193 protein-coding genes, 3 rRNA genes and 1 other RNA gene (2 of these 197 cut by a window edge) are annotated in these 230,686 nt (G+C 71.4%); 58 read left to right on the top strand and 139 right to left on the bottom strand.

Going from position 1 to position 230,686, the window contains the following annotated elements; translation table 11 throughout:
• Positions 1–1,624: the 3' portion of a DNA helicase PcrA gene (gene pcrA / locus BRM1_RS13790; RefSeq protein ID WP_268526705.1), read on the top strand. The gene continues 779 nt to the left of window position 1, outside the view; 1,624 of the gene's 2,403 nt are visible here — the last part of the coding sequence; its start codon lies beyond the left edge, outside the window; it ends in the stop codon at positions 1,622–1,624.
• Between the two features lie 207 nt (positions 1,625–1,831).
• Here the strand turns inward: pcrA and BRM1_RS13785 are convergent, their stop codons facing one another.
• From BRM1_RS13785 to purN, 4 genes are all read right to left on the bottom strand, one after another.
• Positions 1,832–2,008: an antitoxin gene (locus BRM1_RS13785; protein WP_268526703.1), complete on the bottom strand. Its 177-nt coding sequence runs from the start codon at positions 2,006–2,008 to the stop codon at positions 1,832–1,834.
• A gap of 208 nt (positions 2,009–2,216) precedes the next feature.
• Positions 2,217–2,432 (bottom strand): hypothetical protein, encoded by a 216-nt coding sequence (locus tag BRM1_RS13780; protein ID WP_160953442.1) that lies wholly within the window; start codon positions 2,430–2,432, stop codon positions 2,217–2,219.
• A 199-nt stretch (positions 2,433–2,631) separates the two neighbouring features.
• Positions 2,632–4,179, bottom strand: a complete 1,548-nt coding sequence (purH, locus tag BRM1_RS13775; RefSeq protein WP_268526701.1) for a bifunctional phosphoribosylaminoimidazolecarboxamide formyltransferase/IMP cyclohydrolase — start codon at positions 4,177–4,179, stop codon at positions 2,632–2,634.
• Positions 4,176–4,838 carry a phosphoribosylglycinamide formyltransferase gene (purN, locus tag BRM1_RS13770; protein ID WP_160953443.1) on the bottom strand — a complete coding sequence of 221 codons (663 nt, stop codon included), beginning with the start codon at positions 4,836–4,838 and terminating at the stop codon, positions 4,176–4,178. The genes purH and purN overlap by 4 nt, the downstream gene beginning before the upstream one ends.
• 27 nt (positions 4,839–4,865) lie before the next feature.
• Here purN and BRM1_RS13765 point away from each other — a divergent pair, with 27 nt between their 5' ends.
• Positions 4,866–5,312 (top strand): hypothetical protein, encoded by a 447-nt coding sequence (locus tag BRM1_RS13765; RefSeq protein WP_160953444.1) that lies wholly within the window; start codon positions 4,866–4,868, stop codon positions 5,310–5,312.
• Between the two features lie 136 nt (positions 5,313–5,448).
• On the opposite strand, the gene BRM1_RS13760 is transcribed toward BRM1_RS13765, so the two are convergent.
• Positions 5,449–6,687 (bottom strand): cell division protein PerM, encoded by a 1,239-nt coding sequence (locus tag BRM1_RS13760; RefSeq protein WP_160953445.1) that lies wholly within the window; start codon positions 6,685–6,687, stop codon positions 5,449–5,451.
• A 116-nt stretch (positions 6,688–6,803) separates the two neighbouring features.
• Here BRM1_RS13760 and BRM1_RS13755 point away from each other — a divergent pair, with 116 nt between their 5' ends.
• Positions 6,804–8,585, top strand: coding sequence for a hypothetical protein (locus BRM1_RS13755; protein ID WP_268526696.1), 1,782 nt, complete (start codon positions 6,804–6,806; stop codon positions 8,583–8,585).
• A 30-nt stretch (positions 8,586–8,615) separates the two neighbouring features.
• Here BRM1_RS13755 and BRM1_RS13750 read toward each other — a convergent pair whose 3' ends face one another.
• The 10 genes from BRM1_RS13750 to clpS all read right to left on the bottom strand — a co-directional run bounded on the left by BRM1_RS13750 (position 8,616) and on the right by clpS (position 18,686).
• Complete coding sequence (locus tag BRM1_RS13750) at positions 8,616–10,019, bottom strand: amidase (RefSeq protein ID WP_268526695.1); 1,404 nt, start codon at positions 10,017–10,019, stop codon at positions 8,616–8,618.
• Positions 10,020–10,031: 12 nt separating this feature from the next.
• Positions 10,032–12,020, bottom strand: a complete 1,989-nt coding sequence (locus BRM1_RS13745; protein ID WP_268526693.1) for a dipeptide ABC transporter ATP-binding protein — start codon at positions 12,018–12,020, stop codon at positions 10,032–10,034.
• A complete protein-coding gene (locus BRM1_RS13740) occupies positions 12,017–12,925 on the bottom strand; it encodes an ABC transporter permease (protein WP_160954030.1) in 909 nt (302 codons plus the stop codon). The genes BRM1_RS13745 and BRM1_RS13740 overlap by 4 nt, the downstream gene beginning before the upstream one ends.
• Entirely contained in the window at positions 12,922–13,869 is a 948-nt protein-coding gene (locus BRM1_RS13735; RefSeq protein WP_268526690.1) for an ABC transporter permease, read from the bottom strand. The genes BRM1_RS13740 and BRM1_RS13735 overlap by 4 nt, the downstream gene beginning before the upstream one ends.
• Positions 13,870–13,881: 12 nt before the next feature.
• Positions 13,882–15,384: an ABC transporter substrate-binding protein gene (locus BRM1_RS13730; protein WP_268526688.1), complete on the bottom strand. Its 1,503-nt coding sequence runs from the start codon at positions 15,382–15,384 to the stop codon at positions 13,882–13,884.
• Positions 15,385–15,504: 120 nt separating this feature from the next.
• Positions 15,505–16,104, bottom strand: coding sequence for an RdgB/HAM1 family non-canonical purine NTP pyrophosphatase (gene rdgB, locus BRM1_RS13725; RefSeq protein WP_268526686.1), 600 nt, complete (start codon positions 16,102–16,104; stop codon positions 15,505–15,507).
• A gap of 2 nt (positions 16,105–16,106) precedes the next feature.
• The gene (gene rph, locus BRM1_RS13720; RefSeq protein WP_268526683.1) at positions 16,107–16,859 is read right to left on the bottom strand and encodes a ribonuclease PH; all 753 of its coding nucleotides are present in this window, start codon (positions 16,857–16,859) and stop codon (positions 16,107–16,109) included.
• Between the two features lie 119 nt (positions 16,860–16,978).
• Positions 16,979–17,785 (bottom strand): MBL fold metallo-hydrolase, encoded by an 807-nt coding sequence (locus BRM1_RS13715; protein ID WP_268526680.1) that lies wholly within the window; start codon positions 17,783–17,785, stop codon positions 16,979–16,981.
• Entirely contained in the window at positions 17,785–18,405 is a 621-nt protein-coding gene (locus BRM1_RS13710; protein ID WP_160954036.1) for a DUF2017 domain-containing protein, read from the bottom strand. Before BRM1_RS13710 ends, BRM1_RS13715 begins: the two co-directional genes overlap by 1 nt.
• A complete protein-coding gene (gene clpS / locus BRM1_RS13705; protein WP_268529875.1) occupies positions 18,402–18,686 on the bottom strand; it encodes an ATP-dependent Clp protease adapter ClpS in 285 nt (94 codons plus the stop codon). The genes BRM1_RS13710 and clpS overlap by 4 nt, the downstream gene beginning before the upstream one ends.
• A 96-nt stretch (positions 18,687–18,782) precedes the next feature.
• Between clpS and BRM1_RS13700 the strand changes: the two genes are divergently transcribed.
• Complete coding sequence (locus BRM1_RS13700) at positions 18,783–20,099, top strand: nicotinate phosphoribosyltransferase (protein ID WP_160954038.1); 1,317 nt, start codon at positions 18,783–18,785, stop codon at positions 20,097–20,099.
• Between the two features lie 21 nt (positions 20,100–20,120).
• On the opposite strand, the gene BRM1_RS13695 is transcribed toward BRM1_RS13700, so the two are convergent.
• Both BRM1_RS13695 and BRM1_RS13690 read right to left on the bottom strand, forming a co-directional pair.
• Entirely contained in the window at positions 20,121–21,914 is a 1,794-nt protein-coding gene (locus tag BRM1_RS13695) for a DEAD/DEAH box helicase (protein ID WP_160954039.1), read from the bottom strand.
• Positions 21,915–22,175 (bottom strand): DUF3039 domain-containing protein, encoded by a 261-nt coding sequence (locus BRM1_RS13690; RefSeq protein ID WP_160954040.1) that lies wholly within the window; start codon positions 22,173–22,175, stop codon positions 21,915–21,917.
• A 32-nt stretch (positions 22,176–22,207) separates the two neighbouring features.
• Between BRM1_RS13690 and BRM1_RS13685 the strand changes: the two genes are divergently transcribed.
• Together BRM1_RS13685 and BRM1_RS13680 are read left to right on the top strand one after the other, a co-directional pair.
• Positions 22,208–22,753 (top strand): flavin reductase family protein, encoded by a 546-nt coding sequence (locus BRM1_RS13685; RefSeq protein ID WP_268526677.1) that lies wholly within the window; start codon positions 22,208–22,210, stop codon positions 22,751–22,753.
• A 138-nt stretch (positions 22,754–22,891) separates the two neighbouring features.
• Positions 22,892–24,271, top strand: coding sequence for an NAD-dependent succinate-semialdehyde dehydrogenase (locus BRM1_RS13680; RefSeq protein ID WP_160954042.1), 1,380 nt, complete (start codon positions 22,892–22,894; stop codon positions 24,269–24,271).
• A gap of 366 nt (positions 24,272–24,637) precedes the next feature.
• On the opposite strand, the gene rrf is transcribed toward BRM1_RS13680, so the two are convergent.
• From rrf to BRM1_RS13660, 4 genes are all read right to left on the bottom strand, one after another.
• A 5S ribosomal RNA gene (gene rrf, locus BRM1_RS13675) occupies positions 24,638–24,754 on the bottom strand.
• Positions 24,755–24,953: 199 nt separating this feature from the next.
• Positions 24,954–28,058: ribosomal RNA gene (locus BRM1_RS13670) — 23S ribosomal RNA — on the bottom strand.
• Between the two features lie 527 nt (positions 28,059–28,585).
• Positions 28,586–30,117: ribosomal RNA gene (locus BRM1_RS13665) — 16S ribosomal RNA — on the bottom strand.
• The 16S, 23S and 5S rRNA genes sit together here, the layout of an rRNA operon.
• A gap of 576 nt (positions 30,118–30,693) precedes the next feature.
• Entirely contained in the window at positions 30,694–31,437 is a 744-nt protein-coding gene (locus BRM1_RS13660) for an SOS response-associated peptidase (RefSeq protein WP_160952197.1), read from the bottom strand.
• A 531-nt stretch (positions 31,438–31,968) separates the two neighbouring features.
• Between BRM1_RS13660 and BRM1_RS13655 the strand changes: the two genes are divergently transcribed.
• The 5 genes from BRM1_RS13655 to BRM1_RS13635 all read left to right on the top strand — a co-directional run bounded on the left by BRM1_RS13655 (position 31,969) and on the right by BRM1_RS13635 (position 37,783).
• Positions 31,969–32,472 (top strand): MarR family winged helix-turn-helix transcriptional regulator, encoded by a 504-nt coding sequence (locus tag BRM1_RS13655; RefSeq protein WP_268526672.1) that lies wholly within the window; start codon positions 31,969–31,971, stop codon positions 32,470–32,472.
• Positions 32,473–33,532: 1,060 nt separating this feature from the next.
• Positions 33,533–34,699, top strand: a complete 1,167-nt coding sequence (locus BRM1_RS13650) for an acyl-CoA dehydrogenase family protein (RefSeq protein ID WP_268526669.1) — start codon at positions 33,533–33,535, stop codon at positions 34,697–34,699.
• A gap of 59 nt (positions 34,700–34,758) precedes the next feature.
• Positions 34,759–35,814, top strand: a complete 1,056-nt coding sequence (locus BRM1_RS13645) for an enoyl-CoA hydratase/isomerase family protein (protein ID WP_160952194.1) — start codon at positions 34,759–34,761, stop codon at positions 35,812–35,814.
• Entirely contained in the window at positions 35,811–36,587 is a 777-nt protein-coding gene (locus BRM1_RS13640; RefSeq protein WP_268526667.1) for an enoyl-CoA hydratase, read from the top strand. Before BRM1_RS13645 ends, BRM1_RS13640 begins: the two co-directional genes overlap by 4 nt.
• Before the next feature lie 212 nt (positions 36,588–36,799).
• Positions 36,800–37,783: an NAD(P)H-dependent flavin oxidoreductase gene (locus BRM1_RS13635; RefSeq protein WP_268526665.1), complete on the top strand. Its 984-nt coding sequence runs from the start codon at positions 36,800–36,802 to the stop codon at positions 37,781–37,783.
• Between the two features lie 34 nt (positions 37,784–37,817).
• On the opposite strand, the gene BRM1_RS13630 is transcribed toward BRM1_RS13635, so the two are convergent.
• The 8 genes from BRM1_RS13630 to BRM1_RS13595 all read right to left on the bottom strand — a co-directional run bounded on the left by BRM1_RS13630 (position 37,818) and on the right by BRM1_RS13595 (position 48,581).
• A complete protein-coding gene (locus BRM1_RS13630; protein ID WP_268526664.1) occupies positions 37,818–38,663 on the bottom strand; it encodes a serine hydrolase in 846 nt (281 codons plus the stop codon).
• A complete protein-coding gene (locus BRM1_RS13625) occupies positions 38,660–39,757 on the bottom strand; it encodes a S66 peptidase family protein (protein WP_268526662.1) in 1,098 nt (365 codons plus the stop codon). The genes BRM1_RS13630 and BRM1_RS13625 overlap by 4 nt, the downstream gene beginning before the upstream one ends.
• A complete protein-coding gene (locus BRM1_RS13620) occupies positions 39,754–41,628 on the bottom strand; it encodes a dipeptide ABC transporter ATP-binding protein (protein ID WP_268526660.1) in 1,875 nt (624 codons plus the stop codon). Before BRM1_RS13620 ends, BRM1_RS13625 begins: the two co-directional genes overlap by 4 nt.
• On the bottom strand, positions 41,628–42,590 hold the full coding sequence (locus tag BRM1_RS13615) for an ABC transporter permease (protein ID WP_268526657.1): 963 nt from the start codon (positions 42,588–42,590) through the stop codon (positions 41,628–41,630). The genes BRM1_RS13620 and BRM1_RS13615 overlap by 1 nt, the downstream gene beginning before the upstream one ends.
• A complete protein-coding gene (locus BRM1_RS13610) occupies positions 42,587–43,618 on the bottom strand; it encodes an ABC transporter permease (protein ID WP_268526655.1) in 1,032 nt (343 codons plus the stop codon). Before BRM1_RS13610 ends, BRM1_RS13615 begins: the two co-directional genes overlap by 4 nt.
• Positions 43,605–45,494, bottom strand: a complete 1,890-nt coding sequence (locus tag BRM1_RS13605) for an ABC transporter substrate-binding protein (protein ID WP_268526653.1) — start codon at positions 45,492–45,494, stop codon at positions 43,605–43,607. The genes BRM1_RS13610 and BRM1_RS13605 overlap by 14 nt, the downstream gene beginning before the upstream one ends.
• A 288-nt stretch (positions 45,495–45,782) precedes the next feature.
• A complete protein-coding gene (locus tag BRM1_RS13600; protein WP_160952186.1) occupies positions 45,783–46,481 on the bottom strand; it encodes an MgtC/SapB family protein in 699 nt (232 codons plus the stop codon).
• Between the two features lie 177 nt (positions 46,482–46,658).
• Entirely contained in the window at positions 46,659–48,581 is a 1,923-nt protein-coding gene (locus BRM1_RS13595) for an ABC transporter substrate-binding protein (RefSeq protein WP_268526651.1), read from the bottom strand.
• Positions 48,582–48,845: 264 nt separating this feature from the next.
• Between BRM1_RS13595 and BRM1_RS13590 the strand changes: the two genes are divergently transcribed.
• Positions 48,846–49,925, top strand: a complete 1,080-nt coding sequence (locus BRM1_RS13590) for an excalibur calcium-binding domain-containing protein (protein ID WP_268526649.1) — start codon at positions 48,846–48,848, stop codon at positions 49,923–49,925.
• Positions 49,926–50,032: 107 nt separating this feature from the next.
• Here BRM1_RS13590 and nrdF read toward each other — a convergent pair whose 3' ends face one another.
• From nrdF to nrdH, 4 genes are all read right to left on the bottom strand, one after another.
• Positions 50,033–51,016 (bottom strand): class 1b ribonucleoside-diphosphate reductase subunit beta, encoded by a 984-nt coding sequence (gene nrdF / locus BRM1_RS13585; protein WP_268526647.1) that lies wholly within the window; start codon positions 51,014–51,016, stop codon positions 50,033–50,035.
• A gap of 95 nt (positions 51,017–51,111) precedes the next feature.
• Positions 51,112–53,271 (bottom strand): class 1b ribonucleoside-diphosphate reductase subunit alpha, encoded by a 2,160-nt coding sequence (nrdE, locus tag BRM1_RS13580; protein WP_442864331.1) that lies wholly within the window; start codon positions 53,269–53,271, stop codon positions 51,112–51,114.
• Positions 53,244–53,654, bottom strand: a complete 411-nt coding sequence (gene nrdI, locus BRM1_RS13575; RefSeq protein ID WP_160952181.1) for a class Ib ribonucleoside-diphosphate reductase assembly flavoprotein NrdI — start codon at positions 53,652–53,654, stop codon at positions 53,244–53,246. The genes nrdE and nrdI overlap by 28 nt, the downstream gene beginning before the upstream one ends.
• 19 nt (positions 53,655–53,673) lie before the next feature.
• Positions 53,674–53,922, bottom strand: a complete 249-nt coding sequence (nrdH, locus tag BRM1_RS13570; RefSeq protein WP_160952180.1) for a glutaredoxin-like protein NrdH — start codon at positions 53,920–53,922, stop codon at positions 53,674–53,676.
• Between the two features lie 499 nt (positions 53,923–54,421).
• Between nrdH and BRM1_RS13565 the strand changes: the two genes are divergently transcribed.
• From BRM1_RS13565 to BRM1_RS13540, 6 genes are read left to right on the top strand one after another with little or no spacing between them, the layout of a single operon-like run.
• Entirely contained in the window at positions 54,422–55,561 is a 1,140-nt protein-coding gene (locus tag BRM1_RS13565; protein ID WP_268526645.1) for an AAA family ATPase, read from the top strand.
• Entirely contained in the window at positions 55,558–56,598 is a 1,041-nt protein-coding gene (locus tag BRM1_RS13560; RefSeq protein ID WP_268526643.1) for a DUF58 domain-containing protein, read from the top strand. The genes BRM1_RS13565 and BRM1_RS13560 overlap by 4 nt, the downstream gene beginning before the upstream one ends.
• Positions 56,588–57,289 carry a hypothetical protein gene (locus tag BRM1_RS13555; RefSeq protein ID WP_268526641.1) on the top strand — a complete coding sequence of 234 codons (702 nt, stop codon included), beginning with the start codon at positions 56,588–56,590 and terminating at the stop codon, positions 57,287–57,289. The genes BRM1_RS13560 and BRM1_RS13555 overlap by 11 nt, the downstream gene beginning before the upstream one ends.
• Positions 57,289–58,260 (top strand): vWA domain-containing protein, encoded by a 972-nt coding sequence (locus BRM1_RS13550; RefSeq protein WP_268526640.1) that lies wholly within the window; start codon positions 57,289–57,291, stop codon positions 58,258–58,260. Before BRM1_RS13555 ends, BRM1_RS13550 begins: the two co-directional genes overlap by 1 nt.
• Entirely contained in the window at positions 58,257–59,357 is a 1,101-nt protein-coding gene (locus BRM1_RS13545; protein WP_268526638.1) for a vWA domain-containing protein, read from the top strand. The genes BRM1_RS13550 and BRM1_RS13545 overlap by 4 nt, the downstream gene beginning before the upstream one ends.
• Positions 59,354–60,304 (top strand): hypothetical protein, encoded by a 951-nt coding sequence (locus tag BRM1_RS13540; protein WP_268526637.1) that lies wholly within the window; start codon positions 59,354–59,356, stop codon positions 60,302–60,304. The genes BRM1_RS13545 and BRM1_RS13540 overlap by 4 nt, the downstream gene beginning before the upstream one ends.
• A 21-nt stretch (positions 60,305–60,325) precedes the next feature.
• On the opposite strand, the gene BRM1_RS13535 is transcribed toward BRM1_RS13540, so the two are convergent.
• The 3 genes from BRM1_RS13535 to BRM1_RS13525 form a co-directional block, all read right to left on the bottom strand.
• A complete protein-coding gene (locus BRM1_RS13535; protein ID WP_268526636.1) occupies positions 60,326–61,033 on the bottom strand; it encodes a type 1 glutamine amidotransferase in 708 nt (235 codons plus the stop codon).
• Positions 61,030–62,082 carry a dipeptidase gene (locus BRM1_RS13530; protein ID WP_268526635.1) on the bottom strand — a complete coding sequence of 351 codons (1,053 nt, stop codon included), beginning with the start codon at positions 62,080–62,082 and terminating at the stop codon, positions 61,030–61,032. Before BRM1_RS13530 ends, BRM1_RS13535 begins: the two co-directional genes overlap by 4 nt.
• Before the next feature lie 93 nt (positions 62,083–62,175).
• Positions 62,176–63,777: a glycoside hydrolase family 3 N-terminal domain-containing protein gene (locus BRM1_RS13525; RefSeq protein WP_268526633.1), complete on the bottom strand. Its 1,602-nt coding sequence runs from the start codon at positions 63,775–63,777 to the stop codon at positions 62,176–62,178.
• A 312-nt stretch (positions 63,778–64,089) separates the two neighbouring features.
• On the opposite strand from BRM1_RS13525, the gene BRM1_RS13520 reads away from it, so the two are divergent.
• Together BRM1_RS13520 and BRM1_RS13515 are read left to right on the top strand one after the other, a co-directional pair.
• On the top strand, positions 64,090–64,926 hold the full coding sequence (locus BRM1_RS13520) for a hypothetical protein (protein WP_268526631.1): 837 nt from the start codon (positions 64,090–64,092) through the stop codon (positions 64,924–64,926).
• Positions 64,927–65,137: 211 nt separating this feature from the next.
• On the top strand, positions 65,138–66,250 hold the full coding sequence (locus tag BRM1_RS13515) for an alcohol dehydrogenase catalytic domain-containing protein (RefSeq protein ID WP_160952170.1): 1,113 nt from the start codon (positions 65,138–65,140) through the stop codon (positions 66,248–66,250).
• Between the two features lie 291 nt (positions 66,251–66,541).
• Here the strand turns inward: BRM1_RS13515 and ssrA are convergent.
• Positions 66,542–66,928: a transfer-messenger RNA gene (ssrA, locus tag BRM1_RS13510) on the bottom strand.
• 409 nt (positions 66,929–67,337) lie between these two features.
• Positions 67,338–67,835 (bottom strand): SsrA-binding protein SmpB, encoded by a 498-nt coding sequence (gene smpB, locus BRM1_RS13505; RefSeq protein ID WP_268526630.1) that lies wholly within the window; start codon positions 67,833–67,835, stop codon positions 67,338–67,340.
• Positions 67,836–68,247: 412 nt separating this feature from the next.
• Here smpB and BRM1_RS13500 point away from each other — a divergent pair, with 412 nt between their 5' ends.
• Complete coding sequence (locus tag BRM1_RS13500) at positions 68,248–69,240, top strand: PRC and DUF2382 domain-containing protein (protein ID WP_268526628.1); 993 nt, start codon at positions 68,248–68,250, stop codon at positions 69,238–69,240.
• A gap of 210 nt (positions 69,241–69,450) precedes the next feature.
• Here BRM1_RS13500 and prfB read toward each other — a convergent pair whose 3' ends face one another.
• A complete protein-coding gene (gene prfB / locus BRM1_RS13495; RefSeq protein ID WP_160952167.1) occupies positions 69,451–70,581 on the bottom strand; it encodes a peptide chain release factor 2 in 1,131 nt (376 codons plus the stop codon).
• Positions 70,582–70,826: 245 nt separating this feature from the next.
• On the opposite strand from prfB, the gene BRM1_RS13490 reads away from it, so the two are divergent.
• From BRM1_RS13490 to BRM1_RS13455, 8 genes are all read left to right on the top strand, one after another.
• Positions 70,827–72,053 (top strand): CpaF family protein, encoded by a 1,227-nt coding sequence (locus tag BRM1_RS13490; RefSeq protein WP_268526625.1) that lies wholly within the window; start codon positions 70,827–70,829, stop codon positions 72,051–72,053.
• 46 nt (positions 72,054–72,099) lie between these two features.
• On the top strand, positions 72,100–72,972 hold the full coding sequence (locus BRM1_RS13485; RefSeq protein ID WP_268526622.1) for a type II secretion system F family protein: 873 nt from the start codon (positions 72,100–72,102) through the stop codon (positions 72,970–72,972).
• Positions 72,969–73,901, top strand: coding sequence for a type II secretion system F family protein (locus BRM1_RS13480; RefSeq protein ID WP_160952164.1), 933 nt, complete (start codon positions 72,969–72,971; stop codon positions 73,899–73,901). Before BRM1_RS13485 ends, BRM1_RS13480 begins: the two co-directional genes overlap by 4 nt.
• A 72-nt stretch (positions 73,902–73,973) precedes the next feature.
• Positions 73,974–74,249, top strand: coding sequence for a hypothetical protein (locus BRM1_RS13475; protein ID WP_202410729.1), 276 nt, complete (start codon positions 73,974–73,976; stop codon positions 74,247–74,249).
• Between the two features lie 3 nt (positions 74,250–74,252).
• Positions 74,253–74,687: a TadE family protein gene (locus tag BRM1_RS13470; RefSeq protein ID WP_268526620.1), complete on the top strand. Its 435-nt coding sequence runs from the start codon at positions 74,253–74,255 to the stop codon at positions 74,685–74,687.
• 1 nt (position 74,688) lies between these two features.
• Positions 74,689–75,225: a hypothetical protein gene (locus tag BRM1_RS13465; RefSeq protein WP_202410728.1), complete on the top strand. Its 537-nt coding sequence runs from the start codon at positions 74,689–74,691 to the stop codon at positions 75,223–75,225.
• Between the two features lie 83 nt (positions 75,226–75,308).
• Positions 75,309–75,701, top strand: a complete 393-nt coding sequence (locus tag BRM1_RS13460; RefSeq protein ID WP_160952163.1) for a hypothetical protein — start codon at positions 75,309–75,311, stop codon at positions 75,699–75,701.
• A gap of 135 nt (positions 75,702–75,836) precedes the next feature.
• The gene (locus tag BRM1_RS13455; RefSeq protein ID WP_268526618.1) at positions 75,837–79,652 is read left to right on the top strand and encodes an FtsK/SpoIIIE domain-containing protein; all 3,816 of its coding nucleotides are present in this window, start codon (positions 75,837–75,839) and stop codon (positions 79,650–79,652) included.
• Between the two features lie 36 nt (positions 79,653–79,688).
• On the opposite strand, the gene BRM1_RS14090 is transcribed toward BRM1_RS13455, so the two are convergent.
• The 4 genes from BRM1_RS14090 to BRM1_RS13435 form a co-directional block, all read right to left on the bottom strand.
• A complete protein-coding gene (locus BRM1_RS14090) occupies positions 79,689–79,850 on the bottom strand; it encodes an anti-sigma factor domain-containing protein (RefSeq protein ID WP_442864358.1) in 162 nt (53 codons plus the stop codon).
• 709 nt (positions 79,851–80,559) lie between these two features.
• Positions 80,560–81,264, bottom strand: coding sequence for an RNA polymerase sigma factor (locus tag BRM1_RS13445; protein ID WP_268526614.1), 705 nt, complete (start codon positions 81,262–81,264; stop codon positions 80,560–80,562).
• Between the two features lie 3 nt (positions 81,265–81,267).
• Positions 81,268–81,951 carry a fasciclin domain-containing protein gene (locus tag BRM1_RS13440; protein ID WP_268526612.1) on the bottom strand — a complete coding sequence of 228 codons (684 nt, stop codon included), beginning with the start codon at positions 81,949–81,951 and terminating at the stop codon, positions 81,268–81,270.
• Between the two features lie 143 nt (positions 81,952–82,094).
• Positions 82,095–83,708, bottom strand: a complete 1,614-nt coding sequence (locus tag BRM1_RS13435; protein ID WP_268526610.1) for a molybdopterin-dependent oxidoreductase — start codon at positions 83,706–83,708, stop codon at positions 82,095–82,097.
• A gap of 182 nt (positions 83,709–83,890) precedes the next feature.
• On the opposite strand from BRM1_RS13435, the gene BRM1_RS13430 reads away from it, so the two are divergent.
• Positions 83,891–84,190, top strand: coding sequence for a YrhK family protein (locus BRM1_RS13430; protein ID WP_268526609.1), 300 nt, complete (start codon positions 83,891–83,893; stop codon positions 84,188–84,190).
• 65 nt (positions 84,191–84,255) lie between these two features.
• On the opposite strand, the gene BRM1_RS13425 is transcribed toward BRM1_RS13430, so the two are convergent.
• Positions 84,256–85,194, bottom strand: coding sequence for a GNAT family N-acetyltransferase (locus BRM1_RS13425; protein ID WP_268526608.1), 939 nt, complete (start codon positions 85,192–85,194; stop codon positions 84,256–84,258).
• 106 nt (positions 85,195–85,300) lie between these two features.
• On the opposite strand from BRM1_RS13425, the gene BRM1_RS13420 reads away from it, so the two are divergent.
• Together BRM1_RS13420 and BRM1_RS13415 are read left to right on the top strand one after the other, a co-directional pair.
• Complete coding sequence (locus tag BRM1_RS13420; RefSeq protein ID WP_268526606.1) at positions 85,301–86,197, top strand: purine-nucleoside phosphorylase; 897 nt, start codon at positions 85,301–85,303, stop codon at positions 86,195–86,197.
• Between the two features lies 1 nt (position 86,198).
• Complete coding sequence (locus BRM1_RS13415; RefSeq protein ID WP_268526604.1) at positions 86,199–87,977, top strand: phospho-sugar mutase; 1,779 nt, start codon at positions 86,199–86,201, stop codon at positions 87,975–87,977.
• Positions 87,978–87,986: 9 nt separating this feature from the next.
• Here the strand turns inward: BRM1_RS13415 and BRM1_RS13410 are convergent, their stop codons facing one another.
• Both BRM1_RS13410 and BRM1_RS13405 read right to left on the bottom strand, forming a co-directional pair.
• Entirely contained in the window at positions 87,987–88,412 is a 426-nt protein-coding gene (locus BRM1_RS13410; RefSeq protein WP_268526602.1) for a hypothetical protein, read from the bottom strand.
• Positions 88,396–88,593, bottom strand: a complete 198-nt coding sequence (locus BRM1_RS13405; RefSeq protein ID WP_160952155.1) for a helix-turn-helix transcriptional regulator — start codon at positions 88,591–88,593, stop codon at positions 88,396–88,398. Before BRM1_RS13405 ends, BRM1_RS13410 begins: the two co-directional genes overlap by 17 nt.
• A 95-nt stretch (positions 88,594–88,688) precedes the next feature.
• Between BRM1_RS13405 and BRM1_RS13400 the strand changes: the two genes are divergently transcribed.
• Complete coding sequence (locus BRM1_RS13400) at positions 88,689–89,201, top strand: hypothetical protein (protein ID WP_160952154.1); 513 nt, start codon at positions 88,689–88,691, stop codon at positions 89,199–89,201.
• Positions 89,202–89,282: 81 nt separating this feature from the next.
• Here the strand turns inward: BRM1_RS13400 and BRM1_RS13395 are convergent, their stop codons facing one another.
• From BRM1_RS13395 to BRM1_RS13360, 8 genes are all read right to left on the bottom strand, one after another.
• Positions 89,283–89,681 (bottom strand): hypothetical protein, encoded by a 399-nt coding sequence (locus BRM1_RS13395; protein WP_268526599.1) that lies wholly within the window; start codon positions 89,679–89,681, stop codon positions 89,283–89,285.
• A gap of 93 nt (positions 89,682–89,774) precedes the next feature.
• On the bottom strand, positions 89,775–90,446 hold the full coding sequence (gene deoC / locus BRM1_RS13390; protein ID WP_268526597.1) for a deoxyribose-phosphate aldolase: 672 nt from the start codon (positions 90,444–90,446) through the stop codon (positions 89,775–89,777).
• 80 nt (positions 90,447–90,526) lie between these two features.
• Positions 90,527–91,831: a thymidine phosphorylase gene (locus tag BRM1_RS13385; protein ID WP_268526595.1), complete on the bottom strand. Its 1,305-nt coding sequence runs from the start codon at positions 91,829–91,831 to the stop codon at positions 90,527–90,529.
• A gap of 85 nt (positions 91,832–91,916) precedes the next feature.
• Positions 91,917–92,327: a cytidine deaminase gene (locus BRM1_RS13380; RefSeq protein WP_268526594.1), complete on the bottom strand. Its 411-nt coding sequence runs from the start codon at positions 92,325–92,327 to the stop codon at positions 91,917–91,919.
• 5 nt (positions 92,328–92,332) lie between these two features.
• Positions 92,333–93,619, bottom strand: coding sequence for an ABC transporter permease (locus BRM1_RS13375; protein ID WP_268526592.1), 1,287 nt, complete (start codon positions 93,617–93,619; stop codon positions 92,333–92,335).
• Positions 93,616–94,848 (bottom strand): ABC transporter permease, encoded by a 1,233-nt coding sequence (locus BRM1_RS13370; RefSeq protein WP_442864330.1) that lies wholly within the window; start codon positions 94,846–94,848, stop codon positions 93,616–93,618. The genes BRM1_RS13375 and BRM1_RS13370 overlap by 4 nt, the downstream gene beginning before the upstream one ends.
• Entirely contained in the window at positions 94,848–96,419 is a 1,572-nt protein-coding gene (locus BRM1_RS13365) for an ABC transporter ATP-binding protein (protein WP_268526590.1), read from the bottom strand. The genes BRM1_RS13370 and BRM1_RS13365 overlap by 1 nt, the downstream gene beginning before the upstream one ends.
• Positions 96,420–96,552: 133 nt before the next feature.
• Positions 96,553–97,641: a BMP family lipoprotein gene (locus tag BRM1_RS13360; RefSeq protein WP_268526588.1), complete on the bottom strand. Its 1,089-nt coding sequence runs from the start codon at positions 97,639–97,641 to the stop codon at positions 96,553–96,555.
• A gap of 220 nt (positions 97,642–97,861) precedes the next feature.
• Here BRM1_RS13360 and BRM1_RS13355 point away from each other — a divergent pair, with 220 nt between their 5' ends.
• On the top strand, positions 97,862–98,398 hold the full coding sequence (locus BRM1_RS13355; RefSeq protein ID WP_268526586.1) for a MarR family winged helix-turn-helix transcriptional regulator: 537 nt from the start codon (positions 97,862–97,864) through the stop codon (positions 98,396–98,398).
• Positions 98,399–98,731: 333 nt separating this feature from the next.
• Complete coding sequence (locus tag BRM1_RS13350) at positions 98,732–100,258, top strand: N-acetylmuramoyl-L-alanine amidase (RefSeq protein ID WP_268526584.1); 1,527 nt, start codon at positions 98,732–98,734, stop codon at positions 100,256–100,258.
• A gap of 83 nt (positions 100,259–100,341) precedes the next feature.
• Here BRM1_RS13350 and BRM1_RS13345 read toward each other — a convergent pair whose 3' ends face one another.
• A complete protein-coding gene (locus tag BRM1_RS13345) occupies positions 100,342–102,195 on the bottom strand; it encodes an ABC-F family ATP-binding cassette domain-containing protein (RefSeq protein WP_268526582.1) in 1,854 nt (617 codons plus the stop codon).
• 442 nt (positions 102,196–102,637) lie between these two features.
• On the bottom strand, positions 102,638–103,294 hold the full coding sequence (locus tag BRM1_RS13340; RefSeq protein WP_268526580.1) for a potassium channel family protein: 657 nt from the start codon (positions 103,292–103,294) through the stop codon (positions 102,638–102,640).
• Between the two features lie 901 nt (positions 103,295–104,195).
• On the opposite strand from BRM1_RS13340, the gene BRM1_RS13335 reads away from it, so the two are divergent.
• Positions 104,196–106,484: an HNH endonuclease gene (locus tag BRM1_RS13335; RefSeq protein ID WP_268526578.1), complete on the top strand. Its 2,289-nt coding sequence runs from the start codon at positions 104,196–104,198 to the stop codon at positions 106,482–106,484.
• A 159-nt stretch (positions 106,485–106,643) separates the two neighbouring features.
• Here the strand turns inward: BRM1_RS13335 and BRM1_RS13330 are convergent, their stop codons facing one another.
• The 6 genes from BRM1_RS13330 to rsmA form a co-directional block, all read right to left on the bottom strand.
• On the bottom strand, positions 106,644–107,138 hold the full coding sequence (locus BRM1_RS13330) for a DUF6176 family protein (RefSeq protein ID WP_268526576.1): 495 nt from the start codon (positions 107,136–107,138) through the stop codon (positions 106,644–106,646).
• The gene (locus tag BRM1_RS13325) at positions 107,131–107,799 is read right to left on the bottom strand and encodes a DUF2087 domain-containing protein (RefSeq protein ID WP_268526575.1); all 669 of its coding nucleotides are present in this window, start codon (positions 107,797–107,799) and stop codon (positions 107,131–107,133) included. Before BRM1_RS13325 ends, BRM1_RS13330 begins: the two co-directional genes overlap by 8 nt.
• 251 nt (positions 107,800–108,050) lie before the next feature.
• Complete coding sequence (locus BRM1_RS13320) at positions 108,051–108,269, bottom strand: DMT family transporter (RefSeq protein WP_442864329.1); 219 nt, start codon at positions 108,267–108,269, stop codon at positions 108,051–108,053.
• Between the two features lie 392 nt (positions 108,270–108,661).
• Complete coding sequence (locus tag BRM1_RS13315; RefSeq protein ID WP_268526574.1) at positions 108,662–109,444, bottom strand: DMT family transporter; 783 nt, start codon at positions 109,442–109,444, stop codon at positions 108,662–108,664.
• Positions 109,445–109,466: 22 nt separating this feature from the next.
• Positions 109,467–110,486 carry a 4-(cytidine 5'-diphospho)-2-C-methyl-D-erythritol kinase gene (locus tag BRM1_RS13310; protein ID WP_268526572.1) on the bottom strand — a complete coding sequence of 340 codons (1,020 nt, stop codon included), beginning with the start codon at positions 110,484–110,486 and terminating at the stop codon, positions 109,467–109,469.
• Positions 110,483–111,427, bottom strand: coding sequence for a 16S rRNA (adenine(1518)-N(6)/adenine(1519)-N(6))-dimethyltransferase RsmA (rsmA, locus tag BRM1_RS13305; RefSeq protein ID WP_268526571.1), 945 nt, complete (start codon positions 111,425–111,427; stop codon positions 110,483–110,485). Before rsmA ends, BRM1_RS13310 begins: the two co-directional genes overlap by 4 nt.
• Positions 111,428–111,481: 54 nt before the next feature.
• Between rsmA and BRM1_RS13300 the strand changes: the two genes are divergently transcribed.
• From BRM1_RS13300 to BRM1_RS13290, 3 genes are all read left to right on the top strand, one after another.
• Positions 111,482–112,738: a class I SAM-dependent methyltransferase gene (locus tag BRM1_RS13300; protein WP_268526569.1), complete on the top strand. Its 1,257-nt coding sequence runs from the start codon at positions 111,482–111,484 to the stop codon at positions 112,736–112,738.
• Positions 112,735–113,697: a sulfurtransferase gene (locus BRM1_RS13295; protein WP_268526568.1), complete on the top strand. Its 963-nt coding sequence runs from the start codon at positions 112,735–112,737 to the stop codon at positions 113,695–113,697. Before BRM1_RS13300 ends, BRM1_RS13295 begins: the two co-directional genes overlap by 4 nt.
• A gap of 84 nt (positions 113,698–113,781) precedes the next feature.
• Entirely contained in the window at positions 113,782–114,915 is a 1,134-nt protein-coding gene (locus tag BRM1_RS13290) for a glutamate--cysteine ligase (RefSeq protein WP_160952135.1), read from the top strand.
• A gap of 28 nt (positions 114,916–114,943) precedes the next feature.
• On the opposite strand, the gene BRM1_RS13285 is transcribed toward BRM1_RS13290, so the two are convergent.
• Genes BRM1_RS13285 through glmS form a run of 10 tightly spaced genes read right to left on the bottom strand, consistent with a single transcriptional unit; the run spans position 114,944 to position 125,386 of the window.
• Positions 114,944–115,519: an NUDIX domain-containing protein gene (locus tag BRM1_RS13285; protein WP_160952134.1), complete on the bottom strand. Its 576-nt coding sequence runs from the start codon at positions 115,517–115,519 to the stop codon at positions 114,944–114,946.
• Positions 115,506–116,594, bottom strand: coding sequence for a tRNA (adenosine(37)-N6)-threonylcarbamoyltransferase complex transferase subunit TsaD (gene tsaD, locus BRM1_RS13280; RefSeq protein ID WP_160952133.1), 1,089 nt, complete (start codon positions 116,592–116,594; stop codon positions 115,506–115,508). Before tsaD ends, BRM1_RS13285 begins: the two co-directional genes overlap by 14 nt.
• Positions 116,591–117,160 (bottom strand): hypothetical protein, encoded by a 570-nt coding sequence (locus BRM1_RS13275; protein WP_268526565.1) that lies wholly within the window; start codon positions 117,158–117,160, stop codon positions 116,591–116,593. Before BRM1_RS13275 ends, tsaD begins: the two co-directional genes overlap by 4 nt.
• Before the next feature lie 22 nt (positions 117,161–117,182).
• Entirely contained in the window at positions 117,183–117,665 is a 483-nt protein-coding gene (locus tag BRM1_RS13270; RefSeq protein WP_202410726.1) for a GNAT family N-acetyltransferase, read from the bottom strand.
• 11 nt (positions 117,666–117,676) lie between these two features.
• Positions 117,677–118,351, bottom strand: coding sequence for a tRNA (adenosine(37)-N6)-threonylcarbamoyltransferase complex dimerization subunit type 1 TsaB (tsaB, locus tag BRM1_RS13265; RefSeq protein ID WP_268526562.1), 675 nt, complete (start codon positions 118,349–118,351; stop codon positions 117,677–117,679).
• Positions 118,348–120,159 (bottom strand): alanine racemase, encoded by a 1,812-nt coding sequence (alr, locus tag BRM1_RS13260; protein WP_268526560.1) that lies wholly within the window; start codon positions 120,157–120,159, stop codon positions 118,348–118,350. Before alr ends, tsaB begins: the two co-directional genes overlap by 4 nt.
• Entirely contained in the window at positions 120,156–121,640 is a 1,485-nt protein-coding gene (locus BRM1_RS13255) for an NAD(P)H-hydrate epimerase (protein ID WP_268526558.1), read from the bottom strand. The genes alr and BRM1_RS13255 overlap by 4 nt, the downstream gene beginning before the upstream one ends.
• Entirely contained in the window at positions 121,637–122,905 is a 1,269-nt protein-coding gene (locus BRM1_RS13250; RefSeq protein WP_268526556.1) for a M20 metallopeptidase family protein, read from the bottom strand. Before BRM1_RS13250 ends, BRM1_RS13255 begins: the two co-directional genes overlap by 4 nt.
• A 33-nt stretch (positions 122,906–122,938) precedes the next feature.
• Entirely contained in the window at positions 122,939–123,463 is a 525-nt protein-coding gene (locus tag BRM1_RS13245; protein ID WP_268526554.1) for a holo-ACP synthase, read from the bottom strand.
• A 48-nt stretch (positions 123,464–123,511) separates the two neighbouring features.
• Positions 123,512–125,386 (bottom strand): glutamine--fructose-6-phosphate transaminase (isomerizing), encoded by a 1,875-nt coding sequence (gene glmS, locus BRM1_RS13240; protein ID WP_268526552.1) that lies wholly within the window; start codon positions 125,384–125,386, stop codon positions 123,512–123,514.
• A 207-nt stretch (positions 125,387–125,593) separates the two neighbouring features.
• Between glmS and BRM1_RS13235 the strand changes: the two genes are divergently transcribed.
• Positions 125,594–126,412: an aldo/keto reductase gene (locus tag BRM1_RS13235; RefSeq protein ID WP_268526550.1), complete on the top strand. Its 819-nt coding sequence runs from the start codon at positions 125,594–125,596 to the stop codon at positions 126,410–126,412.
• A 94-nt stretch (positions 126,413–126,506) separates the two neighbouring features.
• Here BRM1_RS13235 and phnE read toward each other — a convergent pair whose 3' ends face one another.
• From phnE to BRM1_RS13215, 4 genes are all read right to left on the bottom strand, one after another.
• Complete coding sequence (phnE, locus tag BRM1_RS13230) at positions 126,507–128,261, bottom strand: phosphonate ABC transporter, permease protein PhnE (protein ID WP_268526548.1); 1,755 nt, start codon at positions 128,259–128,261, stop codon at positions 126,507–126,509.
• Between the two features lies 1 nt (position 128,262).
• A complete protein-coding gene (phnC, locus tag BRM1_RS13225; protein WP_268526547.1) occupies positions 128,263–129,162 on the bottom strand; it encodes a phosphonate ABC transporter ATP-binding protein in 900 nt (299 codons plus the stop codon).
• Positions 129,162–130,106, bottom strand: coding sequence for a phosphate/phosphite/phosphonate ABC transporter substrate-binding protein (locus tag BRM1_RS13220; protein ID WP_268526545.1), 945 nt, complete (start codon positions 130,104–130,106; stop codon positions 129,162–129,164). The genes phnC and BRM1_RS13220 overlap by 1 nt, the downstream gene beginning before the upstream one ends.
• Before the next feature lie 150 nt (positions 130,107–130,256).
• A complete protein-coding gene (locus tag BRM1_RS13215; protein WP_160953715.1) occupies positions 130,257–130,961 on the bottom strand; it encodes a GntR family transcriptional regulator in 705 nt (234 codons plus the stop codon).
• Positions 130,962–131,089: 128 nt separating this feature from the next.
• Between BRM1_RS13215 and coaA the strand changes: the two genes are divergently transcribed.
• Positions 131,090–132,154, top strand: coding sequence for a type I pantothenate kinase (gene coaA / locus BRM1_RS13210; RefSeq protein WP_268526543.1), 1,065 nt, complete (start codon positions 131,090–131,092; stop codon positions 132,152–132,154).
• Between the two features lie 103 nt (positions 132,155–132,257).
• Positions 132,258–134,135 carry an ABC transporter ATP-binding protein gene (locus BRM1_RS13205; RefSeq protein ID WP_268526541.1) on the top strand — a complete coding sequence of 626 codons (1,878 nt, stop codon included), beginning with the start codon at positions 132,258–132,260 and terminating at the stop codon, positions 134,133–134,135.
• A 1-nt stretch (position 134,136) separates the two neighbouring features.
• Here the strand turns inward: BRM1_RS13205 and BRM1_RS13200 are convergent, their stop codons facing one another.
• The 12 genes from BRM1_RS13200 to BRM1_RS13145 all read right to left on the bottom strand — a co-directional run bounded on the left by BRM1_RS13200 (position 134,137) and on the right by BRM1_RS13145 (position 146,836).
• The gene (locus tag BRM1_RS13200) at positions 134,137–135,264 is read right to left on the bottom strand and encodes a hypothetical protein (protein WP_268526539.1); all 1,128 of its coding nucleotides are present in this window, start codon (positions 135,262–135,264) and stop codon (positions 134,137–134,139) included.
• Entirely contained in the window at positions 135,261–136,172 is a 912-nt protein-coding gene (locus BRM1_RS13195; RefSeq protein ID WP_160953718.1) for an SDR family oxidoreductase, read from the bottom strand. The genes BRM1_RS13200 and BRM1_RS13195 overlap by 4 nt, the downstream gene beginning before the upstream one ends.
• A gap of 75 nt (positions 136,173–136,247) precedes the next feature.
• Positions 136,248–136,706, bottom strand: a complete 459-nt coding sequence (locus tag BRM1_RS13190) for a hypothetical protein (protein WP_160953719.1) — start codon at positions 136,704–136,706, stop codon at positions 136,248–136,250.
• A gap of 81 nt (positions 136,707–136,787) precedes the next feature.
• On the bottom strand, positions 136,788–137,471 hold the full coding sequence (locus BRM1_RS13185; protein WP_268526535.1) for a phosphonatase-like hydrolase: 684 nt from the start codon (positions 137,469–137,471) through the stop codon (positions 136,788–136,790).
• A gap of 153 nt (positions 137,472–137,624) precedes the next feature.
• Positions 137,625–138,986 carry a phosphoglucosamine mutase gene (glmM, locus tag BRM1_RS13180; RefSeq protein ID WP_268526532.1) on the bottom strand — a complete coding sequence of 454 codons (1,362 nt, stop codon included), beginning with the start codon at positions 138,984–138,986 and terminating at the stop codon, positions 137,625–137,627.
• Positions 138,987–139,064: 78 nt separating this feature from the next.
• A complete protein-coding gene (locus BRM1_RS13175) occupies positions 139,065–139,907 on the bottom strand; it encodes a phosphosulfolactate synthase (RefSeq protein WP_160953722.1) in 843 nt (280 codons plus the stop codon).
• Positions 139,908–139,976: 69 nt separating this feature from the next.
• Entirely contained in the window at positions 139,977–141,365 is a 1,389-nt protein-coding gene (locus BRM1_RS13170; RefSeq protein ID WP_268526528.1) for an MmgE/PrpD family protein, read from the bottom strand.
• A gap of 178 nt (positions 141,366–141,543) precedes the next feature.
• Entirely contained in the window at positions 141,544–142,056 is a 513-nt protein-coding gene (gene rpsI / locus BRM1_RS13165) for a 30S ribosomal protein S9 (protein ID WP_160953724.1), read from the bottom strand.
• A gap of 33 nt (positions 142,057–142,089) precedes the next feature.
• Positions 142,090–142,533 carry a 50S ribosomal protein L13 gene (gene rplM / locus BRM1_RS13160; RefSeq protein ID WP_160953725.1) on the bottom strand — a complete coding sequence of 148 codons (444 nt, stop codon included), beginning with the start codon at positions 142,531–142,533 and terminating at the stop codon, positions 142,090–142,092.
• Positions 142,534–142,799: 266 nt separating this feature from the next.
• Entirely contained in the window at positions 142,800–145,175 is a 2,376-nt protein-coding gene (locus tag BRM1_RS13155; protein WP_268526525.1) for a bifunctional metallophosphatase/5'-nucleotidase, read from the bottom strand.
• A gap of 111 nt (positions 145,176–145,286) precedes the next feature.
• On the bottom strand, positions 145,287–146,162 hold the full coding sequence (gene truA / locus BRM1_RS13150; protein WP_268526523.1) for a tRNA pseudouridine(38-40) synthase TruA: 876 nt from the start codon (positions 146,160–146,162) through the stop codon (positions 145,287–145,289).
• A 2-nt stretch (positions 146,163–146,164) separates the two neighbouring features.
• A complete protein-coding gene (locus tag BRM1_RS13145) occupies positions 146,165–146,836 on the bottom strand; it encodes a hypothetical protein (protein WP_268526521.1) in 672 nt (223 codons plus the stop codon).
• Positions 146,837–146,959: 123 nt separating this feature from the next.
• Here BRM1_RS13145 and BRM1_RS13140 point away from each other — a divergent pair, with 123 nt between their 5' ends.
• Positions 146,960–148,102 carry a glycosyltransferase family 4 protein gene (locus tag BRM1_RS13140; protein ID WP_268526520.1) on the top strand — a complete coding sequence of 381 codons (1,143 nt, stop codon included), beginning with the start codon at positions 146,960–146,962 and terminating at the stop codon, positions 148,100–148,102.
• A gap of 7 nt (positions 148,103–148,109) precedes the next feature.
• On the opposite strand, the gene BRM1_RS13135 is transcribed toward BRM1_RS13140, so the two are convergent.
• From BRM1_RS13135 to guaB, 16 genes are all read right to left on the bottom strand, one after another.
• A complete protein-coding gene (locus BRM1_RS13135; RefSeq protein ID WP_268526519.1) occupies positions 148,110–148,724 on the bottom strand; it encodes an energy-coupling factor transporter transmembrane component T family protein in 615 nt (204 codons plus the stop codon).
• Complete coding sequence (locus BRM1_RS13130; RefSeq protein ID WP_268526517.1) at positions 148,721–149,476, bottom strand: energy-coupling factor ABC transporter ATP-binding protein; 756 nt, start codon at positions 149,474–149,476, stop codon at positions 148,721–148,723. The genes BRM1_RS13135 and BRM1_RS13130 overlap by 4 nt, the downstream gene beginning before the upstream one ends.
• Entirely contained in the window at positions 149,466–150,080 is a 615-nt protein-coding gene (locus tag BRM1_RS13125; RefSeq protein WP_160953269.1) for a biotin transporter BioY, read from the bottom strand. The genes BRM1_RS13130 and BRM1_RS13125 overlap by 11 nt, the downstream gene beginning before the upstream one ends.
• A 96-nt stretch (positions 150,081–150,176) precedes the next feature.
• Complete coding sequence (gene guaA, locus BRM1_RS13120) at positions 150,177–151,760, bottom strand: glutamine-hydrolyzing GMP synthase (RefSeq protein WP_268526514.1); 1,584 nt, start codon at positions 151,758–151,760, stop codon at positions 150,177–150,179.
• 16 nt (positions 151,761–151,776) lie between these two features.
• Entirely contained in the window at positions 151,777–152,214 is a 438-nt protein-coding gene (locus BRM1_RS13115; RefSeq protein WP_268526513.1) for a DUF3817 domain-containing protein, read from the bottom strand.
• Complete coding sequence (locus BRM1_RS13110; protein ID WP_268526510.1) at positions 152,204–153,145, bottom strand: SURF1 family protein; 942 nt, start codon at positions 153,143–153,145, stop codon at positions 152,204–152,206. Before BRM1_RS13110 ends, BRM1_RS13115 begins: the two co-directional genes overlap by 11 nt.
• Positions 153,146–153,153: 8 nt before the next feature.
• The gene (locus BRM1_RS13105; protein WP_160953267.1) at positions 153,154–154,287 is read right to left on the bottom strand and encodes a GuaB3 family IMP dehydrogenase-related protein; all 1,134 of its coding nucleotides are present in this window, start codon (positions 154,285–154,287) and stop codon (positions 153,154–153,156) included.
• 33 nt (positions 154,288–154,320) lie between these two features.
• Complete coding sequence (locus BRM1_RS13100) at positions 154,321–155,511, bottom strand: MFS transporter (RefSeq protein ID WP_268526508.1); 1,191 nt, start codon at positions 155,509–155,511, stop codon at positions 154,321–154,323.
• 107 nt (positions 155,512–155,618) lie between these two features.
• Entirely contained in the window at positions 155,619–156,182 is a 564-nt protein-coding gene (locus BRM1_RS13095; RefSeq protein WP_268526506.1) for a mycothiol transferase, read from the bottom strand.
• An 83-nt stretch (positions 156,183–156,265) separates the two neighbouring features.
• Positions 156,266–157,675, bottom strand: coding sequence for an MFS transporter (locus BRM1_RS13090; RefSeq protein ID WP_268526503.1), 1,410 nt, complete (start codon positions 157,673–157,675; stop codon positions 156,266–156,268).
• Positions 157,676–157,868: 193 nt separating this feature from the next.
• On the bottom strand, positions 157,869–158,612 hold the full coding sequence (locus BRM1_RS13085) for a TenA family protein (protein WP_268526502.1): 744 nt from the start codon (positions 158,610–158,612) through the stop codon (positions 157,869–157,871).
• Positions 158,609–159,583, bottom strand: a complete 975-nt coding sequence (gene thiD, locus BRM1_RS13080) for a bifunctional hydroxymethylpyrimidine kinase/phosphomethylpyrimidine kinase (RefSeq protein ID WP_268526499.1) — start codon at positions 159,581–159,583, stop codon at positions 158,609–158,611. Before thiD ends, BRM1_RS13085 begins: the two co-directional genes overlap by 4 nt.
• The gene (thiE, locus tag BRM1_RS13075) at positions 159,580–160,374 is read right to left on the bottom strand and encodes a thiamine phosphate synthase (protein WP_268526497.1); all 795 of its coding nucleotides are present in this window, start codon (positions 160,372–160,374) and stop codon (positions 159,580–159,582) included. Before thiE ends, thiD begins: the two co-directional genes overlap by 4 nt.
• Positions 160,371–161,459 (bottom strand): hydroxyethylthiazole kinase, encoded by a 1,089-nt coding sequence (locus BRM1_RS13070; RefSeq protein WP_268526495.1) that lies wholly within the window; start codon positions 161,457–161,459, stop codon positions 160,371–160,373. Before BRM1_RS13070 ends, thiE begins: the two co-directional genes overlap by 4 nt.
• 413 nt (positions 161,460–161,872) lie before the next feature.
• Positions 161,873–163,891, bottom strand: coding sequence for an HNH endonuclease signature motif containing protein (locus BRM1_RS13065; protein ID WP_268529868.1), 2,019 nt, complete (start codon positions 163,889–163,891; stop codon positions 161,873–161,875).
• 630 nt (positions 163,892–164,521) lie between these two features.
• A complete protein-coding gene (guaB, locus tag BRM1_RS13060; protein WP_442864328.1) occupies positions 164,522–166,069 on the bottom strand; it encodes an IMP dehydrogenase in 1,548 nt (515 codons plus the stop codon).
• Between the two features lie 304 nt (positions 166,070–166,373).
• Here guaB and BRM1_RS13055 point away from each other — a divergent pair, with 304 nt between their 5' ends.
• Together BRM1_RS13055 and BRM1_RS13050 are read left to right on the top strand one after the other, a co-directional pair.
• Positions 166,374–166,772 (top strand): HsmA family protein, encoded by a 399-nt coding sequence (locus tag BRM1_RS13055; RefSeq protein WP_268526493.1) that lies wholly within the window; start codon positions 166,374–166,376, stop codon positions 166,770–166,772.
• A gap of 207 nt (positions 166,773–166,979) precedes the next feature.
• Complete coding sequence (locus tag BRM1_RS13050) at positions 166,980–167,660, top strand: GNAT family N-acetyltransferase (protein ID WP_268526491.1); 681 nt, start codon at positions 166,980–166,982, stop codon at positions 167,658–167,660.
• Here BRM1_RS13050 and BRM1_RS13045 read toward each other — a convergent pair.
• The 12 genes from BRM1_RS13045 to BRM1_RS12990 form a co-directional block, all read right to left on the bottom strand.
• The gene (locus tag BRM1_RS13045; RefSeq protein ID WP_268526489.1) at positions 167,644–168,543 is read right to left on the bottom strand and encodes a hypothetical protein; all 900 of its coding nucleotides are present in this window, start codon (positions 168,541–168,543) and stop codon (positions 167,644–167,646) included. The two genes, BRM1_RS13050 and BRM1_RS13045, sit on opposite strands and share 17 nt — an antisense overlap.
• A gap of 437 nt (positions 168,544–168,980) precedes the next feature.
• A complete protein-coding gene (locus tag BRM1_RS13040) occupies positions 168,981–170,027 on the bottom strand; it encodes a pseudouridine synthase (protein WP_268526487.1) in 1,047 nt (348 codons plus the stop codon).
• Positions 170,028–170,112: 85 nt separating this feature from the next.
• Positions 170,113–171,444 carry a diaminopimelate decarboxylase gene (locus tag BRM1_RS13035; protein ID WP_268526485.1) on the bottom strand — a complete coding sequence of 444 codons (1,332 nt, stop codon included), beginning with the start codon at positions 171,442–171,444 and terminating at the stop codon, positions 170,113–170,115.
• Positions 171,445–171,581: 137 nt separating this feature from the next.
• Positions 171,582–172,304 (bottom strand): hypothetical protein, encoded by a 723-nt coding sequence (locus BRM1_RS13030; RefSeq protein WP_268526483.1) that lies wholly within the window; start codon positions 172,302–172,304, stop codon positions 171,582–171,584.
• 301 nt (positions 172,305–172,605) lie between these two features.
• A complete protein-coding gene (locus BRM1_RS13025) occupies positions 172,606–173,790 on the bottom strand; it encodes an LPXTG cell wall anchor domain-containing protein (protein WP_268526481.1) in 1,185 nt (394 codons plus the stop codon).
• Between the two features lie 357 nt (positions 173,791–174,147).
• Positions 174,148–175,743 (bottom strand): chaperonin GroEL, encoded by a 1,596-nt coding sequence (gene groL / locus BRM1_RS13020; protein WP_268526480.1) that lies wholly within the window; start codon positions 175,741–175,743, stop codon positions 174,148–174,150.
• Positions 175,744–175,808: 65 nt separating this feature from the next.
• Complete coding sequence (groES, locus tag BRM1_RS13015) at positions 175,809–176,102, bottom strand: co-chaperone GroES (RefSeq protein WP_160953253.1); 294 nt, start codon at positions 176,100–176,102, stop codon at positions 175,809–175,811.
• A gap of 285 nt (positions 176,103–176,387) precedes the next feature.
• Entirely contained in the window at positions 176,388–176,849 is a 462-nt protein-coding gene (locus tag BRM1_RS13010; RefSeq protein WP_268526474.1) for a GNAT family N-acetyltransferase, read from the bottom strand.
• 79 nt (positions 176,850–176,928) lie between these two features.
• The gene (locus tag BRM1_RS13005) at positions 176,929–177,867 is read right to left on the bottom strand and encodes a TatD family hydrolase (protein WP_268526473.1); all 939 of its coding nucleotides are present in this window, start codon (positions 177,865–177,867) and stop codon (positions 176,929–176,931) included.
• On the bottom strand, positions 177,867–179,477 hold the full coding sequence (gene metG, locus BRM1_RS13000; RefSeq protein WP_268526471.1) for a methionine--tRNA ligase: 1,611 nt from the start codon (positions 179,475–179,477) through the stop codon (positions 177,867–177,869). The genes BRM1_RS13005 and metG overlap by 1 nt, the downstream gene beginning before the upstream one ends.
• Positions 179,478–179,500: 23 nt before the next feature.
• Positions 179,501–180,400 (bottom strand): 16S rRNA (cytidine(1402)-2'-O)-methyltransferase, encoded by a 900-nt coding sequence (rsmI, locus tag BRM1_RS12995; RefSeq protein ID WP_442864327.1) that lies wholly within the window; start codon positions 180,398–180,400, stop codon positions 179,501–179,503.
• A 68-nt stretch (positions 180,401–180,468) separates the two neighbouring features.
• Complete coding sequence (locus tag BRM1_RS12990) at positions 180,469–181,074, bottom strand: DUF4190 domain-containing protein (protein WP_160953272.1); 606 nt, start codon at positions 181,072–181,074, stop codon at positions 180,469–180,471.
• A 184-nt stretch (positions 181,075–181,258) separates the two neighbouring features.
• On the opposite strand from BRM1_RS12990, the gene BRM1_RS12985 reads away from it, so the two are divergent.
• The 5 genes from BRM1_RS12985 to BRM1_RS12965 all read left to right on the top strand — a co-directional run bounded on the left by BRM1_RS12985 (position 181,259) and on the right by BRM1_RS12965 (position 188,296).
• Positions 181,259–182,965, top strand: a complete 1,707-nt coding sequence (locus BRM1_RS12985; RefSeq protein ID WP_326957260.1) for a dolichyl-phosphate-mannose--protein mannosyltransferase — start codon at positions 181,259–181,261, stop codon at positions 182,963–182,965.
• Positions 182,966–183,331: 366 nt separating this feature from the next.
• Positions 183,332–184,660, top strand: coding sequence for an acylneuraminate cytidylyltransferase (locus tag BRM1_RS12980; protein ID WP_268526468.1), 1,329 nt, complete (start codon positions 183,332–183,334; stop codon positions 184,658–184,660).
• Positions 184,661–184,749: 89 nt separating this feature from the next.
• Positions 184,750–185,658: an N-acetylneuraminate synthase family protein gene (locus BRM1_RS12975; RefSeq protein WP_268526466.1), complete on the top strand. Its 909-nt coding sequence runs from the start codon at positions 184,750–184,752 to the stop codon at positions 185,656–185,658.
• Between the two features lie 153 nt (positions 185,659–185,811).
• Positions 185,812–186,804 (top strand): glycosyltransferase family 2 protein, encoded by a 993-nt coding sequence (locus tag BRM1_RS12970; protein ID WP_268526465.1) that lies wholly within the window; start codon positions 185,812–185,814, stop codon positions 186,802–186,804.
• Between the two features lie 67 nt (positions 186,805–186,871).
• On the top strand, positions 186,872–188,296 hold the full coding sequence (locus BRM1_RS12965) for a polysialyltransferase family glycosyltransferase (protein WP_268526463.1): 1,425 nt from the start codon (positions 186,872–186,874) through the stop codon (positions 188,294–188,296).
• A gap of 1,494 nt (positions 188,297–189,790) precedes the next feature.
• On the opposite strand, the gene galE is transcribed toward BRM1_RS12965, so the two are convergent.
• Positions 189,791–190,762, bottom strand: a complete 972-nt coding sequence (gene galE, locus BRM1_RS12960) for a UDP-glucose 4-epimerase GalE (protein WP_268526461.1) — start codon at positions 190,760–190,762, stop codon at positions 189,791–189,793.
• An 82-nt stretch (positions 190,763–190,844) separates the two neighbouring features.
• On the opposite strand from galE, the gene BRM1_RS12955 reads away from it, so the two are divergent.
• Positions 190,845–193,214, top strand: coding sequence for a DUF6716 putative glycosyltransferase (locus BRM1_RS12955; protein ID WP_268526459.1), 2,370 nt, complete (start codon positions 190,845–190,847; stop codon positions 193,212–193,214).
• Positions 193,215–193,217: 3 nt separating this feature from the next.
• Here the strand turns inward: BRM1_RS12955 and BRM1_RS12950 are convergent, their stop codons facing one another.
• From BRM1_RS12950 to BRM1_RS12925, 6 genes are all read right to left on the bottom strand, one after another.
• On the bottom strand, positions 193,218–195,059 hold the full coding sequence (locus BRM1_RS12950; RefSeq protein ID WP_268526457.1) for a hypothetical protein: 1,842 nt from the start codon (positions 195,057–195,059) through the stop codon (positions 193,218–193,220).
• Between the two features lie 17 nt (positions 195,060–195,076).
• Complete coding sequence (locus BRM1_RS12945; RefSeq protein WP_268526455.1) at positions 195,077–196,534, bottom strand: hypothetical protein; 1,458 nt, start codon at positions 196,532–196,534, stop codon at positions 195,077–195,079.
• A gap of 25 nt (positions 196,535–196,559) precedes the next feature.
• The gene (locus BRM1_RS12940; RefSeq protein WP_268526453.1) at positions 196,560–197,000 is read right to left on the bottom strand and encodes a GtrA family protein; all 441 of its coding nucleotides are present in this window, start codon (positions 196,998–197,000) and stop codon (positions 196,560–196,562) included.
• A 59-nt stretch (positions 197,001–197,059) separates the two neighbouring features.
• On the bottom strand, positions 197,060–198,097 hold the full coding sequence (locus BRM1_RS12935) for a glycosyltransferase (protein ID WP_268526451.1): 1,038 nt from the start codon (positions 198,095–198,097) through the stop codon (positions 197,060–197,062).
• Between the two features lie 123 nt (positions 198,098–198,220).
• On the bottom strand, positions 198,221–200,296 hold the full coding sequence (locus BRM1_RS12930; protein ID WP_268526449.1) for an acyltransferase family protein: 2,076 nt from the start codon (positions 200,294–200,296) through the stop codon (positions 198,221–198,223).
• Positions 200,297–200,496: 200 nt separating this feature from the next.
• Positions 200,497–202,239 carry a formate--tetrahydrofolate ligase gene (locus tag BRM1_RS12925; RefSeq protein WP_268526447.1) on the bottom strand — a complete coding sequence of 581 codons (1,743 nt, stop codon included), beginning with the start codon at positions 202,237–202,239 and terminating at the stop codon, positions 200,497–200,499.
• A 168-nt stretch (positions 202,240–202,407) separates the two neighbouring features.
• Here BRM1_RS12925 and BRM1_RS12920 point away from each other — a divergent pair, with 168 nt between their 5' ends.
• The 3 genes from BRM1_RS12920 (at position 202,408) to BRM1_RS12910 (ending at position 207,788) form a co-directional block, all read left to right on the top strand.
• A complete protein-coding gene (locus tag BRM1_RS12920) occupies positions 202,408–203,667 on the top strand; it encodes a CDP-glycerol glycerophosphotransferase family protein (RefSeq protein ID WP_268526446.1) in 1,260 nt (419 codons plus the stop codon).
• A gap of 96 nt (positions 203,668–203,763) precedes the next feature.
• On the top strand, positions 203,764–206,619 hold the full coding sequence (locus BRM1_RS12915) for a CDP-glycerol glycerophosphotransferase family protein (RefSeq protein WP_268526444.1): 2,856 nt from the start codon (positions 203,764–203,766) through the stop codon (positions 206,617–206,619).
• The gene (locus BRM1_RS12910) at positions 206,604–207,788 is read left to right on the top strand and encodes a glycosyltransferase (RefSeq protein WP_268526442.1); all 1,185 of its coding nucleotides are present in this window, start codon (positions 206,604–206,606) and stop codon (positions 207,786–207,788) included. Before BRM1_RS12915 ends, BRM1_RS12910 begins: the two co-directional genes overlap by 16 nt.
• 53 nt (positions 207,789–207,841) lie before the next feature.
• Here the strand turns inward: BRM1_RS12910 and BRM1_RS12905 are convergent, their stop codons facing one another.
• The 9 genes from BRM1_RS12905 to BRM1_RS12865 all read right to left on the bottom strand — a co-directional run bounded on the left by BRM1_RS12905 (position 207,842) and on the right by BRM1_RS12865 (position 220,003).
• Positions 207,842–209,647: a glycosyltransferase gene (locus BRM1_RS12905; protein WP_160952494.1), complete on the bottom strand. Its 1,806-nt coding sequence runs from the start codon at positions 209,645–209,647 to the stop codon at positions 207,842–207,844.
• Positions 209,648–209,664: 17 nt separating this feature from the next.
• Complete coding sequence (locus tag BRM1_RS12900) at positions 209,665–210,600, bottom strand: glycosyltransferase family 2 protein (protein WP_160952528.1); 936 nt, start codon at positions 210,598–210,600, stop codon at positions 209,665–209,667.
• 142 nt (positions 210,601–210,742) lie between these two features.
• Complete coding sequence (locus tag BRM1_RS12895; protein ID WP_268529860.1) at positions 210,743–211,573, bottom strand: CDP-alcohol phosphatidyltransferase family protein; 831 nt, start codon at positions 211,571–211,573, stop codon at positions 210,743–210,745.
• A 127-nt stretch (positions 211,574–211,700) separates the two neighbouring features.
• Positions 211,701–212,093, bottom strand: a complete 393-nt coding sequence (gene tagD, locus BRM1_RS12890) for a glycerol-3-phosphate cytidylyltransferase (protein WP_268526439.1) — start codon at positions 212,091–212,093, stop codon at positions 211,701–211,703.
• A 418-nt stretch (positions 212,094–212,511) separates the two neighbouring features.
• Positions 212,512–215,277 carry a stealth conserved region 3 domain-containing protein gene (locus BRM1_RS12885; protein ID WP_268526437.1) on the bottom strand — a complete coding sequence of 922 codons (2,766 nt, stop codon included), beginning with the start codon at positions 215,275–215,277 and terminating at the stop codon, positions 212,512–212,514.
• Positions 215,274–216,200 carry a hypothetical protein gene (locus BRM1_RS12880; protein WP_268526434.1) on the bottom strand — a complete coding sequence of 309 codons (927 nt, stop codon included), beginning with the start codon at positions 216,198–216,200 and terminating at the stop codon, positions 215,274–215,276. Before BRM1_RS12880 ends, BRM1_RS12885 begins: the two co-directional genes overlap by 4 nt.
• Entirely contained in the window at positions 216,197–217,840 is a 1,644-nt protein-coding gene (locus BRM1_RS12875; RefSeq protein WP_268526433.1) for a stealth family protein, read from the bottom strand. Before BRM1_RS12875 ends, BRM1_RS12880 begins: the two co-directional genes overlap by 4 nt.
• Before the next feature lie 199 nt (positions 217,841–218,039).
• Positions 218,040–219,326, bottom strand: coding sequence for a CDP-glycerol glycerophosphotransferase family protein (locus tag BRM1_RS12870; protein WP_268526431.1), 1,287 nt, complete (start codon positions 219,324–219,326; stop codon positions 218,040–218,042).
• A complete protein-coding gene (locus BRM1_RS12865) occupies positions 219,323–220,003 on the bottom strand; it encodes a hypothetical protein (protein ID WP_160952497.1) in 681 nt (226 codons plus the stop codon). The genes BRM1_RS12870 and BRM1_RS12865 overlap by 4 nt, the downstream gene beginning before the upstream one ends.
• A gap of 209 nt (positions 220,004–220,212) precedes the next feature.
• On the opposite strand from BRM1_RS12865, the gene BRM1_RS12860 reads away from it, so the two are divergent.
• A complete protein-coding gene (locus BRM1_RS12860; protein WP_268526429.1) occupies positions 220,213–221,217 on the top strand; it encodes an aldo/keto reductase family protein in 1,005 nt (334 codons plus the stop codon).
• Between the two features lie 586 nt (positions 221,218–221,803).
• Positions 221,804–222,211: a hypothetical protein gene (locus tag BRM1_RS12855; protein ID WP_268526427.1), complete on the top strand. Its 408-nt coding sequence runs from the start codon at positions 221,804–221,806 to the stop codon at positions 222,209–222,211.
• Between the two features lie 312 nt (positions 222,212–222,523).
• Here BRM1_RS12855 and BRM1_RS12850 read toward each other — a convergent pair whose 3' ends face one another.
• The 6 genes from BRM1_RS12850 to BRM1_RS12825 form a co-directional block, all read right to left on the bottom strand.
• Positions 222,524–222,985 carry an NUDIX hydrolase gene (locus BRM1_RS12850; RefSeq protein ID WP_268526425.1) on the bottom strand — a complete coding sequence of 154 codons (462 nt, stop codon included), beginning with the start codon at positions 222,983–222,985 and terminating at the stop codon, positions 222,524–222,526.
• A gap of 288 nt (positions 222,986–223,273) precedes the next feature.
• Complete coding sequence (locus BRM1_RS12845) at positions 223,274–223,864, bottom strand: DNA-3-methyladenine glycosylase I (RefSeq protein WP_268529858.1); 591 nt, start codon at positions 223,862–223,864, stop codon at positions 223,274–223,276.
• Between the two features lie 305 nt (positions 223,865–224,169).
• On the bottom strand, positions 224,170–224,988 hold the full coding sequence (locus BRM1_RS12840) for a LysE family translocator (protein WP_268526423.1): 819 nt from the start codon (positions 224,986–224,988) through the stop codon (positions 224,170–224,172).
• Entirely contained in the window at positions 224,985–225,692 is a 708-nt protein-coding gene (locus BRM1_RS12835) for a helix-turn-helix domain-containing protein (RefSeq protein ID WP_268526421.1), read from the bottom strand. Before BRM1_RS12835 ends, BRM1_RS12840 begins: the two co-directional genes overlap by 4 nt.
• Positions 225,693–225,790: 98 nt before the next feature.
• Positions 225,791–226,408 carry an antibiotic biosynthesis monooxygenase gene (locus BRM1_RS12830; protein WP_268526419.1) on the bottom strand — a complete coding sequence of 206 codons (618 nt, stop codon included), beginning with the start codon at positions 226,406–226,408 and terminating at the stop codon, positions 225,791–225,793.
• A 250-nt stretch (positions 226,409–226,658) separates the two neighbouring features.
• Positions 226,659–228,035 (bottom strand): NAD-dependent succinate-semialdehyde dehydrogenase, encoded by a 1,377-nt coding sequence (locus tag BRM1_RS12825; protein ID WP_268526416.1) that lies wholly within the window; start codon positions 228,033–228,035, stop codon positions 226,659–226,661.
• A 391-nt stretch (positions 228,036–228,426) separates the two neighbouring features.
• On the opposite strand from BRM1_RS12825, the gene BRM1_RS12820 reads away from it, so the two are divergent.
• The gene (locus BRM1_RS12820) at positions 228,427–228,783 is read left to right on the top strand and encodes a nuclear transport factor 2 family protein (RefSeq protein ID WP_160952505.1); all 357 of its coding nucleotides are present in this window, start codon (positions 228,427–228,429) and stop codon (positions 228,781–228,783) included.
• Positions 228,784–228,921: 138 nt separating this feature from the next.
• Here BRM1_RS12820 and BRM1_RS12815 read toward each other — a convergent pair whose 3' ends face one another.
• Complete coding sequence (locus BRM1_RS12815; RefSeq protein ID WP_268526413.1) at positions 228,922–230,211, bottom strand: 3-hydroxyacyl-CoA dehydrogenase NAD-binding domain-containing protein; 1,290 nt, start codon at positions 230,209–230,211, stop codon at positions 228,922–228,924.
• A gap of 144 nt (positions 230,212–230,355) precedes the next feature.
• Between BRM1_RS12815 and BRM1_RS12810 the strand changes: the two genes are divergently transcribed.
• Positions 230,356–230,686 carry the start of a hypothetical protein gene (locus tag BRM1_RS12810; RefSeq protein ID WP_160952507.1) on the top strand. The gene runs 521 nt beyond the window's last position, so 331 of the gene's 852 nt are visible here — the first part of the coding sequence; its start codon is at positions 230,356–230,358; the stop codon falls past the right edge of the window.

Below are 230,686 nucleotides of genomic sequence, written 5' to 3'. Positions count from 1 at the left end.
CTACCGCGCCCGGTTCCGCCACATCCTCGTCGACGAGTACCAGGACACGAACCCCGCGCAGTACCAGCTCATCCGCGCCCTCGCCGGCGCGGACCTGCCGGAGCCCACCGCGGAGCTCACGGTGGTCGGCGATGCGGACCAGTCGATCTACGCGTTCCGCGGTGCCACCGTGCGCAACATCGAGGAGTTCGAGGAGGACTTCCCGCAGGCGCGCACGGTCCTCCTCGAGCAGAACTATCGGTCCACCCAGAACATCCTCTCCGCGGCCAACGCCGTCATCGCCCACAACGACGACCGCAAGGACAAGCGCCTGTGGACGGACTCCGGGTCCGGCGAGCAGGTGGTGGGCTGGGTCGCGGAGTCCGAGCAGGCGGAGGCCCAGTTCATCGTCGACACGATCGACGAGCTCATGGACACGGGCGACTACGGGTATGCCGACTTCGCGGTGTTCTACCGCACGAACGCGCAGTCGCGCGCGGTGGAGGACGCGTTCGTGCGCGCCGGGCTGCCGTACAAGGTCGTGGGCGGCACCCGGTTCTACGAGCGCCGGGAGGTCAAGGACGCCCTCGCCTACGCGCGCGTCATCGCGAACCCGGCCGACGACGTCAACCTGCGCCGCATCATCAACGTGCCCAAGCGCTCGATCGGCGACCGCACGGTGGCCTTCGTCGCCGCCTTCGCCGAACGCGAGCGGATCAGCTTCTCCGCCGCCCTCGCCCGCGCGGAGGAGATCCCGGGGCTCACGAGCCGCGCGCTCGGGCCGCTGGCGAAGTTCGCGGCGCTCATGGACGATCTGCGCACGAGCGCGGAGGGCGCCCCGCCCTCGCGCGTGCTCGAGGCGATCCTCGAGCAGTCGGGCTACCTCGATGAGCTGCGCGCGAGCACGGACCCGCAGGACGAGTCGCGCGTGGACAACCTCGCCGAGCTCGTCGCCGTCGCCGAGGACTTCCACGCCGCGGACCCTGAGGCCGGGCTCGACGCGTTCCTCGAGCGGGTCTCGCTGTCCGCCGACGCGGACCAGATCCCCGACGCCGAGGTGGGCGAGGTGACGCTCATGACGCTGCACACGGCGAAGGGCCTGGAGTTCCCGGTCGTCTTCCTCACCGGGCTCGAGGACGGCACGTTTCCCCACCAGCGCTCGTTCGACAACCGCACGGAGCTCGCCGAGGAGCGCCGGCTCGCCTACGTGGGCCTCACCCGCGCCCGCCAGCGGCTCTACCTGTCCCGCGCGGAGACCCGCAGCATGTGGGGCCAGCCGCAGTACAACCCGCCCAGCCGGTTCCTCGGCGAGATCCCGGCCCAGCTCATCGACTGGCGCAGCACCGGCAGCCTGAACGCGCCGCTGACCCCGGGCGGCTTCGCCGCGGACGCGGGCGACGGCTGGACGCCCAGCGCCGCGCGCAAGCCCAGCACGAAGGGCACCGCGGGCTTCCCCAACCGCATCCGCCCCAACCGGGAGATGGTCCACGTCGAGCCCGGTGACAAGGTCTCCCACGAGTCCTTCGGCCTGGGCACCGTGGCCGAGGTGACCGGTGCCGGGGACAAGACCGTCGCGGTCGTGGACTTCGGCTCGGCGGGCACCAAGCGCCTCCTCATGCGCTACGCACCCGTCGAGAAACTCTGAGACCGGCCGGCCGCGCGCCGCACCGGGGGCCATGGTCGCGCCGGTGGGCGCCGGCTCGCGCTCCGGTGCGGACCCGCCCCGCCGGAGGCGGCCCGGTCGGCGGTGTCCGGCCGGGCACGCAGAAGGGCCGCCCTCCCCGCGGGGAGGGCGGCCCTTCGACCAGTCGGCCCGGAGGCGCCGCGCGGGGCGCCTCCGCAGCTCAGGCGATCAGTTGTCGCCGCCGCCGAACTTGTCCTTGAGGGCATCCGTGCCCTGCTGGACCTGGTCCTCGTGCTGGTTGCCGGTCTTCTCGTTGGCGAAGTCACCGGCCTTGTCGGCTGCGCCGTTGGCCTGGTCCTCGCCGATCGAGTCCTTGGCCTTGTCAGCGAAATCTCCGAGTCCCATGATGCTCTCCTCTCGTTGAACTTCATGGCCGCCGGCTGGCGACCTCGGTGTGCACGTTTCCATGCCCGCGCTCCGGTGTAAACCCCGGTGTCCGGTCGCCCGTCGCTTCGGACCCTCGGTACAGCCGGCGCACAGCCGACGCTCAGCTGGGCAGCGCGCCTCTGGTGCGTCGAGCCTCAGATGCAGCCGGCCTGACGGGCAGCGCGCCTCAGATGCTCGGCACGAGGAGGGCCAGCAGGCCCAGGGCAATGGCGGCGGCGCCCATCGTCAGCGCGTCGGCCCAGCGCGAGCGGTTCGCCCACAGCCGGCCCAGCGGGCCGGGCACCAGGCGCAGCACTGCAAGGCCCGCGGGGCACAGGGCCAGCAGCACACCGGCCCGGCGGAAGGCGAACGGCGCCACGCAGGCGGCGGCGATGACCCACACGAGGATCCCGAGGAGCAGCCAGTCGCCCGGGGTGGGATTGGCGTAGCGCCGCTTCCAGTAGATCCAGCGCTTCGAGACCCAGCCGCGGCCCCCGCTGCGCGGCAGCCGCGCGCGCTCGGGCGGCCCGGCGGCCGAGCCCGCCGCCCCCGCCGGCGCGGCGGGGTCGGCGGGGGCGGCGGGGGCGGAGACCGCGGAGTGCTCAGTGGAAGAAATGACGCGTCCCCGTGAGGTACATCGTCAGGCCCGCCGCCTCGGCGGCCTCGATGACCTCCTCATCGCGGATGGAGCCGCCCGGCTGGACGACGGCCCGGACGCCGGCCGCGGCGAGGACCTCGAGGCCGTCGGCGAAGGGGAAGAAGGCATCCGAGGCGGCCACGGCGCCGCGCGCCCGCTCCTCGCCGGCCCGCTCCACGGCGAGGTGGGCGGAGTCGACGCGGTTGACCTGGCCCATGCCCACGCCCACGGAGGCGCCCTGGGCGGCGAGCAGGATGGCGTTGGACTTCACGGCGCGGCAGGCACGCCACGCGAACGCGAGGTCGGCGAGGGTCTGCTCATCGGCGGCCTCACCGGCCGCCAGCGACCACTGCACGGGATTGTCGCCGGCGGCCTGGAAGCGGTCGCGGTCCTGGACGAGGACGCCCCCGGAGATCTGGCGGTACTCGCGGACGGGCGCGTGCCAGTCCCCGAGCTCCAGCAGGCGCAGGTTCTTCTTCTTCTCGCGCAGCAGCGCCAGCGCGTCCGGTTCGAACGCCGGCGCGGCCAGCACCTCGGTGAAGATCGGGCGGATCGATTCGGCGAGCGCCATGTCGACGGCGCGGTTGGCCGCGATGACGCCGCCGTAGGCGGAGACGGGGTCGCACTCGTGGGCGCGCCGATGGGCCTGCGCGATCGTCTCGCCCACCGCAATGCCGCACGGGTTCGCGTGCTTGATGATCGCCACGGCGGGCTCGGCGAAGTCGAACGCAGCGCGCACGGCCGCGTCGATGTCCTGGTAGTTGTTGTACGACATCTCCTTGCCGCCCAGCTGCGCGGCGCCGGCCACGCCGCCCTCCCCGCTCGCGTAGACCGCCGCGGCCTGGTGCGGGTTCTCGCCGTAGCGCAGGTCCGCGGACTTCGCGGCGCTCAGCCCGAAGAAGTCCGGGGCGCCGTCCTGGGCGAGCTGCCCGGCGAACCAGTCGGCGACCGCGCAGTCGTAGGCCGCGGTGTGGGCGAAGGCGGCCGCGGCGAGCCCGCGGCGCTGCTCCAGGTCGGTGCCCGCGCCCTGCGCGGCGGCGACGATCGCCGGGTAGCCCGCGGGGTCGACGACGACGGCGACGCTCGGGTGGTTCTTCGCCGCGGCGCGCACCATTGCCGGGCCGCCGATGTCGATCTGCTCGACGCACTCATCGAAGTCCGCGCCGCTGGTCACCGTGGCGGAGAACGGGTAGAGGTTGACGACCACGAGGTCGAAGCCCGCGATGCCCAGTTCGCGAAGCGCGTTCACGTGCTCGGGGCGGCGCGTATCGGCGAGGATGCCGGCGTGGACCGCGGGGTGGAGGGTCTTGACCCGGCCGTCGAGCACCTCCGGGAAGCCGGTGACGTCCTCGACGGGCGTGACCTGCGCGCCCGCGGCTGCGATCGCCTTCGCCGTGGAGCCGGTCGAGACGATCTCAACCCCGGCGGCTGCGAGCCCGCTGGCGAGCTCCGGCAGGCCGGTCTTGTCGTAGACGCTGATGAGGGCGCGGCGGATGGGGCGTTCGCCAGTCACGGGTTCTCCTTGGGGTTGGTCGGGTCGGACGGGTTCGCGGGCGCGGCGGCGGGGTCGTATCCGGTGACGATGCGCCCGCTGGCGGACAGGCTCCCGGTGCCCAGGAACCGCAGCAGGGCCACGAGCTCGCGGCGCTCGACCGCGCGGATGCGCTCGTGCAGCGAGTCCTCGTCCTCACCGGGGGCGATCCGGACGGGGAACTGGGCGATGATGGGCCCCGTGTCCACCCCGGCGTCGATGAGGTGGATCGTGGTGCCCGTGACCTTGACGCCGTGGGCGAGCGCATCGCGCACCGCGTGGGCGCCGGGGAACGAGGGCAGCAGTGCGGGGTGGGTGTTGATGATCCGCTCCGGGAAGCGGTCGGTGAACGCGGGGCCGAGGACGCGCATGAAGCCCGCGGAGACGACCCAGTCCGGGGCGAAGGCGGCGACGGCCTGCGCGAGGGCCGCGTCCCACGCGGCGCGGTCCGCGTAATCGCCCGGCCGGACGGTGAACGCCGGCACTCCTGCGGCCTTCGCGCGGGCCAGGACGGGCGCCTCGGGGCGGTCGGAGCCCACCGCGGCGATCTCGACGCCGGGGGCGCCGGGCGACCCCGCGCAGGCATCGAGGACGGCCTGGGTGAGGGTTCCGGAGCCGGAGGCTAGGAGCACGCAACGCACGCGGACATTCTATGCCAGACTGATCCGGTGACTGCTCCCGCTCCCCCTTCCGGCTCGCACTCCGACGAGGCTGCGGCGGCCGCCGCCGCGGCCCGGCGCAACCGGGCGGGCAGTGTGTTCTTCCTGCTCATCGCAGCGGCGATGCTCGTGTCCCTGCTGCCCCTGCCGCTCAAGCTGGCCGCCGCCGCCTTCGCCGTGGCGGCCGTGGTCTTCGGCATCCGCTACATGGTCGCCGGCGCCCGCGCGGGGCGCGGGGGCCGCTGGCTCCTCATGGGCGTCCTGGGCCTGCTCGCCTGCGGCTACCTGCTGCTGGGCACCGCGGGCACGGCCATCCTGTGGCCGGTCCAGTCGCAGTACGAGGAGTGCAGCCGCGCCGCGCTGACCCAGCGCGCCGGCATCGACTGCTCGGTCAGCTACGAGGCGGACGTGAAGTCCTGGTTCGAGCGCCTGACCGGCCAGCCCTACCCCGGCTGACGCCCGCGACCGGACCCGGCTGCCGAGTTCGAGTACGGCTCGCGCCGGGTTCCGCCGCTCCGCGGGCTGCGGTGGCCCCGCCCCTTGGGCCGCGGGCCTTCGAGGGGCCGCCCAGCGAGCACCGAGCGACGTGCACCTAGCGCTCGTCCGCCCCGGCATCCTCGGCCGCACCGGCTGCCGGGCCGGCGCCGGCGGGCGCTGAGGCGTCGTAGCGATCGCGCAGCGCGCCCATGCTGCGCCCGAGCGCCAGGCCCGCGCAGACGAGGCCCGTGAGGATGCCCGCGCACGGCCAGGCGCGCACGCCGAAGACGGTCAGGCCGCCGGGGCCCACGCCGCCCTGGAGGAACGGCGCGGCGCACGCCAGGCCCGCCGCGAAGACGAGCGCGGCGGCGCCGAGCGCCGGCCACGTCGCCTCGGACAGCCACCGTGGGCGCAGCACCGTGCACGCGCACGCGACGAGGACGGGGACGAGGACGAGTGCCGGGGCCCACGTCGGCGGCGCCGCGGGCGGCAGCGCGAGCACCGGCACGAGCGGACGGGGCAGGTCCGAGCCGGCGAGCACGGAGGCGTGGGCGGCGGCGGACAGGTCGATGCCCGATCCGCTCGCCCACGACAGCGCCCCCGCCCAGATCGTCGGCGCGTAGAGCAGCTGGAGCAGGCCCAGGCCCACCGCGGCGGCCGGGGCGGAGCTGTAGGTGCGCAGCACCGCCATGGCATCGCCCCAGCCCGCCACCATGCCGGCGGCGAGCAGCAGGTGGGCCGCGACGATGAGGCCCAGCGCCGTGCGCCGGGCCAGGCGGGCACCCGCCCGCACGGCCTCCCCGCCGGGGGCGCCCCAGCGGCGCTCGCACAGCGCGACCAGGCGCGCCCACGGCGCTCCCAGGCCGCAGCCCACCGCCGTGACGGTGAGCAGGCAGGCGCGCACCCAGCCCAGCACAGTGCCGGTGACGAGCGGGTCGAAGAGGACGGCCGCGCCCGCGAGCGCCAGCGCGACGGCGGCCAGGCACGCGCCGGCGCCCAGCTGCGCGCGCAGCGCGGCGGCCGAGGGCTCCCCCGCGGCATCCTCGGCGGCGAATTCGCGGCGCATGCGCAGCCCCGCGCGGTAGAGCAGCCACCAGACGAACAGGCAGGCGAGGGTGGGCGGCAGCGACAGCGCCATCCCGGCGACCCCCACGGTCAGGCCGAAGGCGGCGGCGATGCCCGCGACCGCCCAGGTCACGATCGTCGCTAGGGGCAGCATCGCGGCGGCTGCGGCGAGCCACGCCGCGGCGGCCAGTGCGAGGGCCGTCCCGCCCAGCACGGCCAGGAAGCGGGCAGCCGAGCCCGCGGCGATCACGAGCGGGTGCCGGGCGGGGGTGAGGGGAGCCGTTTCCACCCGGTTCATTGTGCCCGAGGACGCCGCTGCGGCCGCTCCTGCGACACGCCTGGGATTCGGGCTATCATGGTAGTTTTGACCTGGCCCAGACCGTCGAACCGAAGGACCGCACCCTGATGAGCGCCGGCACTCCTCCCACTCCTCCTCCGCCCGGGGAGCCGCACGACGGCGAATCCGGCACGGGCCCCGCAGCCGGCGCGGCAGGCGGGGCAGCCCCGGAGGCCGCCGCCCCCCAGTTCCCCGCGCGCCCCGCCCAGCCGCCGACCCCCACGCTGGGCGGCTCCTCGGCGCGGCCCGCGCCGAGTGCGCACGGCCCGGCCGGCGCTCCGGCCGAGCCCCCGCGCGCCGACGGCGGCGAGCAGCCCACGGCCCAGCCCGAGCGCGCGCCGGAACCCCCCGCCTACGCGCCCGGCACAGCCGCCGGCACAGGCACCGGCCCCGGTGCCCCCGCGGCGCCCGCCGGTCAGCAGCCCCCCGCGGCTGCCCCCGAGGAATACCCCACGCAGCGCTGGGACGCGCCGCCCGTGGACGCGCCGCAGGCACCCGGGGGCGAGACCCCAGCAGACGCCTTCCCGGTGCAGCCGCCCGGCGCAGCCGCACCGCCGGCCCCCGGCCAGCCCCTCGGCAGGCCCGGTGCCGGCGTGCGCCCCCAGGAGCCGCACGGCGCGGCCCCCCAGTCGGGCGGCCAGCAGCCGTTTGGCACCCCCGCCCAGCCCGGTGCGGAGCCGCCCACCCAGCGCCAGGCACCGGTCCCCCAGCCCGCCCCTGCCCCCGGCACGGGTGCGCACACCGCCGCGGCCGTCCCCCAGCCGGCCCCGGCCCCGGGCCACCGCCCCGGCCCCGGGGCACCGGGCCGGCCCGCCAAGCGCAGCCGCCGCCCCCTGCTCATCACGCTCATCGCGGTGGGCCTCGTGGTCCTGCTCGGCGCGATCGGCGCGATCGTCGTCGGCTCGCTCAACCGCAGCGGCCACGGGCCGGACAGGCTCGCCCAGGACTACCTGACCAAGCTCGCCGACGGTGACGTCGAGGGCGCGGCGGGCATCGCGCAGCCCCAGGTGCCCGAGGGCACGAACGAGGCGCTGCTCGAGGAGCGGTACTACGGCGCCGCGCAGGAGAAGATGAGCCAGCCGCAGGTCACGGACACGAAGATCAACGGCGACGACGCCACTATCTCCACGACCTACATGGTGGGCACGCAGGAGTACAGCATGGACATGGCCGCCCACAAGGACGGCAAGGAGGGCCTCTTCTTCGACAAGTGGAAGCTCGACGGGCCCGTCCTGCAGACGGTCGTCGTCTCCGCGCCCACGGGCGGCGGTGCCGCCACCGTCAACGGCGAGCAGTTCGACGCCTCGGGCGACCGCGTGAGCTACGCCGTCTACCCGGGCTCCTACGAGTTGCAGACGAAGGGCTCCACGTTCGTCGGCGCGGGCAAGGACGCGGCGACGGTGGGCTTCGCCCAGGGCGCCGACGGCGGCAGCGAGGCCGCCCAGCTCACCGTCAGCGCGAAGGCCTCCAAGGCATTCGCCCCCGCGGTGAAGAAGGCCGTCGAGTCGAAGCTGAGCGCCTGTGCGAAGCAGAAGGGCCTCGCGCCCAAGGGCTGCCCGTTCTTCATCGACTCGAAGACCTCGTCGGGCGGGGTCACCGTGGGCGACGACGTGCCGAAGAACGGCGTGACGTGGAAGGTCGCGAAGCTGCCGAAGCTCTCCACCTACCTCGACACGACGGGCACCAGCGGATCGTTCTCCACCTCGAAGCCGCTGTCCTTCAGTTTCAAGGCCGACTCGAAGAAGGCCGGCAAGGACAAGTGGTCGGGCAGCTCCTCGCGCACGCTGGGCGGCTCGGTGAAGATCAGCGGCGACAAGCTCGACGTCGAGTTCTTCGGCGCCAACAAGTAGCGCCGGGGGCCCGGCCCGCGGGGCCGGGGCTCACCCCGCCGTGCCGACGGTGCGGCGGGCGGCCGGCAGCGCGGCATCGGCCTCGAACCACGCGGCCGCCGCGAGCACCTGCGGGTCCGCGAAGCGCGGCCCCGCGAGCTGCACGCCGATCGTGCGGCCGTCGCCCGTGTAGCCGGCCAGGACCGTCGCCGCCGGCTGCTCGGACATGTTGTAGGGCACCGTGAAGCCCACGTGGAGCATGGGCAGGTCCGGATCGTTGAACGGCATGGGCCACTCGGCGGGGAACGCGGCGGTGGGCGCCACGGGCGAGAGCACGAGGTCGTAGGCGGCCGTCGCTGCGACGGTGGCCTGCCGCATCCGCTGGATGCTGTGATAGCAGCGCAGCACCTCGACTCCGCTGATGTCGGAGCCGCGGATGCACCACTGGCGCACATAGGGCAGGATCTTCTCCCGCTCGGCCACGGGCAGCGCCCGCAGGTCGGCCCACGAGCGCACGCGCCAGAAGCGGTCGACATCGGCCAGCAGCTCCTCGTCCATGAAGGGGTCGATGCGCGTGACCTGCGCGCCCGCCGCGGCGAAGCGCTCGGCGGCGGCGTCGACGGCGGCGGCGACCTCCGGGTCCACGGGGCTGCCGCAGCCGGCATCGGTGTGCACGGCGATGCGCGCGCCCACCGGGTCGAAGTCCGCGCCGTAGCCGCCGGTCAGCGGCGGCAGCTGCGAGTAGTCGCGCACGTCGGGCCGGCCGATGATGTCCATCGCGGCGACGAGGTCCCCCACGGTGCGCGCGAGCGGGCCGGCGCAGCGGCCCAGGTAGGGCGCGGAGAGGGGCACCCGTCCGAAGCTGGGCTTGAGCGTCGCGAGGCCCAGCCAGGTCCCCGGCAGCCGGATCGAGCCGCCGATGTCCGAGCCGATGTGGATGGGGCCGTAGCCGGCCGCCGCGGCCGCGCCCGCCCCCGCGGACGAGCCGCCGGTGGTGAGGGCGGGATCGAGCGGCGAGCGGGTGATGCCGTGGCGGGAGGAGACGCCGGAGGACAGCATCCCCCAGTCGGGCATGACGGTGGAGCCCACGACGAGCGCGCCCGCCTCGGCCATGCGCTGCGCGATCGGCGCGTCCTGCGCCTCGGGCTGGGGATCGCCGGCGGCGTGTCCGGCCGGCATCGCGACCCCGGCGCGCGCGATGTTCTCCTTGAGGGTGACCGGGACCCCGTCGAGCCGGCTGAGCGGGTGGCCGGCGCGCCAGCGGGCCGCCGAGGCCTCGGCGGCCGGGCGGGCGGCCGCCACCGACTCGTCCCACAGCGCGTTGATCGTGGGCTCGCAGGCCGCGATCCGCTCGCCCACCGCCGCGAGCACCTCGCCGGGCTCGAAGCGGCCCGCCTCATACCCCTCGCGCAGCTGGTCGGCGGACAGGTCGGCGAGCGTCTGGGTGGGCTCCACGGTGGTCTCCTCTCAGCGGGTCCGCGCGAGCGCCCGGGCCAGATCCGGGGTCGCCGCGACAAGCCCCGCGGTGTACGGGTGCTGGGGGCGCTCGTAGACGTCGTCGACCGTGCCGGCCTCGACGATCCGACCGCCCTGCATCACAATGACATCGCGGCACAGATGGCGCACGACCCCCAGATCATGTGAGATGAAGACGAGCGTGAGCCCGTAGCGGTCGGCGAGGTCGGTGAGCAGGTTGAGCACCTGGGCGCGCACGGACACGTCGAGCGCGGAGACCGGCTCGTCGGCCAGCAGGATGCGGGGGCGCACGGCGAGGGCGCGCGCGATCGAGATGCGCTGGCGCTGGCCGCCGGAGAACTGGTGCGGGTAGCGCTGTCCGTCCGCCGCGCTCAGGCCCACGTCGCTGAGGGCGCGCGCGGCGCGCTCGCGGCGCTCGGCGGTTGAGAGCCCCTGGGCCAGCAGCGGCTCGGCGACGATGTCGGCAGCGCGCATGCGGGGGTCGAGGGAGGCGAACGGGTCCTGGAAGACGACCTGGACGTCCTCGCGCATCCGCCGCAGCGCAGGCTCTCCGGCGCCCACGACGTCGACCCCGGACACCGTGGCCGTGCCACCGGAGGCCGGCTCGAGGCCGGCGAGGATACGCAGCAGCGTGGACTTCCCGGAGCCGGACTCCCCGACGATGCCGAACCGGGCGCCCGCGGCCACACAGAAGCTCACCCCCGCCAGCGCCGTGACCTCGGAGCCGCGGGACAGGATCCCGCGGCCCGTGCGCCGATACGCCTTGGCCAGCCCGCGCACCTCGATGGCGGCGACCGTCCCCTCCCCCGCGCCCGAGGTGCGGGCCGGGCTGTCCTGCGCCGCCGGTCCGGTCTCGGCTGCGGTCCCGGCCACGGTCCCGGATGCGAGCTCGGATGCCAGCACGGACGACGATCCGGTCGACTGCTCGGTGGTTGGCTTCGCTGACGGCACGGACGCCGGCCCGGCGACCGCCCCGGGCACGGGCGCCGGCGCCGCCTCCGTTCCGGCCTCGTGCACCGCCTCAGGCCCGGCCTCCTGCGCCGTCTCCGGCCCACCGCCGCGCACCCCAGTGCCCCCGGCATCGCCAGTCGCAGCGCCCCCACCGCAGCGCGCAGCAGTGCCCTCGGCACCGCCCGCCGCCGCGCCCCCGGCGGGGTAGGCGGGCGCGGTGGCCATCGTGAACAGCCGGCCGCGCTCGTCGACGGCGCGCAGGTCCGAGGCCGCGAGCAGCCCCCGCGTGTAGGGGTGGGCGGGAGCCGTGAGCACCCGGCCCACCGGGCCCTCCTCGACGACCTCGCCGGCGTGCATGACGAGCACCCGCGTGCACACCTCGGCCACGACGGCCAGGTCGTGGGTGATGAAGAGCAGCCCGGAGCCCGGCCGGGCCGCGGCGGTGCGGATGAGCTCGAGCACCTGGGCCTGGACCGTGACGTCGAGGGCGGTGGTGGGCTCATCGCAGATGAGCAGGCGCGGCTCGTTGGCCAGCGCGATGGCGAGCACGACGCGCTGGCGCTGGCCGCCGGAGAGCTGGTGGGGATACGCGGCCGCGGCCGCAGCCGGGTCCGGCAGCCCCACCTCGGCGAGCGCCTCCACTGCGCGGGCGCGGGCCGCCGCGCGCTGCGCGCCGTGGAGCACGAGGGCCTCGGCGATCTGCACGCCCACGCGCATGAGCGGGTCGAGGGCGCTCATGGGCTCCTGGAAGACCATGCCCGCGGCGCGCCCTCGTACCCGCGCGAGCTCGCGCTCGCCGCGTGTGAGGACGTTGCCGCGCACCCCGGCCAGTTCGACGTCGCCGGTGGCGCGCAGGCCCTCGGGCAGCAGGCCCATGAGCGCGGCGGCCGTGAGCGACTTGCCGGACCCGGACTCGCCGATGAGGCCCACGCGCTCCCCCGGGGCAACTGCGAACGACACCCCTCGCACGAGCTCCGCGGGCCCGGCGTGCACGCGCAGCGAGGCGACGCGCAGCAGCGGGGCGCTCATGAGCGCCCCCGCAGCGTGGGATCGAGGCGGTCGCGCAGCCCGTCGCCCAGCAGGTTGAAGCCCAGCACCGCCAGCGCGATGAAGAGGCCCGGCCAGAGCGCGAGCTCGGGCCGGCTGCCCAGGAACTGCTGGGAGTCCTGCAGCATGCGGCCCCACGAGGGGGTGGGCGGCTGGGTGCCGAGCCCCAGGAAGGACAGCCCCGCCTCGGCGAGGATCGCCAGGGCGAAGGAGACGGAGGCCTGCACGATGATCATGCCGCCGATGTTGGGCAGCACGTGGGCCAGCGCGATGGCCGGCGGCCGGCGGTTGGCCGCGCGCGCGGCCAGCACGTACTCGCTGCTCATCACCTGCAGCGTGCCCGCCCGGGCGACGCGGGCGAACCCGGGGATCGAGGCGATGCCCACCGCGGCCATGGCCGGGCCCGTGCCCGGCCCGAAGACGGCGGAGAAGACGATCGCGAGCAGCAGGGCGGGGAATGCGAGCAGCAGGTCGTTGCCGCGCATGACGAGCGCGCCCAGCCAGCCGCGGCGGGTCATGCCCGCGAAGACGCCCAGCGGCACCCCGATGAGCAGGGCGATCGCCACGGAGACGACGCCCACGGCCAGCGCGATCCGGGCGCCGCACATCACCCAGGTGAGGGTGTCGCGGCCGTACTGGTCCGTGCCGAACGGGTGAGCCGCCGAGGCGCCGGCCAGCCGATCGGCGGGCACGGCCCGGCCCGCCTCGTAGGGGGTCCAGGCGAACGAGACGAGCGCCAGGACGACGACGAGGCCCACGAGGCAGGCGCCGATGACGAGGCTCGCCTCGGCGCGCCGGCGCCGCAGCGCGGGCGGGCCGGCCGCGCCTGCGGGCGCGGCGGGCTCGGCCACGGCGGGCTCGGCCGGTTCGGCGGGCACGGAGCTCATGCTCCCCTCCTCACGCGCGGGTCGATGACCGGGTAGAGGAGATCGACGATGAAGTTGAGGACGAGGACGGCGAGCACGAGGACCATGACGATGCCCTGGACCGTCACGAGGTCGCGGTTGGACACCGCGCGCACGAGCTCCGAGCCGATGCCCGGCAGCACGAAGACCTGCTCGACGACGACGGCCCCCACGAGCAGCGCCGCGAGCTGGACGCCCGCGACCGTGACGACGGGGATGGCCGCCGAGCGCAGCCCGTGGCGCACGAGGGCCCCGGTGCGGGTGCGCCCGGCGGCGCGCGCGGTGCGCAGGAAGTCCCGGCCCATGACCTCGAGCACGGCGGAGCGGACGTAGCGGGTGAGGATCGCCGCCTGGACGAGGGCGAGCGCCGTCACGGGCAGCACGAGGTGCGAGGCGAACGCGCCCAGCCCCTCGATGGGGGCCGCCCACCCGCTGGCGGGCAGGACGCGCAGGCCCAGCGCGAAGACCATGACGAGCAGGATGCCGGCGAGGAAGCTCGGCACCGCGATGCCCACCTGGGAGGCCGCGCCGATCACGGCGCCCAGCGGACGGGAGCGGTAGAGGGCGGCGAGCGCGCCCAGCGGCACGGCGAGGGCGAGCGCCACGGCGATCGAGGCGATGACGACGATGAGCGTGACCTGGATGCCGTTGGCGATCACCGGGGCGATGGGGGCGCCCGTGACGTAGGAGGTGCCGAAGTCCCGGTGCAGCATGCCCCCGACCCACTCGAAGTAGCGCACGGGCCACGGGCGGTCGAGCCCGTACTGAGCCTCGAGCGCGCGCACCGCCTCCGGCGTGGCCTCGGTGCCCAGGGCCACCTGCGCGGCGCTGCCGGGCAGCAGCTGCATGAGCGCGAAGACGATGACGGAGGCCGCGGCCGCGGTCAGCAGGTACTGCAGCGCGCGGTTGAGGAGGAAGCCCGGCATGGCGGTGCGGGCTCAGCTCCAGCCCAGGCCGGCGATGGGGAACGCATCGGAGACCTGGTTGCGCTGGATGCCGGTGACGCCCGCCTTCGCGACGACGAGGTTGGGGAAGAGGAACAGGAAGTCCGCTGCCGCGTCCTCGGTGATCGTGCGCGCGACCTTCTTCATGCCCGCCGCGTACTGCGCTTCGGTGCCCTCGTCGGCGGCCTTGGCCTGGGCGTCGATGCGCGCGGAGTCGTAGCCCGTGTAGTAGCCCTTGCCGAAGACGGTGAGGATGTCGCGCGCCTCGACGTGGTTGACGACGGACATGTCGTAGGCGTGCTTGGTGAACGTCTTGTCCAGCCACACGGCGGGGAACTCCTGGGTCTCGACCTTGGCCTTGAGCCCCGCGTCGGCCAGCTGCGAGGTCACGATGTTGGCGATCGCAGTGGCGTAGGGCAGGTTGGGCACCGTGAAGGCGAACTCCTTGCCGCTCAGGCCCGCCTCCTCCACGAGCCGCTTGGCCTTCGCGGCATCGTGGGGCCACACTCCGGTGAGGTCCTCGTAGTAGGGATCGGTGGGCGGGACCATGCCGCCGATCAGCGTGCCGTGGCCGCCCCAGGCGGTGTCGAGGACGGCCTTGCGGTCCACGGCGTACATGACGGCCTCGCGGGCCCGCTTGTCCTTGAAGATGCCCTGCGCGTTGTTCATGGAGAGCACCACCTCGCCGTTGGAGGTGCCCTCGATGACCTGGTAGGCGCTCGTGTCGGACTCGAAGTCCTTGAACAGCTCGGGCGCCTGGAGGTTGCCCAGCACGTCGACGTCGCCGGACTTGAGCGCGTTGGCCGCGGCCACGGAGTCCTTGAAGTAGCGGAAGACGACCTTGCGCGCGTGGGGCTTGTCCCCCCAGTAGTCGTCGCGGGCCGCGAAGTCGATCTCCTGCCCGCGCGCGTACTTCTCGATCGTGAAGGGCCCGGAGCCCACCGCGGTGTTCGCGAGGTCGTCGTGGGCCCGGTCGTCGAAGACGGCGCCCACGATCGAGGCGAGGTCGAACAGCCAGCGGTTCGACGGCCTGTGCAGCGCGATGACGACGGTGCGCTCGTCCTTCGCGGTCACCGAATCCACGTCGGCCATCTTGGCCTTCAGGGGGTTCTTCCACTTCGCGACGCGGTCGTAGGAGGACTTGACGTCCTGCGCGGTGACCGGGTGGCCGTTGGAGAAGGTGGCGCCGTCCTGGAGGGCGAACGTGTAGGTCCTGCGGTCGGCGGAGACCTCCCACGACTTCGCCAGCGCCGGCTCGAGCCTGCCGTCGTCGCCCACGCGCACGAGCGACTGGTAGACGTTCTCCATGAGGGCCTGACCGATCGCCGCGCCCGAGGTCGACGTGAAGTCGAGGTTCGCGGGCTCGGCGGTCTGGGCGACCGTGATCTCCTGCTTGTCCTCGTCCGAGCCGGACTTCCCCGCGCCCGCGCTGCACCCGGAGGCGGTGAGCGCCAGGGCGGCGGCAACGGCGATGGCGGCGGCGCGGCGAACTCGCATGGGGGCTCTCCTCGTGGGACCGGCGGCCTCGCCCACGGGCGGGCGGGCCGGATGTCCGCTCAGTGTAACGGAGGTCTCACCAGGGGTGTGACGTCGAGCACCCGGCAGGCCGGGCCGGGCTCACGCCCGCGCGATGAGCCGGGCCAGCCCCTCGAAGGCCCGCCGGCGGTGGGACCGGGCGTTCTTCTCCGCGGGGCTCAGCTGCGCGGCGGTCGCGTCCATCCCGGCGACGAGGAAGACGGGGTCGTAGCCGAAGCCGTTCTCCCCGGCCGGGGCCGTCGCGATCGCGCCCTCCATCCGGCCGTGGGCCACGAGCTCGCGCCCACTGGGATCGGCGTAGGCGGCCGCGCAGACGAACGCCGCACCGCGGTGGGCCGGCGGCACGTCGGCCAGCTGGGCGAGCAGCAGCTCGAGGTTGCGCCGGTCGTCACCGTGGGCGCCGGACCAGCGGGCGGAGAGGAAGCCGGGCGCGCCGCCCATCACCGCGACCGCGAGGCCGGAGTCGTCGGCGATGGCCGGCAGGCCGCTGGCCCGGGCGGCGGCGCGCGCCTTGAGCAGCGCGTTGCCCTCGAACGTCACCTCGGTCTCGCGCACATCGGGCAGGCCGAGCGCGCCGGCGGTCACGACCTCGGCCGTGCCGAGGATCTCGGCGAGGATCGCCTCGAGTTCGACCCGCTTGCCCTCGTTGCGGGTGGCGAGCACCGCGCGGGTGAGCTCCACCGCTACCGGCCTGCCGGGGCGGTGTCGGCGGTCTCGGCGAGCGCGGCGGCCTGCAGCTGCGCGAGGTCGCGGCAGCCGCCGGCGGCCAGGTCGAGGAGGGCGTCGAGCTCGGCGCGGTCGAAGGGGGCGCCCTCCGCCGTGCCCTGCACCTCGACGAAGGCCCCGGAGCCGGTCATGACGACGTTCATGTCCGTCTCCGCGCGGGAGTCCTCCTCGTAGGGCAGGTCGAGGACGGGGGTGCCGTCGATGATGCCGACGCTCACGGCGGCCACGGAGTCGCGCAGCGGCTGGGCGCGCTTGGCGATCCACCCGCGCTCGCGCCCCGTGGCCAGGGCATCGGCCATTGCGACGTAGGCGCCGGTGATGGCCGCGGTGCGCGTGCCGCCGTCGGCCTGGAGGACGTCGCAGTCGAGCTGGAGCGTGTTCTCCCCCAGCGCCTTGGTGTCCACCACCGCGCGCAGCGAGCGGCCGATGAGGCGGGAGATCTCATGGGTGCGCCCGCCGATCTTGCCCTTGACGGACTCGCGGGGGCTGCGGGTGTTCGTCGCCCGGGGCAGCATCGCGTATTCGGCGGTCGCCCAGCCGGTGCCCTGGCCCTTGAGCCAGCGCGGCACGCCCTCGGTCAGGGACGCCGCGCACAGCACGCGGGTGCGGCCGAACTCGACGAGGACGCTGCCCTCGGCGTGGTCGAGCCAGTTGCGGGTGATCCGCACCGGGCGCAGCTCATCGGCCGCGCGGTTGTCTGCTCTGCTCATGTCCTGCCTCGCTGCTTCGCTGATCGGGGGTCGGCTGGGGTTGGCGTCGGTCGGGGGTGGAAGTCGGTGTCGGGCTCGCGGTGGGGATGCGGGTGGGCTCGGGCCGGTGGGCGGCGGGCTCAGAGGTCCCAAGCCGCGGCGGGCGCGGCGATCTCGATGGGGCCCGAGAACTCCGCTGCGGCCTCGGCCGCCACGGTCTGCGCCCGCGTCCACGGGGGCACGTGGGTGAGGACGAGCGCCTGCGCGCCGGCCGCGCGCGCGGTGCGCCCGGCCCGGCGGCCGGTCAGGTGGATTCCGCGCACGGTGTCGCGGTCCTCTTCGAAGGCGGCCTCGCACAGGAAGAGCGCGGCGCCGGCCGCGGCCGCGGTGAGCTCGGCGCACTCGTCGCTGTCGCCCGAATAGGCGAGCACGGCGCCGTCGGGCGCGCCGATCCGCAGGGCGTACGCCTCGACGGGGTGATCGACGAGGTGGGCGGTGAAGGCGAGCGGGCCGATCGAGAACGCCGCGCGGGGGCCCAGCTCGTGGAAGTCGAAGACGGAGCCCAAGTCCGTGGCGTGGTACTCGGAGGCGACGGGGCTGCGGCCGGCCTCCGTGTGGTAGGCCGCGCTCAGCCGCTCGGCCGCGTCGGCCGGCGCCCACACGGGGATGCGCGGGATCGCGCTGCCCGCGGGGCGGGCCGGGTCGTAGCTGCGGGCAACGTAGAGTCCGGTGATGTCGAGGCAGTGGTCGGGGTGGAGGTGGCTGAGCACCACCGCGTCGATCTCGCCCACCGCGCACACGGTCTGGAGCGGGCCCAGTGCCCCCGAGCCCAGGTCGAGGACGATGCGCCAGGTGCGGCCGGCCTCGGCGTGCTCGACGAGGTAGCAGCTGGCGGCGGATGCGGGTCCGGGGAACGAGCCCGAGGTGCCGATGGCGGTCAGGCGCATCAGGCGGGCCCGCCGCCGGAGGGCCGGGCATCGAGCGCGTCGAGCATGATCTCGCTCAGGCGCTCCTGGGCCCAGGTGAGGAAGTCGTAGACGGAGACCATCGCGGCGGTGTTGTCGTCGAGGTCGTCGCCGCGGTCGTAGAGGCGCTCGAGGTCGTCGTCGGAGACGAGCTCGAGGCGGGTGGCGATGACGAGGCGGACGTCGGTGAGCGCCGTGAGCCAGGCGCGCGCCTCCTCCTCCGTGAGCTCGATGCGGCCGGTGCCCGCCAGCCCGTGCAGGGCGATGCGGAGGTTGGCGAGCTTGCCCTCGCGCAGATCGCGCTCGGTGAGCCGGCGGAACTCCGCGGCGCGCTCCGGGTCATCCGGCGCGGCATCGGGCAGCAGGCGCAGCACGGCGGGGTCCTCGGGGCGCTCGCCGCTGGCCAGCCCTACGAGGCGCTCGAGGCGCGCGGCCTCCTCGTCGTGCGCCCCGCCGCCCTGGGTGCCGGGCTCGTCATCGGCGCCGCCGTCCTCGGCGACGAGAAGCGCCGCCGTGTCGGCGAAGAGGCGCATGAGCAGGCGGCGCTCCATGTCGTCGACGTCCACGGCGGCGAAGGCGCGGCGCGCGGCGGTGATCTTCATGCCCCGCCCCCGTCCGCGGGCTGGCACGAGGCCCACAGGCCGAAGCCGTGCATCGCCTGCGTATCGCGCTCCATCTCCTCGCGGCTGCCGCGGGCGACCGTCGAGCGGCCGGCCTCGTGGACCTCGCGCATGAGCTTCTCCGCCCGCTCGCGGGAGTAGCCGAAGTAGCTGCGGAAGACGTAGGTGACGTAGCTCATGAGGTTGACGGGGTCGTTGAAGACGATCGTCACCCACGGCGCGGACGGCACCTGCGCCGCCTCCACGGTGAGGTCGGGATCCAGGGTGGCCTGGGAGCCGGACGATGCGGAAGTCACCGTCTCACTGTAAGGGATGGACCTGGCACGACCGTGGGACGGGCGTGCAATAGGATCGGCCGTATGAGTGATCTCACAGGGCCCTCGAGCGCCCTGCTCACCGACCAGTACGAGCTCACGATGCTCCAGGCCGCACTCCACTCGAAGGCCGCCGAGCGGATGTGCCTGTTCGAGGCCTTCGGCCGCAGCCTCCCGGCGGGCCGGCGCTACGGCGTGCTCGCCGGCACCGGCCGCTTCCTCGAGGCGCTGGCCGCCTTCCGCTTCGGCGCCGAGGAGCTGGGCTTCCTGCGCGAGCGCGGCATCGTCGACGAGGACACACTGGACTGGCTGGCCGACTACCGCTTCACCGGCACGATCCGCGGGTACGCGGAGGGTGAGGTCTACTTCCCCGGCTCGCCGCTCGTGACGGTCCAGGCGCCGTTCGCGCAGGCCGTCGTGCTCGAGACGCTCCTGCTGTCGATGCTCAACCACGATTCCGCGATCGCCGCTGCGGCCTCGCGGATCGCCACGGCGGCGGGCGAGCGCCCGTGCGCGGACATGGGCTCGCGGCGCACGCAGGAGGACGCCGCGGTCGCCGCCGCCCGCGCGGCCTACATCGCTGGGTTCGCCTCGACGTCGAACCTCGCGGCCGGCCGCCGCTGGGGCCTGCACACGATCGGCACGTCGGCCCACGCGTTCACGCTGCTGCACGACACCGAGCGCGAGGCGTTCGCCGCCCAGGTCGCGGCCCTGGGCACGGGCACCACGCTGCTGCTCGACACCTACGACGTCGACCGCGCGCTCACGACGGCCATCGAGGTCGCAGGACCGGAGCTCGGCGGTGTGCGCATCGACTCCGGCGACCTCGGCATCCAGGCGGCGGAGGTGCGCGCCCGCCTCGACGAGCTCGGCGCCCGGAACACGAAGATCACGGTGACGAGCGACCTCGACGAGTACGCGGTGGCCGGCCTGGCGGCCGCACCGGTGGACTCCTACGGCGTGGGCACGCGCCTTGTGACCGGCTCCGGGGCGCCCACCGCCAATCTCGTCTACAAGCTCGTCGCCCACGTCGACGACTCCGGCGAGTGGACCGCGGTGCAGAAGGCCTCGAAGGGCAAGGCCTCGCGCGGGGGCTTCAAGGAGGCCGTGCGCACGGTGGACCACGGGGTGGCGACCGAGGAGGCCATCGGCATCCCCGCGCTGCCCGCCGATGTCTCCGATGGCCGGCCGCTCACCATCGACCTCGTGGTCGACGGCGAGGTCGACGATGCGCTCACGGGGCCGCCCGGGGTCAAGCGCGCCCGGGCGCGCCACGACGAGTCGATGGCCGAGCTGCCGCGCTCGGCCCACCGCCTGCAGGACGGCGAGCCCGCCATTCCCACGGTGTACTACCGCGCCTGAGGCGCGCCCCGGGGCGGGATCTCAGCTGCGCCCGACGAACCACTTCTGCAGGGTCGCGATCCGCTCCTGGATCTGCGCGCGGCTGGCCTGCGCCACGGCGGGGCCGCCGCAGGCGCGGCGCAGCTCCACGTGAATCGCGCCGTGCTTCTGGCCCGTGCGCCGGGCCCACGCGCCCACCATGGACTGGAGCTTCGTGCGCTCCTCCTTGAGCGCCCGGTGCTCGAGCTCCGCGGCGTCCGCGCGCGGCGGGGCGACCCCGCTCGCGGTGCCCTTGCGCTTGGTCTGCTCGGCCTGCCGCGAGCGCAGCAGCTGTGCCACCTGATCCGGCTCGAGGAGGCCGGGCAGGCCGATGAAGTCGAGCTCGTCGTCCGAGCCCACCGCTCCCCCGGCGCCGAACTCGCCGCCGTCGAAGAGGACGCGGTCGAACGAGGCCTCCGCCCTCAGCGCCTCGAATGCGCCGTCGTCGAGCGCGGAGGAGGCGGATTCGGACTCGTTCGCGCGGGCCAGGGCGTCGTCGTCGAGGGCGATGATGCCCTCGTCGTCGGGATCGGGCTTGCGGTCGAGGGCGTGGTCGCGCTCGGCCTCGAGGGAGTTGGCCAGGGCGAGGAGGATCGGCACGCTGGGCAGGAAGACGGACGCGGTCTCGCCCCGCTTGCGGGCGCGCACGAAGCGGCCCACCGCCTGGGCGAAGAACAGGGGCGTCGAGGCCGAGGTCGCGTAGACGCCCACGGCCAGGCGGGGCACGTCCACGCCCTCCGAGACCATCCGCACGGCGACCATCCAGCGCCGCTGGGACTCCTGGAACTCCTCGATGCGCTTGCCGGCCCCGGCCTCGTCGGAGAGCACGACCGTGACCTGCTCGCCGGTGATCTCCCGCAGCTGCTTGGCATACGCCCGCGCCGTCTCCTGGTCGGTGGCGATGACGAGGCCGCCGGCATCGGGCACCGTGCGCCGGACCTCGGTGAGGCGGATGTCCGCGGCCCGCAGGACCGCGGGGATCCACTCGCCGCGCGGGTCCAGCGCGGTGCGCCAGGCCTGGGCGTGGATGTCCTTGGTCGCCTCGGCGCCGAGCACCGTCTCCATGACATCGCCGGTCTTCGTCTTCCAGCGCATCTGCCCCGAGTACGTCATGAAGATGACGGGGCGCACCACCCCGTCGCCCAGCGCGCGCGAGTAGCCGTACGAGTAGTCGGCCTGGGAGGTCCGGATGCCCTCGTCGTCGGGCTCGTAGACGACGAACGGGATCGCGGAGGTGTCGGACCGGAAGGGGGTGCCCGTGAGCGCCAGGCGCCGCGCGGCCGGGGCGAAGGCCTCGCGCACCGCGTCACCCCAGGACAGGGCGTCGCCCGCGTGGTGGATCTCGTCGAGGATGACGAGGGTGCGCGCGGCCTGCGTGCGGTTGTGGTGGAGCACGGGCTTCGCGGCGACCTGCGCGTAGGTCACGGCGACGCCGTGGTAGCCGGCGCCGTGGCGGCCCTGGCTGTTCTTGAAGTAGGGATCGACGCGGATTCCCACGCGCGCCGCCGCGTCGGCCCACTGGACCTTGAGGTGCTCGGTGGGGGCGACGACCGTGATCCGGTCGACCTTGCGCTCGGCCAGCAGCTCGGCGGCCAGGCGCAGCGCGAAGGTGGTCTTGCCCGCCCCGGGGGTGGCGACCGCCAGGAAGTCGCGCGGCTCGGTGCGGAAGTACTGTTCGAGGGCCTCGGCCTGCCAGGCGCGCAGCTTGCCGGCGGTGCCCCAGGCGGCGCGCTCGGGGAAGGCGGGGGGAAGGTGCTCTGCAGCGGAGGTGCCGGGGACCCGTTGCGGGCCGGTCATCTACTCCTGGGGTCCTTCCGGCATGGTCTCGAAGATCTCCCTGCAGGCCGGGCAGACGGGGAAGCGCTCGGGATCGCGGGTGGGCACCCAGACCTTGCCGCAGAGGGCGACGATGGGCGTTCCCGTCACCATCGCCTCCATGATCTTGGCCTTGGGCGCGTAGTGGGAGAACCGCTCGTGGTCGCCGGGCTCGACGAGCTGCTCCTGCTGCTCGCGCTCGATGGTCGCGGCACCGCCGGTGCTCGGAATGGTTTCGGACATGCCCACCATTGTAGGACTCCTAGAATGGTCGCGTGTCCACCTCGGAGCCTCCCGCATCGCCTCCCCCGGCGCAGCCCCCTGCCCGGCCCGGCTTCGCCGATGCGTACCGCAGCGCGGCCGCAGCGCTGCCCAGCGGCACCTGCGCCCTGCTCGCCGGGAGGCCGGCCGGTGCCGGCGGGCGGCTCACCGCGATCACGGTCGGCTCGGCGCTCGATGTGTCCTACGACCCGCCCACCATGGCGGTCGCCGTGTACTCGGGCTCGCGGATGATGGAGGCCCTCGATTCTGCGCGGGCGTTCACACTCAGCGTGCTGGCCGCGGACCAGAAGGGCATCGCCCAGTGGCTGGGCACCCCGGGCCAGCCGTCGTACGGCCTGCTCGACGGCATCGAGCTCGTGCCCGGTGAGGCCGGTCCGCCGCACCTCGCGGGCTGCGCCGCGCACTTCGAGATCGCCATCGACCAGCGCATCGAGATCGCGACGCACACGCTGCTCGCCGGGCGCGTGCTCGCCTGCGGCGCGCAGCCCGGCAGGCGCCCGCTGGTGCGCTGGGGCGACGGCTACGGCACCGTCGGCTGAGCAAGCCGTCTGCGCCCGGCCGAGGTGCCACTGCACGCGTGGCCGCCCCCGGGCTGTCCGCATGGCGGTGAGCAGAAATACCAAGGCGCGCTGACGTGTTGTGGTGGGTGACACGATGTCTCAAGCGAGAGGACGCCCATGAGCAAGTTCGCAGTGACCAACGCCAACACCGGCAAGGTCGAGAAGGAATTCCCGTCCGTGACGAAGGACGAGATCCCCGGCTACATCGACCGCGCGCACGAGGCGTTCCTCAGCTGGCGGGAGACGAGCCTGACCGAGCGCGGCAGGGTGCTGCGCGCGTTCGGGGAGCTCGTCGACGAGCGCGCGGAGGCCATGGCCGACGTCATCGGCCGCGAGATGGGCAAGCCCAAGGCCCAGGGCGTGGCCGAGGCGCAGAAGGTGGCGCGCACCGCGCGCTGGTTCGCCGATCACGCCCACATGTACCTCGAGCCCACGCAGCTGCCGGCCGCGGGTGCGGAGCGCAGCTACGTGCGCCACGACCCGCTGGGCGTGCTCCTGGGGATCATGCCCTGGAACTTCCCGTACAACCAGATCGCCCGCTTCGTGCTGCCCAACCTCATGGTGGGCAATGCGATCCTCATGAAGCAGGCCTCGATCTGCCCGGAGTCCTCGCAGCTGTTCGCGGACATGCTCGAGGAGGCCGGCCTGCCCAAGGGCGTCTACCAGAACCTCTACCTCAACAGCTCGGACGCGGAGGAGGTCCTCAAGGACTTCCGCGTCAAGGGCTTCTCCCTCACGGGCTCGGAGGGCGCGGGCGCCTCGGTCGCGGGGATCGCCGCGAAGTACCTCAAGCGATCCGTCCTGGAGCTCGGCGGCAACGACCCGTTCGTCGTCCTCGATTCCGCGGACGTGCCGGCGCTTGCCAAGCAGGCGGTGCAGCTGCGCCTGTCGAACGCCGGCCAGGTGTGCACCTCGCCCAAGCGCATGATCGTCGTGGAAGACCTCTACGACGAGTTCGTCGCCGAGGCGGTCAAGGCCGTCGAGGCCACGAAGGTCAGCGACTACGACGATCCCGACGTCGGCATGGGGCCCATGTCCTCGGAGGATGCGCGCGATGAGACAGTCGAGCGCATCCAGCAGGCCGTGGCGGACGGCGCCACCCTGCACACCGGCGGTGAGAAGCTCGACCGCAACGGCTGGTTCATGTCGCCGGCCGTGCTCACCGACATCGATCCGCAGTCGGATCTGGGATGCAACGAGCTGTTCGGGCCGGCAGTCATGATCTACAAGGCCAAAGACGCCGACGACGCGCTGCGCCTGGCCAACGACACGGACTACGGTCTCATGAGCTCCGTGTGGACCGACGACCCGGAGAAGGGCGCCGAGTTCGCAGCGAAGATCAACGCGGGGATGAGCTTCGTCAACTCGCACATGGAGTCGAGCCCCGAGTTCCCGTTCGGCGGCATCAACCGCTCCGGGTACGGGCGCGAGAACGCGCAGTGGGCGCTGCGCGAGTTCACGAACGAGCACCTCATCCGCGAGCACGCCGCGAAGTAACGGGCGCGCCCGCTGCCCGTCCGAGCACGCAGCGAAGGGGCCCAGGAACCGCTAAGCGGCGGTTCCTGGGCCCCTTCGCTGCCCCTGGACCGCACCGCTGCTAGCTACTAGGGGTTCGCGCGGGCGCAGGCCGAACTCGTCCTCGTGTCGTCGGAGGGCCGCCCCCACACACCGCCTGAACCGGCAGGCCTGGCACACGCACGACCACCATCCCGGACAGTCACAGGCCCACCCGAGCGGGCAAGCATGCCCCGGGCCGGGCGCACACGCCAGCAACCCCCGAGCGCAAAGGAAACACCCGGGGGCAAAAAAGAAGGGGGGTCTTGTCGCTGCTGTGCAGCGACAAGACCCCCCAATCGAAGAGGATTGCGGCGGCGACCTACTCTCCCACACCCCCTCGGGTGCAGTACCATCGGCGTGATCAGGCTTAGCTTCCGGGTTCGGAATGGAACCGGGCGTTTCCCCAACACTCTCACCACCGCAAAAACACGGGACACCCCCACACCACCACAACAGGCAGCAAACAAGGGAGCACACCGGGATACGGCAATGCCAAAACAGTGGACGCGAACACCAACCATGACAGTCGAAACGTGTTTACTCGTGTTACCCGACCCGCAACCCCCACACCACAACCACCACCCCACAACAGGGCAACAGTCACAGTGCGCGAAGGCACGTAATGGGTGAGTGATCGGCGTATTAGTACCAGTCAGCTCCACCCCTCACAGGGCTCCCACATCTGGCCTATCAACCCCATCATCTCTAGGGCACCTAATAACGAAATCTCATCTCGAAGCCGGCTTCCCACTTAGATGCTTTCAGCGGTTATCCATCCCGAACGTAGCCAACCAGCCATGCACCTGGCGGTACAACTGGCACACCAGAGGTTCGTCCGTCCCGGTCCTCTCGTACTAAGGACAGCCCTTCTCAGATTTCATACGCACGCAGCGGATAGGGACCGAACTGTCTCACGACGTTCTAAACCCAGCTCGCGTACCGCTTTAATGGGCGAACAGCCCAACCCTTGGGACCGACTCCAGCCCCAGGATGCGACGAGCCGACATCGAGGTGCCAAACCATGCCGTCGATATGGACTCTTGGGCAAGATCAGCCTGTTATCCCCGAGGTACCTTTTATCCGTTGAGCGACCGCGATTCCACAATCCACGGCCGGGTCACTAGTCCCAGCTTTCGCTCCTGCTCGACACGTCCGTCTCACAGTCAAGCTCCCTTGTGCACTTACACTCGACACCTGATTGCCAACCAGGCTGAGGGAACCTTTGGGCGCCTCCGTTACTCTTTAGGAGGCAACCGCCCCAGTTAAACTACCCATCAGGCACTGTCCCTGAACCCGATCAGGGTCCGAAGTTAAGGAATCCAGAATGGCCAGAGTGGTATTTCAACAACGACTCCACAACACCTAGCGATGCCGCATCAACGTCTCCCACCTATCCTACACAAGCCACACCGAACACCAATACCAAACTATAGTGAAGGTCTCGGGGTCTTTCCGTCCTGCTGCGCGTAACGAGCATCTTTACTCGTAATGCAATTTCGCCGAGTTCGCGGTTGAGACAGCAGAGAAGTCGTTACGCCATTCGTGCAGGTCGGAACTTACCCGACAAGGAATTTCGCTACCTTAGGATGGTTATAGTTACCACCGCCGTTTACTGGGGCTTAAATTCTCCGCTTCAACACCCAAAGGTGTTTAACAGGTCCTCTTAACCTTCCAGCACCGGGCAGGCGTCAGTCCGTATACATCGTCTTACGACTTCGCACGGACCTGTGTTTTTAGTAAACAGTCGCTTCTCTCTGGTCTCTGCGGCCACCACCCACACATCACCACGCAAAGGCGGCTTCACGGGGGCGGCCCCCCTTCTCCCGAAGTTACGGGGGCATTTTGCCGAGTTCCTTAACCACGATTCTCTCGATCGCCTCAGTATTCTCTACCTGACCACCTGAGTCGGTTTGGGGTACGGGCGGCTCGAACCTCACGCCGATGCTTTTCTCGGCAGCATAGGATCATCGGATCACCCCACAAAATGGGGCGCCCATCAGCTCTCAGGCTCACGCCCGGCGGATTTGCCAACCGGACACCCTACAGCCTTAGACCCAGACAACCATCGCTGGGCCCGACTACCTTCCTGCGTCACACCTGTTAATACGCTTACCTACTACGCGCTCAGGTCCCACCATCACCACCCACACAAGAACTCAAAGAGTCCCCGGTGGAGGCTTGGGCGGTTAGTCTCACACGCCTCGGTACGGACGGTTCTTCGCCGGTACGGGAATATCAACCCGTTGTCCATCGACTACGCCTGTCGGCCTCGCCTTAGGTCCCGACTTACCCAGGGCGGATTAGCCTAGCCCTGGAACCCTTGGTCATCCGGCGGACGGGTTTCCCACCCGTCATTCGCTACTCATGCCTGCATTCTCACTCGCATAGCCTCCACCGCTCGATCACTCGACGACTTCACCGGCCACACGACGCTCCCCTACCCAGCACCACACCCGTTAGGGCTATACATGGCGCTGCCACAACTTCGGCGGTGTGCTTAAGCCCCGCTACATTATCGGCGCAGAATCACTTGACCAGTGAGCTATTACGCACTCTTTCAAGGATGGCTGCTTCTAAGCCAACCTCCTGGTTGTCTTCGCAACTCCACATCCTTTCCCACTGAGCACACGCTTAGGGGCCTTAGTTGATGGTCTGGGCTGTTTCCCTCTCGACTACGAAGCTTATCCCCCGCAGTCTCACTGCCACGCTGACACTTACCGGCATTCGGAGTTTGGTTGACGTCAGTAACCCGGTGGGGCCCATCAGCCATCCAGTAGCTCTACCTCCAGCAAGAACCACGCAACGCTGCACCTAAATGCATTTCGGGGAGAACCAGCTATCACAGAGTTTGATTGGCCTTTCACCCCTAACCACAGGTCATCCCCTCCATTTTCAACTGAAGTGGGTTCGGGCCTCCACGACGTCTTACCGACGCTTCACCCTGCCCATGGCTAGATCACTCCGCTTCGGGTCTAGGACACGCGACTCAAACGCCCTCTTCGGACTCGCTTTCGCTACGGCTCCCCCACACGGGTTAACCTCGCCACGCACCACTAACTCGCAGGCTCATTCTTCAAAAGGCACGCCATCACCCCAACAAAGGAGGCTCTGACGGATTGTAGGCACACGGTTTCAGGTACTCTTTCACTCCCCTCCCGGGGTACTTTTCACCATTCCCTCACGGTACTGATCCGCTATCGGTCATCAGGAAGTATTCAGCCTTACCAGGTGGTCCTGGCAGATTCACACGGGATTACACGAGTCCCGTCCTACTCGGGAACCACTCAACGCAGCACGCACACGTTTCGCCTACGGGACTCTCACCCACTCCGGTCGACCTTCCCAGATCATTCGACTACGCACACGCACCCACGCGGGGACCATGCCGAATCCCCACAAGCAGCCCCACAACACCGCACATGCAACGCCGACACGCTTGACACACACACGGTTTAGGCTCCTCCGCTTTCGCTCGCCACTACTCACGGAATCATTCTTATTTTCTTCTCCTATGGGTACTGAGATGTTTCACTTCCCCACGTTCCCTCCACATGCCCTATACATTCAGACACGGGTGACTGCGCACAACACACAGCCGGGTTTCCCCATTCGGACACCCTCGGATCACCGTTCGCTTACCAACTCCCCGAGGCTTATCGCAGGTTGCCACGTCCTTCATCGGCTCCTGATGCCAAGGCATCCACCATGCGCCCTTGTACACTCACCACCACCCCACACAAAACAAGGGGGCAGCGAGTCGGATAACACAAGAAACACTTACAACAACAAAATCACAGAATGCCGCCACGCCCACACCCACCCGACAGCAGAACCACCCCGCAAACACAGGGCAGCACCACCACACGACAGGGGGCACACACGCGCGACATCCAGATGCTCGCGTCCACTATTGACAAACCACACAACCACCACACACCCACACAAGAACCAGCCACAGGCCAGCCCCGCGCCAGGCGGCGGCATCCCGGACAACACACCCCCACACAACAAGGGGGGCCTGTTCTCCCAGGACCCAACAGCGCATCCGCACACACACAGCAGCACACGCCACCAGCCATCCACGACCAGCAGCGCACACACACCCCCCACAAAAAGGGCGCCTCCTACGACGTTCCACCCATGAGCAACCGCCCCCACCACGAACGGGCGAGCAGACGGCGCCACCACCACACACCAACACCCACCCCACAAAGAGGGGCAGGCCGCGCGCGGCTATCAGTGACAGCTCCTTAGAAAGGAGGTGATCCAGCCGCACCTTCCGGTACGGCTACCTTGTTACGACTTAGTCCCAATCACCAGTCCCACCTTCGACGGCTCCCCCACAAAGTGTTGGGCCACCGGCTTCGGGTGTTACCGACTTTCGTGACTTGACGGGCGGTGTGTACAAGGCCCGGGAACGTATTCACCGCAGCGTTGCTGATCTGCGATTACTAGCGACTCCGACTTCACGTAGTCGAGTTGCAGACTACGATCCGAACTGAGGCCGGCTTTATGGGATTCGCTCCGCCTCACGGCATCGCAACCCTCTGTACCGACCATTGTAGCATGCGTGAAGCCCAAGACATAAAGGGCATGATGATTTGACGTCATCCCCACCTTCCTCCGAGTTGACCCCGGCAGTCTCCTATGAGTTCCCACCATCACGTGCTGGCAACATAGAACGAGGGTTGCGCTCGTTGCGGGACTTAACCCAACATCTCACGACACGAGCTGACGACAACCATGCACCACCTGTGCACCGGCCACAAAGGGAAGAACCATCTCTGATCCGGTCCAGTGCATGTCAAGCCTTGGTAAGGTTCTTCGCGTTGCATCGAATTAATCCGCATGCTCCGCCGCTTGTGCGGGCCCCCGTCAATTCCTTTGAGTTTTAGCCTTGCGGCCGTACTCCCCAGGCGGGGCACTTAATGCGTTAGCTACGGCACGGAATCCGTGGAATGGACCCCACACCTAGTGCCCAACGTTTACGGCATGGACTACCAGGGTATCTAATCCTGTTCGCTCCCCATGCTTTCGCTCCTCAGCGTCAGTTACAGCCCAGAGTCCCGCCTTCGCCACCGGTGTTCCTCCTGATATCTGCGCATTTCACCGCTACACCAGGAATTCCAGACTCCCCTACTGCACTCCAGTCCGCCCGTACCCACTGCACGCGCACCGTTGAGCGATGCGTTTCCACAGCAGACGCGACAGACCACCTACGAGCTCTTTACGCCCAATAATTCCGGACAACGCTTGTACCCTACGTATTACCGCGGCTGCTGGCACGTAGTTAGCCGGTACTTCTTCTGCAGGTACCCTCACCCCCGAAGGGGCTTGTTCCCTACTGAAAGAGGTTTACAACCCGAAGGCCGTCATCCCCCACGCGGCGTCGCTGCATCAGGCTTGCGCCCATTGTGCAATATTCCCCACTGCTGCCTCCCGTAGGAGTCTGGGCCGTGTCTCAGTCCCAGTGTGGCCGGTCGCCCTCTCAGGCCGGCTACCCGTCGTCGCCTTGGTAGGCCATCACCCCACCAACAAGCTGATAGGCCGCGAGCCCATCCCCAACCGAAAAAACTTTCCACACACCACCATGCGGCAGCGCGTCATATCCGGTATTAGACCCAGTTTCCCGGGCTTATCCCAGAGTCAGGGGCAGGTTACTCACGTGTTACTCACCCGTTCGCCACTCATCCACCCAGTGCAAGCACCAGGCTTCAGCGTTCGACTTGCATGTGTTAAGCACGCCGCCAGCGTTCGTCCTGAGCCAGGATCAAACTCTCCACAAAAAAATGTGCGAGTCAAAAAAGACCCCAGCCGACAAAAGAATCACTGACAAGAACAACACCCCACCAACCCACCACAAAGGGCAGGCAGCCGGGTGTCCGTTACGTCAATCAAATAACTAAATACTTCTGCCAGCCAATACAACAAAAATACTGGCATCGCAGAAAGACTTGTATGTACGAATACGCTATTGAGTTCTCAAAGAACAGACGCTGTGCGCAGGCCGGATGCTCTGTGAGCTTCGGTTACCGCGCTGCGGCAGGGTTCCTACTCTAGACCCGATGCAGTGTGCGGAGCAAGTACGCGAACTGTGATCTCGGCCTCGTGGCCGATTCCGGATCTGCTGCTCATCCGCTGCGGTTCCAGTGGAAACGGGGCTGCATCCGATCCATGATCGGGAGCCCGCTCGCTTCGGTGTTTTCCGCTTCGAGCAACAGGAACCAACCTACGCGCCCCGAGGTCAGCGCGCAAGCCCGGCCGGTGTGACCTTGGGCACCGCTGGGGCGTTGAGGGCATGGACACCGGCTCGAGGTGCGCCCTGTCCGGGCACCCCGGTGGTGTACGCCCGGGCCGCGGTCCTACGGAGCGGGCACGGGCGCGACCAGCTGCGGGCCCTCATTGCCGACCTTCCCGACCGCTTGCCCGACGCGGCGGCGCGCGACCATCGTCGGATCGAAGTCCGCGATCGCCGCACCCAAGACCGCGGCCGCCTCCTCCTTGGCGAGGCTCGGGTCGAGCCAGCGCTCGACTCCCGCACGGTCGAGCATGACCGGCATGCGGTCGTGCACCTGCGTCAGGTGGCCGGCCGCGGGGGCCGTGATGATGCTCGCCGAGACGAGCCACCCGTCCTGCACCGCGGGGTCCTCCCCCGTCACGGTTCCGTCGGCGAGCTCGGCATCGACCCGGCGGAACTCGAAGACGCCGGCCATGAACAGCCAGTCACCGGATTCCGGGTGCATGAACCAGGGCTGCTTGCCCGCCTCCGTGCGCTCCCACTCGTAGTAGCCGGCACACGGGACGATGCAGCGGCGCGCACCGAGGGCGGTGCGGAACATGGGCTTGTCCGCGATCGTCTCGCTGCGCGCATTGAACGCCCGCGAGCCGATCCCGATGTCCTTGGCCCAGCCGGGGACCAGGCCCCAGCGGGCGGCCTCGAGGCGGCGGCTCACCTCGCCCGACTCCGCGGGGCGGTCGGCGATGATCGGGATGACCGCGCTCGGCGGCACGTTGTAGCGCTCGCGGTACGGATAGCCGTCGCGGGCGATGTCGAGCTCGTCCACGAGGTCCGCGGGATCGAGCGAGAGGTTGAGGCGTCCGCACATGCCCCGATGCTCCCATGATCCGCACCGGGCCGCTACGGCGCGCTGCGTTGCGGTGCGGCAATCCCAGGCGCAGTCCCGCCCAGGGTGCCTTGCCCCCGCGACGCTCTGCGCTCCCGCTCAGCCCAGTGCCTTCCAGTAGCCCAGCGCCCTTCAACATCCCAGTGCCTTCCAGCAGCCCAGTGCGCTTCAACAGCCCCGCCCCCTTCAGCACCCCAGTGCGCTCAACCAGCCCGGCGCCCTTCAGCTGCCCAGTACTCTCAACCAGCGCAGTGCCCACAACCAGCGCAGTCCCCTCGCTCAGCGCGATGCGCCTTGCCACCCCCGGCGTCCTCGCTCAGCCCGGCACCCCACCGGTCGGCGCCTGTGCCACCCGCGTCTGTCGCGGCGTCGCAATGGCCTCCGCCCCAGCGGCGTGCGCCCCGGAAACCGTCGCCTCAGTAGACTGTGAGGCAGACTGTGCCGCACGCCGCCCACCGCTTGGCGGCACCGCGCGGCGGCCCGGCCGCCGGCCCCGAACAGCCAGGAGAGCGCATGCCCGCAGTGCCCGATCCCATTGAGGAGTCGCGCAAGCAGTGGATCGCGCACGGCTGGGAGGACGCCGCCGACGGCATGACGCTGGTGACCTCCGTCATGCGCGTCCACCAGCTGTTGCTCGCCCGGGTCGACGCCGTGCTCAAGCCGCTCGGGCTGACCTTCTCCCGCTACGAGGTGCTGCGGCTGCTGGCGTTCACGAAGCGCGGCGAGCTGCCGCTCAACAAGGTCACCCAGCGCCTCCAGGTCCACGCCACATCGACGACGAACTCGGTCGACCGACTCGAGGCGGCGGGGCTCGTGGAGCGCCTGCCCCACCCCAATGACGGGCGCACCACGCTCGCGGCGATCACGCCGGAGGGCCGCGCCCTCGTCGAGCGGGCGACCAATGCGCTCAACGCGCAGGTCTTCGAGCGCCCAGGAGTTGAGTCGGCCACCCTCACTCAGCTCCTCGGCCGGCTCCGCTACCTGCGCGAGGGCCTCGAGCGCGCCCAGCTGGACTGACCGCTCAGCACGGGACGCACGGCACAGCACAGCACAGCACTGCGCAGCACTGCGCAGCACTGCGCAGCGCTGCGCTGCATCGTTCCGCACCACACCACACCACACCGCGCCGAGTCCAACCTGCGCCGAGCGCCGGCCGCCCACGACGGTAGCCCGCAGCCCACCGTCGCACGGCGCGCACGCCACCGCGCCGTCCGCACTCCCCCGAACAGTGCGCTCTCCACCACCGCATGTTCCACACTCCGCCGCGCGGCGCGGATCAGCCCGCCCGGACTGCACCCAGGGCCCCTCCGGCACCCCACCGGCGCATTCACGGCGCGGCCGCCCTTGGCGCCCGTCGCATTCCCTCGCTCCTTGCACTCCCCCACCCGTCCCGTTCCCCATCCGACACGCTCCCTGCCCGACACGCTCCCCCAGCGGTCGCACGGAGCACACTTCATCGCACCGTCCGACCGCCGCACTCGTCCATCCACCGCGCTCCCTCATTCACCGCGCTCACCCGCCTCCGACGGCCCCACTCGCCCATCCATCGCACCCCCATCCACCGCACTCACCGATTGCGGCGCTCCCCGTGCACTCCCCCTCCCCCGCCCCTCCGTCGGCCCCTCCGCCCGTTGCACTGATCTCCATTGACCGATTACTTGGACGTCCAAGTAGTTTCGTTTAGACTCGCCCCAGCACCGTCCCAGGGGCACCGCCACCGGCGGGGTGCGAAACAATCCACCGACGGGTTGTCGCACACCGCGCCCCACGCACCGCGCACCACGGTGTGCAGCGCCCACGCACCACCGCACGCATTGGCCCCGCCCTGCATACCGCCCACCGACCCGACCCACCATCCGCCAGCGCCCCACCGAAGACTCACCAACGCCCCACCCACGGCCCGCCCGAGGCCCATCGCGCACCGGAGCCCGCGCACCGGCGCGCGGCCCACCTCGGCGGCCCCGAGCGCCGGCCCGGCACTCAAGCGGCCCCGCCACCACCCGGGTGAACGCACCGCCGCCGGCCCACGACGAACCGCCACCGCCACACGACGCAGCCACACGACGAAGGAGCCGCCATGGCACGCACCACCGCCGCCGCACTGACCTTTGGCCTCACCGAGGAGCAGCGGGAGCTCTCCGCGATGTGCCGCGACTTCGCGGAAGCGGAGATCGCGCCCCACGCACTCGAGTGGGATGAGAACCACCACTTCCCCGTCGACGGCATCAAGGCCGCCGGTGAGCTGGGCATGGGCGGCATCTACGTCTCCGAGGACAACGGCGGCTCCGGCCTGGGCCGCATGGACGCCGCGCTCATCTTCGAGGCGCTCTCGACCGGCTGCCCCTCGGTGGCCAGCTACATGTCCATCCACAACATGGTCGCGTGGATGCTCGACCGCTACGCCAGCCCCGAACAGCAGGAGAAGTGGCTCACGCCGCTCACAAGCTTCGACAAGCTCGGCAGCTACTGCCTCACCGAGCCCAACGCGGGCTCGGACGCGGCCGCGATCCGCACCTCGGCGCGCCGCGATGGCGACGACTACGTGCTCAACGGCGTCAAGCAGTTCATCTCCGGCGCCGGCGAAACGGACATCTACCTCGTCATGGCCCGCACCGGCCAGGAGGGCGCCCGGGGCATCTCCACCTTCGTCGTGGAGAAGGGAACCGAGGGGCTGACCTTCGGGGCCAACGAGAAGAAGATGGGCTGGCGGGCCCAGCCCACCCGCCAGGTCTTCATGGAGAACATGCGCGTGCCGGCCGGCAACCTCATCGGGGAGGAGGGCCAGGGCTTCAAGATCGCCATGTCCGGGCTCGACGGGGGGCGCCTCAACATCGGCGCCTGCTCGATCGGCGGGGGCCAGGCGGCCCTCGAGAAGGCGATCGCCTACATGGGCGAGCGCCAGGCCTTCGGCACCGACCTCACCGGCTTCCAGGCCCTGCGCTTCGAAGTGGCGGACATGCAGGCCAAGCTCGAGGCCGCCCGCTCCATGCTCTGGCGCGCCGCAGCCGCCTACGATGCGCAGGACCCCAACACCTCGCTGCTGTCGGCCATGGCGAAGCTCACCGCCACGGACACGGGCTTCGAGGTCGCCGACCGGGCCCTCCAGCTGTTCGGCGGCTACGGGTATCTGCAAGAGTATGGAATCGAGAAGCTCGTGCGCGACCTGCGCGTGCACCGGATCCTCGAGGGCACGAACGAGATCATGCGCGTCATCATCTCGCGCAAGAGCACCGGGGTCGCCTGACGCGCGGCCCCGCCCACACAGCACACCAGCCCCATCCGCAGAAGCCAGGAGAGGAACAGATGACGGACACGGAAGCCACGGTCATCGTCGACCGCGACGGAGCGCTCGGCCACATCGAACTCAACAAGCCCAAGGCCATCAACGCGCTGAGCACGGAGATGATCGAGCAGGTCGATCGCGCGCTCATCGACTGGCAGGACGACGACTCGGTCGCCGCGGTGCTCATCACCGGCGCCGGTGAGCGCGGCCTGTGCGCCGGCGGCGACATCAAGGGCATCTACCGCTCGGTCGTCGACGGCACGGACGAGTCCGAGCTCTTCTTCTCCGATGAGTACCGGATGAACAACCGCATCGCGAACTACCCGAAGCCCTACATCGCGTTCATGGACGGGATCACGATGGGCGGCGGGGTGGGCGTGTCCGTCCACGGCAGCGTGCGCATCGTCACCGAGACGACGAAGGTGGGCATGCCGGAGACCGGCATCGGCCTGTTCCCGGACGTGGGCGGCACCTACCTCCTCGCCCGGCTGCCCCACGAGATCGGCATGTACATGGGCCTGACCGGCGAGCCCGTGCGCGCCGGCGCCGCGCTCGCCTACGGGCTGGCCGACCACTTCGTGCCCCGCGCCCAGCTGCCCGCCCTGCGCGCGGCGCTCACCGAGGCCCCCGCGGAGGCGCCCGAGGTGGCCGCCGACTTCGCGGCCCAGTTCGCCGCCGAGGCACCGGAGAACGAGCTCGCCCGCGACGAGCAGTGGATCGCCACCTGCTTCGCCCAGGACTCCGTGCTCGCGATCATCGCCGCCCTGCGCGCCGAGGGCTCCGAAGCGGCGGCGCACACGGCCGACGTGCTCGAATCGAAGTCGCCGCGCTCGCTGGCGGTGACCTTCGAGATGATCCGCACCGCGAAGACGATGAGCCTGCAGGAGGTGCTCGAGCGCGACTACCGCGCCGCGCTCAACATCGCCCACTACCCCGACCTGCGCGAGGGCATCCGCGCCCAGGTCATCGACAAGGACCGCAACCCGCAGTGGGATCCGGCCGCCGTGTCCGCCCTGGACGAGGCGGAGATCCGATCCATCCTCGACACCGAACGCCAGGAGAAGGTCTTCTCATGAGCCAGTACCAGACAATCCTCACCGAAACCGCCGACGGCGTCGCGACGATCACGCTCAACCGGCCCGAAGCACTCAACGCGCTCAACATGCAGGTGCTCACCGACGTCACCGATGCCGCCGCCGCCTTCGACGCAGACCCGGAGGTCAAGGCGATCGTCATCACCGGCTCCGGCCGCGCGTTCGCCGCGGGCGCGGACATTAAGGAGATGAAGGACCTCGACTTCGCCACGGCCTACAAGGCCGACTGGTTCGCCGGCTGGCGGCGCCTGACGGGCGTGCGCACGCCCATCATCGCCGCCGTCAACGGCTTCGCGCTCGGCGGCGGCTGCGAGCTCGCGATGATGGCCGACATCCTCATCGCGTCGTCGAAGGCGAAGTTCGGCCAGCCGGAGATCAACCTGGGCGTGCTGCCCGGGATGGGTGGTTCGCAGCGCCTCACCCGCGCCGTGGGCAAGGCCAAGGCGATGGACATGTGCCTGACCGGGCGGACGATGGACGCGCAGGAGGCCGAGCGCTCGGGACTCGCCGCGCGCGTCGTGGAGCCCGAGGCGCTCATGGACACCGCCTACGAGATCGCCGGCACGATCGCGAAGAAGTCCGCAGTCGCGACGATGCTCGTCAAGGAGGCCGTCAACCTGGCCTTCGAGACGACGCTCGAGCAGGGGCTCAACTTCGAGCGCCGGCTCTTCCACTCGTCGCTGGCCACGAACGACCAGGTCGAGGGCATGAGCGCCTTCGTGGAGAAGCGGGATCCGAACTTCACGGATTCGTGACCGCCGCCCGGGCACCGCGCCCCGGGGCACCGCGCCTGGGGCACCGCGCCCCGCGAACTCCCCGCAGGCCACCCGGCCTGCGGGGAGTTCGCGTTTCCGGGCCCAGAGCGCAGCAGTGCCCGCGCTCGGCACGGCGCCCGTCGCACGAGCTGCCCGGTGCCCCGTGTGCCTACAATGTGAACGAACGATCACTTATGCCAAAGGAGCCATCCATGTCGCTGCCGTCCGCGCTGCAGGCGCCGCTTCGCCTGCCGGTCATCGCATCGCCCATGTTCATCGCGTCCGGCCCGGAGCTCGTCAAGGCGCAGTGCCAGGCCGGCGTGATCGGCAGCTTCCCGTCGCTGAACGCGCGCCCGGAGGCAGCCCTGCAGGACTGGCTCGATGACATCCGCGAGTCCAATACGGCATTCGCCCAGGCCAACCCCGGCAAGCCCGTGGCCCCGTTCGCGGTCAACCTCATCGTCCACCGCACGAACAACCGCATCGAGCACGACCTAGACGTCGTCGTGCGCAACGAGGTGCCGATCGTCATCACCTCGCTGGGCGCCCGGGAGGACGTCAACGAGGCGATCCACTCCTACGGCGGCGTCGTGCTCCACGACGTCATCAACAACCGCTTCGCCCACAAGGCCGTGGAGAAGGGCGCCGACGGCATCATCGCCGTGGCCGCCGGCGCCGGCGGCCACGCAGGAGCGCTCTCGCCGTTCGCGCTGGTCCGCGAGATCCGCGAGTGGTTCGACGGGCCCATCGCCCTGTCCGGCGCGCTGGCGCATGGCTCCTCGGTCCTCGCCGCCCTCGCCGCGGGCGCCGACTTCGGCTACGTCGGCTCCGCGTTCCTCTCCACCCCCGAGGCGCGGGTCGTCGAGGGCTACCGGCAGATGATCGTGGAGGCCGGCGCCTCCGACGTCGTCTACTCCAACCTCTTCACCGGCGTGCACGGCAACTACCTGCGCGGCTCCATCGAGGCCGCCGGCCTCGACCCCGACGACCTGCCGGTCTCCGATCCCTCGAAGATGAGCTTCGGCACGGAGGAGGGCTCGAAGGCCAAGGCGTGGAAGGACATCTGGGGCTCCGGCCAGGGCGTGGGCGCGATCACCGAGTCGGTGCCCACCGCGCAGCTCGTCGACCGGCTCGCCGAGCAGTTCGCCCGCGCGCAGGACTCGCTGCGCGAGCGCCTGGCGCCGTTCGCAAACTGAGCCGCCCAGGCCACCGGCCGCCCGCCGCCCCGGATCACGGTCCGGGGCGGATGTGTGCGCGGATGGCGCGCCCGATGGCGCGCATGCCGTCCTCGGCCGCGATCCTGCGGTCGCCGCCCGCTTCGTCCCATTCGGCGAGCACCGCGTAGGACACCGCGGCGGCGGGTCCCTGCGCGAGGCCCACGTCCGCGCGCAGGATCGAGATGTAGCCGGTCTTGTGGCGCAGGACGATGCCGTCGTCGGCCTCGACGTGGTCGAGGGCGTCCAGGTTGAGGCCCCCGGCCACGAGGCTCGTATCGACATCGGCGGCGAGATAGCCGAGCACCATGTCCGAGACCTCGCGGCTGACGGCGAGCCCGGCGGCGAGCAGCCGCATGGTCCGACCCAGCTCCGCGGCCGTCCCGAAGGACGCCGTCCACGGCATGCCCGGCTCCCGGGCCGAGCGGATGTAGTCCCACAGGCTCGTCTGGGCCAGGCCCAGGCGCGGGGCGACGGCGCGCACGGCTTCGAGGCCGCACAGGTGGATGAGCGCGTTCGTCGCGAGGTTGTCGCTCACGGCCGCGACGAGCAGGCACGCGTCGCCCACCGTGATCGGCGCGCGCAGCCAGCGCAGCAGGCCGGAGTCGCCCACCGCGTGCTCCTGCGGCACGTCCAGCGGGGCATTCGGGTCGAGCCGGCCGTCGGCGATGCGCGTGCAGGCCTCGATGAGGAGGAACACCTTGCCGATGCTCGCAGTTCGGTGCTGCGCCTGGTCGCGGTGGACCGCGAGCGGGCGCCCCGAGCGCGCCTCGGCGATCTCGATCGACCAGTCGATGCCGTCCGGCAGCGGGGGCAGGACGAGCTCCGGCGCGGTCGCGGGGCCCGCAGCGCCGGGGCTCATGCGGCGCCGCCCGCTGCCGGGGGCGCCGGCTCCCCGAGCACCTCGAGCACCGGGGCGCCCCCGGCCGGGGCGCGCAGCTCCACCGGCACGCCCAGGCCCACGGCGGGCGCCTCGGGGTCGTGGCCCAGGCCCAGTCCTGCCGCCACCGGGATGGCGCGTTCGGCGAAGTACTCGCGCAGCAGCCCCTCGATGGCCGCCCGGTCCCCGCAGTCCTGCCACGAGCCCAGCACGATGCCGGCCAGGGACTCGAACCAGCCGGAGCGCTCGAGCTGGAGGAGCAGGTTGTCCAGGCGCTGGGGGTCCTCGTCGACGTCCTCGAGCACGGCGATGGCCGGCGTGCCGTCGGCACCGGGGCGGGAGTCCTCGGGCGCGCCGAGGGACGCGGCGATGAGGCTGAGGTTGCCCCCGGTCAGCACGCCGCGCGCGGTGCCAGGCGCCAGGACAGTGGGCGCGCGCAGGTCGGTCTCCGGCCGTGCACCCGCCGCCGAAGCGCTGGCCTGGCTCGCCTCCGGCGCGAGGGCCGGCTCCGCCGCCGAGGCGCCGGCCAGGTCCAGTGCTCCGGTGATGGTCCGGCCGCCCCAGGGTTCGAGCATCCAGGCGCGCACGTCGGCGCGGATGCGCGCGCTGTCAGCGAACACGGCGTTGCCGGGCATGGGAGAGAACAGGGTGGGCACCCCGATCCAGGCCTGCCACGCCCGGTGGAGGGCGGTGATGTCGGAGGAGCCGGTGAGCAGCTTGGGCCGGCCGTCGGGCAGGCGGGCCGCGGCGCGCAGCGCGCGGAAGTCCAGGCCGTCGAGCAGCCGCATGGCGCCGTAGCCCCCGCGCAGGGCCACGACCGCGGCGACGGCGGGATCCGTCCACGCGGTGACCAGGTCCCTGCGGCGCACCTCGTCCGAGCCGGCCAGGTAGGAGGCGCGCTCGTCGACGGCGAGTGCCGATTCGCCCACGACGACCTCGAGGCCCCAGGCGCGCAGGGCGCCCACCGCCGCGTCGAGGTGCTCCCGCTTGGCCGGGCTCGAGGGCGAGACGATCGCCACCCGATCGCCGGGGTGCAGCGGGGCCTGCGCGGCGAACGGGTTGGCTGGCGCGCTCACCGCCCGTCCCGGGCGGGTGCTGCGTGTGAGCCCCGGGCGGCCGGACCGTGGCCCGTCCCGCCGCCGGCCTCGGCACCTGTCGCGACGCCCTCGGGCAGCGGGCGCAGGCTGGGCGCCGCGGCGATGAGGCGCTTCGTGTAGTCGTGCTGCGGGTGGAGCAGCACGTCGTCGACGGTGCCCTTCTCCACGATCCGCCCGGAGTGCATGACCGCGACCGTGTCCGCGATGTTCCACGCCAGGCCCAGGTCGTGGGTGATGATGAGCGCGGAGAGGCCCAGGCGGGCGCGCAGGTCGAGGAAGAGGCCCAGGATCTCACCCCGCACGGAGGCGTCGAGGCTGGCCACGGGCTCGTCGGCGACGAGCAGCCGGGGACCGAGTGCCAGCGCACCGGCGATGACGACGCGCTGGCGCTGGCCGCCGGAGAGCTCCTGCGGGATGGACTCGAAGAAGTCCTGCGCCGGCCGCAGCTCGGCGGCTTCGAGCGCCTCGGCGACCCGGCGGGCCTCGTCGTCCATGCCGTGGATGCGCAGGCCCTCCGCCACCGCCTCGTAGACGCTCAGGCGCGGGTTGAGCGAGCCCGACGGGTCCTGGAGGACGAGCTGGACCTCCCGCCGGAAGGCCTTGAGCGCCCGCCCGCGGGTGGGGATCGGCTCGCCCCGGAACGTCACGCGGGTGCCGCGGTCGGGCTCCTGGATGCCGAGCAGCGTGCGCGCCAGCGTGGTCTTGCCGGAGCCGGACTGGCCGACGAGGGCCATGATCTCGCCCTCGCGGACGGTGAAGTCGACATCGTCGACGGCGCTGACCCGCCGCCCGCGGGCGGAGAAGGTCACCGACAGGCCCTGCGCCTCGAGCAGGACCGGCGCCGTGGCGTAGTCGGGCGCGGCCGCATCGGGTGCCTCGGGCGCGGGACGGCTGGGCGCGTCGGGCACTGGACCCGTGGGCGGCTCGGACCCGGGGTCGGCGGGCTGCGCTGCGGCGGCCGTGCCCTCGCCCGCCGGCGTTGCCGGCTCGACCGGCTCGACCGGCTCCGCCGCGGCGGCAGCCGCCGAGCGGCGGGCCGGGCGCATCCGGGAGGCCGGATCGCCGATCGTGGGGAATGCGTCGGCCAGCGCCCGGGTGTAGGGATGGTGCGCGGCGGTCGCGATCTGCTGGGCGGACCCGAGCTCGATGACCTCCCCGTCCTTCATCACCGCGATGCGCTGGCAGACCTGCGCGAGCACGGACAGGTCGTGGGAGATCATGACGAGCGAGATGCCCGCCTCCGCGACGCGCGCGGTCAGCAGCGCGAGCACCTGCTCCTGGACGATGACGTCGAGGGCGGTGGTGGGCTCGTCGGCGATGATGATGTCCGGCTCGCAGGCCAGCGCCATCGCGATCATGACGCGCTGCTTCTGGCCCCCGGAGAGCTCGTGCGGGTAGGCCTTCGCGTGCTCGGGGGCCAGGTCGACGGAGGCGAGGAGGTCGAGCATGCGCGCCCGGCGCGCCTCGGGCGTCTGCCAGGATTTCGCGGTGTGGTGGCTGAGCGCCTCCATGATCTGCCAGGCGACGGTGCGCACGGGGTTGAGCGAGTGCAGGGCCCCCTGGAAGACGATCGAGGCCGCATCCCACCGCAGCGCGCGCATCTGCCCGAAGGACAGGTCCGCGACGTCCTCGCCGCCCAGGAGCACGCGCCCGGTCACCGTGGCGCTGTCCGGCAGGAGCCGCAGCGGGGCCATGATGAGCGTCGACTTGCCGGAGCCGGACTCCCCCGCGATGCCCAGGGTGCCGCCGGCGGGGATGTCGAGCGAGACGTCCTTGACGGCGCGGATGTCTCCGCGGGCCGAGCGGGTGGAATAGGTGATCGAGACGTCGTCGAAGACGAGGTCGGCCATCAGCGGCTCCTGAGCGTGGGGTTGGCGATGGTCTCGAAGGCGCGGCCCACGAGGGTGAAGGCGAGCACGACGATGAGGATCGCGATGCCCGGGGTGAGGATGTACCACCAGTAGCCGCTCGTCGCGGCCGAGGAGTCCATCGCGTTCTTGAGGATCGTGCCCCACGACTGCTTCGTGGGATCGCCCAGGCCCAGGAACGACAGCGTCGACTCGGCGATGATCGCCCCGCCCACCGTGAGCGTGGTGTTGGCCAGCACGAGCGGGAGCACGGCGGGGAAGAGGTGCTTGCCGATGATGTGCCAGTGGCCGGCGCCGAGCACGCGGGCGCGCTCGATGTAGAGCCGGGAGTCCGCGCTGAGCGTCTGCGAGCGCACGACGCGGGCGGTGCCAGCCCAGCTGGTCACGCCCAGGGCGATGACGATCGTGAGCACCCCGCGCTCGAGCACGGAGGACAGCACGATCGCGAGGATGAGCGAGGGCAGCACGAGGAAGAAGTCGATGACGCGCATGATGACCGCGGCGACCCAGCCGGTGAAGTGGCCGGCGGCCATGCCCACGAGCGTGCCGATGACCATCGACATGAGGGTGGCCGCGACGCCCACGGTCAGGGACACGCGCGAGCCCCAGATCATCCGGACCCACAGCTCGCGGCCCTGGTCGTCCGTGCCCAGCGGGTGGGCGAGCGAGGGGGGCGCGAAGCGCGGCTGGTCGAGCAGCTGGGTGACGTCGAGCATCCGCGCGGGCGCGATGACGGGGGCCAGGATCGCCGCGAGCACGACGAGGCCCAGGACGACGAGCGCGCTGAGCGCCAGCCGGTCGGAGGCGAACTCGTGCCAGATGCGGGCCAGGGAGCGACGGCGCCGGTCCCAGGCGATCGCGCGGGCCGAGGCGGGGCCCGGCCGGGCGCCGCCGGCTCCGGGCCGGGGGCTGCCGGGGGTGCGGGCGGGTGTCTGAGTGCTCATGCGCGGCGGATCCTCGGGTCGAGCTGGCGGTAGACGAGATCGGCGATGAGGTTCATGACGATGATGATCGCCGAGAACACGACGAACGTCCCCTGCAGCAGCGGCAGGTCGGGGCCGTGGATGGCCTCGAACGTCAGCTTGCCCAGGCCGGGCCACGAGAACACGGCCTCGACCGTGACCGCGCCGGCGATGAGGCCGCCGATGTGCATGAACACGATCGTCACCGTGGGCAGCAGCGCATTGGGCACCGCGTGCTTGGTGCGCACCTCGTCCTCCGTCAGTCCCTTGGCCCGGGCGGTGGTGAGGTAGTCCGCGCTCATCTCCTCCAGCAGGGAGGCGCGCATGACCATGAGGTACTGCGCGTAGACGACCGCGGTGAGGGTGATGACCGGCAGGACGAGGTGGGCGACGATGCTGATGAGCCACGCCCCGGACCACGGGGCGAGGTTCGCCGTGACCATGCCGCCGGTGGGGAACCAGTGGAGGATGCCGCCGAAGAGCATGAGGAGCAGCAGGGCCAGCCAGAAGGTGGGCACGGACCACAGCACGAGCGAGGAGCCCGAGGCGATCTTGTCGAACCACGAGCCGCGGGCCCACGCGGACTTCTGCCCCAGCCACAGGCCCAGCACGATCGCGAGGATCGCGGACGTGCCGGTCAGCAGGATGGTCGGCCAGAAGTACTGGGCGATGAGGTCGCTCACCGGCATCTTGTACACGTAGCTCGTGCCGAAATTGCCGGTGAACACGTTGACGATGTAGTCCCAGAACTGGGCGAGGAACGGCTTGTCGAGGCCGTACTCGTGGCGCAGCTGGGCGATCTGGTCGGCCGACATCGGCCGCTCGCGGGCGATCTTGGCCACGGGGTCGCCGGGCAGCAGGCGGAACGCGAAGAAGCCCAGCAGGATGACCATGCCCAGGCTGATGAGCGCGCCGCCCACCTTGCCGGCCAGATACGGCAGGAAACCGCCGCCGAGGCGCCCGGCGGGCGCCTCGGCGGCGGAGTCGACCTGAGTCTCAAGCGCGGTCATCGGCCGACTTCCTGCGCAGCACGGCGAACACGACGCCGCCGATGATGAGGAGGACGACGATGCCGCCGCCCACCCACACGCCGGTGGGCACGCCGCCGCCGGACTTCGCGCCGGAGACGGGCTTGGCCTCGAAGAAGCCCCAGTAGCCGGACTGGTTCGTGATCGAGCCGCCGTCGGAGGGCTGCAGGCCGAAGTCCTCGAAGCGGTCGGAGCGGTAGCCCTCGAGGTTCTTCGCGTACCACAGCGTGATGGACGGCGCGTCGTTGTAGTGGATCATCTGCGCCTTGCGCACGAGCTCCTGGCGCTTGCCCTTGTCGAGCTCCGCGTGCTGCTGCTTGTAGAGCTTGTCGAACTCGGGGTTGCACCAGCCGTCCTGCGTCGTGGGCCCGGTGCCGTCCGCGTTGGGCCGCGAGGCGCACGTGTTGATGCTCAGCTGGTAATCCGGGTCCGGCGAGGTGCCCCAGCCGCTGACGACGACGTCGTAGTCGCCCTTGGCGGTGCGGGTGGACAGGGTGTCCGAGTCGCTGGACTTCACGTTCAGCTTGATGCCGATGTCCTTCATCCACGGGCCCAGGTAGTCCGACATGGTCTGCTGGTCCGGGTCCGTCGAGTCGATGTCGAAGCGCAGCTCGAGCTTCTTGCCGTCCTTCTCGCGGATGCCGTCCTTGCCGGCCTTCCAGCCGGCCTCGTCGAGCTTCTTCTTCGCCTCATCCGGGTTGAAGGACACGAGGCCCGGCTGGTCGTCCGGCACGTGCCAGTCGGACCACGCATCGGGGATGAACGCGGTGGCCTTCGACGCCTGGTCCTGGAGGACCTGCTTGCGCAGCGAGTCGATGTCGATGCCCAGGCGGATGGCCTGGCGGACCTTGACGTCCTTGAGGGCTGCGTTGCCGGTGCCGAAGGGCTCGTTCTTGGCGTTCGCGTAGCCCGGGTTGAGCGCGAGCGACGTGAAGCGCTTGCCCTTGCCGGGGTTCGTGGCGACACCCTCGACGCCGTTGAGCGACTTGAACTGGTTGGGCGTGAGGCCGGAGACGAGGTCCACCTCGCTGGCCCGTAGCGCCTGCACGGAGGCGTCCGGGTTCGTGTAGTAGACGTACTCGATGCCGTTGATCTTGGGCGCGCCGCGCCAGAAGTTGGGGTTGGCCTTGAGCGTGATGTGCTGGTTGGCCTGGTATGACTCGATCTGGTAGGGACCGGAGCCCACCGTGGCCTTGTCATTGGCCCACTTCGAGGGGTCCTTCTGCTTCGACCAGATGTGCTCGGGCACCACCGGGATCTCGATGCCCGGGTTGGCCGCCTGCGGGGTCTTGAGCTTGATGACGAGCGTCTGGTCATCCGGCGTCTCGACCTTGTCGAAGTTCTCCACGAGGTTGCCGTTCGCGGCGCCCATCTCCGAGCTCTTCATCATCTGCGTGTACGTCCACGCGGGGTCCTTGGAGGTCAGCGGCTCGTTGTCGGACCACTTGAGGTCCTTGTGGAGGTGGAACGTCCACGTCTTGCCGTCCTCGCTCGTCTCCCACTTCTCCGCGAGGCCCTCCGTGGGCTCGCCCTTCGCCTGGTCGTACTGCACGAGGTTCTCGTACATGTAGCGGAACAGCCCGGTGGGCAGCGAGTAGTACGAGGTGAACGGGTTGAAGCTGTCGACGTAGCCGGAGGTGGCCACGCGCAGCACATCGTCGCTCGCGGCGACGGTGGCCTGCGAGGTGGAGGGGGATGCCGTCGACGCTGCCGCGGGGAGGCCGAACGAGCTCGTGCTCGCGGTGAGGGCGGCGGCCGCGAGCACGGCCCCCGCCATCCGGGTCAAACGGGGGCGCTGTGGGAAGTTCACGGGGGAGCTCGCTTTCGTATCCGCGCCGCGGGGGTCGATGTCTGGCATTTCGATCACCTTGGGCTGTGAGGTCGGTAAGAACAGTGAACTATCGTGATGCCCGTCACCGCAAATCACCGGCGTGTCCGGTCCTCATGGTGAGACGCGCAGCGCCCTCACCGGTGCGCCTCCCTTGCCGGCGCCGAGGTGCCCGCTGACCTGGGTTTTTGGGCGCGGGGATACGCGCGACGGCGGCCGTGGCCGGGGTGTGCGTGCGCTCCCGCGCAGAGCCGCTGTGCGCAAAACGGCGGTGGCCGGGAGCGCGCGGGCCGTGCCGGGGGGCCTGCGCCTCGGCGGTTATTCGTCTTCGTCGTCGGCCCGGGCGACCCGGCTGACGCCGGGCAGTTCGGCCAGGCGGCTGAGCAGCGCATCGAGGTCCATCCGGCCGGAGACCTCGAGGGTGAGGCGGACGATGCCGTCATCCGAGCGGTCCGGCGAGGCGCTGCTGATGGCCCAGCCGCGCGAGGTGATGGCCTGGAGGATCGCGCGCAGCAGGCCCTGGCCGTCCGTGTATTCGACGTCGATGCGCACCACCGCCGAGCGGCGGCCCAGCAGCCGCGAGGCCAGCGGCCCGAAGCCGAAGCCCACGACGAAGTGCAGGGCGGTGACGAGCACGGCGAGCAGCCACAGCCCGGCGCCGGCGGCCATGCCGATCGCGGCGGTCTCCCACACGGAGGCCGCGGTCGTCAGCCCCCGCACGGTGCCGCGGTTGGTGAGGATGAGGCCCGCGCCCAGGAAGCCCACGCCGGAGACGATCTGCGCGGCGACGCGGGAGGGGTCGAGGACGATCTCATCGGAGAGCACGCTGAAGAACCCGTACTTGCTCACGAGCATGAACAGCGCCGAGGCGGTCCCGACGATCGCCTGGGTGCGCATGCCCGCGCTCTTGCCGCGCAGCTGCCGCTCGAAGCCCACCAGGGAGCTGAGGGCGAACGCGAGCAGCAGCTCGAGGACCTGGGTGAGGCCCTGGCCCGCGAAGATGGTCTCAAGGTTCATGGTGCGCGTGTCCTTTGCCGCTGCCCGGTGTGCGCGGCGCCGGTCGCTGCGCGCCGGCTCATCGTAGCGCGCACCTCTGACGCGGAGGGGCTGAGGCGGTGAATGACGAGGGGCGGTGCCGCCACGGCGGCACCGCCCCTCACGTGCCCTTGCCCGTCCTCACGCGCTCCGGCCGGCTCAGGCGCGCTCGTCGGCGGTCGAGCGCCGGCGCAGGAAGTACAGCACGCCGCCCGCGCCGCACACCACCGCGATGCCCACCCCGATCCACAGGCCCGGCGACATGCCGCCGGACTGCTGTGACCCCTCGCCCACGGGCTCGGCGAGGTAGTAGTCCCAGTAGCCGGCCTGGCCCACGATCGAGCCGTCGTTCGTGGGCTGCTTGCCGAACCCGGTGAAGCGATCGGAGCGGTAGGCCTCTGCCGCCTTCGGGTACCACAGCATGATCTCCGCGGAGTCCGTGTAGTGGATGCGCTGGGCCTGGCGCACGAGCTCCTGGCGCTTGGCCTGGTCCTGTTCGGCGTGCTGGCGGTCGTAGAGGGCATCGAACTTCGGGTTGCAGTAGAAGTCCTGCGTGGTGGGGCCGTTGCCGCCCTCCCCCGGACGCGAGTCGCACGTGTTGATCTGCAGCTGGTAGTCCGGGTCGGGCGGCACCGCCCACGGGGAGACGTACATGTCGTAGTCGCCCTTGCCGATCCGGTCCACCTGCGTGTCCGCGTCCGTCGCGTCGACGTGGAGGTCGATGCCGATCTTCTTCATCCACGGCACCAGGTAGTCCGCCGTCGTCTGGTCGGTCGTGGACTCGGAGTCCTCGAGGAACCGCAGGCTGAGCTTCTTCCCGTCCTTGGTCCGGATGCCGCCCTCGCCCTCCTTCCAGCCCGCCTCGTCGAGGAGCTTCTTCGCGGCCTCCACGTCGTAGCCGAGCTTCACCCCGTCGTCCGGGGCGAGTGTCCAGTCCTTCCACGTGGCGGGGATGATGCCGAGCGCGGGGGCGGCGTTGTCGCGCATGACCTGCTGGCGCAGCGCGTCGAGGTCCGTGCCCCGCCTGATCGCCTGGCGCACCTTGACGTCCTCGAGCGCCGCATTGCCGGTGCCGTAGCGCTTGCCCTTCGCGTCCGCGGCCCCCGGGTTGAGGGCGAGTGAGACGAAGCGGCGCGCCTGGCCCAGGTTCGTCGCGATCCCGTCCTGGTTCTGCAGCGATTCGAACTGCTGGGGGTTGAGCCCGGAGACCAGGTCCACCTCGTTGGACTTGAGCGCCTGGACGGAGGCGTCCGGGTTCGAGTAGTTGACGAACTCGACGCCCTTGACCTTGGGCGCACCCCGCCAGAAGTGCGGGTTGGCCGTGAGCGTGATGTGCTGATTGGGCTTGTACTCGGAGATGACGAAGGGCCCCGAGCCCACCACGTCCTTGTCGTTGGCGAACTTCGCGGGATCCTGCTTCGACCAGACATGCTCGGGCACGATGGCGGTCTCCAGGCCGGGGTTGGCCGCCTGGGGGCGGCGCAGGCGGATGACGAACGTCGTGTCGTCCGTGGCGTCGACGCCCGCGAAGTCCTTGACCATCTCCCCGTTCGAGGCCGCGAGCGCTGGGTTCTTCAGCATCGTGTTGTAGGTGTAGGCGGCGTCGGCGGCCGTGATGGGCTCACCGTCGGACCACTGCATGTTCGGGCGGATGTGGAACGTCCACGTCTTGCCGTCCTTGCTCGTCTCCCACTTCTCCGCGATGCCCGCGGTGGGGGCGCCCTTCTCCTGGTCGTAGCCCACGAGGTACTCGTACGTGTGGCGCAGCATGACGATCGGCAGCGCGTACTGCGTGGTGAAGGGGTTGAAGTTGTCGACGAAGCCCTTCGACGCCACGCGGATGACATCGCCCTGGGCCTGCGCCGTGGGCTGGGTCTCGCTCGGGCTCGCCGCGCCCGAGGCGGTGGTCGCGCTGGCCGTGGTCGGGCCGGCCAGCGGGGCCGCCAGGGCAAGTGCAAGCGCCGCGGCGGCAGCCAGACCCGAGCGCAGGGAGAGCGCTCGTGCGGGCCCGGGGCGGGCTGGGCGCGAGGCGACGGCGGGCGGTGGTGACGGCCGGGGCGTACGGGGCGTTCGGAGTGGCACAGCGGGCTCCTTCGAGGCGAGGACGAGCGGGCCTGGCGGGGCGGGGCATCGGGTCGGGCGTGGTGCAGCCGGGTGAGCGGGGTACCGCGGGGTGCGCCGGGGTGGGCGGCCCCGGCAGGCGCGCCGCGCCGGGTGTGCCTGCGGCCCTACGCCCATCCAACACCGTGAGCTACGTCACTGTCGAGTGCACTGGTCTTCCACGGGTCTCGCTACGATGGGCGTGCGAGGCGCTCGCCTCCAGCTTCCCCGACCCGCGAAGGCCCCATGTCACACTCCTCCCCCGGTCCCGACCGCGGCAGTCGGCGCCTCTCGCGCGCGCTGGCCTGCCTCGCCCTCGCGCCCCTTTTCGCCGTCGCGGCCTGCGGCCCCGCCGACACGGACCCCGCTGCGCCGGACGGTGAGAGCGCGGGGGCGCCATCGGGTGCGGGCCAGGTGGGGGCGGCCGAGCAGCCACCCGACTCCCCTCCGGCGTCGGAAACGGCGGCCGGCACCGCGCGCAGCGCGGAGGCCCAGCTTGCCGCGCTGGCGGTCAAGGGGCGCGCGCCGAAGACCGGGTACGACCGGACCGGGTTCGGCTGGCGCCAGGACACCGACCACAACGGCTGCGATACCCGCAACGACGTGCTGCGCCGCGACCTCGTGGGCATCGCCGTGCAGGCCGGTGCGCCCTGCGTCGTCATGACCGGGTCCCTGCACGACCCGTACTCGGGCCAGGCGATCGGCTTCGACCGGGCGCACAGCCGCGTCGACATCGACCACGTCGTGGCGCTCTCCGATGCGTGGCAGTCCGGAGCCCAGCAGCTTGACGAGCAGCGGCGCGTGGCACTGGCCAACGACCCCCTCAACGTGCTGGCGGTCTCGAGTACCCTCAACCGGCAGAAGAGCGACGGCGATGCCGCGACGTGGCTGCCGCCGGCCAAGGGCTACCGCTGCGAGTACGCGGCGCGCCAGATCGCGGTCAAGGCGAAGTACGGCCTGTGGGTCAAGCCCGCCGAGCGCAGCGCACTGGCCCGGGTGCTCAGCCGCTGCCCGTCCCAGCCGGCCTTCGACCAGCCCGTCGCGTGGCCGGCACCCGACGCGCACGACTACCCCACCGCGAAGCCGAGCCGACGCGAGAAGGCGCGGAGCACCTCGGGCGCGGGTGGCTCGCAGGGCGGCGGCAGCGGGACTGGCAGCGGGTCACGCGGAGGAAGCGAATCGGGCGGCGGCAGCGGCAGTGGCGACAGCGCGGGGTACGCGAACTGCACGGCCGCGCGCGAGGCCGGGGCGGCGCCCCTGCACCGCGGCGACCCGGGCTACTCGTCGAAGCTCGACCGCGACGGGGACGGCACGGCGTGCGAGTGAGCGGCGCGCGCCGCACGTGCCACGCGCAAGTGGCCCACCGGAGCCGATGAGGCATCCGATGGGCCGCCGAGCGGCAGCGGTGGACCGCTGTCCGCACGTTCTGGGCTTTAGAAGTCCCAGTCCTCGTCTTCGGTGTTGACGGCCTTGCCGATGACGTAGGAGGAGCCGGAGCCGGAGAAGAAGTCGTGGTTCTCATCGGCGTTCGGGCTCAGTGCGGCGAGGATCGCGGGGTTCACGTCCGTCACGGTCGCCGGGAACATCGCCTCGTAGCCCAGGTTCATGAGCGCCTTGTTCGCGTTGTAGTGAAGGAACTTCTTCACGTCCTCGCTCAGGCCCACGGAGTCGTAGAGGTCGTGGGTGTACTGGACCTCGTTCTCATAGAGCTCGAACATGAGGTTGAACGTGTAGTCCTTGAGCTCTTCGCGCTTGGCCTCGTCGACCCGCTCGAGCCCGCGCTGGTACTTGTAGCCGATGTAGTAGCCGTGCACGGCCTCGTCGCGGATGATGAGGCGGATGAGGTCCGCCGTGTTCGTCAGCTTCGCGTGGCTCGACCAGTACATGGGCAGGTAGAAGCCCGAGTAGAAGAGGAACGACTCGAGCAGGGTCGAGGCGACCTTGCGCTTGAGCGGCTCGTCCCCGCGGTAGTAATTGAGGATGATCTCCGCCTTGCGCTGGAGGTTCTGGTTCTCCGTCGACCAGCGGAAGGCGTCGTCGATCTCGCGGGTGGAGGTCAGCGTCGAGAAGATCGAGGAGTACGACTTCGCGTGCACGGACTCCATGAACGCGATGTTCGTGTAGACCGCCTCCTCGTGCGGGGTCAGCGAGTCCGGGATGAGCGAGACGGCGCCCACGGTTCCCTGGATCGTGTCGAGCAGCGTGAGGCCCGTGAACACGCGCATGGTGAGCGTGCGCTCCTCCTGCGTGAGCGTCGACCAGGACTGCACGTCGTTGCTCAGCGGCACCTTCTCCGGCAGCCAGAAGTTCGCCGTCAGGCGATCCCAGACATCGGAGTCGACGTCGTCCTGGACGCGGTTCCAGTTGATCGCGTCGACGTGCGACACGAGCTTGAGCTTCTCCCCGCTCACGGTCATTCTTCTCCCCTATCGCAGGCGCCGCGCGGTGCGCCGGCGCTCCCATTCCTCCCGCGGGTCGCCCCGCGGCGCCCACCGCCCTCAGGCGGCGGGCCTCAGAGCATGCAGGACACGCAGCCCTCGACCTCCGTGCCCTGCAGCGCGAGCTGCCGGATGCGGATGTAGTAGACGGTCTTGATGCCCTTGCGCCACGCGTAGATCTGCGCGCGGTTGACGTCGCGGGTCGTCGCGGTGTCCTTGAAGAACAGCGTGAGCGACAGGCCCTGGTCCACGTGCTGCGTGGCCTCCGCGTACGTATCGATGATCTTCTCGTAGCCCACCTCGTAGGCGTCCTGGTAGTAGTCCAGGTTGTCGTTGTCCATGAAGGGCGCCGGGTAGTACACGCGCCCGATCTTGCCCTCCTTGCGGATCTCGATGCGCGAGGCCACGGGGTGGATCGACGAGGTGGAGTTGTTGATGTAGGAGATGGAGCCCGTGGGCGGCACCGCCTGCAGGTTCTGGTTGTAGATGCCGTGCTCGGCGACCTGCTCCTTGAGCTCGCGCCAGTCCTCCTGCGTGGGGATGTGCACGCCGGCGGCATCGAAGAGGTCCGCGATGCGCTGCGTGCGCGGCGCCCACTCCTTCTCCGTGTAGGTGTCGAAGTACTCGCCGGTGGCGTACTTCGAGCGCTCGAAGCCGGCGAACGCGCGGCCGCGCTCCTTCGCGATCTCCATGGACGCCCGCACGCAGTGGTAGACCACCGTGTAGAAGTACATGTTCGTGAAGTCCAGCCCCTCCTCGGAGCCGTAGTGGATGCGCTCGCGGGCGAGGTAGCCGTGCAGGTTCATCTGCCCCAGGCCGATCGCGTGGGACATGTCGTTGCCGCGGTCGATCGAGGGCACCGAGGAGATGTTCGAGGTCTCCGAGACCGAGGTGAGGCCGCGGATGGCGGTCTCAACGGTCCGGCCGAAGTCCTCGGAGTCCATCGTCAGGGCGATGTTGAGCGAGCCCAGGTTGCACGAGATGTCCTTGCCCACCTCGGCGTAGGACAGGTCGTCGTTGTACGTGCTGGGCTCCGAGACCTGGAGGATCTCCGAGCACAGGTTCGACATCGTGACCTTGCCGTCGATGGGGTTGGCCCGGTTCACGGTGTCCTCGTACATGATGTACGGGTAGCCGGACTCGAACTGGATCTCCGCGAGCGTCTGGAAGAACTCGCGGGCGTTGATCTTCGTCTTCCGGATGTGCGGATTGTCGACCATCTCGTCGTACTTCTCCGTCACGGAGATCTCCGTGAAGGGCACGCCGTAGGCCTGCTGCACGTCGTACGGGCTGAAGAGGTACATGTCCTCGTTCTTCTTCGCCAGCTCGAACGTGATGTCCGGGATGACGACGCCCAGGCTCAGCGTCTTGATGCGGATCTTCTCGTCCGCGTTCTCCCGCTTCGTATCGAGGAAGCGGTAGATGTCCGGGTGGTGGGCGTTGAGGTAGACCGCGCCCGCACCCTGCCGGGCGCCCAGCTGGTTGGCGTAGGAGAACGAGTCCTCGAGCAGCTTCATGACGGGGATGACGCCGGAGGACTGGTTCTCGATCTTCTTGATCGGCGCGCCGGACTCGCGGATGTTCGTGAGGCTGAAGGCCACGCCGCCGCCGCGCTTGGACAGCTGGAGCGCCGAGTTGATGGAGCGCCCGATGGACTCCATATTGTCCTCGATGCGCAGCAGGAAGCAGGACACGAGCTCGCCGCGCTGCTTCTTGCCCGCGTTGAGGAACGTGGGCGTGGCCGGCTGGAAGCGCCCGGCGATGATCTCCTCGACGAGCTGGGTGGCCAGGGCCTCATCGCCGTGGGCCAGGAACAGCGCCACCATGACGACGCGGTCCTCGAAGCGCTCCAGGTAGCGCTTGCCGTCGAACGTCTTGAGCGTGTACGAGGTGTAGAACTTGAACGCGCCCAGGAACGTCTGGAAGCGGAACTTGCGCGCGTACGCGAGCTTCGACAGTCCCTCGATGAACTCGAACGAGTACTGCTCGAGCACCTCGGGCTCGTAGTAGTCGTGCTCGACGAGGTAGTCGAGCTTCTCGCGCAGGTCGTGGAAGAACACGGTGTTGTTGTTCACGTGCTGCAGGAAGTACTGGCGAGCGGCCTGCCGGTCGCGCTCGAACTGGATGCGCCCGTCCTGGTCGTACAGGTTGAGCATCGCGTTGAGCGCGTGGTAGTCGAGCTCCGTGTCCTCGCGGACGATCGACTCTAGGTCGCGTACTGCTGTCGTTGACACAGTGATTCCAATCCGTTGTTCACGTTGGCGACGTCTTCGGGGGTTCCCAGCAGCTCGAAGCGGTAGAGGACGGGCACGTCGCACTTGCGGGCCACGAGGTGGGCCGCGCGGCAGTAGTTCTCGCCGAAGTTCGTGTTCCCGGCCCCGATTACTCCGCGCAGGAGCTCCCGGTTGCCTTCGATGCTGAGGAATTTCTTGATCTGCTTGGGCACGGACCCTCGGTTGGGCCCTGCGCCGTACGTGGGGGTGATGAGCGCGTACGGCTCATCGACCTCCACGGCCGCGTCCCGCGTCAGCAGCGGCAGGCGCATGCTGGGGTGCGAGAGCTTCTGGGCGAAGCGGTGGGTGTATTCCGAGCTGCTGGAGTAGTAGACGACGAGCATCGTCGGACCTCCCGCGGGCTCAGGCGACGACGGAGGCGGCTGCGGCGCCGCTGCCGAGCGCGGCGATCTTGTCCGGGCGGAAGCCCGACCAGTGATCGCTGTCCGTCACGACGACCGGAGCCTGCAGGTAGCCCATCGCCTTGACCACGTCGAGCGCATCCGGGTCGACGCTGAGGTCGACGGAGCGGTAGTCGACGCCCTTGGCATCGAGGGCGCGGTAGGTCGCGTTGCACTGCACGCACGCGGGCTTCGTGTAGACGGTGATCATGTCCTGGTTCCTCCAGCGGTTCACGGGGCGGTGCTTGGGGCGCGGCGGGCCTGCGAGGCGGGAATCCGGGCGATTTCCGGAGTTTGTCCGCAAGCGGGGCGACCACAAGATGTTGTGTCTGGCGCCAACCGTACCCCCATATGGTGTGTTACACCAGTGTGGTTCGCCCCACCGCGCGTCGCCGTACACAGGGTGCGGATGGGCCCTGCACAGGGCGGTGGAGAACCGAAGAACACCGGTGTAGTTCGATCACCTGCGCATTCGCGCCCGCACCCGGCAATCGCCCCTGCTCGCCTCCCCGAGCGGGGGTCCCGTCCTCCCCAGGAAGGGCGGGTTTGTCCACAGGAAAAAATCTTTGTGCCGCTTTCGCCACAGCCGCACCCGCCCTGTCACAGCCGCGCCCCCGACCGGCCCGCCGGCGCCCCTAGCGTGAGACCACCGGCACGCAGCCGGGCGGCAGCGGCGTCGCACGGGCGCCGGAGGCGAAGGGAGCACGCGCATGACGGCACCAGCGCACAGCCCACAGGCACACCCGCTCGCGGGGACCCGCGGCGCCGAACCGTGGCCGGGGCCCGCCCCCGTGCGGCGCGGGGCCCAGGGGCGGGCCCGGTCCGCCGGCCCGGCCGGCGCCCGAACCACCCCGCCCCACTCGCGCACCGACCCGGACGCGGATGCCGCGCTGGCCGCCATCGACCGGTGCCTCGACGCAGCCCTCGTGGGCCAGCACCGCCTGCGGGAGACGCTCCTGCTGGGCCTGCTCACGGGCGGCCACGTGCTCCTCGAGAGCGTGCCGGGCCTGGCGAAGACCACCGGGGCCCAGGCCCTCGCGCACGCCGTGGACGGGACGTTCTCGCGCATCCAGGGCACCCCGGACCTGCTGCCCTCGGACATCATCGGCGCCCAGGTGCTCAGCGACGGCCGCTTCGAGACGCGGCTGGGGCCCGTCCACGCCAACATCGTGCTGCTCGATGAGATCAACCGCTCGAGCGCGAAGACGCAGAGCGCCATGCTCGAGGCGATGGCGGAGAAGCAGACGACGATCGGCGGACAGCGCTTCGAGCTGCCGGACCCGTTCCTGGTCCTGGCCACCCAGAACCCGCTCGACCAGGAGGGCACGTATGCGCTGCCGGAGGCCCAGCTCGACCGCTTCGCCCTCAAGGACGTCCTCGCCTACCCCACGCAGGCCGAGGAGCTGGAGATGCTGCGCCGGCTCGAGGCGGGAACGCTGGGCACCGGGGACGGCGCAGACCGCCGGGCCTGCTCGCTGGCCCAGGTGCGCACCCTGCGCGCGGCCGCCGCGGCCACGTACATCGACCCCGCGATCAGCCGTTACATCGTCGCCATCGTCGCGGCGACCCGCACGGGCGGGCGCACCGGCCGCACGCCTCCCCCGCGGCTGGGCGCGCTGGCCGAGCACATCGCGTGCGGCGCCTCACCGCGCGCGTCGATCGCCTTCACCGCGTGCGCCAAGGCGCTCGCGCTGCTGCGCGGGCGCGCCTTCGTCATCCCGGAGGACGTCGCGGACCTCGCCCCGCGCGTGCTGTGCCACCGCATCGGCCTGACGTTCGAGGCCCGGGCGCTGGAAGTCAGGCCCCGCGACATCGTGGCCGCCGTCGTCGGGGCGGTGAGGGCGCCGTGAGCGGGCTCGCGCGCGAAGCGGCCGCCCACGCCCGGGAGCTGCGCCTGCCGGCGCTGGCCCGGGCGGCCGGCCAGCTCGACGGCGACTACGCCTCCGCGCTGCACGGCCGCAGCCTGGACGTCAGCGACCTGCGGGAGTACGAGGCCGGTGACCTGGTGCGCGACATCGACTGGCTGGCCAGTGCCCGCCGCGATGAGCCCATCGTCAAGCGCTACACCGCCTACCGCCGCCGCCGGGTGCTCCTCGTGACCGCCGGTGGAGCCGAGTTCTCCGCCCTCGCGGCCTCGGGCGAGGTCAAGCGGGAGGTCGCGCTCTGCACCGCCGCGCTGCTGGGCACCGCGGCGGTGCGCCACGGCGACGGCGTCGGCCTCATCGCGGGCGGGGCAGGCAGCGCCGCCGGTCCGGGCGAGGGCGTCGACCCGGTGCGGATGAGCGCCCCGGTCGCCTCGAGCACTGGGCTCGAGGCGGTGCTGCGCGCCCCGGTCTTCTGCGCCCCGGCGGCGGTGCCGGGCGGGCGCGCCCCACACCGCGGCGTCCTGCGCCGGCGCACGCGCCGGCTCGTGCCGCGCGCGGCGGGATCGAGCGGCGCCGCCCGGTACGGCAGCCGGGCCGGTGGGTGCGGGAAATCGGCTCACATCCGCGAACCGCTGCGCTGGGCCGCCGAGCGCCTCGCGGGCCGCTGCGTCCTGCTCGTCATCGCCGACGAGGCTGCGCTGACCCCCGCCGACTTCCGCCTGCTCACACGGCTGCGGGCCCAGCACGAGGTCTTCTGGATCACGGTGGCAGACGCCCACCTCACGGGCTTCGCCGGCACCGGGCGCGAGCCCGTCGATCCGGCCTCCGGCACGCGGATCCTCGCGGAGCTGCTGGCCGCGCCGGGTCTCGCGGAGGCCTACGAGGCCGCCGAGGCGCAGCGCCGCGCCGCGCTCGACGCCCGGCTGCGCGGCCTGGCGGTCCCCCACGCGCGCATTCCCGGCACTGCGGGCGCGGCGCCGGCCCTGCGCCGCATGCTCCGGGAGGCCGCCCATGAGCGCTGACCTGAGCGCCCCCGTGCAGGCTGCCGCCGGCTGGCCGCTGCTGGGAGCCGCCCTGGTGGCCGTGAGCGCAGCCGTGCTCGCGTGGCCGCTCCTACGCCGCGGCCTGCGCACCCTGCGCGGGGGCGCCTCGGGTGCCGTGCCGCCCGCCCGACTCGCGGTGGTCTACGAGCGCCGCATCGGCGCCATCGAGGGCCGCTGGGAGGCCGGTGAGCTCGATGCCCGCGGCTGCGCGCTGGCGCTGGGCCGGCTGGTCCGCGACTACTGCGCCGAGGCGCGGGGCGTCGATGCCGCCGCCCTGCACCTGCGCGACCTGCGCGCCCGCTTCGCGCCGGCGGCGACCGTCATCGAGCGGCTCTACGCGCTCGAGTTCGCAGCCGAACCGGCCGCGGGACGTACCGCGGGTGCCCCCACCCTGCGTGCGCACGGCACGCCCCCCGCGCAGGATGGTCCCCCGCTGGACGGCGCCGCGACCCGCGGCGCCCTGCGCGCGGTCCGCCGCCTCATCGCCGGGACCGACGGTGGTCAGCGGCCCGCCGCGCTCGGGGCCTCCCGCGGCTCCGGACCGGTCGGCGCCAGAGGGCCGGTCGGCGCCTGCACGCCGGCCAGTGCCCGTGCCGCCCACGCCGGTGCAGCCCCCACCGGCCGCGGTCCCGCGCCCACGGTGCCCGCAGCCGTTCGCGAGGCGCGCTGATGTTCGCGCTCGGGTGGCTGGCCGCGAGCTGCGCGGCGGTGGGCGCCGTGGCCGTCCTCGGCGCCCTGATGATCGGCCGTGCCCGAGGGGCGCACGCGCCGGCCGCGCACCTGCAGCGCCTCACGGGCCTGCCCGCGTTCGCCCGCGCCCGCCGCCGAGCCCTGGCGGCCGCGCTGGCCACCGCAGCGATCCTGGCGCTCACCGGAGCGGGGCTCCTGGTGGGAATCGCGCGGCCGATGCACACGGAGACTTTCGATCCCCAGGGCTACCGGCGCGACGTCATGCTCTGCCTGGATGTCTCGGGTTCGATGGCGTCGTCGGACATCCAGCTCCTCGACAGCTACCTCGAGATGGTCCAGCGGTTCCGCGGGGAGCGGATCGGCCTGACGGTCTTCAGCTCCGCCGCGGTCTCCGTCTTCCCGCTCACGGACGACTACGCGGCCGCGCGCTCGTCGCTCGAGGAGGCCCGCGACGGCCTGCGCACCCACGGTTCGAAGGGCACCCGGTTCATCGCGGGCACGAACGACGCGTCGGCGTCCGGCTCGTCGCTCATCGGCGATGGCCTGGCCGCGTGCGCGGCCGGATTCGACCGGCGCGGCGAGGACCGCGCTCGTGCCCTCGTCTTCGCCACGGACAACGAGCTCAGCGGCCGCCCCCTCTACTCGCTGCCGCAGGCCGCCGCGGTGGTCAAGCGCACGGGGGCGCGCATCTACACGCTCGCCCCGCCCGCCGTCTTCAAAGCCGAGGCCGGTGAGCTTGCCGATCTCGCCGCCGATTCCGGCGGGGCGCACTTCCGGCTCGGCTGGGGCCGGCCGGCTGACGAGATCGTCGCGGCTGTCACCGCGCAGGAGGCGAAGCTGACCGCCGGCTCCGCCGTCACGGTGAGCCGAGACGTGCCCCGAGTCGCGCTCCTCGCCGCCCTGGCGGGTGTCGCCGCCTACATCGTCCTCACCTGGAGGCTGCGCCGATGACCCTCGACCCCGTGCTCCCGCTCTGGCTGCTCGCGGCAGGCGGCGCGGCCCTGTTGGGCCTGTGCGCCTGGGCCGCGGTGCGCGAGCGCGGCCGGCGCGCGCAGTGGGCCGCGCGGCTGGCGCTGGTGGCCCTGGTGCTCGCGGCCGCCGTGCGCCCCGGCGTGCCGCAGCAGGCGGCGGGGACGCGCACGGAGGCCGATGCGGACGTCTTCTTCGTCGTCGACACGACGGCCTCGATGGTGGCCGAGGACTGGGACGGCGCCCACCCCCGGCTCGACGGCGTCCGCAGGGATGCGGCGGACCTGGCCGCGCGCCTGCCGGGCGCGCGGTTCTCCCTCATCGCGTTCGACTCCTCCGCACAGGCCCGGATGCCGCTGACGACGGACACGGCCGCGCTGCGCTCCGCCCTCGAGGTGCTGGGCCCGGAGCTGACCTTCCGCTCGGCCGGCAGCTCGGTCGCGGAGGCCGCCGAGGTGCTGGGCGAGCGGCTCGAACGGGCCCGCGAGCAGCGGCCCGACAGCTCCCGGTACGTCTACTACCTGGGCGACGGGGAGCAGACGGCGCGGGGCGAGCCCAGGACCATGGCCCAGGCGGTGGGCCTGGTCACCGGCGGGGCGGTGCTGGGCTACGGCACCCGCGAGGGCGGCCGGATGCGGCGCACCGCCGGCTACGGCGCGGCCGTCCCCGGGTCGAGCGCGGGCGCCGGGCAGCCGAGTGCGGATGCGGCCCCGCCCTACATCGAGGACCCGCAGACCGGCACCGCGGCGCTCTCGCGCATCGACGAGGACCGGCTGCGCGCGATCGCCGCGCAGCTGCACGTGCCCTATGCCCACCGCAGCGCCGGGCAGTCGCTGAACACGGCGGTGGACACCCCGGCGGTCCATCCGATCGCCGTGAGCGGCCCGTCGGCGGTGGACACGCGGTGCGAGTTCTTCTGGCTCTTCCTGCTGCCCGCGTTCGCCCTGCTCGTCGCCGAGGCGGGGGTCGTCGGGGTGCGCCTGCGCGCGGTGGGGCGCACCTCGGCCGGACGCGCACCCCGCCCCGCCCAGCGCGCGGGGACGCCGACCGGCACCGCACAGCCCAGGAGGCGGACATGACGACCACGGCCCCAGCCCGCCCGGTGCGCACCGAGGGCGCACCCGAACCGGCGCCTCGCCCACGGCAACCGCGCAGGCCCGCACCGCTGCGCGTCCTGCGGGCGGCGGCCGGCCTGCTCGCCGCCCTCGGCGGTGCCTACGCCCTGGTGCTCGCCGCACTGCTGGGCCTCAGCTGCGCCCAGTACGGCGCCGGCGACTACACCGCGGCCGCCGCGCGAGCCGACGCCTACACGTCCCTTGACCCGCTGCGGGGCTACCGCGGCCCCTTCGATGCCGGCACCGCCCGCGCGGCGGCCGGCGATCTGGACGCAGCCGAGGCGCGCTTGCGCACGGCGCTGGCGCGCGCTCCCGAGCGCGCCGCCTGCGCCGTCCGCCAGAACCTCGCCGCGGTGCTCGAACAGCGCGCGGAGCACACGGACACGGCGACCGCCGCGCACCGCGCGCAGCGCCACCGCCTGCTCTCGGAGGCCACGGAGATCCTCGCGCAGGCCCCGCGGTCCTGCCGCCCGGGCGGCAGCGCTGCTGCGCGCGCCAACGACGCGGCCCGTCGGCGGATCGAGCGGACCCGCGCCGAGGACGAGCACCGCGCCCGCGAGGAGCGCGAGGCCGCCCAGCGCGCGGCCCAGCGGAAGTCCGCGGAGAAGGACGGCGCACAGGGCGGGAAGAAGTCCGGGCACAGCGCAGCTGCGTCCGGCAGTGGCACATCCACGGACAGGACGTCCGGCACAGGGGCAGGCGCCGGGCAACCCAGTGACGGCCAGGACGACACGGGGACGCGCGGCGGCCGCTCGGGGGCCCAGCGGCGGCCGGCGGGCGACGCGCAGGGCTCCACCGCCTCGGCCGACGAGCGCGCCGAGCGCCTGCGGGAGCGCTCCCAGCGCGCCCAGCGCCGGCAGGACCAGGATCAGGACCGGGACGGCGGCGACTCGAGCGCCAAGCCCTGGTGAGCTGGCGCCGGCGGGCTCCCGTCAGCGCCCGCGGATCACCCCGGCGAAGCCGGCCAGCAGCGCCCGGGCGTCGCGCTCGGTCTGCGGCTGCGCGGCATCGGCGGCGGCGATGAGCTCGTCCTTGTCGAAGCCGAGCTTCGCCAGGCCCGCAGGGTCCCAGCGGCGCACGTTGTCCGGGCCGGATTCGGGGTGGAACTGGAGTCCCCACGCGGCCTCGCCCAGGCGGAACGCCTGATTGGCGCACAGGGTGCTGCTGGCCAGCAGGACGGCCGCGGGCGGGATCTCGAGGATCCGGTCCACGTGGCTTTCGATGAACGCGGTGGACGGTGTGACCTGCGCGAACACGGGATCCTCGCGGGCGGCGGCGCTGAGCTCGATGGGTGTGGAGCCCTTCTCCGGGGCCCCTGTCTGGGCCGCGACGCGCCCCCCGCCCACGTGGGCGATGAGCTGGCCGCCGAGGCAGATGCCCAGCTGCGGCAGGCCGGAGTCCAGGGCCGTGCGGACCAGCGCGGCCTCCTCGCGCAGCCAGGGCGCCCGGTCGGTCTCATCGGGCATGAGCCCGCCGCCCAGCATGATGAGGCCGGCGTAGTCGGCCAGCGCCTCCGGGGTGGGCAGTGCTCCGTGGCTGCCGATGCGCAGGTCGAACTCGAGGTCCTCCTCGACGAGCCACCGGGTGAGGCGGCCGGGACCGGACTCGATGTCGTTGACGATGATGAGGACGCGGCTCATCGGCTGCCCTCCTTCCGGTCCAGCAGGTCGGCGCCCACCGTTGCCGTGTACGCGGCGTCGTTGGCCTCGAGGACGCGCAGGACGTTGTCGAACCCGAGCCCGCGCAGCTCCGCGTCGCTCCAGCCGCGGCGGGCGAGCTCCTCGAAGAGGGCGGGGTAGCCGGCCGCGGAGTCGAGGCCCTCGGGCATCGAGTCGGTGCCGCACAGATCGGAGCCCAGCCCCACGTACTGCGCGCCGATCCGCTCGCGGACGAAGTCGCAGTGGTCGGCGACGTCGGCGACGGTGACCTGGGGCGGGGTGCCGTGCTCCCCCGCCTCCACCCAGCGGCGGCGCTCGTCGGTGACGAACGAGGGGACGAACGTGATCATGAGGACGCCGCCGTTGTCCGGCAGCCGGTCGAGGACGTCCGTGGGCACGTTGCGCGGGTGGGGGTTGAGCTCCGCAGCGCACGAGTGGCTGAAGACGACGGGCTGGGTCGTGAGGTCGAGCGCCTGGTGCATGACGCTGGGGGCCACGTGCGAGAGGTCGACGATCATGCCGATCCGGTTCATCTCCTCAACGACCTCCCGGCCGAACGGCGCGAGGCCGCCGTGGCGGGGTGCATCGGTGGCCGAGTCGGCCCACTCGTGCGTCGTGGACCAGGTGAGCGTCATGTAGCGCGCGCCCAGGCGCGCATAGTCGCGCAGCACGGCCAGGGAGCCGTCGATCTGCTGGCCGCCCTCGACTCCCATGAGCGAGGCGGTGCGCCCGCTCGCGGCGACGGTGCGGACCTGCGCGGCGGTGGGGGCGAAGCCGAGTGCTTCCGGGTTGGCAGCGATGAGGCGGTGGACCAAGTCGATCTGCTCGAGCGTGGCCGTCACGGCCGCGGGGCCGGAGACGTCGCTGTGGACGAAGACGGACCAGAACTGCGCGGCGACGCCCCCCTCACGCAGCTGGGGCAGCGTGGTGAACGGGGAGACTGTGGGGTCGTCGAGGCGCTCGATCGAGCTCCCGTGCCGCTCCCGCAGGTGCCAGGGGAGGTCGTTGTGGCCGTCGAAGACGTCGTACATGGGGACTCCTGTTCGGTGGGGGTGCGGGTGGCTGTGGGGTGCGAGTGGCCGTGGGGGTGGGGGCGGAAGGGTGCGGGTGGCCCGGGCCGGCGCTCAGCAGGCGGGCGGGGATCCGGCCGTCTTCACCGGCGCCTTCGCGCCCGCGGTGAGCGTGCCGGCAAGGTACTTCGCGACGGCCCGCATGGCGTGCGGGTTGTCGGAGTAGGTGTTGAGGACGGTCTGCGCGCTCGCGCCTGCGACGCGCCACGGCCCGCCGGTGCCCACCACCACCTGGGCGCTGCCCTGCGGGGACAGGCTCACGGTGGTGCCGGAGCCGGTGCGCAGGCCCTCGTCCTCGGCCGCCTTGAGCAGCGCGGTCCGGGCCGCCTCCTCGCCGCCGGAGACGGAGATCGCGGCGGCGGGCCTCTTCACCCGGCACGTCCCCTTGAGCACGGTCAGCGAGGCATCGGCGAGGTCGGTGAAGGCCTTGTCGCCCTCGGCCGGGTGCGCCTGGGCCGCGGCCGAGGCGCGCTGCTGCCACAGCTGCATGGCCACGACGCGCTCGGCGGCCTGGGTCACCCGCGCCTTGGTCAGGTCACCGCTGCCCAGCGCGGTGCGCACGGCCCGCACGGCGGCCGCGGGGTCGGGCGGCATGAGGGCGAGGTCGGCACCGGCCCTGATCGCCTTGACGGTCTCCTGGCCGGGGGATTCGCTGATCGCGCCCATGTTGAGCGCGTCGGTGACCGCCACCCCGTCGAAGCCGGTGTCCTTGCGCAGCGAGGCGTAGACCTTGGGGTTGAGCGAGGCCGGAGCCGTCCCGCTGCCCGGCAGTCCGATGTGGCCGACGAGGACCATGGGCGCCCCGGCCTTCGTCGTGGCGCGGAAGGGCACGAGGTCGCGCTGCTTCATCTGCGCGAGTGACTTCTTGGAGGTGGGCAGGGACTTGTGGGAGTCCGTCTCGAGTGCCCCGTGGCCGGGGTAGTGCTTGGCCGAGGAGGCGATGCCGCCGGCCGTGTAGCCGTGCACGGCGGCAGCGGCCGTGCGGGCGACGAGCGCCGGCGAGGAGCCGGCGGAGCGCACGTTGATGGCGGCGTCGCGCTTGCCGATCGTGACGTCGGCGTCCGGTGCGAAGTCGGCGGTGAAGCCCAGGTCGCGCAGTTCGGCGCCCTGGGCCCGGGTGGCGGCCTGCGTGATCTTCGGCTTGTCGGCGGCGCCGGCCGCCATGAGGGGCGGGAAGCGGGTGGCGGCATCGCCCAGCCGCGCGACGGGTCCGCCCTCCTGGTCGACGCTGATCGCGGTGGCCCAGCCGCGGTCCCCCGCGGCTTCGCGCAGGGCGCCCGTCGTCTTCTTCACCTCGTCGGCCGTGGGCGACTGCGAGAGGTTGTAGCCCATGACGATGATGCCGGCCAGGTGGTTGTCCTTTACGAGCTTCGCGCCCGCGGCGGAGTCGGTGCCCTGGTAGTCGGCCATGATGACGGACCCGGCGAGCTCGTCGTCGTCCATCTTCGCGACGATGTCGCTTGCCCGCTGGCGGTCCTCGGCGCTGACGGCGCCCGGAGCTCCACTGGCCGTGGAGTCGGCCGCGGGGGTGCTTGCAGCCGCAGAGCCCGTGGGCGCCGCGCCGCTCTCACCCGCGTCCTGGCCAGCGGGGTTCGTGCAGCCGGAGAGTGCGAGGACCGTGGCCGCCGCGAGCGCGGGGAGGGTGGCGAGGCGCATGACGACCATGCTAGCGAAGGCAGCGGGCGATGCCCTGGCGGTGTCCGGCGATGGAGGCGAGCGCGCAAGTGCGGCCGGGCGCAGCGATCCGGCGCTGCGATCCGATGGCGCGATCGGCCCGGGGGGGGCTGCGATCCGGGGGCAGCCGGAGGGCAGACCGGTGAAGCGGTGGGCCGGTTATTTTCTGCGGCGGCGTGTCGGCACGGTGCGACCACCCGGTGCGCGAACTGTGATGGGTGTCATAGGCTGGGGACTCATACCGATGCGGCCGGGCCGGCCGTCACCGGCGGCCCCAGCGCATTGAGGAGCGAGATGTCCCAGCAGAATCCCCCACAGCAGTCCGGCGACCCCTCCTCGGAGGGCGGCGCACAGTACGGCTCCCAGGCGCAGCCCGGCCCCGAGGGGCAGCAGGGTTCCGCGCCGCAGAGCGGTGCGGCCCCGCAGTACGGCTCGGTGCCGCAGTTCGGCCCCTCCGCCGGTGCGCAGTCGTACGGCTCGCAGCCGCAGTACGGTTCGCAGCCCGGGGCCGCCAACACCCCGCAGCAGGACGCGCCTTCGCCGTACGGTTCCCAGCCCGGCCATGGATCGGCCCCGCAGCATGGGTCGCAACAGGGTTACGGCTCCGCACCGCAGTATGGGTCGCAGCCGGGGTACGGCTCGGCCCCGCAGTACGGCTCACAGCCGGGGTACGGCTCGGCCCCGCAGTACGGCTCTGCACCGCAGTACGGCTCCCAGCCCGGGTACGGCTCGGCCCCGCAGTACGGTTCCGAGCCGGCCGGGGCGCACGCCATGCAGCCCTACCAGCAGCCGGCGGGAATGCCGCCCTCGCAGCAGCCCAGCACCGCCATGGCCCCGGCGCCGGGGCCCGCACCGGCGCAGCACACCACCCACACGACGGTCGTCCAGCAGCCCAAGAGCGTGGGCCTCGCGTTCGTGCTCAGCTTCTTCTTCGGACCGCTCGGCATGTTCTACTCGACGGTCGCCGGAGCGATCGTCATGCTCATCGTCAGCGTGGTGGCGGCGCTCTTCACGTGGGGTGTCTCGCTGTTCGTCACGGAGCCCATCTGCATCATCTGGGCCTGCGTGGCGGCAGCGAACGCCAACAGCCGCACCCGCGTGCACAGCTACACGACGACCACGAACGGCTGAGCAGGCCCGCCCGCCCAAGCGCATCCTGTGTGCGCCTCGGCAGCGGGCGGAGGCACAGCGCCGACCGTGCCGGTGGAGGCGCGCGCCCGGTGCGCGCCTCGGCGGCGGCGGCCCGGCGTTCCACTCAGCTGTGCGACTACGCTGAGCGGCAGTGGCGCCGCTCCCCCGCATCGACCCCGGTGTGAGCGGGTTCGGGCCGTGAAGGAGAGACATGGAGATCACAGGCGCCGTCCTCGAAGAGGTCGGCACGGCGCAGCGGCCCTACGCCCAGAGCCGGCCGCTGAAACTGCAGACGCTCACCCTCGACGATCCCGGGCCGGACGAGGTCCTGATCCGGGTGCGCGCGGCGGGCCTGTGCCATTCGGACCTCTCGGTGGTCGACGGCAACCGGCCGCGCCCCATGCCCATGCTGCTCGGCCACGAGGCCTCGGGCATCGTGGAGAAGGTGGGCGCCAACGTCGACGACATCGAGGTCGGCCAGCAGGTGAGCACCGTGTTCCTGCCGCGCTGCGGTGAGTGCGCGAACTGCCGGACGAACGGCAAGCTGCCCTGCACTCCCGGTACCGCGACGAACAACGCGGGGACCCTGGTGGGCGACCACGTGCGGCTGCACCGCGGGTCCGAGACGGTGCTCCACCATCTGGGGGTCTCCGGCTTCGCCGACCACGCCGTCCTCCACCGCAGCTCCGTGGTGCCCGTGGGCGACGATGTGCCGCCGGAGATCGCAGCCGTGCTGGGCTGCGCGGTGCTCACCGGCGGCGGCGCCGTCATCAACGCGGGCAAGCCGGGCGAGGACGACGACGTCATGATCGTGGGCCTGGGGGGCGTGGGCATGGCCGCGCTCATCACGGCCGTGTCCCTGCCCACCGGCAAGGTGATCGGCGTCGACGCGAATCGCGCGAAGCTCGACCGGGCGCTCGAGCTGGGCGCCGACGAGGTCTACACCCCAGACGAGGTCGCCGAGCAGGGCGTGCGCGCACCCGTCGTCATCGAGGCCGCAGGCCACCCGCGCGCCTTCGAGACGGCGTTCGCGGCCACCGCGGTGGGCGGCACCACGGTCACGGTGGGACTGCCCGCGCCCCAGGCGGAGTCGACGCTCACTCCCCTGACGCTGACGGCCGAGGCGCGCACCGTGGTGGGCTCGTATCTGGGCTCTGCTGTGCCCGCGAAGGACATCCCCACGTACGAACGACTGTGGCGGGATAGGGGCCTTCCCATAGCCGAATTAATATCCAGTACAATCGTAATCACCGACATCAACGAGGCGCTCGACACCCTCGCGGACGGCGAAGCCGTCCGCCAGGTCATCCTCTTCGAGGACTGAGCGCGCAGTGCCTCCGGCGCGTCAGCGCCGCAGACGTCGCCCCGATCGCGGAGGGGCGGCTGGCCCACGGGCAACGGGCCAGCCGCCCCTTCGCTCTGCCCGGTGCAGGGTGGGCAGCGCCCGGCGCGGTGCAACCCCGCCCAGCGCGCGCAGACCCCAGAGCGGCAGGCGAACCCCAGCCAAGGCGCGACGCAGTCTCGAACACCGCAGGCGCAGGTCTGCAGAGCGCAAGCGGCGCGGGCACAGGAAAAGCCCCCGCAGGCCGCGTGTGCGCGGCCTGCGGGGGCTCATACGTGGAGATGGCGGGAATCGAACCCGCGTCCGTCGGCAAGTTGCCGGGCATTCTCCGGGTGCAGTTCGTGAAGCAGCTTCTTAGGTCCTGGTCATCGCACGAACACGTAGACCAGCGGACGGAGTTGAGTAGAAGTCCCGTCGGCACCCCCAACATGTGCCGACAGCAGTGGCTTTCTCGCTGACGCCAGTGACTAGAGTGAAAGCAACTCTAGGCTGACGGAGTCGCAGCTCGCTGTTGAATGCCTGTTATCAGGCGGCGAGGGCGAACTCGGTGCGGTTGTTAGACTTAGCACCTATTTTTTGCAGAGGACATTAACGAGATGACTCTGCATTCTCGACCCGCTTCTCCCGACGCGTTGTCCAACGTCGAAACCGATCATCCCCGTATGCAGTTTTCAAACACTGCCCCTTCTCCGCGGGCCCGCCGTCACTGTGAGACCGAACGTGCCATCGAAGGAGAGGCCCTTTACTGTACCCCGCACAACGGCGCTCGGTCCACCGCTATTCCCCGGCGATGGCATCGGCCCAGTCTCCCGCGGGCTGGCGCGGCAGGCGGCACTTGTACACAGCTTCTTCCACAGGCGCGCCGGTTTTTCCACACGGTTGCGGAGAAATCCGCATCGTCCCAGGTCAGCGGCGAATGGGCGTGCGCAGCCTCGCTGTGGTACCGCATCGCGACCAGGGACCTGCCACGAGTTGTGCACCGCTTTTCCACAGCCCGCCCTGTGCGCTCGATACGCAGGCGGGCAGCACAGCCGCGGGCACATGCTGGGGCCGGCTGCGGCGAGGAGGATCAGTCCATGTTGCGGCGCAGCGACATGGCGCGCTGCGCCTCGCGGGCATCCTGCTTCTCGCGCAGGGCCTGGCGCTTGTCCCAGTCCTTCTTGCCGCGGGCCACGGCCATCTCGACCTTCGCACGCGAACCGTCGAAGTAGAGCTCCAGCGGGATGAGCGTGCGGCCGGATTCCTTGAGCTTCTGGGAGATGCGCAGGATCTCATCGCGGTGCAGCAGCATCTTCCGCCTGCGTCGGGCGGCGTGGTTCGTCCAAGTGCCCTGCAGGTACTCGGGGATGTAGACACCCTCGAGCCAGGCCTCGTTCTGGAAGATGAGCCCGAAACCGTCGGTGAGCGAGGCACGCCCCTCGCGCAGCGACTTGACCTCCGTGCCCGTGAGCACGAGCCCGGCCTCGTAGGTGTCCTCGATGTGGTAGTCGTACCGCGCCCGGCGGTTGCGCGCGATGACCTTCTTCGAGGTGCGCTGCTCCTCGATCTTCTTCTTGCTCTTCGCCATGGCGCCTCCCCTCGGACTCGTCTGCCTGCCACGACATGCCGCTGTGCGCGCCGACCGCCTCCGCGAGGAGCACGGTGCCGGCACTGGACCAACGGCTCGCCAAGTCTAGCGAGTACGGCATCAAGACCGCACACCGGGCGGCCACACACGCCCGCCGAGCAGCCGGACCAGGCTGCCGGACCGAGCACCCAGATCGGGCGGCTGACCCGCCCACTTACCCGCTGGCCGTTCCTCGCCCAGGGACTGTGACTCCCCCGGCAGAGCGCCAAGACCCCTTGCCGATTGCGCGCGCGCCGTTCGTTCAGCTGTCTTTTAGGGAAATATCACGAAACGACCTGGTCGGAGCCGTTGAGCACAAGGTAGGTTCGGTTGTGCCGAGGCCCCATTCGGGGGCCCCATGAAAGGAACGATCATGACTGACCAGCACGATCTCGACACCCTCATCGGCACCACTGTCTTCGACCAGGACGGCGACAAGGTCGGCTCGATCGGCCAGGTGTACCTGGACGACCGCACGGAAGAGCCCAAGTTCGTCACCGTCAACACCGGCCTCTTCGGCTCGCACGAGACCTTCGTGCCCTACAGCGCGGCGGAGCGCTCGGACAAGGGCCTGCGCGTGCCCTTCGAGAAGTCCTACATCAAGGACGCCCCGAGCATCGGCTCCGAGGGCCACCTGTCCCCCGAGGACGAGCGCCGCCTCTTCGAGTACTACCAGGTCGACTACAACGTCGCCGGCGGCGATGCCGGGCGCCGCGACCACGATGACCGCCGCGGCGATCACGACCACGCCGGCCGCGATGCGGCTGCCGGTACGGCCGGTGCCGCAGGCGTGGGCGCCGCGGGAGCCGCCGGGGCTGCCGACGGCCGCCGCGACGGCGCAGACCACCGCGATGCCGCCCACGACGCCAAGCGCGCCGTGGATCCCCGCGATGACCGCCGCGGTGCCGAGGGCGCGGACTCCGTTGTGGCCCACGAGGAGCGCCTCAACGTCGGCACGGAGACCCACGAGGCCGGCCGTGCTCGCCTGCGCAAGCGCGTGGTGACCGAGCACCAGTCGGTTGACGTGCCCGTCCAGCGCGAGGAGCTCGTCGTCGAGCGCGAGAAGATCGACCCGAACTCCCCCGAGGCGCGCGGTGGGCACATCGACCGCGATGGCGAGGTCGACGAGACGATCACGCTGCGCGAGGAGCGCCCCGTGGTCGACAAGGAGACCGTCGCCACCGAGCGCGTCAACGTGGGCACCCGCACGGTGCAGGACACGGAGACCGTCTCCGGCGAGGTTCGCAAGGAGCAGATCGAGGTCGACGGTGCCGAGCGCGGCGCCGACGGCCGCGGTGTCGATGGCCGTGGTGCGGATGGCCGCGATGTCGACCCGCGCGATGTGGACGGCGCGCCCCGCCACTGAGGCTGCCCCGCAGCGGACGCTGACCCGTGCTCCGGCGCGGGCGGCGCCCGCTGAGCCGGGAGTGCCGCAAGGGCCCCTGGGATCATCCGATCCCAGGGGCCCTTGCGTGTGCGCAGTGCGGTGTGCCCCTCCCAGCGCCGCCGCACGTGCAAGCGCTCCCCGCGCCCGAGGTGAGCGCCGGCGCCCGCCGGGACGCGCGGAAGGCGCGGCTCAGGGGTTGCTGGCCTCGGCCTCGGCGGCCTTCTCCTGCTCCTTGCGCCAGCGGATGCCGGCCTCGAGGAAGCCGTCGATGTCGCCGTCGAAGACGGCCTGGGGGTTGTTGACCTCGTAGTTGGTGCGCAGGTCCTTGACCATCTGGTACGGGTGGGTGACGTAGGAGCGCATCTGGTCGCCCCAGCTGGCCTTGATGTCCCCGGCGAGGCTCTTCTTCTGCGCCTCCTCCTCTTCCTGCTTGCGGGCCAGCAGGCGGGACTGGAGGACGCGCATGGCAGCAGCGCGGTTCTGGATCTGGGACTTCTCGTTCTGCATGGACACGACGATGCCGGTGGGCTCGTGGGTGATGCGCACAGCGGAGTCGGTCGTGTTGACCGACTGGCCGCCGGGGCCCGAGGAGCGGAAGACGTCGATGCGCAGGTCGTTCTCGTCGATGTCGATATGGTCCGTGGTCTCGATGAGCGGGACCACCTCCACGGCGGCGAACGACGTCTGGCGGCGGCCCTGATTGTCGAAGGGGCTGATGCGCACCAGCCGGTGCGTGCCGGCCTCCACGGACAGGGTGCCGAACGCGTAGGGGGCGTTGACCTGAATTGTCGCGGACTTGATGCCGGCGCCCTCCGCGTAGGAAGTGTCGAGCTCCTGGACGCCGTAGTCCTTGTTCTCCGCCCAGCGGATGTACATGCGGGCCAGCGTCTGGGCGAAGTCCGTGGCGTCGTCGCCACCGGCGCCGGAGCGCACCGTGATGACGGCGGCTCGCTCGTCGTACTCGCCGGAGAGCAGCGTGGAGATCTCCAGGGCGGAGAGCTCCTTGTTCAGCTTCTCGATCTCCGCGGTGGCCTCGTCGAGGGACTCCTGGTCGTCCTCGTCCTGGGCCATGGAGACGAGCAGCTCCACGTCCTCGATGCGCGAGTCGAAGCGCTCGAGCTTCTCCAGCGTCGACTGCTTGTGCGAGAGCTTGGAGGTCACCGCCTGCGCCTCGTCCGGGTTGTCCCAGAGGTTCGGGGCGGCGGCGGCCTCCGTGAGCTCCGCGACCTCGGAGCGCAGCTGCTCGACGTCGGAGACGTCGCGGATGGAGCCGAAGGTCTGCTGGAGGGCGGCGATCTGCGCCGCGAAGTCAATGGCCATAGTCCCTCCAGGTTAGTTCATGGCGGTGACGCGGCGGGGTGGGCGGGCTGGCACCGAGCGGAGGGCGGCTGGCTCGGTGGCCCCGGGGACCACCGCAGTCGAACCGCTTGTCCACAGTTGCCCTGCAGGGTCTGGCGCACCGGGGCACCCGGGGCTAGATTGAAGCTCCGAAAACTGAGAGACAGCAGACCGCACTTCCCCCGCTCGGTGCAAAGGCGCACCGGTGCGCACGACCAGGAGCCAGGATGGATGCGATCGAGATCATCTCCGGTGAAGTGCGCGAGGCAATCCGCTCGCGCGGCATCGACCCGCGCACCGAGCCGGAATCGGCTCGCCGCCTCGTCAGCGAAGCCATCGCAGACTACGACGAGCGCACGCTGGCGGGGCGGTTGCCGGTGCTCGCCGACCCTGCCGAGGCACTGCGCAGCATCGTCGACGAGATTGCCGGGTTCGGCCCGCTCCAGCGCTACCTCGACGACCCGGAGGTCGAAGAGGTCTGGCTGAACTCGCCGCAGGCGGTCTTCATCAGCCGACGCGGGATCTCCGAGCTCACCACCACGATGCTCACCAACGGTGAGGTCGACGACCTCATCGAGCGCATGCTGCGCACCTCCGGCCGGCGCGTCGATCTCTCCAGCCCCTTCGTCGACGCCATGCTGCCCGATGGCTCGCGCCTGCACGTTGTGCTGCCCGACATCACCCGGGCCCACCCCGCGATCAACATCCGCAAATTCATCGCCCGGACCCGCAACCTGGGCGACCTCGTCGCGGCGAACTCGCTGACCGGGCGGGCGGCCGAATTCCTCGACGCCGCCGTGGCAGCGGGGGCCAACATCGTGGTCTCCGGGGCCACCCAGGCGGGCAAGACGACCATGCTCAACGCGCTGACCGGTTCGATCCCCGCCCGGGAGCGCGTCGTGACGTGCGAGGAGGTCTTCGAGCTCGCCGTGCCCGCGCGCGACTGGGTGGCGATGCAGGTCCGCCAGCCCTCTCTCGAGGGCACGGGCGAGGTGACCCTGCGCCAGTTGGTCAAGGAGGCCCTGCGAATGCGCCCGTCGCGGATCATCGTCGGCGAGGTGCGGGAGGCGGAGAGCTTCGACCTGCTGGTCGCAATGAACTCCGGCCTACCCGGGATGGGCTCAATACACGCGAACTCCGCCCGCTCCGCGGTGACGAAGCTGTGCACGCTGCCGCTGCTCGCGGGGCCGAACATCGGGTCCTCCTTCGTCACGCCGACGGTGGCCAGCAGCGTCGACCTCGTCGTCCACCTCGTGCTCGAACGCGATGGGAGCCGCCGGGTCGAGGAGATCGTCGCGGTGCCCGGCGGCATCGAGGGCGATGTCGTCGAACTCGAGACCGTCTTCACCCGGGACGCCCAGCGCAGGCTGGTCCGCGGCACCGGGTTCACCCATCTGGGCGATCGCCTCGCGGCCGCTGGCCACGACGTCCGCCGGTTGCTGAGCGCGTCATGAGTCCTCGATTCGGGGCAACGGTTCCCCTGCTGAACTGGCCACGACCATGACGGTCTCGACGCAGAGCCTCCTATGCGGTCTCGCCCTGGGCTGCGGGCTCTTCTGCCTGTGGTCGGCGTGCTGGGAGCAGCCGCCCAGTACGCGCGAGCGCCCGCGCATGCTGCGCGATCTCGATGACATGCTCACCGCCGCCGGACTGCCGCGCCTGCGACCGGCCCACCTCGCGCTCCTGTGCGCCGGCTGCGGGTTCGCCGTCGCACTCATCGCGGTGGTGCTCACCGGAGCGCTGTCCATCAGCGCATGTTTCGGGCTCTTCGCAGCCACCGCACCGTACCTGCTCGTGCGCATGCGCGCCCAGCGCACTGCCGTGCAGCGCCGCACGCTGTGGCCAGAGGCCATCGACCACCTCAACTCCGGCGTCCGGGCGGGACTGTCCCTGCCCGAGGCGGTCAGCGGGCTCGCCGAGCGCGGCCCGGATGCGCTGCGCCCGCTCTTCGGGGTCTTCGCCCGCGAGTACCGCGCCACCGGGTCGTTCTCCCTGGCCCTCGACCGGTTCAAGGACGCCAGCGCCGACCCCGTCGCCGACCGGATCGTCGCGGCCCTGCAGGTCACCCGTGAGGTCGGCGGCACCGATCTGGGGACGATGCTGCGCACACTCGCGCAGTTTCTGCGCGAAGACGCTCGAACGCGCTCGGAGATGCTCACCCGGCAGTCGTGGACCGTGACGGGTGCCCGCCTCGCGGTGGCCGCTCCCTGGATCGTGCTCGCCCTGCTGGCCACCCGGCGCGAGACGGCCCTGGCCTACAACACGCCGGAGGGTGCGCTTCTCCTCGGCGCCGGCCTCGTGGTCTCGCTGGCCGCCTACGCGGGAATGAAGCGCATCGGCCGCCTGCCCGGGGAACCGCGGGTGCTGCGATGACACCGGTGCTGCCCCTTGTCCTCGGCTGCGGCCTCGCAATAGGACTGTCGCTGACGTTCTTCGTCTGCTCGTTGCCCGTTCTGCGCCAACCCACCCTCGCGGACCGCATCGCTCCCTACCTGCGGGAATCCCCGCGGGTCGCGAACATCTACGGGTTCGCCCAGCCCACCGGCACGGGCCTGCGCGGCATCCTGCGCGCATGGCTGACCAGTGCCTCGGCGTGGCTGGCAGCCCGCCTGACGACGGATGCGGGGGTTGCACTCCGCCTCGCGAAACTGGGCCGCGGCGCCACCGTCGAGGGCTTCCGCGCCCGCCAGCTCCTGTGCGTGCTCGCGGGCCTCGCGCTCGCGGCGGTGCTCACCGGCCTGGTGAGCCTGAACCGCGGCTTCCACCCGCTCGTCGCACTCGCGCTGATCGTGGCCGGCGGCATCACCGGGCACTTCGCCAACGACTGGTGGCTCGGCCACCGCGTCCGGACCCGCGAGGCGCTCATCCTCGCCGAGTTCCCCACCATCGCCGAGCTGCTGGCACTGTCCATCACCGCCGGTGAGGGCACGGTCGATGCCCTCGAGCGCGTGTGCGCCACCTCGCGGGGCGAGCTCAGCTCGGAGCTTGCCCTCACCCTCGCCGAGGCGCGCACCGGCACCCCGCTCGTCGAGGCACTCGACCGCATGGCCAGGCGGACCGGCATCCAGTCCCTCGTCCAATTCGTCGACGGCATCGCGATTGCGATCTCGCGCGGCACGCCCCTCGCCGAGGTGCTGCGCGCACAAGCCGCCGATGTGCGCGAATCCGGGCGCCGAGCGCTCATGGAGCTCAGCGGCAAGAAGGAGGTCGGGATGCTCGTTCCCGTCGTCGTCTTCGTCCTTCCCGTCACCGTCCTCTTCGCCGTCTTCCCCTCGCTCGCGGTCCTCAATCTCACTCCCTAACCGTCCAGTCCTCTTCACCCACGCAGTGCCCCTTCGCCCGCTTCATCGACGCAGCACCGGAAAGGACGCACCATGTTCACCCGTTTCACACACTCCAGTCTCGCGACCTCCCTTCTGCTCGGCGCCACGGCCTTCGCCGCGCTCGTGGCGGGTGTACCGCGCCCCACGGACGAGACCGCCGCGCCGGGCGGCCAGCGGGCCAGGCGCTCCGACCGCGGCGATGTGCCCGGTTGGGTGCTCATCACGGTCATGACCGCCGCACTGGTGGTGGCCCTGTGGGCGCTGGCCGGGGAGGCCTTCACCTCGTTCTTCCGCGACTCCATGGACAAGGTCCGCAAGGCGGGCTGAGCCGTGTCCACCCACCGGCGGCCCCGTCGCGGTGCGGCGCGGTTCGATCTGCGCAGCGATGAGGGCTCGGCCGTCGCCGAGTTCGCACTCACCGGGGCCCTGCTCGCGCTCGTGTTCGCCGGCGTCCTCCAGTTCGGCCTGGCGCTCCACGTCCGCAATACCGTCACGGACGCCGCGGTCGCCGGCGCCCGGCAGGCCGCGCTCGCCGATCAGAGCCCGGAGGACGCGATGCGCCTCACCGGCGATCTCATCACCGCCGGAGTGGGGGCCGGCTACGCCCGCAACATCACCGTGCGCCGCGAATCAGCCGCTCCCGAGCCGCCTGGGACAGCCACACTCATGGTCATCCACGTGCGGGCACCGGTTCCGGTGCTGGGGCTGCTCGGCCCCGCCACGTGGGACATCTCCGCACGCGCCCCCGCCGAATCGAAGGACTGACGTGAGCGGCCCGTCGGCAGCCGGGAGCGCGGTGCCGCGGCGCGCCGCGCTGGGTGCGCGCCTGCGCTCGGACAAGGGCTCCGCCCCGATCGAGTTCGTCTTCGCCTCGGTCGTTCTCCTCATCCCGCTCGTCTACTTGGTCGTCGCGCTCGCGCAGCTGCAGGCCGGCGCCTACGCGGCACACGCCAGCGCCGTGGATGCGGCGCGCGCGGCGGCAACCCACCCCGATTCCGCCGAGGCGCGGGCCGCTGGCCTCGCCCAGCTCCACTTCGCCGATTTCGGGCTGGCAGACGTCGACTACTCGCTCACCCGCGAGTGCGCGGGCCCCTGCGATGAGGCCGGAACGCTCGTCACCGCCCACGTCGAGGCGGCCATTCCCATCCCGGGTGTCCCCGTGCTCTTCGGCGGGCGGGCCGGCCACATCACCATCCACGCTGAGCACTCCGACCTCGTGGCCGAGGAGGTGGGCACCGCCGCGGATGCCAGTATCGGCGGTGCGGCAGCCGCGGGCCACCGCGCGGACGGGGCCGCGCGATGAACCCGCGCCGGCGCACCACTCCATTCGGGGCACCGCCGTCCGGGCGGCCGCTGTCCCGCCTGTGCCGGGACGAGGGCTCCATCATGCCGTTGGGCATCGGCTTTGCCGTGATCGCCCTGGCGCTCATCGTCCTGGCCGCCCTCGTGACCGACATCTACCTCGCGCAACGCCGCCTCTACGCGCTGGCCGACTCGGCCGCGCTCGCAGCCGCGGACTCGTTCGAGCCGGCGGAGACCGCAGAACCCGACATCGAGCTCAGCGATTCCCAGGTCGACCGCGCCGCGCAGTCCTTTGCCCAGCGCACGTTCCGCGAGACGCGCTGGTCCGGTCTCCAGGTGCGCGGGAGCACCGACGACGGGCACTCCGCCAACGTCGAGATCCGCGGCACCTACCACTCGGCGCTGCTCTCCCCCTTCGCCCCGCGCGGCATCGAGTTGCGTGCCGGCGTCACCGCCCGCGGCGGCCTGCGCAGGTGAATGGCCCGCCCGGTCGGCAACCGGAAGGTCACAGCCGGCCCTGCTACGCACCGACCCCGGTGTGGAACCCTCGCACCGGTGCACACTCGGACTGCGCGGCCATCCGAATCGCATCCCCGCGCCTAGCCTGCGGCCATGATCGAGGGGATCGTCCACCGGGTGAGCGGGCACACCGTGCGCACGGTCCTCGTGCGCGCAGACGCCGAGGCGCTCGCCAACGACGTGCTGGCCGCCGTGCTCGAGCGGCTCGAGCGGCCAACGACCGCGCCGGGCGGCTCCCGGTCGCCGCACGAGTCATCGTCTGCCTCCGCGCCCCTCGTGATCATCGCCCGTCCTCCACACGGAGGAACCGGCATCGCATGGACCGCGGAGGAGCTCGCTGCCTGCCCCCTGACCTGGCTGGAATGGACGGATTCGACTGCCGCCGCGCTCGTCCGCACGCTCGACGCAGGGGCCGCCGCTGACCGGCTGGGAGCCGGAGCCGGTACGACCACGGCGCCGCCCCAGATTCTGGGAACTCTCGAGGGGCCGCGCGTTGAGGTGCTCACGGGCCCCGACAGCGGCTTCGCGGTGAGCGCACCGCGGGCCGGGATCCGGGTCGGGCGCGGTCCGAGCGCTTCGCTGCAGCTTGCCGACCCGTTCCTCAGCCGTGAACCGGTCGCCGCACCGGCCGGTGAGCAGGCCGTGCAACTGGGCTCGACCCGCCTGCGGTTGGTGACCGGCCTGCCACCGCAGCCCGCCCAGGAGGGGCCAGTCCCCCTGCCGGAGCGCCCGCGCCTGGTGGCCCCGCGACGCCCCTCGTGGCTGCTGTTTGCCGTGCCCATCCTCATCGGCATCGTCCTCGCGCTCGCCATGCACATGTGGTGGTTTCTGGCCTTCAGCGCCTCGGGGCCGCTCACGGCGGTCATCACGTGGTGGGCCGAGCGCCGGCGCTTCCGCTCGGATGCCGCAGCCGCCCTGGGCACGCTGCGGGCGGGCGTGGACGAATATGCGCAGCGGGTGGCCCAGGCACGCACCGCCTGTGTGCAGTCCGCCTGGGGAGGGCGGCAGCGGGGCACAACGATCTGCCTGGGCGCGGGAAGCGCCGTCCTGCCCGTTCCACTCGAGGACGCGTGGGAGCCGGACCCGGAACTCCCACAGCCTGTGCGCTCTGCCTTCACCCGGGTACTCGAGCGCGCCCGGTTGCCGAGCGTGCGAGTGGAGGGCCGCCGGTGGGCAACCGCACCCCACGCGCCCCTGCTCGTCGACCTGGGTGCTGGTGCCCTGCGCCTGACGGGGGTGCGCTCCACCGTGTCCGATGCGATGCGCGCGGCCGTCGTGAGCCTCCTCGCGGCGCGGGTGTGCGTTACCGTCCACGGGGCCGCCCCCGCCGAATTCGCAGCGGCGCGGTTGCAGCTGTGCGGCTGCGCCGGCGAGGCGGAAACCTGTCCGCGGGTCTCACCCAGCGGTGCTGCCGACTCAGCACCGGTTCCGCGCTCGGGGAGCTCAACGGCCGCTTCCGTCGACGTATGGCTCACCACCGGGCAGGCAGTGCTGATGGCCGGGGGTGCGGGCGGCAGCGCCGAGGAGTGGTGGGTGCACTGCCGCGGGGATGGCGGTGCGCAGCTGCGCGCACCGGTCAGCGCGGCGCCCATCCGCTCACCCGTTCCGCTCGAGGGCCCGATTGACCTGCGGCGCCTGCGCCCCGAGCGGTTCGCCGCGTGCTGCCCGCTGCGCCCCGCGGCGCAGTCACCCGGTGAGCACCCCGGCGCCCTCGACTCGCTCGTGGCGGCGGCACGCACAGAAAGGGCCGATACCGATGAGGCTGTCCGCGCGAGCCGAGATCCGCATCCGGTCGCCTGGCATCCCGTACCGGTGGGCAGGGGTGAGATGGGGCCGGTGTGCCTCGATCTCGTGGGCGATGGCCCGCACGCCCTCGTGGCGGGCACCACGGGCAGCGGCAAGTCGGTCTTCCTGCAGACATGGCTGCTCTCGCTGGCCGGCCTGCACGGTCCGGAGGCGCTGCGCTTCGTGCTCATCGACTTCAAGGGCGGTGCCGCCTTCGCACCGCTGGCCGGCCTTCCCCACGTGGACTCGGTGACGTCGAACCTGGGTCCCACCGCGGCACTGCGGGCGCTGCGCAGCGTGCGGGCAGAGGTGCTGCGCCGCGAGGAACTGCTGGCAGCGGCGCGCGCTGCGGACATCGAGGCATTCAATGCCGGTTCCGACCACCGTCTTGCGCGCGTCATCCTCGTCATCGACGAATTCCAAGCCCTCGTGTTCGACAACCCGGAGGGCACGGAGATGCTGGAATCGCTGACCGCCCTGGGCCGCTCGCTCGGCATCCACATCGTCCTGTCCACCCAGCGGCCCGCGGGGATCGTCACGGCGCGCATGAAGGCCAACATTGCGCTGCGCATCGCTCTGCGGGTGCGGGATCCGCTCGATTCCCGGGAAGTCATCGAATGCGATGACGCGGCGGCCCTCGATGCGCGGCTGCCCGGCTCGGCCATCGCCTCGACGGGGTCTTCCCGCACCCGGTTCCGCACGGCGACCCCCGTCTTCCATCCGCCCCCGCCCCACCGGCTGCATGCCAGGTGGACCGTCCTGGAATGTGCGACGGCGCCCGCGCGCGACGGCGGTGACTGGGACAGCGCGGTTCTCGGCTGGGCGGTGCCCCCGGAGCAGCTGCTCGTGGATCGGCTGGCCACAACGGCCCGCCCCGGAGTTCCGCCGATCGTCGCTCCCCCGCTGCCTGCCGTCATCCCGGCCTCGGACGGCCACGCCGCGGGTCTCATCGACGTGCCCGATCGGTGCACGACCGAGCCCTGGGTGCCCGAGCCCGCGGCGGGAAACATCCTCATGACGGGTGGGCCCCGCACCGGCAAGTCGACGGTCCTGGTCCAGGTGGCCCGGGCGTGGCGGGCTCGGGGCCTGTGCACGATCGCACTCGCACCCCCGGATTCCCCGTGCCCCGCGGACCTCACGGTCGCCCACGGGGAGACATGGCTGCTGGAATACGCGATCGGGCTCCTCGAGCGCGCGCACACACCGGTCGGCCTGCTCATCGACGAGTGGGACGCCCTGAGCGCGATCGCCGAGGGCTCGCAGCGCGGTACCCGCCTGGAGCGCCTGCTCGCCGAGGCCGGTGCCGGCCTCACATTCGCGCTGGTCGGCGGGCGGCGCGTGCTGCACGGGCAGGTGGGTGCGCGGGCAGCCACCCGCATCGTCTTCCCACCCGCTGCGGCACAGGATGCGATGTACTACGGGCTGAGCCCGGGGCGCTTCGAGGGCATGACCGTGCCCGGCCGTGGGGTGCTCATCGGCTCGGCGGCGGGTGGTTCGGATCCCAGCGGCGTGGATCTCCAGGTCGCCCTGCCGCCGGCTGTCGGCATCCAACGCACGCGTGTGGGCGCAGATGAGGCCGCCGAGGCGCGTGCGCGGCTCTCGCTCCTCACGGAGGACCGCGGACTCGCCCCCGGTCCCCACTGGCGACTGGGCCGCGCTCCGCTCGGCGAATCGGTCGATTGGAACCCGGTGCACGACGGGCCCGTGCTCAGCGTCTACGGCCCGCCGGAGCGGGCGGAGCGCTTCCTCGCGGAACTGCTCTCCGCCTGCGGCCGCTCTGAGACCGACCGTCATCGAGACCGCACCGCAGCGGTGCCGCTGGGCTCCGGAGAGACGGCCAGCGGTTGTCCGAGAATCGTGCGCGATGCCCACCGCGCACCTGCAGAAGAAGTCGAGTCGGCACTCGAGGCGGGGCCCTGCATTCTGACGCTGCCGTGGGGGATGGCTCCGGGTTACGGATCCCCCGCCGCGCGGGCGCTCACGCTGGGCCCCAGTGTCCTCCTGGGGGCGCGCTCACCCGTCGAGCACGCCGAGGTCGGGTATCGCGATCTGCCGCTCGTTCCGCCCGCGTGCGGCCTGGGCTGGTTCGCCTCGGCCCACCGGTCGGTGCCGCTGTGCCCGTGACGAGCCTGGGGCCGCCAGCCCCAGCGACGCCGCGGTTCAGAGTGTCAGCGAGCCGACGGGTGCGCTCGTGGGCGCCGGCGAGCCGCCAGCGGGCTCCACAGTGAGCCCGAGCACCGCGCCCTTCTCGAACTCCGGCGGCTCGAAGACCGCCGAGCGCTGCGCCAGGAGCCCCGCGCTCGCGGCCTTGCCATCGGCGATAATCCACAGCTGCAGCGACCGATCATCGCCCGGAGAGGCAAGCTGCTGGGGGCGACCATCATGAGCCGCTCAGCGGTCGAATAGCTGACATCGACGGTTCCACCGCCCTTGACCTTCAGCTCGCCCGAGCGCAGATCGGGCGCCGTGAGTAGGCGGTTGCTCTGCTCCGCCTGGGCGCGGGTGGCACTCAGCTGCTGCTGCGCCTCCTCGCGCTCGCCGACCGCGCCCACGGTCGTGATCCCCAGGGCGGCGATCGCGATGACGGCGGCCGCCGCACCGAGCGCGGCCCAGGTCCGGGCACCGCGGCCACGTCCCGCACGCCGCCGCTCGCCGAGATCGGCCACTGGGGCTCCGGCCTCGTTCTCCGCCTGCGTCCCGGCCCCGCCCCCGGTTTTCCGGGGACCGCGGGCGCCATGGTCGCCGGCTTCGCCACCGACGAGCGAGGGCTCGTCGGGCGGGGAGGCAGGGGAGCCGCCCTGCGCCTTCTCGCGGGGATGGTCCTGCGGGATGGCGAGGATGCTCCGCTCAAGGTCTGCGCCGATGGGCTCGGGGGGCCCGCTGGCCACCAGGCCCGCCAGGGCCTCTCGGTACTCGTCTGCCTGAGCGCGGAAGCCCGGGTCCGTGCGCTCGAGTTCCTCCGCGGCGCGCTGATCGTCGGGGTCCAGGCCTCCGGCTGCCAGCCCCGCGGCTAGGTATTCGCGATCGTCGGTCATGGCCCCTCCCCCAGTGCGAATCGCAGCTTCTTCATTCCATCGCGGATGCGCGTCTTCACCGTACCCAGCGGCCGGTCCAGCCGCCGCGCGATCTGCTCGTGGCTCAGACCGCAGAAGTAGGACAGGTAGATGGGCTCGGCCTGCTCACCGGGCAGTCCGGCCAGCGCCCGCGCGGCATCGTCGGAGGCCAGCCACGCCTCCACCGTCTGCTCCACGCTCTGACCGGGCGTCGCGGCGGCCCGGGCGGCATCGGCCGCATCGCGGTCGCGGGCGGCCTGCACCGAGCGCACGCAGTCGATGGCGCGCCTGCGGCACATGCCCACGAGCCTGCCCCGTCCGCTGCCCCGCTGGGGGTCGAAGCGGTCGCTGCGCTTCCACAGCTCCACGAAGCACTCCTGGAGCACCTCTTCGGCCAGCGCACGGTCGCGCACGATGCGGACGACGACGGCCAGCAGCATGCCGCCCATGCGGTGGAAGACCTCGTTGAAGGCGGCGGTGTCGCCGTCCTGGATGCGCAGGATGAGCGCGGCCTCCGCATCGCCCGCGGGCGGAGGAGGGGGGCGGTCGTCTGTGGGCACGTGCTCACCGTACGCCACCGCGCCCCCGTCCGCGGGGCCGCGCGCACCGCGCCCGCCGCCCGCGAGCGCCTCGGGCCGCCCGCTCACACGCGGGCGGCCCGAGGCGCGCAGGGGCTGGAGCACGCGTCACATCTTCCCGGGCATCATGACCGTGTCGACCATGTACACGGTCGCGTTGGCCGTCTTCACACCGCCGCACACGAGCTTGGACTTGTTGAACATGAGCTTCTCCCCGGACCCGGAGACCTTGACCTTGTCGCCCTCGACGCTCTTGTGCTCGCCCGCGACCTGCTCGGGGCTCAGCTTGCCGGGGATCACGTGGTACGTGAGCACCTTCGTCAGGGCGTCCTTGTCCTTGGCCAGCGCCTCGACGTCCTTCTTAGGGATCTTCTTGAACGCATCATCGGTGGGGGCGATGACGGTGAAGTCCCCGCCGTTGAGGGTGTCGACGAGGTCGACGTCCTTGTTCAGCTTGCCGGAGACGGCCTTCGTCAGGGTCGTGAGCATGGGGTTGTGGGACGCGGCCACCGCGACCGGGTCCTCGGCCATGCCGTCCACGGATCCGCTGCCGGAGGGCACCTGTTTCGCGTAGGCCGCGCAGCCGCTGCCCACCAGGTCCGCATCGGCGCCCCCGCCGGATGCGGACGGGCTCTCCATCGGAGCCGAGGAGGCCGAGGAGCTCTCCCCCATCGATTCCGAGCCGCCAGACTCGCTGCCGGAGGCGCCTCCGGAGCAGGCGCTGAGTCCGATCATGCTGAGGGCCACCGCGCCGACCGCGGTGATGATGCGAGTGCTGGGTGTCGTCTTCATGATCTGCTCCTTGTGTTGGTCCTGCGGCGAGCGGGATTGGTGTGCAACGTGCCCGCCGTCTGACTGGTGTTCGGAGCCGATGCCGTGGCGGATGGGATTCCCGCGGACTTTTTTCCGGCAGCGGTTCGGACACGCCGCGCGGCTCACTGCGCGGTGAACTGGATGCGGTGATGGCCGGTCGCGGTATTGGGGATGGAGTCCCGCCGCTCGGCGGTCTGCACCCGGCCGCGGCCGTCGATCGCGCGCACGGTCAGGGCGTGCAGGCCGGGCTGCACAGCGGGGAACTCGCAGCGCCACTGCCGCCACGTGTCCTGTGAGACCGCGGTGGCCAGGTGGGCGGAGCGCCAGTCCCCGTCGTCGAGGCGCACCTGGACGGCGCGGACTCCGGCCCGCTGCGCCCACGCGGTCCCGGCGGCGACGACCGTGCCCGCCGGCACCTGGGCAAGGGGCCCGGGCACCTCGATCCGGCTGGCCGCGAGAATGGGGCCGCGCTCATCCCAGCCGCGCTTCGTCCAGTAGCCCTGGGCGCGGTCGAACCGGGTCACCTCGAGGTTGGTCACCCACTTGGTGGCCGAGACGAAGCCGTAGAGGCCCGGCACGATGAGCCGGGCGGGGAAGCCGTGTTCAGGGCGCAGCTGCTCGCCGTTCATTCTGATCGCCAGGAGCGCATCGCGCCCATCGCGCATGGCCTCCAGCGGGGTGCCCGCAGTGAAGCCGTCGATCGACCCGGAGAGCACCATATCCGCCTCCGGTTGCGGGCGGGCGCGCGCCAACAGGCTGCGCAGGGGGTACCCGAGCCAGGCGGCCGTGCCCACCAGCTCGCCGCCCACCGGGTTGGACACGCACGTCATCGTGAGGGCGCGCTCGACCAGGGGCAGGGACAGGAGCTCGTCCATCGACAGCGTGAATTCCTCCTCGACGAGGCCGTGGACGCGCAGGGACCACTGCTCGGGGGCGATGTCCGGGGGTGTGAGTGCGGTGTCGATGCGGTAGAAGTCCGCGGCCGGGGTGATGAAGGGCACCGCCCCGTCCACCGCGATCTGGGCGCTGGCGGGCACGGCGGGCATGGGGCTCACCGGGTGCGGCAGCACGAGGCGGGCGGCCGCGCCGATCGCGGCCCCGCCGACGACCGTGATGGAGCGCCCGACTGCCAAGCCGAGTGCGCCGACAGCCGCGAGCGCGCCGGCGGTGGCGAGCAGCGCGCGCCGCCCCGGATCACTGGCCTGTCCTTCGTTGCGGCCCCGGTGCGCTCTGCGGTTACCGCGCCGCACACGGCGGGCGAGCGCGGCCACCAGGACGAACGCCGCAAACCCGAGCACGGCGCCCAGCAGCGCGGCGCCGAGGTCGGGGGCGCGGCTGCCCGGCCGCGCGGCCACCGCGCAGACCAGGCCCGCCTCGAGGGCGGTGAAGGCCGCGGCTGCGGTGCGCGGGCGCCGGCGGGCCAGCAGGCCGATGCCCGCCGCGACGACAAGGCCGCCCAGCACGACGCTCAGCAGGAGCACGGGCTTGTCGGCGGTGCCCAGGTGCTCGATTGCGAAGGCGACGGCCGCCGGCGGCGTGAGGGCGATGATCGTCTGGCTGAGCGCCAGCAGCGGGGCCGTGGAGGCGCCCATCAACCGCGCGAGGGCATCGGCGGTACCGAGGAAGACAACCGTGGGCACGATGCCGAGCGCGGCCGCCCCGGCGGCGCGGCGCGCACGGGCGCCCAGGGTGGTGGCGTGATCGCGGGACTGACGGGCTGGTGCAGGGCTGCTCATGCCGTCTATTCGGAGCGGGCGCCCGCACGGATTGGCGACGGGCATCAGGATCGGCGGCAGCGGGCCGGGCGTGTGCCCCGCGCCGAGCACGGTGTGCCGATTGCCCGCCGCGGCCCTATTGTGAGTGCGGTGCAGCCCTCCGGGCTGCGCCGCCACCCGATCGCGCCTCAGGAGGGCCACCCGTGCACGAGCACCACATCGAGTCCACCCCGCAGGAGACGACCGTGCGGATCGGCCACCATGAGCTCGTCATCCGGCGCCGCTACGCGCTGCTGAGCATCACGAACGACATCCTCATCGGCCTGTGGTTCCTCATCGGAAGCTTCTTCTTCTTCTCGGAGAAGCTCATCTTCCTGGGCACGTGCCTGTTCGTCATCGGCAGCGTGGAGATGCTCGTGCGCCCCGTCATCCGCCTGGCCCGCCAACTGCACATCCAGCGCATCCGCGGCACGGCCCCGGAACACGCCACCTGGGACTTCTGAGGCCGCAGGAGCCTCACCGCCGCTCTGGACCCGCCGCTGAACGTCCGGGTCAGGCGGCAGCGCGCTCAGTCCCCCAGGGTGGCGTAGGCGTATTCGACGCTAGCCTGGCCGGCCTCGATGAGCCCGTCGACGAGCGCGGAGACCGCCGGCATCTCGTCGGTGACCTCCACGATGACCGCCGTGTCCGTCGACAGCCGGGCCAGCAGCGCTCCCGCGTCCTCCATCGCCCGCTGGAACTGCGGCGAGCGCGGATCCGGATCCGCCGCGGCCTCGGTGCCGTCGTACACGGCGCCCAGCGTGAGCTCGGTGGGCGCCTCGACCTCGGGCTGGGCATAGGAGACGGCGAACGCGCTGACCTCGCCGCCATCGCGCAGCAGCGCGGCGCCGTAGGCGCCCGCGGCCTCGGACAGGAAGCGGTTGTTCACCTGGCCCAGCGACATGGGGGCCGCGGGATCGGCGCGATTGACGCCGGCGTACCAGGCGGCGAACGCCTTCGTCAGCTCCACCGACCCCGTGGCGGTGACGGCGAAGTCCTCGAGCCGATCCGCGCCCAGCGCGCCCAGGGCGAGCGCCTCGATGCGCACCACGCGGATGGTGAAGAGGGTGGAGAAGCCGGCGTGCTCGGCGGCGGCGAAGCCGATCGAGCCTGCGGCCACGCGCGTGCGCAGCGGCAGCCCGTCGAGCTCGGTGCCGCGCACCTCCTCGCGCACCGCGTCGAAGAGCCCGCGGCCCAGGCCACGGCCTCGCTCCTCGGCGGCGACCTCCACGTACGACCACGCGCGGTACGGATGGGCGGGCGAGGCGGCGATCGCACCTGCGCCCACGAGGATGTCCGGGTCCTCCGCCGCGGCGACCACGCAGCGGCTGAGCGCCGGCTCGCCCTGCCCGCCGTCCGAGGCGGGGCGGAAGAGGCCGCGCTCCATGTGCTCGGCGGGGGTGGCGGCATCGTGGAAGACCTCGCCCAGGGCCAGGTCGTCGCCTGCGGAGAACGGGCGGATGAGCATGGTGGCCTCCTGGTCACGGACGCGGCTGGACGGACGCATCGATCCTAGCGGGAGCGCACAGTTCGCCGCCGCGGGTCCGCCCCGGCCGGTCCGATACAGTCATGCCATGACCGACGCGCACACCGCCTCCCACCAGCCCGCCCACACCCCGAAGCCCGCACAGCAGGCACAGCATTCCGCGCCCGCGGCAGCCGACCGGGACCCCCAGGCGCTCGCCGCCGATGCCGCGGCCGTCCTCAACGCCGCGGCCGGCATCGAGGCCCACGACATCGCGCTCGTGCTGGGCTCCGGCTGGGGCGGCGCGGCCGACCTGCTGGGCGAGGTGATCGCGCAGACCCCGGCGGACCAGGTGTCCGGCTTCCACTCCCCCGTCGTCGCAGGCCACGGCGGCACGCTCACCACGATCCGCCTGGGCAACGGCGCCCACGCACTGGTGCTGGGCGCGCGCACCCACTTCTACGAGGGCCGCGGCGTGGACGCGGTGGCCCACGGCGTGCGCACCGCCGCGGCGGCGGGCTGCCGGGCGGTCGTGCTGACGAACGGCTGCGGCTCCACCCGCGAGGAGACCGGCCCCGGCACCCCCGTGCTCATCAGCGACCACCTCAACCTCACGGCCGCCTCGCCCCTGCACGGCGCCACGTTCGTCGACCTCACGGAGCTGTACTCCGCCCGGCTGCGCGGCATCGCCCGCGAAATCGACCCCAGCCTGGCCGAGGGCGTCTACGCCCAGTTCCCCGGGCCCCACTACGAGACCCCGGCCGAGGTACGCGCGGCCCGCACCCTGGGCGCGGACCTCGTGGGCATGTCCACGGCGCTCGAGGCGATCGCCGCGCGCGCCGCAGGCCTCGAGATCCTCGGCATCTCGCTCGTAACGAACCTGGGCGCCGGCGTCTCCGCCCAGCCGCTCGACCACGCCGAGGTGCTCGAGGCCGGGCGTGCCGCGGGCCCCCGCATCTCCCGGCTGCTGGCCGACATCGTCGCCCGCATCGTGGGAGAGGGCTGAGATGGCCGTCGCCGATCGCTTCGCCGCGGGCTTCGATCCCCAGGTCGTCGCCGCCTGGATCGCCGATGACCCCGATCCCGCCACCCGCGCCGAGCTGCAGGCGCTCCTCGCTACCGCCCGCGGGGATGCCGACGAGGCCGCCGCCGCGCACGCGGACCTCGAGGACCGGTTCGCCGGCCCCCTGGCGTTCGGCACCGCGGGCCTGCGCGGGGCGCTGGGCGGCGGGCCCAACCGGATGAACCGCGCCGTCGTCATCCGCGCGGCTGCGGGCCTGGCCGCCTTCCTGCACGACACCGTGGGCGAGGGCTTCTCCGTGGTCATCGGCTGCGATGCCCGCTACGGCTCGGCCGACTTCGCCGCGGACACGGCCGCGGTCGTCACCGCTGCCGGCGGCCGGGCGATCATGCTGCCGCCACAGCTGCCCACCCCGCTGCTCGCGTTCGCGCTGCTGCGCCTGCGCGCCGACGCCGGCGTCATGGTCACCGCCAGCCACAATCCGCCCCGGGACAACGGCTACAAGGTCTACCTGGGCGAGTCCGCGCTGCGCGCCGGCTACGCGCTAGCCGGCGAGGACCCCGTGGCTGCGCAGCGCGCCGCCCAGGCCGGGGCGGGTGCGCAGATCGTGCCCCCGTTCGACGCCATGATCGCCGAGCGCATCGCCGCGGTCGATGCGGTCGCCTCCGTCCCCCGCGCGCAGGGCTGGGAGACCCTGGGCGACGAGGTGGTGCGCGCCTACCTCGACCGCCTGCGCGAGCTCGACGCCAGCGCCCAGGCGCCCCTGCGCATCGTGCTCACCGCCATGCACGGCGTGGGCGGGCAGACGATGACGGCCGCGCTCCACGAAGCGGGCTTCGAAGACGTCGTGCCGGTGGATGAGCAGTTCTCCCCGGACCCGGACTTCCCCACCGTCGCCTTCCCCAACCCGGAGGAGCCCGGCGCGCTCGACCTCGCGATCGCCCGGGCCCAGGGCAGCGGCGCCGAGCTCATCATCGCCAACGACCCGGACGCCGACCGCTTCTCCGCCGCGATTCCGGACCCGCAGGCCGGGTCCGGTACGTGGCGCCAGCTCACCGGCGACGAGGTGGGCCTGCTGCTGGGCGAGTTCGTCGGCCAGCGCTTCTCCGCCTCGGAGGCCACGCACCTGACGATGGCGAACTCCATCGTGTCCTCCCGCGCGCTGGCCGCCGTGGCCGCCGCCCACGGCCTCCAGCACGTGTCGACGCTCACCGGCTTCAAGTGGATCTCCCGCGTCCCGGGGCTGGTCTTCGGCTACGAGGAGGCGCTGGGTTACTGCGTGGACCCGGCCGCGGTGCGCGACAAGGACGGGATCTCCGCGGGCCTCCTGTTCGCGGCCCTGGCCTCGCGGCTCAAGGCCGAGGGCCGCACGGTCGACGACGAGCTGGCGCGCATCCGCGCCCGCGACGGCGTGCGCCTGACCGCGCCGCTGAGCTTCCGGGTCGCCGATGTCTCCCTCATCGCCGCGGCGATGCGCCGCCTGCGCGAGGCCCCGCCCGCGCAGCTCGCGGGTTCGCCGGTGGAGCGCGTCGTCGACCTGAGCGAGGGCTCGCCGGAGCTTCCGCCCACCGACGGCATGGTCCTCGAGACCGCCGCGGGCGATCGGGTCATCATCCGCCCCTCGGGCACGGAGCCCAAGCTCAAGTGCTACCTCGAGGCCGCGGAGCCGGTTGCCGGCGCCGAGGCGCTGGCCGGGGCGCGCTCGCGCGCAGCGGCGCGCCTGGCCGCGATGCGCGAGCAGCTCGCGGGATCGCTGGGGCTGTAGACCCGGGGCTCACATCCGCTTGGCCGCCACCCAGTTGGCGATCCCCCACGTGCCGTAGAGCACGAGGACGGACCACGGCGCGATTGCCTCGAGGGGCACGCGCGCATCGTCGAGCACGAAGCCCACGACGACGAGCGCGAGGCTGCCGATGAGCGCCACCGCGCCCACGGCGGCAAGGCCCGCGCGGGCGACCTGGCGCTCGCGCTCGTCCGCGTATTCGAGGGCGTTGATGCGGGCGAGGTCGTTGTCCGAGCGGTGAACCGCCCACCAGGCCGCGCCGAATTGGATCACCGCGAGCGCGCAGAGCACGAGCCCGAAGGCCAGTCCCCGCGCGCTGAGGACGGCCACGAGGACACCGGCGATGAGCAGGGCCGCGGCGAAGACCGCGTTAAGCCAGGACACGCCCAGCGGGCCGCGCTTAGGGTGCGTCGACATCGAAGATCTCCTCCACGCTGAGTCGGAAATGGCGGGCCAGGGCGACCGCGAGTCGCAGGGAGGGGTCGTAGCGCCCCTTCTCCAGCGAGTTGATGGTCTGGCGCGACACCCCCACCGCGCGGCCGAGCGCCTCCTGTGAGAGCCCCGCGTCCTGGCGCAGCTCCTTGACCCGGCTCTCCATGTGTCAAACGTACTTGACAGCAGCCGGACAGTCAAGCACGCTTGACATGGAAAGCGCACTTTCCACCGTGCGACGCCCTGAACCAGGAGGAACCCATGCACGCGCTCGTCGACTTCGCCCAGTCCCTGCCGCCGGCCGTCCACTGGCTGGGCATCCTCGCCCTGTCCGCCATCCCGTTCGTCGAGTCGTACTTCGGCTCCGCGATCGGGGTCCTCACCGGCATGCACCCGGTCGTGGCGATCGGCCTGGCGGTGGTGGGCAATGCCGCCACGATGCTGCTCGTCGTCATGGGCGCGGCCGCCGCCCGCCGCGCGGTCCTGGCACGCCGTAGGGCCGGATCGCAGGCCGGGGCCGGCGCCAGCGCGGAGGCAGCCGGGGCGCCGGGCTCGAAGCGACGGGCGCGGGTCCGGCGCATGTTCGACCGCTGGGGTGTGCCCGGCGTCAGCCTGCTGGGCCAGTGCTTCCTGCCCAGCCAGATCACCTCAGGGATGATGGTCTCGTTCGGCGCCAGCCGCAACGCCGTCATCGGCTGGCAGCTCGTGTCCATCGTGGCGTGGGGTGTGGTGTTCGGCGCGCTGGCGGCCGCCGGCGTGCGGCTCATCGGCTGAACGGCCGCGCAGCCCATCGCCGGGACACCGCTGTCGGCCCGACCCGAGGCGCGCGGGCCCCTGCGAAGCGGCCGGCAGGGCTCAGCGCAGGCGGGCGAACACGAGGTTCGAGATGCCCCAGGTGCCGAACAGCACGACCATCTGCGTCATCGCGAGCACCCGCACATCGCTGAACGGCGGGCTGAAGAGGGCGGCCAGCAGGTAGACGAGCAGCACGAGGAACAGGCCCGCATACGCGGTGTACGTCAGGGCCACCGTGCCGCGGTCCACGTTGCGCGGGCCCCCGTCCGGGGTGCCCCGCGCGGCCAGGGCGCTGGGCGAGGAGTGGACCCACCACGAGCACGCCCACTGGGCGGCGCCCAGCACCGCGAACGCGATCGCCGCACCCCACTGCAGGCTCGCCAGGCACAGCAGTGCGAATGCGCCGGCGCTTGCCGCGACGGCAAGGCTGAGTCGGGAGACGGTACGGGTTCTGGGCATAGCACCAGTGTACGAACCCCCGAGGTCAGACCGGTGAATCGACACTGCCGAGCCGCTGAAAGTGCGCTGAGGGAACGGCGCCGGCGGGACTGCTCAGAAGCCCGCGAGCACCGTCGCGGAGCCGGAGAGGCCCAGGCGGGTGGCCCCGGCGTCGATCATGGCCTGCGCGGCCTCGGGCGTGCGGATGCCGCCGGAGGCCTTGACGCCCAGCCGGCCGCCCACCGTCGTGGCCATGAGCTCGACGGCGTGCGCGCTGGCCCCGCCGGCCGGGTGGAAGCCCGTCGAGGTCTTGACGAAGTCCGCACCGGCGGCCTCCGCGCGGCGGCAGGCCTCGACGATCTCCGCGTCGCTGAGCGCCGCGGACTCGATGATGACCTTGACCAGCGCGGCGCGCCCGGTCTCCTGGGCGGCCTCGGCGGTGGACTGGACGACGGCGCGGATGTCGGCCTCGACGGCGTCCCAGTCCCCGGCCTTCGCGGCGCCGATGCGGATGACCATGTCCACCTCGTCCGCGCCGTCGGCCACGGCGCGGGCGGCCTCGGCGGCCTTGACCTCGCTCTTGACGGCGCCGGAGGGGAACCCGCAGACGGTGGCGATGGTGAGCTCCCCCGTGTCGGCCAGCGGCAGCTGGTCCGGGGAGACGCACACGGCCAGCACGCCCAGGCTGCGCGCCTCGGCGACGAGGGCGGCGACATCGGCGGGCGTGGACTCGGGCTTGAGCAGGGTGTGGTCGATCATCGCGGCGACGTCAGCGCGGCTGGTCATGGGGTGCTCCTTCTGGCGGGTGCGGGCTGCGGATGGGACGGGTGCTGCGGATGGGACGGGTGCTGCTGGGCGGCGGGCGCTCAGGACACGCGGTCGAGGATGACGGTGGCCCGGCGCGCGGCGGTCGCGGCGGCGCTCGTCGCCGGCGCGATCTCCACACCGCCGGCCAGCGCCTCGCGGGCGCGGGCGAAGCGCTCCTCGTCATCGGAGTGGAGGGTGAGCAGCGGCTGGCCCGCGCGCACCTCGTCGCCGGGCTTGGCGTGCAGCTCGATCCCGGCGCCCGCCTGCACCGGGTCCTCCTTGCGGGCGCGCCCGGCGCCCAGGCGCCACGAGGCCACGCCCACGGCCAGCGCGTCGAGCTCGGCGAGCACGCCATCGGATTCGGCGAGGACGGTGTCCGTGTGGGCCGCGGTGGGCAGCGGCGCAGCCGGATCGCCGCCCTGGGCGGCGATCATGGCCCGCCAGGCGTCCATCGCGCGGCCGTCGGCCAGGGCCGCGGCGGGGTCTGCGTCGGGCAGCCCGGCCTGGGCGAGCATCTCGCGGGCCAGGGCCACGGTGAGCTCGACGACGTCGGCGGGGCCGCCGCCGGCGAGCACCTCGACGGACTCGCACACCTCGAGCGCGTTGCCCACCGTGAGCCCCAGGGGCGTCGACATGTCCGTGAGCAGCGCCGAGGTGTCCACCCCGGCCTCGCGGCCGAGCGCCACCATGGTGCGCGCCAGCCGGTGGGCGGCCTCGCGGTCCTTCATGAAGGCACCGGAGCCCACCTTGACGTCGAGGACGAGGCTGTTGGTCCCCTCGGCGATCTTCTTGCTCATGATCGACGAGGCGATGAGCGGAATGCACTCGACGGTGCCGGTCGTGTCCCGCAGCGCGTAGAGCTTCTTGTCCGCCGGCGCCAGGCCGGAGCCCGCGGCGCAGATGACGGCGCCGATCTCCTCGAGCTGGGCCATGAGCTGCGCGTTCGTCAGGTCCGCGCGCCAGCCGGGGATCGCCTCGAGCTTGTCGAGCGTGCCGCCGGTGTGGCCCAGGCCGCGCCCGGACAGCTGCGGGACGGCCACGCCGAAGACCGCGACGAGCGGCGCGAGCGGCAGCGTGATCTTGTCCCCCACCCCGCCGGTCGAGTGCTTGTCCGCGGTGGGCTTGGACAGGCCGGAGAAATCCATCCGCTCGCCGGAGTCGATCATCGCGCGGGTCCAGCGGGCGATCTCCGCATCCTCCATGCCGTTGAGGAAGATCGCCATGGCCAGGGCGGCCATCTGCTCATCGCCCACGGCCCCGCGCGTGTAGGCGTCGATCACCCACGCGATCTGCTCGTCGCTCAGGCGCCGGCGCTCGCGCTTGGCGGCGATGACGTCGACGGCGTCGAAGGGTTCGATCGGCATGGGGTCCTCCCGGGTTGGTCGTGGGGCGGGTTGCGCGACACCGGCGACGGTCGCCGGGGCCGGCGCCGAGGCGCGGGCTGGCGGCCTACCGGCGCGCGGCGCTCAGGTGGTCGGGTCCGAAGGCCTCGGGCAGCACCTCGGACAGGGGCGCGAGCCCGCTGGGCAGGTCGAGGACGAGCTCGGGCCCGCCGAACTCGAAGAGCAGCTGGCGGCACCGGCCGCAGGGCACGAGGCGCTCGCCGCGGCCGTCGACGCAGGCGAAGGCGACGAGGCGGCCGCCACCGGTGCGCGCGAGCTCGGAGACGAGCCCGCACTCGGCGCACAGGCCCAGGCCGTAGGCGGCGTTCTCCACGTTCGTGCCGCTCACCACCCGCCCGTCGTCGACGAGCGCCGCGGCGCCCACCGGGAAGCCGGAGTACGGCGCGTAGGCCCGGGCCATCGCGGCCAGGGCGGTGTCGTGGAGCTCGGCCCACACCTCGGCGGGGAAATCTCGCATGGCCCTCACTGCTTGCGGTAGGGGACGCCCTCGGCGGCCGGCGGGCGCACGCGCCCCACGAAGCCTGCGACGGCGAAGATCGTGACGATGTAGGGCAGCATGAGCAGCAGGTCCGGCGGGATCGGCGCGCCGATCGCGGACAGCGAGTTGCCCAGGTTCTTCGCGAACCCGAACAGCAGGGCGGCGAACAGCGCGCCCTTGGGGCTCCACTTGCCCAGGATCATCGCGGCCAGCGCGATGTAGCCCTGCCCGGCGGACATCTCCTTGCCGAATGCCAGACCGGAGCCCACGGTGAAGAACGCGCCCCCCAGGCCGGCGATGCCGCCGGCGAGGATCGTGTTGATGGCCCGCCACCGGTTGACGTTGATGCCCACGGTGTCAGCGGCGCGCGGGTGCTCGCCGATCGCGCGCATGCGCAGGCCCCAGCGGGAGCGGAAGAGGAGGAACTGGAGGGCGAAGACCACGACGTACATGAAGTACACGAGGATGTTCTGGTCGAAGAGGACCTCGCCGATGACCGGGATGGACCGCAGGCCGGGAATCGGCAGGTTCGGCAGCTGCTCGCGGGTGTTCCACGTCGCCTCGTCGGCCGAGAGCACGGTGGAGAACAGGAAGTTCGTCAGGCCCACGACGAGCACGTTGAGCACCACGCCGATGATGATCTGGTCGACCCAGTAGCGGATCGCGAAGAACGTGAGCACGCAGGCGACGAGCATGCCGCCGATCGGGGCTGCGATGAGGCCGACGTACGGGTTCTTCGCGGCCGAGGCGACGACGGCGGCGCAGAACGCGCCGGCCAGGAGCTGGCCCTCGATCGCGATGTTGACGATGCCCGAGCGCTCGCCGATGAGGCCCGTCATCGCGCCGAAGATGAGCGGGACGGACAGCGCGAGCGCGCCGGCGAGCAGCGAGGTCGTGGCGATGAGCCCGTTGCCGGCGCCGGCCCACGTGAGGAACGCGAGCATGAACAGGACGCCGAAGCACACGGGCAGCCACGTGCCCGGCTCGAAGCGCCGGCGCGCGGCCCACGTCGCGTAGGCCGCGAGCACCGCGCAGAACAGGCCCAGCACGATCGCGGTGGCCTTGGCGGGCACCACGACGGCCGGGATCGTGAAGAAGTCCCCCTCGGTGGCGAACTCGAAGGTCGTCTGCGCGCCGCCGGGGGCCGCGAGGCCGAAGCCCACGAGCGCCAGGAGCGCGAGCACCCCGTAGACGATGGGCAGCTTCCAGTCGATCGGCTGGAGCGCGGCGAGGGTCTGCCGGTCATCGGCCGGCGCGGCGAGGGTGCTCACGCGTCCTCCTTCTTCACCGGGGCGGGCAGGCGGAAGATCGTGCGCACGAGCGGGGGCGCCGCGATGAGCAGCACGATGACGGACTGCACGACGAGCACGATGTCGATGGGCGTGCCGGTCTGGGCCTGCATGAGGTATCCGCCGGCCTTGAACGCGCCGAACAGGAGGCCGGCGAAGAACGTGCCGAGCGGCCGGGAGCGGCCCAGCAGGGCGACGGTGATCGCGTCGAAGCCGATCGAGCCGCCCACGCCCGCGGACAGCTTGCCCTCCGTGCCGAGGATCTGCGCGGCCCCGCCCAGGCCGGCGAGCGCGCCGGCGATGAGCATGACCGTGATCGTCACGCGGGACACGGAGATGCCCGCCGTCTTCGCGGCGTTCGGGTTCTCCCCGACCGCGCGGAACTCGAAGCCGGTCGTCGAGCGCTCGAGCAGCCACCATACGAGCAGCGTGGCGAGGATCGCGACGATGAAGCCCGCATTCAGCCGGAACGGGGAGGGCAGCAGCGGCGGCAGCATGGCCGACGAGTCGACCGTAGCGGAGATGGGGTTCGCGGAGTCCGTGTGCTTGAACCACGCCTGCTTGAGCAGGTAGGCGAAGAGGAAGCCGGCGATCGAGTTGAGCATGATCGTGACGATCACCTCGTTGGCCCCGGTGCGCGCCTTGAGCACACCGGCGATGCCCGCCCAGATCGCCCCGCCCAGGATGCCGCCGGCCAGGGCGACGAGCAGGTGGATGACGGGGGGCAGGTGCAGCGCGTAGCCGAGGAAGCCGGAGCAGATGGACCCGAGCACCACCTGGCCCTGGCCGCCGATGTTGAACAGCCCGGAGCGGAATGCGAGCGCGATGCCCAGGCCCGTGAGGATGAGCGGCGTGGCGCTGACGAGCGATTCGGTGAAGGGCCTGACCATCCGGACCGCCGAGGTGGCCTGCCAGTCGAACACGGAGCCGCGCAGCAGCGCGAGGTAGGCCTCCGAGATGGCCTGCCAGGCGGCGGCGAAGAAGTCGGCGGGGCGGGCGAAGAAGTAGCTCGCCGTCTCCTGCACGTCCGGGTTGGCCACGGCGATGAGCACGGCGCCCACCGCCAGGGCGATGACGATCGCCAGGAGGGACACGAGCCAGGACCCGGAGAGGATCTGGCGCATGAGGCCGGGCTGGCCGGTCCCCGCGGGGCGCGAGCCACCCGCGGCCGGCTGGGGCGCCGGCTGCTGCGACACGGTCGTTGAGCTCATCAGATGTCCTCCTGCGCGGCCTCGGAGACCTCGGTGACGGCGCTGCCGTCGTCCACTCGCGCCTGCGCCTCGGCAGCGGGGACGCCGGCCATCATGAGGCCCAGGGCATCGCGGGGGGTGTCACCGGGCACGATCCCGACGATCCGGCCGCGGTACATGACGGCGATGCGGTCGGCGAGGTTGCGCACCTCGTCGAGCTCGGTGGAGACGATGATGCACGGCGTGCCGGCGTCGCGCTCGGCGATGATGCGGCCGTGGACGAACTCGATGGAGCCGACGTCGAGGCCGCGGGTGGGCTGGCTGGCGATGAGCAGGCGCAGCTCGCGGCCGAGCTCGCGGGCGAGCACCACCTTCTGCTGGTTGCCGCCGGAGAGGGTGGAGATCGGGTCGTCGATCGAGGTCAGCCGGATGTCGAACTCGTCGACCTTCTTCGCTGCCTCCTCGCGGATGACCGCGGGCCTGAGCGCGAGGCCCTGGGCGTAGGGCGGCCGGTCGTACCAGTCGAGGATCATGTTCTCCCGGATCGCGAAGTTCGCGATGATCCCGTCGGTCGAGCGGTCCTCGGGGACGAACCCGATCCCGGCGTCGAGGCGCTGCTTGACGCTGCGTCCCAGGAGGCTGTGCCCGTCGAGGACGATGTCGCCGGCCTGCGGCTCGGCGAGGCCGATGATGGTCTCCGTGAGCTCGGTCTGGCCGTTGCCCTGGACGCCGGCGATCGCGAGGATCTCCCCGCGCGCCACGCTGAAGCCGATGTCGTCGACGACGGGGAAGCCGGACTTGTCGAGCACCGTGAGCCCGGAGACGGCGAACGTCTCGTCCCCCGGCTGGGCGGGCTCCTTCGCGGACGTCAGGTGGACGTCGCGGCCCACCATGAGGCTCGCGAGCTCGGATTCCGAGGAGGTGGGGCTCGCCTCGCCCACGACCGCGCCGCGGCGGATGACCGTGATGGCATCGGCGACGGCGCGCACCTCGCGCAGCTTGTGGGTGATGAAGACGATCGAGGTGCCCTGCGCCTTGAGCTGGCGCATGATCTCGATGAGCTCGTCGGTCTCCTGCGGGGTGAGCACGGCGGTGGGCTCGTCGAGGATGAGCACCTGGGCGTCGCGGGAGAGGGCCTTGATGATCTCGACGCGCTGCTGGGCACCCACGGGCAGGTCCTCGATGACCGCGTCGGGGTCGATGTCGAAGCCGAAGCGCGCGGAGATCTCCCGGACCTTGGCGCGGGCGGCCCCCAGGTCGAGGATCCCCATGCCCTTGACGGGCTCGTAGCCCAGCGCCACGGACTCCGCGACGGTGAAGACGGGCACGAGCATGAAGTGCTGGTGGACCATGCCGATGCCGGCGGCCACGGCGTCGCCGGGCCCCGAGAAGCGCACGGGCTCGCCGTCGACGACGATCTGGCCCTCATCGGGCTCGTAGAGGCCGTAGAGGACGTTCATGAGGGTGGACTTGCCGGCGCCGTTCTCGCCGAGCAGCGCGTGGACCTGCCCGGGCTCGATCGTGAGGTCGATCGCGCTGTTGGCCACCAGGGAGCCGAATCGCTTCGTGATCCCGGCGAGCTGGAGTTTCACGTGGGGTTCTCCTCGTGCCGAAGCGGCGCAGGACTGCACCGCCGATTCCGTGCACGGCTGACTATTGCACAGTGGGGCTGGGCGGAGCGAAGCGCCCACGGCCGCCGGGGCGGCCATGGGCGCTTGGCTCAGATCACTTCGGGGAGGCCTTGGACTCCACCTTGAGCTTGCCGTCGATGATCTGCTGCTTGAGATCGTCGACGCTCTTCTTCACGTCGTCGGGCACATCGCCCTCGAGGTCGTGGTAGGGCGCGATGCCCACGCCGTCGTTGGACAGGTCGCCCACGTACGGCTCGGCGGAGAACTTGTCGTCCTTGGCCTCCTTGGCCGTGTCGTAGACGGAGTTCGCGATGCCCTTGACCACGGAGGTGAGGATGATGTCCTTGTAGTCGGGGGCGGACTCGTAGCCGTCGGAGTCGACCCAGATGAGCTTGGCGCCGTCCTTCTTCTTCACGGCGGCGGCCGCGCCCAGGCCCACGGGGCCGGCGACGGGCATGACGATGTCCGCGCCCTGGGAGAGGAACTGGTTGGCCAGCGTCTGGCCCTGGCTCTGGTTGTCGAAGTCGCCGGAGAAGGAGCCGGACTGCTTGTCCTTGTCCCAGCCGAGCAGCTTGACGTCCTTGCCCTTGTCCTGGTTGAACTTCTTCACGCCGTCGGCGAAGCCGTCCATGAAGATCGTCACGGAGGGGATGTTCATCCCGCCGAAGGTGGCGACCTTGTTCGACTTCGTCGTCCCGGCGGCGACGTAGCCGGCGAGGAACGCGGCCTGGGCCGTGTTGAACTCGATGGGCTTGGCGTTGTCGAGCTCGACCGTCTTGCCGTCCTTGTCCGTGAACGGGGAGTCGATGAGCGCGTAGTCGATGTCCTTGTTCTCCTGCGCGGACTTCGTCATGACGGGGGCCAGGTTGAAGCCCACGCCGTAGATGAGCTTGCAGCCCTGCTGGACCATCTGGTCGACGTTGGAGGTGAAGTCGGAGTCGTCCTTGGACTCCGCATCGGACTCCTGGAGGCCGAACTCCTTGACGGCCTTGTCGAAGCCCTCCTTGCCGGACTGGTTGAACGAGCGGTCATCCCAGCCGCCCGCATCGGAGACCATGCAGGCCTTGTAGTCGGACTTCTGCTCCGAGTCCTTCGATTCGGACGGGGCCTGGCCGCAGGCCGACAGGGCGAGCGCCGAGACGGCGACGACTGCGGTGAGCGGGGCGAGCTGCTTGCGCTTCACGTGACTATTCTCCCGGATGTGACGACGTTGGAACCGGCGCGGGCGCGGGGCCGAGGCACCGCGCGAGCGCGCGCAATCAGGCCGCACCGAGGCTGCCGTCATGGTTTACACAGGATAGACCGACTCGGGGCGCGCCGCGGACCCGGGCGTTACATGTAACACACCGATACCCAATTGCAATGCGGGCATCCGCTCAGCATCTGCCCGTACGATGTAGGGCATGTTGCCCGATTCACTGATCGAACTCTTCGAACTCTCCGGCGCCGATGACTTCCCGCGGGAGGGATCGCAGCGCCATGACCTCGCCGCCCTCGTCCATGCCTCGATGACCCAGGCTACGCTCATCCGCACGGCCAGCACCCGCTTCGCCCACGCCCATGACCTCAACCTCGTGGACTTCAACGTCCTGGGCGCCGTGGTCGCGGGCACCGGCAGCAATATCACCGTCACCCCCGGCTACATCAGCGAGCAGCTGGCGCTGTCCGCGTCGACGCTGACGTCGATCCTCGAGCGGCTCACGGACCGCGGCCTGCTCATGCGCGATCGCGACGAGTCGGACAAGCGCCGGATCGCGATCTACTACACGGAGGAGGCGGCCCACCTCATCCTGCGCTACTACCGCGAGGTCGGCCGCGCCTACGAGGAGTTCTTCGGCGGGCTCGACGCGGATGCGCTGGCGGCCGTCACGGAGACGGCCAAGGAGCTCAACCGCGCCAACGCGCGCGCCGGCGAGCTCGTCACCCGCGCGGAGTACTGAGCAGTACTGAGCCCTGAGCAGTCCTGAGCCCTGAGCAGTACCGAGCCCTGGCAGCAGTGCCGAGCCCTGGCAGCAGTACCGAGCCCTCAGACGCCGGGCCTCCCCGGTTCCGCCCCTGCCACCGAAGCCGCCGCCCCGTTCGGGGCGGCGGCTTCGCCGTGCCGCTGCCCCTGCAGCCCGGGCTCTCCCCCTCCCCCGTTGCACCGGGACCCGTCCTGACCAGGGCTGTTGGGCGTTTCACAAGGCGGACGCGGTTTGCGCCGGCGTGCGCCGGATGCGAATGTGGTGCATGTCACCCGACCGGACGGCGGCCCGCCCGCCGAGAGGAGCATCGTGGACACGCACAGCACACGGCCGCAGGACGGCGCCCCCGCGGGGCGCGCGGATGCGGGGAGCACCGGCACGCCGAACACCGGCGCAGGACAGGCAGCACCGGGGGCGGAGCGCCTCGCCCGCGGTCCGGAGGCGGCGACCGCCCCGGCGCGCGCGGCGGCGGGCCGGCCCACCCGGCGCACCCTCATCGCGGCGGGTGGCCTGGGCGCCGCGGGCGCACTGGCCTTCGCGGGTCCGGCGGCTGCCGAGCCGGAGTGGAACGTGCGCTCGGCACGGCCCGGTTCGGGCAACAGCCACGGGCACGGTCTGAAGAAGGGGCAGCGAGCCGATGCGCCGCGCAGCGTGCGCTCGAACGTCGTGCCCGCCGCCTATGAGCAGACCTCGGACGACCCCGCGGACTACGGCAGCTACGACCTCGCCGGCCGGCGCGCCAAGGACATCGACTACATCGTCATCCACGACACGGAGGCGGACTACGAGGGCACCCTGAAGATCTTCACGGACCCGAAGAACCAGACGTCGGCGCACTACGTGGTCGCCGGCAGCGGGCTCGTCACGCAGATGGTCGACGTCGCCGATGCCGCGTGGCACGCGGGCAACTGGCACTTCAACGGCCGCTCGATCGGCATCGAGATGGTCGGCCAGGCGGAGTCGAAGAAGGGCTTCACGCAGGCCCAGTACACCGCCGTCGGCCGCCTGGTGCGCTACCTGTGCAGGAAGTACGACATCCCCCTGGACCGCGAGCACATCGTGGGCCACGAGGAGGTGCCGGCGACCACGGTGGCCGGGGTGGCCAAGATGCACTGGGATCCGGGCCCGCTCTACAGCTTCGAGCGCCTCGTCGAACGGGCCGGCGGCCGCATCGCCGGCCACGGCGGGCGCCACGCGAAGACCGTCGTCGCGGCGCCGGACGACCGGTCGAACACGATCGACTTCCGCAATGCCGACGGCACCGCCCAGCTGGGCCGCCAGGGCGTCTTCGCGGTGTCGGTGCGCACCGCCCCGCGCGACGACGCGCCGCTGTTCGCGGACCCGGGCCTGCACCCGGACGGCAAGGGCCCGGCCGTGCCCGTCATCAACGACTGGGGCTCGAACCTCACGGGCGGGCAGACGTTCGCGGTCGCCGGCCGCGCCCACGGCTGGACGCAGATCCACTACGCGGGGACGACGGCGTGGATCAAGGACACGGATGCCGCGGGCCGGCGCGCGCTCGAGCCGGGCCGCGCGCCCCACGGGCTCGCGACGCCGCGCGGCAAGCGCGCGGTCAAGGTCTACGGGGCCGCCTATCCGGGCGCCGCGGCCTTCGAGCGGGCCGGCGTCGACGCGCCCAAGAACGAGGCGCTGCCGTACACGATCGAGCCGGGGGCGCGCTACGTGGTGGGCGGCCGCCTGCGCGGGTCGTACCAGGTGGCCGAGGACTACGGGAAGCCCGGCCGCTGGGTCCGCGACTCTACCGCGTGGGTCGAGGTGCGCATCGGCCACCGGGTGGGCTTCGTGCACGCCTCCGACGTGCGCATCGTGCGCTGAGCCGCCCCGGCCACCGCACGCCGCACCGCACGCCGCCGCCCCGGCTCAGCCCAGGCTGAGCCGGGGCGGCCGTGCGTCCGGGCTCAGTCCTCGAGGCGCTCGGAGAGATCGAGCCACTCGAGTTCGAGGTCGTCCTTCTCCGCGGCCAGCGCGCCGCGCTCCTGCGTGAGGGCGGCCAGGCCCGCGAAGTCGCTCTGGTCGTGGGCGGCCAGGCGCGCGTCGAGCTTCGCCAGCTCGTCTTCGGCGCGGTCGATGCGCCGCGCGATCGCCTTCGCCTCCTTGTCCAGCCGGCGCCGCTCGGCACTGGACAGGCCCGGCTCGCCGGCCCGCGCCTCGGCGGCGGAGGCCTGACCGGCGCTGGTACCGGTGCCGGGCACCGTACCGTCCCCCGCGCCCGAGGCGCGCCCGGGCCTGGCCGCGCCCGCGGCCTCCTGCGCCGCGGCCAGGCGCAGGTACTCGTCGACCCCGCCGGGCAGGTGGCGCAGCCGGTGGCCGAGGACCGCGTACTGGTCATCGGTGACGCGCTCGACGAAGTAGCGGTCGTGGGAGATGACGAGGAGGGTGCCGGGCCACGTGTCCAGCAGGTCCTCCATGGCGGCGAGCATGTCCGTGTCCATGTCGTTCGTGGGCTCGTCGAGGATGAGGACGTTCGGCTCGTCCAGGAGGACGAGGAGGAGCTGAAGGCGGCGCGCCTGGCCGCCGGAGAGGTCCTTCACGCGGCTCTGGAGGACGTCGCCCAGGCCCAGCCTCTCGAGCAGCTGCGTGGGCGTGAGCTGGCCGGCGGCGGTGGAGACCTCCGTGGCGCGGCGGGCCAGGAGCTCGCGGATGCGGTCCTCGGCGATGTCGGAGAGGTCGCGCAGCTGCTGGTCGAGGATGGCGGTGCGCACCGTCTTGCCGCGCTTGACGCGGCCCGCCGAGGGCTCGAGCCGGCCGGTGAGCAGGTTGATGAGCGTGGACTTCCCGGCGCCGTTGGCGCCCAGCAGGCCGATCCGGTCGCCGGGGCCCACGATCCAGTCGGTGGGCTCGATGACGGGCTGCGCGTCCGCGTACGCGGCGGCCGCGCCCACCAGCTCGAAGACGTCCTTGCCCAGCCGGCTCGTCGCCATGGACACGAGCTCCACGGTGTCGCGCACGGGCGGCTCCCCGCTGATGAGCGCGTTGGCCGCGTCGATGCGGAACTTGGGCTTCGAGGTGCGGGCGGGGGCGCCGCGGCGCAGCCAGGCGAGCTCCTTGCGCATGAGGTTCTGCCGCTTGGCCTCGACGGCCTGGGCCTGTCGGTCGCGCTCAACGCGCTGGAGGACGTAGGCCGCGTAACCGCCCTCGAACGCGTCGACGGCGGCGTCGTGGACCTCCCACGTCAGCGTGGAGACCTCGTCGAGGAACCACCGGTCGTGGGTGACGACGAGGAGGGCGCCCTGGCCGGCGGGCCAGCGGCGCTTGATGTGCTCGGCCAGCCAGCGCACCCCGGTCATGTCGAGGTGGTTCGTGGGCTCGTCGAGGGCGAGGATGCCCCAGTCGCCCGCCAGCAGGCGGGCCAGCGCGGTGCGGCGGCGCTGGCCGCCGGACAGGTCGCCGATGCGGGCATCCAGGTCGATGCCCGTGCCGGTGAGCAGCCCGGAGACGACGTCGCGGACGTGGGCGCGCGAGGCCCACTCGTGATCGGGCACGTCGCCCACGACCGCGCTGCGCACGGTGGAGTCCGCGGGCAGGTCGTCGGTCTGGCGGAGGTAGCCGATGGTCGTGCCGCCGCGCGCGGTCACGCGGCCCGCATCCGGCTCGATGTCGCCGGAGAGGATGCGCATGAGCGTGGACTTGCCGTCGCCGTTGCGGCCCACGATCCCGATCCGGTCGCCCGCGGAGACGCCCAGCGTGACGCCGTCCAAGACGGTGCGGTTCGGGTAGGACAGGCCGATCGATTCGGCGCCGAGCAGGTGCACGGGACTCCTTGCGGTGGTCGAGGGCGTGGGGTGGGTTGGGTGGACGTGGGTGGGGCGCTGGGGCCGGGGCTGGGGCCGGGGCTGGGTGGCGGCTGGTGGCTCCGCGGCTGGGTGCCTCGGGCTGGGGCGGCACTGGTATCTGACGGTGATGCTGAGTGGGGCTGCGGGTTGTGATTGCTGGTGGGGACTGCTGGTCGCGACTGCTGATGGGACTGCGGGCCGAGTACGGGCAGTGCCCACCCAGTGCCCGCCCAGTGTGCGAGAGCCGCCGGGGATGCCCCAGGGCGCGGGCGCGCGCCGGTCTTCCCGGTGCTACCAGCATAGTTCGCGGCTGCACAGCGGATCGCTGGCGGCTGGGAGTGGCGATGCGAACGGCGATGAGGTGAGACGGGGAAAGAGGGAAGAGACGGGGAACGCGCAGCCGCGCGATCGACCACGCGGTTCAGTCGCGGGGCTCGGTGCGATCGGCGTCGCCTCCAGGGCCGGCACCGGCATCGGCATCGGCATCAGCATTGGCATTGGCACGGTCTGCGACGGCCTGCGGCGGGGTCGTGCCGGACTCGGCGCGGAAGAAGCTCGAGCTGAGCATCTGGGTGACGATCGCGATGAACGCGACGTTGAAGGCCAGCTGAAGCGAGACGACGAGGCGGGCGAGCTGCCCGGAGGCGTGGATGTCGCCATAGCCGGTGGTGGCGAGCGTCGTCATGCAGAAGTAGAGGGCGTCGATGCGGGTGTGGATGCCGGAGACCTCGTCATCGGAGTAGATCGCCATAGCGTAGTAGGCCAGCGCAAACGCGATCGTGGTGATCTCGACGAGGATGAGCAGCTCGGGCACGCGCAGGCGCACCTCGCCCACGCGGCGGCGGTAGAACGCCTCGCGGATGATGATGAAGCCCACCCCCGTGATGCACACGGCGATGATGCTCAACCCGATCACCAGGCTGAGCAGGCTGCGCTCGGGGTGCATGGGGACCACGAAGTAGAAGACCACCATCGCGATGAGGAACCCCAGGTGAAAGGTCCAGTGGATGTTCCGCACGTGCAGGCGGGGGCGGGAGCTGTGCTGGCCGGCACGCGGCGGGCGGGCGGTGGGGCTCATGGGCCAATCCTGGCACGGAGCCGCGGACAGGAGCCGGGTCGAGTAGAGCCGGTGAGGGCCGCGTGGGTTGGTCCGGCGGTGCTGAGGGGCGGGCAGAGAGCGCAACACCGAGAGGTCGACGCCGGCTGGTGGCGTAGGTGGAGTTGATCGGTGGGAGGTGCGCCGGCCGGCGCGGAGCGGCTCTGGCCGAGGCGGGAGTTGCGTTGCTGGCAGCGTGGGCGGAGCCAGCGGTGTTGGGGCGGCCGCGGGCGTCCGCTCCAGGGCGCGGCGGTGCCGTCGGGTGGACGGTGGTGCCGTCGGGTGGACGGTGGTGACAGACCGGGCCTCCTCGCAGGGCAAATGTGTTGACGGGCTGGGGTCCCAGCGGGCCTGCCTTCCCGGCGGGGCACACCTGTTGACGGATCGGATTCCCGGCGGGCCGGCATCCTGCCGGAGTGGGCGGTGCCGGTGGGCGGCGCGTCGGCCGGTTCGGAGCGGCACCGGTCGAGGCGGTACTCGCGTTGTGGGCAGCGCGGGTGGGGCCGACGCTGCTGGGGGCTGCCGCGCCAGGGTGCGGCGGTGCAGTCGGGTGGTCGGTGGTGACAGGCCGGGCTTCCTCGCAGGGCAAATGCGGTAAAGGGCCGGGTTCCCAGCGGGCCGGCCTCCTGCCGGAGTGGGCGGTGCCGGTGGGTGAGGTCTGACGGTGCCGTGGGCCGACCACCCGCGCTTGGCGACGAACTATTTTCGAACAGTTTTTCCATATCGAGTGCTCCGAGTCCTTTTTGGAGTTCTCGTGTCAGTACCTCCCCCTACCCTGGAATCAGCAAAGGCGAACCGCAACACGGTACGAGGCACCGCTGCCGAGCGAACAGAATTCGCGGTACCCGGCTCGGCACCGGAGAGGCGAAGGGAGGTGAGCCCCATGGCACCACCGGCACGACGCATTCCCGGATCCAGTGCCCTCCGGGAGCCGCGCCCGCACCGTTACGATGCGGCCGTATTCGCCGGCATCCACGAGGCCACCGCCCTCGCGAGCCGACAGCGGCTGCGGCAGCTGCTCGGCGCCGGGATGACCGCCCTCGACGCCGCCCTCGCCCACGGGGACCTCGACCGCCTCGGCATAAGCTCGGGCATGCTGCTGCGCACTGATTCCGATCTCGACGCCGATGACCAGGCACGCTGCGACGCCTGCGGCGACTGTGTGCCACCCGACCCCGGCGTCTCGTCTTCCATGCCCGACCAGTTCCGTGCTCAAGCACCGCACGGCACCCAGGCTCTGCACAGTGCTCAAGCTCCCAACGGCGCTCAAGCCCCACGCAGAGCAGTCGCCCAGCCGGCGTCGTTCGACGGCATGGACTCCGCTACCGCGGCAGAAGCCACTGCCACCGTCGACAGTCAGTACAGCCTCGAGGCCTGCACCTGCACGGCGGGCACGCTCGCCACCGACGACCTCCCTGCCGCCGACGAAGCGCTCTTCAATCTCCCCACCGCAGAACCGCGAGGACAGACCGCACCCACCGATGAGGCGCTGCCAGATCCCATCCCCTGGGCCGACCAGGTGCCCTATGACTGCGAGCTCATCCCCGTCGCCCGCATCCGCGCACTGCTGAACGCCCACGTTCCGCACGCCGTTCCCTCGCACGTGTACGACGGCACTCAGCAGCGGCTGGGCATGACGATTGCCCACTGCCTCGACATCACCGAAACCCGAGCAACCGGTCTCATCGCCGATGCGCTCACCGCCATCCTCGGACTGCCCGAGCTGACCGACCAGGCCCGCCGGGGCATCATCGACACCCGCAAACTCGAAACCGCGGCCCACCTCGGCGGTGACCTCTCCCTTGCCCAACTCACCCACGTGGACGCCCACCTCGCGGCGCTGAGCCCCGCCATGCGCCTGGCCGACTTCCGCCGCCACGCGGCGCGCCTCATCGCGACCCTGAGCGGTCCCGCCGAGGCCGCCGAACAGGTGCATTCCCAGCGGCGGATCGAATACTGGGCGAACCGCGACGGCAGCGCCACCCTGTGCCTCATCGGCCCCGTTGCCGAGGTGGCGGCGCTGCACGAGCGCGTGCGGGCGGTTGCTCGCGCGGTGCGCCGCAGTGAACTGGGCGCCTTCGGCCAGCAGGCGCCCGCAGGCACTCAGGTGATCGATGAGCGCACCATCGGTCAGCTGTGCTTCGACATGCTCGCCTCGTACGCCCCGCAGGTCACCGTCCAGGCAGTCATCCCCACGCGGGATGATCTCACCGCTGACGGAGGTGTGGGGGCGAGCGCAGGCCGAAGCTCCGAAGGAGCGCCTGTCGCCGCCAGGGGTCCCGGGCAGGGCGCCACCTCCTCGTCGTCGCCGCCGACTGCGTGCTTCGCGCATCCCCACAGCTCTGCAACGTGCAACTCTGCGACGTCCGAAAACAGACGAACACCGAAGGCGCAGGGGCGAGGTGTGCCCGCACCGGCATCGGGCGGCGGCCCAGACTCAATCACCGGATCCCCACCGGCCAGGTGTGCGGTGGCCCATCCTGCACGAGCCCCCGTCGAGGCCTCCGCCTCCGGTCAGACCGTGGTCATCACTCTGACGTGCCCCACGAACGCGGAATGGCTGCGCCGCCAGGCCACCGTCGCACTCACCCTGCCGCTGCTGACCTACACCGGCGACTCCGACCTGCCCGGCGAACTGGCCGATGGCTCACCCGTTCCCGCCGACGCCGCCCGCCGCATCGCTGCTGGACAGTCCACCCTGCGCCGCATCCTCACCGATCCCGCGGACGGCCGCGTTCTCGACGCCCATGCCCGCTCCTACACGATCCCGGCAGCCCTGCGCGCGGTCGTGGAAGCGAAGTGGCAGCACTGCACCGCACCGGGCTGCACCCGTCGAGCCGATGCCTGCGAACTCGACCATCGCACCCCGTTCGACCATGCCGATCCTGCCGCCGGTGGGCGAACCGACTTCAGCAACCTCCATCCCCTGTGCAAGCGCCACCACCAGATGAAGACCGCGGGCATCCTCACCCCGGTGCGGACTTCGGAGGGCATGCTCACCTGGCAGCTCAACGGCGAACTCACCGCAAGGACCGCGGTGCCCGGCAACCCCATCAACTCCGCTCACGCCGAGCAGCTGCAGACCCTCATCGACTCCACCGACGGGCAGGCGCACTCTGCCGGGACTGCGTCCCCCACCGCGGACGCGCGCTCCGATCCACCGCCCTTCTAGAGCGAACGCTCGCGCTCGAGCGGACGCCCGCGATCGTCGCTGACCCATCACTCGGATGACCGGGAAGTCTCTCCCTCGAAGCGCCCAGCCACCGTGCGAGGGGGACCACGCAGCCGATGCCGGCCGCCCCGCCCGTGAGGATCATCGCCCTGAGAAGAGTCACTCCCCGCTGGGCGGCTGCCCTCTGTGTGAGGAGTCGGGAAGCGCACCGGTCGGAAGCAGGTCCGCGCCTGCAGCTGCGCACAGCGCATCCCTCACCTGCGGCGGGCAGAGGAACAACCGTGGTTCGAGCACCTCCCAACCGCGATGTTTGGTGCTGCGCGCCCAAGCCTCGTGGGCGGCGTCGATGCCCTTCGTGAGATCGAGGCCACGACTGCCGGCACCGCGCACCTGTAGGTGATACATCCAGCGCGACCCATCCGCCTCGGTGCTGATGAATGTCGCCTCGAAGGCCATGTGCTCGTCGGTGAGTGATTCGAGGCACTCGTCGTAGCGCGCGTGCAGCATCGCCATCCAGTCGTCGAACCGTGCCTCCGCTGCTTCGAGCAGCGGGGCGCGCCAGAGTTCCATCACCGTGCCGGTCGGCACCGACGGCGGCATCTCGGGCCCAGCATCCGGACCGCTCGCGGGGTGGAACGGGATGGTCTCACGCATGATGATGACCCCGCTCAACCAGATCGGGGCCCGGTGGGAACCGCACTGGTTTCGATGGTCGCGTTCTCGGCCCCGGCGCATGGTCATCCCGCGCACTGTTGCTCTGCGCATCGTCATCCTGTGCACCGGCAAGCGGCTGCGGCGGACCACCGGTGCTGTCCTCACCATCCTCCAGCGCACAGGACCGGGCGCTCCTCGCCTCAGCCCCGGCAAACCACTCGTCTTCGAGGGCGGCGGTCTCCTGTGACTCGCTGCCCCATCGCCTGGGGCGCTCCGCGCTCAACCAGTAGATGCTCTCCGCTCGGCACATGAAACCGTATTCGATGAGTTCGCGGCGCAAATAGGCGACGTCGCCGTGAGCGGAGCGCAGGAGCGCATTGACCTCGGTCTCCGAATAGCGCCGATCGCTCTCGAATCGGTGGAGCAGCTCGAGGAGGATCACCACGCGCTGCCGCCGCCTGGCTGGAATGGATCGAAGGGTTCCATCCAGGCGCAGGTCGCCGACGGCGAAGCTGCGCAGCGTCTTGTCCCGAAAGGCCTGCCCAAGTGCGAGCTGCTCGTCGCGTTCGGCCTGCAGCGCGCTGCGGGCCTGGGTGAAGTTCTCACCCGTGGCGCGCATCCGAGCGCGGATGCGGGCCTTGAAACCGGCGTGATGGGTCATGGCTGCTCCAACGCGGATCCGCGATTTCCACCCCAGCGGCGGATCCGGCTGTCTGCGTCATGGCGAGTGCGGTGCACGATGACAAGACCCGAGGATTCGCTCCCCTTCGCCCGATGCCACTCCGCGCTGGGGTGCGGAGGACCGAGCTGGGCGCTGAGCCGCGCCGGACTTCACACTACAGGAACCACGACCCGGACCCCAGATCCGCACAACCTGCGGGGCCTCGGCTTCCCGCGCACCTGCGGGCCGGTTCAGTGCCCGCCCGCCTCGATGAGCAGCACCCCGCCCATGACGAGGGCCAGGCCCAGGCCCATGAGCCACGTGAGCGACTCCTTGAAGAACACGGCGCTGAGCATCGCGGTCAGCGCAACCCCGGCGGCCGCCCACACCCCGTAGGCCACGGACAGCGGCATGCCCGCCGCCAGTGCAGCGGAGAGCAGCGAGAACGCGGCCACGTAGCCGACCGCCACGATCGCCCACCACAGCCACCGGCCAGGGCGCCGGCGTGCGCCCGGTACCGCAGCTCCACGGTGTGCCCCCGAGGCGCCATTCACCCCGGCCGTGGGATCCCCCGCGTCATCATCGAACACCTCGGCGACATCCTGGATCTCGGCCGCCACCACAGCGCGGGGCGTAACACCGCCAGCATCACGGGCTCCGTCAGCATCCCGAGCGCCACCAGGATGTCGGGTATCACCGGCGCCTCCTGCATCGCCAACACCCCCTGCACCCCGAGGGCCCCCTGCCCCGCCAGCAGCCCCCGGGCTGCCACCGGCGCCGGCATCGGCGCGCAGCGAGGCTGCCTTGAGCGACAGCGTGCCCGCCACCTCGCACAGCACGGCGAGCGCAATATAGAGCCAGCTCATGACCGCTCCTCCCCACGCAGCTCCGCGCACTCCTCGGCGCTGGCCGCGCCGGCCGCGCCGGCCGCGTCGGCCGCATCGGCGTCGCTGGTTGTATCAGCTACATCGGCCGCACCGGCTGCATCGACCTCATCGGCCGCGTTGCCCCCGGCCGTCACACCGGCCCCGCAGACCGCGCCGGTCGCGCCAGCAGCCGCCCCGCTGACCGAGCCGGTCGCGCCGCTCGGACCGGTCAGGCTGCTCCCGCCCGCGGTACCGCCACCACTCCGGCTGCTCCCCTCAGCTCCGCCGGCTCCGCCAGCGCCGCCCGCCGCCGACTGCCCGTCCCGGTGCTCCCTCGGACTGGCCTGGTGCCCACTTCGAGCGGCCCGGCGCACATTCGAATGCTCGCCCTGCACGCCCCGGTCCGAACCCCGTCCACCCCCGCGAGAACCTCGGCCACTCCCGCGCCCGCTCCGCCCGGCCCGGTGCTCTCCGGCCTGCACGACGAACACGCCCACTGCCACGCAGCCGATGCCCACCCACATGACGGGGGTGATGGGCTCGGCGAAGATGAGGGCCGAGGCGAACGCGGTGAGCGTTACCCCGCACGCGCTCCACGTCCCATACGCGGTGCCCAGCGGCAGCCCCCACCGCAGGCACAGCGACAGGCCCCCGAAGGCGCACAGATAGCCCACCACCACGACGGCGTAGAGCCCCGGCGCGTCGAGCGCGGCCTTGAGCGAGAGGGTGGCGGTGACCTCGGCGACGATCGCGCCGGCCACGCACAGCCAGGCACGCACCGTGCGCCCCGTGCGCCCGGCCTCAGGCACCCGCGGGCGCCCCGCCGCCCTCGATGACGTGCGCGCCTGCGGCCGGCGAGGTCACGCGGATGACGTGGCGGACATAGCGGCTGGCCTCGAGCATGACGGCCAGGTCGAGGGCGTGCGTGGAGTCGGCCACGAGGAAGCCCACGGTGGGCCCGGAGCCGGAGACGAGCGCGGCCAGCGCGCCGGCCTGCAGCCCGGTGTCGATGACCCCGCGGATGTCCGGCAGCAGGTCGAGCGCCGCGGGCGCCAGGTCGTTGTGCACGGCACCGGCCAACCGCTCCGGGTCCCCCGAGGCGACGGCCTCGAGCACGGGAGCGGGATCGAGCGTGCCGGGCCCTGCCTGCCCCGCCGCGCGCATCTCGTCGAGGCGCGCATAGACGAGCGGGGTCGACAACGACGCGGTCGAGGTCGCGAGCACCCAGTGGAACCGCCCGCTGTTCATGACGGGGCTGAGCACGTCCCCGCGCCCCGTGCCCAGCGCAGTCCCGCCGCGCAGCAGGAACGGCACGTCCGCGCCCAGCTCCACGGCGATCCGGTGGAGCAGCTCCAGCTCAGCGGCGCCGATGAGCTCGGCATAGGCGACCAGCGCGGCCGCCGCGTCCGCGGACCCGCCGCCCATCCCGCCGGCCACGGGCACGCTCTTGTCGATGGCCACCTCGACCGGCACCCACAGCCCGGTCTCCTGCGCCAGCCGCTCGACGGCCCGCACGGCAAGGTTCGCTCCGTCGAGCGGCACGGGGATCGCAGCCCCGGCATCCACCTCGGCGGCGGTGGGGGCGAAGCGCCCGATCACGGAGACGGAGGTGCAGGCGCTGATGTGCTCGGCGCCGTCGGCGGGCACCTGGGTGAGCGTGACGTCCTCGGCCGCGCCCACCGTCTGGAACACGGAGACGAGCGAGTGGTAGCCGTCGTCCATCGCCTCGCCCACCCCCAGCAGCAGGTTGAGCTTCCCGTAGGCCCGCGCCCGCACGGTCCGCGGCGCCAGCGGCAGCGGCTCCACGTTGGACTCTGTCATCGCGCCGCCTCCCCGCTGACCTCTACCTCCGCCGCCGAGGCGCGCCGGCCCCGCGCGCCGGGCTCGCCCGGGCCCACGCCCAGGCTGCGGGCGGCCCGCGCGATCGCGCAGTAGCCGTCGATGTCGATGACCTCGCCCCGGGCCCGCGGGTCGATGCCCGCCGCCTCGAGCACGCGGCCGGCGGCCTCCGCGCCCCCGGCCCAGCCGGCGAGCGCGGCGCGCAGCGTCTTGCGGCGCTGGGCGAACGCGGCGTCGACGACCGCGAAGACCTCGGCGCGACCCACCCCCGCGGTCTCCTCCAGGGGGACTGCCCGCCGCCGGATCCGCACGAGGCCCGACCCCACATTGGGCGCGGGCCAGAAGACGTTCCTGCCGATGTCCGAGCCGCGCGCCACGGTGCCGTACCACTGCGCCTTGACGCTGGGCACCCCGTAGGTGCGGGAGCCGGGCTGGGCTGCCAGCCGGTCGGCCACCTCGGCCTGCACCATGACGAGGACGGTTTCGATGCCGGGGAACGCGGCGAGGAAGTGCAGCAGGACGGGCACCGCGACGTTGTAGGGCAGGTTCGCCACGAGCGCGCGCGGGCTCAGCGGCAGCGCGTCCACGCGCATGGCATCGGCATTGACCAGCTCGAATACGGCTCCCGCCTGCTCCGAGCCCCCGTGCAGTTCGGCGATGGTGCGCGGCAGGCGCCCGGCGAGCAGCGGGTCGATCTCGACGGCCACGACCGGGTGGCCGGCCTCGAGCAGGCCCAGCGTGAGCGAGCCCAGCCCCGGCCCCACCTCGGCGACGGGAGCACCGGGCGGCAGCTGCGCCTCGGCGACGATCATGCGCACGGTGTTGGGATCGATGACGAAGTTCTGCCCCCGCTGCTTCGTGGGGCGCAGGTCCAGCTCGGCGGCGAGTGCGCGCACGGAGCGGGCGGTCAGCAGGGTCGTCACGCTCCCCACACTAGACGACGCCGGGGCCCGACACGCCCCGCTAGGCTTGCCCCCATGGACGCTGTGACCCTGTCGAAGCTCTTCGACCCCGCCGTCTACGGCCTCCTCGAGACCGTCGATGCCGCGCCCGGCGCCGAGCTCGCCACCGCCGCGCGCCTGCGCGCCGACGGCGTGGAGCCCGACGTCGCCGCGGCGCTGCTCACCCAGGCCCGCCTGCGCCGGGAAGCCGAGGCGAAGTTCGGCCCGTTCGCCGCGGACATGCTCTTCACCCGCGATGGGCTGGCCCAGGCCACCCGCCTGCCGGTCGCCGCCCACCACGCCGGGCGCATGCTCGCCGCGGACGCGGGCACGATCGCGGACCTGGGCTGCGGGATCGGCGCCGACGCCATGGCGTTCGCCGGCCTGGGCGCGAACCTCATCGCGCTCGACGCCGACGAGGTGACCGCCGGCATCGCCGCGTTCAACCTGCGCAGCTTCGACACCGCGACGGTGGAGCACGGCCGCGCGGAGGACTTCGACCTCGCCCGGGCCGGCGCCCTGTGGCTGGACCCCGCGCGCCGCGCCGGCACCACGGCCTCCGGAACCGCTCGCCGACTGTCCGACCCCGAGGCGTTCTCCCCGCCCCTGACCTGGGCCTTCTCGGCCGCCCGGGAGGTCGACGCGGTGGGCATCAAGCTGGGCCCCGCACTCGACCACGCGCTCATCCCGGAGGGCTGGGAGGCCCAGTGGGTCTCCCACGACGGCGACGTCGTCGAGGTCGCGCTCTACGCCGGCGCCGCCCTGCGCCGGCCCGGGCGCAGCGCGCTCGTCATGGGCTCGGGCGGGGCCGCCGAGGTCCACGAGTCCGACCTGCCCGCAGGCGACGAGGAGGGCATCGGCACCGTGGGCGAGTACCTCTTCGAACCCGACGGTGCGATCGTGCGCGCGGGCCTCATCACCGCCCTGTGCGCCCCACTGGGCGCCCACCGCATCTCCGCGCCCATCGCCTACCTCACCGGCGACCGGCCCGCCAGCGGGGTCGCGGCCAGGCTCGTGCGCCAGTGGCGCATCGCCGAGGTGCTGCCGGCCGGGCTCAAGCCCCTGCGCCGCGCGCTCGTGGAACGGGGCATCGGGCGCGTCGTCATCAAGAAGCGCGGGGCGGACATCGACCCCGCGCAGGTCCGCCGCCGCCTCAAGCTGCCCGCCGGCCGCCCCGCCACCCTCGTCTTCACCCGCATCGGCGAGGACCACGTCGTGCTGCTCGCCGAGGAACTTGCCGACGCCCCCGGCGCTGAGCCGGCGCCCCCACGAGACTCAGGAGAGAGCACATGACCGCAGCGCCTCACACGTCCTCCCCACTCCTCGCGCCGGCGGAGCTCGCCGCGCTGCTCGAATCCCCCGCCCCGCCCATCGTGCTCGACGTGCGCTGGAGCCTCGCCCAGCCCGACGGGCGCGCGGACTGGGCGGCGGGCCACATCCCGGGCGCGGCCTACGTGAGCATGGACGACGACCTCGCCTCCCCCGACCATGCTGATCCCACGCGCGGGCGCCACCCGCTGCCCGATCCGGCCGACCTCGAGGCCGCCATGCGCCGCTGGGGCATCGACGACGACTCCGCCGTCGTCGTCTACGACGACAACCGCGCACTCGGTGCCGCCCGGGCCTGGTGGCTGCTGCGCTGGGCGGGGCTGTCCCATGTGCGGGTGCTCGACGGCGGACTGCGCGCCTGGCGAGCAGGCGGCCACCCGCTGGAGACGGCCGCCTCCGCCGCCCCGGGGGCCACAGACCGGAGCGAGACCCCAGCCCGTCGGCCGGGCTCGTTCACCATCCGCCCGGGTGCGCTGCCCACCCTCACCGCCGATGCGGCCGCCGAGCTGGCGCGCACCGGCGTCCTCCTCGACGCCCGGGCCGGCGAGCGCTACCGCGGGGAGACCGAGCCGCTCGATGCGCGCGCCGGGCACATCCCCGGCGCGCTCAACCGCCCGGCCACGGACAACACCGCCGAGGACACCCACGCCCTGCTGCGCCCGGAGCGGCTGCGCGCGGACTTCGCGCGCCTCGGCGCCGTGCCCGCAGCCCCCGCGGAACCCGCAGGCCCAGCGGATCAGGCTGGCCCAGCTGACCCCCAGGCCACCGCGCCGCGGGTGGGCGTCTACTGCGGCTCCGGTGTCACGGCGTGTCACAACGCGCTGGCGCTTGCGGTGCTCGGTGAGACCGCCGCGCTCTACCCCGCCAGCTGGTCCGGCTGGAGCGCCGACCCGGACCGCCCCGCGGCAACCGGCCCGCAGTAGCCCAGGCCAGCGCGCCCGTCTCCACTGCGCCCGCCACCTGGGCGGTCGCGGCAGGGCAACCTGGCGCGCACGTAGGATGGCGCAATGGTCACCTTCGCTCAGTCACCCCGTTCGACGCTCGGCGTCGAATGGGAGCTCGCCCTCGTCGACGCCCAGACCCTCGACCTCGTGCCCCGCGCGGGCGAGGTGCTCGACCGGCTCGCCGAGAGCCCGCGGGCCAAGAGCGCCGTCGTGGGCGAGATGCTGACGAACACCGTCGAGGTGGTCTCCGGGGTCCACACCCGCGTCGCGGACGCCGTGGGCGACCTCGACGAGACGATCGCGGAGCTGTCCGGCGTCCTCGGCGCCCAGGGCCTGCGCGCCATGAGCGCCGGCACGCACCCGTTCGCCAAGTGGCAGAACCAGGAGGTCACGGACAAGGAGCGCTACGCGGAGCTCATCAACCGCACGCAGTGGTGGGGCCGGCACATGCTCATCTTCGGCGTCCACACGCACGTGGGCATCGACTCGCGGGAGAAGGTGCTGCCCATCCTCAACTCCCTGCTGCGCTACGTCCCGCACCTGCAGGCGGTCAGCGCCTCCTCGCCCTTCTGGTCGGCCACGGACACCCACTACGCGTCGAACCGGGCCATGATGTTCCAGCAGCTGCCCACGGCCGGCCTGCCGTTCCAGTTCTCGAACTGGTCGGAGTATGAGAAGTACGTCTCCGATATGCGCCACACGGGCGTCATCGACGAGATCAACGAGATCCGCTGGGACATCCGCCCCTCCCCCGGCTGGGGCACGATCGAGGTGCGGGTGTGCGATGGCCTGCCCACCTCCGCCGAGGTCGCCGCGGTCACCGCGTTCGTCCAGTGCGTCGTCGACGACCTCTCCGAGCGCCTGGACCACGGCGAGACGCTGCCGACGATGCCCAACTGGTTCCACGTGGAGAACAAGTGGCGCGCCGCGCGCTACGGCATGGACGCGATCATCATCGAGAACGCCGCCGCCGAGGAGCGCCTCGTCACCGAGGTCATCGCCGACGAGGTGGCCCGCCTGGCCCCCGTCGCGCAGCGCCTGGGCTGCGAGGCCGAGCTCGCGGCGATGGACGACTTCGCCTCGATCGGCGCGAGCTACCAGCGCCAGCGCGCGCGGTTCGCGCAGACCGAGTCGCTCACCGAGGTCGCGCGGCTGCTCGTCGACGAGTTCTCCGCAGGCCGCCCGCTGGGCGGCTGAGCGCCCTCGGCCGGGCCCGCCGTGCGGCTCAGCCGCGCTCGAGCACGGCGCGCAGCGCGGGCCACGCGGCGGCGAAGCCGGGGTGGAGCTCGTAGTCCTCGACCCGGTCGAGCGGCACCCAGGCGAGCTCGAGGCTCTCGGCGTCGCTGATGGACTCCTCGAGTCGGCCGCGCGTGCGCGCGATGACCGTCGTGTAGCTCCACCCGTCCTTGTCGACGACGTGGGTGTCGAGGATGTCGATGTCCGCCTCCGCTGCGGGCACGCCGGCCTCCTCGCGGGATTCGCGCAGGGCGCCCTGCTCGGCCGTCTCGTCCGGGTCCTTCGCACCGCCGGGGATGCCCCACGTGCCGCCGTGGGCCGACCACTCGACGCGGTGCTGGAGCAGCACGCCGCGCTCGGGGTCGTGGAGCAGCAGCCCGGCCGCGCCGTACAGGCCCCAGAACTTCCCCTGGGGGGTCTCGATCCAGCCGTCGCCCGGGCGGCGGCGCTTCTTCAGCTCCTCCGCCGAGGGGCGGGCCGGCCGGCCGGCGCCGGCTCGGTGGGCGCCGTGAGCGCGGTCATCGGGTGCGGGGCCATCGGGTGCGGGGTCATCAGACACGCACATCACTCGCTTCCAGGGAGGAGGTCACGCCGAAGCCGGGGTCCGAGGGCGGCAGGCCGCGGCGCACGACCTCCGCCCCCAGCGCGGCGATCATGGCGCCGTTGTCCGTGCACAGGGAAAGCGGCGGGACCCGCAGCGCCACCCCGGCGGCGGCGCAGGCCTGGCCCAGTGTCTCGCGCAGCCGCGCGTTCGCGGCCACGCCGCCGCCCAGGAGCACCCGGTCGATGCCGGTGTCCTCGACGGCGAGCATCGTCTTGGCGACGAGCACGTCCACGACGGCCTGCTCGAAGCTCGCGGCCACATCGGCCTGCCGGGTGCGCCCGCCGTCGGCCGTCGTGAACCGCAGCGCCGCGGTCTTGAGCCCGGAGAAGGAGAATGCGTAGCGCCGCTCCGGCCGGCGCAGGTCCTTGCCGGTCATGAGCCCGCGGGGAAACGACACGGCGTGGGGGTCCCCGGGCCGGCCCTCGGGGTCGAAGGCGCCCGCGGCGGCCTTCGAGATGTTCGGACCGCCGGGGTAGTCGAGGCCGAGCAGGCGGGCGGTCTTGTCGAACGCCTCGCCGGCGGCGTCGTCGATCGTCGAGCCCAGCAGCTCGATCCCGTCGACGATGTCGTCGATGCGCAGGATCTCCGTGTGCCCGCCGGAGACCAGCAGGGCGATCGTGGGCAGCTCGAGGCCCGGAGCGTCCGGGGCCACGAGGTCGACCGCGACGTGGGCCGCCAGGTGGTTGAGCCCGTAGAGCTGCTTCCCGGTCGCGGCGGCGAGGCCCTTCGCGGCGCTCACGCCCACGAGCAGGGCCCCGGACAGGCCGGGTCCCGCGGTGACGGCGATCGCATCGAGGTCGTCCAGGCCCACCCCGGCGGTCGCGAGCGCCTCGCGGATCGCCGGGCCGATCGCCTGCACGTGGGCGCGGCTGGCGACCTCGGGGACCACGCCGCCGTAGCGCACGTGCTCGTCCATCGACGTCGCCACGGTGTTGGCGAGCAGCTGCGTGCCGCGCACGATCCCCACGCCGGTCTCATCGCAGGAGGACTCGATGCCGAGCACGAGCGGGCCGGCCGCGGCCCCGCCCGGGCTCATAGGAACGCCTCCTGCTGCCAGCCCTCGTCCGGGCCGGCCTCCGCCTCGTCCTCGGGCAGGCCGTCGGCGGCCAGCCGGGCGTAGCGGGCGTAGAGCTCGCCCTCGGAGATGTCCGCGCGGGGCTGGCCGAGGGCGTCGCAGAGCATGCGCAGGTGCGTCTCCCACACGGGGCCCACCTGCGCGATCGCGTCCGCGGCATCGTGGACGGAGGGGAACGTGTGGGCCAGCGCGATCCGCGTCTCGGCCGGCCCGCCGGGCTGCGGGTCGGCAACCGGGGTGAGCGTGAGGCCCAGGCGGCCCAGGCGGGCGGTGTCGAAGAGGACGTGGGAGTCCGGCTCGCAGGCGAGGATGTGGGCGACCAGCACCTCGTCGTCGAGCTCGAGCTCGACCGTGTCCTCATCGGCCCGGCGCCAGGGGGCGAACCAGCGCGCGCAGCGCTGCGGATCGGCGACGTAGGACCAGATGCGCTGCGGGTCGGTGTCCACCCGGGTGTCGATGACGAGGTCGGTGCCGTGCTCCCAGCCGGTGACGGTCGCATTGACGGGGGCGGAATCGGCGTACGGCATGGCCTCAGCGTACCAACGGGCCTCAGCGGGCCTCCGCTCCCCGGGACCGGGCGGGCAGCAGGGCGCGCATGAGGACGGCATCGGCGCCGCGGTAGTAGCCGGGCCGGGTGCCCACGGGCTCGAAGCCGCGCGCCGCGTAGAGGGCGAGCGCCGCCGCGTTGTCCGCGCGGACCTCCAGGTGGACGGCGCTGCAGCCGAGCTCCCCGGCGCGCGCGAGCAGCGCGTCGAGCAGCGCCCCGCCCAGCCCCCGGCCCTGCAGCGCGGGCTCCACGCCGATCGTGAGGATGTCCGCCTGGGGACCGGAGACGAAGAGGCCGGCGAATCCGGCGATGCCGCCGCCCCCGCTGTCCGCCTTGGGGCTGGGCTCCGCATTGTCTGCGCGGTCGACGAGGAATTCGGCGCCGGGGGTGGCGAGCTGGGACCAGTAGAACTCCTCGGTCCACGCATCGGGGCCGAAGGCGCGCGCGTCCACGGCGGCCACCGGTGCGATGTCGAACCACCGCATGCACCGGTGCGTCACGGCCGGCGCAGCGGCGCGGCGTCGGGCTCGCGCAGGTAGAGGGGCACGGGGTCGAGCAGGGGGCGGCCGGCGGCCAGCAGGCGCGCGGCCACGCGGCCCAGGTCCGCGGCGCTGGGCTCGAGGAGCGCGGGATCGTCGCTGACCGGCGCGCCCAGGGCGGCGGCGTAGAGGGCGAACCCGCGGCCCAGACGCACGGGCTCCTCCCCCGGCGCGGCGGCGAGGCGCTCGGCCAGTGCGGCCGGGGCCCACACCTCGGGCCCGGCGGTGGCGATGGGCACTCCGGCCGCGTCGAGGCCCGCGAACCGGGTCGCGTAGACCTCGCGCCGCCGCGCATCGGTGGCGACGACGAGCTCGTGCCCGCCGGGGTGGGCGGCATACCAGCGCAGCGCGAGCGCGGCGTGGCTGGCGACGCCGGAGACCGGGGCGCCCGCGCCCAGGCCGAAGCCGATGCCCGCGGCGATCCCCGCGCGCAGGCCGGTGAAGGGCCCGGGACCCACGCCCACCACGACCGCGTCCGGGGCGGGGGCGAGCGCGGCGAGCTCGCGCAGGGCCGGCCCCAGCGATTCGGCGTGGCGGCGGGCGGCGTAGTCGGTGCGCTCGGCGAGGACCGCCTCGCCGTCGAGGACGGCGGCGCTCGCGGCGCCGGAGGTGTCGAGGGCGGTGATGATCACGGCCGGGCCCCCTGCCCGTCCCCGGCGCGGTCCGCGCTGTCCCGGTCCGCCGCGCCCAGGCCCGCCGCGCGCAGCCGCTCGCCCCATGTGCCGTGCGGGGTGAGGGCGATCGTGCGATCCTCGGTGGCGGGATCCGCACTGATGGAGACCTCGAGGCGCTCGGCGGAGAGCTGCTCGGCCAGCCCCGCGCCCCATTCGATGACGGCGGCGGAGTCCGCGAGCGCGTCCTCGAGGCCCAGGTCGTCGAGCTCGGCGGCAGACCCCAGCCGGTAGGCGTCGACGTGGACGAGGCCGGGGCCGGCCCCGGTGGGGGCGTGCTCGCGGGCGATGACGAACGTGGGCGAGGACACGCGCCCGCGCACCCCCAGCCCGGCGGCGATCGACTGCGTGAGCGTCGTCTTGCCGGCCCCCAGGTCACCGGTGAGGATGAGCACGTCACCGGCGCGCAGGAGCCCGGCCAGGCGCTTGCCGAAGCGGCCCATCGCGTCGAGGTCGGCGATCGCGAGCTCCGCCGAGGCGGGGGCAGCTTGGACGGCTGCGGGCGCGGGCGCTGCCGGGTCCTCGGGCGGCCGGCCCACCGTCACCCGGTCGGCGCGCGGGCCCACCCGGGTGACGATCTCGTAGTTGATCGACCCCGACCATGCGCCCCACTCCTCCGCGCTGGGGCCCGTGGTGCCGTCGCCCATGACGATGACTGTGTCGCCGGGCGCGATCGGCAGGGCGTCCGGGGCGTCGGCGGGGCCGATGTCCGCGATCATCTGGTCCATGGCGATGCGCCCCACGACGGGGAAGCGGCGCCCGCGGATGGTGACCTGCGCACTGCCCGAGGCCGCGCGCGGGATCCCGTCGGCATAGCCGCCGGCGATGAGGGCGAAGCGGGTGTCCCGGGGGGCCCGGTAGAGCAGCCCGTACGAGGCGCCGTGGCCGGCGGGCACCACCTTGACGGTGAGCACGCTCGAGCGCAGCTCCATGGCCGGGCGCAGGCCCAGGTCGGCACCCGTTCGGTCGGCGAACGGGCTGAGGCCGTAGAGGCTCAGGCCCACGCGCGCCAGGTCACCGGGCACGGGCGCCATGGACAGCGCGGCCGGTGAGTTCGCGCAGTGGACGAGGAGCTCATCGGCGCTGCCCCGCTCGGGGTGGGCGCGCAGCAGGCCGCGCAGGGACTCCACGCCGGCGCCGAACGCCGCGAGCTGCTCGGCGTTGGCCGGGTGGCCCACCTCATCCGCGCAGGCGAAGTGGGTCATGACGCCTACGATCCGCACGCCCTGCGCACCGGCCAGCGCGGGCAGCAGCGCGCCCAGCTGCGCGGCGGTGAGGCCGCTGCGGCCCAGGCCCGTGTCGAGCTTGACGTGGGCGAGCGCGGGCCGCCCGGCGGTCCGGGCCGCGGCCTCCAGCCGGGCGAGGCTGCCGGGATTGGGCAGGCCCACCTCGATGCCCTCGGCCACGAGCGGCGCGAGGTCGGCGGTCTCGTCGTAGAGCCAGCACAGGATGCGGGTGCCGGCGCCCGGCTCCGGGGCGCCGGCCTGGGCGAGCAGCGCGCGCACGGCCAGCGCCTCGGCGGGGGTGGCCACGCCGAACTCGCGGATCCCCGCGGCCAGTGCGGCGGGCACGACGGCGCCCAGCCCGTGGCCGTAGGCGTCGGCCTTGACGATGCACATGAGGCGGCAGGGGGCGATGCGCGCCGCGATGGCCGCGATGTTGTGGGCCAGTGCCCCAGCGTCGATGCGCGCGCTCAGCGCCGACGGAATGCTCGGGGCCGACGGAGGGTTCGGCACCGAGGGGTCGGGCGATGCCGAGGGGGCGCTCACCTGCCCGCCTCCGACTCGCGCAGGGCGACGATGCGCGCCTCGAGCGCCGCGGGCAGGCCGGAGGCGTGGGTGGTCGCGTGCCCGGCCGCGCTGTGGAGGAGCACGGCCAGGCCCGCCACCAGGGCGAGGTCCGGCACCGGTTCGTGCTCGGCGGTCGTGGCGAGCAGCGCGCCGAGGACGCCCAGGAGCACATCGCCGGTGCCGGCGGTCGCGAGCGCCGCGGGACCGGGGGCCGGCGCGACGAGCGAGCCGTCGGGCCGGGCGATGACGGTGCGCGGGCCCTTGAGGAGCACGACGGCCCCCGTCGCCCGGGCGGCGGCGGTGGCGGCGGCGACCGGGTCGGCCTCGATGGCGGCGCGGTCGGGCGCATCGCCGGGCTCAAGCCGGCCGAGCAGTTCGGCGAGCTCGCCGGCGTGGGGGGTGAGCACGGCGGGGTGGCCGAGGGGCCCCTCGACGAGCGCGAGCGCGCCGGCGTCAAGGGCGACGGGCAGCCCGGACTCGCGGGCGTCCGCGAGGGAGGCGCGCATCTCGTCCTCTGCGGGGGCCCCCGAGCCCAGAGCCCAGGCCTGGACGCGGCCACGGCCCGCCACCGCCTCGGGCGTGATGGCGAGGACCGCATCGGCCACGCGCCGCGGGCCCACGAGGCGCAGCATGCCCACGCCGGTGGCGATCGCGGCCACCCCGGCCAGGGCCGCGGCGCCCGGGTAGGCGTCCGAGCCGGCCACGAGGCCCAGCACGCCGCGGGTGTACTTGTGGTCCCCGCGGCGGGGGAAGGGGAACAGCGGTGCGATGTCGTCCTCGTCGAGGGCCTGGACGCGCGGCTGGGCGTCGCCCATGTCGAGGCCGATGTCGACGAGCTCCACGCGGCCCGCCGCATCGGCGCCCCCCGGCAGCAGCAGGCCGGACTTGAGCGCACCGAACGTCACCGTGGTGTCCGCCTCGACCCACACCTCGCCGCGCTCGCCCGTGGTGGCGTCGACACCCGTGGGGACGTCGACGGCGATCGTGAGCTGGGTGCGTCCGAGCACACCGCGGGCGCCGGTGTCGGTCTGCCATTCGCGCAGGAGGTCCGCCAGCGGGGCCGGGAGGCCGGTGCGAGCGCCGGTGCCCAGGATCCCGTCGAGCACGAGGTCCGCGTCGGCGAGCGCCGCGCGCGCGGCGCCGGTATCCGCCGCTTGCGCCCCGGCGGCACGGACGGCGGCGAGACCGTCTGCGTGCGGGCGGCCCAACGCCTCGATGACGGTGACCGCTGCCCCCCGCGCGGCCAGCGCCGCCGCGGCGAAGAGCGCGTCGCCGCCGTTGTTGCCCGCCCCGGCGAGCACGGCGATGCGGGCCCCGGCGACGCGGCCGTGCGCCGCCACGAGCTCCCGGCGGCACACTGCGGCCAGGCCCGCGGCGGCCCGCGCCATGAGCGGTGCGCCGGCGGCGAGCAGCGGTTCCTCGGCGGCCCGGACGTCCGCGGCGGTGTAGCCCAGTCTCATGCCCGCTCCCCCTCCGGCCGCACATCCCCGGGCGCAGCGCGCGCTTCCTCGCGCGCCGCGCGCTCGAGCCGGCGGGCAGCCAGGTGGGCGAGGAAGCGGGCCTGGTCGCCCAGGGCCTCGTCGCTGTGGCGGGCGCGCGGCGAGTGGTTGACCTCGTGGGCGGCCGCGGCCTCCGGCTCGGATTCGAAGGCGGCGCCGATGTGGCCGTAGGCACCGGGCACGGCCATGAGGACGCGGGAGAAGTCCTCCGAGCCGGTGCGCGGGTGCTCCATCCGGTGGGTGCGCTGCGCGCCGTAGAGGTCAGCGAAGGTCTCGAGGTAGAACTCCGCCTCCGCGCCGTCGTTGACCGTGGGCGGCAGCACCGTCTCGCAGTCGATGTCCGCGTCCAGGCCGTGGCCGGTGACGATCGCGCGGACCAGGCGGGGCAGCTCCACCACCGCGCGCTCCGTGGTCTCCTGCGTGAAGGTGCGGATGCCGACGTTGAGGAAGGCCTCATCGGGGATGACGTTGGCGGCGGTGCCCGCGTGGAACTCGCCCACCGTGACGACGACGGGGTCGAAGGCCTCGAAGCGGCGGCTCACGTACTCCTGAAGCTGGCCGACGACCGCGGCGCCCGCCTGGATGGGGTCGAGCGCCTGGGCCGGGCGGGCCGCGTGGCCGCCGCGCCCGCGCACCGTGACGGCCATCTTCGAGAACGCGGCCATGAGCGGGCCGGGGCGCGAATACGCGTGGCCGAGCGCCTGATCGGCGGAGACGTGGACGCCGTAGGCCGCGATGACGGGGCTGCCGGCGGCCTCGAGGACGCCCTCGGCGAGCATCTTCCCGGCTCCGTCGAAGCCCTCCTCGCCGGGCTGGAACATGAAGACGACATCGCCGGCCAGCTCCGCGCGCGCCGCATGGAGGAGGTGGACGGCGCCGATGAGGCCCGTGACGTGCAGGTCGTGGCCGCAGGCGTGCATGTTGCCGTTCGTCGCGGCGAACTCGAAGCCGGTGGCCTCCGTGACCGGCAGGCCGTCCATGTCCCCGCGCAGCAGCACGGCCACGGGGCGCTCGGGGTCCCGGCGGCCGCCGCGCAGCACGACCGTGAGCGAGGACAGCCCCGCGCCCCGGTGCACCTCGACCTCGAGGCCGGACAGCGCCGCCTCGATGCGCGCCTGCGTGCCGGGCAGGTCGAGGCCGACCTCCGGGTGGGCGTGGATATCGCGGCGGATGGTCTGCAGCCGCGGCAGCAGGGCGGCAGCGTCCTGGGCGCTGGGAAGGCTCATGGGGACTAAGCGTAGTCGCTGGCCCGGGCCGGCCTACCCCTGCCCGCGGGCGGCGGCGCGCTCGGCCCGCCGCGCCTCCCGGCCGGCCCGCGCGCGGGCGCGGAAGGCCTCGAGCTCGGCGAGCGCCTCGGGCGAGCCGGGCAGCAGCGGCGCCGGCTGGTCGACCGGGGGCGGCAGCGGCGCGCCGTCGCCCTCGACGATGACGTAGGTGACCGTGCGGCCGCCGTCGTGGCTGATGGACAGGTGGGCGGTCTGCGCGCCGCGCGCGCGGAAGTGCTCGAGGACCCAGCCGGTGAGCCGGAAGCTCGGCGCTCCGGAGAAGGCGGAGACGATCTCGGCCTCGTGCCACGGGATGATCTGCGGCAGCTGCAGCGCCTTGACGAGCGCCTCCTTCGCGGAGAACCGCGCGGCCAGCGACTCCGCGGACCGGCGGCGGCCGTTCCTGCGCAGCTGCTCGGCCGGCGTCAGCAGCCGGTCGAGCAGCTCCGGGACGCGCTCGATGTGCTCGGCGAAGCGGTCGACATCGGCGATGTCGATCCCGATCCCGATGATGCTCATGCCCGCGCCCCGCTCACGCCAGCGCCCGCGCCCGCTTCGAAGTCCGCGTCACTCGACGGTGACGGACTTCGCGAGGTTGCGCGGCTGGTCGACGTCGAGGCCCTTGTCCGTTGCGAGCTCCATCGCGAAGACCTGGAGCGGGACGGTGGCCAGCAGCGGCGCGAGCAGCGTGGCCGTCTGCGGCACGAAGATGACCTCGGAGGCGTACTGTCGGACCTCCTCGTCGCCCTCTTCGGCGATGACGATCGTGTTCGCCCCGCGCGCCCGGACCTCCTGGATGTTCGAGACGACCTTCGCGTGCAGCGAGTCGCGCCCGTTCTTCGAGGGCACGATGATGAAGACCATCTGCCCCTCGTCGATGAGCGCGATGGGCCCGTGCTTGAGCTCGCCGGCGGCGAAGCCCTCCGCGTGGATGTAGGCGAGCTCCTTGAGCTTGAGCGCGCCCTCCATGGCCACGGGGTAGCCCACGTGGCGGCCCAGGAACAGCACGGACTGCGTGTCCTTGTACTTCGCGGCGAGGTCGACGACCTGCTGCTTGTCCTCGTCGAGCAGGCGCTGGATCTTCGCGGGGATCTCCTGCAGCTCGCGGATGACCGTCTCGATCTCGTCGCGGTACTTGTTGCCGCGCAGCTGGGCGAGGTAGAGGCCCAGCAGGTAGCAGGCGACGATCTGGGAGAGGAACGCCTTCGTCGAGGCGACGGCGATCTCCGGACCGGCGTGGGTGTAGAGCACGGCGTCCGATTCGCGCGGGATCGACGAGCCGTAGGTGTTGCAGATCGCGATGACCTTGGCGCCCTGCTCGCGGGCGTGGCGCACGGCCATGAGCGTGTCCATCGTCTCGCCGGACTGCGAGATGGCGACGATGAGCGTCTTCTCGTTCACGACCGGGTCGCGGTAGCGGAACTCGTGGGCGAGCTCGACCTCCGTGGGGATGCGGCACCAGTGCTCGATCGCGTAGCGGGCGACCTGCCCGGCGTAGGCGGCGGTGCCGCAGGCGATGACGACGATCTTGTCGATCGACTTGAGCAGCGATTCGTCGATGCGCATGTCGTCGAGGGTGAGGCGGCCCTCCAGGTCGAAGCGGCCCAGGAGCGTGTCCGCGACGGCCTGCGGCTGGTCGTGGATCTCCTTGTCCATGAACGAGGCGAAGCCGCCCTTCTCCGCGGTCGCCGGGTCCCAGTCGACCTCGAAGGGCGTGCCCTGCACCGGGTTGCCGTCGGCGTCGATGATGGCGACCTCGTCCGGGGTGATCGTGACGATCTCGTCCTGGCCGATCTCGACGGCCCTGCGCGTGTAGTCGATGAACGCCGCGACATCGGAGCCCAGGAAGTTCTCGTCCTCCCCCAGCCCGATGACGAGCGGCGAGTTCCGTCGCGAGGCCACGACCTTGCCCGGCTCGTCGGCGTGGACGGCGAGCAGCGTGAACGCGCCCTCGAGCTGGCCCGCGGTCAGGCGCATGGCCTCGGTGAGGTCGCCGGTGGCCCGGTAGTTCTTCGCCACCTGGTGGGCGGCGACCTCCGTGTCCGTCTCCGAGGCGAACGCGACGCCGTCGGCCAGCAGCGCTTCCTTCAGCTCGGCGAAGTTCTCGATGATCCCGTTGTGGATGAGTCCGAGCTTCCCGCCGTCGGCGAGGTGCGGGTGGGCGTTGGCATCCGTCGGCCCGCCGTGCGTGGCCCAGCGCGTGTGGCCGATGCCGGTCATGGCCTCCGGCAGCGGGTGCGCCTCGATCTCGTCGAGGAGGTTCTGCAGCTTGCCGCTCTTCTTGGCGCTGGCCAGTTCGCCGTCCTCGCTCACGAGGGCGACCCCCGAGGAGTCGTAGCCGCGGTATTCGAGCCGGCGCAGGCCGGCGAGGACGACGTCGAGGGCAGAGTGCCCCGCGGCGTCAGGGGACAGGGAGGAGACATATCCGACGATTCCGCACATGGGCGCAATTGTAGGGGATCGCGTCCCGCGCCCCGGGGGCGGGCAGAGCGGGCGTGACGCACGTCATCCACAGGGATGTCCACAGCCCCGGCGGCGGGGACATCCTCACCCGCGGCCCAGGCTCACCTGATAGGAAGAGGGGAGGACCCGGGCCACCGGGACGGTGCCGGCAATGCGCACGCCCCGCCCGCCTTCGAAGGGAGCACCATGGCAGTCCCCACCATCGAACTCAACGACGGCACGCACATCCCCCAGCTGGGCTTCGGCACCTGGCAGGTCGCCGACGACGACGCGGTGAGCGCCGTCGCCACGGCCCTGCAGACGGGCTACCGGCACATCGACACCGCCGCCGCCTACGGCAACGAGGCGGGCGTCGGGCGGGCCATCCGCGAATCGGGCATCGCCCGCGAGGACCTGTGGGTCACGACGAAGCTGTGGAACGACCGCCACGGCGATGCGCGCGCGGCCCTCGAGGAGAGCCTCGAGAAGCTCGGCCTCGACCGGGTGGACCTCTACCTCATCCACTGGCCGGTGGCCGGCTCCACCCAGCGCCCGGATGCCTGGCGCGCCATGATTCAGGCCCAGGAGGACGGGCTCGTCCGCTCGATCGGCGTGTCGAACTTCCTCGCGGACAACATCCGCGAGATCACGGACCTCTCCCAGGTCACCCCGTCGGTCAACCAGATCGAGGTGCACCCCACGTTCGGCAACGAGGCCCTCGTCCGCTTCGACCAGGACATGGGCATCGCCACGCAGGCCTGGTCGCCGCTGGGCCAGGGCAAGGACCTCGAGAACCCCACGGTCGAGCAGATCGCGCAGCGGCTGGGCAAGACCCCCGGCCAGGTCGTCATCCGCTGGCACCTCCAGGAGGGCCGCATCGTCATCCCCAAGTCCACGACGCCCGCGCGCATCGCGGAGAACTTCGAGGTCTTCGACTTCGAGCTGACCCCGGACGACCTCGCGGCCATCGACGGCCTGAGCACCGACGAGCGCATGGGCCCCGACCCCGCCGCGTTCGGCCAGTGAGCTGACGCACTCCTGCACTGACACCGCGCCCGAGGTGCGGGCCGAGTCCCACTCGGCCCGCACCTCGGGCGCGGTTGCTGGATCCCGACCCGGCTCAGCGGATGACGGAGCGGGTCCAGACCGACAGGCCCTCGACGAGCAGGACCGTGGCGAGGATGAGGCAGATGATGAACGTCACGACGTCGAACTGCATGACCCGGGCGGAGTTGAGCAGGTAGAAGCCGATCCCGCCGGCGCCCACGATGCCCAGCAGCGTGGCCGAGCGGATGTTCGTGTCGAGCTGGTAGAGCACGTGCGCGACGAGCGCCGGCATGGCCTGGCGCACGGTGGCCGCGAAGAAGACCTGCACGCGGGTGGCCCCGTTCATCCGGACGGCCTCCTGCACGCCGTAGTCGGTCTCCTCGAGCGGGTCCGCGATGAGCTTGGACAGCAGCCCGATGCTGCCGATTGCCAGCGCGAACGTGCCGGCCACCGGCCCCAGCCCCGTGATGACGATGAAGATGATCGCGAGGATGAGGTCCGGGATCGCGCGCACGCCCACGATGATGGCGCGGAAGGCCGCCGCGACCCCGCGGCTGGGCGCCACGTTCGCCGCCGCGAGCACCCCGATCGGCACGGACAGGATCCCGCCCAGCAGGGTGGCGGCCAGGCCGATCTGCAGGGTCGTGACCATCGCCGCGCCGAGTTCCGGCAGGATGCCCCCGGAGCTGGGCGGGAAGAACATCGCGAGCGTCTGCGGGAGGTTCGCAAGCGAGGCGAGCGCGGCCACCGGATCGAGCTGGGTGGCCGCGCCCGAGGCGGCGACGATGGCGAGCACGACGACGAGCGTGAGGAGGCGGCGGATCCGGTCGGCCGACCAGCCCGGCGACACCCGCACGGCGCCGTCCGGGGTGCGCTGAACCTCGTCGCCGGGCAGCGCGGGGGCGCTCTGCGCGGCCGCGGCGCCGGGCATCCGGCGCATGACGAACCCGTAGAGGCCCTGCTGGGCGGCGCCGGGGCTGCGCAGCAGGCGGGCCCGCAGCGCGCCGGAGAGCAGCTCAATGCCCACGCACAGGATGAGCACGATGAGCGCCCAGGCCATGCCGCGGTCGTACTGCATGGTGCGCATCGCGTCGGAGAGCTCCTTGCCGATGCCCACGACGCCCACGTAGCCCAGGATCACCGAGGTGCGCAGGTTGATGTCGAAGCGGTGCAGACCGGTGGCGATGATCTGGGGCATGACCTGCGGGATGACCGCGGTGACGACCTGCTGGACGCGGCCGCCGCCGGCGGCGCGCACGGCCTCGACGGGTCCCTCGTCGATCGACTCGATGGCATCCGCGTAGAGCTTGCCGACCATGCCCACCGAGTGCAGCCCCATTGCGAGGATGCCCGGCAGGGCGCCCAGGCCGAAGATGCGGAAGAACACGATCGCGAGCACGAGGTCCGGGATCGCGCGGGCGATGACGATGAGCACGCGCGGGGCCAGCCGGGTCGCGCGGTTCGGGGCCGTGTTCGTGGCCGCGAGCACGGCGACCGGCAGGCCGAGGATGACCGCCAGGAGGGTGGCGAGGAAGACGATGGCGAGCGTGAGCCCGGTCATCGAGACGATCTCGCCCAGGCTCGGGAAGTCCAGCGGGAATATCCGGGCGAGGAACTTCGCGGCGTTGGACACGGAGTCGATGACCGTGGCCACGTTGATCCGCAGCGAAATGAGCGACCACACGGACGCGGCGAACAGCGCGGCGAGGACGGCTGCCGCGGCGAGCGTGCGCGGCGCCGGCAGCGGCCGCCTGGGCGGGGCGAAGCGCGGTCCCTCGCCCTCCGGGCCGCGGTGGGCGTCGAGGGTCGCGACGGCGGGTGCGGACACCTCAGGCCTCCTGCACGGCGAGCGGTTCGCCCGCCGCGGCGGCGGCAAGGGCCTCGGGGTGGGCGACGCGGTCGTAGATCGCGTACGCGTCCTCCTGGCTCAGCCCCGCGGTCTCCTGGTCGAGGACGACCCGGCCCGCCTGCAGGCCGACGATCCGGTCGGAGAAGTCGAGGGCGATCTCCACCTGGTGGAGGCTGCAGACCACGGTGAGGTCCGATTCGCGTGAGATCCGGCCCAGCAGGTCGATGACGGAGGCCGCGGAGACGGGGTCGAGTGAGGCGACGGGCTCATCGGCCAGCAGGATCTTGGGCTCCTGGATAAGCGCGCGGGCGATCGCGACGCGCTGCTGCTGGCCGCCGGAGAGCGTGTCGGCGCGCTGGAAGGCCCTGTCGGCCAGGCCCACGCGGGCCAGCTGCTCCATCGCCTCGGCGCGCACGGCGCGGGGGTACATGAACAGGCCCATCCGGGGCCCGGCCAGCGAGCCGAGCCGGCCGGTGCACACGTTCTCCAGCACCGTCATCGAGCCCACGAGGTTGAAGTGCTGGAAGACCATCGCCACGTCCCGGCGCAGGGCCCGCAGCGCATGCGTGCCGGCGCGCTCCACCTGGGTGTCGAGGGTGCGCACGTGCCCGGCGGTGGGCTGGTGCAGGCCGTTGATGTGGCGCAGGAGGGTGGACTTGCCTGAGCCGGAGAGGCCCAGCAGCACGGTGATCCGCCCGGTGGCGAACGTCGCGGTGACGTCGTCGAGGGCGCGCTGGCCGCGGCGGAACTCCTTGACCACGCCGTCGAAGGCGATGGCGGGCTCCACGGCGAGGGCCGGTGCCGTGGGATCGGAGGCGGTGGGTTCGGAGGCCGTGGAACCGGAGCGCGTGGGGTCGGGCAGCGTGGCGGTCATCGTCATCAGCCCTTCACGCACGAATCGGCCTTGGTGGCCTCGCAGACCTTGCGCACCGAGTCGTACGCGGAGTCCTCGAGCGGCACGTAGCCCCACGAGTCCTCGGGCAGCTCGCAGTCCTTGGCCGACGTGCACGTGCCGGCCTTGACGAGCGCGTCCTTGTTCAGCGTCTGGGTGAAGACCTGCTTGAGCTTGTCACGCAGGTCCTGGCTCAGCGAGTCCGAGGCCGCGACGGGGGTCGCCGGGATGAGCTCGGACTTCCAGATCTCGCGCAGCTGGCCCTTCTTCAGCTGGCCGGACTTGATGAGGCTGCCATTGACGACCGCGTCCTCGGCGAAGCCCGCATCGCAGCTGCCCTTCGCCACGGACAGCGCCGAGGAGTCGTGGCCTCCGGCCATGATGGGGCTGACGTCCTTCTTGGGGTCGATCCCGGCCTTCTGCAGGGCCGCGGACGGGTAGAGGTAGCCCGAGGTGGAGGTCGGGTCGACGAAGCAGACCTTCTTGCCCTTGAGGTCGTCCAGGCTCTTGATCGGCGAATCGGCGGGCACGACGCCGAACGAGTTGTAGCCGGGCTTGCCGTCCTTCTCCGTGATCTGGCCGCCCAGGATGTCGAGGCCCACCCCGGAATCGTAGGCGGCGACGTAGGACAGCGGGCCGTAGTTGGCCAGCTGGACCTTGCCCGCGCGCTGGGCCTCGATGACGCCGGCGTAGTCCGTCGCCGACTGCACCTGGACCTTCTTGCCGGTGGCCTTCTCGATCTCGGAGATGACGATCTTGAACTGCTGGGACAGGCTCTGGGACTCCTCCGAGGGGATCGCGGTGAAGACGAGGGTGTCCGGGTCGGAGTCGCCCGAGCCGCTCGAGCCCTGGGCGGCCGAGGGGCCGCAGGCGGCGAGGGCGAACAGGGAGACGGCGGAGAGTGCGGAGAGTGCGGCGGCGGGGGTGCGCATGGGTGAGCCCTTCGGTGATGCGGGCTGGAAGGCGGGCGGGGCCCGCGGCGGCGCGGCACGCGCCCGGCCGAGCGTGGCCGATGGAGGTGAGCCCGCGACGGCCGCCGGGTGAATGGCGGGCGCGGTGAGGTGAAGCCTGGGCGAACCCGCTCAGGCGCGGGCGAGCTCCATGACGATGCGCACGCTGTCCAGGCGCAGCCAGGCCCGGGAGACCAGCAGCGGTGAGCCGCTGGCGGCGTCGACGGTGTGGGTCTCGACGCTCCACACGGGTGCGGCCGCGTCGAGGCCCAGGTGCTCGGCGGCCAGCGCACTGGGCTGCTCGACGCTCGCGCGGGTGAGCGCGCACTCCGGGCGCGAGCCGTAGGCGGCGAGGATCTCGCAGACGGACTCGATGACGCCCAGGCCCGCATCGACATCGGCGGCGATGCCCGGGGTGACCCACTCGTCGATGAGCACGGCGCGCAGCCCGTCGATCTCACCGGTGCGCAGCAGCCGGCGGGCCGGGGCCGCCTCGGGTGCGCCCAGGACGTCGGCGACGGGCGCGGGCAGGGGCTCGATGGCGGTGGCGCTCAGCCGGGTGCGCAGGCTCGCCCCGGCGGACTCGATGAGGCCGTGGAAGCTCGGGACGGCGCCGTGGGCGAGCACGAGGTCGATCCGGCGCAGCGCGTAGGTGCCGCTGCCCTGGACCCGGCGCACGAGGAAGCGGGCCTCGAGCTCCGCGACGGCCGCGCGCACGACGCTGCGGCCCACTCCGAACCGGCGCATGAGCGCGTGCTCGCTGTCGATGCGCGCCCCGCCGGGCAGCTGTGCGACCTCGGCGGCGAGCGTGTGCGCAAGCTCGCGGGCGGTCGTCATGCTCGCACGCTAGGCCCTGCCGCGAAGGCGGGGCTGACGGCCGGCTGAACCGCAGGCAAACGTTGGGCGTCCGTCACGTGACACGCGCCCGACCGCCGCCTGAGACGCGCGCATGAGACAATCGGGGCATGCCGACCGACTCGGATGCCGCCCCCGCTCCCCACCACCACGTGGACCTCGAGCCCGCCCGGCGCCTCGTGGGCCTGCGGCCCACCCGGCGCGCGGCCGATGCGGACTCCCTGTCCCCCTACTGGAGCTTCGACCGCACCTCGTGGTCGCAGCTGGCCGAGACGATGCCGCTGCCGCTGACCGCCCCGGACATCGAGCGGCTGCGCGGCCTGGGCGAGCGCATCGACGAGGGCGAGGTTTCGTCGATCTACCTGCCGCTCTCGCGCCTGCTCAACCTCTACGTCTCCGCGCGCGAGCTCAAGCACGACATCACCCGCGAGTTCCTCGCTCCGCTGCACGCCGACGGCCGCGATCCCGTGCCCAACCGCACGCCGTTCGTCATCGGCGTGGCCGGCTCCGTGGCCGTGGGCAAGTCGACGACCGCGCGCGTGCTGCGCGAGATGCTCGCCCGCTGGCCGGACACCCCGCACGTCGAGCTCATCACGACCGACGGCTTCCTCTTCCCCAACGCGGAGCTCGAGCGGCGCGGGATCGCCAACCGCAAGGGCTTCCCCGAGTCCTACGACCGGCGCTCGCTGCTGCGCTTCCTCGCGGCCGTGAAGTCCGGCGCCCCCGAGGCCCGCGCCCCCGTCTACTCCCACCACACGTACGACATCGTGCCCGGCGCCGAGGTCACGGTGCGCGCCCCGGAGGTGCTCATCGTCGAGGGCCTCAACGTCCTCCAGCCGGCCCGGCCGCGCTCGGACGGGCGAATGGGCGTGAGCGTGAGCGACTACTTCGACTTCTCCGTCTACGTCGACGCGAAGCCCCACGACATCCGCAACTGGTACATCGAGCGCTTCCTCAGCCTCCAGCACAGCGCGTTCTCCCAGCCGGACTCCTACTTCCACCGCTTCAGCAAGCTCGACACCGCCGACGCCCGCGCCCTTGCCGGGGAGATCTGGGACTCGATCAACGCGCCCAACCTCGCCCAGAACGTCGCGCCCAGCCGCGGGCGCGCCGATCTCATCCTCTCGAAGTCCCCCGATCACACGGTGCGCCGGATCCAGCTGCGCAAGCTCTGAGGCGCGGCCGGCAGGGCGGCCTGCGGGAATGGACCGCGCGCCCGGCGGGTTGTAGGTGGGTCCGCAGCCCACCGCCCACGCAGCCCACCGCCCCAGGAGCCCCATGTCGACACCCTCGCCGCAGGCGGCGATGTACCGCGCCACGAGCTCGCGCCGGACCGCCGGCGACGCCCCCGCGCGCATCACGCGGGCGACCCTGCGGCGCATCGCCGGGTTCGCCCGGCCCCACCGGGCCGCGCTGACGGCCTTCCTCGCGCTCTCCGCGCTCGCCTCGGTGCTCGGCGTCCTCACCCCCACGCTCGCGGGGCGGGTGGTCAACCTCATCACCGGGTCCGGCCCGATCTCCGCGATCGTCGCGCTCGCCGCGCTCATGGCCGGCCTCGCGCTCGCCGATGCCGCGCTCACGCTCGCCAACCGGCGCCTGTCCGCCGGGATCGGCGAGGGCATCATCTTCGACCTGCGGACCGCGGTGTTCGACCACGTGCAGCGGATGCCCGCGGCCTTCTTCAGCCGCACCCGCACCGGGGCGCTCGTCTCCCGGCTGAACTCGGACGTGATGGGCGCCCAGCGGGCATTCTCCAACACTCTCTCCGGCGTCGTCACGAACCTCATCTCCGTCGTGCTCACACTCGTGGTGATGGTGACGATCTCGTGGCAGGTCACCGCCCTCGCGCTGCTGCTCGTGCCGATCTTCGTCCTGCCCACCCGTCTGCTGGCCGGCCGGCTGGCCCGCCTCCAGTTCGAGACGGCGGACCTCAACGCCGCGATGTCGACGCGCATGACCGAGCGGTTCTCCGCCGGCGGTGCGATCCTCATCAAGCTCTTCGGCAGCCCCGCGCGCGAATCGGCGGAGTTCGCGCTGCGGGCCGGGCGCGTGCGCGACATCGGGGTGCGCACCGCGATGCTGCAGGCGGCCTTCGTCACGGCCCTCACCCTCGTCTCCGCCCTGGCGCTCGCGCTCGTCTACGGCCTGGGCGGCGCGCAGGCGGTCCTCGGCCACCTCGACGCCGGGCGCGTCGTGGCGCTGGCCATGCTCCTCACCCGGGTCTACACGCCGCTGACCATGCTCGCGAATGCGCGGATGGACATCACGAGCGCGATCGTGAGCTTCGAGCGCGTCTTCGAGATCCTCGACCTGCGCCCGGCCATCCGGGAGCCCGAGGCGCCCCGGCCGCTGCCGGCCGGCCCGCTGGCCGTGCGCTACGACGGCGTCCGGTTCGCCTACCCGTCGGCCAGCGAGGTCTCCCTGGCCAGCCTCGAAGACGTCGAGGCGCTCGATCCCCGCGCCGGCGAGGAGGTCCTCCACGGCATCTCGTTCGACATCCCCGCCGGGCACACGGTGGCCCTCGTGGGCTCCTCCGGGGCCGGGAAGTCCACGCTCGCCTCCCTGCTGCCGCGGCTGCACGACGTCACCGCGGGGGCCGTGAGCGTGGGCGGGGTCGACGTGCGCGAGCTGTCGTTTGCCGACCTGCGCGCCGCGGTGGGCATGGTGAGCCAGGACGGCCACCTGTTCCACGAGTCCATCCGGGAGAACCTGCTGCTCGCAGCGCCCGCGGCCACGGACGAGCAGCTGCGCGCGGCGGTGGAGGCCGCCCGGCTGGGCGAGGTGCTGGCCGAGCTGCCCGATGGGCTCGACACCGTCATCGGCGAGCGCGGCTACCGGCTGTCCGGCGGGGAGCGCCAGCGCCTGACGATCGCGCGGATGCTGCTGGCCGCGCCCCCGGTGGTCGTCCTCGACGAGGCCACCAGCGCCCTCGACTCGACGAACGAGGCCGCCGTCCAGGACGCGCTCGCCCACGTCATGGAGCACAGCACCGCGCTCGTCATCGCCCACCGGCTGTCCACGGTGCGCAGCGCGGACGAGATCCTCGTCATCGAGCACGGCGCGATCGTCGAGCGGGGCCCGCACGCGCGGCTGCTGGTCGCCGGCGGGCGCTACGCGCAGCTCTACGAGACCCAGTTCGCCCGGCAGGACGGCTGAGCTAGGAGGCGGCCTCGGCGCCCTCCGCCGCGGCCGCTTCGTCCTTGGCCGCGTCCTCCTGCTGGACGCGCAGCCGCTCGCGCTGGCCGTGGGTGAGCCGGCGGATGTCGGCATCGGAGTCGAAGCTCGCGCCCAGCGCGCCGGCGATGAGTCCCATCGAGGCGCTGAGCACGGCGATCCGCAGGTAGTTCATGAACCCTGCCGGGTGGCCCAGGATGTCGGCCATGTAGCGCACGTCGATGACGACGAGCGAGCCGCCCAGGATGAGCGCGCCGAGCGCCGCGAAGAGCGCGAGCACGCACACGAGCAGCGTGATGACCGTGGAGACGTTGTAGTAGAAGACGACGGAGGCGAGGCTCTCGCGCTCCGGGCGGTCCCACAGCCGGTTGCTCGCCATGAGCCAGGCGACCATGACGACCATGGCCAGCGCGGCGATCGCGAGCAGCCGCGGCCAGGGCAGGTAGTCCGCCATGATCCAGATCGAGTTGTAGAAGATGCCGAAGGCGCCGGCGGCGGCGGCCGCGGCGAGCACGCCGGACAGCCGGGGCAGGGAGCGCCACGGCTCGTTGGCCACGACCATGCCCGTCACGAGCCTGGGCCCGCCGAAGAACGTGTGCGCGTGGAGCGCGTAGCTGCGCTCGGACTCGCGGTAGCCCCACCGGCTCCAGTGCGGCTCCGGGTTGCCCGAGCCGTCCTTGAAGCCCAACTCAATGCGCTGGATGCACGCGGCGAGGATCCGGGTGAGGCGGCGCCTCGTGGCGAGCGCCCCGAACGTGGGGCAGGAGACGACGCCCACCTGCTCGTCGGGGAAGACCTCGGCGATGAGCGGGTGGCCGCGCTCGTGGCGGGGGATCTCCGTGAGCAGGATGGTGATGGGCGCCTCGGAATACTGCGCGTTGAGGTCGCGGGCTGTGGCGAGGTCGAGCGCGTGGTCCGGGGTGAGGAGGATGAGGCGGGTCTCGATCGCCACGTCCACGGTGTGCCGACCGCCCTCGCTCAGCGCCTCGGCCAGCGGCTCGGCCACCGCCTCGGCGCGCTCGGTGGGCACGCCGGGGTCGGCGACGAGCAGCACGCGCAGCGGATGCGGCGCGATGCTGCCGTCGCCGGCCGCCCTCGCGGCCCGTCTCACGGAGTGGGCTGCCCGCCGGTCACGCTGAGCGTCTCGCCGACCACGTAGCTCGACTCCGGCGACGTGAGGAACACGTAGGCGGGGGCGAGCTCGGTGGGCTGGCCCGCGCGGCCCAGCGGCGTGCTCTTGCCGAACTCCGGCAGGGCGTCCTTCGGCTGGCCGTCGGAGACCTGCAGCGGCGTCCAGATGGGGCCGGGTGCCACGGCGTTCACGCGGATCCCGCGCGGCGCGAGCTGCTGGGCCAGGCCCTTGCTGAACGCGTTGATGGCCGCCTTCGTCGACGCGTAGTCGATGAGGTGCGGGGACGGGGTGTAGGCCTGGACCGACGTCGAGTTCACGATCGTGGAGCCCGCGGGCATGATGGCCGCCGCCGCCTTCGAGATCGTGAACATCGCGTGGACGTTCGTCTGGTACGTCTTCGACCACTGCTCATCGCTCAGGTCCGCGATGTCCTCGACCGCGATCTGGCGGCCCGCGTTGTTCACCACGGCGTCCAGGCCGCCCAGCGCCTCGGCCGCATGGCCGACGAGGTCCGCGGCGAAGGCCTCATCGGAGAGGTCGCCGGGGAACAGGAACGCCCGGGCGCCCGAGGCCTCGATGACGTCGCGCACGTGCTGGGCGTCGTCCTCCTCGTCGGGCAGGTAGTTGAGCGCGACGTCCGCGCCCTCCCGGCCGAAGGCGATCGCGACGGCGGCGCCGATCCCGGAGTCCGCACCGGTGATGAGCGCGCGGCGGCCCTTGAGGCGGCCGGTGCCGCGGTAGCTGTCCTCGCCGCGGTCGGTCTGCGGCTCGAGGTCGCGGTCGAGGCCCGGCTCGGGCTGGTCCTGCTTGGGCGGGGTGATCTCCGGGAACCGGGTGACCGGGTCCTGGAAGGTGAGCTGATCGGTCTGCTCGTCGGCCTGTGACATGGGTGCCTCCTTCGTTAAGTGCGCACCGCCGCGCCCCGGCGGCGGCCGGGGGCAGCAAGGCGTCTTGCCACCACCCTACGCGCGCGGGGGCCCCGGACGCGAGCGCAGGGTCAGGCGGCCCACGGGAACGAAGGCCAGGGCGGCCGGCACGCACACGATCGCCAGGCACAGCGCCACGTAGAGCGCGTTCGTCAGCCACAGGACCGCGAGCAGGTAGACGATGAGCGGCGCGGACAGCGCCAGGAACAGGGCGGTGAGCCACAGCCAGCGCCACGGCGGGCCCGCGCTCGCGCGACCGGGCGCCGGCGCCTGCCCGTCCAGCGGCACGGCGCGGGCGCGCACCCAGCCCACGACGGCGCCCAGCGCGGCGGCGAGTGCCCCGAGCACGGCGAACGAGCTCGTCAGCCCCGCGAGCACGGCGATCGGCCCGCTCAGGCCGCCCGCCGCGCGCAGCACCAGGGTGAGCGCGCAGACGAACAGGGCGGCCGCGGCGGTGCAGCCGGCGGCGACGAGGGCGCTGCGCGGGGGTGTCATGGGCCCATCATCCCAGCGGGCCCGCCCCCGCGCTCGCGGTCCCACTCCGCGAGCCGAGGCGGTCCGCCCCCCCCAGGCGGCTCAGAGGCCCAGGTGGGCCGGCAGGTCCGCGAGCGAGTCCAGCACGGCGGTGGCCCCGGCGGCCTCGAGCGCGGGGCGCTCGAGCTTGCCCGTCAGCACGCCGATGACGTGCGCGGCGCCGGCGTTGCGGCCGGCCTCGACGTCGACCCGCGTGTCCCCGGCCACCACGACGGTGCCGACCGCGGCGGTGCCGGTGGCCTCCATCGCGGAGAAGATCATGTACGGGTAGGGCCGGCCCGCGGCCACCGTGTCGGCGGTGATGAGCGCGTCGAGCAGCTCGCCCTCGCCCACCTTCCAGCCCAGCTGGGCCAGCAGCGGCTCGGCGACGTCGGCGGAGAAGCCGGTCGTGAGCGCCACCTTGGCGCCGGCGGCGCGCAGCGCGCGCATGGTGTCCTCCGCACCGGGCAGGGCGACCGGCGGGTCTTCGCGGTAGCGCTGGGCGAGCAGCTCCTTGAACCGGGCGAAGGCCGCCTCGACCCGCTCGGCGGTGGGCTCGACCCCGCCCTCGGACATGAGGTGGGAGATCGCCTCCGTCTTGTCCGCGCCCATCCACGTCTGCACGCCCTCGTCCGTGACGGCCGCGCCGGTCTCCTCCACGGCCTCGCGCAGCACGCGGTAGACCCCGCCGTGCTCGTCGACCGTGGTGCCGGCGATGTCGAAGGCTGCCAGGCTGATCTGGGGCATGTGGGCGACTCCTCGGATGCGAGATGTTGTGTGCGTGGGGGCTGGTGCGGTGCCGGGGGCGGCACGGCGAGGCTAGCACCGCGGGCCGGCCCCGGCCCCGCTGCCCGGCGGCGGGCGGGTGAACAGCCGGCCAACGCCTCGGGCGCGGGCGGCTCAGCCGCCCAGACTCAGGCGGTCCCGGACGACCGCGGCCAGGCGCTGGGCCTGCGCCTTGGCCTGGGCGGCGGAGGCGGCCTCGACCATCACCCGGATGAGGGGCTCCGTGCCCGAGGCGCGCAGCAGCACCCGCCCGGTGTCGCCGAGCTCCTCCTCCACCGCGGCGACCTCCGCGGCGACCTGCGCATCGTCCGTGCGCGCCTTGTCCACGCCGCGCACGTTGACGAGCTCCTGGGGCAGCTGCGGGATCTCGGCTGCGAGGTCGGCGAGCGTGCGGCGCTCGGCGGCCATCCGGTGCATGATGTGCAGCGCGGTCTGGACGCCGTCGCCGGTGGTGCCGTGGTCGAGCATGAGGACGTGACCGGACTGCTCGCCGCCCAGGGAGTAGCCGTCGGCGAGCATGCGCTCGAGCACGTAGCGGTCCCCCACGGCGGTCTGGACGGTGTCGATGCCGTGCTCGCCCATCGCCAGGCGCAGGCCCAGGTTGGACATGACGGTGGTGACGAGCGTGCCCCGGGCCAGCCGGCCGGCCGAGTGCAGCCCGATCGCGAGGATGCCCATGATCTGGTCGCCGTTGACCTCGCGGCCCAGCGCGTCGACGGCCAGGCAGCGGTCCGCGTCCCCGTCGAAGGCGACGCCCAGGTCCGCCTGGTGCTCGACGACCGCGGCCTGGAGGTTGCCGATGTGGGTCGAGCCCACGCCGTCGTTGATGTTGAGGCCGTCGGGCTCGGCGGCGATGACGATAACCTCGGCACCGGCCTGGCGCAGGGCGGCCGGGCCCACGACGCTCGCGGCGCCGTTCGCGCAGTCGACGACCACCGAGAGGCCGGAGAGCGGGCGGGCGTCGGCCGCGCCCAAGGTGGCCACGAGGTGCTCGGTGAATTCGTCCGCGGCCGCCGGGTACCGGTTGATCCGGCCCACCGCGGCCCCGGTGGGCCGCTCCCAGTCCGTCTCGAGCACGGCGAGGATCTCGTCCTCGACCGCGTCGTCGAGCTTGGTGCCGCCGGGGCCGAAGAACTTGATGCCGTTGTCCGGCATGGGGTTGTGCGAGGCCGAGAGCACGACGCCGAACGCGGCGCCGGTGGCCGCCACCGCGTGGGCGACGCCCGGGGTGGGCAGGATGCCGGCGTCGCGGACGTCCACGCCGGTCGACGCGATGCCCGCGCACGTGGCCGCGGAGAGGAACTCGCCGCTGATGCGCGTGTCGCGGCCGACGATGGCCACGGGCCGCGCGCCGTCGGCCGCCTGGGCCGCGCCCAGGACTCGCGAGCCCGCGACCGCGAGCTGCAGGGCCAGGCGGGCGGTGATGTCCGCGTTCGCCAGGCCCCTGGCCCCGTCCGTTCCGAACAGTCTCGACATTGCGCTTCCTTCCGTTTGCCTGCGCGCCAGTCTAGTTCGGCCGGCGCGCAGGCTCGCGGAGGGTGGGCGGGGCGGGTCTCAGCCGCGCGGGGCGGGGTTGATGACGCGGCCCCACGTGCTCTTGTTGCCCCAGATGTTCTGGCGCAGGCCCTCGAGCTGGAGGATCTGGGAGTGGTCGACGAACAGGTTAACCTCGTTGCCGTAGTTCTTGATGTACCACTCGAAGACCGGGCCGTCGGCGGCCTCGAACATGACGTTGTCCAGGCCCAGGCCGTTGATGATCGAGGCGGCCGCGGCGGTGTTCCACTCCGTGACGTTCTCCGTGATGCCCTCGGACTCGATCATGATGATCGAGGCGCCGGCGTCGAGGGCGCGCCGGCCGCGGTCGACGAGGTCGCCGATGTCCTTCGCGGACTCCGCGGCGAGCTCCGCCTCGCCGGAGTCGCCCCCGGAGCCGATCTGGATGCCGAGCTCCGGCTTGGCCTTGAGGCCGGCCTTCGTCACCTTCTCCACGAGGCGCTCGAGGCCGCTGGTGGGCAGCATGATGAAGCCGGTGGAGATCTCGATGACGTCGAAGCCCACCTCCTTGGCCTGCTTGAGGTATTCGTCGACGGCGTCATCCCCGTAGCGCAGCACGGTCTCGATCCAGCCACCGGAGGAGACGTAGGAGTCGTTCTCGTGGGCGATGTCGCTGAACGCGCGCACCTGCTCCTGCGGGACGAGGGCGAACGAGCCGCCCGCCCACTTGATGCCGTCCACCCACTGGCCGGCGACGTCGAAGACGTCGCGCAGGTGGCGGGTGCCGAAGGTGGAGTAGTAGGGGGCGCGGATCTCGGTCATCCCGATGGTGCGCGGCTTGGCGGGGCGCCAGGCGCGGGGGACGAAGTTCATGGCGACGTCGAAGTCGATGGCATTGGACATGGTGGTGGTCCTTCCTTCGTGATGGGTTCGCGGGGTGGTCGGTGCGGGTGGGTCCGGGGGCCGGTTCGCTCAGGAGCGCTCGCGGCCAACCTGGGCGAGCAGCTCGGTGAGCGCGCTGACCGGGCGGTCCTCGAGGCCGTGGATGGTCTGCGCAAGGCGCTCGCGGAGGTCGGCAGCGGCGAACGGGGCGGCCAGGGCGTCGAACTTCTCGCGGGCGGCCTCCCACGTCAGCGGGTGGGTCGTGAAGCCCTCGTAGTCATCGGTCTGGGCGCGGAAGACCGTTCCGTCGCCCAGGGTGACCGTGAGGTCGGCGCACATGTGCTCCGGGAAGCGGTCGCTGAACTCCTGGGAGGGGGTGATCGCCACCTTGCGCATGAGGTCCTGCACGTCGTCGGCGACGATGCGCTCGGGCTCGTACTGCTCGGGGTTGAGGCGCCCGTCGAGCAGCACGACCGCGAGCATCCACGGCAGCGAGTGGTCCGCCTCCTCCTTCGTGCGCACGAGCCGCTTGTCGCCCTCCTCCCCGCCGCCGATGATCCGGTGGGCGACGTCGAAGGTCGTCAGCTCGACCTTCGCGATCGCATCGGCGCGGAAGCCCTCCTGGGCGCGGATGTCCTGGGCCGCATCGAGCGCGGACTGGGAGTGGATCTCCGCGTTGTGCTTCTTGATGATCGTGCCGGTGACCTTCTCGAGGTCCTCGGCGGACCAGTCGAGCTCGTAGTCCCCGGCCAGGGCGCGGAAGCCCTTGTTGCCCTCGAAGACGGCCTCGGGACCCGTGATGCCATGCGCGGCGAGTTGGGCTGCGAACACGCCCTCCTTCGCCACGTGCGGGTAGGCCAGGCCCTTCCAGTGGCTGAGGTTGCCGGTGCGGGTCACGCGCAGCGCCACGTTGGCGGTGCCGCAGATCGCGGCCGCGTTGGCGATCTGGTCCTCGTCCAGGCCCATGGCCCGGGCCGCGGCGGCGCCGGCGGCGAACGCGCCCTGCGTCGTGTGGTCGAAGCCCAGGTCGCGCACCGGCGCCACGTCGGAGAGCCGGGCGTGGATCTGGTAGGCCACCGCGAACGCGGTGAGGAATTCCCGGCCACTGGCGCCCACGGACTCCGCGCCGGCGAGGACGGCGCCCATGTTGTCCGAGGGGTGGTTCGTCTCCCCCTTCGCGAGGTAGGCGTCCATGAAGTCGAGGTACCGGCTGAGCGCCGCGTTGTAGAAGGCGGCGTGGTCGGGGCTCGCAGAGCCGCCGCCGATGAGCGTGGCGCCCGTGCCGCCGTCGGCGGTGACGAGCGCGCGGATCGCCCGCAGCGGCTGCGCGTCGAGCGCGCCGATCGCCACGCCCACCGTGTCGAGCACGCGGATCTTGAGCTGCTCGAGTGCCGCCGGGCTGAGCTGGGACAGGTCCGCCTGCGCGGCGAAGCGCGCGAGCTGCTGGACCTCGGTGCGGGATTCGGTCGGAGCTGACATCCGTTCTCTCCTCTCTGCCGGGCCGCCACTGCTACTCGATCGCTTTAGGTACTCCTAGCCTAAGCAGCATGTATCTCGACGTCAAGCTACTTTTGAGGAGACGTGAATCACAGCAGGCCCCGACCAAGCGGTCGGGGCCTGCTGTGCGGTGCGGTGCGCCGAGCTGCGGCGCGGTCGATCAGCGCTTCGAGAACTGCGGCGCCTTGCGGGCCTTCTTGAGGCCCGCCTTCTTGCGCTCGGGCACGCGCGCGTCGCGGGTGAGGAAGCCTGCCTTCTTCAGCTCCGCGCGGTTGGCCTCGCGGTCGATCTCGTTGAGCGAGCGGGCGATGCCCAGGCGGACCGCGCCGGCCTGGCCGGAGGGGCCGCCGCCGTGGATCCGCACGTGGACGTCGAAGCGGCCCTCGAGGTCGAGCAGGCGGAAGGGCTCGTTGACGAGCTGCTGGTGCAGCTTGTTCGGGAAGTAGGTCTCCAGGTCGCGGCCGTTGATGGTCCATTCGCCGGAGCCCGGGACCAGGCGCACGCGGGCGATCGCCTGCTTGCGGCGGCCCACGCCGGAGCCGGGGGCGGTGATGGACTGCCCGCGGCCGCCGGCCACGGACTCGCCCAGGCCGGCCGACGCCGGGGTCTCGGTGGAGTATTCGGTCAGTTCGACGTCCTCGACGACGTCAGGGGTGTTGGCGGTGTCAGCCACGTCTCTCCTCGGAAGTTGTGTTGCCGTCGGCGCTTACTGCGCGACCTGGCTGATTTCGTACGGCTGCGGGTTCTGGGCCGAGTGCGGGTGCTGATCGCCCGCGTAGACCTTGAGCTTGCGCATCTGCGCACGGCCCAGGCGGTTCTTGGGCACCATGCCCGCGATGGCCTTCTCGACGGCGCGCTCCGGGTAGGTGGCGAGCAGCTCCGTGTAGTTCACGCTCTTGAGGCCGCCGGGGTAGTTCGAGTGGCGGTAGGCGCGCTTCTGCTCCAGCTTGGCGCCGGTGAGCGCGACCTTGTCGGCGTTGATGATGATCACGAAATCACCCGTGTCGACGTGGGGGGCGAACGTCGGCTTGTGCTTGCCGCGCAGCAGGCGCGCGGCCTGCGAGGCAAGCCGGCCGAGGACCACGTCCGTGGCATCGATGACGTGCCACTGGCGCTGAACATCGCCGGGCTTCGGGGTGTACGTACGCAAAAGTAGCCTTCTTCTCGTTGTACTTCGGTCCACAGCACGGTTGGGCGCGCAGGTCGTGATCTGGCGGTGCGCCCAAACAGGCTTTCTCTCATGCGCGGTACGAATCGGGACCCACCGGCCTGCAACGCGACTAGAGGCGAAAGGGGCACGCAGACGTACGCAACGACTAGCAAATCTAGCGCAGTCCGGCCCCGCCGCGCAAATGCGCGACGGGGCCGGACGGTCATCCCGGGTCACCGGGCGGGGCGCTCAGCCCCGGCGGGGGCTCAGTCCCGGCGGCGGGTCAGCGCCATCGTCGCGCCGCCCACGAGGAGCAGGAGCGCAGCCGCGCCCACGAGGCCGGCGATCTGGGCGCCGGTGCGCGGCAGGTGCCCGCTGCCGGAGCCGCTGTCGTCGCGGCCGTCGTCTCCGGGCCGCTGCGGGCCCGAGGTGCTGCTGGGCTCCTCGCCCGGGCCTGGCTGGCCGGGTCCCTGGCTGGGGTCCTGGCTGGGATCCTGGCTCGGCTCGCCGCTGGGCTGCTCACTGGGCGGCTGCGTGGGGTCCGGTGCCGGGGCTGCGTCGACCTCGGCCGCGTGGACGAGCGGCAGCGGATCGTCGTCCCAGAACGCGTGCGCGCGGTCGGACGTCAGCGCGACCTGCAGCGGCTGCGCGGTGGCGGGCGCGGCCTGCGCGGCGGCTGCGCGGGCGCCCCGGGCGCTCGCCTGGGCGCCCTGTGCCCCGCCGGAGACCGTGAACGCGACCTTCGCGGTGCCGGCCCTGCGCGCCTCGATGATGAGCTCGGAGCCATCGGCCTTCGTGCCCTCGGCAGCGGCGAATGCCACCTTCGCGCCCTGCGGCGCGCTCACGGCGAAGCGCAGCGGACCGGGCACGTCCTTCTTCGCGGCGAGCGTGAGCTCGTAGCGCTGCCCCGTCTCGCCGCCGCCCTGCGCGACCTTGACGCTGTAGGACAGGTCGTTTGCCTCGATCATGTCCTCGGCGGCATCGGCCTGGCGCTCCCTGCGGTCCGGGGCGAGGTCCTTGTGCTTGGCGAAGTAGGACTTCCACACGTCGAAGTCGGTGAGCCCGGACTGCTCGAACTCCCCCTTGGAAAGGGCGGTGAAGTTGTCCCCGCCGGCGGCCAGGAAGCTTAGCGTGGCCACGCGGTAGGTCTTGTCCGCGTCGATCTTCTTGCCGTCGATGAGCACGGACTTCACGCGCTGCTTGGTGTCCTTCGAGTCGTAGACGACGCGCACGTTCTTCGACACGCCCAGGTGGAGGAAGGGCCGCGAGGAACCTTCGGGCTGGAACTGCTGCTCGAAGACCTCCTCGAGGTCCTTGCCCTTGAGCGCGACCACGCCGTAGTCGTTGGCGAACGGTAGCACCTGGTTGAGCTCGCCCACCGTGACCTCGCCCGGCTTCTCGGAGCCGAACTGGGAGTCCTTCTTCAGGTCCGCGCGCATCCCGCCGGGATTCGTCAGGCCCAGATCGGCCGCCTTGAGCTGCGAGCCCTCGGTGCCCTCCTTGAGCGCATCGCCCACGAGGTTGCCAAGCGTCGACTCCGCGGCGCGGTCCTCCGCGCCGTCGTCCTTCTTCGCCCGGTCGAAGTCGTCGGCGATCGTGCCGGCCACCTCCGAGCCGATCTCCTTGGCCTTGTCCTCGGCGTCCTCGATGATCCCCTTGGCCTTCTTCACGGCGGCCGAGTCGAAGTCGACGCCCTTCGTCTCGAGGAGCTTGTCCGTGCCGTCCTTGACCGTCCAGTCGCCGTTGCCCTCCGAGGTGAGGATGGACTGGCCGACCTTCGTGCCGTAGTTCGACGCCTGCATGATGGGCCGGGTGCGGTCCGTGCCGGGGATCCGCTCGGTGAAGTTCATCGACAGGTGGGTGTGGCCGAAGTACATGGCGTCGATCGAGGCGTCGGCGCCCTCGACGATCTTCTTGAACTCGGGGCCCGCCTGCTTGGCGACCTCGAGGGTCTTGTCCGGCTGCGAGGAGCCGATGTGGGCGGTGAGCACCGTCATGTCCGGCTTCTGGTCCGCCGGCAGGGCCGCCATCTCCTTGGCCGCGCGGTTGATGCCCTCGAGCGGGTCGCCGAACGTCACGTCCTTGATGCCGTCGGGTGAGACGAGGCTCGCGGTCTCCTTCGTCACGACGCCGATCACGCCGATCTTCACGCCGCCCTGCTCGATGACCTTGTAGGCCTTCATGCCGGGGGCGATGTTCTGCGTGCCCTTCGTGTAGACGTTGGCGCCCAGGAACGGGAAGTCCGCGCGCTTGGACAGCCGGTTCGCGATGTCGTCGGCGCCCTTGTCGAACTCGTGGTTGCCCACGGAGGACGCATCGAGCTCGATCGCGTTGAGGTAGTCGATCGTGGGGTTGTCCTGCTGCGAGGACGACGCGTAGGTCGAGGCGCCCACGTTGTCGCCGGAGGACACGAGTGCGGTGGGGATGTCCTTGTGCAGGCTGCGCTCGCGCTCGATGACCGAGGCGAGGCCGGCACCGGCGCCGTCGCCCAGGCGGCCGTGGAAGTCGGTGAGGGAGAGGAGCTGGACGTCCTTGCCCTTGGCGGCGGGGGCATCGGCATCGGCGGCGAGGGCCGGCACCGCCCCGAGGGGCACGAGGAGGGTGACGGCCGCGGCGGCCGCGCTCAGGCGTACGGGATGCATGCGGGACTCCGATGGGTAGGGGGAAGGCGGTGTGACCCCATCCTGCCAGGATTCGCCCAGGTTTGTGCGCAACATCTCATGAACGGCACATGAAGCACCCAGATAACAGTATCAGTGCTGGTGAGAGCCAATGTCAGGGCGCCGGGCGCGTGTCGTGCGCGCCTGGGCCGCGAACTCCTGGGGGTCCGGATAGCCGATCGCCTCGAGCACGAGGCCGTGGGCGGGCAGCACGGACATGGGCCCCAGCGCCGCCTTGCCCTCCCCCGCCTCGGCGCGGGCGAGCAGCTCGGCCGGGCGGCTGGCCGGCCACGCCCCGGAGCCCACGCGCACGAGGCCGCCCACGAGGGCGCGGACCATGTGGTGGCAGAACGCATCGGCGCGCAGGCGGACCTCGAGGGCGTCATCGGCATCGCGGGCCACCTCCAGGGCGAACAGCGTGCGCACCGTCGTGGCCTCCGGGCGCGGCTTGCAGAACGGCAGGAAGTCGTGGAGGCCCAGCAGCTCGCCGGCGGCCCTGGCCATCGCCGCCTCGTCGAGCCTGCCGCGGTGCTCGGCGGTCGAGTCCGCGCGCAGCGGATCGCGGAAGGTCGCAGCGTCCGCGAGCCGGTAGCGGTAGGCCCGCCACACAGCGGCGAAGCGGGCGTCGAAGTCCGGCGGGGCCTGCGCGGCGGAGTGGATCGCGATGTCGCGCGCACCGCCGCGGCCCAGGGCGCCGCGCAGCCGCGCAGCCAGGGCAGCGCCGGGCTCGCGGTCGCCGCGCCCGGCCAGGCGGGCGAGCGCGGGAGCCTCGAGATCGAGGTGGAGGACCTGGTGGCGGGCGTGGACACCGGCGTCGGTGCGGCCGGCGACGACCGTGGCCACGGGCGCGCCGGTGACGAGGGCGAGCGCGTCCTCGACCTCCCCCTGGACGGTGCGCAGTCCCGGCTGCCGGGCCCAGCCGTGGAAGGCGGTGCCGCGGTAGCCCAGGTCGACGCGGAAGCGGGTCACGCTCAGCCCTCGCTGAGCCGGCCGGGCCGGTAGCGGTCAGCGCCCTCGGCTTCGGCGGCGAGGCCAGAGCCGTCCGCGGGCTCCGATCCGTCCGCGGGCTCCGGCGCGTCCGGATGCGCGTAGCGCAGCCGAGCGACCGGCGCGTGGCGTCCGCGCAGCGGCAGCGACAGGGGCGCCGCACGTCGGCGGGTGTAGCGCGCGGCGTTGAGCGAGTAGTAGCGCACCCCCGCGATGATGCGGCCCTCGATGATGTGCAGCTGCGTGCTCAGGCACTCGTCGGCGGTCTCGGGCGCCGGGGCGGGGGCCGAGGCGAGCGCGGCATCGACGCGGCGCAGCGCCCGGCCCAGCTCCTCCTCGGCGGCGAGGACCGCGGCGTCGTCGGATCGCGGGGCCGGCAGCTGCCCGGCCGCCGCGTCGAGGTCGGCGAGGGCGGCGCGCAGCGCGGCGCGCTCGGGGCCCGCGGCCCGGCGGGCGCGCTCGGCGGCGGCCGCGCGCAGGGGCCCGAGCAGGGCGCGCCGCTCCCCCAGCACCACGAAGAGCTGGCGGCGGCCCTCGAGGCACAGCTCGCGGGCGAGGCTCAGCTGGTTCGAGCGCACGATAAGCGCGGTGGCGGCGGCGCCGACGAGGGCGAGGAGGACCACGGCGGCCGCGATGGCGATGATCGCCCCGTCCATGCGCGCCTCCCCAGCCGCCGGACCCTCCGGCTCCGGGTGAGTTTACCGACTCGTCCGGACTCGCTCACCTCGGCGCCACCGCCCGGCGCGCTGGCCGTCACGCGCGCCGGTCAGCCTGGTGGCGTGAGAGTTGCGATTGCTGCCGAGTCCTTCCTCCCTCAGATGAACGGCGTCGTCCACAGCATCCTGCGCGTGCTCGAGCACCTGGACGAGCGCGGCGACGAGGTCCTCGTCATCGCCCCGCAGGCCCCGCTGCGCCCCGAGCACGTGGCGGGTGCGCGCGTGGCGGGCGTGCCCTCGTTCGCGCTGCCGGGCTACCGGCGGGTGCGGGTGGCAGCGGGCGGTGTGCCGCGCATCCGGCGCCTGCTCGCCGACTTCGCCCCCGATGTCGTCCACCTCGCCTCGCCCTTCGTGCTGGGCTGGCGCGCGGCGCTGGCCTGCGAGGAGCTCGGACTGCCCGCGGTCGCGGTCTACCAGACCGAGGTGCCCGCCTATGCCGCGCGCTACGGGCTCCCGGGGCTCGAGCAGGCGCTGTGGACGCACGTGCGCGCCCTCCACGCCCGCGCCGCGCTCACCCTCGCCCCGTCGAGCCACGCGCTCGACCAGCTCGCGGACCACGGGATCGAGCGGCTCGCGCTGTGGGCGCGCGGGGTGGATGCGCACCGCTTCGATCCCGCCCACCGGTCGCAGCGATGGCGGCGCACGGTGGCCCCCGGCGGGGAGCGGATCATCGGCTGCGTCGGCCGGCTCGCGGCGGAGAAGCAGGTGGGCGATCTCGCGGCGCTGCTCGACATCGCGGGCACCCGGCTCGTCATCGTGGGTGAGGGCCCGCAGCGCCGCCGCCTCGAGGCCGCGCTGCCCGGCGCCGTGTTCACCGGCTTCCTGGGCGGCGAGGCGCTGGCCCAGGCCGTGGCGGGCTTCGACCTCATGGTGGCCCCGGGTGAGCTCGAGACCTTCTGCCAGACCATCCAGGAGGCGATGGCATCCGGCGTGCCGGTCATCGCCCCGGCCCGCGGCGGCCCGCTCGACCTCGTCGACTCCTCGCGCACCGGGTGGCTCTACGCCCCGGGCGACCTGGCGGGGATGCGCGCCCACGCGCTCGACCTGCTCGGCGATGAGGCCAAGCGCCGGGCGTTCGGGCAGGCCGCGCGCCGGGCGGTCGAGGCCCGCTCGTGGAAGGGCGTGTGCTCCCAGCTCGTGGGCCACTACGCGGCCGCGATCGAGGCGACGGCGGCCGGTGGGCCGGTGGAGCAGCTCAACCCCTGAGGTGCGCTCAGTCCCCGAGGCCCCGCGCGGCGAGTGCCCGGCCGGTATCGTCGGCGTACTTGACGGCGCGCAGCGCCACGGGCACGGTGCGCGCGCGCAGGCTGCGCTCGAGTCCGCGGGCCCGGGCCGCGTCCCCCGCGTCGGCGAACAGATCGGCGAGCACGGGGATGCTGCGCACGGTCAGCGCGGCGGCCAGGCCCGCGCGCTCGGGGCCGATGCCCACGAGGCGCACCGGCTGCGCCAGCACCTCGAAGGCGGCGAGCAGCTGGGCCACGGAGGCGGTGAGCATGAGCAGGCCCGCCGTGAGGACGCAGACGATGATCGTGCTGAGCGTCCGGGCGGCCTGCTCGGGGCCCGTGAGCCAGGCGTTGAGCCCGAGCAGGAGGAGCAGCAGCGGCCACAGCCGGGCCGCCGGCTCGAGGATCCGGCGCAGGGGCAGCCCGGCGCTCAGCCCCGCGAGCACCGCGGCCACGGCGAGGCCCAGACTGAGCCAGGGGGCGCGCACGGCCACCGCGCAGATGCCCACCGCGCACACGGCGGCGAGCTTGACGAGGGCCGGCGTGCGGTGCAGCCAGCTCGTGCCGGGGACGTAGCCTCCCAGGAACTGCTGCCTGCGCCTCACAATGCCCCCAGGACCGCCGCGCGGTAGCCGGCCACCACCTCGGCGGGGGCGCCGTGGGCGACGAGCCGGCCGGCCTCGAAGTGCAGGGCATCGTCGGCCTCGGCGGCCAGCGCGAGGTCGTGGGTGGACACGACGATGCGCAGGCCGCGCTGCGCGACGAGCCGGAAGAGCAGGGCGCGCAGCACCTCGCGGTTGCGCAGGTCGAGCAGCGTCGTGGGCTCGTCGAGGACGAGGATCGCGGGGTCGACGGCGAGCACGGCCGCGAGTGCCGCGAGCTGGCGCTGACCCCCGGAGAGCTCGTAGACGCTGCGGGCGGCGAGGTCGGCGATCCCGAGTTCGTCGAGCACGGCCAGCGCCCGCTCCCGGCGCGCGGCGGCGCGCGGTTCCGCACGGCGCAGGGAGAGCTCGACGTCCTCGCCCACCGTGGGCATGACGAGCTGGGCCGCGGGATCGGTGAAGACGAAGCCCACGCGCTCGCGCACCGCGCGGGGGCTGCGGGCGGGGTCGAGGCCGTCGACCGTGACCGTGCCCGCGTCGGCGGGCACGAGGCCGTTGAGCAGCTGGCAGAAGGTGGACTTGCCGGAGCCGTTGGAGCCCACGACGCTCGTCATGGGGGCTGCAAGGTGGGCGTCGATGTCGCTGAGGATCGTGCGGGTGACGGGCCCCTGGTCGGTCATGTCCGCCACCGCGACGCCCACCCCCGCCAGCCTGATGCCCGGCTGCGCGGGGGCGCCCTGCGGCTCAGCGGGCACGCAGCACCCGGCGGGTGAGCAGCTGGGGGAACGCGCGGTGGACGGTGACCGCGAGCGCGGCGGCCAGTGCGTTCTTCACGATGTCGCCCGGGTAGTAGAGCGCGTCGGCGGCGAACGCGGCGCCCAGCGGCAGGCCGCCGTTGACCGCCATGCCGAGCGCCCCCAGCAGGTGCACGCACACGACGCTTGCCACGACCGCGCCGGCGAACATGCCCAGCCAGAGCCTCCAGCCGGTCAGGCGGGCCAGCGCCCAGCGCGCGACGAGGCCGACGAGGAGGGCGAAGAGGGGGAAGGCGATGATGTAGCCGGCGCTGGGGCCCGCGAGCACGCCGATGCCGCCGCGGAAGCTCGAGAAGATCGGCAGGCCGATGAGGCCGAGCGCCACGTAGAGCGCCGTGGCGAGGAAGCCGCGCAGGGGGCCCAGGCACATCCCGGTGAACGCGATGATGAGCGTCTGCACCGTGATCGGCACCCCGAGTGCCCCGACGGGCACGGCGGGCGCCACGGCGGAGGCGGCGATGAGGGCGGCGAAGACGGCGACGAGCGCGGTATCGGCCGCCGCGGAGCGGGGCGCTGCTGCGGGGGCGGCGGTGGTCTGGGACACGAGGGCTCCTCGGTGGGGCGGAGTGGACCGCGCCAGTATACCTGAACGGTGTTCAGTCAGCGGCCGGGCGGCACCCGAACCCCGCGCCCCGCCGGCTCACTCCCACTCGATGGTGCCCGGCGGCTTCGAGGTGACGTCGAGGACGACGCGGTTGACCTCGTCGACCTCGTTCGTGATCCGGTTGGAGATCCGGGCGAGCACGTCGAAGGGCACGCGCGTCCAGTCCGCCGTCATCGCGTCCTCGCTGGACACGGGCCGCAGCACGATCGGGTGGCCGTAGGTGCGGCCGTCGCCCTGGACGCCCACGGAGCGCACATCGGCCAGCAGCACGACGGGGCACTGCCAGATCTCGTCGTCGAGCCCGGCTGCGGTGAGCTCGGCGCGGGCGATCGCATCGGCCTCGCGCAGCACGGCCAGGCGCTCCTCGGACACGGCGCCGACGATGCGGATCGCGAGCCCCGGGCCCGGGAACGGCTGGCGGGCGACGATGACCTCCGGCAGCCCCAGCTCGCGGCCGATCTGGCGCACCTCGTCCTTGAACAGGGTGCGCAGCGGCTCGACGAGCTGGAACTGCAGGTCCTCCGGCAGCCCGCCCACGTTGTGGTGGCTCTTGATGTTCGCAGTCCCGGTGCCGCCGCCGGATTCCACGACGTCCGGGTAGAGCGTGCCCTGGACGAGGAACTCGATGGGCTCGCCCGCGCCCTCGCGCGATTCGGCCACGAGGTCCGCGGCCGCGCCCTCGAAGCTGCGGATGAATTCGCGGCCGATGATCTTGCGCTTGGCCTCCGGATCGCTGACCCCGGCCAGCGCGCCGAGGAACGTCTCCCGAGCGTCCACCGTGACCAGGCGCACGCCGGTCGCGGCGACGTAGTCCTCCTCGACCTGGCGGCGCTCGTCCTTGCGCAGCAGCCCGTGGTCGACGAAGACGCAGGTGAGCTGGTCGCCCACGGCCTTCTGCACGAGGGCCGCCGCCACTGCGGAGTCGACCCCGCCGGAGAGCCCGCAGATGACCTGGGCATCGCCCACGCGCGCGCGGATCCGCGCGACCTGCTCGTCGATGACGCTCTCGCTCGTCCAGTCGGCCTCGAGGCCCGCGACCTCGTAGAGGAAGTTCTCGAGCACCCGCTGGCCGTGGGCCGAGTGCAGCACCTCCGGGTGCCACTGGACGCCGGCCATGCGCTGGGCATCGCACTCGAACGCGGCGACGGGCGTGTCCGGGGTGGACGCGAGGACCTCGAAGCCCTCGGGCGCCCGGGCCACGGAGTCGCCGTGGCTCATCCACACGGTCTGCTCGGCGGGCTGCTCGGCCAGCAGCCGGCCCGGCCGGGTCACCGTCATGGGGGTCGAGCCGTACTCGCGGCGGTCCGTGTGGGCAACCTCGCCGCCCAGGTGGGTCGCCATGACCTGGAAGCCGTAGCAGATGCCGAACATCGGCACGCCCAGGTCGAAGACAGCGGGGTCGAGGCGGGGGGCGCCGTCCGCGTAGACGGACGAGGGGCCGCCGGAGAGCACGATCGCCGCGGGCTCACGGGCCGCGAAGTCCACCGCCTGGGCCGTGGAGGGGATGAGCTCCGAGTACAGGCCGGCCTCGCGCACGCGGCGGGCGATGAGCTGGGCGTACTGGGCGCCGAAGTCGACGACGAGGACCGGACGGGCGCTCGTCTCGGGGGGCTGAGTCATGCGTGCAATCCTACTGTCAGCTGCGGGGGGCCACGACGACGGCCGCGTCGAGCTCGCGGTCCACGCGGCGGGTGGTGCGCCGCTCGAGGATGAACGACATGACCGGCACGACGCCGGCCAGGGCGAGGACGAGCAGGCGGCCCAGGCCCCAGCGCATCTGCTGGTTGAGCCACCAGCAGCCGATGAGGTAGACGACGTAGCACCAGCCGTGGCAGATCGCGATGGCGGCCGCGAGGTTGAAGCTGCCCAGCATGAGGGCCTCGGACGGGTCCCCGCCCATGGCCGGCGTGATGAGGTACTTGACGATCATCTCCGCGGTGAGGATGAGGAGCATGACGCCGGTGATGATCGCCATGACGCGGTAGAAGCGCAGCGCGCTGCGCGCGGAGGTGAAGCGCTTGAGGGACCACACCTCGTCGTCGGTGAAGTCCGGGCGGGCATCGTCATCGCTCACTGCGGGTGTCCTCGTCGCTGGGGGGCTCGTCTGGCGGGGCTGGATCACTACCGGGCGGGGCAGGGCTGCCGGAGGCAGCCGTGCCGCCCGGGTCCATTCTAAGGTTGCGCTCACCGGAGCGCTTGACCACGACGTAGCCCGGGGCCGGGGCGGCGGCGCCGGCCGCCGCGAGCTGGCTGAGGTATTCGTCGCGCAGCAGGCGCCACCAGATGTAGAGGGCGAAGCCCGCGAAGATGAGCCACTCGACGGCGTACGCGGCGGACTGGAGGTCCACTCCGCCGCTCTGCGCGGCCGCGAGGGCGACGTGCTCGAAGCCGGCGGCGGCGATCGAGGCCTCCGGCTGCGCATCGGGGTAGAGCACGCCCGAATAGGTGTAGACGCCGAAGAGGTTGACGAGCTGGGCGGTCGAGAGCGACTTCACCTCCCCCGCCGGCTGGCCCTGGCTGGGCTGCGGGGTGGAGGTGGGGCCCACGGTGGCGGTGAGCGAGACGGTGCCGGCGGCGGCCCGCGAGTCGTGGGCGGCCTGCCGGTCCTGGGTGAAGCCGCGCACCACCGGGATCGCGATGGGCTTGGCGCCGGCGTCGAGCTCGGCCGCCTCTCCCAGCCGGGCCCCGTCGGGGGCGAACATCGTGACGACCCAGTAGCCGGAGTGGCCGCCCTGGGAGCGCCCGGAGACCACCACCTGTTGCTCGGCGAGGAAGTGGCCGGTGACGGAGACGCGCTGGTGGGACAGGTAACCGGGCATGGGCACCTGCGCGGCCATGACGTCGTTGAAGTCCTTGACCGTCTGGGTGTCGGCGGACTGCACGGCGTCGTTCTTGTGCTCGGCGCGGCTGACCTGCCACGTGGAGAGCGTGATGAAGGCCGCGACGAGGACCAGGACGAGGCCCAGGTAGGCCAGCCAGCGCGGCGTGAGGGCGAGCCGGAGCACTGCGGGCCTCAGCCCTCCGTGTGGTACTGGTGCGGGGCCACGACGACGTCGACGCGCTGGAATTCCTTGAGGTCCACATAGCCGGTCGTGGCCATGGCGCGGCGCAGGGCGCCGGCGAGGTTGACCTCGCCCACGGCGGACTCGCCGGGGCCGAACAGGAGCGCGTCGAGGTCGGCCACCGTGCCCATGTGCACGCGCCGGCCGCGGGGCAGGGACGGGTGGTGCGCCTCGGCGCCCCAGTGCCAGCCCTGGCCGGGCGATTCGTGCGCGCGGGACAGGGCGGAGCCCAGCATGACGGCGTCCGCGCCCATCGCGAAGGCCTTGATGATGTCCCCGGAGGTGCCCAGCCCGCCGTCGGCGATGACGTGGACGTAGCGGCCCCCGGATTCGTCCATGTAGTCCCGGCGGGCCGCGTGGACGTCCGCGATCGCCGACGCCATGGGCACGTGGATGCCCAGCGTGCGCCGGGTGGTGGCGGCCGCTCCCCCGCCGAAGCCCACTAAGACGCCGGCCGCACCGGTGCGCATGAGGTGCAGCGCCGCCGTGTAGGTGGCCGCCCCGCCCACGATGACGGGGACGTCGAGCTCGTAGATGAAGCGCTTGAGGTTGAGCGGCTCCGCATCCGAGGACACGTGCTCGGCGGAGACGGTGGTGCCGCGAATGACGAAGAGGTCCACCCCCGCGTCGACGACGGTCTTCCAGTGCTCCTGGGTGCGCTGCGGGGTCAGCGAGCCTGCGACGGTGACACCCGCCGCGCGGATCTCCTCGATGCGCGCGGTGATGAGTTCGGGGCGGACCGGGGCCGCGTAGATCTCCTGCATCCGCCCGGTGGCCTCGTCCTCGCCCAGCCGGGCGATCTCGTCGAGGTAGGGCTGCGGGTCCTCGTAGCGGGTCCACAGGCCCTCGAGGTCGAGGACGCCCAGGCCGCCCGCGCGGCCGAGCGCGATCGCGGTGGCGGGCGAGACGACGGAGTCCATGGGGGCGCCGATGAACGGGAGCTCGAAGTGGTACGCGTCGATCTGCCAATCGAGGGAGACATCGCGCGGATCGCGGGTGCGGCGGGCGGGGATGACCGCCACGTCGTCGAGCGAATAGGCCCGGATCCCGCGCTTGCCGCGGCCGATTTCGATTTCGTTGCTCACGGACTCAGGGTAGCGCAGGGCCCTGACACGGCCTCAGTCCGCCGCCCCCTGCCCGGGGGTGCGCCGGGCCCGCGCCCGAGGTGCGAGCACGGCGGCCAGCGCCACGACGGCCAGGCCCGCCGCGGGCACCGTGAGCAAGCCCGCGCGCAGGTCCGCGCGGTCGGCGATGAGCCCCACGAGGGGCGGTGAGGCGAGGAAGCCCAGGCGCATGAGCCACGAGACGATCGTCAGCCCGGTCCCGGGGCGCAGGCCGGGCAGCGCATCGGCCTCGCTCATGGCGGCGGGCACGAGGGTGGCCACCCCGAGCCCCGCGGCGGCGAAGCCCGCGATGGTGCCGGGCACCGACGGCAGCGCGAGCGCCAGGCCCATGCCCACCGCGGCGAGCGCGGCGCCCGCCCGGGCCACGGCGCGCTGGCCGAAGCGGTCGACGAGCCGATCGCCCACCAGGCGGCCGGCGAACTGGGCGCCGGTCAGGGCGATGTAGCCCAGCGCGGCGATCGCCGCGGGGGCGCCGAGCGGGCCGGCCAGGTAGATCGCCGCCCAGGAGTTGCCCGCGTCCTCGACGAACGAGCCCGCCACCGCGATGCCCACGAGGCAGGCGACGGTGAGCACGAGCCGGCCGCGGGACAGGACCGCGGGCGGAGAAGCGGCATCGGGAGCCGCCTCGGGGGCATCGGGCTCCAGGGCAACGCTGTGGCGCTCGGTGTCTGTCCCCGGCAGCGCGAAGCGCAGGGAGACGAGCGCGATGGCGGAGAACAGGGCACCGGAGATCGCCAGGTGGATGCCCACCGGGATGTCGAGGGCGAGCGCGGCCGCGGCCATCGAGCCGCCGGTCACCGCGCCGATCGACCAGACGGCGTGGAACGAGTTGATGATCGAGCGGCCGAAGCGGCGCTGGACGCGCAGCCCGTGGGCGTTCATGCCCACATCGCAGATCGAGTCGGCCGCACCCGCGCACAGCAGGCACGCGGCGAAGGCCAGCGGCACCGGGGCCAACCCGGCGGCGAGCACACCGAGGGCGGTGACGAGGGTGGCGCCCACGGCCACCCGAGCGGAGCCGAAGCGGCGGATGAGCAGGCCCGAGGCCAGGCCCGCGAGGATCGCACCGGCGGGGAAGGCCGCGACGGCGAGGCCGTACGTCGCGTTGTCCATCCCCAGCGCGTCCTTGAGCTGCGGGAAGCGCGGCAGGAGGTTGGCGAACAGGCCGCCGTTCGTGAAGAACATGGCGGCCACCGCCCAGCGCGCCCGCCGGGCGGTGCGGTTAGGGGCGGTGCGGTCCGGGGCAGTGCTGCCCGGGGCTGGGGGCTGCGAACCGGGGGAAGCGCTCGCGCTCAATCGCCCACCGCGCCGTCGATCGCCTCGCGCAGCAGGTCCGCGTGGCCCGCGTCGCGCGCGTACTCCTCGACGAGGTGGACGAGCGCCCAGCGCCGGGTGAGGGAGGCGTCGCCGGCGGCCAGGCCGGCGTCCAGATCCGCACCCGAGGTCAGCCCGAGCTCCGCGGCCACCGCGCGCGAACGGGCGCACGCGGCCGCGAACAGGGCCCGCGCCTCGGCGCCGGAGGCCCGCTCACCCCAGTGCCAGTCCCAGTCGCGGTCCTGCTCCCAGGGGGCGTCTGCCCACGGTGGGGGCGCGGGGGCGCCGGCGATCCGGCGGGTGAACCACTCGTCCTCGACGTAGGCGAGGTGGGCGAGCATGCCGCCGAGCGTCATGGGCGAGGGGTGGCCCGGCAGCCGCCGGGCCAGCGCGGCGTCGTCGAGCCCCGCGGCCTTGCGCAGGAGGACCGCGCGGTAGAAGTCGAGGTAGGCCAGCAGCATCGCGGCCTCGGGCGCTCGGCCCGGCGGATCGGGAGCGGAGACGGAAGAGGCCGCGGGCCGGGGAGCGGGCGAATCGGTCACCCGATCACCCTATCCCCGGCCCGCGGCCTGTCCCTGGTCCTGGTCCTGACCCTGACCCTGGTGCCGGTCCCAGCCCTGGAGGGCTACTCGCCGGTGGGCTGACCCTTGGCCCTGGCCTCCTGCGCATCGTGCTTGGCCTCGACGAAGTCCGCCTTCGTGCGGGCGTACGAGGTGTCGCCCGGGAAGTCGAGCGTCGAGTGCTTGCGGTCGTCGTACATGTAGAGCATCGTGATGAGGCCGAAGACCGCGATGACGAAGACGTAGATGGGGAACACCCAGGCGAGCTTCATGTTCGTGAACCACAGGCCCACGTACTCGGCGGAGCCGCCGAAGAGCGAGTTGCCGATCGCGTAGACGAAGCCCACGCCCAGGCCGCGCACGTGGGCGGGGAAGACCTCGGCCTTCACGACGCCGGAGATCGACGTGTAGAAGCTGAGGAAGACCATCGCGAAGAGGATGAGGCAGGTCGCGGTCAGCGGCTTGAGGCCCGGCTGCTGGCGGATCGCGGTGAGGACGAGGAACGGCAGCACCATCATGGACACCGCGAACGTGATGATCGTCGTCTTGCGCCCGATCTGGTCGGACAGCATGCCCATGAGCGGCTGGAGGACGATGAGGACGAGGAGGCAGACGGTCATCGTGTCCGCCGCCGAGCCCTTCGTGAAGCCGGCGACCACAAGGTTCTTCTGCATGTAGGTGGTGAAGATGTAGAAGCTCAGCGAGCCGATCGACGTGATGCCCAGGACGATCATGATGGAGCGCGGGTGGCGCAGCACCTCGCGGAAGCTGCCGGACTCCTTGTGGCTGCGGGTCTCCTCCGTGGTCGTCTCCTCGAGGCCGGAGCGCAGCCACAGGGACACGAGCGCGGCGGCGGCGCCGATCACGAACGGCAGGCGCCACCAGCCGTTGGAGATCTGCTCATCGCCGAGCGTGTGGGTCATGATGACGGCCGTGACGCTGGCCAGCAGCTGGCCGCCGATGAGGGTGACGTACTGGAACGAGGAGAAGAAGCCGCGCTTGCCCTTCGAGGACACCTCGGACATGTAGGTCGCGGTCGAGCCGTACTCGCCGCCCACGGAGATGCCCTGGATGCAGCGCACGAGGAGCAGGAGGATGGGAGCGAGGACGCCCACGGTGTTCGCGGTGGGCAGGATCGCCATGAGCAGCGAGCAGCCGCACATCGAGAGGATGGAGATGAGCATCGAGCGCTTGCGGCCGATCCGGTCGGACAGCCGGCCGAAGATGTAGCCGCCGATGGGGCGCATGAGGAAGCCGACGAACAGGATCGCGGCGGCGTCCATGAACTGCTGGACCTCGCTGGAGCCAGTGAAGAACTGCTTGGCGAAGTAGACCGAGAAGAACGAGTAGATGTAGAAGTCGAACCACTCGACGAGGTTGCCGCTCGAGGCGGCCATGATCGACTTGACGATGTCCCACGTGCTGCGCGGGTCTTCCTCGGGCCGCTTCATCGCGACTTGCTGGTCGGTCGACATGCGCCGATCCCCTTACTGTCTGTTGTGCTGCCGCGCCGGACGCGGAGCCGGGGTGTGGCCGCTGCGGACGGCACCGCCTCCATTGGTGATGTCCGGACCAGGGTACGCCTCAATGGGACTTCTGTCACAGTTGCCCGAGTATTGCCTGAGCGGGTTGATACGGCGGCCGGCTTGGGCACCTCGGCCGGCGCGGTCAGACGAACCGGTCCGCGCTCCAGTCCTGCAGGGCGTGGGCGGAGGCCCAGAAGTGCAGCTCGTAGACCGCGGCCCGCCCGAAGGCGGTGTGCATCGCGGCCCGCTCCCCCGCCGAGGCACCCGCCAGCTCGCGCTCGACCAGCTGGGTCGCTGTGCGCACGGACTCGTCGAACTCCGCGCTGTCATAGGTCTCGATCCACACCCGGAAGGGGTTGGCGGAGAGGCCGGCCGCGGCGCGCTCGTTGAGCACCTTGCCCACGTGGGCGTAGATCCAGAAACAGGGCAGGACGGCGGCGGCGCCCACCGCGTAGGGGGCGGTGGCGCAGGTGGCGATGAGGAACGACGTGTAGCCCAGCGTCGTGGGCGAGGCGATCGGGCCGCCGTCCGCATCGAGGTGGCCGTGCTCGCGCAGCTGGCCCCGGGCGTCGGCGAACGACTCGTCGGTGAGCATCGCCTCGTGCATCTGCGTCTCCACCGCGATCGCCTCGCCCGCTGCGAGCGCCCAGAAGCGGGTGTCCTCGCGGTGGGGGGCGCGGGCGGCCAGCAGCGACATGGCGCGGGCGTAGCCGTCCAGATAGAGCTCGTCCTGGAGCAGGTAGTGGGCGAACGGGAGGCGGTCCAACGTGCCGGAGGCGAGCTCGGCGAGGAACGGCAGCGCCTCGATCTCGTCGAGCTGGGCGCCGACGGAGGCGAAGAGCGCGGCGGTGTGCTCGCCCGCGGCGTAGTGGTTGCGGTCGATCATCGGGAGGCTCCTTCGACGGGGGCTTGCACCGCTTCGTTGGGGACTTGTGCGGGTTCGACGGGGGCACGCGCGGGTTCGATCGGGGCCTGCGCGGCGATGTCGACCGTGTGGTCGACGGGTCCGTGGGCCCCCTCGGGGTCCAGCGGCAGGCTCCAGCGGGCACCCGAGGCCAGTGCCCGCGCGAGGAAGTCCAGCCCCTCGCGGACAGCCGGCTCGAGCGCCTCCGCGGCGCCGGCGCCGGGGCCTCCGGCGTCCCCGGGCAGCAGGCGGCGGGCCATCTGCGCGGTGATGGCGGCGGAGAGCGTGCAGCCCGTGCCGTGGGTGTGCGGGGTGTCGATGCGCGGGTGGTCGAAGCGCACGAGGGCTGGCTCCGCGCCGCCGGCCAGGCGGGGGCTGAGGGCGAGCACGTCGGCGACCCGCGCCTCGACGCCGTGGCCGCCCTTGAGCAGCACCGCGGCCGGGCCGCGGGCCAGGAGCGCGCGCGCCTGGTCCTCCATCTCAGCGGCGGTGCGGGCGGCCTCGACGTCGTCGCCCAGGAGCAGTGCGGCCTCCGGCAGGTTGGGGGTGATGAGGCCGGCGACGGGCAGGAGCGCGTGGCGCATCGCCTCGACGGCCTCCTCGGCCAGGAGGCGGTGGCCGGAGGTGGCGACCATGACGGTGTCGACGACGAGGAAGCCCAGGCGCTCGGCGCGTGCGGCGGTGAGCTCGACGAGCGCGGCCGAGGCGAGCATACCGGTCTTCGAGGCGTCGAGGGCCATGTCGTCGAGCACGGCGTCGAACTGATCGGCGACGAAGTCGGTGTCGATGTCGTAGACCCGGGAGACGCCGTGGGTGTTCTGCGCGACGAGCGCCGTGAGCACCGAGGTGCCGTAGACGCCGAGCGCGGTGAAGGCCTTGAGGTCGGCCTGGGCGCCGGCGCCCCCGGAGGGATCCGTGCCGGCGATTGTGAGGGCCGTGGGCGGTCGCATCATGGGGTGCCTCCAGCGGGGTGAGGAGCGGGCGGGTCAGAGGGTTCGTCCAGGTGCGCGGGGTCGTCCAGGTGCGGGGTTTCGGCGAAGGCCGCGCGGATGCGCTGGGCGGCGGCGCGCGGATCGGGTGCCGCGCAGATCGCGGAGACGACGCACACGCCGATCGCCCCGCTGCCCGCGAGTTCGGCCGCGTTGTCGGCGCCGATGCCGCCGATCGCGACGATCGGCAGCCGTGCGGCGGCGGCGAGCTCGCGGATGCGCTCGGGGCCCAGGGCGGCGCGGGCGACGTCCTTGGTCTGGGTGGCCCACACGGGGCCCACGCCGAACAGGTCGACTCCCCCGGCCGCCTCGCCCGCGGCGAATTCCTGCTCGTTCGAGGCCGAGAGCCCGAGCAGCGGCTCGGGGCCGATGGCCGCGCTCACGCGCTCGACGGGCTCGTCGTCCTGGCCGACGTGGACGTGGACGCGCAGGCCCTCGTCGAGCAGCCGCCGCGCCGAGGCCACCCTGTCATCGAGGAAGACCGGGATCTCGTGGTCGATGCCGAGCCTGTCCCGCGTCTGCTCGACCGCCGCGACGACGGAGCGGGCGAGCTCGTCGAACTCGGCCTCGCCGGCGTGCTTGTCGCGCACCTGGACGAGGCCCGCCCCGCCCTCGACGGCGAGGGCGACGGTCTGCGCGACGCTGCGCCCGGCTGCCCGGCACATCGCCGAATCGGTCACGAGGTAGAGCGCCGTGTCGAGGCCCAACAGCCGCGGGGCGCCGGGGGGTGCGGGCGCTGCGGCTGGATCGGTCATGCGCGAAGCTCCTCGAACGTAGCGGTGGCGAGCTCAATCCGAACGGCCCCGAGCTCCTCTGCGTCGAGGAGGAACAGCGCATCGAGGAAGGCGGGGGCGAAGGTCCCGGGCCCGGCGGCGGCGAGCGCAGCGCGGTGCCCGGCCGCCGCGAAGTGGGCGTGGGCCGCGATGGCTGCGGTGAAGTCGTTGTGCAGCCGTTCCTCGGGGGCGACGGAGCCGGCATCGGACCCGGTCGCGCGGGTGTTGGCCTCGTCGGCCCGGGATGCTGCCAGGTAGGCGGCGAGGACCGCTCCCAGTGAGCAGCCGGTGCCGATGACGAGCGGCATGAGCGAGCTGCCCCCGGAGACGCGGGCGATGACCGCGCGATCGCCCTGAGCTGCGACAATGGCATCGCGCTCGCCGGACACGGCGACGATCCCACCGGTGTCGCGCGCCAGCCGTGCGGCAGCGCCCACGACAGCATCGACGGAGTCCGTGGAGTCGACCCCGCGTCCTCCTGCACCGGCACCCGCGAGGAGCGCGATCTCGGAGGCGTTGCCGCGCACGGCCGTGGGCCGTTGCGCGGTGAGTGCGCGGATGCGGCTCGTTCGGTAGGCCGAGGCGCCCACGCTCACGGGATCGAGCACCCAGGGCTTGTCCTCCTCGGCCATGACCCCGATGGCCTGGTCGGCCGCGAGTAGCTGATGCGAGGTCGCCGTGCCCAGGTTGACGTTGAGCGCCGAGGCGACGTGGGCGAAGTCCGCGGCATCGGCCTCGTGGTCGAGCATCGCTGGGGCTGCGCCCACCGCCAGCAGCGCATTGGCGGCGAACTGCTGGACGACGGTGTTCGTGATGCACTGGACGAGTGGGCCGCCCTCGCGGACGGCACGGGCACGGTCGGCGATGCCGAGGGTGTCCGCGGTGCCGGCGCCGGTGGCAGTGCTGGTACCGGTGGCAGTGCTGGTACCGGTGGCAGTGCTGGTACCGGCATCAGAGCCAGCTGACGCGCGCTGGGCCGCGGCAGCGGTGTGCTGGCCGGGGCCGGGAGCGGTGGAAGCATTGGAAGCCGTGCTCACGGTGACGATCCCTTCGCTGGTGTTAGCCATGTCAGGTTCGATGGGTGTGTTCTCAGCCTGGCGACCGACCGCCCGCCGAGCTCACTGCGATGGATTCGCACGAGTACCGCCGAGCGGGGCGGCAAGCACCCCATGTCAACGACAGCCACACTACCAGCGCATTTCGCGGCGCCCCGGTTCATGGGGTGAAGGTTCATGGGCTGAACTGCGCGGTCTGCTTGGTCGCGGACTGCACAGCCATGGGGGGCTTTGGGGAGGGTTGCTGCGGCTGGGGATTGAACGGTCACCCATCGGATCAGATTTGGAGGGGGCGCTACGGAGGCGTGGCGGGCCGGTCAAGAAGATGAGGCAAGTCGGTCAATCGTGGACACCCGCGCCGTAGCAGCCATTCAGACCGTAGCTGCCGATCAGACCGTAGCTGCCGATCAGACCGTACCTGGCGATCAGAACGGTGGCGGGTCGGGATCGGAAAACGGTGAACGCGGTCGGCCCCATGGATCCACCGGCAGGTCCTGCTTCATCGGTGCTTCTCGTCCTGGGTGGCACCCGCCCGCATATCGCTCGCTCGGTCCAGTGGGCTGTTCGACCTCGTCCTGGCAGTCCGGTCGTGCGTCACGCCTACTCTTCGACCACAGTTCAGGTTCTGGTTCAGGTTCTGGTTCCGGTCCGGGCACCGTTTCCGGGTGGCTCTCACCCGAGCTGCTGGTCCCCGGTCGTTCGGCCCGCTCGAGCGTCTTCGGAATGTCGGGTTCCGCGGGGCTCTCGCCCATGCGCCGCAGGCCCGGCCGTTCACCCCGCTCGTCCTTCGAGCACGCTTCCGGTTCCGAGCGAAGCTCGCTCGAATTCTGCAGCTCCACCCCGTTCCACAGCTCGGGTCCGTTCCGCAGTTCCTTCCCGCTCCGCACCTCCACCCCGTGCTCCCCCTTGTCTGCGCTCCGGGCTCCCGGCCCCGCGGGCGGTTTGCTCGTGGTGGGCTGCCCCGGTCCCGGTGCCGTTCGCACGGTTCCCACCGGCTCTTCCTCGTCGTCACCGATCCCGGCGAAGGCGCTCGCGGGCATCACGGAACCGTCAATAAGCTCCTGCAGTTCGGCGAGTTCGCGGGCATGCTCGGTTTCGATGCGGGACCCGGGTGGACCCACCGCCCCTCCGAGTGCAGCTGGGAACGTCCACCGCAGGGCTCCCTCATCGACGCTCCGCCAGCGTGCCACCGGACCCGTCTCACCCCGTCCAGTCCTGGGGGAGACTCGCTCGACAGCGAGCACACCGTTCGTCTTGAGATTGTGATGGTGTCGGCACAGCGGGTGAAGATTGTCGAAAACGGTCGTTCCACCCGAGGCCGGAGCGCCCTTGTTGAAGGGAATGATGTGGTCGATATCGCAGGCTACGGCCTTGCGGGTGCAGCCCGGGACCGTGCACCACTGCCAGCGAGCCGTCAGCGTCGTGCGCAGCGAGGCGGGGATCGCGTAGGTCTGGGCGACTGCTTCGAGCACGGTCCCGGTGACCGGGTCAGTCACCAGACGCCGCAGCGATGGCGAGTGTGCGGCAATCCGCCTGGCATCGGCCGCGCTGAGCGGTGAGGCGTCATCGAGTCGGCCCGGGAGCTGCGAGCAGCCCATGAGGCTGAGCAGCGGGATGGTGACGTTGACCCCGGCCTGGGCGCGCAGCCAGGCGGAGTCCGTGGGCAGTGTCAGTGAGAAGGTGCCGTGCGTCCCGTCTGCGCGCCGCATGCCCACCGGGATCTCGGGGATGCCGAGCACACCGATGTCGAAGCACAGCTGGTCGAGCGTGCGCCGATCATCGATCACGGCCCCGGGCTCGAGTCCCACGGCGAAATCGCCCTTCTGGCCCAACCGGATGCCCCGCGCCCATGCGCTCAGGCGGCAGTGGGCCGCCGAAACGGTGGCCACCGGTCCGACGAACTGCAGACTCGCGGTCCCGTCCCCGTTGTTCCAGAAGGCGACGCGGCGCTCACGGTGGGCCGCCTCGGCGCGGTCCTTGGGAGGCATGAGCGAGTCGTAGATGTCATCCACGGCCTTCTTCCACCGCTTCCATTCCCAGGACCCATCGAGTTCGGTGACGAGGTCGTCGAACGTCTCCCGCAGCAGCCAGGGCATACGACTGGCTCGGCCTGCGGCGTAGTCAAGGCGCCCGAATCGCACCGCACCCGCGACCACCGACTCGCGCAGCTGCGGCAGTGAAGCGGTGACGGCCAGTGCGTTCTTCGCTCGCGTGCGCGCCCGGATCAGCGAGACGTCCAGGTGCTTGGCGAGGGCAATCCACACCAGGTCGGGCAGGAGCACGAGGAGGTCCATGTAGTCGGCTGGAACCTCGGCCTCCTGCGAACCGACCGGCGCGAAGTGCTGATGGTAGGCCGCCACGAGCCAGTCAGTGAGGACACGAGCCCGATGGAGTTCGCGGACGTCGGATTCCCGCTCCACCGCGAGCAGCTCCTGGGCATCCATCCCACTCACCCCCGCCTCCGTGCAGCCCGCCCCGTTGCGGAATGCCGCGACCGCGAAACCGATCTGCCGACGCACTTCCCACGGCTCCGATGCCGCGCAGTGAAGAAGCTCTGGCTTCGCCGCTTATATTCGAATATTAATCGAATATAAGCTGAAGAACAAGGCCTGTGGACAACAAAAGGCATCAAGCCGCCAGTACAATTCACAGCGACGCGGGCAGCACCGCGACGTTGTCACAACGGTGCGCCGGTGAATCGGTCACCGCTGCCGCAGTCTCAAACACATCGGTGCCGCTCGGGGAAGAGGGCAGGCACCCGCCTGCCGTCGGTGCACCCCTCGAGCACACCCGCCTCGCCCCGAGGCGGGGTACAAGGGCATGCCGGAGGTGGGGCACAAGGGCACGCCGACTGTCGCGCAGCCTCGACGCACTGACGTCAGCAACCGGTGACGCGCGAACAACTCCCAACCGCCCGGAAGCCCTCGGCGCACTGATCGTTGCCCCCGGCCGCGGGTGGTCCTCCTGCCCGCAGGCTCGGCCGTCCTCCCGCCACTTGGCCCAGTCGACCGCTGGCCGTCAACCGCCCGCCCGAGCGGCCGCAAACCGACGGCCCGCTCGCGCGGCCGGCCCGGTCACCGCGAGGTGTAGTTGGGCGCCTCCACGGTCATCTGGATGTCGTGCGGGTGGCTCTCCTTGAGACCCGCGGTCGTCAGGCGCACGAAGCGACCCTTGGCCTTGAGCTCGTCGATCGTGCGCGCGCCCACGTAGAACATGGTCTGCCGCAGGCCGCCGGTGAGCTGGTAGGCGACGTTGCGCAACTCGCCGCGGTAGGCAACGCGGCCCTCGACGCCCTCCGGGATGAGGTCCGTGTCGCTGGCGACATCGTCCTGGAAGTAGCGGTCCTTCGAGTACGACTTGCCCTTGCGCGGGGCCATGGCGCCCAACGATCCCATGCCGCGGTAGGCCTTGTACTGCTTGCCGTTGATGAGGATGAGGTCGCCGGGGCTCTCCTTGGTGCCGGCGAACAGCGAGCCGACCATGACGGAGTTCGCCCCCGCCACGAGCGCCTTGCCAATGTCGCCCGAGTACTGGAGGCCGCCATCGGCGATGACCGGGATGTCGGCCTTCTCCGCGGCCAGCGCGGCCAGCCGCACGGCCGTCACCTGCGGCACACCCACGCCGGCCACCACGCGGGTCGTGCAGATGGAGCCGGGCCCCACGCCCACCTTGATGGCGTCGACGCCGGCGTCGATGAGCGCCTGCGCGCCCTCGCTGGTGGCGACGTTGCCGCCGATGATCTGCACATTGCCGAAGACGCTGTCCGCCTTGAGCCTGCGGATCATGTCCGTGACGCCGCGGGCGTGGCCGTTGGCGGTGTCGACCACGAGCACGTCGGCCCCGGCATCCGCCAGCAGCTCTGCGCGCTCGTAGGCGTCCCCGAAGAAGCCGACGGCGGCACCCACGCGCAGGCGGCCCTCGTCGTCCTTCGTGGCCAGCGGGTACTCCTCGCTCTTGACGAAGTCCTTGACGGTGATGAGCCCGCGCAGGCGGCCCTCCTCGTCGACGAGCGGCAGCTTCTCCACCTTGTGCTCGGCGAGCAGCTCGTAGGCGCGCTCCGGATCGACGCCCACCGGCGCGGTGACGAGCGGCATCGGCTTCATGGTCTGCGCGACGGTGCGCGTGGCGAACTCGCGGCGCGGGACGAAGCGCAGATCGCGGTTCGTCACGATGCCCACGAGCACGCCCGCGTCGTCGACGACCGGCAGGCCGGAGATCCGGTAGCGCCCGCACACCTCGTCGAGCTCCTCGAGCGTGCGGTCCGGGGTGATGGTGACGGGGTCCGTGATCATGCCGGACTCGCTGCGCTTGACGTAGTCGACGTGCGCGGCCTGGTCTTCCTTGCTGAGGTTGCGGTGGATGATGCCCAGACCGCCGATCCGCGCCATCGCCACCGCCATGCGCGACTCCGTCACCGTGTCCATCGCCGCGGAGACGAGGGGGATGTTGATGTCGATCCCCCGGGTCAACCGGGTCCGGGTCGAGGCCTCCGAGGGGATGACGTCCGTGTCGCCGGGCAGGAGCAGCACATCGTCGTACGTGAGGCCGGTGAGCGCGAACGGGTCCTGCGCCTCCTGGAACCGGCTCTCCACTTCGCCCATCGACTTGCCTTCGCCATCCATCGAGTCAGTCCCCTCCCGCGTAAGTTTCTGACATGGTATGCCCGCCCTCGGACGCGGAACACGGCCGCCCGCTCCGATGCGACCAAACTCACCCGCGCGCCGTGCCGCGTGCCGGGCTGAGTGCCGTGCCGCGTGCCGGGCCGCGCTCCGTGCCGCCACCGGTCTGCGGTCGGCAGCCCGCCGTGCCGCCCACCGGACCGCCGGCCGCCGCCCATTCGGCAAGGCGCCCTCAACCCAACGGTTGACGCGCGGTTCAACCATCTGCACGATCCGCGGCCCCCACCTGCGACGGGAGCATGGAGGCATGCTCACACCAGCGATCGTCTTCATCTCGTCCGCACTCGTCTTCTACACCTTCGGCGTCTGGGCCGAGCGCCTGCAGGGCACCCTGCGGCCCTGGCACGTGGTGGCCTTCGGCCTGGGCCTCGCCTGCGATGCCACCGGCACCGAATTCATGCGCCGCATCGCCTGCTCCGGCGGGGCGAGCTTCTCCAGCGGCACCGGTGAGGTGCTGGGCGCCGTCATGGCGATCACCGGCGCCCTCGCCCTGCTCCTCATGGCCGTGCACTTCGTCTGGGCCCTCGTCGTCGTCATCCGCGGCACGGACCGCGCGAAGACCGTGTTCCACCGCTTCTCCATCCTCGTGTGGGCCATCTGGCTCGTCCCGTACTTCACCGGGATGGCCTCGTCGATGATCGGCTGAGCGCTCCACTCGTCCCTGTTCGCAACCCCGCGTTCACCACCCCGCCGAGGCGCGGGCCGGCCGCTCCTGACCCGCCGCCGAGGCGCGGGACAGGTGGGCCCGGCCCGCGCCTCGGCCGCTCACGCGGCACAGCGCCGGGCACGGCGCGGGTGCCCAAAACCGAGCAGAGCGCCCCGCGGAGGGTCAAACGGCCGTACGCTCAACCCCATGGAGACGAACCCCACGGACACTGCGCACACGAATCCCCAGGCCGCGGCGGGCGCCCGCGGCGACGCATTCGACGGCTCGTCCCGGCCCGGGGCCGGCGATCCGGCGGCCTTCGCAGCCGCGCCGGACCTCGTGGGCGAGCGCGTGACGCTCGCCCAGCTCTCCCCCGCCCACACCGAGGGCCTGGGCCGGGCGAGCGAGGGCATCGATCTGTGGGTCACCTCGGTGCCATCGGCGGGTGAAATGGACGCGGAGATCGAGCGCCGCCTGGGCCTGCAGCGGGCGGGCAGCATGGCGCCGTACACGGTGCTCGATCGCGGCGAGCCGGTGGGCATGACGACGTTCATGAACATCGACGCGGCGAACCGCCACGTCGAGATCGGCTCGACCTGGCTGAGCCCCGCCGTGCGCGGCACCCGGGTCAACCCGGAGGCCAAGCTACTGCTGCTCACCCGCGCCTTCGAAGACCTCGACGCCATCGCCGTGGAGTTCCGCACCCACTGGCACAACCACCAGTCGCGTGGGGCGATCGCCAAGCTGGGCGCAAAGCAGGACGGGGTGCTGCGCAATCACCAGTTCTTCGCCGGGGCGCTGCGCGACACCGTGGTCTTCTCCATCACCCGCGCGGAGTGGCCCACCGTCAAGCTGGGCCTGACCGAACGGCTCAAGCGCCTCGACTGAGCCCGCGCCGCGGCGCACGGGGCGGGGAGACCGGGCTCTGCGCCCGGGCCGCCCGGCGTCGCTGGCCCCACGCCACGAGCACCGCGGTGGCCACGATGCTCACCGCGAGCGCCACGGCCATGCCCGCGAGGCTCGGGCCCACCGCAGCGGCGCTCCGGCGCAGCGGCACGATGAGCACGAACGCGGCAACTCCGATCGAGGCCGCGATGAGTCCCCACCCGGCGCCGAGGCCCCAGCCGCCCAGCGCGAGCGTGGCGAGCAGGTAGGTGCCCAGGATGCTCAGCTGGGCCAGCAGCCACACGGCGACGAACGCCGCGGCGGCACTGGTGAGGCTGCCCCACTGGTTCTGCACGAGTGCCGCCTCGGCGCCCGCGTTTGCCTCGAAGTCGAAGAGGAAGCGCCAGGCCAGCGTGGCCAGCGCGCCGAAGAGCGCCAGCAGCAGCGGGGCGAACAGGACCAACGGCAGCAGGCCGCGGCGCCGGAAGCCCCCGTCGGGGCGCGTGAGATCCGTGAAGATGAAGCCGTAGCTCCACGCGCCCACCACCAGGGCGATCGCTCCGAACACGCCGATCGAGTCCGGGTCGAACGACTTCATGTCGTTGTCCTTGAGCAGCCCCAGCCCGGCCAGCCAGACGAGGAGCGTCGAGCCGACTGCGAGAACGGCGCCGAGGCCCGCGGCGCGCCCGAACTCGTGGAGGGCCGAGACATCCGCGGCATCCTCGCCGGTCCCCTCGCGACGCTGGCGGTCGAGCTCTGAGAGGTCGTAGCGGCCGTTGTGGCGCGGCACCCCGGGCGCGTAGAGGCCCCGCGGGTCCGGGTCTGCGGTGGGTCGTCCCGTCGCGTTCTGGGCGGCGGGGTTCGGCCCGGTAGGGCTCGGTGCCACGGGGCGCGGCAGGGGCACGCGAGGCCCCGGTGGGGGCTGCCCGGGGGACTGGGATTCGCCCGGCGGCCGCGGCGGTGGCGGCGGGTAGGGGCGGTGCGGGTCCCCGGTGGGCGGATACGAGGAGGGATCGTGCGCGCGGCCGGTCATGGGGTGGCCTCCGTGGTGCTCGGGGTCTCGGGGTCTCGGGCGTCGGCTCCCATCTTGCCCGACGCGCACCCGCATCGGGCGCGCCCGTGTGCCCAGTTCGCCACACCGCGCGGTGCCCGGTCAGCGGTGCGCCGACCAGACCGCGCCGTGGGGCGATCAGCCCCTGCGATCGGCTAAGCCGGTCGCGCCGAGAGCCGAGCGCCCCGCTGGTTGACCACCCCCTTCACCGCCCGACTACCCGCAAAGCCGCCCAACCATCTGCACGACCGAGCAGGCACCCGAGAGAACGCCTACGCGCGCGGCGACGATTCCTCCACCCACGGCGAAGCTCCTCCCTCATCGCCGCAGAGTCCCAGCCGCGAGTCGAAGCGCCGCGGCCGGCCGGTGAGCGGGTCCTCGAACTCGATCCGGCGGGCCAGCAGGTGGAGCCGGCGGCGGAAGTCGTAGGGATCGGGCGCCAGGTCCTCGGGGTAGATGGGGTCGCCCAGGATGGGCAGCCCCAGCGCGTTGAGGTGCACGCGCAGCTGGTGAGTGCGGCCCGTCACGGGCTCGAGATCGATGACGCCCAGCCGCCCGGTATCCACATCCGCATGCGCATGCGCATGCGCATTCGCATCCGCGGGCGCGCACGTGCACTCCCCCGGTCCCGCATACGCGAACCGGGTGAGTGCGTTGGGCTCGCCGGGCACCTCGAGCACGGCCCGCGTACCCGGTTCCTTGTCCAGCCGCGAGGCGCGCTCGGCGGGCAGCAGAACGGGATCCCAGCCCGCGGGCAGGACGACGAGCGCCCGGTAGGACTTGTGCACGCGGCGCTCCTGGAACAGCCGCTGGTAGGCCCCGCGCGTGGCCGGGCGACGGGAGAGGACGAGCAGGCCGGACGTCACGCGGTCCAGGCGGTGGATCGCCACGAGGTCCGGCTCGTTGCGCTCGACGCGCAGCCGCGTGACCGCGCACTCGCGCACAAACCGCCCATTGGGCGTCGAGGCGAGGAATGCGGGCTTGTCGATGACGAGCAGCTCCGGGTCCTCGTGCACGGTGCGGATGGGAAACGGGATCCGCGCCTCGGCCGGCACTGGGCGGTGGAAGAAGTAGAACCCGCCGGGAATCACGGGATCGGACAGCGCCACGGGCCGCCCGCCCTCATCGCAGAGCGCGCCGCCGGCCGGGGCGGCCAGAGCCGCGCGCTCCGCCGCCGAGGCACCCGGCAGCGCCGCTGCCAGCCAGGCGTCCACCGTGGCCGGGACGGGATCCGCGGCGTGCGCGTGGGTCTGCGGCCCACCGGGAGCGCGCAGCCGCGCCGCGCTGATCCCCTCGCGCGGTGGCAGGGGGCTGCGCATGGCGGGCACGCTCAGAACCGCACGCGACGCGTGCATCCGGCCGGGGGCCGCGGGCACCCGGCCGCGCGGGCGGCAGGGGCGCGCCTCACAGCACCACGTCCTCGCCGGCCTCGGCGAGCAGCTCCTCGACCGTCTGCTGGCGGCGGACCAGCGCGAACTCGACCCGCGCCTCGGCGGCGGCCCGGTAGGCGTAGACCGGGATGCGCGGCAGCGCGTTGTAGGCGAACGGGGTGGAGAAGTAGTAGGCGCCCACGTCGTGGATGAGCGCGATGTCGCCGGGCTGGAACTCCGGGACGTCGTAGTCGCGGCCGATCATGTCGCCGGTGAAGCAGCACGGCCCCGCGAGGTCCTGGATGGCGCTGGGCGCCGGGCTCGGCGCACCGTCCGCGGTGCGGGCGCTGATGCGCAGCGGCCAGTGCTCGGGGACGAACGCGGTGCGGGTGGCGGTCTGCGCGCCGGCGTGGCCGATCGCAAAGCGGCGGCTGCCCACGGTCTTCGTGTACTCGATGCGGGTGGCGATGGTGCCGGCCTTGGCCAGCAGCGCGCGGCCGAACTCGGTGACGAGGCCGTAGCGGCCGTCGAGCAGCCCGGGAACCTCGCGCTTGAGGACGTCGGCGTAGTCCTCGAACGTGGGGGTGATGTCGTCGGAGAGGAAGTTCACGCTCAGGCCCCCGCCCATGTCGATGCGGGCGATCTGCTGCTGACCGGCAGCATCGTTGATCGCATCGGCCAGTTCGACGACGCGGCGGATCCCCGCGGCCGCGAGTTCGAGCGGGATGCCCTGCGAGCCCGTGTGGACGTGGAGCTGGGTGATGTGCGGGCGGGCGCGGATCGCTGCGATGAGCCGGTCCTGGTCGGCTGCGTCGACGAGCGGGACGCCGAACTTCGTCGTCGTGGTGGCCGTGCTCATCTGGCCGATCGAGCCCGCGCCCACCACTGGGTTGACCCGCACGCCGATGACGGAGGCGGGGCCGGCAGCGGATTCGGCGCTGGCGCCCGCGAGCTCGCCCAGCAGCGCGTCGACGCGCTCCATCTCCTGGTAGGAGTCGATGTTGAGCGAGGCGCCGTCGCCCAGCGCGCGGCGCAGCTCGCCCTCGGTCTTCGCCGGGGAGTCCAGCACGATGCGCTCGGCGGGGAAGCCCGCGGCCTGCGCCATCGCGTACTCGCCGGGGCTCGCGACCTCGCAGCCCAGTCCCCGCTCCGCCAGGAAGCGCAGCACCGGCACCAGGGTGACGGCCTTGCACGCCACGGTGTGCAGCACCTGCCCGGCGGGCGCGAAGGCGCCGGTCAGGGCGGCGATCCGCTCCTCGACTGCGTTCAAGTCGAGCAGGCCGACGACGGGCTGTGCGGTGCCGATGAGCTCCTGGGCGACGGCCTGCCGCACGGCGGTGTCGAGGGTGTCGGCGAACGCGGGCATGGGGCCTCCGTGGGTGAGGATGGACGGCGGTGGACGAGCACCGGCTGTGCAGCGTCGAGTCTAGCGAGCCGCCCCGAGCGGCGCGTGGTGCGTCCGCGGCGGAGTTCGCGCCGGCGCCGGAGCACCGTGCGGGCGCGCTACGCCCCGAAGACCGCCATCACGGCGAACACACAGCCGGCGAGGAGCAGGGCGGCGGCCACGTAGGGCCGCGTGTCGATCCTGGTCACGCGGTCGTAGAGCCGCGTCATCGCGTGCGCGAGCGGTGGGAACGCACCCCACGCCCACGCGAGCAGCAGGTACTGGCCCGCCAGCGCGGCGAAGAAAACGACCGCGAGGACCGCCTGCACCACCAGCAGGTGGGAGGCCGCGGCGATGACGCGGCCGGTGACGTACATCGTGGCCAGTCCGCTCACGCTGATGATCGACTCGGTCAGGCCGATGAGGACCATGCGGCCGGGGCGCTCCGGGTCCCGGTGCTGCGAGTCGGGGCGGCCGGGGCCGCTGGAGAGCGCCCGGTGGCCCAGGTGCGGGTCGCGCGGCGGGCGGCGCAGCCGCGCGAGCATGATGGCGCCGCCCAGCAGGAGGAGCGCGGCGGCAGCGGCGTCGACGCTGCGGTGGACGAGGAAGCGGTGGGTGTCCGCACGCAGCAGCGCCGTGAGGGTCTCCGGGTCGACGACGCGGAAGAGGAGCAGGAGGAACAGCGCGCCCAGGGTCAGACCCACCGTGATCCAGCGGATCGACCGGGCAGCGTGCGCCGAGCGGGTGAGGAGGCGCAGCACGAGGGCGTAGAGCGTGGGGCTGAAGCCCATCGCGAAGCCCAGGCCCACCAGGCTGATGGCCGCGCTGACGATGGCGGTCACTGTGCCTCCCCGCCTGTCCTGGTCGTCATGCTCCCTGCCCGGTTGTCATGCTCGCTGGCCCGGCTGTCATGCTCGCGATCCTAGCCCGCCGAGGCGCGCGGAGGTCCATGCTTGCCGAGGCGCAGGCCGGCCGCCCGCCGCAGCGGGGCGGTGCCGAACGGCACTGCGGGCGGGGCAGGCACGCGAACGGGGCCGCGGCCGGAAGAATCCGGCTGCGACCCCGTCGACCTCACCCCTGCCTGCCGCGCGCCGTGCGCCCGTCAGGCATGAGGAACCCGGAGGACCGGCATTGCGGGTCGGCTCAGCTGCGGCGGCGGCGCGCCACCAGGAGCACGCCGGCGCCGACGAGCAGCAGTGCGCCGCCCGCGGCCAGGAGCGGGGCGACCGCGTCGGAGCCGGTGCGCGGCAGGTTCCCGCCGTTGTCGCCATCCCCGCCGTTGTCCCCACCGTCGCCGTTATCACCCGGCTGGGGCGCGTCGTCCGAGGGGGCATCGGAACCGGGCGCCGGCGCCGAGGTGGTGCTCTCCAACGGCGTCGCCGTCGCCGAACCGCTGGCGGACGGCGTCGCGGTCCCGGACTCGCTGGGGGTCGGGTTGCCGGACTGGCTCGGAGTGGGCTCACCCGACTCACTGGGCGTCGGGTTCCCGGACTCGCTCGGAGTGGGCTCACCCGACTCACTGGGCGTCGGGTCGCTGGTATCGGTGGGGGCGGGAGTCGGGCAGTCCTTGATGCCCGCTTCCGGATCATACTCACCGGTCAGCGTGGCACTGGCGACGTAGTTCTGGTCCATCCGCTCACCCGGAATCATCTGCCCCGTCAGCTGAAGCACACGCCCGTCCTTGGCGTTCAGGTCTCCCAGGTCCAACGTCACGTTGCCGTTGCCGTCGTCCGATGCGACCTTTTCGGCGGTGGAAGGGTAGGTGTACGAGTCGTACGGCTTACCCCACTTGTGCAGGTAACCATTCACGTCGAATGGCGTGTCACCATTGAGCCTGTCCGAAGGAAGGTAGGACCATGCTTCCACCTTCATATCCGCAGGGGCATGCAGGGTGACCTTCGCGTTCTTGATGGCGTAATCGGTTGCCACCACGGTGCGCCAGTTGGGCTGCGTACCCTTCACGGCTACCAGGCCCTTATTGTCCTCAGAGCCGCCGTTGTAGAAGTGCGTGACCTCGAGTAGGCCCGGATCGCCCTTCGTGTAGTGGGGCTCGTCCTCCTCATTCGTAGGCCATACCGACTTGATGTAGCCGCCGTTGGTGAACCCGTTGACGGGATCGCCGTTCCTGTCGACCATCAGGCCCGAGTAGCCCTCGGTCTTGTTCGTCAGCTGCGTGTTCATGACGGCGCTGGCGTCCCACGCCACGTTGCAGCCGACGGTCTCATTGCCGTGCTTCGTCTTCAGGTTCGTCGCCAGGGCCGGGGATGCCAGGCCGAAGACGAGGGCGGCCACCGCGGAGCCGGCAGCGAGCTTGGAGGGGAGCTTCATGAGGGTGTGTGCTTTCCGTCAAGAGTGATACGAAAACTCGGGAAGAGCTGAGCGATTCATCACTATAGACCAGGAGCGGGAGAACACCCAAACCGGACGATGATCGCTCCGGCGCCCGTCGACCAAGCCCCGCTGTGCCATCGGCACGACCCCCACACAGCAGCAGGGGCGGTTGTCGCGAAGTCTCCTTCGCGACAACCGCCCCTGCGGTGCCTCCCGGGTGCGGCCCGGCCGTGCTCTCCAGCCGTACTGTGCTCTTCAGCCGTACCTAGCTGTCCAGCCGTGCCGTACCGTGCGCCCGGTGCAGGCGAACCGGCTCAGCGCATCAGCGCCGGGCCGCCCGGCCCGCTGCGACGATCACTTGTCGTCGTCGTCCTCTTCCGGCTTCTCGACCACGAGGGTCTCGGTGGTGAGGACGAGCGCCGCGATCGACGCCGCATTGCGCAGCGCCGAGCGGGTGACCTTGACCGGGTCGATGACGCCGGCCTTGACGAGGTCGCCGTACTCGCCGGTCGCGGCGTTGTAGCCCTGACCCGCATCGAGCTCGGCGACCTTCGAGGCCACGACGTAGCCGTCCTGGCCCGCGTTCTCCGCGATCCAGCGCAGCGGCTGGACGACGGCGCGGGACACGATGCCCACACCGGTCGCGGCATCGCCGGTCAGGCCCAGGTCGGTACCCTCGAGGACCTTCGCGGCGTGCACGAGTGCCGAACCACCGCCGGGCACGATGCCCTCCTCGATGGCGGCACGGGTCGCGGACACGGCGTCCTCGACGCGGTGCTTGCGCTCCTTGAGCTCCACCTCGGTCGCGGCGCCCACCTTGATGACGGCCACGCCGCCGGCGAGCTTCGCGAGGCGCTCCTGGAGCTTCTCGCGATCCCAGTCGGAGTCCGTGTGCTCGATCTCGCCGCGGATCTGCTTGACGCGACCCGCAACCGCATCGTCGGCACCGGCGCCGTCGACGACCGTCGTGTTGTCGTTCGTGACGGTGACGGTGCGCGCGGAGCCCAGGTCGTCGAGCGTGACCTGGTCGAGCTTCATGCCCATGTCCGCGGTGATGACCGTGCCGCCCGTGAGGACCGCGAGGTCCTCGAGGATCGCCTTGCGGCGATCGCCGAAGCCCGGCGCCTTGACGGCCGCGACATTGAGGATGCCGCGGATCTTGTTGACGACCAGCGTCGACAGCGCCTCACCCTCGATGTCCTCGGCGATGATGAACAGCGGCTTGCCGGCCTGCTGGACCTTCTCGAGGACGGGCAGCAGATCCTGGATGTTCGTGATCTTGCCCTGGTTGATGAGGATGTACGGATCGCTGAGCACCGCTTCCTGGCGGTCGGCGTCCGTGACGAAGTACGGGGACAGGTAGCCCTTGTCGAACTGCATGCCCTCGGTGAACTCGAGCTCGACCGTGGAGGCCTGGCTCTCGTCGATCGTGATGACGCCGTCCTTGCCGACCTTGTCGAAGGCCTCGGCGATGAGCTTGCCGATCTCCGGGGACTGGGCGGACAGGGCCGCGACGTGCGCGATCTCCGCGGAGCCGTCGACGTCGCGCGAGTCCGCCTTGAGGCGCTCCTCGACGGCGTCCACTGCCTTCTCGATGCCGGCCTTGAGCTGGCCGGGAGCCGCGCCCGCGGCCACGTTGCGCAGGCCCTCGTGCACGAGCGCCTGGGCGAGCACGGTGGCGGTGGTGGTGCCGTCGCCGGCGACGTCGTTGGTCTTCGTCGCGACTTCCTTGGCGAGCTGGACGCCCAGGTTCTCGAACGGGTCGTCGAGTTCGACCTCGCGGGCGATCGTCACGCCGTCGTTCGTGATCGTGGGGGCGCCCCACTGCTTGTCGAGGACGACGTTGCGGCCGCGGGGGCCCAGCGTGACCTTGACCGTGTCGGCGAGGACATTGACGCCGTGCTCAAGCGAGTTGCGCGCGGCATCGTCGAACTTCAGGGTCTTCGGCATGATTCACTTCCTTTCGAAGATGGGGAGCCGGCGCGGCGCGCCGGCTCGATCGCAGGGGGAAATGATCAGCCGATGACCGCGAGGACGTCGCGCGCCGAGAGGACGAGGTAGTCCTCGCCGGCGTACTTGACCTCGGTGCCGCCGTACTTCGAGTAGATGACCTTGTCGCCGACGGAGACGTCGAGCGGCACGCGGTTGCCGTTGTCGGCCACGCGGCCGGGGCCCACGGCGACGACCTCGCCCTCCTGGGGCTTCTCCTTGGCGGTGTCGGGGATGACGAGACCGGAAGCAGTGGTCTGCTCGGCCTCGAGCTGGCGGATGACAATCCGATCTTCAAGCGGCTTGATGGCAACCGACATGTTCGGACACTCTCCTTCGTTGGATTCGCTGAAGACTTCACTCCTGCGGCCGGTGGGCGGCCCGTCGTCGCGGGTGCCGGACTGCCCTGGCTCGCCTGAGCGCGTTTAGCACTCAATGACTTCAGGTGCTAATCGAAGACTATGACGGGCCTGGCACTCGGTCAACCCGAGTGCCAGGATTGCGCGGGCGTTCCGCTGGCGGCGGAAACGGCCGTGGCCCGGGGCCGCTCGGGCCGCTCAGTTCAGCCGCTCGGCAGACCAACCGCTCGTCAGTCCAGCTGCTCGTCAGTCCAGCTGCTTGGCGAAGAAGACCCGGTCGAATCCCTCGTCCACGCGCCGGCCGACCTCCTCGTAGCCCAGCCGCGGGTAGTACGCGAGGTTCTCCGACATGAGCGCGTTCGTGTAGAGCTCGATCCGCGCGAGGCCGGCGGACCTGGCGCGCACCTCGGCGGCGGACATGAGGCGCGCACCCAACCCGGTCCGCTGCATCTCCGGGGCCACCGCGATCGTGTCGAGGAACAGGGCGGTGGGGCGCATCGCGGTGAGCAGCATGCCCACGAGGCGGGTGCCGCTCCAGGCGAGCAGCATGCGCCCGGCGGCGGCGAGGGGCTCGTAGTCGACGTCCATGGGCGCCGGGCGCTTGCCCATCCGCTCCACGTAGGGGGCGAAGGACTCGCGCGCGAGGGCGAGGACCGCGGCCCCGTCGCCGGGGCCGGAGGACACGAGGCGAACGTCGTCGGCAGCCATGGGCCCATCATCGCACCGCCGGCAATACCCCGGGGAACGGCAATACCCCGGGCAACGCTGCGGGGGCCCTGCCGCACCGCTACAGCGCCCAGTCCCCCAGGGCGCGCTGCGCATTGGCCGTCACGAGGTTCGCCACGTGCGCCTCCGAGGCGCCGCGCACCTGCGCGAGCCTGCGGATCGTCAGCGCGGTGAGGTACGGCCCGCCCGGCCTGCCCCGGTAGGGGTGCGGGGTGAGGAACGGGGCATCGGTCTCCGACAGCAGCAGCGCATCGGGCACCAGGGCGGCGGCCTCGCGCAGCCCGTCGGCATTCTTGAACGTGATGTTGCCGGCGAACGACATGAAGTAGCCGGCCGCCGCGCACTCGCGCGCCATGGCCGCGTCGCCGGAGAAGCAGTGGAAGACCGTGACCTCCGGCGCGCCTTCCTCTCGCAGGATGCGCAGCACGTCCGCGTGGGCCTCCCGGTCGTGGATCTGCAGGGCGAGGCCGCGCCGCTTGGCGATCTCGATGTGGGCGCGGAAGGACTCGCGCTGGGCGCGCATGTCGTCCTCGTCCTCCGCCGAGGTGCGGAAGTAGTCCAGGCCCGTCTCGCCCACCACGCGCATCCGGTCCCCGCCCAGCAGCTCCTCGATCTCCGCCAGGGAGTCCTCGAGCAGGCCGGCCGCGGCCAGGCGCGGCGCCTCGTTCGGATGGATGGCCGCACCGCCGAGCATCCAATCGCGCCCGGCCGCCGCCTCGTCGGCCACCGTCTGCGCGGTCCAGCGGGCGGAGCCCATCTCGCAGCCGATCTGCACGATGCGCGGGATGCCCGCGGCTCGGGCGGTGTCGTAGAAGAAGGACAGGGGCGGGAAGTCCGCACCCTCGCCCGCATCGGCGGGATCCACCTCCGGGGCGGGCTCGCCGGGGCGGATGGGGCCGCGGTTGCCCGTGCAGATGTCGAGGTGGGTGTGGGTGTCGACGCCCGGCGCGGCCAGCGCCTCGGGCACCGGCGGGTACTCGCCGGCCGCGCGCGATGCCATCAGGCCCCCGCGCCCGCGGCAGTCCCCGTGCCCGCGGAAGTGCCCGCGACGCCGTCGGCAGGCGCCTCGTAGCGCGGGAAGATCGGGGTGGGCGCCTCGAGGCGCGTGCCCGCCGGCAGCGGGGCGTCGAGCGCGGCGAACGTGCGCGCGGACTGCTCCCGGGCCACGCCCAGGGTGTCGAGGACTCGGCCCGCGGACTCCGGCATGATCGGCTGGGCGAGGATGGAGATCTGGCGCAGCACCTCGAGCGCGGTGAAGAGGACCGTGGCCATGCGCTTCGGGTCCTCCTTCTTGAGCTTCCACGGCTGCTGCGCGGAGAAGTACCGGTTGGTCTCCCCCAGCACGCTCCACAGCGCCTCGACGTAGCGGTGGAGCTCCTGGCGGTCCACGGCGGCGCGCGCCCGGCCCAGCGCCGCCTCGGCGAGGTCGAGCAGGTCGCGGTCGTCGGCGCTGAGGTCCGCGGCGCTGACGGTGGGCACGACGCCGTCCAGGTTCTTCACGACCATCGTCGCGGAGCGCTGGACGAGGTTGCCGTACTCGTTGGCGAGGTCCGCGTTCTTGCGCCCGATGATGCTGTCGGCGGAGTACGAGCCGTCCTGGCCGTAGGAGATCTCGCGCAGCAGGAAGAAGCGCAGCGTGTCGAGGCCGAAGCTCGCGACGAGGTCGTAGGGGTCGACGACGTTGCCCACGGACTTCGACATCTTCTCGCCCTTGTTGAACAGGAAGCCGTGGGCGTGGACGCGGCGGGGCAGCAGCAGGCCCGCGCTCATGAGGAAGGCCGGCCAGTAGACGCTGTGGAAGCGGATGATGTCCTTGCCGATGATGTGGACGTCGGCCGGCCACAGCTCGCGGAAGCGCTCCGAGTCCACGTCCGGGAAGCCCGCCCCCGTCAGGTAGTTCGTCAGCGCGTCGACCCACACGTACATGACGTGCTTGTCGTCGCCGGGCACCGGGATGCCCCAGTCGAACGTCGTGCGGGAGATCGAGAGGTCCTTGAGCCCCGAGCGGACGAACGAGGCGACCTCGTTGCGCCGCACGTCCGGGCCCACCGGGGAGATCCCGTCCTCACCGGGGGTGTCGTACCACTCGAGCAGGCGGTCGGCGTAGTTCGACAGCCGGAAGAAGTACGACTCCTCCTCCGTCCACGTCACCGGGGTGCCCGTGGCGGTCGCGTAGCGCTCGCCGTCGGCGCGGACCTCCGTCTCGTCCTCGGCGTAGTACGCCTCGTCGCGCACCGAGTACCAGCCGGAGTAGGAGTCCAGGTAGATGTCGCCGGCGTCGGCCATGCGCTGCCAGAGGGCCTGGCTGGCCGCGGTGTGGTCCGGGTCCGTCGTGCGGATGAACCGGTCGTAGCTCGAGCCCAGGGTGTCCTGGAGGTCCCGGAACTTCGCGGCGTTGACATCGGCCAGCTCGCGGGCCGACATCCCCAGCTTCTGCGCGGTCTGCTGCATCTTCAGCCCGTGCTCGTCCGTGCCGGTCATGAAGAAGACGTCCTCGCCGTCGAGGCGCTTGAACCGGGCGATCGTGTCCGCCGCGATGTACTCGTACGCGTGCCCGATGTGCGGGGTGCCGTTGGGGTACGCGATCGCGGTGGTGAGGTAGAAGGTCATGGCCTCGAGTCTACGTGTGCCGACTACGCGTGCAGATAGGCCTCGTAGACCGCGCGGGTGCTCAGCCCATGGCGCCCCGCGACCTCCGCCGCGGCCTTCTTGGCGCGCATGCCGCCGTCCACCAGCCGGGCCACCTCGGGCAGGTGGTCGGCAGGGTCCGAGGCGGTACCGCGGAAGCCGGCGATGACGAGGGTGAGCTCGCCGCGCAGCCCCGCGTGCGCGGCACGGGCCAGTTCGCCCGAGGTGCCCCGCAGCACCTCCTCGTAGGTCTTCGTCAGCTCCCGGCTGATGGTCATGGGCCGGTCCGGTCCGAACGCGGCGACGACGTCCTCCATGGCCGCGGCGATGCGGTGGGGGCTTTCGAAGAGGATGAGCGTGCGCTCGTCGCGGGCGAGCCCGGCCAGCCTGCGCGCCCGTTCGCCGGGCTTGCGCGGCAGGAACCCCTCGAACGCGAAGCGGTCCGACGGCAGGCCGGAGAGGGCGAGCGCGGTCAGGGCCGCGGACGGCCCGGGCGCCGAGGTGACCGGCAGGCCCCTTTCGCTGACCTCCCTCACCACGCGGTAGCCGGGGTCCGAGACCGCCGGCATGCCGGCGTCGGTGAGCAGGACGACCCGCTTGCCGGCGGCGACCTCGTCGGCCAGGACGGCCGCGCGGTCGGCCTCGTTGTGGTCGAAGAGGCTCATGATCGCCCCGGAGTGGGCGATGCCCAGCCGTTCGGCCAGGCCCAGGAAGCGCCGGGTGTCCTCGGCAGCGATGAGGTCCGCGGCGGCGATCTCCGCGCGCATCCGAGGGCTCGCATCGCCGAGGTTGCCGATCGGGGTGCCGAGGAGCACGAGCGCGGGGCCGCGGGGCGCCTCGGGCTCGGACTGCGGGCCGGCCGCCGGGGGCACCGGCGCGCCCGCCGGGGTTACCGACCCGCCCACGCGCGTTACTGACCCGTCCGCTGGGATCTCCGGCCCGTCCGATGGCGTTACTGATCCGTCCGCTGGCGTCAGGACATGCTCCCGAGGCCGATGAAGACGAAGACAGCGATATAGAAGAGGACGAGCGCCACCCAGAAGCCGCTGATGATGTAGCCGACGATGAGCGCGGCCAGCGCGAGGCCGTCGCCGCCCTCGCCGGTCTCGCGGATCTGGCGGCGGGCGATGTGCCCGCAGATGATGCCGCCGATCGCTGTGAGGCCGGTCGAGAGGCCCACGAGGGAGAGCACGAGCGCGACGATGGACAGCGTGTTCGTCCGCGGTGCGGGCCGGTAGTACGCCGGCTGCTGGCCGGCGTAGGGCTGCACCCCGTAGTCCGGCCCGTATCCCTGGTCGGCGTATGGCTGGCCGGCGTAAGGCTGGTCGCCGTAGCCCTGGCCGCCGTAGTCACCGGCGGCATAGTCGCCGCTGCCGTAGCCCTCGCCGCCATAGGCGGGGCCGAGCTGGGAGGCACCGCCCGGGTAGCCGCCCTGCGAGCCGTAACCGCCCTGCGAGCCGTACTCGCCACCGCCGGCCGCGCTGCCGGAGTAGCCCCGGCTGCCCGCATAGCCCGCGCTTCCGGGGTAGCCCGAGCCGCCCGGGTACTTCGCACCGTCGTCTCCGCTGCCGTAGGACATGGTCACCCACCCGCTTCTCGTTCGGCGCCCCGGTTCCCGAGGCGCGGCCCGCCCCTCGCGTGCGGCGGGTCCTGCATCCCAGGCTAGCCGGGACCGCGTGCCGGGCGACAGTCACCGGACGCCCGCTCGGTGGCAGATCCGCAACAGCCCTCGTCCCCTCCACTGCGCCCCCTACACTGGGCGGGTGAGCACTTCGAGGACGTCCGCGCGCGCGCCCGACGCCGAGCCCGCCGAGGGCGCTAAGGCCGGCGGCAGCACGGCGACCGCCACCACCGGCCGCACGGCATCCGCCACCGCCGACGCGCCGAGCGCCGCCGACTCGCCCGACCCCACCCGGCGCCTCACCCCCCTGGCCATGGGGATCCCGCCGGCCGCGCACCCGCTGCTGGGCTGGCTCATCCCGGCGGGCCTCGCCGTGATCGGCGCGGTGCTGCGGTTCTGGCGGCTGGGCTTTCCCCACTCGCTCGTCTTCGACGAGACCTACTACGTCAAAGACGCGTACGCGCTCAGCCAGTCCGGCTACGAGCGCAACTGGGCGGAGAAGGCCAACGACCTGTTCAACCAGGGCGACCCGTCAGGCATCCTCACCACCCCGGAGTACGTCGTCCACCCGCCGCTGGGCAAGTGGATCCTCAGCCTGGGCATCGACTGGTTCGGCGTCGACGACTCGTTCGGGTGGCGGTTCTCCGCCGCGCTCTTCGGGGCCCTGTCGATCTTCATCCTCGCCCGCATCGCCACCCGCATGTTCTCCAGCGTGTGGCTGGGCGGCGTCGCCGGGCTGCTGCTGTGCGTCGACGGTGAGCACTTCGTCCACTCGCGCACCGGACTGCTCGACCTCTTCGTCATGTTCTTCGTGCTCGTGGCGTTCGGCTGCCTCATCCTCGACCGCGACTGGGCCCAGCGCCGCCTGGGCCGGCTCGCCGCGCTGCCGTGGCGGCGCGGCTGGCTCACACCGGCCCGCTTCGGCCCCTCGCTGGGCCTGCGCCCGTGGCGCCTGGCCGCCGGCATCAGCCTGGGCCTGTCGATGGGCGTCAAGTGGTCCGGCCTCTACGCCCTGGCCGCCTTCGGCATCATGGCGGTGTGCTGGGACTGGAGCGCCCGCCGGCGAGTGGGCGTCGCCCAGCCGCTGCGCGCGGTGCTGGCCAAGGACGCGGGGCCCGCGTTCGTCTCGCTCGTGCCGGTGGCGCTGGTCACCTACGTGCTGTGCTGGTCCGGCTGGATCTTCACCTCCGGCGGCTACGACCGGCAGTGGGGCGCCGAGCACCGCGGCTGGTGGTCGGCCCTGCCGGATTGGCTGACGAGCCTGGCGCACTACCACTACACCGCGTACAAGTTCCACGTGGGCCTGGACTCCGAGCACCCCTACATGTCCAATCCGTGGGGCTGGATCGTGCAGTGGAAGCCCACCTCGTTCTTCTACGAGTCCCCCACCGCCGGGCAGAACGGGTGCACCGCGGAGAAGTGCTCGTCTGCGATCACCTCCGTGGGCAACCCGGTGATCTGGGGGGCTGCAGTCGTCGTCATCGTCGTCCTGCTGGGCGCCTGGGCGCTGCGCCGCGACTGGCGCGCCGGCGCGATCCTGGCGGGCCTGATCGGCACGTGGGGTCCCTGGTTCCTCTACCAGGAGCGCACGATCTTCACGTTCTACACGATCGTCATGGTCCCCTTCGTGGTGCTGGGCCTCACGTACTGCCTGGGCCTGCTGTGGGGGACCTCGAGCGGCGTGCGCGGGCAGCGGCTGCCCGCGGGCCTCATGGCCCGGCGCCTGGCGGTGGGCCTCGTACTCGCCGGCGCGGTGTTCGCCTTCTGCTTCTTCTACCCCGTCTACACCGGCGAGGTCATCCCGTACGACCACTGGCAGTGGCGCATGCTCAACCCCAGCTGGATCTGAGGCCGGCTCCCACCCGGTTCGCGCCCCTCCCCCGCCACAGCGCTCCTTATCTGGCACAGCGCCCCTCCTCCGCCGCAGTCTGCCTCAGTCACGGGCCTGAGAGCGCCTGAGCGTGCCCTTGCCCGCCCGCGCCGCGCGCTGCTCGGCCCCGCGCGCACCTCGGGCCCGCCCGCGCCCGAGGTGCGGGCTCGGGCCGCGCCGGCCCGCACCTCGGGCGCGGTTGGGGCGCCGGCCGCACCGCGTTGGGCCGGTGTTCACCCGCGAATCGGCTTGGCTCAACCAGCTGGGCGAGGTTCATCTGTGCTTAGGCGGCGTTGGCCGCGGGTTCACCGGTGGTTCACGGTCGCCTGCCTACAGTGACCACCTGTGACTGAGACGACGAAGCGCCCTCGCACCGCGGCCATCATCCCGGCCCGCGGCGGCTCGAAGGGCATACCGCTGAAGAACCTGCAGAAGATCGCGGGCAAGACCCTCCTGGCCCGCGCGATCGATGCGGCCCGTGCCGCGACCGGGATCGACCTCGTGGTCGTCTCCACCGACCACGACGGGATCGCCGCCGAGGCCGAGCGCGCTGGCGCCCGCGTGGTCCGCCGCCCGGACGCACTGGCCGACGACCACGCCACCAGCGAGTCCGCCCTCATCCACGCACTCGGGCGCCTGGGCGAGGACATCGACATCACGGTCTTCATCCAGGCGACCTCCCCCTTCATCAACCCGGAGAACGTGGACGCGGCGATCGCCCGCGTGGCCGGCGGCGGGGCGGACGTCGTGTTCTCCGCCGTCGAGGACCACTCGTTCCTCTGGACGCTCGACGCCTCCGGCGGCGCCGTGGCCGTGGGCCACGATGCCGCGTTCCGGCCCCGCCGGCAGGACCGGCCGCGGCACTTCAACGAGACGGGCGCGTTCTACGTCATGCGCACGCAGGGCCTGCTGGCCGCGGGCCACCGGTTCTTCGGGCGCATCGAGGTCGAGGAGGTCCCGGCCGAGGACGCGCGGGAGATCGACACGCTCTCCGACCTCACCCTGCTGCGCGCCATGGCCGCCGGGCGCCGCGACGTCCAGCACCTCGACGTGGACGCGGTCGTCACCGACTTCGACGGAGTGCACACCGACGACGCCGTGCTGCTGAGCGAGGACGGCACGGAGTCCGTGCGCGTCCACCGCGGCGACGGGATGGGCGTGGCCGCGCTGGTCCGGGCCGGCGTGCCGTTCCTCATCCTGTCCAAGGAGCGCAACCCCGTCGTCACGCGCCGCGCGCAGAAGCTGCGGGTGGACGTCGCCCAGGGCATCGACGACAAGGCCACCGCCATCGAGGCGTGGATGCGCGAGCGCGGCCTCGACCCCGAGCGCGTCGCCTACGTGGGCAACGACATCAACGACCTCGCGGCGTTCAGCGCGGTGGGATGGCCCATCGCCGTCGCCGACGCCCACCCCGCCGTCCTCGCCGCAGCCCGCACGGTGCTCGAGGCCAGCGGCGGCCAGGGCGCCGTCCGCGAGGTCTGCGACTTGGTCCTCGGCACCGGCGAGCAGCCCCTGCCCGCCACGGCCACCGCGGGGCGCACGGGCACGGACGGCAGAGCGCCGGCCGGGCCCGAGGCGCCGGCGGAGCGGGCGAGCGCCGCCCGGCCCGCGCCTCGGCGCCGGGAGCACCAGTCCGCGGCCGCGCGCCGCGCCCACCCCGTCGCCGCCCCCTGAGCCGGCGCAGCGGGCCGCCGCCGGCGGCCCATCCGATCCGCAGCACCCACCTACGCAGCCCGCACCACCGAGCAGAGAAGGACACCGACATGACCGCGATTGCCACCCCGAACCAGCTCCAGTCCGCGATTGCCCCCGTGGCGATCGGCGAGCACCTGATCGGGCCGGGCCAGCCGGTGTACATCATCGGCGAGATCGGCATCAACCACAACGGCGACGTGGAGATCGCCAAGCGCCTCATGGACGTGGCGAAGGAGGCCGGCGCCCAGGCCGTGAAGTTCCAGAAGCGCAACCCGGACGTCGCCGTGCCGGAGGACCAGAAGTCGAAGATGCGCGAGACGCCGTGGGGCACCATGACGTACCTCGAGTACAAGTTTCGCGTGGAGTTCGAGGAGGCGGAGTACGCGGAGATCGACCGCTACGCCAAGCAACTGGGCCTCCAGTGGTTCGCCTCCCCGTGGGACGTGGACTCCGTGGTCTTCATGGAACGCTTCGAGGCCGTCGCGTACAAGATCGCATCCGCCTCCATCACGGACTTCGACATCCTGCGGGCCGTGCGCGCCACCGGCAAGCCGGTCATCATGTCCACCGGCATGTCCACGATCGAGCAGATCGACGCGGCCGTGGCCGAACTGGGCCGCGAGAACCTCATCCTCATGCACGCCACCTCCACCTACCCGCTGCCGGCGGAGGAGGCGAACCTCCTGGCCATCCCCATGCTCGCCGAGCGCTACCGGGTGCCCGTGGGCTACTCCGGCCACGAGATCGGCACGGAGATCTCCGCGGCCGCCGTGGCCCTGGGCGCCGCGACGGTCGAGCGCCACATCACGCTCGACAACACGATGTGGGGCTCGGACCAGCAGGCCTCGATGGAGCCCGAGGAGTTCATCCGCCTGGCCCGCGAGCTGCGCACCGTCCAGATCGCGCTGGGCGACGGCCGCAAGCGCGTCATGCCCGGCGAGGAGTCGAAGATCGCCTCGCTGCGCGTGAAGAAGTAGGGCGCCCGCGCCCGACTGCGCGGCCGTCGGCCCGTTCCGGGTTGGCGGCCGCGCCGGCGTGCGGGGCGCCCTGTGCCCGGTGCTAGCGCCCCGCGCGGCAGCCGCGCCGCCGCCGCTGACCTTGCCCGTCCACCTTCGGCCCGACAGGATCACATGCCCGCGCTCTCCCTCATCATCCCGGCCAAGGACGCCGCTCCGTACCTGCCCACGATGTTTGCCTCCCTGCACCGGCAGGGGCCCGTGCTGGAGACCACGCAGATCATCTTCATCGACGACGGCTCCGCGGATGCGACCCCGCAGCTGCTGGCGGAGCACGGGGCCCGTCTGCCGCACTTCGAGGTCATCCGCAATGAGACCGCGCGCGGCCTCGCGAACGGCCGCAACCAGGGCATCGCTGCGGCTCGGGGCCGTTACATCGCATTCCTCGACGGCGACGACTGGCTGGCTCCGGGACACCTGAGCGCCATGGTCGAGGCGATCGAGGGCCTGGGGGTGGACTTCGTGCGCACCGATCACGTCCAGGTGGAGGCGAGCGGCAAGCGCGTGCTGCGCCGGGCGCCCATGGCGGTCCGCGATGCGGTGCTCGACCCCCGGTTGGGCATCCTGCCCGTGCACGATTCGACGATGGTCGACTACCCGTTCGCCTGGGCGGGGATCTTCGACGCCCGCCTGGCCGAGCGCGGCCTGCTCCAGTTCCCGGCGGACTTCATGACGGCCGAGGACCGCTCGTGGATCTGGGGGCTCCACCTGGGCGCCGATTCCTTCGCCGTCGTCGACTCCCCCGGCATCCGCTACCGCCGCGGGCTGCCCAGTTCGCTCTCCCAGGTCGTCGACGCCCGCCAGCTCCAGTTCTGCGATGCGTTCGCCGCGATCTTCGCGCTCGTCACCGCGGATGCGCAGGCCGAGCGCTTCTGGGCCAAGGCCGCCCGCAACTGGCTGGCGATCCTCCATCATCAGACACAGCGGTTCGCCGCCGGCTCCCCGGTGGCCCTGCGCCGCGAGTTCGCCCGCAGGGCCCGCGCCGTATCCGCACCGCTGCCGCCGGCCACCGTGCACGAGGTGTTCGCCGCCGCGCCCCGCAAGCGCCAGGCCGCCGTCCTGCCGTTCCTGCCCGAGCGCCGCGCGCTGTTGGCCCGGGCGGTGTGAGCGGGATGTCCCCGCGAAGCGAGGCGGCGTCTGCACCCCGATCGACCCGTTCGGAAAGGACTACCGCATGAAGCAGATCTTCCTCGCCTCGACGACGTTCGAGGTGGCGGGTCTGGCTGCCGGAATCGATACCGGCGCCTATGATTCGGGCGATCTCCCGCAGGTGTTGGGCGGCGGAATTGATCCGCACTATCCTCCCGTGTCCGAACGCATCCTGCTCCTCAGCGACAACGCCCGCACGCTCGAAGTCACAACGCCGCTGGACGAGCAGCCGGGCATGGCGGCGCTCGCACAGCGCTTCGACCGGGTGCTCTCCCTGAACGCCGCTCTTGCACCGCTGGCACCGGGGTCCTGGGCGCCGCGCGAGGAGGATGCTCCGATCCTCGAGCGGCTGCTGCGCTCGGCTTGGGATCTCGGCACCGGGCCACTCGAGCTCATCGTTGAGTCACCGCAGGTCAACCCGGCGATTGCGCTATGCCGAATCTTCCGCACCGCGCGAGTGCGAGTGCACGCCGACGGCCTCATGAGCTTTGCGCCCACGCGCAGCCACCTCCCCCTGCACATGGGGCAGCGCACCACTTCCCTGCATTACCTGCCCTTGGCAGGCACCGTGCGGCCACGCCTGCTCATGGAGTTCGGCATCACCCCTCGACCTGTACCGGCGGCGGCGTTTCGCTCTGTCCTGAGCGAGATCGCGGATGCCGCGCGCGCGGCCGTCGACGCGGAGACGTCGGGTGCCGATGGCGGCAGCGGCTGCGCGCTCGTCGTCGGCCAATACCTTGCGGCGCTGGGCGTGCTCACCACCGACGAGGAGGAGGCGCTTCACGTCCAGATGCTTGAAGTGGCGCGAGCGCGCGGTGCGCACACCGTTCTCTTCAAGCCGCATCCAGCCGCTCCTCCCGCGACCACGGCGATCCTGAACGAGCGCTCCGCCGAGCTGGGTGTCACGCTGAAAGTGCTCGCCACCCCCGTGATCGCCGAAGCCGTCATGGACATCGTGCGGCCGAGTTTGGTTGTGGGCGGTTTCTCGACGGCGCTCGCGACGGCGGACTTCCTCTTCGATATCCCTGTGTGCGCCGTCGGCACGGAACTCATCCTCGCGCGCCTCACGCCGTACCAGAACTCCAATCGCATCCCAGCCACGATCATCGACGCGTGCGCCGCCGAGGACGCACCGGCCGGGTTCGCCGCCGGATCAAGCCTGCAGCTGCTCGTTGACGCTGTGGGCTACTGCATGCAGCCCGATGTCGCGGCGCTGCTGCGCCCGCAGGCAGAGGAGCTGCTGTCCGATCTCCCCGCTACCGCGCGCCGGCGCTGGTTCCGCAAGCGCCGGATCCAGGCGTTGGGGTTGCCCGGTGCTCAGACACCGCGCGTCCTGACCAGAACGCGCGCCAACCGCTGGCGCGCCCTCGCCACCGAGGCCCAGCGCCTGCACATCCGACCGCTGCTGCAGCGCGCACGCAGCTCAGGAAGACGAATCCGCCTGCGCTGAGCGCTTCTCGTCTGCTCGGTGCGACCGTTGGGGGCGGGCCGAACGAGCTGACCGTCGGCTCGTTCCCTCCCGATGACCGCCGGCGGAGCCCCGCGCAGGGCGCGCGCCCGCCGCTCGCCCAGCAGCACGAGCCAGCCAAGCAGGCCGGCGAGCATGGTCCAGAAGACGTAGCGGTAGTCAGCGGCGGGGGCGGAGGGGACGAAGGTGAGCAGGTAGAGGATGCCGGAGACGAAAATCGCCAGGGCGCTGGGGCTGCGCCACCGTTTGATGCACGCCATCACTGCCCCGGCGGTGCTGATGAGGAGGCCGAACCACCCGTAGTAGAGGAACCGCAGCTGCGTCACTCCAAAGTCCACGACGTAAGCGCGCAGGAAATCGTGCGCCCCGGGATTCTGCAGCGGGTAGCCTGCATGCTCGGCCACCCCCTTTCCTGCGAATTGCAATCCGGTAGTGAAGAGGAGTTCCCGAGTGGTCCAGGCTCGATAGGTGATGTACTGCGGAAGGTGTGTGGGAATCTCCTCCACCCACAGCTTCCGAACGGCATCCCCGTCAGCGATCGCGGTGAAGGGAGCCCCCGAGGCACCAGTACCGTAGCAGACCCAATAGGAATTCCAGTTCTTTCCCTTGGCGCGGCATTCACGGCGTGCGTCTTTCAGCTTCTTCTTTAACCGATCGGGCGCGTCGCTGCCATCGATGCTCTTCTGGGGCACCGCGAAAATCAGATCGTCGAGCATGACCTGTTCGACCTGCGAATTCTTTGTGGGGTGAAGAGTGTGATCGAGCAGTGCGCCCGTGCTGCCGACGAGCAGGCCGAACACAAGCAGGCTCAGCCCCGTGACGCCAACGATCCGCTTGCGAGTGGTCGTATCACCTCGCACGCGCACGACCTGGTCAGCCAGGAGAACAAGGATCGGTACGACGGCCACCACCGAGTTTTTGCGGACGAGTGCGGCATAGGTCAGCAGGAGCAGCGCCGCGACGACGAATCCCCATAAAAAGCGCGGCCTGAACCGGATCAGGAGGACACAGACCACTGCGAGTGCGAGGGTCAGCACCATGTGCACGTCTTTCCAGACCATGCCCCACATGTTCACGGTGTTGGGCATTGCGACGAGAAGAAAGCCCAGGCCCGAAATCAGGCAATTGCGGGTGGCGAGCAGCAGATAGTAGACGAGGAGCACCGCCAAAAGAACGGCAAAGCTCACCTGCACGGCGGCCATTGATGCGACGGTGCCCGCCAGCTTGAGAAGGAGCGACCAGGTCCAGCTCATGATGACCGGGTGCCAGTCGTTGTACCCGATCCGCCCTTGCGCCTGATCCAGCTGGAAGAGGCTGTCGTTCGTCAGACCGCCGGGGTTGACAGCGGAGAACACAAAGATCCCCATAACGATGGCACATGCCGCGTATCCGCACAGCGCGTAACGCTGGCCACGAGAGAGCGGCCTCTCACCTCGCGAACGCGCTTTCGCAGCGGGCAAGAGCTCGGCGGGCGTGTCACCCATGCAGTTGCCTCTCAATCTCGACCGCGCTGGTTGCGATGTCGGCCAGCCCCAGCTCGGCCTTCCAACCCAGCTCCGCGGCGATGGACGAGGTATCGGCGACCAGGCGGGGCGGGTCGCCGGCGCGGCGGGCACCGATCTCCGCGTCGATGGGCTCGCCGAGCGCATCGGACAGCGCTTCGATGACCTCCTTGACGCTGGCCCCCTGGCCGGTCCCCACATTGAACGAGGTGTGCTCGTTCGTCCCGGCGGCCAGGGCGTCGAGCGCGGCGATATGGGCGTCGGCCAGGTCCTTGACGTGGATGTAGTCGCGGATGCAGGTGCCGTCCTCGGTGGCGTAGTCATCGCCGAAGATGACGGGTCGCTTGCCTGCGCGCAGGCGCTCGAGCACGATGGGCACGAGGTTCATGACGGCGGTGTCCGCAAGATCGGGCCACCCGGCGCCGGCGACGTTGAAGTAGCGCAGCTTGATGGCACGCAGGTCCGTCACCGCGGTGACGTCATCGATCATCCACTCGCCGATGAGCTTCGTCTGGCCGTAGGGGTTGATGGGCCGGCAGTCGATGTCCTCGGGGACGGTCAGGCGGTCCGGCATGCCGTAGACCGCGGCGGAGGAGGAGAAGACGAGGCGGTGCACCCCGGCGTCGCCGATCGCGGCGAGCAGGTTGGCCAGGCCGGCGACGTTCTGCCGGTAATACCAGAGGGGCCGCTCGACGGACTCCCCCACCTGCTTCATCGCGGCGAAGTGGATAACGGAGTCCACACCGTGGGTGAGCATGGCGTCGGTGAGCGACGCCTCGGCCTCAGGGGCGGAGAGGTCGATGCGCTCGAGCGGCAGGCCCGCGACGCGCTCGGGAATGCCGTTGGACAGATCATCGACGATGACGACCTCGTCACCCCGCTCGCGCAGCAGCCGGACCACGTGGGAGCCGATGTAGCCGGCGCCGCCGGTCACCATGACAGACATACTTCACCTTCTGGCCAATTGCTGGTCAACGTCGTGACTCATCATGGCATGGTCTCCCGTTCCCCCATTGCAAAGGCCCCGGATGTCGGATGAATCCCACGCGTTCGTGGAGTCCCCCCTGCAGTTCCTCTCTGCGCTGGAGGCCCACGAACCGGGTGAGCAGCTCATCATCCACGCTCGGAAGAAGGCCACGGGCATGGCGAGCTTCCTCAAGCAGCTGCCCCGCGAGCTCATCCCCCACGGCGTCGCCGTCCTGACGTCCAAGCCGCACCCGGAGGCGCTCATCGGGGCAACGGGCCGCATCCTCATCGGCGATCCGTTCTCCGGCAAGTTCCAGCGGCCGCTGCTCATGGCCACCGGCCGCATCCGCGCCTCCTTCGTCCTCCTGGATGACGGCTACGCCACGGTGCGGGCCGCGCGCCTGCTCTCCGATTCGAAGCGCCAGTCGCTCGTGCGGGCCAAGGCGCCGGCAGCCACGTCGCGACGCCTCATGGGGGCGGCCGCGGCCTTCGTGCTGCGCACCGCCATGCGCCGCGGGCGCCTGTCCTGGCACACGGCCCTCCCGGTCGACGACCGACTGGCGGCCGCGTTCGCCACCGCGGGCGGGCGGTTGGAGCGACACGCATTCGAACGGCTGCGGTCAGCCGAGTGCTCCGATCCGGAGCTCGTGCAGACGGCGCAGGCACACAGCTTCATCCTGGGCACCGCCCTTGCCGCCGACGGCCTCATCGACGCCGAGGCCTACGTGGACTGGGTCCGCACGCAGGCCGACCACGGCCCCGCCGTCTACTTCGCCCACCGCAGGCAGTCGAAGAAGCTGCTCAAGCGCCTGGGCGCCGTCGAGGGCCTGACCGTCCTGCCCGCGGGCCTGCCGGTGGAGCTGCGCATGGCCCGGGCACCGCGCGGGGCGCGCGTGGCGAGCCTGCCCTCCACGGCGCTGACCACGCTGCCGCTCATCATGGCCCCCCCGGACCTGCAGGTCACCCCCATCCCCGCCGAGTGGTGGACCGGCACGGGCACGGACGCCCTGCGCCGGGAGCTCAACGAGCTGGCGCTTGCCGCCGCGACGCGCGCCCGCCAGCAGCGCGAGGCACAGCCCCGCGCAGACGGCGCGGTGCCTACCGCCCGGTCCGAGGCGAGTGCGGGCGCGGCAGCGGATCCCTCAGCCGGCAGCGGGGGCGGGCCCACGTCCGCGGCCGGTGCCGACCCGGTGCCGGTGCCCGGCACCCCGCCGGGAACGCTGGCCCCGCGCCGGCCGGTGCGCATCGTCGCCGTGTCGGACAGCGAGTCCTACCTCAAGTGGGCCGCCCACACCCTTGACGGCCTCGAGGGCTTCGACGCCCGCCCCTGGCTCATCGACACACCCATCCGCCCCACGGCCGAACAGGTGGGCAACGCCCTGGCGGGGACGACGTGGGAGGACCTGCGAATCCCCCTCATCGACCGCTCGCAGCTCGCCCGCGAACTCAGCGTCGTGGCGCCGGATGTGGTGCTCGCGGCCTCCACGGGGCCCGTGGTCCAGCAGGTCTTCGCCTCCGCCGCCGGGCTCGAGCACCGCCCCGGCCTGGTCTCCGGGCTGCCGGGCGTGGGGCTGCCCGCCCGCCGCAAGGGGATGGAGTACCGGCGCCTGGGGGATCTCTTCATCGCCCACTCCGAACATGAGCGGCTCGCCTACGAGGCGGTGGCCCGCAAATGCGAGGTCCCGGTCGAGGTCGTCGTGGCCCGGCTGCCCATGCTCACCAGCCCGCTGCCGCCCTGCGCGGCGGCCCCGGCCGCTCGCATCGACACCGTTGTGTTCGCCCCGCAGGCCAAGGTGCCGGCGGATCCGGTGCAGCGGGAGGAGATCCTGCTTGCGCTGGCGTCCTTCGCCCGCAGCAACCCGGGCGCGCAGGCGATCGTCAAGGTGCGCAGCCGCCCGGGCGAGCAGGAGACCCACCGCGAGCAGTTCACGTATGCGGCGCTTCTGGAGCGCCTCGTGAGCACCGGCCGGATCGGACCGGACGAGGTGACGGTGGGCATCGGCCCCATGAGCCGCTTCCTGCAACCGGGCAGCGCGCTTGTGACGGTGTCCTCGACGGCCGCCCTCGAGTCGATCGACCGCGGTCTGCCCACGCTCATCGTGTCCGACTTCGGGGTCAGCGACGAGCTGCTCAATGCGGTGTTCGAGGGCTCCGGCATCCTCGGCACCCTGGCGGACGTGGCTGCCGGCCGGTTCGGGTTCCCCACCCGTGCGTGGCTCGAGGCGAACTACTTCCAGCCCGCCGATCACCGCCTGCACGATGCGCTGGGGCTCCTGGCCACCCGGGCACGCGAACACCAGCTGGGCGATCTGCGGCGCGCCGCGCGCGTCCAGGATCTGCGCCGACTGCGCGCGGAGATCCGCACGCTGACGCCGGATCCCGTCGTGCGCGCTTACCGACGAGTGCGCTACCGGCCCGTACGCCGGGCCTAGGTTCTAGCGACGCCGCCGCGGCCGGAGCGCGAACCGGTCGGAGTGCGCACCGCGTTCGGTGCCAGCCGAGGCCTCCATCGCCGCAGACGGCTCGCCGGTGGGTTCACCGGCGGGGTCCGAGCGCGGCTCGGCTGACACCGGGGCCGCTCCCCGCACCCGAGTGCCGCCGGTCGTGGAGCCCTCGTCGCCTTCGCCAGCCGGCGCCGGCCCGCTGACCGCCGAGTCCGTCGTAGACGGCGCCGCGGATTCCACCGCTTCCCGTACCGCGGGCTCCTCACCGTCGGCCGTGTCGGAGTCACCCGCGTCGGAGTCACCCGCGTCGGCGGCCTCGGCGGGAGCGCCGGTAGGAGCGCAGGTGGGTTCACCACGCGAATCGTCCGCTGCAGCCTGCGGGCGAGGGGCCGCAGGTCCCCGGCGCCGCGCGGCAAGCGCCATTACGGCGACCGTGGTCATCGCGATCGCCGGCCAGTAGGCATAGCGCAGGTTGGGCGCAGGGACGATCGGGACGTAGCCGAGCAGGTAGATGAGTGACGAGGCGCTCAGGCAGATCGCCACTCGTCGGAAGCGGTGGAGCCGGCGGGAGAGCGCGCATCCGGCGATCGCGGCGGCCAGCCAGAACCACACCTGGAACGTCCAGCCCAGCGCCCCGATGCCGAACTTCGTCACGTACGTCAGCATGATCTGGTTCTGGATGGGGTTGGCCTTCTCCAGCCCAGGGGGCAACTCGCTGACCGGAGCGTCGAACTTGTAATTGGTGTTGAAGAGGAAGTGGGCGTAGACGAGCGTGCGATAGCGCAGGTACTCCACCGGGTGCGCGGTCGTCTGCCGGATCCACAGATCTTGAATGGCATCCGCATCGTCGATGGGGGCGAACGTGAGATTCGGGTCGTCACCCCGGTAGCAGCGCCAGTAGACGTTCGAGATCTGCTTGGATCCGTCCAGGGGGCACAGGGAGCGGATGCCGCGCAGGTCCGCCCTCAACCGCTCGGGCATGGGCTCAGTGGCGATCTGCTCGTCCGTGAGCGTGAAGGACAGGTCGTCCAGGTAGATCTGCGTGAGCTGACCGGTGTGCTGCGGGCGGGCAGCGGCATCGGCCGCCTCGGCGCCACCGGCCACCAGACCCGCGAAGACGATCGTCACGGCGAAGAGCCCCGCGAAACGCCGCTTGGGCACGCCGCGCAGCCGCCGCCAGGGCTTCCACAGGAGGGATCCGGCAAACAGCGCCAGGCGCGTGCCGGCGGCTGCCTGGCACCAGACGAACCACAGCACGGGCAGGATGGCGAACGCGGCATTCTTGCGCACCAGGGTCGCGAAGACGAGGAACACCACGGCGAGGATGAGTAGCGGCAGGCGCACCGGCAGCCAGCGGCCGCGCAGCCTGGCCATGTGCAGCGCAAGCACCACCGCGGCGAACAGGCACGCGGTCATCCCCGTGTCCTTCCACACCAGCCCGGCGAAGTTCAGGCACCACGGCGCCAGCAGCGGCAGGAAGCCCAGCAGCGAGACGAGTCGGCGGCCGGTTGTCAGGAAGATGTGGAGTGCCAGGCCGAACGCGGCGGCAGAGAAGACGATAACCTGGCAGACGAGCAGGGAGCCCACGGCGCCCGTGGTCTGCATGAGCCAGCGCCACAGCAGGGCCTGGATGACCGGGTGCCAGTCGTTGAAGGGAATCTGGCCCTGCGCCTGCCGCAGCTGGAAGACCATGTCGTCGTTGAACCCGCCGGGATAGAAGGCCTCGATGATGAACTGCGCCCCGGCCCACCCGCAGGCCGCCAGGACGAGTACCCACAGTGCAGCGGCCCAGCGCCCGGGCAGGAACTGCCTGGGCCGATCGTGCGTGGTCATGCGTGTGCGGGCTCTCGTCAGTCGGCGGCGGACCCGCTCACTGTACCCGAGGCCACTCGCCCCTCACGTACCCCGCGTTCGCCCTCACGGGAACGGCGCACAAGGCGGGTTGTCGGACCGGAGGCCAGCAGCATCCACGCCGCGGTAATGGCCAGGGCCGGCCAGTAGGTGTAGCGGAAGTGGTTGGCCGGCGCGATGAAGAAGTAGGCCGCGATGTAGCACAGGGCGGAGCATGACAGCACCCAGACCTCGAAGCGGAACCCGCGCCTCCGGGCCGTCATCACGAGCGCGCCGATCCCCGCGACGGCCCAGAACCAGGGCTTGAAGAAAAACCCCAGGGTGCCCGCGGTCGCCTGCACGTAGGCCTCGATGCCGTGCTCCGCACCCGGAAGGGCGGCGTGCAGGCCGGCGGCATCCGCGTCCTTCGTCTTGCCCGATGGCCAGTACTCCAGGCGACTGGTGAAGAGGTAGTAGTCAAACACGTGGGCACGGTAGGCGCAGTAGCGCAGGGGGTGCGGCAGCACGTGGTCGCGCCAGGCCCAAGCGATGGCGCGCTGATCGGATTCGGAGAGCGGCGAGTACATGGCCCCGGATACCCCGCGCCCCCAGCAGTTCCAGTAGGCGTCCCAGCGCTCCCCCATGGCCTCGCACTGTGTGCGCGCTCGCTGCGCGTGGGCGACGAACTCCGGTGGCAGCCCCGCGGCGGCCAATTCCTCCCGCGGAACGGAGAACAGCACATCGTCGAGCATGATCTGGCTGCTCTGGCCCGTCCGCTGCACGCGGTGGGCGGCATCGACGGCGGCACCCACCGCCGCGGTGGTTCCCAACAGCAGTGCGAGCACGCCCGCCACCGCCGCGGCGCCCACGAACCGGGGCCGGGGCAGGCGGCGGGCGCCTCGGGCGCGGGCAACGCAGCGGGCGAGCTGCCAGGCGATCGCGCAGGCCAGCGCAAGCACCGCCGCGACGGCATTCTTGCGCACCCCCGTGCCGTAAACCAGCAGTACCGCAACCGGGACGAGCAGCCACAGGGTACGCGGGGCACGAGGGAGGATGAGGAAGATCAAACCCGTGGCGACGAGGAAGGCCACCGCCATCTGCGTGTCCTTCCACAGGATGCCCAGCTGGCTCAGCGACCACGGCGCCAGGAGGCCGGCGAGCGGGAGCAGCGAGGCGACTCGGCTCCCGGTCCGGCGGAGGACGAGCACGCACAGCAGCCACCCGGCCAGGCAGTAGAGCCCCACCTGCAGGGCGAGCAGGGTGCCCAGCTGCCCGGTGAACCCGAGGAGCAGCTGCCAGAGCGCACTCATGATGGGCGGGTGCCAGTCCGTGAAGGGGATGCGGCCCTGGGCCTGGAGGGCCTGGTAGGCGATGTCGTTGTTGGCGCGCCCGGGCCAGTAGACGACGGTGAGCGCGGTTGCGAGCGCCGTCCACACGAGCGCCAGGAACCAGCGCCAGGCGCCACGGCGCGCACTCACGCGTGCGAACGCGGCGCCCACGGGCTCAGCCCCGCCCGGCGAGGTCGTCGGCGACGTCGGTGACGACGACCTCCTTCTGCGGGGCGTCGCGGAAGACCCAGGTCCGGTAGGCATAGAAGCGGAAGACCATGCCCAGGGCAATGCCGATGACATTCGTCGAAAGGTTGTAGCTGAGCCGGTCGTGCAGCCCCAGCAGATACCAGGTAACGCCCAGAGGAGCGAGGACGACGAGCATGCCGATGAGATTCACGACCACGAACATGACGAAGCCGCGCACATTCGACCCCGAGCTGCGGTCCTTGTAGGTGAGGAACTTGTTGCCCAGCCAGGCCACGATGATGCTGGCGATCGTGGAGATGATCTTCGCCTTGAGGGGGCTGTCGTGCAGCACCGCGGGGAAGCCGAAGAGGCCGTAGACCAGCAGGTTCGACAGCCCGACGTCCACGAGGTAGCTGATGCCCCCCACGAGGAGGAACTGGAAGACCTCGGCGGCCAGTGATTGCCAGCGGGAGGGAAGGCGGCGGATCAGGAGGATGGCGTCGCTCCGCTCTGCTCACCCGGCCCGCTGCGCGGCACGTCCGGGATCGGCGGTGGGAAGTCGACCGGGGCGGGGGCCGTCACCGTGGGCGGCGGCAGCTCTAGGTAGCGCAGACGCGAGGCCTCGCGGCGCGCACGGCGCAGACCGTCGATGATGAGGCCCACGCTGCCCAGGAGGAAGGCGAGGACGGCGAAGGCGGCGGCGAGGATGGCCGTGGGGAAGCGCGGGACCAGGCCCGTGCGCCAGAACTCGAGGATCACGGGGATGCCCAGGGCCAAGGACGCCGCGCCGCAGAGTGCGGTGAGCAGACCGTAGAACAGATAGGGCCGCTCGTGGCGGACCAGCTGGGCGATGATGCTGAGGATGCGGAAGCCGTCGCCGAATGTGGACAGCTTCGACTCACTGCCCGCGGGGCGGTCGCGGAAGCCCACCGGGTATTCCGCGGTGGGCAGGCGCAGCGACATCATGTGCACGGTGAGCTCCGTTTCGATCTCGAACTGCTTGCTCACGGCGGGAAAGGACTTGACGAAGCGGCGGGAGAAGACGCGGTAGCCGGACAGCATGTCCGTCACCGGTGCCCCGAACAGGCGGCTGGTCAAACGGTTGAAGGCGCGGTTGCCCGCCTCGTGGCCCGGACGATAGGACGTCGTCTCCTGGGTGTCCTGGCGCACGCCCAGCACGTGGTCGTAGGGCCCTTCCAGCAGCAGCGCGATCATGCCGGGCAGGTCGGCTGCCTCGTATGTGTCATCGCCGTCGATCGTGACGTAGACGTCCGCGTCGATGTCCGCGAAGGCCCGCCGGATGACGTTCCCCTTGCCCTTGAGGCGCTCCGTGCGCACAACGGCTCCGGCGGCGCGGGCGCGCTCCGCGGTGCGATCGGTGGAGTTGTTGTCGTAGACGTAGACGGCGATGCCCGGCACGGCGGCTCGCAGGTCACGCACCACCGTGCCCACGGTGATCTCCTCGTTGTGGCAGGGCACGATCGCCGCGATGCGCAGCGGTACAGCACCGTGTCCCGTTTCCATCCACCCGTTCCTCAATGGGGGGCCACAATAGGCCCAGTCCTATTCCTGCGCTGCGGTGCAGCGCAGGGACTTCATCATGGGGCACGCAACCCCCTGCTCAGTCTAATTGCCCGCGCGGCGCGATCAGCGCACCTTCAGCAGCCGGCGCAGGTCCCCACCGAGGGTCTTGGCATACGTTGCGGACACGTGGTTCGCATCCCGGTAGACGAGCACGGAGCCGATGACAGCGGGGCACTCGTCCAGCGTGCAGAAGAGGCCGGTGGGCTTGACGGTGAGGATGCCGCCCACGTTCTTCGCGGCGGCGGCCATGGCCTGGTTCGCACCGGTGTCCTCCAGGCTGTCGCTGCGCTTGAACGAGCAGGCGTTGGGATCATCTGAGTGTGCGGAAACGCAGTCGGCCACGGAATCTCCCCCGGGCGGCTGCGGCGCGTCCTGGAGCGCCACCACGTCGATGCCCGCGCGGCGCAGGGGACGCATAACCTGCTCGTAGCCCCATACCCCGGCGACCCGCTCATTGGCGTGGCGCGTGAAGTCGTCCACCGCCAGGTTCGTCATGAGCACGCGGTCCGGTTTGGATGCGATGAGGTCGGAGAGCACGGTGCGGTTAGGAGCGGTGCAGGTGGACGTTCCGCGCTCTTCGAGGGCGCGTGGTTGCAGCGAGAACGGGCACGAATTGTGCAGGTAGACGACGATCTTCCAGTCCGTGCCCTCATAGGCACGCTTGAGCGCCGGGACCCACATGCTCGCGTGCGAATCGCCCACGACGGCCAACGTCTTCGTGCCCCCCGGGTTCGCGACGGTGCAGGGGGTCGTGGTGGCGCCCTGGGCTGCTGCCGGCACCCCCTTGCAGTCGTAGTGCGGCTCGTCGTGCACGGCCTCCGCCGGAATCGGCACGATCCGCCCGTCGCTGTTCGGGGCATAGAGGGAGAAGCGCGTATCGGACAGGGCCGCCGCTCCCATGCCCGAGGCGCGGCCGGCACGCAGGTCCGCGGTGCGCTCGCGCTCCTCGGAGACGGCGTGTGCGAAGACCGCCTGCGGAACGACTGCGACGCCGGCGGCGACGGCCATGGCGGTGACGGCTGCCTCGATCGTCAGCCAGCGGCGCTGGCGCAGGAATCCGTTGAGTCGCAGAGGCTGCTCGACGAAGTAGTAGCTGGTTGCGGCCAGTCCGAGGCTGACGACGATGAGAGCGAGGCCCGTGGCCAAACCGGGGTGCTCACCGCGCACGGCCACATAGAAGGTGACGACGGGAAAGTGCCACAGGTAGAGCGAATAGGACCAGTTGCCCAGCAGCTGCACCGGGCGCAGATCCACCAGCGGGGTGAGCGAGCCAAGCCCGCGCGTGCGGCCGGCGGCGATGACGGCGGCGCAGCCCAGCACGGGGGCAAGCGCGGTGGCTCCGGGGAATGGCGTGGTCGCACCGTAGAGCGCGCATGCGGCCCCGATCGCCGCCAGCCCGGCGAGCGCGAGGAGATTGCGCAGCGCGGGCAGGCGGCACGGGTCGCCGAGCACGCAGGCCAGCACACCACCCATGCCCAGTTCCCACACGCGGGACGGGGTGACGAAGTAGGCGGCGGGATCGCCATGGGCGACGCTGACCTGGCTATAGACGAGCGATGCGACGACCACGGCGGAGAACACCACGAGGACGATCGCGCGGGTGCGCCGCATCCGATGCAGCTCATCCGTGGGGTGGCGCCGCTGCAGAGCCACGACCGCCCAACATGCCGCCAGAACGAGCAGCGGCCAGACGACGTAGAACTGCTCCTCCACGGAGAGCGACCAGAAGTGCTGGAAGGGCGTGTCCGCCGCTCCCTGCGTGAGGTAGTCCACGGACTTCGCCGCCAGTGCGAAGTTCTGGAAGTACAGCGCGGAGGCGACACCCTGCCAAGCGGTGGGCGTCAGCTGGCTGGCAGGCAGGAAGAAGCATGAGGCGGCGGCGGTGACGATGATGGCAATCGTGGCCGCGGGCAGGATGCGCCGGGCCCGGTTGGCCCAGAAGCCCAGCAGGGAGATGCGCCCGGTCCGGGCGGCCTCCCCCAGCATGTGACCGGTAATGAGGTAGCCGGAGATGACGAAGAAGACGTCGACGCCCACGAAGCCGCCGGGCAACCACGCTGGGTTGACGTGGTAGACAACCACGGTCGCGACGGCGACGGCACGCAGCAGCTGGATTTCGGCACGGAACTTCCTGAGCACCCGGCAATCCTAGGAGGCGCCGAGCCGCGGTGCGAAGCCAGGGCGCTGGCCGCACCGCACATTCACCAGCCGGTCGACACATGTTCAACCGGGACGGGTGACATTTACCCCCTTGTCGCGAACTGGGGCCCGGTGTTGCCGGCAGTCTGTCCCAGCGGCAGGTCAGCCAGTGTCCGATGCTCCCTCCGCGCGCACTCTCCCTAGAACAGCCCCGTAATCGCCCCATCGTCATCCACGTCGATGCGCAGAGCCGCCGGAGCCTTCGGCAGCCCGGGCATCGTCATGATGTCCCCGCAGATCGCCACGACGAACCCGGCTCCCGCACTCAGCCGCACGTCGCGCACGGCCAGTGCGTGGCCGCTCGGAGCACCGAGGACGGTGGCATCCGTGCTGAATGAGTACTGCGTCTTCGCAATGCAGACCGGCAGATCGCCGTACCCATCGGCCTCGAACATCGCGAGCTTCCGCCTGACCGCGGCGGGCAATTCGACCGAGCCAGCCCCGTAGATCCTGCGCGCTACGGCTTCGATCTTCTCCGTCAACGGCAGCTCCAGCGGATACGAGAAGCGAGGAACCGGAACGGGTTTGCCTTCGCCTTGCAGCCCCGGCCCGCCGGCCGCTCGCACAACGGCGCGCGCGAGGTCGAGGGCGCCGCGGCCACCTTGCGCCCAGTGCTCGGCCATCTCGACCGCTACCCCGCGTGAACGCAGTGCACCCAGCACCGCTTCGACTTCCTCATCCGTATCCGAGGGGAAGCGGTTGAGGCTGACAACCACGGGCAGGCCGTAGACCTCCGTGAGGTTTTCGATGTGGCGGTTGAGGTTCGCCATGCCGGCTGTGATCGCCTGGACGTCCTCCGTTTCCAGTTGCGCCTTGGGCACTCCCCCGTGGAACTTCAGCACCCGCACGGTGGCCACGACGACCGCGGCGGAGGGCCAGATCTCCGCCGCCCGGCACTTGATGTCGAGGAACTTCTCCGCACCCAGATCTGCGCCGAATCCCGCCTCGGTCACCGCGTACATTCCATGGGTGAGCGCGGCGGTGGTGGCGAGCACGCTGTTGCAGCCGTGGGCGATGTTGGCGAACGGGCCGCCGTGGACGAACGCCGGGGTGTGCTCGATGGTCTGGACGAGGTTGGGCGAGAGCGCGTTGCGCAGCAGGGCCGTGAGTGAACCCGCTATTCCCAGATCGGCGACCGTCACCGGCTGCTTGTCGAACGTGCGCGCCACGACGATGCGGCCCAGGCGCGCCTTGAGGTCGCGCAGCGAGGTGGCCAGGCAGAACACGGCCATGACCTCGCTTGCCACCACGATGTCGAACGCATCCTCACGCGGCATGCCCCCGGTGTACCCGCCCAGTCCGATTGCCAGCTGGCGCAGGGCGCGATCGTTGAGGTCAACGACTCGACGGATCTCCACGCGCCGCGGATCGATGCGCAGCTCGTTGCCATGGTGGATGTGGTTGTCGACCATGGCGGCCGCAAGGTTGTTGGCCAGTGCGATGGCCGCGAAGTCACCCGTGAAGTGAAGGTTGATGTCCTCCATGGGAAGGACCTGAGCGTAGCCACCGCCCGCGGCGCCGCCCTTCATGCCGAACACGGGCCCCAGGCTGGGCTCTCGGAGTGCGAGCACTGCCGGCGCACGGCCAACGGGTACCTGCCAGCCCTCCTCCTCGGCCAGCCGGCTGAGGCCATCGGCCAGCCCGATGCTGGTCGTCGTTTTCCCCTCGCCCGCCGGCGTGGGGCTCATGGCGGTGACGAGGATGAGCCTGCCGAGACCGCTCGAGCCCGCCGCATCGCGGTTCTCGATGACGCGCATGGCCGGGATCTTGGCCTTGTCGTGCCCGAACGGCGTGATGTCGTCCGCACTCAGGCCCAGTGAGGCGGCGATGTCGCCGATCGGCAGGATAGTGGCGGCGCTGGCAATGTCCAGATCGGTCGTCATGGTGTCATCCTGCCACCGTAGGTAGATGGACGGGAGGTGTCGGCGCCAGGAGCAACACACCAACGAGGCTTTCCATCTCCCGCGGGGCACCCGTCCGGTGCACATGCTGTTTCAAGCGGAACTAACTAGAATCGGTCGCTGACTCTGCCCCTACCGTAAGGACGATCCGTGGCCGGACTGCTGCGCAACACCATCCGCCGAGCACTGAGTTCGCCTGCTTGGAAGCGGACAAGCCGTTGGATTCGAGGCATCCCGGACTACACACATCTCGAGGCGCAGTACGAGAAGGAGAGCATCGACGCCGAGGTGATCGCCTATTTTGGCGACGCCCGGGCCAAAACCTACCAACTCATTCAGTGGTTGCCGGTCCTGGAGGAACTCGCCAAGCACCACCGTGTGGCAATCGTGCTCCGGAGGCCCAGTGCAATCGCGGCCGTCTCCGAACACACGAATCTGCCTATTGTCTACCAGCGCCGGTTCCTGGACTTCATGAACATGCTGTTCCGGTCACACTGCCGCCTGGCGATCTATGTGAACAACGGCATGACGAACTTTCAGGCGCTGGGGTATGCACCCATGGTCCACGTCCACGTCAATCACGGCGAGAGCGACAAGATCAGCATGGTATCCAACCAGGCGAAGGCCTACGACCGCGTCTTCGTGGCAGGTCAGGCAGCGGTCGAGCGCCACCGCCGCGCCCTGCTCGACTTCGACGAGTCGAAGCTTATGAGGATTGGTAGGCCGCAGCTCGACATCCCCGCCCCCAATGTCCTGCCGCGCACGGTGCTGACAACCGTCATGTACGCACCCACCTGGGAAGGCGAGAACGATGCGAACAACTACACCTCGGTTGACGCCTACGGCCCGCAGATCGTCCGGGCCGTCCTAGGACTAGGCGGTGTGCGCCTCGTATACAAGCCCCACCCAAGGGTGGAGAACAGCGCCGACCCGGTAATCGCAAAGGCCAACGCCGAAATCCTGGCGCTCATAGAAGCCGCCGGGGGTGAGCACTGCGTGCAAATGCAGGGAAATATCCTCGGCATGTTCGAAGCCGTCGACCTCATGATCACCGATGTCTCCAGCGTGGGGCTCGACTTCCTCTATATGCGCCCAGAGAAACCGTTGCTGCTCACGGACCGTCGGAACGACCCGGAAACGCTCCACACAGAAGCCCCAATTACCCGCGCTACCCCGGTGCTCAGTGAGGCGAATGCCGATGACATTAGTGGTCTCATTACCACGATGCTCCACGAGGACCAGGAAGCGGGAACCCGCGCCAAGATGCGCACGCACTACTTCGGCGCAGGTGCTGTTGGAAGTTCTCTCGAGGCGTTCGTAGGGGCAGTGACAACGTTGCTGAGGGAACGCGAAGACGAACTCCGCGGGCATACCGAGACCCGTGACAGCGGAGCCGTCGAAGCAGGCTAGCGAATTCCGCCCGCCGCGCGACTAGAATTGCCGAACTCGTGCCGAGTCCCGTCCCCACGCCATCGATCGCACGGCAGCAAGGAGAAGCGAACACCGGTGAGTAGTATCGAACGGCCACGACCCGAACGAGGGGCCATCATTCCCGCTGCCGACGGTGAGCCGCTGGTCAGCGTCATCATCGCGGTCTACAACGACGAATCGCACGTCGCGGCGGCGATCGGCTCGGTGCTCACCCAAACGCTGAGCGCAGTCGAGGTTCTTGTCGTCGACGATGGTTCGTCCGACGCGTCGTTCGCAGTCGCACAGCAGCTCGCAGCGCGCGACCGTCGTGTGACTGCGATCGCGCTGCCGAAGAACACCGGAAGCGCCGGGGCGCCTCGAAACCTGGGCATCCAGCGCGCCCGCGGTCGCTACGTCATGTTTCTGGACAGCGACGACACACTTGAGCGCCACGCTTGCGCGAACGTGGTTCGGGCCGGCGATCGTGATGGCTCTGACCTCATCATGGGTCGCACGGAGCGCTTCGATACTGCCCGCCAGAAGACGACCGGATGGTACTCGCGGCTCTTTGGCGAGGCCCGCACGCTTGCCTCCATCGAGGAAGATCCCGAGCTCATTCGCGATACTTCGGTTGCGAAGGCCTGCCGCACCGAATTCCTGCGCGCGAATGATCTTCGCTACCCAGAGGATATTCACTACGAAGACTTGGTCTTCGCCGCAGCCGTGCAGATCGCCGCCAAGGGCATCACGGTCATTCCCGAGGTCATCTACACGTGGAATACCTATCCAACGGCCATGCGCAAATCGATCACGCACCAGCGCGACACCCTGCACAATGTCCGCTCACGTGTTGCAGCAGTCCAGAGGGTCCTGGACATCATTCGCGCGCACGATGCGCCCGCTTTTCTGCGCGAGGCGTACATCAAGATCATCGTGCACGATACGCGGCTGTTCATCAATGACATCGCTGACAGCGATGACGACGATTTTGCGCGACAAGTGCTCGCTGAACTCCAGCCGCTTATTCGACTTGTCCCGGCCGAGGTCACTGCAGAACTCGATTATCAACAGCGCTTCGGCGCAGCCGCGATTCTCTCCGGACAGCCGAACCTCGTGCGCCATGCCGCGCGAATGCTGCGCCACGAGACGGACCTCGCCGGTGTGGTCGAGGTGTCGGGCCACATCCTGCTTTGGGAACACGAAGCCCTCAGCACATCTCCAGCTCCGACGCTCGCGCTGAACCTCGCAACCGCACAGCTAGCAGAAGTCGCGGTCCCGTGGCCGAACGCACGCTTCGCACATCGCATCGAATCGCTGCACCGTGCGACGGATGGCCACTCCCTCACCATCGTCGGCACGACCGATGATCCACTCCGTGCGCTGGTCGCGGCTCCCGACCTCAGTTGGACACTGCGCGTTGTGGAACGCACCGGTCTCCGGCGCTCCTGGACGGCTCCGATCAATGCGCAGTGGGACTCAGCGCATGCGCGCTATGAGTGGAATACAACCCTTTCGTTGCCCGGCGACGCGGACTTCCTGTCGCTTCCGCGCCTGACATTGCGCGTCGACCTACGGAGCGATGAGGTGGTCAACACCTCCGGCATCTTCATCACCAAGAAGATCAAGCTCGCGCAGAAGAGGATCGGGTTCTCCTCGCGCCTCAGCCGAGTGTTCAATGCAAAGTACCGGCCCTATAAGACGGTGGCGAATACGCTCGCCCTGCGCCCCGCAAAGGTCAGGTCGCAACGCGCTCGCCTGCGGGCGTTGCTTGCACCGGTCACCTCGACCGCGCGGGCCGCTCACGCAGCGAAGGCCCTGCCGCTGAAGGATCTCAACGGCTCGTTCGCTGCGGCTGCGTACCGGCTCTTCCGGTCGCTGCCGCTCAAGAAGACTCAGGTGTTCGCAGAAGCTAAAATGGGGCGATCCCATGGTGACTCGCCGGGCGCGATTGCCGCAGCACTTCAACGGCGTGCGAGGCACACGGTCCTGTGGTCAGTTGACCAGTCGGCGAACAGCAGCTGGGCCGGCGGGCGGTCGAACACCGTCATTCGCGGTTCGCTCGCCTACCTGTGGGCCTTGGCCCGAAGTGCCTACCTCATCGACAATCAGACCCTGCCCGCCGTCTTCAGGAAGCGGCCCCAGCAGACCTACGTGCAGACATGGCATGGCATCCCGCTGAAGAAGATGGGACTCGATCAGCCCGAATACGCCTATGCCTCGCCTCAGAAAGCTGCGGATCTCACTCGGCGCACCGCGTATTGGGATTACCTCACTGTGCCGTCCGAGTATTTCGAGCGCGTATTCGTTCCGGCATTCGATGTGAAAGCCACGCTGCTGCCGCACGGTACCCCTCGCAACGACGTGCTCGCACGGACCGACGTCGCCGCGACGGCGGCGGCGAAAGCAGTGCTCGGTCTCGACACCACTCGTCGCACGGTGCTCTACGCACCCACGTTCCGCGATACCGAGCGGGGCCGTATCGAGATTCCGCTCGACCTCGACGCCTGGGTCGAAACAATGTCAGAAGACACACAGCTCCTTCTTCGCTGCCACTACCTGAACCGCATCTCGGTACCCGCTCGTATTCGTCCTCATGTGGTCGATGTGTCTTCTATGCCCGACGCGACGTTGCCCATGCAGGCCGCCGATCTGCTGGTCACCGACTACTCGAGCATCATGTTCGACTACCTTGCCCTAGACCGGCCGCAGGTGCTCTACGCCTATGACCTGGAGCGGTACGAGAAATCGGTGCGCGGCACGTACTTCAGCCTCCGCGAACATGCGCCCGGCCCCCTCGTCTTCGAACAACAGCATCTGCAGGAGAAGGTAAGAAGCTGCATGGACTCCGACTCCTACCGCCGGCAGCGCCACGCCTTCAGAGACACATTCGCGGGCAAAGAACCCGGGGATGCGTCGGAACGGACGGTGGATACGGTGTGGAGAGCACGCTGACGATGTCACAGCATATTGACAAGGTCGTTGTGATGGGCAACGACATCGACCGGCTCGGCGGCATCGGTCGTTTCATGCACCGCCTCAGTCTCGAACTGTTCAACCGCGGACACACCGTTGAACTTGTCGGAGTGGCCCCGGCACCTGCTGGTCACTATCAGCCGATGGACCGGCCGCAGCAGATCACGGAGCGCACACTCATGTCGTCGCAGATTCCGGAAGCCTGGACGCTCAAGACGCTGGAGCACCGGCTGAACCCTGCACGGCGGCTGCGCTACTCGCGTCGCATGAGACTGCGCCGTGAGGCGGTCGACAAGCTGCGCGAACTCCTGCCTCAATGGGGCCCGAACACCGTCATCATCTGCACGCAGGTCTACGGGATGGAGCACATGATCGAGGCGGGCTATGACCCCGCCAATCCGCAGCACCCCCGCGTGATCGGGCAGTACCACGGGTCCGCGCGCGAGGCCAAGGCCATTGGCGATATGCGACGCGTCCTGCAGTCCTACACGGGCGTTGATCGCTTCATCTGCCTCTCCGCCGCAGACGCGCAGGAATTCGCCGCGGCGGGGCTCAACAACGTGGGATGGATTGCGAATCCGGTCGCACTGCCCACACACGATGCGCCTGCACGCAGGAAAGTCTTCGCGTCGCTGGGCCGCTACGACAAGATCAAGTCGCTGGACTATTTCCTGCGCGCCTGGGCCAGCGTGGCCGACCAACTGCCGGAGTGGTCAGCAGAGCTCTACGGTGAGGGGCCGGAGCGAGAGGCACTCGAAAGCCTGATTCGCGAGCTGAAGATTCCACGCGTGACGCTCATGGGCAAGACCGACGACGTGGGCAATGCGCTGTCCTCGTCGAGCGTCCATATCCTGTCCTCGCAGAACGAGGGGCTTCCCATCGCGATCGTAGAAGCCGGGCTGTTGGGAGTCCCATCGGTTGCCTTCGACTGTGCACCCGGCGTCCACGATCTGATTGATGATCAGGTGGATGGGTTCATCGTCACTCAGAACAGCGTCGCTGAACTCGCTGACAGAATGAGGGCGCTGGCTCAAGACGACACCCTGTTGAGTGCATTCTCACAACGGATAGCCGAATCGTCGAAGCGCTACCTGCCGGAGAACGTGGTTGCACAGTGGGAAGAGGAGCTGCGGGAACTCACATTCTGAGGCGACTTACGACAGACTCCCGCGCACACCGCCAATCTGAAGGACGAGTGCCCCTATTCGCTCCCGACGGAAACGGTGCCTACCTTGATTCGCCGTTGCAAGCGGGAGCCGCGGAAGCGCACATACACAGCGCATGAACCCTCTGCACTGTCGGGCAGAACACCTGCGGGCACCACGAACCGGTAGGTAGCGGGAGCGGCCGAATCGCAGCGTTTGGCTACGACGCGCAACCCATAGCGGTGGCCCTCGGAAACGACATCCGCGACGAGTTCCGCGGTGATGGGCTGCGCGGGATCCTCGTGGAGGACGACCGTATAAGCAGTGCCTCCGGCGTTCTCCCGCTCCTGTTCGACTCGCACAAGCTGCGGCTTCGGGGGCTCCGGCTCCGCGGCCTCCTTGTGTTTCCAGGCGGTGTCGATTGCCTGCTTCCACGCTTGGGCGATCCTCGCGTCGTCGAAGTCGCGCGCACGCGCCACGGCGGCGCTACGGAGGGCTGCGACCTCCTCTTCCGGAAGCCCGAGGAAGTGATCGACTGCTGCGCTAAGCGCTAGGGGTTCACCATCGGGTACGAGGAAGCCGTTCCGACCGTGCTCGATAATGTCGCTTGGGCCGTACCTCACGTCATAGGCAATGGGAATACACCCCTGAGCCATGGCTTCGACCAGCACAAGCCCCATCCCCTCGGCTCGGCTGCTGAGCATAAGGAACGAATGGTCCCGCAGCTGCGCTTGGACATTCGTTGTATAACCTCTCACGTGCACGGCAGACTCAAGGCCCAACCGCGAGACCATCTCTTCGAGGTCACCACGCAACCGGCCCTCCCCGAAGATGTCGAGAGTGACCTGTTCCCCGGCACTACCGACGACGCCGGCTACGGCTTCGATCGCATGGTCGACGCGCTTGCGCGCATCCAGGCTTGCGAGCACGATGCCGCTCCCCCGGCGCCGGGTGTCCGCGTCTGCGGCAGGCAAGGAGGTGAAGGCGCGCGAGTTCGGCAGCACAACCCGGTTCGGCTCCTCCCCGAACGCCACCTCGAATTCCGACTTCTGCTGTTGCGTCAGGAAGGCGAGAAGATCGAACGCCTCGTTGTTTTCCAGCATCTTGATGCGCGACGGCGTAAACGGTCCGTAGAGCGACGTCGCGCCGGGCTCCAGGTGGCTGTTATGGAGCACTTGGCACAGCAGCACGTTCCTACGCCTATAGGAATGCACCCACGCACCCACTGTCTTCGATTCGTTGATGAGTACCGCCGGGGTCGCTCCCATGAGATGGTCGAACCACGCGAAGTAGAAGTTCCGCATGCGCTTGTATCGCGCGAGTATCCTCCCCTCGTGGGAGAACACCGTGATCACGCGACCCTCCCGGCGATCATCCAGCACCGCGATGCTGCCGTCGGGACGATCGAACCGGACAACGGACACCGTCGACCCGTCACGCCACTCTGTCCGACCCATGCCAGTCGGGGTTCCTGGAGGCGTGGGCAGATCGGCGGGTGACCACCGCTCTTCGGGCTCTAGCGGTTCTCCGAACCACGCTCGGAGCTCGTCGTCGTCTGCGGCTAAGAGCTCCTGCCACAGGCCCCGGATCGTTGACTTCGAACCGAGAGCACCCGCCTCGCGCAGTCGCTGATTCTCCTGCGTCACATCCAGGGCTGGGTCTAGCGTCAGAATCTCTACGGGCTTGTCCAGGTATTCACCGAACGTCCCCGATCTGTGTAGGAGGACACTCGTCATGCCGCCGTAGTTGCGGGGGATCCCCCACGTGAGGTCGTAGAACGCCAGATCGGGAACGCGACCGGGAGTGCGATCCTTCGCCCACATCGACGTCAGGCGTGCGCGCGTTGCGCTGAAAAGGTTCACGGGTTTCGTTCTCGTTCTCAGATCACCGGCGGTCGGCCGTGTACGGACATGGTGAGCAGGCCCCTGCTCGAGAGCTTGTGAGGTTCCTCATCGTCTGCCCAAGGATCATCGCGCCATCCGTCTTTCCACCCGTTGAACCAGGGCTTGAGCTGTTCGGGGCTCTTGCGCCAGCGCAGTGTCTGCACAGCTGTCCACGATCCCACGTAGGCCCAACTGAATGGCCAGGGTAGGTTGCGGCGAGCCAGCCACACGCGATTACGCGCATTCATGTAGAAGTACTCCGCGTGCCGCTTGGGGTCCATGACCGGGTGCGCCACGGTGAGCTCGCCCATGTACCACACCTGGTAACCGGCGTCCCACACTCGCCATGCGAGTTCAATGCCCTCATGGGCGTACCAGAACGGCGCGGGCCAGCCCCCTGCACGGTCGTAGGCCTTCCGCTGCAGGCACACCGCACCCTCCCACACAGAGAAGACGTTGGACGAATGATCGGGGCTGCCCTTGCGCAGCCGCGGAATCCAGCGCTTGGGCGCATCGTCGCGGGTGGGATCTGCGACACGGGGCTGGATGAGACCAATGCTGGGCTTCGTGCGCATGAGCTGGGCCATCTGCATGAGCGTGGTGTCGTCCGGCAGCCACGCATCATCATCCAGGAAGAACAGGAACTCGCCGTCCACGTACTGCACGCCCTGATTGCGACCTGCGGGAATGCCCACGTTCTCCGGCAGCATGACGGTCTTGACGGACCCCGGCAGGCCCACGGGGTCCCACCCGTTGCCCACGCAGACGACGTCAAGTTCCACGCCCTTCTGTGCGAGCAGCGATTCCAGGCCGCGGCGAAGATCATCAGGGCGCTTGCCCTGCGTGAGCACCACCACGCCGAACGAGTACTTGCGCCCGTTGCGGGGGCGCTCTGACTGGGCGGGTTCGTGCAGGAGCGTCGCGCGGGCCATGCGCTCGGCGCGCCGGCGCTCGCGCGCGCTTTGGCGCACCGCATCGTATTCGCGCTGCGCTCTGTCCTCCGCGGTCGGAAGGATTTCATGCGCCGTGGAGTGTGCGGGGTCGAGGTCGTTCAGCTCAGGGTCATTGGGCATGTCAGCGCAACCGCCTCGACGCCATGATGGAGACGAAGTGCCCCACGACGGCCAAGGCACACAGTGGCACCATCGCCACCACGAGCAGGCGTTCGCCCAGCAGCGGCGGACCACCAACTGCACCGGATACAAGACTCACCACGGCCGCAGCAACCGCGAGGATGGACATCTCGACGGAATGGAAGATCCGGTGAAAGGGCACGAACCGCGCGGCACGCTTGAGCTTCGCGAGGAACCCGGAAGGAATGCCCGTGGCTTCCGCACTGTCCGGCAGCTTGTCCAGGCCATTGAAGGCGCGCGCGACGTGCACCATGTCGTTGAGCGCCTTGTTCAGCAGCACCAGCGAGCAGAGTACAGCACCGCCCAACACGTACGGGTATGCGGTGCCAGGCTCCGCTCGCAAGAGGCCGAGGTCCCCCACGGCACGGGCGCCGAGCGCGAAGGCGACAAACCCTTCGGTCGTGTAGTGGCCCACCTTGTCGAGGAATACGCCCTTGGGGCCCTGGGTCCCACGCCAGCGGGCGACTTCCCCATCACAGCAGTCCAAGTACATCTGCAGTTGCGAGAAGAACAGGGCAAGAAGCGCCCCCCAGATCCCCGGCACCAGGAGGGCAGCGGCGATGCACCAGCCGGAGAGGATCATCAGCCCGGTGACGCCATTGGCGCTGAGGCGGGTGCGCACCAACAGCACCGTGGTGTAAATCGAGATGTGCCGCAGATACAGCTGAGCGGTCCAGTGCTCGGCATTCTTCCGCGAGCGCACTTCCGGGGGCTGTGCGACAGCGCGCAGCTGTGCCAGCGTAGGACGCGCGGGCCGATCGCGTGTACTCAGCACGGCGTCTCCTTCAGAGTCGGGGCAAACGGCACAATGATCGGCGCCAGTTTACTTCCCGTTCATGAACAGGTGAGCACATTCGCCTGTGACGTCGGTTCCTTCACACCTGCCGGACAGGAGCCGGTCAGCTGCGAGCGGACAGATCGTTTTTGATCTGCGTCGTGGAGATCTCAGGGGTTCGCGGCAGGTAGATCACCTCGCAGGCATCCTGCAGGTCATCGAACTTGCCGGCCCAGTCGTCGCCCATGACGAACTTATCGATGTGAAAGCGCTCGATGTCATCCCGCTTCTGCTCCCACGTCTCCTCCGGAATCACCAGGTCGACGTAGCGGATCGCTTCGAGCATGTTCTTGCGGTCCTCATACGAGAAGTACGACTTCTTGCCCTTGCCCGCGTTGAACTCGTCGGTCGACAGCGCGACGACGAGATAGTCCCCGTGTGCCTTGCAGCGCTGGAGCAGGCGGATGTGCCCGTAGTGGAGCAGGTCGAACGTGCCGTAGGTGATGACACGGCGCATAGGTACCGTCCTTGAACTCGAAGAGGCGAAGCTTGCATACGCTTTGGCGACAGGGACGCCGGGCGTTGAGGGGTCAAGGTTAACCCGGCGTTCATGGGGCAGCCAAGAACCCGTGCCAGCCGACAGCGATCACGCGGAGGGCAGATACCCTATCCGTACGTACTGAGCTTCACGAGCGCTCGAATTCCCCAGCGCAACGCATGCCGTACGAGAGCACCCGACGAGACCTCGTCAGACCGTCCCAGTGTGCCGCCGCACGTTTGACGCTCGCGGTCGACAACAATCCCACTCTCACCCCACACCCGGCTCGGACAGACTCAGGACGGCCGGGTCACAGACCAATGCCGCAAGCCCCGTGGCCGCGCCGCAGCAACGTCGGGGGCTCGGCACAAAGGCCCGGCGTCGCTCCTTCAGCCTGTCACCCCTTGCCGGGGCGCGCGCGTTCCCACGGAGCTGGGATCGGCAGCACTTCCTCCAAGAAATTCTGCACGGCAAAGGACACAGCATCCGAATCATCGACGCCTTCGTGCGGCTCACCGAGGGCAAAGAGGTCATGGCGCCCGCGAACCACGTCGCGCATGCGCTGATCTAAGTCGTCTGCCCCCAACCCGACGTATGCCACTCGCATCGTGCTGGGAACCGCACGACCTGTCGCATAGGCGAAATACGGCGCCAAAGAGGACACCGTGGAAAGATCCCCATCGCCCCTGAATCGCGCACGCATTGTTCGCTCCCACTCCTCCGGGTAGGACTCTTCCAACTCATACAGCACCGACCGCCGTTGAGGGTGTGGGGTGTGCAGCAGGCCCTGCGTGACTGTGAGGCCGAACCGATCCTCAAGGAGCGCACGCGTGCGCATGCCCGCGGCTAAGTGCGGCGGAACGTCGTGAGTAAGATCATTGATCTTTGTCGGCGAGGGATAGAAAAGCAACGTTCCGTTGCCGAGAAAGAACCTGTCCGGCTTCACGTATTGCCGCAACATAGTATCGTCATTAAAATACAGAAAATGCTCGGAAAGACCGTCGATATGGTGAAGCTGCGACTCAATGGCATGCGAATTGAAGGTCGGCAGGGCCGTTTGGTCAGTAAAAATATCTTCGTGATCAACAAAGGTGATTGCATCGTGTTCAGTATTCAGCCAATCCGGTCGCTGCCCAGCGGAAACTACGTAGATATGGTTGACCCACGGAGCATAGGCATGGAGCGAGCGAAGAGCATACTTCAATTCGTTGCGATTCAAAAAGCGCGCGTCACTGTCGGATTCAGCATGTCGTCCGTCGGCACCGTTTCCGGCCACCGCGGCGCGAGCCGACTTCCATACTTCGTCCGTGTCATCCACCCAGGTGAAAACGGCATCGATGGGGAAGTCCGGCTGCCGCCAGTCCGGCTTTGCCCCCAGGGGCAGGGTCGGTACGCATCCTCCCAGCGTCTGCACGGACACCGTCTTGTCGAAATCAGCCGGTTCCACCTGGTCGACAATCGAGTTGGCGCGCGGCGGAATGAGGTTGCCGTCAGGCCCCAAATCCCAGAACTCAATGTCACACTGGGCATGCCGACCATGGATCGCGCCCGACCAATCCGTCTCAGCCCGTTCCACCCGCACGACATTCGCGTCCGCCACCAGCACATCGTCAACAGCCAGCTCACCGAACTCAAGAGGGTATCGCCTCAATGCAGTGCTGCCGCGCATGGGAACTAGGCAATAGCCCTCACCGACAGTCTCCGTGAGCGCAGCGCGTACCTCACGCCGAGCGGTGCCAGGAACAGCGAATCGCTGGCGCACCGCATCTTGCGTCGGGACCCACACGAACTCAACACCCGCGTTCGCCAGAATCTGCTGTGCCTTGGCACACGCCCGTTTCGACTGCGATTCCGGCGTCAACAGTTCGTCCGCCATTTCAGCGACGAAGGTCTCGCCACCACGATCATCATGTGGTCCGGGCGACCCTCCCGTCGCGTTCACCGATCCTGGCTGATGAGACCGGGCAAGCCGACTGCGCTCCTGAGCTCGGCCGAGGCGGCTGGAACAGCCGTTCTGCAGCTCCCTCAGCTGTGAAAACAGTGCTTTCCACATCGCAGTCACCCTCGGAACAGAGAATCGCTCGACGATGCGATGAGTCGCATGCGACATTTCTTCGCGCAACTCAGACGATTTCATCAATCGCTCGAGCGCGAGTCCTAATGCCGCCGCATCGTCGGGCGGCACGAGAATGCCATTGACTCCATCGTCAATGATTTCGCGCGGTCCCGTGTCGCAATCGACCGCCACAAGGGGGAGACCGGCAGCTGCGGCCTCGAGCGCGACCATGGGCAGTCCCTCAGACCGCGAAGACATGGCGAAAATAGAACCCTTGGTCCACTCGGCATACATGTCAGCGGCGGGCGGAACGATCTCCACAGCATTCTCAACACCATTCGACCGAGCCACTTTACGCATCGATTGCGCCTGCGGACCAGAGCCGTATATTCGAAGCGACCAACCGGGACAGTCGGACACTGCGGACGCGAAGGCACGAATCAACGATTCGAAGTCTTTACCGCTGACAAAACGCCCCGCAGAAACAACCCTGCGTTCAGTGAGAAGCGAACGAGGATGAAAGTCGTTAGAGACCGCATTGGGCACAACGGGAAGAAGCGGCGCATCTTCACCGAAATAAGCTGCTAAGAACTCCGCTCCCGCAGCCGTGAGCGAAACGAGGCAATCAAGTTCGCGTCCATAGAGCGCTAAAGGTTCGAATGAGTCTTTGGAACGTGCCATAGTCGCCCGATGCTCTTCGTGGATCACGATAACCGTTTTCGGGGCAAAGCGGACCGTCAGAGCTGCCAGCGCTGGCGTCGTAGACACGATGCAGTCTGCTGCGCATGTTTCAAAATACGCCGTCAACGCATCGTCCGTCGCCTGACAGAATTGGTCATCCCACCGCTGAGGCACCAAGAGGGAGGGTCCGAACTCACCGACGGCCGCAGCGCCGAGCCCCTGACTCAAATCCCACCCAGTCGCATCTACCAAGTACGAAACAACAACGGCGCTACTGATGTCGAAGGCAGGCACGTCGGACGTCCGGTAAACGCTCAAAATTTCGACATCATGACCGGACTTGGCCGCCTGATTCGCTTGGCCGATGACTGCCCGTTCGGTACCGGCAGCGCTGTCGGCACTCGTCAGGATGTACGTAATCTTCACTGCCTGTCTCCTTCTCGTTGTGAAGACGGGTGAAGATGCTCCACGACAAGGTCTCCATTGACATTCCAGTACGGCCGGAAACGAGGACGTCCCGGCAAGGCGGCGAGCATTACTGTCGGATAACGCAGCGAATGCCGGGGATTGGATAGATCGGTGTAGTGCATACGTAGTGGGCGCCAATCATCTGGGCATCGAACAGCGAGTCGCCAGACATCAGATTCGCCTCTTTCCCCAACTCGAGGGTGCCGCGCCATTTCTTCCAGAGGAAGCGTGAGAACAGTCATGCCGACAGCGTTCGTAGAGTCTTTTACCGTCGCGGACAGGGAAACGTCTGTGCCGCGCAATCGGCACTGAATTTCTTTTACAGCACAGTAGTGCGAACTAAGGAGAATATGGATTCTATAGAGTTTCACCGCGACGCCATGAACGCTGACCCCTGCATCGACAGGAATGACATCAACAGCCAAGTGGCCACGGCGATCGATAGCCGGCTGCGCTCTGTAACCGTTGCTTGAGGCGGGGTACTGGACAACTACGTCACCGTTTTGAAACGATTTATTACCGTAAAAGTCGAGACGGTGCCATTTTTCACCCGACCGCACCGCTACAAAGAACCGCGCTTTCTCACCACGCCGGGGGAGCAATGACAAATTGCCGTACACAGTTACTTCACCCGCTCCCCTGTGTGCAGCACGGAGAGTGAGCAGTTTCTTGCCGTGCGCACTCACAAACGCGAACTCTGCCGGGGTAAGGCCCGGCCGCAACCGCGCATCGATGTTCAAATTTTGACCATCGGAAATAAGGACCGACTTAGCCGTTCCTGCAGTGTTTCCCGCCGTTTTTCGCGCCGCCCAATGGGTCACTGCCCGCACCGCGGATTTCAGCCGCGAACTGCCGACTCTGACGAGACTGTGAGCTGTCACGATATTATTCGCTTCCGCTCTGCGAAATCCGCAGTTCGCTTCTCGACACCCTTCTCGAAATGTGAGGGAATAGGAAAACGTGAGTTGAGGAATCGGCCGAGGATGCGAGTCAAATACTCTTCGTCCGTCTCAGTAGTGTTTGTATCGTTGAGACACAGAACGTCCAGATCGGTTCTGCGGGCGAGCCGCTGCAGGTAGAGATCCGCGTCTTCGCGAGCAATGTCCATGTATGCGTAGCGAATTCCCCCGGGCTGCGCCCGACCCGCCGCGTAAGCGTAGAAGTGATAGAGCGCGGAGGTGATCGAAAGGTCGTCGGGGTGGCGGAAGCGCGAAGCTGCGACGTCCTGGAACTCCTGCTCGTGCTTGGCTTCCATCTCGCTGAGCACGGAGCGCAGCTGCGAATGGGGCGTGTGCTTGAACTTGTTGGTGACCACACGGCCGAACGCGTTGAGCATGAACGCGCGGTTCTGCTTGGCCGCCGACAGCACCGGAAGATCCCGGGCAGAGGGGGCGTCGATGTCGAGTGGGGCGGTCGATGGAAAGAACTTCGATTGTCCGTTGCCCGTGAAGAACAGCGTGGGCTCGGTGGGGCGCATGAAGAAGATGTCGTCATTGAGATAGACATAGTGCTCGCTGAGCCCCGGGATGTGATGAAGCTGCGATTCGATTGCGTGGGAGTTGAAGACAGGCAGGGCTTCCGGGTCGGTGAAGATGTCACGATGGTCGATCACAGTAACCTTGGGGTGGTCAACGTCGAGCCACTCGGGAACCTGCCGGTCGGTCACGATGTAGATGTGGTTGACCCAGTTGGCGAACTGCTCCACGGATCGCAATGAATAGCGCAGTTCATCGCGGCTGGTGAATCTCGATGTGATGGTCGCCGTCTCGTTGACTTCTGCAGGGTCCAAGACTCCCTCGGCCACGAGCTTGCGCTCCTGCCACGCGGGATCGTCACCGTCCACCCACGTGTAGACAATGTCCACAGGCTCGGTGAACTGGTAGAGGTGCGGGTGGGACCAGCGCAGCGCTCCCCCGTCTTCTACTGCACGATGCCAGTTGTCCGGTGTGAGGTACTCGACGTAGGTTCCTCGTCGTGAGATGCGCCGATGCAGCGTGCCCGGTATATGGAAGTCACCGTCGACGCGCTCGATTCCCTCCCCGAGTTCCTCCCAGGGCTCAATGAACACGTCTTCGAATACCGTGGTCATCTCGCGTTCGTTGGGCGCGCAGAGCCGTCGTCGGGCGCGCATCTGCTGGACCTGGGCCGGATGGGTCGCAGCCCAGCGAGAGTCCTTCAGTTTTCCTCCGTCACGGGTGATCGTGATTGTCCACCCCTCGGCATCGTCCAACTGGCCGAGTGCCGCGGCAACATTGGGGACGTCTGACTGCCGCACGACGAGGCGCGGTCGAAAATCGCTGAGCTGGGGCAGCTGAACGAATTCGATCCCCTGTGCGGTCAAGGCCCCGGTAACGGCGGCGAGGTTCTGGGCGACGATCACCCTGGAATCGACGGCCCGGCTCAGCACCGGCCCCTGAGCGGCGTTGCGCAGTCCCGGGATCCTCTGCTGCCACGGGAGTTCGCCGTGCCGGAGCTTCGAGGACCAGGCCTTCTGGCGTGGGGTGAGCGTGCGGGCGCCCATGTATCGAAGTGCCCGTGAAAACCGCCCCATACTGCCTGTCCCCGCTACGCACTCGACTTCAAGTTGACTCCACAACTATACAAATTGCGGAGAAAGATCCGTGCAGATGCCCCCAGTTTCCCCTTAGGAACCTGAGGGTTCACGACTGATTCCGCAGGTGAGCGGTGAACGGGGGTTTGCCAGAAACGGGGTGGCGAGGCTAGGCGTCCCGAACCCGAAGGTCCTCACCCCGTTGGTCCATCACCGTCGTGGCAGCATCCTCGAACCTGTGCTGCTGTTCACCTGGCCGCGTGTCGCCCAGGTAGTACTCCGCAGCCTCGACCAGGCCCTCCGCCCGCGGCTCGTGCAGCAGCGTGCGGACCACAGCCTCGGCGGCATCGGGCGCACCCGCCGCCACGCTGGGAACCCGGGTGAACAGCCCGTCAGGCTGCACCTCGGCGCGCGCATCCGCAGGTTTCACGAGCACCAGCGGCTTGCCCGTCGTCAGCCAGTCGAAGGCGAGCGATGACATCTCCCCCACGCACGCATCGGCGACCTCGAACTGCCAGCCCACGGCCGGGCCCTCATCCACGAGCGAACCCGGGGCGTCCGCGAGCAGCTCCACAATCGCGCGGTGGGCCTGGGCGAAAGCCGGCTTGAGCACGCCCATGCGCGGGTGCGGCCGGTAGATCACGCGCGCCCCCTCGGCCAGCAGGGCCCTGACGATCGCCTCGCCGGACGCGGGCAGGGACCCATACGCCATGGCGGGCGAATCCCCCTCCCACGTGGGCGCGTAGAACACGATGGGCGCGGCCCGCCGGACCGCGGACTCTCCCTCCCCCGCCAGGTCGGTCCACGCGGCGGGCACCCGCACGGGCCGGTCGAGCTGGGGGCGGCCCACGTCGAACAGGCGCTCGGCCGGCAGGCCGATGAGCGCGCGCTCGATCCGCTCGCGTGCCGCCCGCCCCGCCGTGAACACCGCGTCGTAGGCCTTGAGCTGATTGGAGATCATCGAGGACTTCTCGCTCTCCCCGTGGCTGAGGTGCACGTGGGCCGGCCGCGGATAGCGCAGCCCCTGGAAGTTCAGCGTCGACTGATTGACGTAGAAGACCGCGCGCAGGCCCGGCTGCGACATGAACGCGTCCATGCCGGACACCAGGCGGGAAAACCGCACCGGCAGGCTGGTCTGCGCGGCGATCGCCGTGGCGTTGCGCGCCGATCGGCACAGGATGCCGAACGGCTCCGCCTCCGCCGTCTGCTCGCGCAGCCGCTCGGCCAGCCGCTCGAACGACCACAGCCACTGCTCGAGCTGGTAGAGCGACGAGTGATCCGCCGCGAAATACGCGGCGGCGACGAACCGATCGCCCCGATGCGGTGCGAACCGAGGGCTCAGCCGCTCCTCCGCGAACCGGTCGCTGACCACGCCTCCCACCACGCGCGAACCGCTGCGCGCCAGGTGGCCCGCCCTGCTCACCGCGCCCGACAGGGTGCGTCCGATACTGCTCATGCTGCTCCTCCGGGGATCACTCGCGCCGCGCGATCGTGCGCACCGCCCATAGGTTCGCGGGCGCCGGCACCGCCCGCGGGGGCGCCGAACACCTCCTCGTAGCGCGCATCGCACGCGCTGGGCTCCGGGAACCACGGCCGGACATCCCAGGACCGGGCGGCCGGGTTGGGCTCGTCGACGAGGCACGTGCCCCCCGCCCAGATCTCCACTCGCCCGCTGGCGCGGTCGTAGGCGACACGGGTGAGCTTGTCCCCCAGCTCGAACACGTGGGCGTGAACGTGGGCGGCAACGCTCATGGCGCCCGAACCGGCACCGTGGACGAAGACGGCGCAGCCGGCCGCGCGCAGCTCATCGGCGCGGCGGTGGAAGGCCGTCCAGGCATCCGGGCGGCTGCGGCGCAGGGCCGCAAGGTCCGGCACGTGCTGCACGGGCGTGAGCAGCCGATGCCTGAGCACCTGCTGGTCCGCGAAGTGCAGGTACGGGTAGCGGTTGTCCCCCAGGACGGGCTCGTCCGCCTCCCCGCCGCCGGCGGGCCGCTCGTTGAGGATCATGACGCCCATGGCGCACGGCTGCGCGTCGCCGAACACCTCGCGGGCCGCCCGCCGGTCCGCCGCGTACTGCGCCTGGACCTGGGGAAGCCGCACCGAGGTGGGATCGGGGATCGCGTGAGTGTCCACGCAGGCAGTATAGGAGCCGGGGCTTGACCGCCCCTCGGCCGCCGGGCGCTGCGAGCCCGGGGGACAGCCCCCCTCACCCCGGGCCCGAGGCGAGGGTCCGGGCGGGGCCGGCCCGCACCTCGGGCGCGGGGCCGGGAAGCAAACGGCGGGCGAGCGCGTTGCCTGGAAGGGGCGATCCGCCCCGCACCGACGATCCGACGAGGAGCGCAATGGAATTCCGGTACCTGGGCAACAGCGGCATGAAGATCTCCGAGATCACCTACGGCAACTGGCTCACCCACGGCTCGCAGGTGGAGAACGAGACCGCCACGAAGACCATTCACGCGGCCCTCGACGCCGGCATCACGAGCTTCGACACCGCGGACGTCTACGCGAACACGAAGGCCGAGCAGGTGCTGGGCGACGCCCTGGCCGGGCAGCGCCGCGAGTCGCTGGAGATCTTCACGAAGGTCTACTGGCCCACCGGGCCCAAGGGCCACAACGACGTGGGCCTGTCGCGCAAGCACATCCTCGAGTCCATCGACGGCTCGCTGCGCCGGCTGGGCACGGACTACGTGGACCTCTACCAGGCCCACCGCTACGACGTGGAGACCCCGCTCGAGGAGACCATGCAGGCGTTCGCCGACGTGGTGCGCGCGGGCAAGGCGCTCTACATCGGCGTGAGCGAATGGACCGCGGACCAGATCCGCGAGGGCCACCGCCTGGCGCAGGAACTGGGCATCCAGCTCATCTCCTCGCAGCCGCAGTACAACATGCTCTGGCGCGTCATCGAGGCCGAGGTGGTGCCGGCCTCCAAGGAGCTGGGCGTCTCCCAGATCGTCTGGTCGCCCATGGCGCAGGGCGTGCTCACCGGCAAGTACAAGCCCGGCCAGCCGCTGCCGCAGGGCTCGCGCGCCACGGACTCCACCGGCGGCGACAACGCCATCAAGCGCTACCTGGACGACGAGACGCTCACCCAGGTGCAGAAGCTCCAGCCCATCGCCGATGACCTGGGCCTGACCATGGGCCAGCTCGCGATCGCGTGGGTGCTCGCCAACGACAACGTCTCCGCGGCCCTCGTGGGCGCCTCGCGGCCCGAGCAGATCGAGTCGAATGCCAAGGCCGCCGGCGTCACGCTTGAGGCCGATGTGCTCGCCAAGATCGACGAGGCGATCGGCTCGCTCGCGAAGACCGATCCGGCGCTCACCGTCTCGCCGGAGGAGCGCCCCGTGTGACAGGGACGGAGCTTTCCACCGCCTGAGGGACCGAGTGGGGCCGCGAGCGGCCGAGCTCCCGTCCCCGCGAAGGACCGAGTGGGCCCCGGCCGGTGCATCAGCACTGGCCGGGGCCCACTGTTCGTGGGGGATGTTGGGGAGTGCGGGCAATTCGGGGGGCGCCCCTGGCCCGCCCGGGGCGGGTTTCGTTGGGTGCATGCCCCCACCCGTTCACGGTGCGGCGCCTGCCACACCTGCTACCGGGTGTGGCCGAACCGGCACAGGGTTTCGCGCACGGATGCGCACGCGTTCGCTTGACTGGGGCCAGCAGCAAGGAGAGGACGGCCCCATGCGACCGATCGACCGCGATCTCTACGGGATCCCCGCGGTGCCCGAACACGACACCACGCCGGCGCCCGCTCGCGCCCAGCGCGGGCGCCGCCGGCACCGGCCTCCCCAGCGCGGAGGCGTCCACCACGACCGCCGGGAGCCCCGGGAGTCCCGGGCTCAGGAAGCAGCCGGCGGCGAGCCGCGCGAGCCAACCGGCCCGACCGGCCCGACCGGGGGCGAGGGAACTCGGGCGGACGACCCACACTCCGCGGGTGCGGTGAGCGACACCGGTGCGCACTCCGCGGAGCGGGCGGACGGTGCGCGGTGGGCTGATGGGCCGGGGCGGCCCGACAGGCTGGAGCCGGCGGACGAGGCATCGCCCGCCAACCGCAGCGCAGCGCGCACGCGCCACGGTGACCGCCGCGACCACGTCGCCGATGGTGGTGGCCGGTCGCCGGCCCGCGGGTGGGACCGACCGGAGGGCAGCGGCGGCCCCTCCGCCGGCTCCCCGCCCAGCACCGCCGAGGCGCTGGCCGCAGCCCGCCTGCACCGCACCGGTCAGCGGGCCCCGTGGCGCGATGCCCAGCGCAGCGCCGTCATCGCCCGCCGCCTGGCCGGATGCTGTGCCCTGCTGGGACTCGCGCTCATCGCGCTGCTGGGCCTCATCCTCATGAACGTCGTCTGAGCTCGGGGCCGGTCGAGGGTCTGCACTGCGGTGCTGCGGGGCGGCGGTGTCGACGCGGGGGCCGCCCAGGAGCCTGCCCAGGGCACTCCGGAGCCGTCCGTGCGGCTGTGTGAGCCACCCCGCCATGAACGTTCCCGCGCACCACCCGGTCGGGAGGGTGCGAGCGCCCCGCGGCCGGTGCCCGGTCATCGCCACCGGCCCGCCGGAACCCTGCGAAAGGCCCTCGGCGCCTCGCGCTTAGCCGGCCGACCCTCCCGGAGCCCCGTGGCCGCACGCTCCGCGCTAACCGGCGCCGCCCGGCCGCCCCGGTGCCTACTCGGCGAAGAGCCAGTCCGGCAGGTGGTGGAAGGCGTGATCGCGGGTGAGCGGGGCGAACTGGCGACGCTCGTCATCGGCGGGCAGTTCGACGGGAAACCACCCGGCCTCCTCGATCTCCTCCAGCACCACCGGCGCGGCTGGATCCAATCCCGCGGGCATGCCCCGGTAGGCGAAGACCGTGCCGGTGACGGAGAAGCCCGCCTCGTTGGCCGCCGCGGCCGTCCAGGTGCCCAGCTCCTCCAGGCGCTCGGGGGCGAGCTCGGCCCCCAGCTCCTCGCGGACCTCCCGGCGAATCGTCTGGGCCATGGACTCCCCCGCTTCCGGCTTGCCGCCGGGCAGCATGAACGAGGTGGTGCCCCGCTTGCGCACCATGAGCACCTCGCGCCGCTGCGGATGCGCGATGAGCACGGCCGCCACGACGATGGTGCGCTCCTGCGCCTGATCCCTCTGGGGCACCTGCACCCGCTCCTTCACCGCTCACGTCTCCACCCGTTCGGTGCTGCCTTCCGCCGGCCGCCGCCTGCCCGCTGCTCGTGTCCGTCTGCGGCCGCGGAATCGTCGCCGCACGGGGCCGGCGGTCGACGCCCGCCTCGACGAGACTACTGGCGGCGTGTCGAAAGTCCGATCGCTGCCCGGCGCTGCGGGACCATGCCCGGCGCCGCGAGATGCTGCCCGGCACCGCTCCTCACTGCCCGGTGCCGCTGCTCGCCGACAGCCAGCCCTGAGAACCGCAGCGCTCCATCGTCACCGGGGGAAGCGCCCGGAGACGCCGCGGCGCCACGAATCCATGAGGTGCGTGTCGATGAGGCCCGTCGCCTCGAACAGCGCGTGCATGGTGGTGGGGCCCACGAAGCGGAATCCGCGCGCCCGGAGGGCCTTCGACAGCGCGGTGGACTCCGCGCTGACCGTGGGAATCTCCGCGACCGTGCGCGGCTCCGGGGTGACGTCCGGGGCAAACGACTCGATGAACGCCACCAGGCCCCCGTCCGCGCGCAGCTCGATGGTGCGCCGGGCGTTATTCACCGCCGATTCCACCTTCCCCCGGTTGCGGATGATGCCGGGGTCCGCGAGCAGCTCCTCGACGGCGGCGTCATCGAACGCGGCAACCGCATCCACGTCGAAGCCGGCGAAGACCTCCCGGTAGCGGGGGCGTTTCTTGAGCACGGTCAGCCATGACAGCCCGGCCTGGGCGCCTTCGAGGACCACCCGCTCGAACATGCCCGCCTCATCCGTGACGGGCTCGCCCCACTCCGTGTCGTAGTACTCGAGCAGGAGCGGATGGCCGTAGGCCCACGGTGTGCGCGGACGCCCATCCTCACCGACCACGGCCCCCATGAGGCGGCCGGTCCCCGCGGGCGGGGCGCCACCGTCGGAGCCCGTGCCACCGGCCGGCTCCGCTGCTCGCTCGGGTCCCGCCGGAGCCGCGCCTCCCGTGGGCTCTGCCGGTCCTGCCGTCTGCTTCGCTGTTTGCTTCATCGCCTACCAGTGTCCTCTCCCGAGCCGCCCGAGGCGCACGGGCCGGCCCATCGCCGGGACCCGCGCCGCGCGCGGTGGGCCGAGGCTAGCAACCGCGCCCCACGGCTCGCGAGGGCTGGAGGTCCGCCCAGGTCAGGCCTGTGGACAACGTCGCCGCAGCGGTCTCACCACAGCGGCAGCAGGGCGACCCCCAGGACCGCGAAGAGGCCGCCGAGTGCCAGGTCGATGGCGGACTCCGCGCGCTCGTAGGCGCGGATCACCACGGGGCGGCTCGCGGCCAGGGCCAGCGTCCCGAAGAACGCCATGGCGATCGCGGCCATGGCCAGGCCCACGAGCACGGACTGCCCCGCCCCGATCCCGTGCGGCAGCAGCGAGGCGAAGAGCGCGCCGAAGAACACGACCGCCTTGGGGTTGCCCACCGTGTTCGTCAGGTACCCCAGGCGCAGTTCCGCCCAGGCCCCGGTGCCGCGCGCGCTCGCGGCAGCGGCCAGCGCCTCGTGCTCGGCCTCCCCCGCGCCCGCGCCGGCGTCCAATGCGCGGCCGTCCTCCTGCGCGGACCCCGGTGCGGATGCGGGCTCCCCCGCCAGGTCGCCCCGGTGCTCGGGCGCGGGCTGCCCGGTCCCGCCCGAGCGCACGGCTGCGGGGGTGCGCGCGCCGGCGGGCGCCTCGGCGGCGGTGCGAACGGTGCGGCGCGCGCGGCTCACGGACCACAGGATGCGCAGGCCGTAGCCCAGGAGGAAGAGCGCGCCGGCCCACCGGACCAGCAGGTACACGGTGGGGTTGGACGAGACGAGCGCGGTGATGCCGACGAGCGCGGCCGTGATCCACGTGCTGATGCCCGCGACCACGCCCGCCGCCACCCGCAGCCCCGAGGCGATCCCGCCGCGCAGCGAGGCCCGCAGCACCGCCACGAAGTCGGGGCCCGGGGACACGACGGCGGCCAGCCACGTGCCCAGCAGCACCAGCCAGGTCGCCGCGGTCATCGCGCGCCTCCCCGCGCCCGAGGTGCACTGGAGCGGGCGTCGGCCGGCGCCTCGGCGGCGGGAGGCGGCGGGGCCCCGCCACCGGATGGGGCGGGAACCGCGGCGGCATGCGAGGCCGGCTGCCCGTGCGGCGTCCCCGCGGGGACGCCCGCGTCCCCGTGCGAGCCCAGGGCGACCAGCGCGTGGCAACCATCCGGGCCCGCGGTGTAAGCGTGGGCGCAGTCGCCGGCGAACTCGACGAGGTCGCCGGGCCCCAGCTCCACGGCCTCATCCTGCGGGCCAGCGGACATCGAGCCTGCGACGATGAGGATGAGCTCCGCGGTGCCGGGCACGTGGTGGACGCCGTCGAAGCGGGCGCCCGGCGGCATGCGCAGCCGCCAGAACTCCCACGAGCGCACCGAGGGCAGGCGCAGCATGAGCTCCTGGGCGATGTCCGGGGGCACGGCGAGGCGCTCGCCGTCGCGCGGGGCGCGGCTCACCGTCGTGGAGCGCTCATCGTGGGCCAGGAGGTCGGCCACGGGAATGGCCAGGGCCACGGCCAGTGACTCGATGGTGTCGAGGGTGGGGTTGCCCGTGCCGGCCTCGATGCCGGACAGCGTGGCCTTCGAGATCTCCGCGCGCTTGGCGAGCGCGGAGAGCGAGAGGCCGCGGTGGGCGCGGATGGCCGCGATGCGGGCGCTGACGGTGCTCTGCCATGTACTCATGACTTCACAGTAAAGCAAACAAAGCGTTCAGTACACTGAACGTTTGTGGGAGTCGCCCCGGGGCGGCGCAGCGGGCGATTCGGGTGCGGAGCCGAGGCTCAGCCGTGCGCGGGCCCGGTGCCGCCCGCGTCCCGGTCAGACCCGTCGGAGTTGCTCCGGGCGCGGCGGGGCCGGGCCAGCCAGGGCTGGTAGAGCCGCGTGGTCCACGGCAGGATGAAGTAGACCATGAACGGCATGACGAGCATGATCGTGAGCAGCACGCGCAGGATGAGCGGCCAGGTGTGGGGCACGAGCGCTCCGACTGCAAGGTTGCCCAGGTAGCTCATGGGGAAGAAGCCCGTGAAGATGACGATCATCTGCTTCCAGCGCGGCGGGGCCGGATCGCCCGGCGCCTGCTCAGCGAACGGCTCGGTGTCGAACCAGCCCTCGATGCCGGTGCGCCGCTCGGCGCGCTCGGAGTGGACGAAGTCGGCGAGCTCGGCCGCCCAGGCCCGGCGCTCGGCGGACTCCTCCCACTGCCGCATCGACGCGTGATCGGCAAACCGGTAGAGCATGTGCCACGTGTGCGAATCGGCGCGCGCCCGCACCCAGCCGGAGCCCATGTAGCCCTCGCGCCCCGTCAGCAGGGCCTGCCCGCGTGCCACCCAGCGCTCCACCTCGGACTCGGCGGCGGGCTCGACCTCGCGGGTGATCTGGACGGTGACGGAATCGCTCATCCCCACAGTGAAGCAGAGCGGACCCCGGCAGCCGCGCGCGGGTGGGAGGGGCGGGCGAAACAGCGCCACGGGACCGGAGAGGGGCACCGCCGGACCGGGCAGGGGCGCTGCCCAACCCGGCGGGGCGCCGCCCGACCGGACAGGGGCGCCGCCCACCCGCACGGTGGCGCCGGCCCGGCCGCAGCCGGGCCAACACGCGAAACGGCCCGCACCTCGGCGGCGGAGCCGGAGGTGCGGGCCGGGGTGCCGCTCAGCGGTTCTTGTAGTAGAGCTGCTTGTTGCAGAACTCGTCCATGGCCAGCGGGCCCAGCTCGCGGCCCACACCGGAGCGCTTGACGCCGCCGAAGGGCAGGAACTCGCGGGTCTGCTCCGGGCCGTTGAGGAACACCATGCCGGAGTCGATCTGGCTGCCCACGCGGTCCGCGCGCTCGAGGTCCGTGGAGAACACCGCCGAGCCCAGGCCGAACGGCGTGTCGTTGGCCAGCTCGACGGCCTCCTCGTCGCTCGAGACCTTGTAGACGATGACGGCCGGGCCGAACAGCTCCTCGTAGTACCCGCGCATCCCGGGCTTGACGTCGGTGAGCACGACCGGCTGCACGTAGGCGCCGGGACCGTCGTAGGCCTTGCCGCCGGCGAGCAGCGTCGCGCCCTCGGAGACCGTGTCCTCGACCTGCTCGACGAATCGGTCCTTCGCCGCCACGGAGGACAGCGGGCTCAGGCCCTCCGGGTCGGCGTAGGGATCCGCGGGCGCGGTCGCCTTCGCAGCCTCCGTGATCGAGGAGACGAAGTCGTCGTAGATGTCATCCATGACGATCATGCGCTTGGGCGAGTTGCACGCCTGGCCCGTGTTGCCCATGCGGGTCTTGAACAGGGTCTCCGCGGTCTTCGCCACGTCCTCGGAGTCGAGCACGACGTAGGGGTCCGAGCCGCCCAGCTCCAGCACGACCTTCTTGAGGTTCTTGCCGGCCTCGGCCGCCACGGAAGCGCCCGCGCGCTCCGAACCGGTCAGCGAGACGCCCTGGTTGCGGGGGTCGGGCAGGATGATGTCGGAGATCTGCTCGTTCGTCGCGTAGATGTTGATGTAGGCGTCCTGGGGCACGCCGGCCTCGTGGAAGATCTCCTCGATGGCCTGCGCCGAGCGGGGGCACTGGGGCGCGTGCTTGAGCAGGATCGTGTTGCCCAGCGCCAGGTTCGGGGCGGCGAAGCGGGCCACCTGGTAGTAGGGGAAGTTCCAGGGCATGATGCCCAGGATCGAGCCCACCGGCTTGCGCAGCAGGAACGCGTCCGCGTTCTTGGGCCCGCGCAGCGGCTCGTCCTCGATGAAGGCCTGCGCGTTGTCCGCGAAGTACTTGAAGATGAGCGAGCACAGCGCGACTTCGCCCTTGCCCTCCGGGACCGCCTTGCCCATCTCGAGCTTGATGATCTCCGCGAGCTCCTCGGCGCGCTCGGAGTAGATCTCCGCGACCTTGGCGAGCGCCTTCGTGCGCTCCTCGACGGGGGTGGCGCGCCAGGAGGAGAACTCGCTGTGGCTGCGGCTCAGCGCATCCTTGATCTGGTCATCCGTGGCCGTGGGGAACTCCTCGACGAGCTCGCCGTTGGCGGGATTGACGACCTGGTATTTCGACATCGCGAACCTTTCGATAGCGGGTGGGGAACTGCCGGGGCGGCACTGCCCGAACCGGGATTCCGCATGGCACCGTCCTGCCCGTCACGCTATTGCCTGCGCTCGGCTCCTCACAAGGGGCGCGCGCTTGGAGTTCACTGGCGGCGCGCTCACCGGAGCCGAGGTGCGGGCGAGGGCGCCTCGGGAGCACCGTGGGCGCACTTCGGCCACGGTTCGGGCACACCTCGGGCGCGAGACTCGGGCGCACCCTGGGCGCGACTCGAACGCACCTTGGGCGCACCTCGGGCGCGGTGGGCGGGCCGGCCGCGGTACCGTGGCGCACAGGGCGGCACGGGCCGCCCGACGCACAGCCAGCCGGCGGGTTCACCCCCGCCCCAGCCGCCGAGGAGCCGCCATGAGCGCATCGACCGAGGAACTCGCCCGCCGCTACTACGCCACCGTCGATGCCGGCGATCCGGACGCCACCGCGGACCTCTTCGCCGCCGACGGCAGCTACGACCGGCCGGGCTACGACACGATGGTCGGCGAGGCCATCCGCTCGTTCTACAAGGGCGAGCGCGTCATCGACTCCGGGGCGCACACCATCGCGCAGGTGATCGTCGACGGCGATCGCGCCGCCGTGCACGGGACCTTCGACGGCGTGCTCAAGTCCGGCGCCGAGGCGCACGAGGGCTTCGCGGACTTCTTCCAGTTCGACGCGGACGGCCTCATCGCCAATCGCCGCAGCTTCTTCTACCGCGCGGCGGTGTAGAGCCCGGGCGCCGGGCCCGGCACCTCGGCTCGGCAGCGCCCCGGGCGGCCGCGCCTCGCGGATCCGCGCCCCGTGCTGCTAGTCCTCGGGTGACTGCGCCTTCCGGATGCTGCGCCCCGGGCGGCTGCGCCTCCCCCGCTACTCCTGCTCCTCGGGCGAGTGCGCCCCTCGGGACCGCTCCCCCGGCTGCTGTGCCTCCAAGCGCTCTGCCTCCGCGTGCTGCGCCTCGGCCGGTGACTCCGCCCGCGCCTGCGCGGCCCGGACGTCGAGCACCCCGGCCTGGATACGGTCGCGGCGGGCGGCGAGCTCCGGGCGCGGCGGCAGCCCGTAGGCGGCCACGGCCTGCTCGACCACCGGCTTCATGCCGGCCTCCGACATGTCCGGTGCGGCCTCCTCGATCGCCGCGAAGCTGGGCCCGATGTGCTCCATGAAGCCCGCCAGACCGGCCTCTCCCCCGCCTAGGTGCATGCCTTCGAGCGGGCCCACGGCGGCCCAGCGCACGCCCAGCGAATTCGTCACGGCGCGGTCGATGTCCTCGACGCCGGCCACCCCTTGCTGGACGAGGTAGGCGGCCTCGCGCAGCACCGCGTTCTGCAGCCGGTTGCCGATGAAGCCGTGCATCTCGCGCTCGAGCACCACGGGCTCGCGGCCCAGCGCGGCGTAGATCGCGCGCGCCCGCGCCACGGCCTCGGGCGCCGTGCGCTCCCCCGGCACGATCTCGACGAGCGGCATGAGGTGCGGCGGGTTGAACGGGTGGGCGATGAGGATGCGGGCCGCCGCCGCATCGTCGAGCCGCTTGGCCAGCTGGGTGGCCGGGATCGCCGAGGACGAGGAGGCGAGCAGCGCGTCGCGCGGAGCCGCCTCGGCGATGTCGGCGAACAGCTGGGCCTTGAGCTCCGGGCGCTCGGGCCCGCTCTCCTGGACGAGGCCGGCGCCGTCGAGCGCCTCGCCCACCGACTGGGCGAGCTCGATCGACCCGGTGCCCTCCCCCGCCTGCACGGCAAGCGATTCGCGCAGCGCTTCAACCGCCGCCTCAAGGTCCGGCCGCGGGTCGGCGATGCGCACGTCCAGGCCGCAGGAGGCGAACAGCCGCGCCCATGACAGTCCGATGAGCCCCGCGCCGATCACCGCGGCGCGGCCCGTCTCGAGGAGTGCGCGCACGTCCTCGTGCCCCTGGCCGGCCGGCGCGCTATCCGCCGCCGCACCGCCGGTGTGCACCCGGTCGCCCGAGATGCCGCCCGCCCCGCGCTCGTCGCCCACGGGGCAGGCATCCCCGCCCGGGCCCGCGGCCTGCCCCGCGGGGTCGCCCTCCTGGGGATCCGGCACGGGCGGATCGAGCGCCGGGTCGAAGGCGAACGAGCCTCCCCCGTCCGTGGGCGCACTCATGGCTTCCGGCCGGGGGTCCGGCCCGCGGGGGTCTTCGCTCATGCCCTCACACTAGCCCCGTGCCGCCGGCGCCGCGGCCGCGCTGGGCGCCCCGGTCTGTGCCGGCGGAGGCCCCCGCACACCCGCGGGCCGCACCGGCCCGTGTCTTCCTGTCCCGGTGTCCGCCCCCGGTGGCACAATGACGGCATGAGCGCCATCGATTCGCAGGTCCTTGCCGTTGCCGAAGACGAACTCGCCGCGGCCCAGGAGGCCGCCGGCATCGAGATGCGGCTCCTGCACTCCGCGCAGGAGGCCGCCGATGCCTCACTGCTCCTCGACGAGGTGTGGAACGTGGGCCAGGCCGGGACCACCGTGCTGGAATCCGGGCTGCTCGTGGCCCTCGCCCACTCCGGGAACTACGTCGCCGGGGCCTACACCGCGGATTCGGACGAGCTGATCGGTGTGACCGTCGGGTTCTTCGGGGCGCCGCTGGGCAAGGTCATGCACTCCCACATCGCCGGTGTGCGCCACGACCAGG

The sequence above is a fragment of the Brevibacterium sp. BRM-1 genome, from assembly GCF_026802075.1.
In the GTDB taxonomy this organism is placed as follows: Bacteria; Actinomycetota; Actinomycetes; order Actinomycetales; family Brevibacteriaceae; genus Brevibacterium; species Brevibacterium rongguiense.
The sequence above is the reverse complement of the archived record's forward strand: the minus strand, read 5'-3'. Positions and strand labels throughout refer to the sequence as shown.

Coding starts and splice junctions, on each gene's coding strand:
- BRM1_RS13785 (WP_268526703.1), bottom strand. CDS start 2,008: ATGGGACTCGGAGATTTCGCTGACAAGGCCAAGGACTCGATCGGCGAG.
- BRM1_RS13755 (WP_268526696.1), top strand. CDS start 6,804: ATGAGCGCCGGCACTCCTCCCACTCCTCCTCCGCCCGGGGAGCCGCAC.
- BRM1_RS13745 (WP_268526693.1), bottom strand. CDS start 12,020: ATGAGCGCCCCGCTGCTGCGCGTCGCCTCGCTGCGCGTGCACGCCGGG.
- BRM1_RS13740 (WP_160954030.1), bottom strand. CDS start 12,925: ATGAGCTCCGTGCCCGCCGAACCGGCCGAGCCCGCCGTGGCCGAGCCC.
- BRM1_RS13735 (WP_268526690.1), bottom strand. CDS start 13,869: ATGCCGGGCTTCCTCCTCAACCGCGCGCTGCAGTACCTGCTGACCGCG.
- BRM1_RS13730 (WP_268526688.1), bottom strand. CDS start 15,384: ATGCGAGTTCGCCGCGCCGCCGCCATCGCCGTTGCCGCCGCCCTGGCG.
- rph (WP_268526683.1), bottom strand. CDS start 16,859: ATGAGCAGAGCAGACAACCGCGCGGCCGATGAGCTGCGCCCGGTGCGG.
- BRM1_RS13715 (WP_268526680.1), bottom strand. CDS start 17,785: ATGCGCCTGACCGCCATCGGCACCTCGGGCTCGTTCCCCGGACCCGCA.
- BRM1_RS13710 (WP_160954036.1), bottom strand. CDS start 18,405: ATGAAGATCACCGCCGCGCGCCGCGCCTTCGCCGCCGTGGACGTCGAC.
- BRM1_RS13700 (WP_160954038.1), top strand. CDS start 18,783: ATGAGTGATCTCACAGGGCCCTCGAGCGCCCTGCTCACCGACCAGTAC.
- BRM1_RS13695 (WP_160954039.1), bottom strand. CDS start 21,914: ATGACCGGCCCGCAACGGGTCCCCGGCACCTCCGCTGCAGAGCACCTT.
- BRM1_RS13690 (WP_160954040.1), bottom strand. CDS start 22,175: ATGTCCGAAACCATTCCGAGCACCGGCGGTGCCGCGACCATCGAGCGC.
- BRM1_RS13680 (WP_160954042.1), top strand. CDS start 22,892: ATGAGCAAGTTCGCAGTGACCAACGCCAACACCGGCAAGGTCGAGAAG.
- BRM1_RS13660 (WP_160952197.1), bottom strand. CDS start 31,437: ATGTGCGGACGCCTCAACCTCTCGCTCGATCCCGCGGACCTCGTGGAC.
- BRM1_RS13655 (WP_268526672.1), top strand. CDS start 31,969: ATGCCCGCAGTGCCCGATCCCATTGAGGAGTCGCGCAAGCAGTGGATC.
- BRM1_RS13650 (WP_268526669.1), top strand. CDS start 33,533: ATGGCACGCACCACCGCCGCCGCACTGACCTTTGGCCTCACCGAGGAG.
- BRM1_RS13645 (WP_160952194.1), top strand. CDS start 34,759: ATGACGGACACGGAAGCCACGGTCATCGTCGACCGCGACGGAGCGCTC.
- BRM1_RS13640 (WP_268526667.1), top strand. CDS start 35,811: ATGAGCCAGTACCAGACAATCCTCACCGAAACCGCCGACGGCGTCGCG.
- BRM1_RS13635 (WP_268526665.1), top strand. CDS start 36,800: ATGTCGCTGCCGTCCGCGCTGCAGGCGCCGCTTCGCCTGCCGGTCATC.
- BRM1_RS13630 (WP_268526664.1), bottom strand. CDS start 38,663: ATGAGCCCCGGCGCTGCGGGCCCCGCGACCGCGCCGGAGCTCGTCCTG.
- BRM1_RS13620 (WP_268526660.1), bottom strand. CDS start 41,628: ATGGCCGACCTCGTCTTCGACGACGTCTCGATCACCTATTCCACCCGC.
- BRM1_RS13615 (WP_268526657.1), bottom strand. CDS start 42,590: ATGAGCACTCAGACACCCGCCCGCACCCCCGGCAGCCCCCGGCCCGGA.
- BRM1_RS13610 (WP_268526655.1), bottom strand. CDS start 43,618: ATGACCGCGCTTGAGACTCAGGTCGACTCCGCCGCCGAGGCGCCCGCC.
- BRM1_RS13605 (WP_268526653.1), bottom strand. CDS start 45,494: ATGCCAGACATCGACCCCCGCGGCGCGGATACGAAAGCGAGCTCCCCC.
- BRM1_RS13600 (WP_160952186.1), bottom strand. CDS start 46,481: ATGAACCTTGAGACCATCTTCGCGGGCCAGGGCCTCACCCAGGTCCTC.
- BRM1_RS13590 (WP_268526649.1), top strand. CDS start 48,846: ATGTCACACTCCTCCCCCGGTCCCGACCGCGGCAGTCGGCGCCTCTCG.
- nrdF (WP_268526647.1), bottom strand. CDS start 51,016: ATGACCGTGAGCGGGGAGAAGCTCAAGCTCGTGTCGCACGTCGACGCG.
- nrdI (WP_160952181.1), bottom strand. CDS start 53,654: ATGCTCGTCGTCTACTACTCCAGCAGCTCGGAATACACCCACCGCTTC.
- nrdH (WP_160952180.1), bottom strand. CDS start 53,922: ATGATCACCGTCTACACGAAGCCCGCGTGCGTGCAGTGCAACGCGACC.
- BRM1_RS13565 (WP_268526645.1), top strand. CDS start 54,422: ATGACGGCACCAGCGCACAGCCCACAGGCACACCCGCTCGCGGGGACC.
- BRM1_RS13555 (WP_268526641.1), top strand. CDS start 56,588: ATGAGCGCTGACCTGAGCGCCCCCGTGCAGGCTGCCGCCGGCTGGCCG.
- BRM1_RS13550 (WP_268526640.1), top strand. CDS start 57,289: ATGTTCGCGCTCGGGTGGCTGGCCGCGAGCTGCGCGGCGGTGGGCGCC.
- BRM1_RS13545 (WP_268526638.1), top strand. CDS start 58,257: ATGACCCTCGACCCCGTGCTCCCGCTCTGGCTGCTCGCGGCAGGCGGC.
- BRM1_RS13540 (WP_268526637.1), top strand. CDS start 59,354: ATGACGACCACGGCCCCAGCCCGCCCGGTGCGCACCGAGGGCGCACCC.
- BRM1_RS13535 (WP_268526636.1), bottom strand. CDS start 61,033: ATGAGCCGCGTCCTCATCATCGTCAACGACATCGAGTCCGGTCCCGGC.
- BRM1_RS13530 (WP_268526635.1), bottom strand. CDS start 62,082: ATGTACGACGTCTTCGACGGCCACAACGACCTCCCCTGGCACCTGCGG.
- BRM1_RS13525 (WP_268526633.1), bottom strand. CDS start 63,777: ATGCGCCTCGCCACCCTCCCCGCGCTCGCGGCGGCCACGGTCCTCGCA.
- BRM1_RS13520 (WP_268526631.1), top strand. CDS start 64,090: ATGTCCCAGCAGAATCCCCCACAGCAGTCCGGCGACCCCTCCTCGGAG.
- BRM1_RS13515 (WP_160952170.1), top strand. CDS start 65,138: ATGGAGATCACAGGCGCCGTCCTCGAAGAGGTCGGCACGGCGCAGCGG.
- smpB (WP_268526630.1), bottom strand. CDS start 67,835: ATGGCGAAGAGCAAGAAGAAGATCGAGGAGCAGCGCACCTCGAAGAAG.
- BRM1_RS13500 (WP_268526628.1), top strand. CDS start 68,248: ATGACTGACCAGCACGATCTCGACACCCTCATCGGCACCACTGTCTTC.
- prfB (WP_160952167.1), bottom strand. CDS start 70,581: ATGGCCATTGACTTCGCGGCGCAGATCGCCGCCCTCCAGCAGACCTTC.
- BRM1_RS13490 (WP_268526625.1), top strand. CDS start 70,827: ATGGATGCGATCGAGATCATCTCCGGTGAAGTGCGCGAGGCAATCCGC.
- BRM1_RS13485 (WP_268526622.1), top strand. CDS start 72,100: ATGACGGTCTCGACGCAGAGCCTCCTATGCGGTCTCGCCCTGGGCTGC.
- BRM1_RS13480 (WP_160952164.1), top strand. CDS start 72,969: ATGACACCGGTGCTGCCCCTTGTCCTCGGCTGCGGCCTCGCAATAGGA.
- BRM1_RS13475 (WP_202410729.1), top strand. CDS start 73,974: ATGTTCACCCGTTTCACACACTCCAGTCTCGCGACCTCCCTTCTGCTC.
- BRM1_RS13460 (WP_160952163.1), top strand. CDS start 75,309: ATGCCGTTGGGCATCGGCTTTGCCGTGATCGCCCTGGCGCTCATCGTC.
- BRM1_RS13455 (WP_268526618.1), top strand. CDS start 75,837: ATGATCGAGGGGATCGTCCACCGGGTGAGCGGGCACACCGTGCGCACG.
- BRM1_RS13440 (WP_268526612.1), bottom strand. CDS start 81,951: ATGAAGACGACACCCAGCACTCGCATCATCACCGCGGTCGGCGCGGTG.
- BRM1_RS13435 (WP_268526610.1), bottom strand. CDS start 83,708: ATGAGCAGCCCTGCACCAGCCCGTCAGTCCCGCGATCACGCCACCACC.
- BRM1_RS13425 (WP_268526608.1), bottom strand. CDS start 85,194: ATGCTCATCCGCCCGTTCTCCGCAGGCGACGACCTGGCCCTGGGCGAG.
- BRM1_RS13420 (WP_268526606.1), top strand. CDS start 85,301: ATGACCGACGCGCACACCGCCTCCCACCAGCCCGCCCACACCCCGAAG.
- BRM1_RS13415 (WP_268526604.1), top strand. CDS start 86,199: ATGGCCGTCGCCGATCGCTTCGCCGCGGGCTTCGATCCCCAGGTCGTC.
- BRM1_RS13410 (WP_268526602.1), bottom strand. CDS start 88,412: ATGTCGACGCACCCTAAGCGCGGCCCGCTGGGCGTGTCCTGGCTTAAC.
- BRM1_RS13405 (WP_160952155.1), bottom strand. CDS start 88,593: ATGGAGAGCCGGGTCAAGGAGCTGCGCCAGGACGCGGGGCTCTCACAG.
- BRM1_RS13400 (WP_160952154.1), top strand. CDS start 88,689: ATGCACGCGCTCGTCGACTTCGCCCAGTCCCTGCCGCCGGCCGTCCAC.
- BRM1_RS13395 (WP_268526599.1), bottom strand. CDS start 89,681: ATGCCCAGAACCCGTACCGTCTCCCGACTCAGCCTTGCCGTCGCGGCA.
- deoC (WP_268526597.1), bottom strand. CDS start 90,446: ATGACCAGCCGCGCTGACGTCGCCGCGATGATCGACCACACCCTGCTC.
- BRM1_RS13385 (WP_268526595.1), bottom strand. CDS start 91,831: ATGCCGATCGAACCCTTCGACGCCGTCGACGTCATCGCCGCCAAGCGC.
- BRM1_RS13380 (WP_268526594.1), bottom strand. CDS start 92,327: ATGCGAGATTTCCCCGCCGAGGTGTGGGCCGAGCTCCACGACACCGCC.
- BRM1_RS13370 (WP_442864330.1), bottom strand. CDS start 94,848: ATGAGCTCAACGACCGTGTCGCAGCAGCCGGCGCCCCAGCCGGCCGCG.
- BRM1_RS13355 (WP_268526586.1), top strand. CDS start 97,862: ATGTTGCCCGATTCACTGATCGAACTCTTCGAACTCTCCGGCGCCGAT.
- BRM1_RS13340 (WP_268526580.1), bottom strand. CDS start 103,294: ATGAGCCCCACCGCCCGCCCGCCGCGTGCCGGCCAGCACAGCTCCCGC.
- BRM1_RS13335 (WP_268526578.1), top strand. CDS start 104,196: ATGGCACCACCGGCACGACGCATTCCCGGATCCAGTGCCCTCCGGGAG.
- BRM1_RS13330 (WP_268526576.1), bottom strand. CDS start 107,138: ATGCGTGAGACCATCCCGTTCCACCCCGCGAGCGGTCCGGATGCTGGG.
- BRM1_RS13325 (WP_268526575.1), bottom strand. CDS start 107,799: ATGACCCATCACGCCGGTTTCAAGGCCCGCATCCGCGCTCGGATGCGC.
- BRM1_RS13310 (WP_268526572.1), bottom strand. CDS start 110,486: ATGACAGAGTCCAACGTGGAGCCGCTGCCGCTGGCGCCGCGGACCGTG.
- BRM1_RS13300 (WP_268526569.1), top strand. CDS start 111,482: ATGGACGCTGTGACCCTGTCGAAGCTCTTCGACCCCGCCGTCTACGGC.
- BRM1_RS13295 (WP_268526568.1), top strand. CDS start 112,735: ATGACCGCAGCGCCTCACACGTCCTCCCCACTCCTCGCGCCGGCGGAG.
- BRM1_RS13290 (WP_160952135.1), top strand. CDS start 113,782: ATGGTCACCTTCGCTCAGTCACCCCGTTCGACGCTCGGCGTCGAATGG.
- BRM1_RS13285 (WP_160952134.1), bottom strand. CDS start 115,519: ATGTGCGTGTCTGATGACCCCGCACCCGATGGCCCCGCACCCGATGAC.
- tsaD (WP_160952133.1), bottom strand. CDS start 116,594: ATGAGCCCGGGCGGGGCCGCGGCCGGCCCGCTCGTGCTCGGCATCGAG.
- BRM1_RS13275 (WP_268526565.1), bottom strand. CDS start 117,160: ATGCCGTACGCCGATTCCGCCCCCGTCAATGCGACCGTCACCGGCTGG.
- BRM1_RS13270 (WP_202410726.1), bottom strand. CDS start 117,665: ATGCGGTGGTTCGACATCGCACCGGTGGCCGCCGTGGACGCGCGCGCC.
- BRM1_RS13255 (WP_268526558.1), bottom strand. CDS start 121,640: ATGAGACTGGGCTACACCGCCGCGGACGTCCGGGCCGCCGAGGAACCG.
- BRM1_RS13250 (WP_268526556.1), bottom strand. CDS start 122,905: ATGAGCCTTCCCAGCGCCCAGGACGCTGCCGCCCTGCTGCCGCGGCTG.
- BRM1_RS13245 (WP_268526554.1), bottom strand. CDS start 123,463: ATGAGCATCATCGGGATCGGGATCGACATCGCCGATGTCGACCGCTTC.
- glmS (WP_268526552.1), bottom strand. CDS start 125,386: ATGTGCGGAATCGTCGGATATGTCTCCTCCCTGTCCCCTGACGCCGCG.
- BRM1_RS13235 (WP_268526550.1), top strand. CDS start 125,594: ATGGCAGTCCCCACCATCGAACTCAACGACGGCACGCACATCCCCCAG.
- phnC (WP_268526547.1), bottom strand. CDS start 129,162: ATGACGATGACCGCCACGCTGCCCGACCCCACGCGCTCCGGTTCCACG.
- BRM1_RS13220 (WP_268526545.1), bottom strand. CDS start 130,106: ATGCGCACCCCCGCCGCCGCACTCTCCGCACTCTCCGCCGTCTCCCTG.
- BRM1_RS13215 (WP_160953715.1), bottom strand. CDS start 130,961: ATGACGACCGCCCGCGAGCTTGCGCACACGCTCGCCGCCGAGGTCGCA.
- coaA (WP_268526543.1), top strand. CDS start 131,090: ATGCCGACCGACTCGGATGCCGCCCCCGCTCCCCACCACCACGTGGAC.
- BRM1_RS13205 (WP_268526541.1), top strand. CDS start 132,258: ATGTCGACACCCTCGCCGCAGGCGGCGATGTACCGCGCCACGAGCTCG.
- BRM1_RS13195 (WP_160953718.1), bottom strand. CDS start 136,172: ATGTCACAGGCCGACGAGCAGACCGATCAGCTCACCTTCCAGGACCCG.
- BRM1_RS13190 (WP_160953719.1), bottom strand. CDS start 136,706: ATGACACCCCCGCGCAGCGCCCTCGTCGCCGCCGGCTGCACCGCCGCG.
- BRM1_RS13185 (WP_268526535.1), bottom strand. CDS start 137,471: ATGCCCCAGATCAGCCTGGCAGCCTTCGACATCGCCGGCACCACGGTC.
- glmM (WP_268526532.1), bottom strand. CDS start 138,986: ATGTCGAGACTGTTCGGAACGGACGGGGCCAGGGGCCTGGCGAACGCG.
- BRM1_RS13175 (WP_160953722.1), bottom strand. CDS start 139,907: ATGTCCAATGCCATCGACTTCGACGTCGCCATGAACTTCGTCCCCCGC.
- BRM1_RS13170 (WP_268526528.1), bottom strand. CDS start 141,365: ATGTCAGCTCCGACCGAATCCCGCACCGAGGTCCAGCAGCTCGCGCGC.
- BRM1_RS13155 (WP_268526525.1), bottom strand. CDS start 145,175: ATGCATCCCGTACGCCTGAGCGCGGCCGCCGCGGCCGTCACCCTCCTC.
- BRM1_RS13145 (WP_268526521.1), bottom strand. CDS start 146,836: ATGGACGGGGCGATCATCGCCATCGCGGCCGCCGTGGTCCTCCTCGCC.
- guaA (WP_268526514.1), bottom strand. CDS start 151,760: ATGACTCAGCCCCCCGAGACGAGCGCCCGTCCGGTCCTCGTCGTCGAC.
- BRM1_RS13100 (WP_268526508.1), bottom strand. CDS start 155,511: ATGTTCTTCACGAACGGCGGCCTGTTCGCCAACCTCCTGCCGCGCTTC.
- BRM1_RS13090 (WP_268526503.1), bottom strand. CDS start 157,675: ATGTCGACCGACCAGCAAGTCGCGATGAAGCGGCCCGAGGAAGACCCG.
- BRM1_RS13085 (WP_268526502.1), bottom strand. CDS start 158,612: ATGATCGACCGCAACCACTACGCCGCGGGCGAGCACACCGCCGCGCTC.
- thiD (WP_268526499.1), bottom strand. CDS start 159,583: ATGATGCGACCGCCCACGGCCCTCACAATCGCCGGCACGGATCCCTCC.
- thiE (WP_268526497.1), bottom strand. CDS start 160,374: ATGACCGATCCAGCCGCAGCGCCCGCACCCCCCGGCGCCCCGCGGCTG.
- BRM1_RS13070 (WP_268526495.1), bottom strand. CDS start 161,459: ATGGCTAACACCAGCGAAGGGATCGTCACCGTGAGCACGGCTTCCAAT.
- BRM1_RS13065 (WP_268529868.1), bottom strand. CDS start 163,891: ATGGATGCCCAGGAGCTGCTCGCGGTGGAGCGGGAATCCGACGTCCGC.
- guaB (WP_442864328.1), bottom strand. CDS start 166,069: ATGGATGGCGAAGGCAAGTCGATGGGCGAAGTGGAGAGCCGGTTCCAG.
- BRM1_RS13055 (WP_268526493.1), top strand. CDS start 166,374: ATGCTCACACCAGCGATCGTCTTCATCTCGTCCGCACTCGTCTTCTAC.
- BRM1_RS13050 (WP_268526491.1), top strand. CDS start 166,980: ATGGAGACGAACCCCACGGACACTGCGCACACGAATCCCCAGGCCGCG.
- BRM1_RS13040 (WP_268526487.1), bottom strand. CDS start 170,027: ATGCGCAGCCCCCTGCCACCGCGCGAGGGGATCAGCGCGGCGCGGCTG.
- BRM1_RS13035 (WP_268526485.1), bottom strand. CDS start 171,444: ATGCCCGCGTTCGCCGACACCCTCGACACCGCCGTGCGGCAGGCCGTC.
- BRM1_RS13025 (WP_268526481.1), bottom strand. CDS start 173,790: ATGAAGCTCCCCTCCAAGCTCGCTGCCGGCTCCGCGGTGGCCGCCCTC.
- groL (WP_268526480.1), bottom strand. CDS start 175,743: ATGCCGAAGACCCTGAAGTTCGACGATGCCGCGCGCAACTCGCTTGAG.
- groES (WP_160953253.1), bottom strand. CDS start 176,102: ATGTCGGTTGCCATCAAGCCGCTTGAAGATCGGATTGTCATCCGCCAG.
- BRM1_RS13010 (WP_268526474.1), bottom strand. CDS start 176,849: ATGGCTGCCGACGACGTTCGCCTCGTGTCCTCCGGCCCCGGCGACGGG.
- BRM1_RS13005 (WP_268526473.1), bottom strand. CDS start 177,867: ATGGCATCGCGCGCGGCCGGCGAGTACCCGCCGGTGCCCGAGGCGCTG.
- metG (WP_268526471.1), bottom strand. CDS start 179,477: ATGACCTTCTACCTCACCACCGCGATCGCGTACCCCAACGGCACCCCG.
- BRM1_RS12990 (WP_160953272.1), bottom strand. CDS start 181,074: ATGTCCTACGGCAGCGGAGACGACGGTGCGAAGTACCCGGGCGGCTCG.
- BRM1_RS12975 (WP_268526466.1), top strand. CDS start 184,750: ATGACCGCGATTGCCACCCCGAACCAGCTCCAGTCCGCGATTGCCCCC.
- BRM1_RS12970 (WP_268526465.1), top strand. CDS start 185,812: ATGCCCGCGCTCTCCCTCATCATCCCGGCCAAGGACGCCGCTCCGTAC.
- BRM1_RS12965 (WP_268526463.1), top strand. CDS start 186,872: ATGAAGCAGATCTTCCTCGCCTCGACGACGTTCGAGGTGGCGGGTCTG.
- galE (WP_268526461.1), bottom strand. CDS start 190,762: ATGTCTGTCATGGTGACCGGCGGCGCCGGCTACATCGGCTCCCACGTG.
- BRM1_RS12955 (WP_268526459.1), top strand. CDS start 190,845: ATGTCGGATGAATCCCACGCGTTCGTGGAGTCCCCCCTGCAGTTCCTC.
- BRM1_RS12950 (WP_268526457.1), bottom strand. CDS start 195,059: ATGACCACGCACGATCGGCCCAGGCAGTTCCTGCCCGGGCGCTGGGCC.
- BRM1_RS12935 (WP_268526451.1), bottom strand. CDS start 198,097: ATGGAAACGGGACACGGTGCTGTACCGCTGCGCATCGCGGCGATCGTG.
- BRM1_RS12925 (WP_268526447.1), bottom strand. CDS start 202,239: ATGACGACCGATCTGGACATTGCCAGCGCCGCCACTATCCTGCCGATC.
- BRM1_RS12900 (WP_160952528.1), bottom strand. CDS start 210,600: ATGGCCCGCGCGACGCTCCTGCACGAACCCGCCCAGTCAGAGCGCCCC.
- tagD (WP_268526439.1), bottom strand. CDS start 212,093: ATGCGCCGTGTCATCACCTACGGCACGTTCGACCTGCTCCACTACGGG.
- BRM1_RS12875 (WP_268526433.1), bottom strand. CDS start 217,840: ATGGGCGCCCGCACGCTCACCCCACGCCAGAAGGCCTGGTCCTCGAAG.
- BRM1_RS12870 (WP_268526431.1), bottom strand. CDS start 219,326: ATGAGCAGTATCGGACGCACCCTGTCGGGCGCGGTGAGCAGGGCGGGC.
- BRM1_RS12860 (WP_268526429.1), top strand. CDS start 220,213: ATGGAATTCCGGTACCTGGGCAACAGCGGCATGAAGATCTCCGAGATC.
- BRM1_RS12845 (WP_268529858.1), bottom strand. CDS start 223,864: ATGGGGGCCGTGGTCGGTGAGGATGGGCGTCCGCGCACACCGTGGGCC.
- BRM1_RS12840 (WP_268526423.1), bottom strand. CDS start 224,988: ATGACCGCGGCGACCTGGCTGGTGCTGCTGGGCACGTGGCTGGCCGCC.
- BRM1_RS12835 (WP_268526421.1), bottom strand. CDS start 225,692: ATGAGTACATGGCAGAGCACCGTCAGCGCCCGCATCGCGGCCATCCGC.
- BRM1_RS12830 (WP_268526419.1), bottom strand. CDS start 226,408: ATGAGCGATTCCGTCACCGTCCAGATCACCCGCGAGGTCGAGCCCGCC.
- BRM1_RS12825 (WP_268526416.1), bottom strand. CDS start 228,035: ATGTCGAAATACCAGGTCGTCAATCCCGCCAACGGCGAGCTCGTCGAG.
- BRM1_RS12820 (WP_160952505.1), top strand. CDS start 228,427: ATGAGCGCATCGACCGAGGAACTCGCCCGCCGCTACTACGCCACCGTC.
- BRM1_RS12815 (WP_268526413.1), bottom strand. CDS start 230,211: ATGAGCGAAGACCCCCGCGGGCCGGACCCCCGGCCGGAAGCCATGAGT.